Here is a 228,841-nt window from a genome sequence, read left to right on the forward strand (position 1 = left end):
CCGTAGAACCGGATCGGCGCCATATCCACGCCCAACCCTGCGCCAGAAATCGCACCGTTGCCTGGGAGCGTTTGGCACGCCGCAGTGGCACCGGTGAGTAAATCGATGGTCGCCTTGTAGGCGCCGTATTGCCCATTGAACAAGAACACGCCATTGTTGCCAGAGGACAGCGCTGGAACGGCCGTCACTCCTTGGGAATGTATCGAAGTGAAACTCGTGTTCGTCGCCGGCTTGGTCAAAGTCCCGGAAGTGTCGAGGAATATCAGCACCGACAGGTTGCTAGTGCCATAGGGGATGGCCACCGCCATCCGGCTGCCGTTCACGTAGTAGGCTAGACCAGCCAGTGCTGACAATCCGCCCCCGCCGCTCAGAATATCCGTCACCGCGCTGAGGCTTGGTGCCGCAGCCGCGCATGTCACCAAGACGGCGTTTAGTGTCGTGCCGGCGGCTTCGAAGATGATGAGCCATCGCGCGCCCCACGGAATGAACCGCACGATGCTGCCGGCGAAAGTCGCGTTTGTGACAGAAGTACCGTCCGTCAACGTCGTGCCCGCGCTGAGTGTGAATCCCTTAACCGTCAGCGCATTGCCAGCAGGGCTCGCGCCCACAGCAAAGAATGTGGCCGCCGAGGTTGCTGCCAAGCGAATAACGCCGGCTCCGTAGCCGGGCACGACGGATTCATCACCCACAACCGGCGTGGTACCCGACACAGTGATCGCCCGGACTCCGGAGTAGCTGCTCGAAACCCCGGCATAGGCAACGATGTACGACGCCCCGACTGCAGTAATGACAGGTGCCACGGTCTGACTGCCCGAGATTGAATTCGTAGACGTCGCCGTGGCTGGCGTGTTCACGTTGATGCCCGTGCCCGAAGTGCTCAGCACCACCGCAGCAAAGGTCGTGCCGGTGACGGCAGCGATGAGCACGCTGCCGCCGCTGAGCAGCTGCCCAACAGCGCCGTCGATGGTGGCCCGGACGAGTGCCGGCGTGCCCCACAACAAAGTGCTGCTGTCGTAGATCACGGCGTACAAACTGGCGTTCACGCCGATAGTGCGGTTCAGGAACATGGTCCGGTTGGCGTCCATCGGGATGACCTGCGTGCGGTCGCGCGTTGCGAACCCCGCCACGGCGCTGCTGTTCCCGACGTACTGCGCCGTGATGCCAAGCTGCGCCGCCCCCTCCAGCGTCCAGACCCCGGCCGCCACGGCGTTGTCGGCCAGGCCGATGGTGACAGTCGTCATCGCCGGAATGAACCCGATCAGCGTGCCGGCCGAGTTCAGGATCTTCCGGCCGAATGTCGAGCGCTCAGCCACGGTGAACAGCAGCGCGCACTTCAGGCACGTCGTCGCATCCGGCAGCGTCACGCTCTGACCGAACGTCGTCGCGGTCAGCGATTGCGCGCCCGCGCTGCTGGAAGTCAGCGTGACGTTGCCGCTGGCGGCCGAGCCCCCGAGGCCGATAGGGCTGAGCTGAATATTCCAGTTCACGCCGTCCAGCGCGGGGTCTGTGGTACCGGCGCCGGCACCGTTGCGGCGATATGGCATGCGACTGATCGGCGACCAGACCACGACACCATCGGCATACGCCGTGCCGGATACCCACTTAGTGGAGTTGGACGCGGCCTGGGAGGCGAAGGCAGCCGAGGCGGAGTCCTGAGCGGAAGCGGCCGCCGCGAGCGCATCCGCTTCAACCTCACCTGCCAAGACGTTCGCCTGACCCGCCCAGGTATTCAGCTGCGCCGGCAGCGCCCGCTGAGCAAGCACCGAGGCTGCAGCCTTTTCGCTAAAAACAGTTGGCCCATCGACCGCAGGATCGGGCGCGGCCGGAAGCTCATCAATGATTTGCGTGATTGTCATGTAAGCCCTTTAAATTCAATAGATGCCAGCTTTCCCGAGTCAGAAACCGGGATGGACCACTGGCCCAGGAAGCCGTAGTCGAAGGTCAATTCATATGCCGATGAGCCGATGATCCCGATCTCAACGTCGGTGCATTGGCGCAGGAGGCGATATGCCTGACTCTCAAATCCCTCTGGGATCTGCACCTGGTAGTTCGCCTTCTTTGCATTGGCCCGCTTCACCATCTTGATCACGCCCAGCTTTTCGGTGGTTGTCGAGTAGCTGAGCACGCCGGCATCCAGCCCCCACTGCGTCCGACCGACGATGCGCGCCTTTGACGCGAGCATCAGCCCAAGCGCTGCTTGGCCACCAATCGGCTGAATGGCCACCGTTATCGGACTGGTCGGGTATGGCGGCAGATCGTCGAAGACCACATCAGAGACTTGCGAGGGAAGCTCGTAATACCAGTCGTACCAGTTCAAAACGTCATGCCGCGTAAGGCTCTGTGTCTTGCTGTAGCCACTGTCGGCCTGGCTCACCGTGATGGAAACTCCCTCTGCATTCAGAAACATCAATGTGTTCACCACTTGCCCCGGCGTGAAGGTGTAGCTGAGCGGACCCGGCGCCACAGCCTGCGTCTGCACCGTCTTGTCGAAAGCCGCCCACCTGTTAGTATTCCCAACGGGCAACCAATAAGAGGTATCGGTCAGCGCATGGCCGACGTTTCCAGCAATCTGAGACTCGTATAGCAAATGATCGTCGCCACTGATGCTGGTGACGATATCGCCCAAGGCGTAGGTCGTGCCGCCGGCATAGGCGCCGTAGACCGTGCCGAGCAACTTCCACCACAGGGGCGAAGATGCGGGCACGTGGTTCAGGTTGCCGGCCTGGAGCGACTCGTAGACCAACTGGCCGTTGTGTGTGCCAGCGACGCCGGCCACGACGGCGGCTGCGTAGGTCGTCCCGCTGGACCAAACAGCAGCGGTCGTCTCCGGCACGCTGCTGCTCGCGAGCATGGCGCTGGTCATGTAGACCGGCTGCAGAATAAGGAAATCAGCCGCCGCCATCAGGCCTCCTCTTTCGTGCGCATAGCATCGCCGCCTTCCGTCACGACCTCGAGCAAGTCGGCCTGCCGCGTGGTACTGCGCGCCGTGCGCTCGGTAGGCTCCTCCAGACGCTCGACTGCCCGGCGCAGCTCGCGAAGCTCGGCCAGCAGTTCAGCCTGAGATGTGCCCCCTACGTCATCGGGAGCCGTGAACGGGTTGTTGTAGGCTGCCGGTGTGATCTTCTCGCCCTCGTGGATCAGCGCCAGGCCGGTTCGGGGAACATAATTAGTGCCCACGTCGTAGCTCGGCACGGAGAGCCCGTATTTGCCGGACAGGCCCAGCCCGGTTTCCTGCAAGCTGGCCAGGGTGCGCGCCTGGATGCGCTGCAGGTCCAGAAGGCTCGGCGCCACCTGTTCGGCGATATCGAGCAGCGCTTTCGATAGCGCCGGCAGCGACTTGGCCGCATCCTGATCGTTAGCGCGTGCCTGCGCCGTAGCGATAGCAAACGCCGACTCGGCGCCAGCAAGGGACTGTTGGCCGCCGGTGGATACCAGGTTGCGAATGCGCGCCACTTCATCAAAGATCGAATCGGTAGCCGACTGCCAGGCGTCCTTCAGCGCTTTCGCCGCCTGCGCCGAAGCCTGCGCGGCCTGAGCTTGGGCCGAAGCCCATGCTTGCGCAGCAGCCGACGCAGCTTGGTCGGCTGCCATCTTGTCCTGCAGGTCGAAGTACGCCTGCTTCGCGGCACGGTTCGCGGGGTCCAGCGCCGCCAGTTCCAGTGCACGCAGGCCGGCCGTGTCGCCCTTGAGCTGCAGCACATCACGCTGAATGCCGGCACCCTCGGACGCAATGGCCGCTGCCTTCTGCGCCGCAGCTTGGATCTCGTTCGCCGCTTTCGCTGCGGCGCTGGCCAGATCCTGCTGCGCGTCGATCTGCTGCTGCAGCGGGACCAGCGTGGAATCCATCGCCGCAATTTCGAGCCGGCGCGCGCGCTCCAGTTGCTCGGCCTCGGTGTGCGTCAGGTTGTAGAGCTTGGTCTCGAGCGCGGCACGCTGGTCAGCAAGGGCCTGCTGCTCGGCCACCTGCTTCTGCGCGGCCTGGGCGTTGGCCGCCGCCGCGTCTTCGTTCAGCTTTGCCAGCGCCGCGCCTTGGGCCGCGCGCGCGGTGGTGGCGTCGGCCACGGCCTTGTCCTCGGCCTTGAGCGCGTTCAGGTAGTCGTAGCGCGCCACCGTGGTGGCGTCCATGTCCTGGATCTCCAGCGCGCGCAGCGCGGCCTCACCTTGGCGCGCGGCCAAGAGCTTAGCGATCTGTGCGTCGAAACTGGCGTTCGTGGCGGCAAGCGCATCCGCGCTAGCCTTGGCCTTGTTGGCCGCGGCTTCCGCGTCGGCAGCGGCCTGCGCCGTCGCCTTGTCCTGGGTTTGGAGCGCGTGCAGGTAGTCGTAGAGCGAGACGGTCGTGGCGTCGAGGCCCTTGATCTCCAGCGCGCGCACCGCCGCCTCGCCTTGGCGCGCTGCGATAATTTGGTCGATCTGGTCCTGGTAGCCCTTATTTGTCGCGGCCAGCGCGTCGGCGGCGGCTTTGGCAGCGGCCTCCTGAGCGGCGGCTTGCGCGTCACTGGCGGCTTTCGCTTCGGCGGCCGCATCGGCCACGGCTTTGAACGCCGGCGCCAGCGCCAGCAGGCCGGCGTAAGTCGCGGCGCCCTGTTCGGTGGCCAGCTGGCCGCCGGTCTGCAAGCCCAGAACGGCCTTTTTGAAATCCTCGGTGGTCCGCAGGCCGGCATAGCCCAGCTCGGCCAAGCGCTTCGTCACCTGATCCTGGATCGGCGCCAGCTGCTCGGCGGCTGTCAGGAAATTTTGGTTGAAGTACGCCGCCTGATTGGTGAATATCTCGATGCTGCCGGTCAGGTTGATCAGTCGCTCGCGCGCTGTCAACGAGGCCACACCCACCAGGCCGAAGGCCTTTTCGCTGTTCGTACCCATCGCCGCGAAAATACCGTCTAGGCTGAAATACTGCTGCGCCAGGCGCTCGAAAGTCTGCGTGGTGGTCTCGCCCGCCTTGCTGAAATAATCCAGGCCCGGCACCACCTCCTGGACGATCTGCGTCGTCAGATCGGTGAAGTATTGCGCCATGGCCTTCTGATTCGCTGCATCGTCCTTGCCCAGCGCTACGGTGATGGCGTCAGTGCGCGCGCGGATCGCGTCACCGTTTTCGCCAAGCATTTCGGCGTACCCCGCCGTGGCGCTGATGACGTCCGCATAGGCGGCCGACAGCGCCTTGCTGGTGGCGTCGTCGACCGGGCGTGGCGTAGTGCCGGATTTGTCGGAGCGCAACCAGCCGCCCTTCTGCGTCCAGGTATCGATGTTCTGGCCGGAGAAGCCTTCCGTGCCCAGCGTACCCTGCAAGCTGGTACCGGTCACTGTTTTCGCACCCATGCCAAAGGCGCGATTGACCAGGCCACCGATGGCACCACCCAGCGCGGATCCCAATGGGCCCCAGATCGCCCCTAGTGCGGTACCAACCATCACCGCCCCGTTACCGGAATTTCCAGCGACCGAATAGCCGTTGGAAATGAGCTTACCTGCGCCCAGACCGGCACCAATCCCGCCCGCCCAAATGCCCGCATTGCCGATGGCCAGCGCATTGGAACTTAGAGCATTGCCGATGCTGCCGCCCATCCACTCGCCCAGCGCGGCTACATTGCTCGTGATCGTGGCGCCAAGCTGGTTGAGCCCGCCGGTCAGCGTCTCAGCAATGCCGTTCGTGATGGCCGTGTAGCCAGATTTTGCCGTGGACAGCAAGTTCGCAATACTGCCGACACCGCTCGCCACATCGCCGGCGCCGCCGACGACCTGAGCCGCGGTCGCGGCACCGCTACCGGTGACACCCAGCAGGCTTGCCACCATCTTGACGACGAACGGCTGCGCGAACATCTTGTAAATCTGATCCGCGACGCTGGTTTTGAATGTGGTGGTTAGCGACTTGGTGAACGAGCTCCAGCCAGCCTTGCCGTTGTTCAGCATGTCGGCGAAGCCCTTGCTGAAGATATCGTTGTATTTGTCAACTGACTTCTGCTGCTCCGCCAGCATCTCGTCCGACATCTTTTTATCGGCGTCTCGCCGCGTCTCCAAATCATCGAGCGTCGATACCGCAGCGCTGTTGCGCTTCTTCACCTCGATCAGCCGCTCCAGCTCGGCGATCTCGCTGGCCATTAGGCCGAGCGTCGCTTTCTGTGCGAGCTGATTCTCCAGGCGCGCCAGCTCTTCGGCCTCGATGGCCTTCTTGCTCATGCCAAACGTCGCCACCAGCGCCTCATTGGCGTCAGCCTCCTTGACCGCCGCCCGGTATGCCTCGTCCTGCGCATCAGTGCGCGCCTTCATCTGCGTCGTGTACGCCTTGCTGTAGGCGATATACCGCTCCTGGGCCGACGCGGAATCAAGCATTTGCCGAATTTCGAGAACATGCGCCTCGGACAGCACCACCTTGCCTTCGGCCAGCTCCTGATCAAATTTGATCCGCGCCTTTTGCATCTCGGTAAGCTGCTTGCCGCCGTCGATTTCCACCTGGTAGCCGGCAATTTTCTCCTTGAGCGCGACTGCCACGCCCAAGTATGCAGCAGCCTCTTTGTTGGCCGCCGCCTCACGAGCAGCAGCCTCCTTCTGAGCGGCTTTGTCGTTTTCCGGATTGGCATCGAAATTCAGCGCCGCCTTCGTCTCCTTTGCCGCTGCGCCAACGCCCTGCAATGCCTTCAGGCTCTCGCGCATCTTGGAGCCGAAGGTCTGCTCGCCGAAGATGTCGCCGACATCGGACATGAAGTTTTTGCCGATGTTGGCAGTGGCGGATACGGTCGATTTGACCTCATTCCAAGCATCCGACCAGTCCCCCTTCGCGAACTTCATCATTGCCGACGACATGCCGCTGACCATGTTTATCGAGGCGGAAAGCTGCGCGCCGATGCCCTTCCCCACCGCCTCGGCGACACGGCCAGCGATCTGGAGCGCATCCATCAGGTAGGTCAGGCCAGTTACAGCCATGCGCGCCCACCTGGTGATGGAGCCATCGGCCGCCAGCTTGCTGATCATTTCCTTGAAGCCGCCGGCGCCGCCAGTCACTTCGATAAACGCCTGGCTGGCCTCGTACAGGGCCGGCAGCATACCCATGGAAATATCCTTCTTCCACGCCTCGCCGGCCTTCTTGATCTTGGTCAGGTTGTCGCTGAAGTCGTCCGCCATGGCGGCCTGCGCAGCTTTCGAGGCCATCTGCTGCTCGCTCAACTTTGCCGTGACAGCATCGGACTCATCCGCCAGGTCCTTCAGGAAGGGCAGCATCTTCGCGCCCTCCTTGCCGTACAGGCTCATCGCGACGGCGGACTTGCCTGCACCATCCTGGAATTTGTCCAACGCCTTCGCCACCTCCAGCATCTGGCGGTCCGGCGCAAGGCCCTTCAGGGTGTTGAAGTCCAGCCCGAGCGCCTTGATGGCCTGACCGGTGCCCTTACTCTCCTCGTTCGCGACGGCCATGTTCTTGGCCATCTTGTTCATGGAGCCGGTAATGTCTTGGATCGTCGTGTCCGAGGTCGCCGCAACGGATCGCAACGCCATCAATCCGGCCACGGACGCCCCCGTCTGGATCGACATATCGTGCAGACCAGCAGTCGCCTCGATAGACCCCTTGATCATCCCAGCAAAGGCAGAAACCGAGGCGATTCCAATGAATGAGACAAAAGCCGCCTTCGCATAGCCGACATACTTGTCGATGTTGGCCATAGTGCTGCTGACCACCTGGCGCGCTTGATCCATGTCGCGCTGCAGCCGCGCAATGTCGGCCCGTAGCCGGATTTCCATGTCGCCAATGATCATCGCAAGCCCTCAAAAAAAAGCCGCCCGGAGGCGGCGGTGCTACAGATTTGCGAGCGCACGCAAGGCATCGCGTGCATCGCCAGTGGCCAGGACTCGGCCCAGGTCACTCTCTTCCCAAGGCGGCGGACAGTCCCGCTTTTTTGCCCGGTGGGACTCGCTCAGATACTCAATGGAAAGGCGCCGCAGCGTCGTCACACTCCACTCGGTGAGGCAGATCCCGGTGTTACGCTGGAAGGCCGCCAGCTCGGTGTGGCTCAGGGGGTATTTGCCTTCTGTTGGCCCCACTTCCCACAGCCACTCGATAAGATGCTCGCCGCATTCGAGCGGCGGCATTGGCGGGTCGAAATCCTTACCGTGGCGATCCTGGAGTACCTCAAGCCTGGATTTGGCCGGCGCGCCATCGTCTTTCTGCGCGCCAGGCGCAGACTTCGGCGGGTCCGGCACCGCGCCCAGCCAGGCCCTATACCGGACGTACAGGATTAAGCTGTCGCGGAGCTCGCGGTAAAATTTGCGGTATCACCGATCAGACGGTCCAACTGCTCTGGAATGAAGCACAGCCCCAGGTCTTCATAAACGTTCATGAACAGGGCCTTACCCGTCAGGGTGCCCACTTCAACGTTCTCGAGTTCAACCGTGCAGCGGGCCAGGAACTCGGCGCGTTCCTTGATTTGCTCTTCGGCCGTTTGGCCGGATTTTTTCTTCTTGAAGCGTTCCATATTGAGGTTGCTCTGCTCCGCCCGAGCAGCTGCGTAAAAAGTCGTGCCGGGGCCATACATATGGGCCCGCATAGGCTTTGATTTATCGGGCTTGCCATCTGGGCCATCCGCATACATCAGCTGGTCCGCGCCGTCCTTCAGGTGGTGGATGGTAGTTGGTTGCAGTGCAAATTTTTTCAGGTTCGACATAGCTTTTTTCCTTTTCGCGGATAGAAATTGCCCGTGCCGGCCGCTGCGCCCGCGAAAGGCGACAGCGACCGGTCGGTGCTGGGAGTGGCTTGCGCCAGAGGTGATACCCGACAATCAGCCGGGCGAAGTGTTACGGCGCGGCGACAACGACGGGCGCCTTGCAGATGCCCATGTTGGCGGTGCGCCGCATGGTGTCGCCTTCCTTCGAGCTATTCATCTGCCAGCCGGCGACGATCACGTCCATGTAATGGACTTCGCCGTCGGTATAGGTGATTTTCAGGCTGTAGTGATTTGCCGATGCCTCGGCAGCCTTCAGCAGGATCTGGCCCGCGTCCGTGGGCAGATCGGCCACGACCATGTCGCCGTCGCCGTAATCCGGAGCACCCTTCGTCTTCTCGACGGCACCTTTGATCGGGCTGAATTTGTTGATGTTGCGCTTCGAGCCGTAGGGCATGAAGCTCTCCACCTTGTCGATGACGGTGTACGTCATCGCCGTGGCGCCGTAGCCGGCAGCGTCATAAGTGGCAGGGAGCGATGCCGAAATCGCATATACGGCGTCGGTAAAAGTAGCGCTGGAGCTGTGTCCGGCCATGATCTTTCCTTTCTATTGGGTGGAACGAAAATAGCCACCCAAAAGGTGGCGGTTAAAAACTCGAGGAACGGTCCGCTACTCTGTGAACGCGACCATGAAATCTTGAATCTGCATATAGATCCCGGCGGTGTCATCGCTCAGGTCCGGGCCGTCGGCCAGACGCAGAATGCTGTCGACGTTCACGCCAGCGACCACACCGGGCCGACGCGGCACTGCCGCACGGACTTGCTGGATGATTTCCGCCTGCTCAGAATAGTCGCTGGCGACCACCTCAACCTGCACGCGAGCACGGCAGAACGTGCTCTGCTTGGAGACCTCCGGCGCCCAAACTGCGGAAATATGACGGATCGAAACGGCTGGCCGCATACCTTCGGGGATGGTGCCGGCCATGATATTTGTGGCAGGCACCAGCGCAAGAAGGCCCGCATGGGCGGCCAGCAGGTGCCTTACGACGATCACGTCATTCACACGGACACCCTGCGCTTGTCACTTTGAGGCGTGTCCGATACTTCCTCGGCAGGGGCTGGCGCGCGGTACCGTTCAACCACAACCCCGCGACCCCTCATTTCCTCAACGAGGTTAGCCAGGCCCTGGACGGTGCCTGGTGCATTCAAATGTTTTTCGTAGTACTCGCTGTCGATACCCAGCAGCAGGATCTTGGCGGCGCCGGCCTGGGCCGCCACGCGAATCGCGGCCAGCAGATTGGCGCGGATGTGCAACGTGGTCTCCGGTGCAATCTGCACTTCTTCATGAGGGAAAGGAACGAAGCACGCATCGACGGTATCCGATTCGAAGCCCACAATGCGCAGGCCCGGGAAACCATCCGCAGCTTCCGACCAGTTCGCGTCGATGGAAACCATCATGTCGGCCCAGGGCGCCTTTGCTGCAGCCTGGTTTACCGCGATGGCGTGCACAGGCCGCGCCAGCGTGGATAGCTCGGCATCCAGGCACGGTGCATTGCCAAGTACCGCGACGGTTTCGCCGAGCCACACTGGCTCGATATTGAGGCGAGTTGTCATTTTTAGTCCATTTCAGGTGCGGGAGTATTGATGCCCTCGGCAGTCAGCCGTTTGCGGATCTGCTCTGCCACCGCTTCCAGCGCAGCAGCAGACTTCGAATCCAGCGCGGGGCGCATGAATGGTTTCGGAGTGGCGCCCGGGTGCACGATGGCATTGCCAACGAAATGCGTACCGATGATCAGGGAACCGCGCCCCGCCATCTTGTTCAAGGTCTTGATGCTGTAGGCCTTGGCGCCCTTTCTCGTATTGCGCCATGGCCGCTCGCCTTCCGTTACCTTGATCCAGTGCCGGGCCGTACCGAATTCAACGAAACGCCAATACCACGCCTCCTTGCTGCCGGCCTTGACGCTTACGACAACAGAACCGCTCTTTACGCGGGTGGTCACGCGAACGCTTTTTTGGAGCGCGCCCATATGCACCGGCACGTTAGCCTTGGCCTCTGCCTTAATGACGTTCGCCCCTGCGCGCAAGGCCGACCGCATAATGTTTGTCTCGACCTTTGTTGAAAGGCTTTGAAGAAACGCATCGAGTTCGCGGCCGCCGGCAATATTCAGGTCGTCGCTCATGAGTATCCTTCCAGCATGTATTCAACATGGACGCGATCATCGAGCAGCGCAGGGCCTGCAATGATCTGCATCACCTGGCCGCTGCGACTATGCAGAACCACACGCATCGCGGACGAGATTGCGCTGTTCTTGTGGATTCGCAGCCGTGCCTGTTTCGCGGCCACGCGCGCCACGCCCGACGTAGACTCAGCCCGGCTAGGTAAGACGTCCTGCACGTTGGCCCAGATCCGGGAAGCGACTGGCTCCCAGGCGTCCAGTGGCCGCCCTGTCACCGGGTCAGCACCAACCCGGCGCTCGACGGTGACCTTTTCGTCCTTTTTAAACGGCGCCACCATCACGCTATATCCTGTACCGATCGAGCATGCGCACCAGATGCGGCGACTCGCTCGCCCCGGATGAGGCATACAGTTCCTGCAAGCGAGCAAGGATGTAGCCTTTGATGCCGGCCGGAGTAGTGGATTCGTCCGGACCATATCCGCACACCACATCGATACTCACGGCATTGACCTCCTTTAGAGTGGCCGGCCAGGCTGTTCCGCGCGCTGGCAGCAGGTAGCCAGGTTCGTTGATAGCATCCAGTTGGTAACCACTTGGGTCCAGTGTGCGCAGCTGTCCCTCCAAGTCCAGATATTTAACAGCAACGACCCGAACCACTGGGGGCTTCGGTAGACGCACGGAGACCGGAAAACTGTCCAGTGTCACGCGCCATGTCTGCTTGATAATTGCGCGGCCAGTAAGGTGCTCCACCTCGTCGGTGATAGTGCGCACACGAATTGCAATTTCGCAATCAAGATCTGCGCCATCAATACGCGCAGCCGTGCGGGCATCGTTCATGGACACTGGCAATTCTTCTGGCGGCTTTATAAGACGATCAACCATGCTATTTGTCCCTTCGCTTAAACCAAATCGTCTTGTCGAAGCGCTCGCCGTTAGCGCAGGTAACGCGGAAGGTGCAGAAGTTCTGCGGGTCGTCGTCGGAGATGTCCAGGCCGCCTAGTTTCACAATGGCGACCCCCTCTTGCATGTATGCCGGGACAAGCACCTCGACGCCGGCGACGATGGTTTCCACCGACACCGCTACGGTTCCAGCGTCGGCCAGCGTGGCCGAGACGTCGCCGTTGTAGAAGAATTTGTCGTCCGGATCCTTCTCGATGGTCCAGCGGCCGTTCTTCAGGGTTGGGGTGGTGGTCATGGCTGCCTTTCTATACTTCGAACACCACGGTGCGCGACGGAGCCAGGTGCTGCCCGCCGATTCGCACAGCGCAGGACACGGTTTCCGCGTCCTCGATGATCGTCACCTCGACCGTCTCCGACTCGCTGGCGACTTCGATAGACATGCTGATCGTCTCGGCCGATTCAGTGATGCCGATGGATACCGGGGCTCCCTCGACAGCGGTAACGCCAGTGCCGTACTCGAGCGGCAGCGCCAGGCCGGAATTGTCTTTCAGCACACCCGTGATCGAGGGTGCGATGCCGTAGAGGTAGCCGATTTTCGGCAGTGCCACCGGCGCCGACGCCAATTGCAGGTCGACCGCACTGGCGTTCACGCGCACCGCTGAATTCACGGCAATGACAGCATCGCTCGCGCCCGGGTCGGTGACGCGCCAGCCTCCGATACCGGTGCTCGGCGTGAAGTCGCTCCCGTTGTGGTGCATCAGCGCCACGCGGAATGTCGTCGCAGTCAGTTTCAGCGCCGACTGCAAGGATGGACCGCGGTACTGGCTACCAGTCCCAGACCCGCTTTGCATAGCACGCGCGCAGCGATCACCAGCAGCCGCATACCCAGCCGCCGTGTGATGAATGTTGTCGCCGGCCAGCGGCAAGTCGATGCGGTCCACGCGGTAGATGTTAGGGTCCGCAGCCTTCTGTACTTGCGCCAGCCGGATAGCCTGCGCCTGCGCATCGGTTGCATAGCCCGGGATCAGCACGCGCCCCATGGTCATCATGACAATAGGCAGACTCGGCTTGCCTAGGTCGGCGCGAATCGCCGAGAACAGCAGGCCCAGGTCAGCGTAGAACGTGGCTTGCGACACGCCGCCGTTTGCGTCGTTCTCCCCTGCCGCGCTGACCACCCCTTCAACAGTTCCATCCAGCCCAGCGATGGTGTCGCGGAAGTAGGCGTAGTTCGCACTGCTGGCCGTTGGCAACCAAGGGTCGAACACGCTCGGGTCCAGGCCGGAGCCCGATTTAGCCGTATCGAGCCAGCCGCAGGCCCAGCCCAGCGCGGCCACCATGCTGTTCAGGAAGATGATGGCGCCATCCATCGTGGCTGGGTTTGGCGCCTGCCAAGTGCCGACACGGCCGTACACAGCAGTGCTGTTGTGCGGCGTGAGCGTGCTGCTGCCCACGTAGCAGAAATTTGCCACGTTGGATTGGTTCACCGAAGCGAACAGCGAGCCAACGACTACCTTGCCCGACGTGAATACTGTGCCGGGGTTGGCGCTGTCTCGAACTTGCACGTTGCGCCAGGCCAGCGAGGTACTGTCGCCGGGGAAAGTGAAGGAGGCGACCCCACCGGCAGGAGTCGCGACCTTGGTTGACCAGTCGAAACCGGCGATAGGAGTATTTGTCCCATCGGCTACCAGACGCGCCTCGATGGTTTCCGGCGCCCCGGTATAGGCTAAGGAGACCTTGATCGTGCCGACACCGCCAGTGTGCTGGTGAATGGTCTTATTCAGCGGTGCGGTGAACGTGAAGGTGGGTGCGGCCGCAGCCGCGTCGATCGCGCTCACGTCGTTGAAGTGGAGGCCGGCGCCGCCGCCCGTCGCGCCGCCCAGGTAGACACCGAATTTGCCGGGGGTGTTCAGGCGCGTGGCATCCGTGTCCGCAAAGGACAGCGCCGGCGTGCCAGAGCCATCGATGAAGACTTCCAGCAGCACGCTGGCCCCGGTGCCGGTGGCCTTGACCTTCACGCTGTGCGTGCCGTTCGAAATCGGCGAGGAAGTGCTGGCAATCGGCGATGCCGAGAGGACCGAGGAAATAACACGATACAGCGCCAGCGTGCCGTCATTGGCCCAGAAGACGATATAGCAGGAGTTCGTTGTCACGCTGCCGCGAATTGCTGGCCCTATGGCGCACGGCGAATTGTCGAATCGCTGGATGCTGGCCGTGATGCTCTCGCCGTCGGTGGTGGCGGCCCCCGAAGAAAGATAGATGCAGTTGCCGGCATCGAGGGCCAATAGACGGTTGTCATAAATCGCGGGCTTGCTCGTGCCTGCCAAGCCTGCCAACGCCGTCCAGGACGCCCCCAACTCACCAAGGTGGACATCCACACGAACCAGGTTCGCATCGGTGAAAGAGTCGGTTACGCGAGTAGCCATTTTAGCTCGGCTCGGTGCAAGTCCAGCTGATGACGGCCACGGCCGCGCCATTAACGGCCGTGGTGGTCGAAACAATCACTTCGGCGCCGCTGGTGCCCGCAGTGTACCGCTCGATCAGTGTGGTGCCGTCCGATTTGTACAAACTGGCGCGGGCCACGGTGCCGTCGGCAGAAAACGTATTAGCGGCAGGCAAAGTTGGCGAGCGCACGCCGTTGGCAGCTGCAGGAGCATTCGGGGTGGCGCAGGTGAAGGCGGCCAGCGCGGCACCACCCGAACTTTCCAGCACAAGCTTGGCGGCGCCACCAATGAAGGTCGTGCGCGCATCCGCGATGGCAGTGCGATAAGCGCTGCTCTTGTTTGTTGGCATTTGGTCTTCTCCTATGGGGCGTCGCCCCAGTGCGCGCGGCCGGCGAACACCGGCGGCGGGCAGGCCTTGAAGGCCGTGTTGTTCGGTTTGTAGCTGATGATGCGGATCCGGCCGCGCCGCACCTCCGCGTACAGGAAGTGCGGCGTCCAGCCCAGCCGCGAGCGGCGCGCCAGCAGGTAGCACTGCTCTGCCCGCCCGCGCCGGCGCCAGTACAGCGCCAGGGCGAAGAACAGGCAGTTGGTCATAACCAGCAATTACGCTGGCGGGTTTGCCGTCGGCACCGAGGCGGGATGGCCCAGTACCGCCACGGCGGCCAGCAGGCCGGCCGATGCGTTGCTGGCCGGGGTGATGGTCAGGCGCACATAGCGTTTGGCACCCACGTAGCCGATCTTGCGCACCTTGTCGTCGTCGCTGAAGATGAAGCTGGCCAGCGCCTCGGTGCCCAGCAGCTCGGCGTCAGCTACCGCTACGGCATCGGACAGGTTGGCGGCGTCGCCATCCTCGACCAGGACCGTGAAGGTGGCGTCGGCGTCGGCCAGCGAGCCGGTCAGGATGACGAACTCCAGGGCGTCGAAGCCCTGGCGGTCGATGATTTGGGACACTTGGGCAGTATTATCGGCAACCGACACCGGGCTGATCGCGCGGCGCAGGTCGATGTTGTTGTGCAGATCACGCATCGGATTTCCTTTCGAATGGATTTCCGCGCGCCGAGGCTTGGCGCGCGGCTGTTGCCTGGCGCTTAGGCCGCGATTTTCAGCAGCTTCACGGCCTCGAAGTTCTGGATGCCACCGCCCACACGCTTGGTGGTGTAGAACAGCACGTTGGGCTTGCTGGTGAACGGATCGCGCAGCACGCGGATGCCGATGCGATCGACGATCAGGTAGGCGCGCTTGTAGTCGCCGAAGGCCATGGCGAACGCATTGGCAGCCACGTCCGGCATGTTGTCATCGGTTTCGGCGCGGTAGCCCAGCAGGGTCGGAGGCACATCAGCGGTCAAGGATGGCTGCCAGATATAGTTGCCTTCCAGATCCTTGAATTTTCGGACCTTGCTCACGGTCAGGTCGTTCAGCAGGAAGGCGGCGTTCTGGCGGTAGCCGCGCTTCAGCGAATAGATCAGGTCGATGATCTGGTCCGTCGGATTGGTCGCGGCAAAGTCGGCTGCCGCGCCGGACTTGATGAACCCGACCTTGCCCCACGCGTATTGTGCGTTCGCGACGGTGTCGTAGCCCAGCAGGCCGCGTGGCTTGGCCACACCGTTACCCAGAATGAAGGCCTCGCCTTCCTGCTCAGCAAACTCGATGGAGACTTCGTCGGCCAGCCAGGTTTCGATATTCATCGAACCGTCGTCCAGCATGGTCTGGGTAGCCGCAGGCTGGGCGTACAGCTCCATGACCGGGAAGTCCAGGCCAACCAGGCGCGGCGTGCCAGTTTCACCGCGCGCGCCCGCTTCGCCCACCCAGCCGCTGCTGGCGCCGCCCTGGTTGATCATCTTTTTGTAGCTCGCCGCGCCGATCTGGCGCACGGTGGCCAGCGAGCGCATGGCCGACATGGTACCCAGGACACGGTCAATGCCGGCTTCCATTTCCGCCGGCACGACGAAGCCGCCGTCCGGGTCGGATTGGGTGGTCAGGCGCGCCTGCACTTCCAGATCGCGCAGGCCGGCCTCGACGCCGCGGCGGAAGAAGGCGTCGAACGCAGTGGAGTGCGCCGCAATGGCCGGGTCTACAGCGTTGCCGCCGCCCATCTGGAACGCAGCGGCCTGCACCGCCAGCTCGGCCATCTGGTTTTGCAGCGTCGACACAGCAGCATTGATGGTCTCGACCTTCGAGGCCTGCAGGGGATCATTGACCCCCTTGCGGATTTCCGCCAGCTGGCGGTCGTTCTCCGCCTTGAAGTCGTGCCACGCCTGCTGCAGTTGGCCCAGCACTGCCTTGGCGTCGGACGAATCGGCACGCACGCTTTGAATGCCGCGAACGATTTGGTTTTTTTTCATGGGAGTCCCTTTCGGTATTCGTAAAAAAACCCGCACGCGGCGGGTTGTGTGTTTGTGGTTCTCTTAAATCACCGACGAAGCGTTGCAATCGCCGAAAGCAGGCCGGGAACAAGGTCGGCACCAGCGTCATGCGTGGCGCCCGGAGCAGCGTCGTGCGTGCCCCTCATTTGCTCCAACAGGGCCCGCCGCTCGGAACGCGGCATACCCTGCTTAGCCAACATGCTATCGATGCGGCGTTTCGCCACGAGTGCCGCATTTGCCTGGTCTTGCTCAGCAACCACCTCATCAGCGGCCAGCAGGCTTGTGGCAAAGCCGGCGTCCAGCGCAGCTTGACCGGTCATCCAAGTCTCGGCATCCATCAGGGCAGCGGCCTCCTCTACCGTAATGCCAGCTGCCTGGGCATACAGCTCGGCCATACTGGAATCGAACTGGTCCATGACATCGGCCGCGCCGCGCAGATCGTGACGGTTCCCGACCACCACCGACCATGCGTTGTGGATCATCAGGAAGCCGGACCGGGCTACCTGAATTTCGTCACCCGCCATGGCAATCACGGACGCGGCCGAGGCGGCCAAGCCGACCACCTTCACGGTCACCTTGTGAGGATGCTCGCGCAGCAGGTTATAGATAGCCAGGCCCTCGAAGAAGTCGCCCCCGGGGGAATTGATAGAAACAGTGACGTCGCGCGAGCCGATCGAACGCAGCGCAGCGCCGATGCGCTTGGCTGTCACCCCTTCACTCCAACCGTCGGAACCGATCATGTCGTAAATGGTGATGGTTTCGTCGCCGGCAGCGCCGCGCACTGCGGCATCCCATTTTCCAACCGCGTCGGATGGCGCGTCCCACTTCACTCCATCAATCGACAGGGCGTTAAGCTTCGGCAGTTTTCGCAGGGTCATCTTGATGTTCCTCGTTTTGCGGTTTCCCTGCCGTGTTCGGCGGGTCGTAGTAGATGCCGCCGCGTCCGTCCTCGCGCGGATTCTGGTCTTCCATGCTGCGGATCTCGTCGGGGCTGTACACGCCCCATTGCAGCGCGCTGGTATAGCCAGCCCAGCGCGTCTTCGAATCACCGCGCAGCAGCGCATTCACGTTATAGCGGGCATCGATACTTTCCCACTCGCTCTCGCTGATCAAATCACGCTTGATGGATTCTTCCCAGATCTTGATCCAATCGTTCAGCGTGTAGGTCACAAAACCAGTACCCTGTGCCTCAATGCCGGAGCCCCAACTGGTGGACTTCTCGGTGGCGCCGATCATGTGCGGCGGCACGCCGAAGAACATGGCAATGTCATAGCGCTGGAAATCCCGCGTTCCAAGCCACTGCGCGTCTTCTGCAGAGAGAGCCACTGGGTCGAACTTCATGCCCTCTTCCGCCAATATCCACTTGCCAGCGTTTTCGGCCCCACTGTTTTTTTCATCCAGGGACTCACGCAAATTCTTGGCCGCTGCGTCGGTCAACTTGCCAGGATGCGAAATAACGCCACCCGACAGCATGCCGTTTCTGAATATGCGTGCACCGGCCTGCTCCGTTTGCAGGGCTAAGCCCAGCGACTCCCGCATGTTGGACAGAACCGACATACCGGTCACCCCATCCAGGGACATGCCGCGCAGGTGCATGATGTCCTTCTGGCCTAACGTGATACGGCTACCGTTGCGGCCCGTGACTTCATAATTCATCGCCAAAGTGTCTAACTGCGTTGCTGTTACGCGGTCAGGATGCAACGGTATTAGAGCCTGCAGCGAGCCGCCCAACATCACCTTCCGCGCATAAGCATTCCCCCGCAGCAGCAGATGGCCTTGCATCATGCGGCGGAACTCCGATGGCGTCTGCCAGGGGTTAGGCTTCACGGTCAGAATCTTGCGCAGCGGGTGCCCAACGGCAGGCGCGCGCGCGCGCTCGTCGACCCGCCGAATCAGATCTAGCGGCAATGTGGCGATCGAACCCGAAATGATGTTCACGCAGCGCCAAGCCGCAGCCACCTTCATGGCGCTGGCTTCGGTAACAGCGGCGCCGGAAGCCGTGCCTCCGCCGCGCAGCATGTCACGCACCGACTCGCCTGATTCCGAACCCTGTGCACGTGGGCTACCGCCAAACGCTATGCTCAGTCGGTCAAAAAATCCCATTTGCACCCCATCAGAAAAATATTACGCCGCGATCCTCGTAGACGCTTGTTGTGTCCACCGCAGCGCCGATCAGGCCCACTGCCATAACCGCAGCAACCGCCCCATCAACCCTGCCAGTGGCGCGCTCCTTCGCGATCTTACGGTTGCCTGCGGGGTCGCTCATCAGCACAGCGTTCGCCATACACCACGTCATAATCGGATTGCCATCGTGCTGCAGCTGCTGCTCAATCATCAGCCGCTCGTATTCGTCCACCGCCGGCGCCATGTCCTTGAAGCCCTGGCCGAACGGCGAGAGTGGCGGCAACGCATAGCCCTCATCGTCAATCATTGCCTTCAGGTCTTCGATCCGCCAGCGGTCGTAAGCGATCTCGCGGATATCAAACACCGAACACAGCTCAGCCAATCTTGCCAGCACCGCCTTCTTGTTAATCGCCCGGCCCGGCAGCGCCGACAAATGGCCTGCGTCGCGCCAGGCGAGGTAGGGCACACGATCTTTCGCGGCCTTCGCCAACAACCCGTCGCCGGGCAACCAGAAGAAGGGGATTAAGCGGTGCACAGGGTCGTCCAGCGTCGGGTCCAACAGGAACACCAAGGCGGTCAAGTCCTGCGTGCTGGACAAGTCCAGCCCCGCGACACCAGTCCGACCGTAGAATCGTTCCAACGGCATCGGCTCTTTGCTCTGGCAGCCGAACCAGATATCCGCCGATATCCACGGCGAATTCGATTCGGTCCACTGGCAGAAATTCAAGCGCCGCACCAGCGCTTCTTTGGATGGCATGCCGCGCGCCTGGGTGACCTGCTCGCGCAGATACTTCAGGCCCGGCACGCCGTGCGCCAGACTGGGGTTCACCTTCTCCCAGCATCCCTCGTCCACAAACGGGTCGTCCAGCAGGTCCAGGCTGCAGATGAAGGCGAAGAAGCTGTCGTCCACCAGCTGGCCGGCGCAGACCTGCGCGCCATAGTCGTGGTATTCCCAGCAGACTGTGCGCTTGTCCGTGCCGCTGTTGGTGATCATGAAGATCAGCGCCTGGCGCCGGCTCTTCGTGCCCGCCCTCATCATCTCGACGACGGTGGCATTCTTGTGCTCGTGAATCTCATCCAGCAGCGCCATGTGCGGACGCGGGCCGGACTGGCCGTCGTCCGCGCTGATCGGGCGGAAGAACGACGAGGTCTTGTTGTAGGCGAGGTTCCATTCCTTGCCCTTCGCGCCGGACACAGCCAGCCGGCCCGCCAGCTGAGGCGAGTGGTCCACCATTGCGATAGCGTCGCGGAACAGAATCGCGGCCTGATCCTTCTTGGTGGCCGCCGCGTAGATCTCAGCGCGGGGCTCGCCGTCGGCGGTTAGGCCGTACAGGCCGATGCCGGCCGATAGCGGCGACTTGCCGCTCCCCTTCGCCGTCTCGACGTAGGCGACACGGAAGCGCCGGTAGCCGTCCGCTCCCTTCCAGCCAAACAGGCTGCCGATGATGAAGGCCTGCCAGGGCAGCACCACGAAGGCCTTGCCTTCGAACTGGCCACCGTTCAGGCAGAGCACGTCCTCAAAATAACCGATGGCGCGCCGCGCCGCGTCCAGATCCCACACCAGCCCGCGCGCCGGGCCTTCCTCCAGATCCCGCAGGTGCCGTTTGCACGCGTCCCGAACTTGCGGACCCGCTACGATCTCGCCCGCGACGACCGCCAGCGCATAGGCGGTGGCGCGGTCTTCAGCTGGTTCAGAAGTAGGTGGCTGCTTTGGTTTTTTCGTCATTCGGGAACAACTCGCCCTGGCCCACGGGCACTCGCACTTGCAGGCGGGCGCGCGCCGACGGGTTCAAACCAAAAGAGTTGCCGGCGGTGCGCATGCGATCCTCGGCACGGTTGGCCACCTGCATCCAGGCGCTGATTTGTTTGTAGCCGCTGGGCGTGCTCTCCACGAACCCGGCGTCCTGCATTTCAGCGATGCGCTTGCGCGCGTGCTTCCAGTCCGCCCATGCCTGGCAGTACACCGCCAGTTCGCCTCGGTCGATCTTGGTGACGACGCCCAGCGTGACCAGGTCGGCGATAATGCGGCGCCACTCGGTCTTCGCGTCCGTGGTCAGGAAGTCGGGGCAGGCCGGCGCGGCAGCAGCAGCGTCCACCGGCTTGTGATTGGCACCGGCGGCCAGTTCGGCAGCGGACTTCTTCGACGGATTGCCGCGTATGGCGTGCACCGTCGCCGGTATCGGACGCCGACCCGAATTCTGATTGCCTGACATGTGATCTCCCGGCAGCTATACCCCCCTGCCATATTTCCCGATTTTGCGAACGGAGGGAGGAGAGCGGTCTTAGGTTTGAACCGCCCAGAGATTGAAGCCCCCCTCCCCGGCAAACCCGTCAGGCTGGCCGGTTCCAATGGTGGTTCGCATCGAGCGGCACGCCATCTAGGCTGCAACCGCGCAGCGTTCCGCTTTTCTCCATCTGCTGCTTCGCGCCGTCGTGGCACGGTTTGCACAGCGACTGCAGATTCTTCTCGTCGAAGAACAGTTCTTCGTCGCCCCGATGCGCCTTGATGTGGTCGGCGACGGTGGCCGACGTTACCTTGCCCAACTTGGCGCACATCTCGCACAGCGGCTGTAACTGCAGCTGGTGCCAGCGCAAGCGATACCAGCGCTTCGTGTTGTAGAGGTGTTTGTATGCCGCGGCGGCCATGTGCTGCTACTTGATCTTGGTGCTACCAACGCCACGCAGCAAAGAGCAGGCGCAGTCGCGCTGCAACTTGGCCAGCTCGATAGCGATCATCAGCCACCTCCGCTCAGCTTCGATCGTCATGGTGATCCTCGTCTCTGCGATAGCGCGCGTTGTTTTGCAGCAGGCGCCAGCCAAGCTGACGCCGGATTTCGTCGGTGTCGGGCGGCGGTTCAAGCGGATCAGCGCGCAGTTCCATCTGCTCGCGGGTCGGACGTTCTGCCCACCGCGTCTCGCCTTCCATGCCCGCCTCACAAAGTGATCGCCCAATGCAAAAAGCCCCGCGTTTAGCGAGGCTTTCAAAAGCTTGGGACGTGCACCGTCCCTCTGGTGTTGGATTCTAGAGAAAAAAACTGCGGGTAGCAATATTATTCTTCAATTTTTTTTCGAGCAACGCGCGCGCCTCCATAAGCTCCGTCTCATAACTCAGGTGAGGAAACTTCCACATCGTGGCAATACCACACTGCTTACGCAATGCCCAGTCCAGGTGACGCGGCATGCCGCTCATCATCGCCTCTACGGCCTCGGCGGCCGCGTTGTCCATGCTGTCGTATAGCTGCTCAGAGTCGGCGCTGGCCTCGCTGGCCAGCATGGCCGAGCGGCGATGCCAGCCTATGCCAACGTCGCTGCGACGCTGCCACTGCACCCATATCCCCAGGCATACGTCCAACGGATCATGCCGCGCCGCCACTATCTCCACCCTACGAATCGCAACCATCTCCTGCTCCTTTAAAATTTCACCTCATTGCCGGGTTGCTCAGGCCTTACTTCAAACCCTGCAACGCTGTAGCCCGCATATACACTCATCCTTGGCAGGGTATGTAGGGTATGCAGCGTTTCCGATTCCTCATGCGAGAGAAACACTCCAAAAACCTGACTCCATGAAAATACGCGCATACGCGGTAAAAGCCTGCAAACCCCATCTACCCTGCTACACACCAGTATTCATGCGGCCTACGACGTTGCAGGGTTGGTTGTCTACCCTGCTAGCGCCTGCAATTAACCCTGCTCGTCGGCTATGCCGTCACCACGAATGTCACCCAGTTTCCGGAACCGATCGATCTGCTTCTCGACGGACTCTGTCTCGCCCTCCGCCTTAACCTCGAAGATCATCCTGGTGGTCTTACCCTTCGCGCCCACCGCCACCGACCGCTTCACCTTGTGCTCGCGGCTGGCCAGCAGCCCGGCGAACTTGCACAGCGTGAGCGGCTTCTCGCCCGTCTTGTCGCACCAGCGCCGGTATATCTTGAACAGGTCTTCGGAAAGGCAGGAACAGTAAGGCGCCGCCAGGTAGCCGTCCTTCCAGGAGCGGTGGAACGACATCCAGCCGTTCAGGCCGAACTCGATCACGCGCTCCTTGGCCAGGGTCATCATCGGCTTGGTGTGTTCGTTGAAGCCGTCCAGCGGAAAGCTCAAGAGAAAGTGGTAGAAGGCCTCGACCCCGCCGGCTGAAATAGCAGCGCTGACCTCGTCGTAGAACTCCTTGGACTGCTTGGCCCGGGCCTCGATCACCATAAAGCGCCGATCCTCCAACTCAATCGGGATGGGTTGCGGCTCATTGGACAGGAAGGTTCCATTCAGGTGGTTCCGCTCCGTCCGCTCCGGCAAGTTTTTTTGGTTGATGCTCATCGACTTGCCGGTGATCATGTACTTCAGCGTGCCGTTGTGGCTGTACTTGTCGTCGCGCGACAATACCTCTTCAAACAGCACGAACAGCTTGCGCGAGCGCCAGGCGGTGAAGGTGGAGTCCAGCTGGTGCTGGCTGGCCACGGTGCCGTAGTCGCCGTAGATCGGCGCCACCACGTCCTGGAAGAACAGACTCTTGCCGGTACCTTGCTTCTCGCCGAACATCAGGAGCGCAGTCTGCATCTTGGCGCCCGGGTTCTGCAGCGGGAACGCAAGCCAGCGCAGGATCCAGGCCACACACTCGTCAACGTTGTCCTCGGCGCTGCACAAGGATTCAAGGAGCGCGAGGATCGGCTCCACCAGGGCCGCATTCGGCTTCGGCTTCAAGGGCCAGCCGAGGAAGATGTTGACGGTGGTTTCTGGGTCCGCCGTCTGCGTCGGATCGAACACAAGGTTCCGCGCCTCGATGGTCTTGCGCAACGCATGCTCCTGCCACTTGCCGGTCAGGTCCGCAGTGTAGTCGGCCCGCACAGCGCCCAGAGTCATAACCTGCTGGCCGATGGCATCCCACACGGTCTCGGTGCCGCGCAGCAGCGTGAGGTTGTCCAGCATTTCGCCCAACTTGCCGCCCCCGGCACCCCCGGGCACTGCGCGGCCGCCGACGAGCGCGGGCAGACTGTCCCGCATGATCGTCCGGCGCCGGGTGTCCTTCTCCCATGCGTGAGCGGCATCCTTGCCTACCCAGGCGTTGAAGGCCGAGCGCTTCATGCGCTGCTTGCGCAGCTCGTCCCAGATATCCGTGGTGGGCCACACCAGAGCGAAGTGCGCGATCAACTGCTCTGCCGTCGGCGCCCTGATGCCTACTGGGTCATCCTCCAATGGGGGTACGGGGGAAACGGGTAGGCAGGAAGGATCACCAGAAGGCGCAGCGGGCAAGCCAACTGGCGCTTCGCCAGCGCCGATACGCTCCAGCACGACCGCCAGCTGCGCGCGCACCTCGTCCAGCGATTCCTCGACGTGCAGGTCATTGAAGTCCGTCCACTTGTTCTCGCCGCGCGCGGCGAAGGTTGGCCAGGCCACGTGGGCGTTGCCGACTTCGCGCGCGGCGGCGCGGGCGCGCGACATCCCTGCGTTCTCGAACTTGGGTGTGCGCATCCGGCGTCCGGACCGCACGTCCACGTCGATGTACCGGGTGCCGGTGGCATCCTCGCGCCAGGTGGCGCACATCGTCGCGCCGGTGCCGTCTTCGGTGACGACCTGGTGGTCGGCGCCGTCGATCGGTGCCGCCGCGGCGATCCCGAAGTCAGCCGCCATGTCGCGCATGTAGCGCTGCTCGAGCAGCCAGTCGTCGTCGGCCAGCAACAACAACGCCGCATCCGGGAAGTCCTGCCGCAGGCGCCGCGCCACCGCCATCAAGTTCCCAGCGTTGAACGCCACCATGATCGGGAAGGCGCGGTCCGTGGCCATGCGCACGGACTGACCGGTGGCGTAGCCCTCGGCGATGCCGATCAGCCGCGACTCCGGTGTCAGCGCGCCGAGCAGGCAGGCCGCGCCCACCATGTCGGCGCCATCGTTGAAGCGCTTCTCACCGTCCGGCTGGACCTTCTGCACGCTGACCAGATCGGGCCGCTCGCCGGCCACGTAGCGGCGGGCAGGAACCAGCAGCACGCCGTTCTCGTCCACGCGCGCGCCGTCGCCGTCGATGCGCTTGCGCGCCAGGTACGGCACGAGTTGCGGTTCCTCGACCTGCGCCGCGCGGGCCCATTGGCGACGGGCGCGCCCGGCGGCCAGCTCGGCAGCACGGTTGCGGCGCTCCACCTCTTCCTGGGCGTACGCAGCCTGACGGCGCTCGGCCTCAGCCCGCTCCTCGTCGCTCACGCCGGTCCAGTCCACCACCACCGACACGGTGCCCGGGTCCTGCCCCTGCCATAAGCCAAAGGCTCCGGTCACAACCTCCTGGCCGGACTTCAGTTTGAACGAGCGCAACTGGTACCACGCCTTCCTGCCCTTGCCGAAGCGCTGGATCTTCCCGATCAGCTTAGGATGGCCGTCCGGCAGATCCGGCAGGCCATGCAACCGCATTTCGATCAGCAGTTCGCCGATATTCATTTCTCGGCCATGCCTTCCATGCGGGCGACCAGCTCGTGCAGCACGCGCGTGGCGCGCATGACCTGCTCCTTGACGCGGACGACCTCGTGCTGCTGGATGCGGCCGTCGGCCAGCGCCTCTTGCACCGATGCGCCCACCGCGCCATTGGCCATCCAGGCTTGCATGGCGATCTCCAGCAGCGCCAGGTCGCTGGCAATGATCTGGTCGCCGACCTGGACGCAGACGTAGCCATGGTTTGCCGCCAGGGCGTGCAGCACAGCGTGGTTGCCGGTCAGCCCCATGGCACGGTCCGCGTCCATCAGGCCGACGATGTTGCCGGCAGCGTTCGGGTTGGCCTTGTTGCGCAACACCGCCGCCGACATACCCATCCGGACGGCCAGCGCCTCGCAGCCACCATCAGCGCTGTGCACGGTCTCGTGAAATGCGTCGAGTATGTTCATACGGAAACCCTTAAAAAGAATGATGTAAACATCAACAAACCTCGGCAAGATGACTCTATGAAAAATTGCCAGCCCAACTTAATTTCCCATTTACAAGAAAATGGGCAAAAAATAGCCGACCAACATTGGCCGGCAATTCATCATCAAATCCACCACTATCATCCACTGCGGCGATCCCGGCCGCGACTCAAAACATTCTGGGTTGACACCACGGCCGCATGGTCCGGCACGGTGTCGAGGATGTTGTTGGTGGTGGGCGGCTGGCGGCCGGAGTGGCCATCGGCTAGCGCATCCAACTCGGCGAATTTCTCCGGCCGGGCGAGACGCAGATATTTGAGCTGAGCCTTCGGAATCCCCGCGCGCCGCCACTCGGATACGGACGGAGGTTTAATGTCGCAGAGCGCGGCAACTTCGGACGTCCCGCCCAAGGCGTCAATGATCTGATCAGGCGTGAGAATTTTAGACATACCTAAAGTTTAGGCTTGCCGAATAATATTTGCAAGCAAAACTTTAGCCATGCCTTAAGTGAATCTTGTTAGGATTACCTAATGACATGGAATAGAAGACTTACCGAGGCCCGAGAGGCCCGTGAAATAAAAAAATCCGCCTTTGCGAGGCTGGTTGGCGTATCTGCACCTACCGTCACCGATTGGGAAAGCGGTCAGACCAAGATGATCGAGGGCGCCAACCTAATCCGAGTGTGCACCGCGCTGGGCATCAGCCCGGCATGGCTACTTGAGGGTGTTGGTGCCATGCATGTAACATCTCACACTTCAATGCTGAGCGGCGCAGCGCGCGTGGTGATCGCGGAGGATGGCGATCCTGACTTCTATCAAATTCCGAAGGTGAAATTGGAACTTCAAGCAGGCATTACCGGCTTCCAGACCATCCCAGACATCTACGACGGCAGCAGGCTCAGTGTCGCGAAGAACTGGGTAGACCGCAACGGGTACTCACCCGATAAGCTGATCGCACTGTCGGTCAAGGGGGAAAGTATGGAGCCCAATCTCTACCAGGGCGATCAGGTGATCGTGAACACGGCCGACAACCGCATGGAAGATGGTGCAGTCTTCGCAGTTAATTATGAAGGCGAGGCAGTCATCAAGCGCCTCATCCGCGACCGTGGCGAATGGTGGCTAGCGTCTGACAATCCGGATCAACGCAAGTATCACCGCAAGAGTTGCCGGAATGGCGAATGTATTATTGTTGGGCGTGTCGTGCGTCGAGAGACCGACAGAATTTAGACGGAAAAAATTAAGCTGATCAGTTAGATTTGGATAGATTTCGTGATTACAAAAATTACTATAATTAAAATTCTAACCACGGGTGTGCGAAATGACCTACACAACATACGATCAACTTAAGGATTTGACGGCCCTCGAAATGTCAGTCGCTCGAATTCTTGAATTCCAGCCGAACACATCCACTACAGCTGGCGCGTTTGAATCGTGGGCGTATTATGTCGGTGCCGATAATAATGCGCTGTTACACGATCTTTTTTCCTTCCAAGCATTCAAAGGCGCCACGTACGATGTGCTAAGCACTAGCTTTTTTGATCCATTCGTTCTAATTGTTTACGACAATCTCGGTAACGCTATTGCCGTGGATGATGGCTTGGGAGGGTATGGTGCAGATCATACCAACTTTGTAGCCCCCTATACGGGAACGTACTACGTCAGCGCGTCTTGGTATCAAGGATCTGCCTCATCGAACAAGGGCGTAGGGCTAGGCGTGTGGCAGGACAAGGACACGATACCGGCGAGAAAATCGAACATAATCTCAGGCACACAGTTGGCCGATAGGTTAATAGCAACTACCGACAACGATGTAATAGACGGTGGAGCGGGGCGCGATACTGTCGTGTTCTCTGGATCAAGTTCAGAATTTACCGTTTTACGTACGGCCATTGGCGTTACTGTCATCGATAAGACTGATCCAACCGCACTCGATACGCTCGGAAATATTGAGAGAGTAGAGTTCAAAGACCGAACTATATCCTTTGAAACTGCAGGAAGTTCAGCCGAAGCCTACAGGCTTTATAAAGCCGCCTTCAACCGAGCGCCTGACGAGGCGGGGCTGGGTTACTGGATAAAAAGCATGGAGTCGGGACTGTCGCTGACGAGTGCTGCTAGCTCCTTTATGCAATCTCAAGAATTTTCCAACCTTTATGGTGCTAAGCCCTCTAATTCCACAATCGTCAACGCCTTATATAAAAACGTTTTACATCGTGCCCCAGACCAGGGCGGTTACGACTATTGGATGAACGCGCTAGATCATGGCTTAGGCGGCGCAGACTTGCTCGTTTCGTTCAGTGAAAGCTCCGAAAATCAAGCCCAAGTCATCGGGACTCTGAACAACGGTTACGCATTCGTATTATAGTCCCAGCCCCCCCCTTCCACCCTCCCCCTCACAACGTCATTTCTTGCGCACCTTAGTGGTGCCCGGGTAAATATTTAGGCATACCGAAAATATTGCTTGACTAAATTTTTAGGCATGCCTAAGATTACTTCATCGACGCACCAACCACCGATGGAGGCCACATGGCACCGCAAGCACTCGCAGCACCTTCTGCCCTTTCTGAACACACCGACCCAGCAGCACTGCTGCCAATCGGCACGGCTATCGTCGGCGGCTTCTACGCCGGCCTGATCCGCGATGCCGACCAGGTATTCGCCCTGATTCTGTCGCCCAAAGCGGGCGGCGAGCTGCACGGCGCCTGGAACTCCCGCTACGACACCGTCCCAGGCGCCGAATCCTTGGTGAACGGCCATGCCAACACCATCGCAATGGCCGAAGCTGGCAGCATGCTGGCGGCCACCGCCTTGGCGCTGATCATCAACGGCTACGCCGACTGGTACATCCCGGCGCGCGACGAGCTGGAGCTGCTGTACCGCCACTTCAAGCCGACCGACTACGAGAATTTCGCCTGCAACGACGGCGCGAACGCCAGCAGCATCCCGGCCGGCGAGGAATACAGCGAGGACACGCCAGGCCAGACGCAGCTGACAGCCTTCCAAGAAGGCGCAGCAGACGCCCTGGCCGCACGCTGGTACTGGTCCAGCACGCAGTACGCCCCGGACCCTGACGACGCGTGGGGCCAGACCTTCGACGATGGCAACCAGGACCTCATCCGCAAGTCGGCCGAGGGCCGGGCGCGCGCTGTCCGCAGATTGCCCATTCAGTCCTTCATCAATTCCATTGCCGAAGCCGCGCAGCTGGAAGCAGCAGCACCCGCCGCCGAACTCGTCGATGCCGCTGCCTAAGCACGATCACCATGAAAGCCCCAGCCCATTTGAACATGGTCTTCGTGTCCGGCCATGCCGACGCGATGCCCATCGGTGAACAGGATCGCCGTTTCATGGTGATCAACCCGCTTGCCACCACCAACGCCCAGCAGTTCGCTGAGCGCATGCGCGCCCACCAGGAGCATCTGGAGGCGCACCAGCGCGACAGCGGCGTCCGCGCCCGTCTGTGCTCGCAGGGCTGCTACACGCTCTACAACCAGCAAGGCCAGTTCATCGGCCGCACGGTGTCGGCGGGCGCGGCGGGCTATTCGGCCGCCACACTGCGCCTCATGGCGGCGCGCATGGCGCACAGCGAGGAGCTGGCGAACATGTGCCGCCTGGTGGATCTGGACTACGAGCGCACCGGCGTGGTGTCGCACAACGCGATTGCGCTGCTGCGCAAGCTCCTGGCCATCATCGGCGCGCCATGAGCCAGCCAAAGAGCTCCCGCGCCTGGGTGGAGTCGCTGATGGCGGCAGCGTTCGCCGGACCGCGCGACCCGCGCAGCGAGGAATACAAGCGCGGCGTGCGCGCGGTGCTGGAGCTGCGCTTCCTGCGCATTCCAATCCCGCGCCTGTACCAGCCCGGTACGGCCAGCGACGACGCCTACTACGCCGGCCAGCAAGAGGGCCATCACCTTTGGCGGGCACACCTTGAAGCACACAAACCCGCAGCCGCCTGACGATTCGCAGCAGGACCTTTGAAGGAGAACTCCATGTTTACCTTGATCGTGTACTACAGCCACTTCCGCAAATGCGGCGCCTCCATCGGGGTAGCGCTGGCGCGCGCGTGGCACGTCAAACGCCACGGTTTCAAGCATGGCGCGCCCTGACCCTGACCGCATGGCGCTGGAGATTGCCCACCGCGCCACCGCCTCCCTGGTGCCGCTGGACGAGATGCTCAAGCATCCCGCACAGGCGGCGCTCCTGAAATGTTTGGCTCGTCGGCATATGCAGCGCCGCGCGCGGCCTGATGTGAAAAAGCTGCAAGCCAACGACAACGACTGAAAGAGAGCCATGAACTTTGAACTGAACACGCCCGCGCTCCATGTAGCGGGGCAAATCCTGAACCAACAATGCCACGGCGCCGCGCTGGCGGCCGGCTGGTGGTCGAACCCGCAAACCGGCAAAGCGATCGAGCGCAACACGGGCGAGATGCTAATGCTGATCGTCTCCGAAATCGCCGAGGGTATGGAGGGCGACCGCAAGAGCCTCATGGACGACAAGCTGCCGGCCCGCACCATGCTGGAAGTTGAGTTGGCCGACGCAGTGATCCGCATCTTTGACCTGGCCGGCAGCAAAGGCTTCGACCTGGGCGCCGCAATCGCCGAAAAGATGGCCTACAACGCCCAGCGGCCCGACCATAAGCCAGCCGCGCGCCTGGCCGTCGGCGGCAAGAAGTACTGACCTCAAACAACAAGAAAGGCCACCCACACCATGAGCACCAAAGCATTCGCTGTCTTTCTGCAGGAGCTGCGCGACGGCCGCACGCACGCCGAGTTGAGCAGCCATCTCAACGAGCTGCTCAAGCACGTGAAGGACACCGGCAAGGGCGGCAGCATCACGCTGCAGATCGCCGTCGGCCCGGCCAGCAAGGGCCAGGATGTCGACAAGGTGATGATCAAGGACAAGATCATCGCCAAACTGCCGACGCCGGAACGCGGCTCCGACCTCTACTGGTTGACCGACGACAACGAGCTGTCCCGCAACCACCCGCGCCAGTCCGTGCTGGACCTGCGCGACGCCAGCACCCAACCACCATCCACTCTGAAGGAAGCCGCAAAATGACGCCCACCACCCCAGCGAACGACGACCTGATCTCTGCTATCCGCGACCTCACCAACGCGGGCGCCGAAGTGAAAGAAATCGAAGGAACTTTCCACTTGGTCGCTCCGAGCGGCTACCAGCACATCGATCTGACCAAGGCGATCCACGCGGTCGCAGAAACGCCGCAGCGCAAGGCCGGTACGAGCCATCTGGACTCCATGGAGAGCCTGAGTAAGTACCTGCTGGACCAGGCCAGCAACACCCGCTGCTATATCTACGCCGACACCGCAAACCGCACGCTCACGGCGGTGCTGAACGACCACTACGCGGACGACGAGACGCCAGGCTGGCGCGATCACCGCGCCGTCTACAAGGCTGAGCTGACCCGCGAGTTCGCCAACTGGCTGTCGCACAGCGGCAAGCAGATGGAGCAGGAGGAATTTGCCATCTTCCTGGAAGACAACATCGCCGATATCGCCGAACCGTCAGGCGAAACGCTGATGGCCGTGGCGCTGACGCTGCAGGCAAAGTCCGAGGTGAGCTTCAAGAGCCACCGCCGCTTGGACAACGGCCAGGTGCAGCTGGGCTACAGCGAGAACGTCAGCACCACCGCCGGCGCCGACGGCACGCTGGAAATCCCGCGTGAATTCGCTATCGGCCTGCGCCTGTTCAAGAACGGCGTTGGCTACAAAATCCGCGCACGCCTGAAGTACCGCCTAACCGCCAGCAAGGTGAAGTTCTGGTACGAACTGGACCGCGCGGAAAACGCCATCGAGGAAGCGTTCGCCGGCTACGTGGTATCGGCCCAGGCGACTGGCTTTACCGTCCTGATGGGCAAGCCGTAACCATGGCCGCGATGAACCAGAACAAGGACATCGCCGTCGGCATGGCGGTCCACTTCGACACCGATCACGGCCCGCAGGAGGGCGAAGTGATCGGCTTCAAGATGGACCTCAGCAATGGTCGTCGCGTGGCCCTGGTCAACGTGCCCGACACGCTGGAGGGCGAACCATGGCCGATGCCCGTTGAGCAGCTGCAGCGCGCCACCGTCGGCGCATAACAATCACGAAAGAGTCACATGGAAACCAACACCCAAGAAGCGGCCCCAACCCTGAAACCGCAATACCTGCGCATAGGCGAGGAGTCGGAAGCCAATGGCGGCATGTACGCCGGCATCGTTCGCGGCGAGGAAGGCCAGCCCGATTATCACCTGTTTCTGATCGCCAGCCGCGACAACAAGAAATTCACCTGGGACAAGGCCATGGCGGCGGCAGCCGAACTCGGCGGCGCCCTGCCTACCCGCCGCGAGCAGGCCATCCTGTTCGGCAATCTGAAGGACCAGTTCCAGCCGGACTGGTACTGGTCTTCGGAGCAGTACGCCCCGAACCCTGTCAACGCGTGGTTCCAGTACTTCTACGGTGGCCTCCAGAACATCAGCCACAAGTCGGCCGAGGGCCGGGCGCGCGCTGTCCGCAGATTAGAAATTTAGTCCTTCATCAATTCGAACCGGGCAAGCAGCCCGGCGCTCAACCACACCGCTGGAGTAAAAAATGGAAGTAGTGCACAAAATGATCACCGTGGACATTGGCGACGGCCATCTCACCGTGCCGACCGACTCGCTGGTCGGGGCCTGGCTGGACCGCGTCATGGGCAAGAAGCCCGCACCAGCCCCGTTCATCGCCGTGCCACGCATCGGCGCCGAGTGGCCGGGCCAAGGCGGCATCTACGCCGGCATCATGCGCGGCGAGGACGGCCAGTCCGACTATCACCTGATCGTGCCGACGGACGCAGGCGCCTACAACCCCGCAATCGCTTGGGGATCGCCAGGCGTCGACATGCAGGACGCGTGCAGCGAATACGACGGCCTGGCTAACACCGTGGCGCTGATCCGTTCGGAGCATGCCCACCCAGCCGCCGAATGGGCTGCAGACCTCGAAATCGGCGAGCTGTGCGACTTCTACTTGCCATCCCGCCGTGAGCTCCGCCTGATGTGGACGAACGTCCCTGAGCTCTTCCTGGACGGCTGGTACTGGTCCAGCACGCAGTACGCCCCGTACCCTACCTACGCGTGGGTCCAGAACTTCGACGATGGCGTCCAGGGCAACACCCTCAAGTCGGCCGAGGGCCGGGCGCGCGCTGTCCGCAGATTAATTATTCAGTGATTTAGTAATTCGATGGCCATCCATACCGAACTGCCGATCTACAAGCTGACCTACGAGCTGATGCTGCTGACCATGGAACTGACAAAGCACATGCCCCGCGAGCTGAAGGCCACCCTGGGCCGCAAGCTGCACGAGGAGTGCTTCAACCTGACCATCCTGGTCTACCGCGCCAACTGCGCCACGGTGAAGACACCGCACCTCGACATGCTGCTGGAACGGGTCCAGGTGGCGGAACTGCTGTTCCGCCTGGCGCACGACCTGCGCGCGATCTCCACCGGCCAGTACAGCCGGGGGTTCGCGCTCACGGACAAGATCGGAAAGCAAGGCAATGGCTGGCGCAAGCACTCCGCATCGTCGCCTGCAGCGCCACCGTCAAGGCGGTGACGACCGTGCGATTTTTAATCTGGTCCTGCCGCTGGCCCACAAGGCCACCGCCATGCGCACCACAGGAACCAGCCGGCGGCGTCCGGCCAGGCCTGGCGCAGTTACCCCGCTGATCGGCCAAGGCCTTCGGCGGGGCGACGTAGATAGCAGGAATGGACGCAGTACGCCCCGAACCCTAACAACGCGTGGAACCAGAACTTCAACGATGGCAACCAGAACAACAACCACAAGTCGGCCGAGGGCCGGGCGCGCGCTGTCCGCAGATCAATACGAAGCGGACTTCACCCTCGAAGAGCTGGCGGTCGCGTATTTCGACTGCCGGCGCAACAAACGGAACTCGGCCAGCGCGCTGGGTTTCGAACTGCACCTTGAGCGCAATCTGATGGAGCTGCACGACGAGCTGGCCGACGGCAGTTATCGCCCCGGCCGCTCGATCTGCTTCGTCGTCACCCGCCCGAAAGCCCGCGAAGTGTGGGCCGCGGACTTCCGGGACCGTGTCGTGCACCACCTGCTGTACAACCGCATCTCGCCGCGCTTCTACGCCTCGTTCATCCAGGACAGCTGCGCGTGCATCCCCGGGCGCGGCACGCTGTACGCCGCCCAGCGGCTGGAGGCGAAGATCCGCAGCACCACGCAGAACTGGACGCGGCCAGCTTGGTACCTGAAATGCGACCTCGCCAACTTCTTCGTCAGCATCGACAAGCGGGTGCTGTGGGAGCAGATCGCGGCGCGCGTCACCGCGCCGTGGTGGCGCCAGCTGGCGCACACCATCCTGTTCCACGACCCGCGCCTGGACTACGAGCTGCGCGGCGCACCGCACCTGCTCCACCGCGTCCCCGCGCACAAGCGGCTCGGCAACCAGCCAGCGCACCTCGGCCTGCCCATCGGCAACCTGTCGTCGCAGTTTTTCGCCAACATCTACCTGGACAAGCTGGACCAGCACGCCAAGCACCACCTGCGCGCGCGGCACTACATCCGCTACGTGGATGACTTCGTGCTGCTGCACGAATCACCGCAGTGGCTAAACGCGGCGCTGGCCGACGTGGCGCAATTCCTGCCGGAGGTGCTGCACGCCCAGCTGAATCCGTCCAAGACCATCCTGCAGCCGGTGGCGCGCGGCGTGGACTTCGTCGGCCACGTGATCAAGCCGTGGCGCAGCCACACCCGGCGCCGCACCGTCAACGAGGCCATCCATCGGGTGAGCCGCATCGACGCAGACGAGGTCTACACGTCGGCGAACAGCTACTTCGGCCTGCTGCGGCAGGCGACCGCCAGCCACCAGGACCGGGCCGCGCTGGCGCACGCCGTGCTGCGGCGCGGGCACAGCGTAAACAAGGCATTCACCAAAGCCTACCGAAAGGGATCCCATGAAGCGTGACATCTTCACCCTCCAGCTGGACTTGGGTCATGAACTGATCGTTGACAACTTCGCCGGCGGCGGAGGCACCAGCACCGGCCTGGAGGCCGCCTTTGGGCGGCCAGTCGATATCGCCATCAACCACGATCCAGAAGCGCTGGCCATGCACGCGCTGAACCACCCGTACACGCGGCACCTATGCGAGAGCGTGTGGGACATCGACCCAATCAAGGTGACAAACAACCGCCCGGTGGCGCTGGTCTGGCTGTCGCCGGACTGCAAGCACTTTTCCAAGGCAAAGGGCGGCACGCCGGTCGAGAAGAAAATTCGCGGCCTGGCCTGGGTGACGCTGCGCTGGGCGGCGAAGTGCAAGCCGCGCGTCATCATGCTGGAGAACGTAGAGGAGTTCAAAACCTGGGGCCCGCTTATCGTAGACGCCGATGGCAAGTGGCGCCCAGACCCTGCGAAGAAGGGCAAAACCTTCGCCAGCTTCATCCGCCAGCTCAAGGCGCACGGCTACTCCGTGGAATACAAGGAGCTGCGCGCCAGCGACCTGAACACTCCCACCATCCGCAAGCGCTTTTTCCTGGTCGCGCGCCGCGACGGACTGCCGATCTGCTGGCCGGAGAACAGCCACGGCGCGCCGTCGTCGGCCGAGGTGGCTGCCGGCCAGCTGCGGCCGCACCGCACCGCCGCCGAGTGCATCGACTTCTCGCTGCCGTGCCCGAGCATCTTCGAGCGCGACAAGCCGCTGGCCGAGGCTACGCTGCGCCGCATCGCCAAGGGTGTGATGCGTTACGTGATCGACGCCGCCGAGCCGTTCATTGTCGGCCAGGGCGGCCCGATCTATTCCGGCAAACCTGTCTCGGCTAATCAGCCGATCGGCACGCTGACCACCGAGAATCACCGCGCTGTCGTCGTGCCCACTCTGGTGCAGACCGGCTACGGCGAGCGCGAGGGCCAGGCGCCGCGCGCACTCGACATCGAGAAGCCGCTGGGCACCGTCGTGGGCTGCGCCGCTAAGCACGCCCTGGTAACTGCCTTCCTGATCGAGCACGCCAACGCAAGCAATCAGCGCATCATGCCGGCCGACGAGCCGCTGCGCACGATCTGCGCGCAGGTGAAGGGTGGGCACTTCGGCATGGTCTCCGCCGTGCTGGTGGACGCAGCCCATGGCGACATTTCGCCGACCGGAGTGAAGCGCTGGGGATCCGGCGTCAAGCAGGTCGATGAGCCCATCGGCACCGTGACCGCCAGCGGCAATAAGGCCCTGGCCACAGCCTTCCTCGCGAAGCACTACACCGGCGTGGTGGGCTCCGACCTGGGCGACCCGATCGGCACAGTCACCAGCACCGACCACCACAGCTTGGTAACCAGCAGCCTGATCAAACTGCGCGGCACCAGCACCACCGCCAGCACGGACGAGCCACTGCACACTATCAGCGCCGGTGGCCAACACCACGCTGAGGTGCGCGCCTTCCTGGTCAAGTACTACGGCGCCGACCAGGATCCTCGCCTCGAGGAGCCGCTGCACACGGTCACCACCAAGGATCGCTTCGGCCTGGTCACCATCCATGGCGTGGACTACCAGATCGTCGATATCGGCCTGCGCATGCTGCAGCCGAAAGAGCTCTATCTTGCACAAGGCTTCCCGCCCGGCTACATCTTCCACGAGATCCCGCTGCCAGAGCTGCTCTTCGAGAACGGACACCAGGCCGTCACGGATCCGCGCACACTGCCGCGCCGCAAGCTAACGAAGTCAGCACAGGTGCGCATGTGCGGCAACAGCGTCTGCCCGCCAGTGGCGGAGGCTCTGATACGAGCCAACTTTGCACATGAAGCAGCGTGGGCAGTGGCCGCCTGACCGAACACCAAAATCTAGAACATACCGAGGGAGCACCATGCAAAAAACTATCTGGAACATCATCGCTAAATTCGCCGCCCGGCCCGCTGTGGCCGACTGGCTCATTCGGCGCGCGCTGCGCACTCCGTACAGCCCGATCATCAAGGACGGCAAGCTGTACATGGACCGCGCATGGCTGTTCAATCCCTACCCCGACAGCGGAGAATCTGGCGCCGACCGCGCGCCATGGAGCTTCCCGATCTCTATCCGCATCCACCACATCGTGCTGCCGGACCAGGACCGCGATCTGCATGACCACCCATGGAACGCCCGCACCATCGTGATCAAGGGCGGCTACACGGAGGATCGTCGCGGCGCCGGCCAGCACGACAGCTACACGCGGCTCGCTGGCGACACCGCGACGCTCAAGTATGGCGAGTACCACCGCATCACATCACTCATGCCCGGTGGCGCGTGGACGATCTTCATCACCGGCCGCCATCGAGGAACCTGGGGGTTCATGGTGAACGGTTCCAAGGTCCCTTGGCGGGAATACCTGGGTCTGCCGCCGAAGCCCGCCGCGCCGCTCGCCGCCGCTGGCAAAGCCCCGCGCCGCCGAATACTCAGCGAGATGACGGCTATTTACGGCACGTTCCTGGTGCTGGCTCTCTGGAATTGGTGGTAAGCCATGGCTGACATGTCCCAGGATGAGGCCGACAAGCACGACTTGCGGCTCCACCGCGCGAAGCAGCTGGCGCGCCAGGTGGAGTATCGCGGCCTACTGCACTTCATCGCAGGCCTGCACTGGCATAAAGGCGACAGCGAAATGACGATCTACCTGGAGGGCAGCTCCGAACCCGTGCGGCCCTGCGAGCTGACCCTGGTCGAGCCGCCCCAATAACCAACCGACAAGCAGAAAGGGGAATTCCGCTATGACGACCATGGACGAGCTAATCCTCTCGAACGAGGAAATCTACCAGCTCACGCACTACCGGCGCCCGGCGCTGCAGCTGCGCGCGCTCAAGCAGCTGGGCATCCCGGCGCTCCGCCTACACGACAACACCGTGCGCGTGCTGCGCATGCACCTGATCCACCCCTCGGCGGCCAGCATCGCGCCGGCCCCACAACGGAAATCCGCAAGACGATGAACCGACGCAGAAAAGCAAACAAGGCCCTGCCCCAGCGCGTGTACCTGAAACACGGCGCCTACTACTTCCTGCCAGCGCTTCCGATGCGGAACCCGGCCACCGGCCGCGAACAGAAGTGGATCCGCCTGTGCAGCGCCGCCGACGGCGAGAGCGCCATGCTGATGGCCCTAGCCGCGCTGAAGGGCGACAAGAGTGTGATGGAGGGATCTATACCCTACGCATGCGCCGAGTTCAAGGCGCACATGCTGGGGGACTACAGCGACGAGGTCAAGAAGACCTACGGTCGCTACCTGGACGTGATCGCCGACGAGTTCGAGGAATTCCACGCGGCCGCCGTCACGACTAAGGACTGTTCCGGCTTCCTGCGTGACAACTACCGCGAAACGCCGAACACCGCGAAAAAGCTGGCCGCCCTGATGAGCAAGCTGTTCAAGTTCATCATCGGCGAGCTGGGCCTGCGCCAGGACAATCCGATCGACCAACTGGACATGTCGAGCTACAAAACCGGCCGGCGCGAGGTGCTGGCCACGCACGACCAGGTGCGCGCGATCCGGGCCGCAGGCATGACCAGCAAGGAGCGCACCGACACCGGCAAGACGCAGCCCAATCCGAGCGGGCCGATGTTCGCTTGCATCATCGACATCTCCTACCTTCTGTGGGCCCGCGCCATCGACATCCGCCTACTGAAGGAAGACCAGATCGAGGACGGCCGTATCCGCATCAAGCCGAGCAAGACCCAGAAGTCCAGTGGGAAGATGGTGGATATCACGGTCACGCCGACCATCCAAGAGGTGCTGGACCGCGCGCGCAGGATCAAGCAGACCTACGGAGGGAAGGCCGCAAAGAGCCGCTACCTGTTCCCGACGCGCCAGGGCGGGGCGTACACGAAGACTGGGCTGTCGTCGATGTGGGACAGGGCTAAGGAGCGCATTGGTATGACGGAGGACGTGGTATTCAAGGATATCCGCGCGCTGGCCGCTACCGATGCGGCACGCCGCGGCGAACACCGCGACGACATCCAGCGCCGCTTGGTGCACACGTCGGGCAAGACCACCGATATCTACATCAAGGAGGTCATCGCGGACGTCTCAGGCATCAGCATGGATCTGCCGTGGCTGAAGGAAAAGTAATCAGAAACAACAAAGCCCGGCGATGATATTAGACAAACGTCTAATATACAGCACTGGGCTTTTATACAGCTTTGTTGCTAAGTCTTTGATTTATCTGGTCGGGACGGTGTGATTCGAACACACGACCCCTTGCACCCCATGCAAGTACGCTACCAGGCTGCGCTACGCCCCGACTGTGGGTGGCATTATAGCAGCAGCTTTGGGATTTTGGTAAGAGTGCTTTATGCTTAACATATGATTAATGCGATTAATTCCATAAACCTTGCCGCCGAGCTGGTTTCCCAGGCGGACGCCCTCATCGTCGCGGCCGGCGCCGGCATGGGCGTGGACTCCGGACTGCCGGACTTTCGCGGCAACCAGGGCTTCTGGCAGGCATATCCCGCGCTCGGCCGCGCGCGGATGGACTTCAGCAGCATCGCTTCGCCGCAGGCGTTCCGGGACGATCCCGCGCTGGCCTGGGGTTTCTACGGCCATCGGCTGGCGCTGTACCGGGCCACGGTGCCGCACCCGGGCTTTGCGCTGCTGCGCGCCTGGGGCGAGCGCATGGAACATGGCGCCAGCGTGTTCACCAGCAATGTGGACGGGCAGTTCCAGCTGGCGGGCTTCGATCCGCAGCGCATAGTCGAGTGCCACGGCTCCATCCACCACCTGCAATGCATGCAGCCTCACCGCCGCCATGCTTGCGGCGCCATCTGGAGCGCGCAGGACTTTGCGCCGGAAGTGGATGCGGACGCCTGCCGCTTGCGCAATGCGCCGCCCGCCTGTCCTCACTGCGGCGGATTGGCGCGGCCGAATATCCTGATGTTTGGCGACGGGGATTGGCTGGAGCGGCGCGCCGAGGAACAGCAGGCGCGCATGCAAACCTGGCTGGCGCGCACGCGCCGCCCGGTGGTGATAGAACTGGGCGCTGGGACGGCGATACCGTCGGTGCGCCATTTCAGCCATGGCGTGGTGCAGCACCACGGCGGGCGCCTGGTGCGCATCAATCCGCGCGAGCCGCAGGTGGCGGGCCCGCTGGACGCGGGCATCGCCATGGGCGCGCTCGACGGCCTGCGGGCCATCGCCGCCGCCCTCGAACAGCTTTAAACCACTTTCAGCGCGATCGGCGCCAGGCCTTCGATGCTGGCCACCATGGTCTGGCCGCGCACCACCGCTCCCACGCCTTCGGGCGTGCCGCTGAAAATCAGGTCGCCCGGCTGCAGCGTGAACAGCGTGGACAGGTTGGCGATGGTTTCGCTGATCGACCAGATCAGGTGCGTGATATGGCTGGACTGCTTGACCGCGCCGTCCACTTCCAGCGTGATGGCGGCCTGCTCGATGGCGCCCGCCTCGGCTGCGCGCGTGATCACGCCGACCGGCGCCGAGTAGTCGAAGGCCTTGCCGATTTCCCATGGACGGCCGGCGTCCTTCATCTGGCCCTGCAGGTCGCGCCGGGTCATGTCCAGGCCGACGGCGTAGCCGAACACGTGCTGCAGCGCGTCCGCCACGGCGATGTCGCTGCCGCCTTTGCCGATGGCCACCACCAGCTCGCACTCGTAATGGTAGTTGCTGGTGCGGGGCGGATACGGCAGCTCGGCCACGCCTTGCGGCGCCACCGGCAGCACGGCCATGCCGTCGCCCGGTTTGCAGAAGAAGAACGGCGGCTCGCGCGTTGGGTCGGAACCCATTTCACGCGCGTGCCCGGCGTAATTGCGGCCGACGCAGTAGATGCGGCGCACCGGGAACAGCGCGTCCGCGCCGGCAACCGGCAGACCCACGATATCGTGGGCGGGGAAAATGTAGGGAGAGTTCATTGCAGCCTTTATGAAAACAGCATCGCCTTCATGGCTATGCCCATATAGCGCGCCAGCGCCTGCTCGTTCAAATTCGGGTTGTGCACCACGCGCACGTCCAGGCCCTGGAACAGGCTGATCATGGCGTCCAGCAGACCGTCCAGGGTGTCGCTGTCCACCGCCAGGCCGTGCCGTTCGCGTGAGGACTTGAGGATGGCGCGGAACTGCACGCGCGCGCGCATGTCGGCATCATGCACCACTTCGGCGATCTTGGGATTGCGCGCGGCCTCGGCGGAAATCTCCAGCGCCAGCGGCCAGGTATTCGGGTCCAGGTGCTCGCGCACGTGGCGCGGCGCGTCGTCCACCATCGACTGCAGCGGGTCGGCCTGCTGCTCCAGGTCGCGCATCAGCTGCGACACGCGCTCCACGTTCTGCTCGACGAAGGCGGCAATGATGGCGTCCTTGCCGTCGAAGTAGTTGTAGATATGGCCGGCGCTCATGCCGGCCGCTTTCGAAATCTCGGCCATGCTGGCGCCATGAAAGCCGCTGCGCCCGAAACAGGCCGCCGCCGCATCCAGCACCTGCTTGCGGCGCACCAGGGCGCGGTCCGGGTCGATATGGCGTTTTTCGGTGGTGCTCATGCAGAATTCCTCGTGTTCGATGCGGTACTGTGGCCAAGCCCGCGCATTTTGTCAATTTGGCGTGTAACATCGGACTGGATTGGTGATACCATAAAGACAACATCAACCAGCCCAGGGTGTTGCCCATGACGACCTACAAGACCGCGCCCTCGATCGAACTGCGCCCGGCCACGGCGGCCGATCAGCACTTCCTGCTGCGCCTGTACGCCAGCACGCGCGGTATGGAATTCCGTCTGCACGGCTGCGACGCGGCCACCGAAGCCATGCTGCAAGCGGTCCAGTGCAAGGCCCAGCAGACCGACTTCCAGCTGCAGTACCCGGACGCCGAGGCCACCATCATCGTCGAACGCGAGCGCCCCATCGGCCGCCTGTACGTGCAGTACAACGAGACCGAAGTGCGGCTGATCGATATCACGCTGCTGCCAGAATATCGTGGACGCGGCATCGGGCGCGGCCTGCTGCGCGGCCTGCAATCCCACGGCCAGCGCCTGCACCTGCCGGTGCGGCTCAACGTCCTGCTTGGCAATCCAGTGCAGCGCCTGTGCCAGCGCTGCGACTTCGTGATGCAGGGCCTGGACGGCTTGTACGCCACCATGGAGTGGACGCCGGCTTAGGCCCTGCCCGGCCGCCTTACTGGTAGCCGCCGCCCAGCACCTTGTACAGCGTGACCTGGTTGCCGGCGCGCGCCAGGCGCGCCGAGATTAGGCTTTGCTGGGCCGCGTACAGCGCGCGCTGCGACACCAGCGCGTTCAGGTACGACTCCGAACCCTTCTGATAGCGCGCCTCGTGGATGCGGTAGCTCTTTTGCGACGCGTCGGCCAGCGCGGCCTGCGAGGCCAGGCGCTCGTCCAGCGTGCCGCGCTGGGCCAGCGCGTCCGCCACTTCGCGGAAGGCCGACTGGATGGCCTGTTCGTAGCGCGCCACGGCGATGTCGCGCTCCACCTTGGCCACCTTCAGGTTGGCGGTGTTGGCGCCGCCGTTGAAGATGGGCAGATTAATCTGCGGCAGGAAGCTCCACGTGCCGGAACCGGCTTTGAACAGGCCGGACAGATTGCTGCTGGCGCTGCCGGCGCTGCCGGTCAGCGAAATGCTTGGGAAGAAGGCCGCGCGCGCCGCGCCGATATTGGCGTTGGCCGCTTGCAGCGTGCGTTCCGCGCCCAGCACGTCCGGACGGCGCTGCAGCACTTCGGACGGCAGGCCGGCGGGCAGCTCGGCCATCGCGGCCACGCTGGCGAGCGGCGCCTGCTGCTGTTGCAGTTCGGCCGGCACCACCGTGCCCACCACCAGCGCCAGCGCGTTCTCGCCCTGCGCCACTTGCGCGGTGTAGACCGCCATGTCGTTGCGGGCCGCTTCCACGCTGGTCTGCGCTTCGTACATATCCAGGCCGGAGGTGGCGCCCGCTGCGAAGCGGCGCTTGCTCAGCTCATAGCTGATCTGCTGGCTCTTCAGCGTATCCGCCGCCAGGCCCAGGCGCTCGCGGTCGGCCTGCAAGGCCAGCCAGGTGTTGGCCACTTCGGCCACCAGGCTGATTTGCTGCGCGCGGCGTGCTTCCTCGGTGCCCAGGTATTGCTGCAGGGCCGCCTCGGACAGGCTGCGCACCTTGCCAAAGAAATCCAGCTCGTAGGACACGCCCAGGCTGGCCGTGTACTGGCGGTTGATAGCGCCCTGCCCGCCGGCGCTCAGATTGTCCGCCGTGCGGGTGGCGTTCTGGCCGCCGGACGCGTTCACGCTGGGCACGAGCGCGGCGCGCTGGATGCCGTACTGCGCGCGCGCCTTCTCGATATTGAGCGCCGAGACGCGCAGGTCGCGGTTGTTGGCCAGCGCCAGCGCGATCACTTCGCGCAGACGCTGGTCGGCGAAGTAGTCGCGCCAGGCGATGTCCGCGGCGGGCTTGGCGTCCGCCGCCACCTGGGCCGGCTTGTAGGCGTCGCCTTGCGGCCAGCCTGCCGTCACCGGCGCGGCCGGACGTTCGTACACCGGGGCCAGGCTGCATGCGCTGAGCAAGGTGGCAGCGGCCAGGGAAAGTAAAGTCTTTTGCATATCAATGCACTCCTGCTGCGGTGCTGGCGGCGGCCTGGCGTTGCTTGAACAGGCCGCGCACCAGCACGAAAAATACCGGCACAAAGAAGATGCCGAGGAAGGTGGCCGTCAGCATGCCGCCCAGCACGCCCACGCCGATGGCGTTCTGGCTGCCCGAACCGGCGCCGCTCGCAATGGCCAGCGGCAGCACGCCGAGGCCAAAGGCGATGGAAGTCATCAGGATGGGGCGCAGGCGCAGGCGCACCGCTTTCAGCGTGGCGGCCTTCAGCTCCATGCCCTGCTCCTGCAGCTCCTTGGCGAATTCCACGATCAGGATGGCGTTCTTCGCCGCCAGGCCGACCACGGTGAGCAGGCCCACCTGGAAGTACACGTCGTTGGCCAGGTGGAAGCTCCAGGTGGCCAGCACCGTGCCGATCACGCCCAGCGGCACCACCAGCAGCACCGAGAACGGCACCGACCAGCTTTCATACAGCGCGGCCAGGCACAGGAACACCATCAGCAGCGACAGCGTGTACAGCACCGTGGTCTGCGAGCCGGAATCGCGCTCTTCCACCGACAGGCCGTTCCATTCGAAGCCTATGCCAGGCGGCAGCTGGGCCGCCAGTTTTTCCACTTCGGCCATGGCCGCGCCCGAGCTGACACCCGGCGCCGGCGCGCCCTGCACGTTCATCGACGACAGGCCGTTGAAGCGCTCCAGGCGCGGCGAGGCGTAGATCCACTGGCCGCTGGCGAAGGCGGAGAACGGCACCATCTCGCCGCCGCTATTGCGGACGAACCATTTGCCCAGGTCTTCCGGCGCCATGCGCGAATCAGGCTGGCCTTGCAGGTAGACCTTTTTCACGCGGCCGCGGTCGACGAAGTCGTTCACATAGGACGAGCCCCAGCCGGTGCTCAGCACGCGGTTCACTTCGGCGATGGACAAGCCCAGCGCGGTGGCCTTTTGCTGGTCCACGGTGATCTTGTACTGCGGCGTGTCGTCCTGGCCGTTGGGGCGCACACCCACCAGCAGCGGGCTCTTGGAGGCCATGCCCAGCAGCTGGTTGCGCGCGCCCATCAGGGCGTCGTGTCCCAGGCCGGCCTGGTCCTGCAGCTGCAGGTCGAAGCCGCTGGCGTTGCCCAGCTCCAGCACCGCAGGCGGCGCAAAGGCGAACACAAAGGCGTCGCGGATCTGCGAGAAGCTGCCCATGGCGCGGCCGACCACGGCCTTCACATTGCCTGCCGGGCCGGGACGTTCGGACCAGTCCTTCAGGCGCACGAAGGCGATGCCGGTGTTCTGGCCGTTGCCGCCGAAGCTGAAACCGGCCACCGTGAAGATGGAGGCGACGTTCTGCTTTTCCTCGGTCAGGAAATGCCGCTCGACCTGCTCGATCACTTTCAGCGTGCGCTGCTGCGTGGCGCCGGCAGGCAGCTGGATCTGCGCGAACAGCACGCCCTGGTCTTCTTCCGGCAGGAAGGAAGTGGGCAGGCGCATGAAGGCGGCAGCCAGGATGGCCAGCAGCACGGCGTACAGTAGCATGGAGCGCTTGCCGCGATTGAGCATGCCGCCCACGATGCCTTCGTATTTGCCGCTGCCGCGCTCAAAAGTGCGGTTGAACCAGCCGAAGAAGCCGGTGCTGGCGGGCTGGTGGCCCTTGGCCACCGGCTTGAGCAGGGTGGCGCACAGCGCCGGGGTGAACACCATGGCCACCAGCACCGACAGCACCATGGCCGACACAATGGTGACGGCGAACTGGCGGTAGATCACGCCGGTCGAACCGCCGAAGAAAGCCATGGGCACGAACACGGCCGACAGCACCAGGGCAATGCCCACCAGCGCGCCGGTGATCTGGCTCATGGATTTGGTGGTCGCCTCTTTCGGCGGCAAGCCCTCCTCCGTCATCACGCGTTCGACGTTCTCCACCACCACGATGGCGTCGTCCACCAGCAGGCCGATGGCCAGCACCATGGCGAACATGGTCAGGGTGTTGATGGAATAGCCCAGCGCGGACAGCACGCCGAAGGTGCCCAGCAGGACTACCGGCACCGCCATGGTCGGGATCAGCGTGGCGCGGAAATTCTGCAGGAACAAATACATCACCAGGAACACCAGCACCACCGCTTCCACCAGCGTCTTCACCACTTCTTCAATCGACAGCTTGACGAAAGGCGTGGTGTCGAAAGCCACTTCGGCTTTCATCCCGGCCGGGAACTGCCTGGACAGCTGGTCGATCTTGGCGCGGATGGCCTTGGCCGTATCGAGCGCGTTGGCGCCGGTGGCCAGCTTGATCGCCACGCCGGTGGCGGCGTTGCCGTTGAAGCGCGCAACGGTGTTGTAGTTTTCGCTGCCCAGCTCCATGCGGGCCACGTCGCGCAGATGCACGGTGGCGCCGCTGGCGGAGGTCTTCAGCAGGATGGCGCCGAACTGCTCGGCGGTCTGCAGGCGGCTTTGCGCGGACACGGTGGCGTTCAGCTGCTGGCCCGGCATGGCGGGTGCGCCGCCCAGTTCACCGGCCGACACTTCGGTGTTCTGCGCGGTGATGGCCGCGCTCACGTCGGCCGGGGTGAGCTGGAAGCTTTGCAGCTTGGTCGGGTCGAGCCAGATGCGCATGGCGTACTGGGAGCCGAACAGCGTCACGTCGCCCACGCCTTCCACGCGGCTCAGCGGGTCGATCACGTTGGCGGCCACATAGTCGCCCAGGTCGGCCTGCTTCATGCTGCCGTTTTCGGACACGAAGCCGAGCACCATCAGGAAGTTCTTGGTGGACTTGGACACCACCAGGCCTTGCTGCGTCACGGCGGCCGGCAGCAGCGGCGTGGCCAGCTGCAGCTTGTTCTGCACCTGCACCTGCGCGATGTCCGGATTGGTGCCGTTCTTGAAGGTCAGCGTGATGCTGATGCCGCCGGTCGAGTCGCTGCTCGAGCTCATATAGCGCAAGCCGTCGATGCCCTTCATCTTCTGTTCGATGACCTGGGTGACGGCGTCTTCCACCGTCTTGGCCGACGCGCCGGGATAGGCGCCGCTGATGGTGATGGCGGGCGGCGCAATGCTCGGGTATTGCGACACCGGCAGGCCGAGGATGGCGATCACGCCCGCCAGCATGATGACGATGGCCACCACCCAGGCGAAGATCGGCCTATTGATAAAGAAACGTGCCATGGAATACCTCGCTTATTGCGCCGCGCGCTGGTTTGCCGCTGCGGCCGGGCCGGCGGCGGCGGCGGTGGTTGCGGGTTTGGCGGCCACTTGCGCCGGCGCGCCGGGGCGCACTTTCTGCAGGCCGTCGATGATGACGCGGTCGCCCGCGGCCAGGCCGGACTTCACCAGCCACTGGTCACCCACGGTGGCGCCGGTGGCCAGCACGCGCTGCTCCACTTTGCCTTCCTTGTTCAGCACCATGGCGGTGGCCTCCCCTTTCGGATTGCGCGTCACGCCCTGCTGCGGCACCAGGATGGCCTGCTCGTCCACGCCGCTGTCGACCACGGCGCGCACGAACATGCCGGGCAGCAGATCATGCTTGGGGTTGGGGAACAGCGCGCGCAGCACCACGTTGCCGGTGCCGGGGTCCACGCTGGCGTCGGAGAATTGCAGCTTGCCTTCCTGCGCGTACTTGCTGCCGTCGGCCAGCAGCAGGGTCACCCTGGCCTGGCCGCCGTTTTTCTTCAGGCTGCCACTCTCCAGCTCGCGCTTCAGGCGCAGCATGTCGGTGCTGGACTGGGTCACGTCCACATAGATGGGGTCCAGCTGCTGCACCGTGGTCAGGGCGTTGGCCTGGCCTGCGGTCACCAGCGCGCCGGGCGTGACGTTGGAGCGGCTGATGCGGCCCGAAATCGGCGCCGCCACGCGGGTGTAGTCCACATTGATGCGGGCGCTGTCCAGCGCGGCCGCTGCGGCCTCCACGTCGGCCTTGGCCTGCTCGGCGGCGGCCACGGCGTCGTCATAGTCCTGGCGGCTCACGCCTTCGATGGCCACCAGCTCCTTGTAGCGCGCCACTTTCGGCGTGGCGGCGGCCAAGTTGGCCTTGGCCTTGGCCAGCGCGGCCTTGGCCGAGTTGTAGGCGGCCTGGTAGGTGGCCGGATCAATCTGGTACAGCTGGGCGCCGGCTTTCACGTCCGCCCCTTCGGCGAACAGGCGCTTCTGGATCAAACCGCCCACTTGCGGGCGCACTTCGGCCACCTGGTAGGCGGTGGTGCGGCCCGGCAATTCGGTGGTGATGGACAGGCTCTGCGGCGTGACCGTGTGCACGCCCACGGCCGCCACCTGCGCCGGTTTCCCGGCGCCAGGTGCTCCGGCAGTGGTGGGTTGGCAGCCTGCGCTCAGCGCGGCTACGGAAATCAGGACCAGGGAAATAGGTTTCATTGTTGACCTCACATTTATCTTTTCATAGAATGAACGATCATTCTAAGACTGTCAAGCAATTGTTTATTGATGAAACAAAAAAAAGCCCGCCCTCAAAAGGAGAGGGCGGGCCCGAAAGGCTGCAGCAGGGGAGACTGCAGCGGGAGTGAAACTGTTTGTAGCGCGTGCTTACTTCACCGGCTCGGCGTCCACCACCACAGTCTGGATGTTGATGCGGGAAGCAGCCTCGAAGCCGGAGTCGATGCCGGCCAGCAGCCACATCTTGCCGTCGGCGTCGGTCTTGACGATCAGCGGTTCGGCGCTCTTGACGGTCTTGAACTCGGCCATCACCACGCCGCATTCCTGCGTGTTGCCGATATTGCCCAGCACCTGCCCTTCCGTGCCGCCGGTACCCTGGTTGCCGCGGTCCAGGTTCAGGGTGTTGCGGCCGTCCTTGAGCACCGATTTCGGTTCCGTGGCCGAGGCCGCGCCGATGACAAACACCGCTTCGCCCGGCGCGCCGCCCGCGCCGGAGCAGCCAGAGGACACATCGGTGGCGAATTTGACACTGAAAGTAACTTTATAGCTGGTGGACGGCACGAAGCCGCCGAACTGCTTCTTGGCGTACAGGAACATGTCGTCGCTGCGGTTGTGGCCGGCCATGTAAAAGCCTTTGCCGGTGAGCGGCGGGTCCATGGTGCGCTGTTCGAAGACCACGAAATCGGGCGCGTCGCCGTCGCCGTAGTCGGTCGATTCACCCTTCCAGCCGTCGATGGACTGGCCGAAGTCGGCCGTGATTTTCACTGCGACAGGCACGGTGGGCGGCGGAGGACCGGCTTGCGGCACGGCCGGTCCAGGATAGTCGCCCGCGCCGCAGCCGGACAGCCCGGCGGCGATGGCGGCCATGGCGGCAACAGCGGCCGCCGGCTTGCTCAATTGTTTCATCGGATTTATCCCCTGTTGTTATAGGAGCGCACATTGTATGAAAACGGCATTGCAGAAACCGTCACAATTGTAACCATTTGTAGGTTTCCAAACTGAACTAATTGCAAAATGTGCTCTAACGTACATAGTGTTTTTGTTGCCTGCGCTATGATTTCCACAACTTTCTCAGTATCTGCGAGCCACTATGGAACAGCAAAATGAAGACCAGAACCGCACCCTGTCCTCCGGCGTCCCCGGCCTGGACGACATCCTGGCCGGCGGCCTGACGCGCGACCGCTTGTACCTGATCGAGGGCGAGCCGGGCACCGGAAAAACCACGCTGGCGCTGCAGTTCCTGAACGAAGGCGTGCGCCTGGGCGAATCCGTGCTCTACATCACCCTGGCGGAAACCATGGTGGAACTCAGTTCCGTGGCGCACTCGCACGGCTGGACGCTGGACGGCATCCACGTCGAGGAAATCATCCCCGACCAGTCCGCCCTCGCCCCGGAACAGCAGTACTCGATCTTCCATCCCTCGGAAATCGAGCTCGGCACGACCACGCAGCGCATCCTGGCGGCGGTGGAGCAGTACAAGCCCACGCGCGCGGTGCTCGACTCCCTGTCCGAGCTGCAGCTGCTGGCCGAAAGCCCGCTGCGCTACCGGCGCCAGGTGCTGGCCCTGAAGCAATACCTGGCCAGCCGCAACTGCACCACCATCTTCCTGGACGACCGCACCGCCCTCAGCACCGACCTGCAGGTGCGCAGCGTGGCGCACGGCGTGATCACGCTGGACCTGGCCAGCCAGTCCTACGGCAGCGAGCGGCGCCGCCTGCGGGTGGTGAAGTACCGCGCCGTCGCCTTCCGGGGCGGCTCGCACGACTACCGCATCCTGCACGGCGGGCTGCATGTGTACCCACGCCTGGTGGCAGCCGAATCGCGCGTCACCAGCATCCGCCGCCAGCTCTCGAGCGGCCTGCCGGAGCTGGACCACCTGCTGGGCGGGGGGCTGGAGGAAGGCATGAGCACGCTGGTGGCCGGGCCGCCGGGCAGCGGCAAGTCCACCGTGGCGGCGCAGTTCGTGTCGGCCGCCTGCATGCGCGGCGAACGGGCCGCCATGTTCCTGTTCGAGGAAGCGCGCAACAATATGCTGAACCGCGCCGAAAGCCTGGGGCTGAAGCTGAACCAGGCGGTGCAGGACGGCCTGCTCACGGTGCAGCAGGTGGACCCGGCCGAACTGACGCCGGGCCAGTTCACGCAGGCGGTGGTGGAAGCGGCCAGCGCCGGCGCGCGCGTGATCGTCATCGACAGCCTGAACGGCTACCTGAACGCCGTGCCCGACGAGCGCTTCCTGTCGACCTATCTGCACGAGCTGCTCACCTACCTGGGCCAGCGCGGCGTGGTCACCATCGTGGTCGGCGTGCAAGCCGGGCTGATGGGGAGCACCATGACCACGGCGGTGGACGCCAGCTATATCGCCGATAACATCATCACCCTGCGCTACTTCGAGATGGATGGCGAAGTGCGGCAGGCCGTGGCCGTGTTCAAGAAGCGCGGCAGCAGCCACGAGCGCACGCTGCGCGCCTTCTCCATCTGCCCCGATGGCATCCGCGTGGGCGAGGTGCTGGCCGGCCTGCACGGCGTGCTGACCGGCGTGCCGACCAACACCGATCAGGCGCCGCTGCGCGGCCAGGCTTGAGCATCATGGAAAAGCGCATCCTCATCTATGCGCCCACCGGGCAGAACGCCGCCCTGTGCCACAAGGTGCTGGAGATGGCCAGCATCGCCAGCCACGTGTGCGACACGCTGGGCGAGCTGCGCCAGGAGCTGCTGCTGGGCGCAGGCGCGGTGCTGACGGTGGAGGAAGCGCTGACGGCCAGCAGCTTCCGCCTGCTGAGCGAATACGTGGCGCAGCAGCCCAACTGGTCCGACCTGCCGATTTTGCTGCTGCCGCGCGGCGGCGACTCGCTGCTGGTGCGGCGCGCCGTCATCAGCCTGGGCAACCTGACCTTGCTGGAACGGCCTGTGCGCACGGTGACGCTGATCGCCGCGCTGCACGCCCAGCTGCGCGCGCGGGAAAGGCAGTACCAGATGCGCGAGGCCACGCGGCGCAAGGACGAGTTCCTGGCCAGCCTGGGCCACGAGCTGCGCAACCCGCTGGCGCCCATCCGCACCTCGGCCGCGCTGCTGCCGCAGCTGTTCCCGCAGTCGCCGCCGGCCGAGCGCATCAAGGATGTGATCGAGCGGCAGGTGGTGCACCTGACGCGGCTGGTGGACGACCTGCTCGACGTGGCGCGCATCACCAGCGGCAAGATCGCGCTGCAGCGCCAGCCCATCGTGCTGGCCGAAGTGCTGCGGCACGTGATGGAACTGAGCCAGCAGGCCGCGCTGTCCAAGCGCATCCGCGTGGAGCAGCAGTTGCCGGACGAACGCATCGTGCTCGACGCGGACTACGCGCGCGTGGTGCAGATTTATTCCAATGTGCTGTCGAACGCCATCAAGTTCACGCCGCAGGGCGGCCGCGTGGCGCTGCGCGCCTGGCCCGAGGACGGCATGCTGTGCGTGAGCGTGCGCGACAGCGGCATCGGCCTGGAGCAAGAAGCGCTGCCCAAGATCTTCAATATGTTCGAGCAGAGCCGCACCGTGAGCGGGCAGATGTCCAGCGGCCTGGGCATAGGCCTGAGCCTGGCGCGCCAGTTCGCGCAGATGCACGGCGGCACCATCGAAGCACGCAGCGAGGGCATAGGCCTGGGCAGCGAATTCATCATCAAGCTGCCGCTGCCGGAACAGCCTACGCAGGCGCCCGAAGCGGCGCAGCAGGCACCGGCCGGGGTTGCCGAGGCGGCTTCCAGCCGGCGCACCAAAGTGCTGGTGGTGGACGACAACCGCGACGCCGCCGACTCGCTGGGCGCGCTGTTCGAGCTGCGCAACTTCGACGTGCACACCGCCTACGACGGCTACGCGGCGGTGGCCGCCGCCAACCAGCAGCAGCCCGACCTGATCGTGATGGACCTGGGCATGCCCGGCATGGACGGCTACGAAGCAGCGCGCCTGATCCGCCAGCAGCCGGGCGGCCAGGCGATCCAGCTGGTGGCGCTGACCGGCTGGGGCCAGAGCGACGCCCGCAGCCGCACCCAGGACGCGGGCTTCGACCAGCACCTGATCAAGCCGGTCGACTTCGACGACCTGCTGCGCCTGGCCACCGCGGCCACCTAGGCGCTTATTTCCAGTCGCCGCGCAATTCCGCCACCTGGGCGTGCAGCAGTTCGGGGGTGGCGTCCAGCGGCGCGACCGGCTGGCCGACCGCCAGCGCCAGCCGCGAGCGCCAGCCTTTGCGGAAGGCGCGTTCAAACACATTGTCCTTGCTGCGGCTGAGCAGATGGCCCCACAGGCCGCGCAGCGCCATCGGGATCACGGGCACCTTGCTGCGCTCGATAATCTTGGCGATGCCGCCCCTGAACTCGTTGAGCTCGCCCGTGGTGGTCAGCCGCCCTTCCGGGAAGATGCACACCAGGTCGCCCTCGTGCAGCGCCTGCGCGATGTCGATAAAGGCCTTCTCCATCAGCCACGGATCTTCCTTGGCCGGGGCGATCGGGATGGCCTTGGCGGTGCGGAAGATCCAGCCCAGCAGCGGCGTATTGAAGATGCGGTGGTCCATCACGAAGCGGATCGGACGCGGGCTGGCCGCGCCGATCACGATCGCGTCGACGTAGCTGACGTGGTTGCACACCAGTACCGCCGGGCCGCTCTCGGGGATGCGGTCGGCGTCTATGGTCTTCACGCGGTGCAGCGTATGGATCAGCATCCAGGCCAGGAAGCGCATCAGGAACTCCGGCACCAGCGAGAAGATGTACACCGCCACCACCGCGTTCATGATGGCCGTGGCCAGGAACAGCTGCGGGATGGTGAAGCCCTGCCCCAGCAGCACGATGGCCACGCCGGCCGCCGCCACCATGAACAGCGCGTTCAGGATGTTCATGCCGGCGATGGTGCGCGACAAATGGGCCGGCTCGCAGCGAATCTGGATCAGCGCGAACAGCGGCACGATGAAGAAGCCGCCGAACACGCCTATCATCACCACGTCGAACAGGATGCGCAGCGCGCTGTCCTGCGCCATAAAGCCCAGCCACTGCACGGCCGCCGCGTTGGTGTAGCCCATGCTGGCGAAATACAGGTCCACGCCGAACAGCGTGAGGCCGATGGAGCCGAACGGCACCAGGCCGATCTCCACCTTGTGCCCGGACAGGCGCTCGCACAGCAGCGAGCCGGTGCCCACGCCCAGCGAGAACACCGTCAGCAGCAGCACGAACACGCTGTGGTCGCCGTGCAGGTATTCCTTGGCGTAGACCGGGAACTGCGCCAGGATCAGCGCGCCGTAGAACCAGAACCAGGAGTTGCCCAGCATGGACAGGAACACGCTGCGGTTCTGCTTGGAGAAAGCGATGTTGCGGATGGTTTCGCTCACCGGGTTCCAGTTGATCTTCAGGTCCGGCGCCGACGCCGGCGTGAGCGGCACGCGGTAGCTGGCCAGCAGGCCGATCACCGCCACCGCCACCGTGGCCCCGGCCACCAGCTCGATGCCTATGCCTTTGTAGGCCACCAGCACCGCGCCCAGCACCTGGCCCAGCAGGATGCCGACAAAGGTGCCCATCTCGATCACGCCGTTGCCGCCCATCAGTTCCTCGGGCTTGAGCTGCTGCGGCAGATAAGCGTATTTGACCGGACCGAACAGCGTGGAATGCACGCCCATGCCGACCACGGCGGCGATGAGCAGCCACAGCGTATGCGTCATCCAGCCGGCGCCCGCCATCAGCATAATGCCGACCTCCAACCATTTCACCAGCCGCGACAGTCCCGCTTTCTCGAACTTGTCGGCGATCTGGCCGGCCGTGGCGGAAAACACCACGTAAGGCAGGATGAACAGGCCCGGGATCAGATTGGTCACCAGGGACGGCGACATGGTAGTCCAGCTGGCGGCCTCGAAGCCGAGGACCACCATCAGCGCGGTCTTGAACAGGTTGTCGTTGAAAGCGCCCAGGAACTGCACCCAGAAGAAGGGGGCGAAGCGGCGCTGCGTCAGCAGGGAAAACTGGCTGGGCTTGCTCATGGTGGCGGTCTTTGCAAAAGTTAAATGTTGAACATAGACAAAATATATCAGGAAGCCCGGCGCGGCAAGCCGCCAGCGTCCTGGCGAAGCTTGATTTAGCGCAGCAAAGACTGAAACGCCTTCGGCATCCACGGCCGCGCCGCCAGCATGAAGGTCAGCGAATGCCGCTGTTCATACGGCAGGCGGGCGTCGTCCTGGTGCTGGCGGGAGAACTCGTCGGCCACCTGCTTCAGGCGCTCCAGCAGCGCTTTGGCGGAGCGCTGCGACAGCATCACGCTCACCAGCTTCATGATCTCCTGTTCGCCGGCGAAACGCGCGTCGAGGAAATCGCCGTAGGCCTCGCCCCGGAACCAGGTCTGGATCGGGCCGTTCGGTATCCAGCTGAAGGTGCGCGCCACCAGCAGCTTGACGCGGTTGTTCGGCATCAGCCGGAGGAAGCCGGTCTTGTCCAGCCGCAGCAGGTATTTCACCGCCTCCGCCTCGCTGATCTTGTACACCGCCACGATTTCCTCCAGCGGTATCATGTTCAGCGACGCCACCGCCACGATCAGCAGCTTCGTGTCGCCGATGATTTCCTGCTCCTGCGCATAGCTCAACTGCGCAATCAGCTGGGGCGCGTCGGTGGCGGCCTGCACCAGCTCGGCGAAATCCATGCCGACCGCCTCCAGTACCTGCTCCAGCCGCTCCAGCGTGAAACTGCGCTGCGCAAACATGCGCTTGACGCTCGCTTCCGACAGGCCGATACGCCTGGCCAGTTCCGCATACGTTACCGCCTTGGCCTTCAATTGCCGTTTCAGTGCGTCGATCATGAGGCTGGAATGGGACACGGGCTAGCTCCACGCAAAAAGTATTAAAAAATAATACCATGCGTGCAGATTATGACAACTAGTATTGGAATGATTGCCTGCCAGGCTGACCGGGTCCAAGATGCGCCATCAACCCACCGGAGACCCATATGAAACGCCTGCTTTTGCTTTCCCTGCTCTGCCTCACCACCGCCGCCGCCAATGCGAACGGCGCCGGCGCCAACTCCGAGTTGTCGCGCGCCTCCGAAGCGCTGTCCGGCGCGGCAGGCATCGTCGTACTAGGATCGATGTCGGCGGTGGCCGCGTCGGGCTACGTCGTTATCGCCAGCGTGGAGGCGGTGGCCGACGGCAGCGTGATCGTGCTGCAGGGTGCGTCGGACGGCGCCACCGCCTCGGTCAAGCTGAGCGCCAAGGCGGCCGAAGGCCTGTCGCGCGCGGCCGGGCAGGCCGTCACGGTGACGGCCATCTCCACCGGCCACGTGCTGGTCATGTCCGGCAGGGCCATCGCCTTTATTCCGAACGAGGTCGGGAAGGCGCTGATCCACCACAGCCGCGTGGGGCAGTAACCATGCGCCGCCTGATCATGCCGGCCGCCGCGCTGGCCGCCCTGTTCCTGGTCCTGCTTCCGCACGCGGCGCGCGCGGGCAACAGCTGCGAAGACAAGCCGCTGGAAGTGCAATCCATCGTCAAGGGCATGGACCTGGCACTGCGCACCAGCCGCGCGCTGGACGACAGCGGCGCGCAGGTCGCCTTCATCGCGCGCGCCGGGCAGGACCTGAGCAAATACGGCCTGCGCTACTCGCACATGGCGCTGGCGTGGCGCGACGAAGAACGCCAGCGCTGGCTGGTGGTGCACGAACTGAACGACTGCGGCAGCGCCACGTCCGCACTGTTCAACGAAGGCCTGGGCAACTTCTTCCTTGACGATATGTTCCTGTACGAGGCGCAGCTGGTGATACCGGGCCGCGACATGCAGGCCAGGCTGGCGCGCGTGCTGTCCGCCAGCACGCCGCGCAGGCTGCATCAGAGCAGCTACAACATGCTGTCGTATGCCTACTCCACGCGCTACCAGAATTCCAACCAGTGGGTACTGGAAAGCTATGCGGCCGCCAGCGCGGAGCCGGGCCAGGTGGAGACGCGGGCCGAGGCGCAAGCGTGGCTCAAGCAGGCGGGCTTCCGGCCCATCACGGTGGAGATCCCCGCCATGACGCGCCTTGGCGCGCGCATGTTCCGCGCCAACGTGGCCTTCGACGACCATCCCTACGAGCGCCGCATGGCCGGCCAGATCGACACCGTGACGGTGGACTCGGTTGTGCGCTTCATCAAGCAGCAAGACGAGCAGGCACGCGACATTACGATACGCTGACCGGCGGCGGACGGGACAGCCAGCGCCGCTTCGCGTCCTCCGCTCCGGCGGTTGCCCGGAGTTCTTCGAGGGCGACTTCCGAACCGCGCACCGCGACGGCGCGCTGCAAAATCGCGTCGGCATCTTCCAGCAATCCCCGCCGCTGCAAGCCGCGCAAGTAAGCCGAAGTGCTCATCAGCAGCACATTGTCCGGCATACGCCTCAGGAAATTCGTTTTGCGGAGCGCGGAATCTTCGAACAGGAGGATGGCGGCATCCACTTTAGCGAGCAGTTCCCGCGCAAGAATCTCACCGGCCGCCTGCTCCCCCCGGCCACGGCTGCGCAAGTCCGGGCGCAGCGCAAGCAAGGCCAGAAACTCGTCGAACACTTCCGTTTCACCAATTTCAACCCGGTCGCGATGCTGCTCAAGCCAATCCATCACCTCATGCGCGCCGGGCTTGTCCGCATGGGTGACTACCTCATACTCCACCATATCCGGCACTATTACCGGCACGTTCAGCAGCAACAGAGTATCCAGCGCCCGAGCCATTGCCAGCGTAATGAGCGGGCCAGCATCGGTGACGATCAACGATATTTTCATGAGAAAATCTCGCCGTGCAAGGCACGTTGCGCTGAACTGAAATCAGCGTCGCTGTCCACGACGGGCAAGCGCAACCCGCGCGTGGCAAGCTCCGAAAGAATATCACCGCACCACAAACCGGTGCATTCCTGCAAGGCGAGCTGATCTAGCTTCCCCGCAGAATAGGCCTGCAGCAAAGCTTCCAGTTTGGCGGCATCCATGACGTGCTCCCACGGCGGTGAAAGTTTAACTATACGCCGGAGCGCCGCAAGCCGCTTTGATGGGGATCACTGCCCCAGCGGCAGACGGATGGTGATGGTGGTGCCCTGGTGGCCGGTGGCGATGGCCAGGCTGCCGCCGAACGCGTCGGCCCGCTCGCGCATGCCGATGATGCCGATGCCAGCCGAGGCCTGCGCCGGATCGTAGCCCTTGCCGTTGTCGGCGATCTCGATCAGCAGCGCGTTTTCCTGCGGCTGCGCCGCGCGCCGCAGCGTGACCGCCACGCGCGTCGCCCTGGCGTGCTTCACCGCGTTCGACAGCGCCTCCTGCACCGTGCGGTAGGCCGAGATGGCGACCGCGCTATCGAGCCTGGAGAAATCGCCTTCGGCGTGGAACTCGAAACGGCAGCCGGCGCCGGCGCGGTCGTAGTGGCGCACCATTTCCTCGATCGCGCCCTGCAGGCCCAGCATGTCCAGCACTTCGGGCCGCAGGCGGCGCACCAGCGCGCGGCCGCTGTTGTACAGGCCCAGCGCCAGCTGGATCACGCCTTGCGCGCGCGTGGCGATTTCCTGCGCCTCCGCACCCTGCTCCAGCTTGCGCGACAGGTCCACAATGCGCTGCGACTCCAGCCGCACCGCGATCAAGGTCGCGTTCAGCTCATCGTGGATTTCCAGCGCGATGCTCTTGCGCTCCTCCTCCACCGCGCTGTTCACCTTGCGTATCAGGCGGCGCTTCTCCGCGTCGGCCTCGCGCAAGGCGCGGATGGACGCGTTCAGCGAATGGCTGAACTGCCTGGCCAGGTGCCAGGCCAGCAGCGCGCACACCAGCAGCCCAAGGCTGGCCACCAGCAGCGCGAAGTAGAAGCGGCCGGTCTGCTTGCGCAGCATGGCGGTGGACGACATGGTCACGCGCACGTGGCCGACCGTCTCCACCGTCATGCCTTCCGGTCCCGGCGCCAGGGTCTGCACATTCATCCAGACCAGCCGCCGCAGGATGGGCGCCTCGTAGTAGTTCGGCTCCGGCTGGCCGCCGCTGCGGCTGGCCACTTGCAGCAAGGGCTTGCGCGCCTTGTCGAACAGCTCCACCTTGTGGATGCTGCTGTCCGACTGCACCATGCGGCTGACGCTGGACCTGAGCTCGTCGAGCTTGCCCAGGCTGATGCTGTATTCGCTGCTGTCGGCCAGCACCTTGGCGACGAGCGGCCCGCGCTCGGCCAGCTCCTCCCGCACCTCGGTCTGGCGCGACTGCCAGGCGTAAGCCACAAAGGTGACGAACATATACGCCACCGGCACGATGATGATGGACAGCAGCCGCGCGCGCACGCTCCAGCCGCGCCAGAAGGCCAGCGCCATCAGGGCTCAATCAGGCCGTGCTTGACGGCCAGCCGCGTGATCAGCGCGGGCCGGTGCACACCCAGCTTCTCCTTCACCGCCTGGCTGATATTGCTGATGGTCTTGGTGGACACGTCCAATTTCTCGGCGATTTCCGCGTTGGTCAGGCCTTCGGCCATCAGCGTGAAGATCTCCAGCGCGCGCTCGTCGAGCTGCGCCTGCGGCGACTGCTCGCCCTGCACCGACAGCTGCGCCAGGCGTTCGGCAATCTGCGGCGCGAAATACAGACCGCCCTCCTGCGCGCGCCGCACCGCCGCCGCCAGGTCCGCCGGGTCGCAATCCTTGGTCATGAAGGCGCGCCCGCCAAGGCGGTAGGTTTCCTTGATCAGGCTGTCCTGGTCGAACTGGCTCAGGAACACGATCTTCGCCGACGGCGTCTGCGCCAGCACCTGCTTGGCCACGTCCAGCCCGGTCAGCTCCTCGCCGAAGCGGATGTCGAGCACCAGCACGTCGGGCTGCAAGGCCGCGAACTGCGCGATGGCCTCGGCGGGCGTGCGCGCCTGCCCCACCACCTCCATGCCATGGCTCTCCAGCGACATGGCAAAGCCCGTCATGACGATCGGATGGTCATCCGCCAGCAAAACCCGTGTTTTCCGTTCCATCTTCTATCCAGTCGCAAAAATTAATTCCATTGGAGAGAAGCATATCACACCATTCATTTCCACCAAAACTGCTTTTCAAGTTCTATTTGATGGAATAGTATACTTCCACAACCTAGCAATTTTGGGTTCCACATGAACACGGAGCGCACATGAAGAACGAAAAAAACCTGACCGGCATCACGGTGGTCGCAGCCCTGCACCTGGCATTGGCCGTGCTGGTGATGAGCAGTTCCCGCATCACGGTGTTCCATTTGCCGGAGACCACCGTGGATCTGGTGAAGGAGGTGGTGGAGCCGCCGCGCAAAGTGGAATACACCGACCTGCCGATGGACGCGCCGCGCCAGCCCGACATCTACGTGCCGCCCGTGCCGGACCATATTCCGCAGCAGCAGTCCAACGTCACCGCCCGGCCGCTGACGGACAGCGCGCAGCCGTCGACTCCCGGCCCGGTGGTGGCCAGCGCAGACACCGGCGCCGCCCGCGTGGCGCCGGCCAGGGCGGCTGTGCATGTGGCGGCGGTGGTGGACGCGGCCAACTGCGCCAAACCGGACTACCCGAAAAGCGCGCTGCGCAACGGCGACTCCGGCGTGGTCACGCTGGCCCTGCTGATCGGCACCGACGGCCGGGTGGCGGATTCAAAGATAGAAAAGTCGAGCGGCTTCCGCGACCTGGACCGCGCCGCTCAGGTGGGACTGGGGCTGTGCAGGTTCAAGCCCGGCACCATAGACGGCGTGCCGCAGCAATCCTGGACCCGCATGCAGTACGTGTGGAACCTGGATGATTGAACGGCGCTAGGAGCGCATGCGGCGGAACAGCGGCCCTATCGCCAGCACCAGTATCACCATGCGCGCCACATGGAAGGCGGTGACGATGGGTACGCCGAGATGCAGGGTCTGCGCGGTGAGCGACATTTCGGCGATGCCGCCGGGGGACGTGGCGAGAATGGCGGTGCCGGGGTTCAGGCCCGCCATCTTCGCCAGCAGCAGGCCGAAGGCGGCTGCCAGCGCCAGCGCCAGCGCGCTGCAGGCAGCCACGCTGGCGAGGTAGCGCGGCGCGGTGTGCAGAAAACCCGGCGTGAAGCGCGTGCCGAGCGAAATGCCGATGAACAGCTGGCCCGTTTTCACCATCCACTCGGGCAGGCGGCTCAGGTGGATGCCGCAGGCGGTTAGCGCCATCGCCATCAGCAGCGGGCCGATCACCCAGGCATTCGGCAAGCGTCCCTTCTTCAACGCCAGCGCGGCGGCGCTGGTGAGCAGTATCAGCACCAGCAGGCCGGCCGGCTCCACGCTGCGCGCGCCGGGCACGAACAAGTCCGTCCCCATGCCCAGGCCATGCTGGCCCCAGTAGCGTATGGCGAACGGGATAATCCCGACCACCATCATGATGCGCAGGCTGTGCGCGGCCGCCACGCGCTCCACATTGGCGCCGTGGTGTTCGCCCTGCACCGCCATCTCGGAAGCGCCGCCTATGGCCATGGCGAAGAAAGCCGTGGTGCGGTCCGTGCGCGAGAGTTTGTGCAGCAGCCAGGCGCAAAAGCAGCCGAGCAGCAGCGCGAAGGCGACTGCGGCGGCGATCCAGCCCGCGCGCGCGGCCAGCACGGCCAGCACCGGCGCGGTGAAGTACAGGCCGAGCGCGGTGCCGATGGCCCACTGCCCCGCTTCGCGCACGCGCACCGGCGCGCTGAGATCAATACCGCACAGGCGCAGCGCTGCGGTGGCAAACAGCGGGCCTATCATCCACGGCAGCGGCGTGTTCAGGTACACGCACAGCAGCGCGGCGGCGACGCCGGCCGCCAGCGCGGAGAGGAAGGCCCGCCCGGGTTTCACGCTGCCTCAGAACACCCAGAGTTTTTCGACCGGCAGCTGCAGCCAGTAGCTGCCCGCGTCCAGCTTGTACTTCGAGTAGGCGCGCAGGCTGATGTCGCCATTGGCGCTCTGGAACAGGCACTCCCAGCGGTCGCCCAGGTACATGCAGGTGAACAGCGGCACCTGGATGGCGTTGTCGGCCCGCTCCGAGCTGACGCGCACTTCCTCCACGCGTATCAGCGTGGCCGGATCGGCCATGCCGGCGCCGCGCGCCGTGCCGCGCAGCTGCTGGCCATTCACGTCCAGCACCACGCTGGCGCCGTCGCGCGACAGCACCTTGCCCGGCAGGCGGTTGTTACTGCCCATGAACTCCGCCGTGAACAGCGTCTCCGGCGTTTCGTACATGCTTTGCGGCGTGCCCTGCTGCTCGATCTTGCCGTTGTTGAGCAGCAGGATGCGGTCGGAAATCGCCATGGCCTCGGCCTGGTCGTGCGTCACCATCAACGCGGACAGTCCCAGGCGCACGATCAGCTCGCGCAGGAAGGCGCGCGCTTCCTCGCGCAGCTTGGCGTCCAGGTTGGACAGCGGTTCGTCCAGCAGGATCACGGGCGGGTTGTACACCAGTGCGCGGGCAATGGCCACGCGCTGCTGCTGGCCGCCGGACATCTGGTGCGGGAAGCGCTCGCCCAGGTGGCCCAGGCCCAGCTGCTTGAGCACGTCATTCACGCGCTCCTTGATTTCGGACGATCCCATCTTGCGCAGCTTCAGGCCGTAGGCGACGTTGTCGAACACGGTCTTGTGCGGCCACAGCGCGTAGGACTGGAACACCAGGCCCAGGTTGCGCTGCTCGGCCGGCATCTCGAACGATTTCGATCCGTCGAACACATTGCGGTCGCCGATATTGATGGTGCCCAGCTTGGGGCTTTCCAGGCCGGCCACGGCGCGCAGCAAGGTGGTCTTGCCGCTGCCGGAAGGGCCCAGCAAGGCCACCACTTCGCCCTTCTGCAGGTGCATCGATACGCCCTTGAGGATAGGGTTGGCGGTGGCGCCCTGGCCGTATTCCAGGTGCAGGTCGTTGACGGTCAATTCATTCATGGCGAGGTCTCGTTTCATGATTATTCTCTCAGCTCGTTTTAGTTGTGCAGCTTCACGCCAAAGCGCAGCGCGATGCCCAGGCCCACGGCCACCAGCGATATATTGATGAAGGACAGCGCCGCCACCAGGTCGGTCGAACCGCCCGCCCACAGCGACACCAGCATGGCGCCGATCACCTCGGTGCCCGGCGAAAGCAGGTACACGCCGGTCGAGTATTCGCGCTCGAAGATCAGGAACACCATCAGCCATGCGCCCAGCAGGCCGTATTTGATCAGCGGCAGCGTCACGTCGCGCGTCACCTGGCCGCGCTTGGCGCCCACGGCGCGCGCCGCTTCTTCCAGCTCGGGGCCGACCTGCAGCAGCGCGGTGGAGATCAGGCGCATGCCGTAAGCCAGCCACACCACCGAGTACGCCAGCCACACCGCAAAGATGGTGGAGCGCAGCGAACGCAGCGCGGGAATGAAATTCTCGCTCAGCCACAGGGCCAGGCCGTTGTCCATGCCCTTGAGCATGCCGTCCAGCCACGACGGCACGAACAGGAACACCCACAGGAAAGCCAGGCCGGCCAGCAGGCCAGGCACGGCGCGCGGCACCAGCACGCTGTAGTCCAGCAGGCGGGTGATGCCGTCCGGCTTGCGGTGCATGGCCAGCGCGATGGCGCAGTAGCAGGCCACGGCCAGGCCGCCGCCGATCACGCCGATCAGCACCGTGTTCAGGATGCCGCGCATCAGCGAGTGCTGCTCGAAAATGTCGCGGAAGTGCTGCAGCGTCAGCACGTCGGCCAGCTTCACGCCCTCGCCCCAGTACTGCACGAAGGAGCGCAGCACGATGCCGCTCAGCGGCAGGATGATGGTGAACAGCAGCCAGGCGAAGATCAGGCCGAACGCCAGCCATTTCCATTTACCGAGCGGCATGGCCTTGGTGCGCGCGCCCTTGCCCTTGATGGACACGTATTTGTTGGCCGACTTGAGCAGCCAGCGCTGCATCATCACCAGCGGCATGGTCACCATCACCAGGCAGACGGCGACGGCGGCCATCAGGTGGTAGGACGGCGTGCCCAGCTTGTTGGTCAGCTTGTACAGATAGGTGGCCAGCACCAGGTGGCCTTCCGGATCGCCCAGCACGAGCACCAGGCCGAACACCTCGAAGCCGAGGAAGAACACCAGCACGCCGGCGTAGGACAGCGCGGGCATGATCATCGGCAGCGACACATTCATCATCACCTGCCACGGCGAGGCGCCGGCCACGCGGGCGGCTTCCTCGACGTCCGAGCCCAAGCTTTTCAGCGCGGACGAGGCGTACAGATAAACGTGCGGCACGTGCGTGAGGCCGGCGATGATGACGATGCTGGTGAAGGAGTAGATATTCCAGGGAATGAAGCCGAGCAGCTCCTTGGCCCAGATCGAGTAGAAGCCCACCGGCCCCATGGACACCACGTAGCCGAAGCCCATCACCATGGGCGAGACGAAGATCGGCACCAGCAGCAGCGGCGCGATCCAGCCCCGGCCCGGCAGGTCGGTGCGTATCATCAGGAAGGCCAGCGCGCCGCCCAGCGGCACGGCGATGGCCGCCAGGCCGGAGGCCAGTATCAGGCCATTCCAGAATGCTTGCGAGAAGTCCGGATCTTCGAAGATGAAGCTGTAGGCTTCAAGGCTCAGCACCTTGTTCGGCATGAAGAACGGCGCCGACAGGAAGCTCTGATAGAAGATCAGGTACAGCGGCAGGAAGATGGCGATCGCGGTCAGCGTCACCACCACCCCGCGCGGCCAGTTCAAGCTTCGGCGGCCGCTGCCAGTTAGGGTCAGTGTTTGCATGATATTGCCTCTACTCGTGGTTTGCTTCTGTGCTTACTTCTTACCGGCGGTTTCTTTCCACTGCTTCAGGAAAGCCATGCGCTTGGCTGGCCCCAGGAACTGCAGAATGATGGGGTGCACCGGCACCGGCTTGACGTTATCCTTGCCGATCTGCTTGATCAGGTCGGCCGAGGTGGTTTCGCCGGTCACGTCGGCGCGGATGGCGTACAGCTTGGAGTCGTTCGCGATCACGGTCTGGCCGCGGTGGGACAGCATGAAGTCCAGCCACAGCTTGGCGGCGTTGACGTTCTTGGCGGCCTTGTTGATGAACATCACGCGCGACAGGATCAGCGTGTAGTCCTTGGGCAGCATCACGCCGATGGACGGATCGGTCTTGGCGCGCACCAGCGCGTAGGAGCCCAGCACGTTGTAGCCGATCAGGTTCTCGCCCGACGAAATGCGCTCCATCATGGTGCCGGTGGAGGACTGCACGCGCACCTTGGCCACGCCGAATGCGTTCTCCAGCTCGAGGAACTTCGGATTCTCGCGCGCATCCTGCGTCATGAACATGAAGCCCACGCCGGACTTCTCGATGTCGTAGGTGGTGACCTTGTCCTTGAACTTGGGCTGCTGGATCAGCTTGGCGAAATCGGCGTGCGTCTGCGGCACTTCCTTGGCGTCCACCAGGCGCTTGTTGTAGACGATGGCGGCCGGCTCGAACGTGGTGCCGTAGGCCTGGTCGTCCCACACTGCCCAGCCGGGAATCTTGGGCGCTTCCACCGATTTGTATTTCAGTGCGTGGCCGTCCGAGGCCAGGCGCATCTGCAGGTCCATCGCCGAGGACCACATCACGTCGGCGGTGTTGCCGCCGGCGGCCGCTTCGGAGATGAAGCGGTTGTACACCTCGGTCGAATTCATGTCGTTGTATTCGACGGTGATGCCGGGGTAGATGGCGTTGAATTCCTTGATCAGCGGCTGGGTCGCCTTGCTGTCGGTGGCGCCGTAGACAACCAGCTTGCCTTCTTTTTTCGCGCCGTCGATCAGCTTCTGGTAGTCGGCGGGATAGCCGGCCGGTACTTGGGCGAATGCCGCGGACGCAAACAGGGAAGCCGCGACGGCCAGGGTCGATTTCTTGAACATATTAAGTCTCCGGTTAGAGTGTTTTGCTTGCTTAGCGCACCAGGCCGAATTCGCTGGCGCGCTTGCCGTAGTTGTCCACGGCCTTGCGTACATAGTCGGCGAGCGCGTCGCCGGTCAGTGCAAAGGGATACAGTCCGTAAGCCATGCGGGCTTCGGCAAATTGCGGCGTGGCCATCATGCGCTCGAACACCTGCACCCACTGGCGGTAATCCGCCTCGGGCACATGGGGACCCATCCACACGCCGCGGATGATGGGCCAGACCACGTCCACGCCCTGCTCGCGCGCGGTGGGCACGGAAGCGAGCACGCCGGGCAGGCGCTGTTCGGACAGCACCGCCAGCACGCGCGTCTTGCCCTTGGCCGCGTACAGCGTGGCTTCCGACGCATCGCCGGACACCACGTGCACAAAGCCCGCGTCCATGGCAGTGAAGGCCTCGCCGCCGCCCTCGAGCGCCACGAAGCGCAGCACTTTCGGGTCCACGCCCGCGGCGCGCATCACCAGCGCGATCTTCAGCCAATCCTGGCTGCCTATGGTGCCGGACACGCCGATCAGCACCTTTTCGGGATGCTTCTTCAGCGCCGACACCAGGTCCGCCAGCGATTTGTAGGCCGAGTCGGAACGCACGGCGATCATGCCGTAGTCCGCGCCCAGCGCCGCCACCCAGCGCACATCGTCCGCCTTGGCCTTGCCGAACTTGCCCTGCGCCAGGTTGAGCAGCGAGCCGCCCGAGAACACCACCAGCGTGTTCGGATCGGCGCGCCGCTGCGACATGAGCGAATGCCAGGCCACCGCGCCTATGCCGCCGGGCGCGTAGCTGATGTGCACATCGCGCTGCGCCTCGCCGGCCAGCGCCTGCAAACCCTTCTGCGCCAGCTTGCAGGTCAGGTCCATCGCGCCGCCCGGCTTGGACGGCACGATGCACTCCACGCGGCCGGCCGGCGCGCCTTGCGGCTGCTTGGCCGCGTGCGCGCCCGCCGCCATCAAGGCAAGCGGCAACAGCAGGATAGGCAGGGCTTTCATGGCGCGGTGCTCGCTCGGCTGCTTAGAAGCGGTGCTGGATGCCGGTGACCACGCCGCGCTGGTTCGTGTCGAAGCCGGCGTCGTCGCGCGACAGGCCGGTCAGCTGGCCGTTCTTGGCCTTGGCGTAGGCGGCGGCCACGTACAGGTCGGTGCGCTTGGACAGCGCGTAGCGGTAGCGCGCCACGTACATCACAGGATCGGCGTCCTTGCCGCTGGCCACATTCTTCACGTTCACGCGGTACACGGCGCCGGTGATGGTGGTGTTAGGAATGGCCTTGTACGCCACGCCGGCCCACCAGGTGGTCGCCTTCACGTCCGCCGTGGCGGCTTTGCCGGCCACCAGCTTGTAGTCGCGCATCACGCCGTAGAACTTGAACGGGCCGGTCTCGTAAGTGGCGCCCACGTGGTAGACGGTGTTCTCGTCGCGGCGGCCGGTGACAGCCACGATGTTGCCGTTGATCCGCTCCCAGGTCGCCATCAGGCCCAGGCCATTGGCGCCGTAGGCCACGTTGCCGGCCATTTTGCGGCTGTCGGACTGGCCGGTGGTCTGCTCGCCCATGCCGTAGGTGGCGCCGTATTTGAAGTCGCCGGTGCTGCCCGTGTACTTGATCAGGTTGTCGAAGGCGGTGGTGAAGCCGTATTTGCTCGGGCCGGTGGCCGGGCCGCTGGTGGCCCACGAGTAGTAAGGCGCAAAGCCCATCGGATCGTAGGAAATGACGGTGTCGTACACGGTGGTGAAGGAACGGCCGAGCACCAGACGGCCGAAGCTGCCTTCCAGGCCGACGTTGGCCTGGCGCTTGAACAGCGGGCCGTCCTGCGCGCCGCTGTCGAGCAGGATGCCGCCTTCCAGGTTGAACACGGCTTTCAGGCCGCCGCCCAGGTCCTCGGTGCCGCGCAGGCCCCAGCGCGAGGTGTTCATGCCGCCGGAGATGACGCTGGTCTTGGAGCCCCCCGAAGGCGTAGCGTTCGAAGCGTTTTCAACGCCGGCGTCGATCAAGCCATAGACTTGCACATTCGACTGCGCCTGCGCCGCGCCGCCCAGCGCGCTGACGGCGGCAGCGGCAACGGCCAGCGCCAAAGTGGACTTCTTCATGGGTGTCTCCTATAGATATAATTGTTGGTGATATGCCTGATCACTGAAATCAGGGCTCCACTATAGGTTTCACTTCCTTTCAATTCTCTTTCACTGCCAATATTGTCGCCGCGTCACCACAAAGAATTTACTTTTGACGGCGCGGCGAGGAAGATGCAGGCCTGAGCATACACCCGGCAACACGAAAATCATGCGCATCCTCCTCGTAGAAGACCATACCGAACTGCAGCACTGGCTGGCCAAAGCCCTGCGCGACGCCCACCTGACGGTGGAGTGCGCCGACAACGGCGCCGACGCCGACGCCCTGCTGCACACGCAGGAATATGCACTGGTGATACTCGATCTTACCCTGCCCCGCATGGACGGGCTGGAGGTGCTCAAGCGCCTGCGCGCGCGCGGCGGCCCGCGCGGCAAGACGCCGGTGCTGATCCTGACGGCGCGCGGCGGCCTGGAGGAACGCGTGCAGGGCCTGAACCTGGGCGCGGACGACTACCTGGCCAAGCCTTTCGAGCTGGCCGAGCTGGAAGCGCGCGTAAAGGCGCTGCTGCGCCGCAGCGTGGGCAACGAGGCGCTGGTGCACAGCTGCGGCGCGCTCAGTTTCGACACCATCACCCGCATGTTCAGCTACCACGGCGCGGCGCTGGCGCTCACGCCGCGCGAGCATGCGGTGCTGGAAGCGCTGATCAGCCGCAGCGGCCGCGCCGTGTCGAAAGAAAAACTGTTCGACGAAGTGTTCGCGCTGGCGGACGACGCCAACCTGGACGCGATCGACCTGTACATCCACCGCGTGCGCAAGAAGCTCGAGAGCAGCCAGCCCGGCGCGGCCGCCATCACCACCCTGCGCGGCATCGGCTACCTGCTGCAGCCGCGCGAGCCGGCCGAGTAATGGAGCGGCCGACGCCACCGCAGCAGCCGGCAGCGCTGGGCAGCCTGCGCGGCCAGCTGCTGCGCTGGCTGCTGGTGCCGCTGATCTTCCTGATGGCGCTGGACGCGGTCTCGGTCTACCGCAACGCGCTGGACGCGGCCGACATGGCCTACGACCGCTCGCTGCTGGCCTCCACCCGCGCGCTGGCCGAACGCGTCTCGGTACAGGACGGCAAGGTGGTGGCCGACGTGCCCTACGTGGCGCTGGACAGCTTCGAGACCGACACGCTGGGCCGCATCTTCTACAAGGTCAGCGGCATCAACGGCGAGACCGTGTCCGGCTTCGGCGACCTGCCGCCGGTGCCGGCCAATGTGCCGCGCTCGGAAGCCTATCCGGCGCTGGTGCGCTTCTACCACGCCAAGTACAACGGCCAGCCGGTGCGCATCGCCGCGCTGCTGCAGCCGGTGTACGACGACAGCATGCGCGGCATCGCGCTGATCCAGGTGGCCGAAACGCTGGACGCGCGGCGCGGGCTGTCGAACCAGATCCTGCTCGACACGCTGCTGTGGCAGGCCGGCCTGATCCTGGCCACCGGGCTGCTGGTGTGGTTCGCGGTGCGGCTGGTGCTCAAGCCGCTGATGCGCTTGAAAGTGGAAGTGGAAACACGCAGCGTCTCCGACCTGTCCGACGTCGACCCCGCGCTGGTGCACAAGGAAGTGCGGCCGCTGGTGGAAGCGATGAACGGCTCCATGTCGCGCATCCAGGACCTGATCGCCAGCCAGCGCCGCTTTATCGCCGACGCCTCGCACCAGCTGCGCACCCCGCTCACGGTGCTCAAGACGCAGTCCGAGCTGGCGCTGCGCGAAGCGGACCGCGCGCCCTGCGACACGGCCGCGCTGCGCGCCATGGTGCAAGGCATCGCCGCCACCACCGACTCGGCGGTCCACCTGGCCAACCGCCTGCTGATGCTGGCGCGCATCGAGCACAGCGGCGGCGTGGAGCCGGTGCCGGTGGAGTTGCGCGCGCTGGTGCGGCAGGTGGCGCTGGAGCTGGCGGTGCCGGCCGTGAGCCGCAATATCGACCTGGCGCTGGAAGCGGAACAGGAACTGGTGGTGCCCGGCCAAGCGCTGCTGCTGCACGAAATGGTGGCCAACCTGGTCGACAACGCGCTGCGCTACACGCCGGACGGCGGCGGCGTCACGCTGCGGATCGGCCCGGGGCGCCTGCTGGAAGTGGAAGACAGCGGTTCCGGCATCCCGGAAAGCGAGCGCGAGCGCGTCTTCTCGCCCTTCTACCGCGCCGCCGCCTCCATGCAGCGCAACCCCGGCGGCGCCGGCCTGGGCCTGGCCATCGTGCGCGACATTGCCGCCCTGCACGGCGCCACCATCGCCCTCGCCGACGGCGCCCACGGCCAAGGCCTGAAAGTCAGCATCACCTTCCCCGCCTAGTCCCCCTCCTACAAGCAGCCTGAGCCGCATTCGGGGCCTGACCCCGAATGCGGCTCAGGCTGCCTGGCCAATCGGACGCGGAGTTTCGGGGTTTTCCCCTATGATGCGTTGGATATGCTGCTGAGCCGTCCGGCCTCCGTTTCCTATGTTTCCCAAGCTGTCTTTCCGCCATCTGCTGCTGGGCGTGTTTCTGCTGGTCGCCGTGCTGCTGAGCGCGACCTCGGTGCATGCCTTGCTGATACTGGACCGCCTCGCCGCCCATAGCCGCGAAGCCGGCCAGCATGCCGTCGCCTTGACCGAGAACGCGCAGCGCCTGGCCGAACGCAGCGTGGCCATGGAGCGCAGCGCGCGCCAGTATCTGGTGCTGGACGATCCGGCCTTCCGCCAGCGCTATGCCGAAGCGCGGCGCGATGCGCAAACGGCGCTGGCGGCGGTGGCGGCCGGTTTGCCCGGCGCGCCGCCGCACACCTTCGCCGACTGGGCGCAGCGCAGCGACGCCGCGTGGACCGTGCTGCAATCGCCGCGCGCGCGCCGCGCCGGCCGCGTGCAGGCCCTGGACCAGGCGCTCAGCGGCCTGCCCGCCATCAGCCAGCGCCTGGAGGATGAGGTGAAGCGCGAGGTGGAGCGCCGCAACCAGCTGCTGCTCGACGAACTGGACCAGCGGCGCGGCGTGCTGACCGGCCAGGTGGCCGCCGCCATCGCCCTGGCGGCGCTGCTGGCGGTGGGTTTCGGGGCCTGGCTGTCGCGCCCGCTGAAGCAGATCGAGCAGGCCATCCACAGGCTGGGCGAGAACCGCTACGGCGACGCCATCGCCGTCGAGGGGCCGAACGATCTGCGGCGGCTGGGCCAGCAACTGAACTGGCTGCGCCAGCGCCTGTCCGACCTGGAGGCCGACAAGTCGCGCTTCCTACGCCATATCTCGCACGAGCTGAAAACGCCGCTGGCGGCGCTGGTGGAGGGCGTGGCGCTGCTGGAGGACCAGGTGCTGGGCGCGCTCACGCCGCAGCAGCGCGAGATCGCCGCCATCCTGCGCCACAACACGGCCTCGCTGCAGACTCAGATTGAAGACCTCCTGCGCTATAACGCCGCCAATTTCGAGGCCCAGCATCTGCTGCTCGCGCCCACCGATCCGGCGGCGCTGGTGCAGGAGGTGATCGCCAACCAGCAGTTGCAGATGCAGGCGCGCGGCCTGCAGGCGCTGGTGGAGGGCGCGCCGCGCGCGCTGCCGCTGGACCGCGAGAAGATGGCTGCCGCGCTGGGCAACCTGCTGTCGAACGCGCTGCGTTTCAGCCCGCAAGGCGGCGTGGTGCGCTTTGCGCTGGACGAGCACCGGGACCTGCTGCGCATCGACTGCATCGACCAGGGGCCGGGCGTGGCGCCGGAGGATGCGGAGCGCGTCTTCGAGCCGTTCTACCAGGGCGAACGCCAGCCGCCCGGGGCGCGGCGCGGCAACGGCATCGGCCTATCCATAGTGCGCGAATACGTGCAGGCGCACGGCGGCGCGCTTCAATTGCTTCCCTCCCAGGCGGGAGCCCATTTTCGGATTGAACTTCCTTATGACCACTAAATTGCCTGTTCCGCCGCCGCTCGCTACCGTGCTGAATACGGTGCTGATTGCCGTGCTGCCGCTGCTGCTGGCCGCATGCGTCGCCCCGGCGCCGCCGCCGCAGGTTGCGCTGCCGCCGCCGGCCGTTGCGCCGCTGGCGCAGACGCCGATCACGCATGTGTCGCCGCAGGACGAGGTGGCGCCGCTGCTGGCCTACCATCAAAGCCTGCGCCGCATGGCGCAAGGCGAGCTGCTGAAGGAGCTGAGCGGCTTGAGCTTGCAGCAGACCACGCCCAAGCTGTCGCTGCAGATCGGCATGATATTGATGCTCACGCGCGGTAGCGGCGACCTGGCGCGCGCGCAGGCGCAGTTCGACAGCGTGGCCACCTCCGGCGAGCCGGCGGCGCAGTCGCTCAAGCCGCTGGCGCAGCTGCTGTCCAGCCACTGCGCGGAGGCGCGCAGGCTGTCCGAGCACAACGAGAAACTGAGCGCGCAGCTCAGGGAAAACCAGCGCAAGACCGAGCAGTTGAACGACATGCTGGAAGGCCTGAAGGCCATCGAGCGCAATCTGCCGGTGCGGCCGCCGCCGCAATCGTCCTCCCAGGGAGGCCGCTGATGGCCGGCGCACACATCCTCCTGGTGGACGACGATCCGGACTTGCTGCGGCTGCTGTCCCTGCGCCTGACCGCCAATGGCTACCGCGTCACGTCGGCCGGCAGCGCGGAGGCGGCGCTGGCGAGGCTGTCGATCGAGCTGCCGCAGCTGGTGGTGAGCGACGTCCGCCTGCCCGGCCGAGACGGCATGGCGCTGTTCCAGGAAATCCGCTCGCAGTATCCCGCGCTGCCGGTAATACTGCTGACCGCGCACGGCACCATACCGGACGCGGTGGAGGCCACCACGCTGGGCGCCTACGCTTATCTGACCAAGCCTTTCGACGCCAAGATACTGCTGGACCGCATCGAGCATGCGCTGAGCCTCACCGCGCCGGCGCCGGCGCATGGCGGCGGCGACGAGCGCTGGCGCGAGGAGATCATCAGCCGCAGCCAGTCCATGGCGGAGCTGCTGGCCGAAGCCAAGCTGGTGGCGGCGTCCGACGCGAGCGTGCTGATACGCGGCGAGAGCGGCACCGGCAAGGAGCTGCTGGCGCGCGCCATCCACCGCGCCAGCCGGCGCGCGAAAGCGCCCTTCATCGCCGTCAATTGCGGCGCCATCCCGGAGCAGCTGCTGGAGTCCGAACTGTTCGGCCATGTGAAAGGCGCGTACACGGGCGCGGTGAACAGCCGCGAAGGCCTGGTGCAGGCGGCCGACGGCGGCACGCTGTTCCTCGACGAGATCGGCGACATGCCGCTGCTGCTGCAGGTGAAGCTGCTGCGCGTGCTGCAGGAGCGCGTGGTGCGCCAGCTGGGCTCGGACCTGGGCCGGCCGGTGGATGTACGCATCCTGTCCGCCACCCACCGCGACCTGGACGCGGCCATGCTGGAGGGCCAGTTCCGGGAGGATTTGTACTACCGGCTCAATGTCATCACGCTGACCTTGCCGCCGCTGTCGGAGCGGCGCGAGGACGTGGCGCTGCTGGCCACGCGCTTTCTGCATGCGCTGGCGGCCAAGTACCAGAAGACGGTGAGCGGCTTTGCGCCGGGCGCGCTGGAGGCGCTCACGCGCGCGTCCTGGCCGGGCAATGTGCGGCAGCTGTACAACGTAGTGGAGCATGTGTGCGCGCTGGCGACCGCACCGCTGGTGCCGCTCACGCTGGTGCAGCGCGCGCTGCGCGTGCCATCGCTGGAGGTGCTCAGCTACACGGAGGCCAAGCAGCGCTTCGAGCGCAACTACCTGGTGCAGCTGCTCAAGCTCACCGACGGCAGCGTGGCGGACGCGGCCCGTCTCGCGGAGCGCAACCGCACCGAGTTTTACCGCCTGCTGCAAAAACATGACCTGAACGCGGCCCAGTTCCGCGCCGACGGCGCGCCCGACCCATAGGCCGGGCTGCCGCTTATCTGAGCGCGAGCGCGCGGCCGGGGGCGTGCTGGCGCGCGGCGCCGGCTTCGATCTTGAACACGCTGACCGCTTGCGCCAGGCTGGCCGCCTGGTCCTGCATGGCCTTGGCGGCGGCCGCCGCCTGCTCCACCAGCGCGGCGTTCTGCTGCGTCACGTGGTCCATTTCGATAATCGCCTGGTTCACCTGCTCCACGCCGGTGGTCTGCTCGCTGCTGGCAAGCGCGATCTCGCCGATGATGGCGCTCACGCGCTGCACGCTGGCCACGACCTCCGTCATGGTGGCGCCGGCCTGGTCCACCAGCCGGGCGCCCTGGTCCACGCGCTCGACCGAGTCGCTGATCAGCGCCTTGATCTCCTTGGCCGCCGCCGCCGAGCGCTGCGCCAGGTTGCGCACCTCGGAGGCCACGACCGCAAAACCCCTGCCCTGCTCACCGGCGCGCGCCGCCTCCACCGCCGCGTTCAGGGCCAGGATATTGGTTTGGAAGGCGATGCCGTCGATGACGCCGGTAATGTCCTCGATCTTGCGCGAGGCGTCGTTAATGCCCTGCATGGTGGAGACCACTTGCGCCACCACTTCGCCGCCGCGCACGGCCACCGTGGCCGCGTTGGACGCGAGCTGGTTGGCGTGCCGCGCGCTGTCGGCGTTCTGCTTCACCGCCGAGCTGATTTCCTCCATCGACGCCGCCGTTTCCTCCAGCACGCTGGCCTGGCTTTCGGTGCGCGCGCTCAAGTCCATATTGCCCTGGGCGATCTCGCTGCTGGCGGTGGCCACGCCGTCCGCGTCCTCGCGCACGGTGGCGACGATGCCTTGCAGGCTGGCGCGCATGTTTTCCAGCGCCTGCAGCAGCTGCGCCGTTTCGTCCTTGCCCTCCACCTGCATGGCGACCGTCATGTCGCCTTCGCTCATGCGGTGCGCGCTGCCGACCGCCACCGCCAGCGGATTGGTCACGTGGCGGCTGACCGCGAAGCCGAGGAAGACGCCCACCGCCAGTCCGGCCAGCACCAGCACTATGGTCACGTTGCGGCTGCTGGCGTACAGGTCCGTATTGGCTTCGGCAACGGCCTTGGCTTCGCTCTCCTTGAGCTGGGACAGCTTGGTCATGGCCACGCCCAGCTGCACGCTGGGCTGGACCACATTGGCGCGCATGTATTGCTGCAGTTCGCTGTCGGCATGCATGTCGCTGGCTTTGATGCGGGCCATCAGGCCGTCGGCGGCGACCTGATCGGCCTTGATCACGTCCTGCAGCTGGGCCACCTGGCGCCGGCCTTCTTCCGTCGTGAACAAGCTGCTGGCCTGCGCGATGAAGGCCTGGCTCTTGGCACGGCCGTCGGCGATGCGGGCGTTGGCGTTGTCGCGCTCGGCCTGCGAAGTGGCGAGGATGGCGTCGCGCAGGCCTACCACGGCCTTCAGGCGCTCCACATTGGCTTCCTTGAAGTAGGACAGGCCCATCAGTTCCTGCTGGTAAAGGCGGGTGTCGGCGTCGTTGATGCGCTTCATGTTGTAGATGGCGTAGGCGCCCAGCAGCGCGCCTATCGTCGCCACCGCGATGAAGGCCAGCACCAGCTTGGTTGATGTTTTGTAGTTGGACAATTGCATGCGCGGTCTCCTATGGCTGGTGTTCAGACTCTACCCAATCACCGTGCGGCGGGCCATAGCGTTTTTCGTGTCGCCGCATGGCGACAGAAAAAAAACCCTTTGTTTTCAATGGCTTGAGAAAATCGCCTCAAAATGTGTCGCCGTCACACGACAAATCATGTGACAAATTTGCTGCCTGTCGGCAAGTCAATCTTGGCAAAAAAGCCAAGGCTTTGATTTCATTGGTTTTTTTGGGGCTGGCACGCCGCTTGCAATGGAGAGGACAACGTCACAAGGCGTTCCCTTAAAACTTTATGGAGTAGCAAACATGACGAACACCAAAATGATCACCCGCCTGCTGGCCGCCGCCGCCCTGAGCGCCGCTTCGATCACCGCCGCCTACGCCGCGCCTCAGCAGGAAGGCACCATGGCAGGCGTGGGCACCGCCGCCAATTCCACCGACGGCGCGCTGAGCAAGAAAGTCCAGGCCGCGCTGGCCGACTACAAAGGCGTGGGCGTCACCGCAGCCCAGGGCGTGGTCACGCTGACCGGCCAGGTTGCCAACACCGACATCGGCACCAAAGCCATCCAGGCCGCCTCCGCCGTGGAAGGCGTGAAGGAAGTGAAAAGCGAACTGACCGTCGCGAGCAAGTAATCCAGTTTCGTAGCACCCGCAGTTGAAGTTGTAGTACCTACCCAGAGTAAGACCTTTTCGCCGGGCCGCGTTTGCGCAGCCCGGCTATTTTTTTTCCTGCCCTGCGGCCTCAAAGGCGCCCAGGCCGATCAGGGCGCTGCCGGCGCGCGGACGGTAGTTGGGCAGCACGGGCAGGCTGCCGTCGGGCTGGCGGGGGGCGTCCCAGCCTTCGGCGGAGACGCTGTCGAAGTCGGCGTCGCTGACGGTGATCGGCAAGGTCCAGCTGTTGTGGGCCTGGTCGCCGCCGGCGGCGTTGCGGATGGTGCGGCCGATGTTGTTGCGCAAGAGGCCGAAGCTGGCCGGCGCGTTGTCGGGGGCGATGCCGCGCATGTCGTAGTCGGCGCCGTTGCCGAAGGCGGTGTTGTTGAAGAAGTCGATCGCCAGCGGGTGGTGGTTGGCGTAGAAGCCGGCGGCCTTGTTGTTGAAGGCGACCGAGAAGCGCACCGTGTGCTTGACCGCGTTGGCCGCGTACACGCCGCCGTAGCCGCCCGCCTTGATGCCGTTGCCGTTGCCCGCCGCCAGCGGCGTGCTGGTGCCCGGCAGGTAGCCGTGCTGCCAGGCCCACGAGTTTTCTATGGTGACCGGCGAGTAGGCTTTGATCAGGTCGAAACCGTCGTCGGTATTGGCCCAGGCGCGGCAGCCGCGGAACACGTTGCCGGGCTGGTTGGCCTTGATGTGGGCGCCGAAGCCGTCCGCGCTCTGCCCTGCGCCGTTGGAGGTGTAGGGGTCGTAGTTGTGGTGCGAGTCGCTGTTGAGCACCAGATTGTGGCTGCCGTCCGCGATGAACACGCCCGGCCCCATGTTGTGGTGGGTGTTGAGCTGTTCGAAGATGTTGTGGCTGCCCTTGATCCACAGGCCCCAGGATTCGTGGTTGAGGCGGTTTTCGGGCTGCTGCGGCGCGCCGGTGATTTCCAGGCCTTTCAGGTGCAGCCAGCTGGCGGAGGCATTGATGCCTTTCACGCGGCAGTCGTCCTTGATGGCGGAGAAGTCGAACACCGGGGTTTCGCCCGGATAGGCCCAGTAGCGGATGGGCGCGCCTTCCTGGCCGCTTTTGTTCAGCGTGACGGCGTCCACCACGGCGGTGCGGCTGGCGCAGGCGGTGGCGGCGGCGGTGTAGGCGTAGCGGCCGCCACGGAAGTAGATGGTGTCGCCGGGCGCGGCGCCATTCTGCGCGCGGGCGAAGGTCAGCCAGGGGGCGTCCCGGGCGCCGCTGGCGGCGTCGTTGCCGGTGGGGGAAACGTACCAGGTGGCGGCGCTGGCGTGGCCGGCGGCAAGCAGGGCGAGAATGATGGGCTTCAAGGCGGGCTCCGGTGAGAGCGCCAAGAGTAGCACCGGCCATCGGCGGCGGATGATCGAGTTGCTGATTATTGCGGCGCTTGGCGGGTTAGCGCGGCAGCGCGTAACCCGCCATGCCGGCTTAGCTCAGGTTTTCCAGGCGGATGCGCGTCACGCTGCCCACCACCGTGTTCAGCGCTTCCATCTTGGCGATGGCGGCGTTGACGTTCTTCTCCTGGGTCTGGTGCGTCAGGATGATGATGTCGGTATGGGTCTCGTTGTCCGCCGGTTCCTTCTGCATCATGGCGTCGATCGAGATGGTGGCGTCGGCCAGGATGCGGGTCAGGTCGGCCAGCACGCCCGGCTGGTCCACCACGTGCAGGCGCAGGTAGTAGCTGGTGGTGATCTCGGACATCGGCAGAATCTGGATGTCGGTCATGGCATTCGGCTGGAAGGCCAGGTGCGGCACGCGGTGCTCGGGATCGGCCGTGGCCAGGCGGGTGATGTCGACCAGGTCGGCGATCACGGCCGAGGCGGTCGGCTCGGCGCCCGCGCCCTTGCCGTAGTACAGCGTGGCGCCGACGGCGTCGCCCTGCACCAGCACGGCGTTCATGGCGCCTTCCACGTTGGCGATCAGGCGCTTCGATGGGATCAGCGTCGGGTGCACGCGCAGCTCGATGCCTTCGGTGCCGTTGACCTTGGCGCGCTTGGCGATGCCCAGCAGCTTGATGCGGTAGCCCAGCTGCTCGGCGTACTTGATGTCCACCGCGTCCAGCTTGGAGATGCCTTCCACGTGCGCCTTGTCGAACTGCACCGGGATGCCGAAGGCGATGGCCGACATGATGGTGGCCTTGTGCGCCGCGTCCACGCCTTCGATGTCGAAGGTGGGGTCGGCTTCGGCGTAGCCCAGCTCCTGCGCCTGCTTCAGCACGGTGCCGAAGTCCAGGCCCTTGTCGCGCATCTCGGACAGGATGAAGTTGGTGGTGCCGTTGATGATGCCGGCCAGCCATTCAATGCGGTTGGCGGTCAGGCCTTCGCGCAGCGATTTGATGATGGGGATGCCGCCGGCCACGGCCGCCTCGAACGCCACCATCACGCCCTTCGCTTGCGCGGCGGCGAAAATTTCGTTGCCGTGCACGGCCAGCAGCGCCTTGTTGGCGGTGACCACGTGCTTGCCGTTGGCGATGGCTTGCAGCACCAGCGCCTTGGCCTCGTCGTAGCCGCCGATCAGCTCAACGACGATGTCGATTTCCGGATCGTTGACGATGTCGAACGGGTTGGCGACCACTTTCACTTTGCCGCCAGTACGCTGCTTGGCGCGTTCCAGGTTGCGGGCCGAGACGGCCACCACTTCAATGCCGCGCCCGGCGCGGCGGCGAATTTCTTCCTGGTTGCGTTCCAGTACGTTGAACGTGCCGGAGCCGACATTGCCGACGCCTAACAGGCCTACTTTGATGGGTTTCATAATTGGTGAGTTCCTTGCAGCGCGGCCGGCGGCGCCGGCGCGGCGCTGTGTTGATCAGATGGGGCTGCCGTGGCGCTTGCGATAGCCTTCCATGAAGCGCGCGATGCGGCCGAACGCCTCCGTCATGTCGTCGGTGTTCGGCAGGAACACGACTCGGAAGTGGTCGGGCGCAATCCAGTTGAATCCGGTGCCCTGGACTATCAGTACTTTGGTTTCTGCCAGCAAGTCGTAGGCGAATTGCTGGTCGTCCGCGATCGGATAGATCTTCGGATCAAGACGCGGGAACATGTACAGCGCGGCTTTCGGCTTGACGCAAGTGACGCCCGGAATATCGGTCAGCAGCTTGTAGGCCAGATCGCGTTGCTTTAACAGGCGCCCGCCGGGGCCCACCAGGTCTTGTATGCTCTGGTAGCCGCCGAGCGCAGTCTGGATGGCAAACTGGCCCGGCGCGTTTGCGCACAAACGCATCGAGGCCAGCATGTTGAGCCCCTCGATGTAATCTTTTGCATGGCGTTTCTCGCCCGAGACCACCATCCAGCCGGCGCGGTAGCCGCAGGCGCGGTAGTTCTTCGACAGGCCGTTGAAGGTGACCATCAGCACGTCGTCCGCCAGCGAGGCGATCGAGGTGTGCTGGGCTTCGTCGTACAGCACCTTGTCGTAGATCTCGTCGGCGTAGATGATGAGCTGGTGCTGGCGCGCCAGTTCGATGATCTGCAGCAGCACCTCGTTCGGATAGAGCGCGCCGGTGGGATTGTTCGGGTTGATGACGACGATGGCCTTGGTGTTGCTGGTGATCTTGCGGCGCATGTCTTCGATGTCCGGATACCAGTCCTGCTGCTCGTCGCACACATAGTGCACCGGCGTGCCGCCGGACAGGCTCACGGCGGCGGTCCACAGCGGGTAGTCCGGCGCCGGCACCAGCACTTCGTCGCCGGTGTTGAGCAGCGCGTTCATGGCCATCACGATCAGCTCGGAGGCGCCGTTGCCCAGGTAGATATCGTCGATCGCCACGCCGGCGATGTTCTTGCCTTGCGTGTAATGCATCACCGCCTTGCGCGGCGCGAACATGCCCTTGGAGTCGGTGTAGCCGGCCGCGTTGTGCAGGTTGACCATCATGTCATGCACGATTTCGTCCGGCGGGTCGAAGCCGAACACGGCCAGGTTGCCAATGTTCAGCTTGGTGATCTTGTGGCCCTCTTCTTCCATCTGCCGCGCCTTCTCCGGCACGGGGCCGCGGATTTCATAGCAAACTTCGGCCAGCTTGTTCGACTTGGTAATCGGTCGCAAAATCTAATCCTATCGAGAAAACGGGCCCCGTCGCGGGCCATAAGGGCCGCTGCTTGGGGCGATGCGCGCAAATGGTGCATTGCGAAAATACCCATTCTGCCGAAAGCGCTTCATTAAATCAACCTTCGCGGGCCGCAGATCAAGGGAAAACGTTACAATAACGGTCTGTATCGCGTCCCTTTACGCCACTTTACGTACAGTTACTTACGCATAGACTTAATTATGAAGCTCCACGCCAACAGCACCCAGGCCTACCAGACCGTCACCGGCTATTTCGCCGGCGGCGTAGAAATCAACGCCCTGCCCTACGACTACAGCCTGGTCGTGCTGCCGGAAACGCCGCCGCGCCCCTGGCCGGTGGCCAGTTTCGAGCAGCTAACGACCGAGCATTTCGAGCAGCTGCTGGCCGACGCGCCGGACGTGGTGATACTGGGCACCGGCGAGCGCCAGCGCTTTGTGCACCCGAAACTGAGCGCCCCGCTGGTGAACCGGCATATCGGCGTGGAGTGCATGGACACCAACGCCGCCTGCCGCACCTACAACATCCTGATGGCGGAGGGCCGCAAGGTGACGCTGGCCCTGATCATCGAAAAATAGCTTGAATAACAAACTTTCGTCCCCACCTACGCGCCGCTGGGTACGCTGCCAGCAACCAGCATGTCCACGCGCCAGCGCCACCGTCCAGGAGAGCACCTGTGGCTGATAGCCCATCCGTAGCAACCGTCGCCGATTTTTCCGCCGCCATGACCAGCGGCAAGACCTTCCAGCTGTCCGGCCGCCCGGCCAAGCATACCGTGCTGTTTTTCTATCCCAAGGACAATACTCCGGGTTGCACCACGGAAAACATGGCCTTCCGCGACCTGCACGAGCAGTTCCTGGCCGCCGGCGCCGAGGTGGTGGGCATCAGCCGCGATTCCCTGAAGTCGCACGAGAACTTCAAGGCCAAGCTGGGCCTGCCTTTCGAGCTGATTTCCGACCCGGACGAGGCCGTCTGCCAGCTGTTCGGCGTCATGAAGATGAAGCAGATGTATGGCAAGACCGTGCGCGGCGTCGAGCGCAGCACGTTTGTCATTGACGGTAGCGGCCGATTGGTGAAAGAATGGAGAGGCGTGAAGGTAGCCGGTCACGTGGATGAAGTACTGGAATTTGTGAAATCATAGAGCGCACCAATCAATCGACGCACCTAAATATAGATTTTGAGTCTGCAAAGTTCTCCCACCAACTGTACCAGGTGGCTGCGGCCACCGACCGGTACATTCAACGGGCGCTACCCGCCCGCGGCAGTTCTTATATTCCTTTTCGTCAGCATCCACCCCATGCGCCGCTATCTGCGCGGCGCGTCCTATGGGCGGACCCTTCCAGCATTTTTTAGATCGAGATTCTGATGCCACTGCCAAAACTGCCTACCAAGCCAGCGACCCTGTTGCTTGCAAAAGATTACCCGAAGGCCAGCGGCGTTCGTCCCCAGCCTTTGCCTGTTGTTGAACTGGCGCCTGTCGCCGCGCCGAAGAAAGCCCCGGTCAAGGCCGCGCCTGCAGCCAAGACCGCCAAAGCCGTCCCAGTACCTGTACCAGCAGCGCCGGTCGCTGTCGCAGCACCGGCCGCCAAGGCCAAGACCGCCGCCGCCAAGCCGGTGGCGAAGAAAGCCGCCCTGTTGAAAGCCGCTCCGGCGCCCGTGGCTGCGCCAGCGCCCGCCGCTGCACCAGCGCCGGCGCCCAAGGCCAAATCGCCGCGCGGCAAGAACGCGCCGGTACTGGCCGAAGCGCCGCATCCGGCCAAGCACAAGCCGGTGGAAGTGGTGCTCAAGTCGTCCACCAGCCGCCATGCCGACCAGGAAGGCAGCACCAAGCTGTTCGTGCTCGACACCAACGTGCTGATGCACGATCCGTCCTCGCTGTTCCGCTTCGAGGAACACGACGTCTACCTGCCGATGATGACGCTGGAGGAGCTGGACAACCACAAGAAAGGCATGACCGAGGTGGCGCGCAATGCACGCCAGGTCTCGCGCACGCTGGACGCGCTGGTCGGCAGCACCGACGACGACGCCATCGAGAACGGCATTCCGCTGTCCAAGCTGGGCAACAAGGACGCCAAGGGCCGTTTGTTCTTCCAGACCAAGCTGCAGATCGCCGAACTGCCGTCCAGCCTGCCGCAAGGCAAGGCCGACAACCAGATCCTGGGCGTGGTGCGTTCGCTGGAAGATGAACAGCCGGGCCGCGCCGTGGTGCTGGTGTCGAAAGACATCAATATGCGCATCAAGGCGCGCGCGCTGGGCCTGCCGGCCGAGGACTACTTCAACGACCACGTGCTGGAAGACACCGACCTGCTGTACTCGGGCATCGTGCAGCTGCCGGACGACTTCTGGAACAAGCACGGCAAGGACATGGAGTCCTGGCAGGAAAACAAGAACGGCCAGAGCGCCACCTTCTACCGCGTGACCGGCCCGGTCATCCCGACGCTGCTGGTGAACCAGTTCGTGTTCCTGGAGCCGGCCAGCGGCGAGGCGCCGTTCTACGGCCAGGTCAAGCAGATCAACGGCAAGACCGCCGTGCTGCAAACCCTGCGCGACTACAGCCACAACAAGAACAGCGTGTGGGGCGTGACCGCGCGCAACCGCGAGCAGAACTTCGCGCTGAACCTGCTGATGAACCCGGAGTGCGACTTCGTCACCCTGCTGGGCCAGGCCGGTACCGGCAAGACCCTGCTGGCCCTGGCCGCCGGCCTGGCGCAAGTGCTGGAGACCAAGCTGTACAACGAGATCATCGTCACCCGCGTCACGGTGCCGGTGGGCGAAGACATCGGCTTCCTGCCGGGCACCGAGGAAGAGAAGATGTCGCCGTGGATGGGCGCTTTCGACGACAACCTGGAAGTGCTGAACAAGTCCGACAGCGACGGCGGCGAATGGGGCCGCGCGGCGACGCAGGACCTGATACGTTCGCGCATCAAGATCAAGTCGCTCAACTTCATGCGCGGCCGCACCTTCGTCAACAAGTTCCTGATCATCGACGAGGCGCAGAACTTGACGCCTAAGCAGGTCAAGACCCTGGTGACGCGCGCCGGCCCCGGCACCAAGATCCTGTGCCTGGGCAACATCGCGCAGATCGATACGCCTTACCTGACCGAAGGTTCGAGCGGCCTGACCTATGTGGTGGACCGCTTCAAGGGCTGGGCGCACAGCGGCCACGTGACCCTGGCGCGCGGCGAACGCTCGCGCCTGGCGGACCATGCCAGCGACGTGCTGTAAGCCGCATCCAGGCACAAAAAAACCCCGCACGCTGCGAAGCGTGCGGGGTTTTTTCATGGGCGCCTGGAAAGCGTATCAGGCGCGCTGGTACACGTCCTCGAAGCGCACGATGTCGTCCTCGCCCAGGTAGCTGCCGGACTGCACTTCGATCAGGTGCAGCGGCAGTTTGCCCGGGTTTTCCAGGCGGTGGTTCATGCCGATAGGGATGTACGTCGATTCGTTTTCCGTCAGCAGCGTGACCTTGTCGCCGCAGGTGACGCGGGCGGTGCCGCTGACCACGATCCAGTGTTCGGCGCGGTGGTGGTGCATCTGCAGCGACAGCTTGCCGCCCGGATTGACCGTGATGCGCTTGACCTGGAAGCGCTCGCCGATGTCGATGCCTTCATAGCAGCCCCACGGACGGTAGACCTTGGTGTGGTGCAGGTGTTCGGTGCGGTCCTTGGTCTTCAGGTGGTCGACGATCTGCTTGACGCGCTGCACCTGGTCCTTGTGGGCCACCAGCACGGCGTCGTTGGTCTCCACCACGACCAGGTCCTTCACGCCCACCACGGCCACGATGCGGCTCTCGGCGCGCACCAGCGTGCCCTGCACGCCGTCCAGGTAGACGTCGCCGCGGGTGACGTTGCCGTCCGCGTCTTTCGGCAGCACGTCGTGCAGAGCGGACCAGGAACCGACGTCGTTCCAGCCTATGTCGGCCGGCACCACCACGGCGTGCTGGGTCTTTTCCATCACGGCGTAGTCGATGGAGTCGGACGGGCAGGCGGTGAAGGCGGCTTCGTCCAGGCGGCAGAAGTCCAGGTCGCGGTAGTCCTTCAGCACGGCCGCTTCGGCGGCGGCGGCGATTTCGGGCTGGAATTTCGCCAGTTCGGCGATGTAGGCGTCGGCGCGGAACAGGAACATGCCGCTGTTCCAGTAATAATTGCCAGCGGCAACAAAGCCTTCGGCGGTTTCGCGGTTCGGCTTTTCAACAAAGCGGTCCACCTTGTAGCAATGCTCGGCGCCAGCGCCGGCGCCGCTTTGGATGTAGCCGTAGCCGGTCTCCGGCGCGGTCGGCACGATGCCGAAGGTGGCCAGGGAACCGTCCTTGACCATCACCAGCGCGCGCTCCACGGCCTGGTGGAAGGCATCCACGTCCTTGATGACGTGGTCGGCCGGCAGCACCAGCATAATGGCGTCGGCGTCAATGGCCTTCAGGTAGTGGGAGGCGGCGGCCACGGCCGGCGCGGTGTTGCGGCCGACCGGCTCGAGCAGGATGCCGAGCGGCTTGACACCGATTTCGCGCATCTGTTCGGCCACCAGGAAGCGGTGCTCGTTACCGCACACGACCAGCGGCGCCATCAGCTCGGCGCTGGTGGCGGCACGGCCGGCCACGCGCAGCGCGGTTTCCTGCAGCATGGTTTTGTCGGCCACCAGCGGCAGCAGCTGCTTCGGCAGCACGGCGCGCGACAGCGGCCACAAACGGGTACCGGCGCCGCCGGACAGAATGACGGGATAGATTTTCATGCGGTGATGATCCAATTATTTGTAGAGTAATTCTTCTTGCCTGCGGCGGCGACGGCGGTCGCGGGCGTTTGCCCATTCACCCGTTTCATATTCCGAAACGTGTTTCATTTCACCAGCTCGGTCGACACTATAGTCCTTAAAGACAATTAATTCTTCTAAGGTAACATCCGGTAACACGCGAGTATATTCGAACAACACGCTTCGCACCACCTCCGCACCGCTGCAAACGTGGCTGCCGTGGCCTATCCACGTCGGTCCGACGATGTGGGCGCCCGCTTCCACCCTGGCGCCGGAGCCGATATAGACCGGTCCTTCTATCCTGGTGCCGCCGCTCCAGTCTATGCTGGTGTTGAGGCCCACCCACAGGCCTTCGTCGACCTGGATGCCGGGCACTTTCATGTTTTCCACTTCACCCAGCAGCACGCTTTGCAGCACTTCCCAGTAATCCTTGACGCTGCCGATGTCGATCCAGTTGAATTTGCGCTGCTGGGCGTAGAACGGCAGGCCCTTCTCGGCCAGCAGGGGGAACAGCTCGGAGCCGATGTCAAAGGGGCGGTCGGCGGGGATCAGGTCGATCACTTCCGGCTCGAAGATGTAGATGCCGGTGCTGGCGAAATTGGACAGCGCCTCTTCCTGCCTGGGTTTTTCCTGGAAGGCGCGGATGCGGCCGTCCGCGTCCGTCACCACCACGCCGTAGCTGGGCACCTTGTCCCATGGCACTTCGCGCGTGATGACGGAGGCCAGCGCGCCCTTGCGGCGGTGCTCGAACAGCGCCGACTTGATGTCCAGGTCGATAATGGCGTCGCCGCACAGCACGATGGTGGTGTCGTCGAAGAAGCCGCCGAATTCCTGGATCTTCTTGATGCCGCCCGCCGAACCCAGCGGTTCTGGCACGACCTCACCCTCGTTGTTGGTGTAGCCCTCGAAGGAATAGCCGATCTGCACGCCGAACTGGTGGCCCTCGCCGAAATATTCCTCGATCTTCTCGTGCAGATAACTGACGTTGACCATGATTTCCGTAATGCCGTAGCGGGCCAGGTGCTCGACCAGGTAGGCCATGACGGGCTTGCCCAGGATGGGGATCATGGGTTTGGGGAGGTCATACGTCAGGGGCCGGACCCGCGTCCCTTTGCCGGCTGCCAATATCATCGCTTTCATGCGTTCGCTCCTTAATCTAAAAAGGGGCCGAAAGCGGCCCCTTGTGTACTTACAGGCGCCAGACGCACAGTCCGGCGTCTTTCAGCGCGGCGCTGTCGAACGCCGCTTTGACGTCGATGAAGCAGCCGCCCTTGATCAGTTTTTTCTGGATGTCCTCGACCGGGCGCGCCAGCAGCTCGGCGTGCGACACGGCCGCCACCACCGCGTCGGCGCGCGGCAGGTCGTCCCAGCCGTACAGGCGCACGCCGTATTCGTGCATGGCCTCGTCGGCGTCGGCATAGGGGTCGTGCACGAAGACTTCGATGCCGAAATCGCGCAGCTCGTTGATGACGTCTCCCACCTTGGAGTTGCGCAGGTCGGCGCAGTTTTCCTTGAAGGTCAGGCCCAGCACGTTGACGCGCGCGCCCTTGATGTAGCTGCCGGCCGCGATCATGTTCTTGACGGTCTGCTCGGCGATGTATTTGCCCATGCCGTCGTTGATGCGGCGTCCGGCCAGTATCACCTGCGGGTTGTAGCCCAGCTGCTCGGCCTTGTGGGTCAGGTAGTAGGGATCGACGCCGATGCAGTGGCCGCCCACCAGGCCGGGGCTGAACTTGAGGAAGTTCCACTTGGTGCCGGCCGCCTGCAGCACTTCGGAGGTGTCGATGCCGATCTTGTCGAAGATGATGGCCAGCTCGTTCATCAGCGCAATGTTCAGATCGCGCTGGGTGTTCTCGATGACCTTGCAGGCCTCGGCGGCCTTGATGCTGGTGCAGCGGTGCACGCCGGGCACCACGATGCGCTCGTACAGCTGGGCCACCTGCTCCAGCGTCTCCGGCGTGTCGCCCGCCACCACTTTGAGGATGGTGGTCAAGGTGTGGTGCTTGTCGCCCGGGTTGATGCGCTCGGGCGAGTAGCCGACGTTGAAGCCCTCTTTCCATTTCTTGCCCGAGGCCTGCTCCAGCACCGGGATGCACACTTCCTCGGTCGCGCCCGGATACACGGTGGACTCGTAGACCACGATGGCGCCGTCCTTCATGTGCTTGCCCACGCTCTTGCTGGCGCCCACCAGCGGCGTGAAGTCGGGGTTGTGGGCGTTGTCGACCGGGGTCGGCACGGCCACCACGATGATGTCGGCCTCGGCCAGCATGGCCGGGTCGGCGGTGTATTCGGCGTGCGCGGAGGCGGCCATCTGCTCGTCGCTCAGTTCGCGCGAGGGGTCGGTGCCGTGGCGGCAGGCATCCACCTTGGCTTGCGAAATATCGAAACCGATGGTGCGGCCATGCTTGCCGAACTCGATCACCAGGGGCAGGCCAACATAGCCCAGGCCAATAACTGCAACTGTCGTCATTTTATTCTTCCTCTTGTTGGGATCAGCGGCGCGCCGCTTCCTTCAGGAACAGCCAGACAAAGGCCATGTCCTCGATAAAATAGCGCCGGAACATGCGGCGCGGCTCCTGCAGAAAACGGTAAAACCATTCCAGCCCGGACTTTTGCATCCACAGCGGGGCGCGCTTGACGCGGCCGACCGCCACGTCGAAGGTGCCGCCCACGCCCATGGCGAACGGGATTTTCATATGGGCCTGGTACTGGCCCAGGAAATGCTCTTTTTTCGGCGAACTGATGGCCACGAACAGCAGGTCGGCCCTGGCCTCGCGGATCTGCTCGACCACGCCGGCTTCCTCTTCCGGCTTCCAGTAGCCGTTGCGGTAGCCGCACACTGTCAGGCCCGGATATTTGAGCTCGTACTGCCGCTTCACCTCGGACACCACTTCCTCGCGCGCGCCCAGCAGGAACACGCGCCAGCCGGTCCTGGACGAGCGCTGCATCAGCGCTTCGAACAGGTCCACGCCGGCCACGCGCTCCTTGAGCGGCTTGCCCAGCAGGCGCGAGGCCCACACCACCGGCATGCCGTCCACATTGACCAGCGCGCATTCGTTGATGATGCGGCGCAGCTCGGCGTCGTGCGCGGCCTTGACCAGCTTGTCCACGTTGACCACCACGTGCTGGTGCGGCCGGCCGGTCTGGATGAAGCCGTCGATTTTTTGCAGGGTCTCTTCCATGGTCAGATTATCGACCTGGCAGCCCATCATGGTTATGCGTTCGCTCATACCGCACGCTCCTTGTTCAGTTCCCGGGACAGCACGGCCACGATGCGTTCGGCCGCCTTGCCGTCCCACAGGTGGGGACGGCGGCCCTGCTTGCCTTCGCCGCGCAGGATTTGCTCCGCCGCAGCGGTGATGGCCTGCGGCACGGTCCCGGCCAGCACATTGGTGCCCTCCTCCACCGTCACCGGGCGCTCGGTGTTCTCGCGCAGGGTGATGCAGGGCACGCCCAGCGCCGTGGTTTCCTCCTGCAGGCCGCCGCTGTCGGTGAGCACCAGGGCGGCGTCCTTCCACAGGTCGAGGAAGGCCATATAGCCTTGCGGGCCGACCAGGGTGATGTCCGGGCCCAGGTTGATGTCGAATTTTTCCAGGTTGGCGCGGGTGCGCGGATGGACCGGGAACACCAGCGGCAGCCCGCGCGCGATGTCGCGCAGCGCGCCGGCCAGCTGGGCCAGCATGGCCGGATCGTCGACGTTGCTGGGGCGGTGCAAGGTCACCACGCCGTAGCGCTGGCCAGGCGCCAGGCCCAGGCCGGCCTTGATGGCGGCGCTCTCCAGTCCAAGGTGGGCAACCGCGCCACTGGCCGCCAGCTTGTCGGCCTGGAACAGCACGTTGTCCACCATCACGTGGCCCACATAGTGCACCGCCGCTTCCGGCTTGCCCTCGCGGCGCAGGTGGTCCACCGCGCTGGGCTCGGTGACGAAGAACCAGTCGCTGATGCTGTCCGTGACCAGGCGGTTGATCTCCTCCGGCATGCTCATGTCGCCGCTGCGCAGGCCCGCTTCCACGTGGGCCACCGGGATGGTCAGTTTCTTGGCGACGATGGAGCAGGCCAGCGTGGAATTGACGTCGCCCACCACCAGCACCGCGTCCGGGCGCTGTGCAATGCACAATTCCTCGAAGGCCAGCATGATCTTGGCGGTTTGCTGGGCGTGGCTGCCGCCGCCGGCGGCCATGAACAGGTCGGGCTGGGGAATGCCGAGCTCTTCGAAGAAGACGTCGTTCATCTCGCGGTCATAGTGCTGGCCGGTGTGGATGATCTTGAACGACAGCCCGCCGTGCGCCTGCAGCGCGCGCACGATGGGAGCGATTTTCATGAAGTTCGGCCGCGCGCCGGCGACCAGGTAAATCATAGCCATATCATTCCTAAAAAACAGATCAAAGAGACAACATACTAATCGCAGTGCAGCATTTTCAGGCGCACGGCTGGGTCAGGCAGTGCGCGCGGCGGCCGGCGGCACGGTGGCCGGACTGAGCGGCACGCCCAGCTCGGCGTAGATGGCGCGCAGCTGGCCCAGCACGGCGTCGAAGGCGTACTCGCGGGCCACGCGCGCAAAGGCCCGCTCGCGCAAGCGGGCGCGCAGCGCACTGTCCTGCAATGCCGCGACGATGGCGGCGGCGAGCGCCGTGCCCGGTCCGGGCGGCACCAGCAGCGCCTCCACGCCGTCGTCGATAAAATCGGGAATGCCGCCCACCGGCGTGGCGATCACGGGCACGCCGCAGGCCATGGCCTCCAGCAGCGCCACGCCGAGCGCCTCGAAGTAGGTGGGCAGCACGAACAGGTCCGCCTGCTCCAGCTGCTGCTGCTTGGCGGCGCCGTCGACCCAGCCGGGCAGGCGCAGCGCATGCGCCACGCCCAGTTCGCTCGCCAGCGCGCCTATGGCCTCGGCCTCGCCGTCGCCCGCAAACACGAAGGTGGTGGCGGGCAGCACGGCCAGCACGGCGGGCATGGCGCGCACCAGGTCGAAGATGCCTTTCTTTTCATGCAGGCGGCCGAGGAAGAGCACGTTGGCCGCGCCGTCCGCGCGCGCGGGACGCAGCGGCGCCAGCAGCGGCGGCACGCGCACCGGGTTGCCGACCACGGCCACGCGCGCGGCCGGCTCGATGCCCAGCACGTCGGCGCGCCAGCGCGGCGCCACCACCACCACGCGCGCCGCGCGCCGCAGCACCAGGCGCACCCAGGCGCGCGCCAGCGGGCCGCAGTCGCGCGCATAAAAATCGGGGAACTCTCCGCTGTGCAGGTGGAACACATAGGGCACGCGGAACGCGCAAGCCAGCGCCGCCACCAGCGACTTGCGCCAGAAGCTGCCGCGCGAGGCGCTGTGCACATGGACCACGTCCACCCGCCGCGCCGCCAGCAGCCCTGTAATGCGGCACAGCGCGGACGCCATGGTGCGCAGCTGGGTCAGCTTGCCCTTGCCTTCGTAAGTGGACACATAGCGCACGCCCCACTGCTCGAACAGGCCCACTTCCAGGTAGGAGCGGATCACGGCCGTGATGCCGCCGTGGGCCTGCAGGCCGGTGCCGACCATGAGGATGCGGCGCGGGCGGGTGGCCGCGGTGCTTGCTGAACTCATGAGAAATTAATGACTAAAATGAAAGTTTATGGCGCAATCATAGCAGTAATGCATGGCGGCGCTACTGTGCTCGGTGCGCACGATAGAAGATATGTTTAGAGCAAGTTTGACAAATCACCATGCTAGAATCAGAGCATGAAAATCAGCATCGTGATCCCCGCCTACAACGCCGCCGACTGCCTGGAAACGGCGCTGCGCTCCGTGCAAAACCAGACCTACCGCGACTGGGAGGTGCTGGTGGTGGACGACTGTTCGCGCGACGAAACGCGCGCGCTGGCGCGGCGCTGGGCACAGGCCGACGAGCGCATCCGCCTGATCGAGCAGCCGCAAAACGGCGGCCCGGCGGTGGCGCGCAACGCCGGCTTCGACGCCGCGACCGGTGTATGGATCGCGCTGCTGGACGCGGACGACGCCTGGGCCGAGGACAGGCTGGCCAGCTTCATGCCCTACCTGGCATCGGGGCAGCACGACCTGCTGTGCGACCGCCTGGCGCTGTACAACGCGGCGCAGGACAAGGTGGTGGCGGCCAGTTGGCCGTGGGTGCGCCAGCCGCACCGCATCGCCATGCGCGACTTGCTGCTGTGGGACCTGCCGGGCCAGCGCGCGCCGCTGGGCTGGGCCAAGCCGCTGTTCCGGCGCGCCTGGCTGAACCAGCACGGCCTGCGCTACCAGCCCGCCTTGCGCTTCGGCGAAGACTGGCGGCTGCTGGTGGACGCGCTGATGGCCGGCGGGCGCGCCGAGCTGCTGCCCTTCGCCGGCTACCGCTACACCATGCGGCTGGCGGAGAAGAATTTCAGCCAGACCAAGACCGACACGGTCTCGCCGCTCCGGCTGCAGCGCGAGATGGCGCAGCAGTACGGCGCGCGCTGGACGCCGGGCACCCGGCTGGCGGCGCGCCTGCGCGGCTGGCTGATCGGCGGCCTGGACGCCAAGGCGCGGCTCAAGCCCGCCGTCCACGGCAAGCGCTGGTTCGCGCTCGCCAAACTGCTGCTGAGCAGTCCGCGCTGCTGGGGCATCCTGCTGGTGCACCAGTACGAAAAACTGGTCTGGTACCGCTAAGCGGCGTTGCCGCTCTCCTTGCGCCAGGGCTGACGCCCGGCGCCCTGTCCCTCCCTAACCTGCCCTCCCTACCCTGCCCTCCCGCGCCGCTCAGGCGGCCCACGGCGCGGACGGCGCGCGTGCCGGACGCAGCGCCGGCTCCCTGCCTTGCGCCGCGTCGCCCTTGGCAGTGCGCTCGGCCGCTTCGGCGCGGCGCAGCTGCAGCGAGTAGGCGAAGGCCATGCCGAAGAACATGAAGGGGATGGCCACGGTATTCGGGTCGCCGTAGATCGGCGCGGTCAGCGAGCCGGTGAAGGCCAGGAAGTGGCCAACGAAGGCCAGGCGCCACAGCAGGCGCTCGCGCGCGTGCTGCACCGTCCACGCCCGCTGCAGGGAGAACAAGGTCATCACGCCGCCAAACAGGAAGACCGCGCCGCCGCCCAGCCAGCCGGTCTCGCCGAACAGATTGGGCCAGTAGGTGTCGAGCAGGTACAGGTCCTGCCGGTACCACCAGTAGCGCGTGCTGTAGCCCAGCATTTCGTACACGGAGCGGTCGTACAGGCGGGCGGCGTCGCCACCGAATTTGCCGAAGCCGGTGCCCAAGGGGAAGTAGGTGTTGGCCAGGTGGAAGCCGTCCATGTACAGCACGGTGCGCGGATTGCCCAGCGCCTGGTAGGACGGCAGCAAGCCCCACTGCAGGCCCAGCTCGGCGCGGTGCACCGGTCCCAGCACCAGCATCATGGCGCCCAGCAAGAGCAGCACGGCCGCCACCGCCAGCAGCACCGCGCTGATGCGCGGCTTCATTTTCGCCGTGAACAGCAGGATGGCGCAGGCCGCCAGCGCGTCGAAGATTTCCTGGCGCTCGCCGGCCAGCATCAGCACCAGCATGAAGCCGCACAGCAGCGCGTAGTTGCCTACGGAGCTGCCCTGCCCGCACAGGCGGCGCACGAACACGCAGCATAAAAACAGCGAACCGACCGAGGCCAGCACGCTGGGGTGGACAAAGGGACCGGTGGCCAGGTGCAGGCCGGGCAGCAGCGGATTGCCGTTCTGGCCGCCGCCCGCGTTGCGCGCGATCAGGTGGTGCAGCGAGGGCGCGGCGAACTCGACGGCCAGCGCGGCCAGGCACAGCACCAGCACCAGCTTGACCACCAGCCAGAAGCGCTGCTCGCCGCGTTCGCCCAGCGTGACGCTAAAGCCCAGCAGCAGCATGATGGGCAGCTTCAGGTCGTAGCCGATCTGGTAGAAAAACGGATGCCAGTGGATGCGGCCGGCGCTGATGGAGCTTGCCGCGCCGAGCGCGAAGAACAGGCCGAACACCAGCACCATCAGCTTGCCGAGCCAGGAATTGCCGGCAAAAATGAACAGGCCGCGCAAGGCGTAGATGGCGAGCGGGATCAGCACGATGGACATGACGCCGCGCGTGCGCAGCGGCGACACCGTGTCGGCCAGGGCGGTCAGCAAGGTCAGGCCCAGCATCAGCCAGAACACGCCTTCGCCGCCGAAGCGGAAACTGGAAAAGGAATTGGTGAACAGCAGCAGCCCGAACAGCAGGACCGGGGCCGCCAGCACCAGGGCGAACACGCCGGCGCCGAGGCCGACCAGGCCGCCGAACAGCAGCACACTGAGCAGGCCCACCAGGACCAGGGGCAGCACCGACAGGCTGGAGCGCAGCTTGCCGGGCAGGCGTGGCGCGGAGGGGAACTTCATGATGATTACCGTGGAAATCTATAGTCCAGGTAACTTATCATATCGTCAAAAAACCGCCCACGCGATTGCGCAAGCGGCCTTCCGTTTTACCCTGCTAGCGCGGCCCGCAAGGAGTCTGCGCGTACATCATGTCGTAGGTGCTGGCGGCGCCGCCGAGGTGGATGAAATCGGCGTACAGATTACGCTGCGGCACCATCATCGTGCCCGGCAGGTACAGGCCCACCTTGGCGTAGTTGCCCAGCCAGGTTTCGTAGCTGTTGTAGGTGTTCTTGGCGCTGAACACTTCGGCGCCGTTCATCCACACCTGGATCTGCCCCACGCCGGGTTTGTACGACCAGTCCGCGCGCACCACGAAGCAATACCATTTGTTCAGCTCCACCGTGCCCAGGCGGATGGACTCGGCCACCGAGTTGGCGCGGGTGGCCGGATCGGTGCCGCCGCTGGTGCTGCGGTGGTTGTAGTTGAAGTCCAGCGACAGCGTGCGGTCCTGCACCGTCAGCGAGGCCGGCGGCGACACCACCGCCGTGTTCTGGCTGGTGTGCAGCTGCGCCACCAGGGTGGGCGAGTTGTGGAACACCCAGTCGCCGGGGAAATACATGCTGAAGGTGTACCAGCGCAGGCCTTCCTTCACGTATTCGTTGCGCGGCGAGATTTCGGTGCGCGCCCCGCCCAGCACCAGCGGATCGGTCTTCGCCACTTTCATGTGGAACACCTTGCGGCCGCTGCCGGCCGGGTCGTCCACCAGCGTGACGTTGCTGGGCGAACCGCTGTTCAGGGTGTAGAAGTCCGGGAAGTAGCGCGTGGTGGCGGTGGCGTTGGCCGCCAGCAGCCAGGAGATGTACTGGTAGGTCTTGGGATTGGTGGCCATGGTGGTGACCGGGCCGCCGCGCGCCGGGTCGATCTGCGCGTGCGCGCCGGCCGCTGCGCCGCACAGGGCCGCCAGCGCGATGAGTTTGTTCGTCAATTGCATGCTCAACCTCTCTTGGTCCTTATTTCACCAGCGCCGTGGTCGCGCTGGTGGTCTTGCAGGGCGTTTCCGCCAGGAGTTTTTCCAGGGTGGTGTCGGGACCGCCCAGGCGGATAAAGTCGGTGTACAGCACGCGCTCGGCCACGCCCAGCAGGCCCGGGAAGGACAGCCCGACGCGCGGCACATTGCCCGCGCCGCCAGGGTAGGAATTGATGTCGCGCTGCGCGTCGAACACCTTGTCGCGGTTCTGGTAGACCGTCAGCGCGCCGTTGCCCAGCGTGGGCGACCATTCCGAGCGCACCGCGAAGCAGTACCACTTGCCGGTTTGCAGCGTGCCCAGCTTGACCGCCTTGACCGCCGAGTTGGCGGCCGTGGCGATGTCGGCCGTGCCGCTCAGCGGACGGTGGTTAAAGCCCAGGTTCAGCTCGATCGCGGTGCCGCGCACCACGATGGCCAGCGGCGCCGGCAAGCCGGACGGCTGCGCCACCGGCCCCACTTGCGCCACCACGGCCGGATTCGGGTGCGCCACCCAGGTGGTGGGGAAATACACGCTCAGGCCATACCAGCGCGGGCCGCTCTTGCCCTCTTCGCCCAGCGGCAGCACATCGGTGCGCAGCAGGCCGCTCACCGTGGCGTCGGTGCTGCGCACGCGGCTGCGCAGCACCGTGCGGCCGCTGCCGGACGGGTCGGTGGCATAGGTCAGATTGCCGCTCCAGGCGGAATACAGCGCATAGCGCTTATTAAAATCGGCCTGCGACACCGCGCCGCCCACCGTAGGGTCGATCTGGCTCCAGGCCGAAGCGCACGCCAGCGCGCTTAAAATAATAAAACCAAGTTTCGGTAATTGCATAACGGCTTCCTCCGTGTTTCGTTATTTAATTACGATAGCATGAAACCGCCAACATGGCGTTGCCCCAAGCCAACACATCATATTAAATCCGAATATTATCCCGGCATGTTAATTTTGAATGAAAAGCCGCCAATTGATAAACAAATCACGATTATTTATTTTAGTTAATATTAAAAATGGAATAGCCGCTTCATTTATATTAACTTGAAACAGGCGAACCCTGGCGCAGCAGACGCAGGGCGCGCGCCGGCAGCAGGGCCAGCTCCGCCGCGGACAGCGGGCGCAGCAGCAACAGCACGCCCCAGCTGACGCCGGTGGCCGCGCCCAGCGCCATGGCCAGATGGAAGGCGTCCGCCCCGCCCGGCAGGCTGGCCAGCACCATGGCCGCCAGCAGGCCGGCCAGCAGGTATTTCGCCAGGCCGCTCCAGTGCAGGCGGTAATGCCAGTCCGGCGTGCGCAGCTGGCGCAGCACCAGCGCCGAATACACGGTCTCGGCCAGCGCCAGCACGGCGAACAGCCAGCTCCAGCGCTGCTGCGGCGCCACCAGCAGCAGCGCCAGCGGCGTGAGCAGCAGCACGAAATTGGCGCGCGTGGTGGCCGACGAGCGCCCCAGCGTGTGCGCCATCAGGTCGGTCAGGCGGCGGTGGGCCAGCACCACCAGCACCACCAGCCAGCCGGTGAGCAGCCAGTGCGCGTCCGGGTAGCGGCCTTTGCTGAGGAAGGCGGCCAGCTCGGCGCCGCGCACCGCGCACAGCACCAGCAGGGGCAGCAGGCACAACAGGTTGACTTTGTAGATCAGCCCGGCGCGCAAGCCCAGCTTGTCCTTGTCCTTCTCCGCCGCGTAGCGCACCACCAGCAGGGTGCGGACTATGCCCAGCAGGAATTCGCTGGGCAGGTATTTGCGCACCTGCTCGGCCAGGTTGCGGGCAAAGCCCAGCGGCGCGGCCGCCTCCGGCCCCAGCGTGCGGGTCGCCAGCAGGATCACGGCCTGCCAGCTCCAGGTCAGATTGGCAATATTGCTCAGCCAGGCGTTGCGGCCCACGCGCAGCATGTCGCGCCAGGCCGGCATGGTCCAGACCGGCTCGGCGCCGGGCATGCCGGCAGTCGCGGCCGGCTGGGCAGCCGCCGGCCGCCCCGCTTGCGCGCGCAGCGGCCACAAATGCCGCTGCAAGCACCAAGCCGCCACCAGCAGGCTGCCGCTGCTGGCGATCAGCTCGCCAACCGCCAGCGCGTGCGCATTGCGCCATTCCTCGTGCGAAAACGCCAGCACCGCGTAGCCGGCCAGCGCCACGTTGCGCAGCAGCTGGCTGGCCTGGCCGGCTTTCTGCAAAAGCAAGCTCGACAGCAACTGGTCGCGGAACACCCGGCTCACGCCTTCGATCAGCATCACGCCCGCGTAGAGCCGCAGCACGCCCTGCGCGTCGCGCAGGCCGAGCCAGGCCGTGAGCAGCGGCGCTGTAAAAAACAGTATCAAGGCGCCGCCCGCCAGCAGCAGGGCCTGCAGCGCCGCGCTTTGCCAGACAAAGCGGTACAAATCCCGCCCGCTGGCATGCATGCGGATTTGCGGAATATAGATGCCGGTCACCCATTCCATGCCAAATCCGGATAAAACGATGCCCATTTCGATAATCGAATATGCGGCAACGTAATTAATATACTGATTCTCCGGAAGCTGGCGCGCAATCCAGATAAGAATAAAAAAAGCGGCCAGTGCATTTAAAAATCGGCCGCCTACGTAATAAGCTATGCTGTGATTAAAAGCACGGCCCGAGTAATTTTCTGACATGTATTATGGCCTTGCCGGATTACCAACCAATTTGGCCGCGTCGGCGGGCGGCATGCTGCGCACCAGGTCGGCGATGAAGCTGTCTTGCAGCGCGTAGCCGGCGTCGCGGTCGGCGCCGATATTGGACACCCGGAACAGCAGCCCGTCCGGGATCTGCCCGTTCAGGCTGAAGCGCAGCTGGGTGATGCGCTGGGCCAGGGTGCCGGACACGGTCTCGTCGCCCACCCGTATCCAGTAGCTGATCGGCTCCTGGCGCGCGCCCAGCACCGCATACAAGCGGTTGACGATGACGCTGGCGCCGCCCACCTGGCGCTGCTGCTGGGCCACATTGTCGACCCGGAAGCCCTGCGCGGAATAGCATTTCTCGGGGCGATGCACGCGCAGCCGCCCGCTCTGGTCGCCGCCGTAGGCGATCGACAGCATCACGCGCTGGCCGCGCGCGTTGACATAGGTGCGCGCCAGCGTTTCGTCGTACAGCTGGCCGATGACCTCCTCCACCTCGGGCGGCGGCTGCACCGGCACCACGCTGCGGTCGATGCGCCAGCCGGCGAACTCGGCCGGGACCAGGGTTTCCAGGCCCAGTTTTTCCATCTCGGGCGCGGCGTGTTTTTTCGGTTTCAGCAAGGCGGCGGCGGCGCTGGTGCCGCCCATCAAGGTGGCCAGAATGGCGCCGGCGGCGGTTCTGCGGTTCATATTGCACTCCTGGGGGCGGCGCGGCTGCGGCGGCGCACCGCGCCGCGCAGCAGCGTATCGACGCCGATGATCAGCAATAGCGCGCTGATAAACAGCACCATGCCGGCAAAGCCATGCAAAAATCCTTGGCCGGCGGCATCGCCGAAATGGTAGGTAATCAAGGTCAGCGTAATGACGCGGATAATATTGGCGGTAAATGAAATCGGCACGATCAATAGCGCCAGGCCCACATTGCGCAAAAACGAGCCGTGCCGCACGATATTCAGATACAGCAAACCGAGCGCCTCCAGCGTGAACAGGGTGTGCAGGCCGGCGCAGGCGTCAGCGACCAAAAGTTGATACTGGCCCACCTGCAGCACCACGCCGCTGCGCGCGATGGGGTAGCCGGCCGCGAACAGGATGTGCTCGGCGCACCAGGACACGGCCATCTTCATCGGCATGGTCAGCGTGTCAACAAAGGGGCCGGGCAGCGGCAGCATGAACAGCATGAAAAACAGCGGAAACCACTGCACCCGCAGCGCGGCCGGTCCTTGCAGCAGCAACAGCACCGCCAGCACCGTGCACGGAAACGAGAACATTTCGATGAACTGGATGTTGAGCACGCGGCCCAGGAAATAGCTGAGCAAGCCCAGCGCCAGCAAGGGCCAGCCCCAGGACGCGCCGCGCGCAAGCCGGCCTGCGCCGGCGCCGGCCGCGGTCCCGGCGGCCATCATGGCCGGCCAGTTGCGGTACAGCAGCCACAGCGACACGCCCAGGATGATAGGGCCGTGCGCCTGCTCCTCCCTGCCCCACACTTCCTGCAGGGCGTCGTAAAAAGTGGGCAGGTACAGGGCCAGCAGGCCCGCCAGGGCCAGCAGCCAGCAGGCCGGCAGGCTGTCCCGGCGCTGTCCGTGGCCCGGTCCTGCGGCCGAGCCGCCGCCCGGCCGCAGCGGAGTGCTGGCGGACAGCATTTAGTGCTCCACCATCACCGAGCCGACCACGGCGATGCCGGCGTGCTGCAGCTGGTCCACGCTGGCGCTGATGGCGGCCAGCGAGGTGCGGTTCTTGCGCGCCACCAGCAGCACCCCGCCCACGCGGGAGGCCAGCGCCAGCGTATCGGAGCCCAGCACGCAGGCCGGCGCGTCGTACAGCACCACGTCGTGGCGCGCTTCCAGGTGCAGATTGAGGCTGGCGAAGCCGGGGCGCGCCAGCAGCTCCTGCGGATTGGGCGGCAAGGTGCCCGCCACCAGCACCGACAGGTCCACCAGCTGGCCGATCTTTTCCGCCACGCCCGGGTCGGCGCGGCCGGCCAGCACGTCGGACAGGCCGGCGCGCTGCTTGAGGGCAAAGATGTCCTGCTGGCGCGGCGTGCGCAAATTGGCGTCCACCAGCAAGGTCTGTTCGCCCAGCTGCGAGAACACCACCGCCAGATTGGCGGCGAACAGGCTGGCGCCGTCGCCCGGCTCCACGCCGGCCACGGCCAGCGACTTGCGGCCGCGCCCGAACCAGCGCAGCATCAGCTGGCTGCGCACCGCGCGCAGCACTTCCACCTGCGCCGAGAACGGGTGGTAGGCCGCCACCAGCTGCGGCGACAGGCCCCCCTCGCCCGGCGCCAGATAGGGATAGTCGAACTGGCGCGCCAGCACCTGCTGGATATCGGCCTCGTTGATCAGGCCCAGGCGCTGGGCCGCCTCGCCGAAGCGGATGCCCAGCTCCTGCTGCATGCGCAGCACGCGCTCGGCGTTTTCAGGGCTCAGCTTGCCGGAGGCGAGCAGCAGCCCGCCTATGCTGGAGTCGACGGCGGGCGGCAGCGCCGCGGGTTTCATGGCTGGGTGGTTCATTATCTTGTCCATATCAGGTCAGGCGCACGCGGCGCGGCATCAGGGCCATGCCCAGCTTGGAGCGGGCACGGGCCGGGCCCCAGTGGATTTCGCCCAGCACAGGGATCTGCACCAGGTCGGCCAGGTCGGCGCGCGAGCGCACGCGGCGGTCCAGCATCTCGGCCAGCATGCCGAAGCCCACGCCCAGCAGGCTGCCCATGAACAGGGCCAGCACGGTGTTGAGCAGCAGGCGCGGCGAGGACGGTTCGACCGGCGCCACGGCCGGGTTCAGCAGCGCGATGTCGGACTGGTCGGACTGCCCTTCCATGCGCGTCTGCGACAGGCGCAGCGAGGCCGCGTCCATGGCGCGCTGGGCGGCCTCGACGTCGCGCTGCAGCACATTGAGCTCGTCGCGGCTGCGGTTGATCTGCAGGATGCGGGTCTTCTGCTCGGCCAGCGCCTCGCGCAGCGCGGCCTCGCGCGCGCCCAGGATCTGGGCGTTGTTGCCGACGCTGTTGGAGGTCGACGCCACCGCCGAATTGAGGCTGGCGCGCAGCTGGTCCGCTTCCGCCTTGGCGCTCTGGTATTGCGGATGGTTGCGGCCCAGGCGCTGGCCCACTTCGGCCAGCTTGGTGTCGGCCATGCTCAGCTGCGCGCGCAGGTTCTGCACCAGCGGGCTGGCGGCCACGTCGGGCGAGTCGAGCGCGCGGCCGCTGGCCACGCTGCGCCGCGAACTCGCTTCCATCTGCTGCGACTGCGCCATCACCAGCTGGGCCGACAGGTCGTTCAGGCGGTTCGATTCCACGTCCAGGCGGTTGTCCAGGCTGACGATGCCGTTCTCCTGCTGGTACTTCGACAGGCGGCTCTGCGCCGCCTCCAGCTGGTCGCGCAGGCCCTTGATCTGCTCGGTGAAGTAGCCGGTGGCCTTCTTCATCGGGTCGGCCTTCAGCTGCACGCTGAGCTTCTGGTATTCGTCGGCGAAGGCGTTGGCCACCGCCGCCACGAAGGCCGGGTCGGCGCCCTTGAAATTAATCTCGATCACGCTGCTCTCGCGCGAGGGCACCACGTCCAGCTTTTTCAGCAGCAGCGTGGCCAGCCAGTCGCGCACCGTGCCCTTGCCGCCGGTGTCTTCGCGGAACTGCTCCTGCACCGCCGGGTTGGCCGCCAGCTTGAGCTGGTCGACCACGCGCAGCGCCACGTTCTTGCTCGAGATCAGGTCGATCTGCGTGGCCACGTAGCTGGGCATGAGCTGGCCCGGCATGGTCATGCCGGTGACCGGGTCCACGCCCTTGGTGTTGAGCAGCACCGAGGACGAGCCCTTGTAGGTGGCCGGCAGCAGCAGGCTGACCAGCACGGTGACCGCCACGGTGGCGATCAGCGTACCGAGCACAATCTTCTTGCGCGCCTGCAGTATCAGTAAAAATTGGGCGAAATTCATGGCGTTTCCTTAGAACAGGCTTTCCTTGACGTACACGATGTCGTCCACCTGTACCGGGTCGTCGTGCTTGACGTTGATGATCTGCAGCTGGCCGCTGGCGTCCTTGCGCTTGATGCGCATGCCGCGCTCGGTGCCGCGCGGGGTCAGGCCGCCGCCGGCCGACAGCGCCTGCAGCACCGTCATGCCGCGCTCCAGGCGCACCGGCCCCGGATGCTGCACTTCGCCGTAGATGTAGAAGCGCGGCGCGCGCTCGACGTAGATGATGTCGTTCGGCTGCAGCTGGTAGTCGCGGCCGAAATCGGCGGCCTGCACCATCTGCACCACGTCGATCACTTCGCGCGTGGTCTTGCCGTCGCGGGTGCGTATCAGCGACACGCTGTCGCCGCCTTCGGGGCCGATGCCGCCGGCCTGGGCCAGCATGTCCATCAGGCTGCGCTTGCCGTCCACCGGGTAGCGCCCGGGACGGTTCACCTGGCCCAGCACGGACACCTGCTGGCTCTGGATCTGCGTGACCAGGATGTTGACCTGGGCCCGCTTCACATAGCCGCCGCTTTCCAGCAAGGCGCCGATTTTCTTTTCCGCCGCCGGCACCGTCAGGCCGCCCAGGGCCACCTGGCCGATCAGCGGGAAGGTGATGCCGCCGCTGTCGCTGACGCGGGTTTCCAGCGCCAGGTCCGGACTGCCGTAGACGGAGATTTTCAGCACGTCGCCGGAACCGAGCACAATATCGGCCGCCAGGGCCGGACGCAGTACCAGCGCCGTGACCAGGCTGGCGGCCAGGGCCAGCCACAGGATGAGTTTTTTCATGATGAGCTCACTTGATGAGGGGTGGTTGCGGGTCGTTTATTTCAGGCCGGCCACGCCGCGCGCAGCGGCCTCGTCGGCGGTGGACTGCGAGGCGGCGGCCTGCTGGGCCGGCGGCGCCGCGGTGGCGGCCGGGCTCGCTGCCGCTGCCGCAGGCGCGGCGGCCGGCGCGGCGGCGGTGGTGTCGGTCTTGTTGAAGTACTCGATCTTGGCGGTCGAGCGCAGGCGCTTGATCTCGGCCTCGGCCGCTTCCTTGTTCTTCTTGTTGAACAGGAACTGCTCGATCTGCGCGGTGGCCGCGTCCAGGCTGAGCGGGCTGTCCTTGACGTCGGTGATCTGGATCAGCATGCTGCGCTCGCCCTCGCGGATGATGAACAGCTGGCCCTTGGGCATGGCCGCCAGGCGCGCGCCCAGTTCCGGCGGCAGGTCGGTGCTGGTGCGGGTCAGGCCGGCGCGCACGTATTTGATCTGGTGCCCGTCCAGCCAGGCGGCGGCCTCCTCCAGCGACTTCACGCTGTCGAGCTGGGTTTTCAGCTGCTCGCTGACGTCCTTGGTGGCCAGCACCAGCTGGCGCATGTCGAACTGCTTGCGGTTGGCGAAGAACTCGGGATGCTGCTGGTAGTACTGCTCCACCTCGCCCTTGGCCGGACGGGCCTGGCTGCCGATGCGCTTCTGCATATACGCCTGCGCCACGATCATGGCCTTGGCGCGCTCGATGGCCTGCATCACCTGCGGGTCGCGCTCCAGCTTGTCCTTGGCCGCTTCGTTCTGCAGCAGCTGGCGGTCGATCAGCCCTTCCAGCAGCTGCTTGCGGGCGGTGTCCTGCTGCGCCGCCTGCACGCCGGCGCGCTGCATTTCCTCGTTCAGCTGCAGCACCGTGATCTCCTCGCCGTTGACGCTGGCCAGGGCCTGGCCGGTCTTCTTGGCTTTCTCGCCGCACGCGGACAGGGCCAGCGCCGCCGCCAGCATCAAAACGGCCGCCGAGCGGCTGGATGGGGAAGCATTTTTCATGATCGTTCCTTTGTGAAAGCTTTGCAACATTGTCATTAGACAAACATCTTAGCGAAACAACGCCAACCGTGACGCACGACTGGCAGAGCTGCCGCCGGCGTCCGGCCTAGTGCGCGTTTTCGCGCGCCGCCACCACCTTGACCGTGCGCATGACGATCAGCAAATCCATCCACAGCGACCAGTTGCGCAGGTAGTCCAGGTCGTAGCGGATGCGCGCCTCCATCTTGTCCAGCGTCTCGGTCTCGCCGCGCAGGCCGTTCACCTGGGCCCAGCCGGTGATGCCGGGCTTGACCTTGTGGCGCAGCATGTAGCCCTTGATCAGCTTGCGGTACTGCTCGTTGTGCGCCACCGCGTGCGGGCGCGGGCCGACGATGCTCATGCGCCCTTGCAGCACATTGATGAACTGCGGCAGCTCGTCCAGCGAGGAGCGGCGCAGGAAGGCGCCCACGCGCGTCACGCGCTGGTCGTTCTTGGTGGCCTGCACCACTTTCGCGCCGTCCTCGGCCACCGTCATCGAGCGGAATTTGTAGACGATGATTTCCTCGCCGTACAAGCCGTAGCGGCGCTGGCGGAAGATCACCGGGCCGGGCGAGCTGATGCGCACGGCGGCGGCGATCACCGCCATCACCGGCACCAGCGCCAGCGTAATCAGCGCGGCCAGCACGATGTCGCTGCTGCGCTTGACCAGGCTGTTGAAGCCGGTGAACGGGCTTTCGCAGATGGCGATCACCGGCATGCCGCCCACGTTGTCGAAGCGCGCCTGCATCAGGTCGAACACGTAGATATCCGGCAGGAAATAGACCGAGGCCGTGGTGTCCTGCAGCTCGTCGAGCAGGCGGCGGATGCGCGGCTGCGCCGAGATCGGCTGGCTGATGAAGATCATCTTGATCTGGTGCTCGCGCACATAGGCAGCGATGTCGTCCATCGTGCCCAGCACCGGGTGGCGCATGGCGCGCGGCTGGCGCACGTCGGTGCGGTCATCGAAGAAGCCGCACACCTTCATGTACAGGTTGGGGAAGCGGTCTATGGTGTTGGCGAATTTCACGCCCACGTCGTTGGCGCCGATGATGAGCACCGAGCGCAGTTCGCTGTCCTTGGCCGGATCGGAACCGAGCTTGCGCGCCGCCATGTGGCTCAGCAGCAGCACGAAGGGCGTGGCGAAAAACCACACCAGCACCACGTTCTCGTCGTAGTGGTAGGACAGGCCGCTGACCGAGCCCAGGAACACCAGGATCAGCGCCGTGACCACCCAGCCCACCACGATGTCGCGCGCATAGGCCATCATGCGGCCGCTGCGCCAAGTGCGGTAAGGGTCCACGTACTGGTACACCGAGGAGGAAATGAAGAAGGCCAATATCATCAGCACCAGCGAATAGCCGGTGAAGGGTTCGGCGAACAGCATGGAAAACAGGTACAGCGTGCCCATGATGATGAGCGGGTCCAGCACGCGCTGGAAGAAGGAAATCAGGGGGATGTCGTTAACCGTCATGGTGATTCTCAAAACTGTATGCTGGCACTGACGGCGGCGCCGTGGGTGCGGTAGTTGGTGGAGGCGTTTCCGCTACGGACTTCATGAAACACATTGGCGGACAGCCGTACCGACTGCAGCGGCGCATAGTTCACGCCCAGGGACGCGTTGCGGCTCTTGTCGTGCAGATTGGGCGGCGCGATCCTGCCCTCAAGCGTACTAAAATCGCGCTTTTCCCGCCGCACCGCAGCGACCATGTTGACCTTGGCGCTCACGTCCCAGGTGGTGCTGAAGCTGGCGCCCTTGTTCAAGCTGTTGTTGACGACATTGCTTTCCACCGGCGCGAATTCGCGCCAGGCCGAGGCCTGCATGCGCAGCTTGCGCAGCATGGACCAGTTCATCGAGGCGCGGCCGTTCAGGCCGCTGCTGTCGCGCTCGGGAAAGACGCTGTGCTTGCGCTCGGCCCAGCCGGCCAGCATGGTGAATTGCGAGGTGGCCGAAAACAGCCAGTAGACATTGGCCTTCAGCTCGTTCTGCGTGTAGCCGTCGTCGATGGAGGTGCCGCCCAGGATGCGGTGGTTGGGGTATTTGCCCTTGAGCTGGCTGGCCTGCAGGCCGAAGCGGCTGCCGCTGGGCGGCAGGTAGTCGAAGCCCAGGTCGACCTGGTCCTCGGTGCGGTTGTTGAACTGCTGCTGCGGCAGGTCGTAGGTGAATTTCTGGCTGCTGGCGGCGGCGCGCACGCGGTAGCTGGGATGGAAGCGCCAGGCGCCGTCCACGTATTCGCGCTTCTGCACGCGCAGGTTGCGCTGGTTGCTGTGGAAATCGCTGAAGGAGGTCAGCGTTTGCGCATACAGGCCGCCCAGGTGGCCTTCCAGGTGGTTGCCGATGTGCCACTCGAGGTCGGCCAGGTAGTCCTTGCCGCTGTAGTCCAGTTCGCTGTAATGGTTGAACTTCACGCGCGACTGCTTGAACTGGCCGGTGAGCTTCTGCCGGCTGATGGGCATGTCGATCAGCACGCCGTACTGGGTCTGCGTCAGCGTGTCGCCGCGCGGCCCCAGCAGGCCGGTGGTGTTGTCGTCCAGCCGGAACAGATTGGCGTCGTAGGAGCGCGTCACGGCCAAATAGGGGTGGATGGTGTCGCTGACGCCGGCCGCGGCCGGCAGGCAGGCCGCCGTGCCGATCGCACTGATGAGCAGCGCCAGATGTGGTTTTTTGTAAGGGAGTCGCATAGGATTTACCAGAAGTGCCAGTTGCCGGTGGCCACGATCCACGCGCCCAGCACCCCATTGGTGACGCCGTGCGCCACGATGGCGGCCCAGAGATTGCCGCTGCGCATATACAGCAGGCTGTAGGCCAGGCCGGCAACCATGCCGGCCAGCCACAAATTGTGCTCAAAGCCAAACAGCAGCACGGTGATGGCGAGCGCCTTCAGCGACACGGCGGCCGCGCGGACAGAGAGGAAATCGGGGGAGTCGAGCCAGCGCAGCAGGAAGGAGCGCCAGAACAGCTCCTCCATCACCGGCACCACCAGGGCCGCGCCCGCGATGCGCAGCGCCACCAGGCCCCAGTTGACGGCGCCGCCTGCGCCGCGCGGGTCGAAGCCGGCGGCGGAGCCGATCTGCATCCAGCCCGCATCGAGGCTGATCCACAGCACGAACACCAGCAGGCCAAGCGCCACGCTGGCCGCCAGCAGCGACGCGCGCATGCCCTGCCACGCCAGTTCGGCGTAGTGGCGCCAGTAGAACATCAGCGCGGCGCTGACGGCGAGAATTTTTGCGCCGTACAGCCAGCGCGTGTCCTGCGCGCTATAGCCCAGGCGGGCCAGCACGTCGGCAACGAAAATGAAGAACAGATAGACGGCGAACGGAACAATCCGTGCCAGGGCGGGGGCCGAACCTGCGGGCTCGGCGGTAGAGAGGTAGGGTTTCACAGTCGTGCGCCTCGGCCAAATTGAAAGATCTGCATTGCTGCCGCAGCCCAATCGGGCCGCTAAGCAACAATGCAGATCTTACAATTTTCCGCTCTGCAGCAGCGCACGCCTGCGCGGCGACTGCTAGCCCTTAGCGCGAGCCTCGATCGCTTCCCATTTTTCCAGAGCTTCCAGCAGCTCGCCCTCGATTTGCTCAATACGCGCGTTCACACGCTTGGCTTCGGCCGCGTTTTTCTTGTAGAAATCGGGGTCGGACAGCTGCAGATTGAGCGCGGTCTGTTCGTCTTCCAGCGCGGCGATCTGTTTCGGCAGCTCGTCCAGCTCGCGCTGTTCCTTATAGGACAGTTTCTTCTTGGCAGCAGCAGGCGCGGCGGCAGTGGCGGCCGGGGCGGCCTCTACTTTCGGCGCGGCCTTGGCGGCGGCGGCTTTGGCGGTGGCCGTGGTGTCGCGCACGCGCTCCCAGTCGGTGTAGCCGCCGACGAATTCGCGCCAGTGGCCCTCGCCTTCGGCCACGATCACCTGGGTCACCACGTTGTCCAGGAACATGCGGTCGTGGCTGACCAGGAACACGGTGCCAGGGTAGTCTTCCAGCAGTTCTTCCAGCAGCTCCAGGGTGTCGATATCCAGGTCATTGGTCGGTTCATCGAGCACCAGCACGTTGGCAGGCTTGGCGAACAGGCGCGCCAGCAGCAGGCGGTTGCGCTCGCCGCCCGACAGGGTCTTGACCGGCGAACGCGCGCGTTCCGGCGCGAACAGGAAGTCGCTCAGATAGCTCATGGCGTGCTTGCGCTGGCCGTTCACTTCCACCCAGTCGCTGCCGGGGGCGATGGTTTCCAGCAGGCTGGCTTCCTCGTTGAGCTGGGTGCGCATCTGGTCGAAGTACGCCACCTGCAGCTTGGTGCCCTGCTTGACGGTGCCGCTGTCCGGCTTCTCTTCGCCCAGGATCAGCTTGAGCAAGGTGGTCTTGCCGGCGCCGTTGGCGCCGATCAGGCCGACCTTGTCTCCGCGCAAAATGGTGGCGCTGAAGTTGCTCACGATAGGACGGTTGTAGGACTTGGACACGTTCTCCAGTTCCGCCACGATCTTGCCCGAGCGGTCGCCCGAGGAGACCTGCAGGGTGACCTGGCCCTGCTGATCGCGGCGCACGGCGCGCTGCTCGCGCAGGCGCTCCAGGCGGCGCACGCGGCCTTCGTCGCGGGTGCGGCGCGCCTTCACGCCCTTGCGTATCCACACTTCTTCCTGGGCCAGGAATTTGTCGAACTTGGCGTTCTCGATTTCCTCGATCTCCAGCTGTTCGGCCTTGCGCACCTGGTAGGTGGTGAAGTTGCCCGGGTAGGACAGCAGGCGTCCACGGTCCAGCTCGATGATGCGGGTGGCCACGTTGTCCAGGAAGGAGCGGTCGTGGGTGATGAACAGCACGGAGCCCTTGTAGTCCTTGAGCAGGCCTTCCAGCCACATGATGGAGGTGAAGTCCAGGTGGTTGGTCGGTTCATCGAGCAGCAGCACGTCCGGCGCCGACACCAGCGCGCGCGCCAGCGCCACGCGCTTCTGCATACCGCCGGACAGGGTTTTCATCAGCGACTCGGCGGCCAGGTTCAGGCGGTCCAGCGTGGCTTCCACTTTGTTTTTCAGGTTCCATGCATCGGCCGCGTCCAGCTTGACCTGGATGTCGTGCATGCGCTCCATCAGCGCGTCGTCGTCGCCCTGGCCGAACTGGCCGGTCAGCGCGTCGTATTCCTTCAGCAGGTCCTGCAGGTCGCCCATGCCGGACGCCACCGCCTCGTACACCGTCATCTCCGGCTCGAACACCGGTTCCTGCTCCACGTAGGCGATCTTCAGGCCCTGCTGCATCACCAGCAAGCCGTCGTCGAGCTTGAAGCGGCCGGAAATGATTTTCAGCAGGGACGACTTGCCCGTGCCGTTGCGGCCGATCAGGCCGACGCGTTCGCCCGTTTCCAGCGAAAATTCCGCATGGTCAAGGAGCGCAAAGTGGCCAAACGCCAGTTGCGCGGAAGAAAGAGAGATGACTGCCATAGTGAGTAAGCCTGCGCGCGGCGTGGTGGAGAAGCCGCTGAAAAGATGAATGAAGCCAGCATTGTACCGACATCGGGGAGGCGGGACTATTTTTTGCCTCCCCATCGGCTATAATTGCGCTCGCTTAGCGTCCTCCCCGTAGCACAATGGATAGTGCACATGCCTCCTAAGCGTGGGATACTGGTTCGATTCCAGTCGGGGGGACCACCAGCATCTTCCACTGCGCAGATTCACCATGCTGGGTTGGCGCGCCCACCAAGCAAGCTCCCTCGGAATCTTTGAGCCGGCTCGCTGCCGATGCAACTGTCGACCAAAAATCGTCTCTGGTAGCGTCAGCGTAGCGCTTTGCGCGCTCGACCTCCTTACTGACATCGATTTCCGCCATAGCTGATTTTCGCTGCTCGACTGCACGATCTTTAAAGCATGCAGCGGCCATTTTTTTCCCTGCAATCCGAACTTTCATATTCAGTCCTCAGTTGCCGTTTGCGCCGTAGTCACCACCTCGCATTTAATGACAGACAATCTCCGCCGCAAATAGTTCATTGCCCGGCGAGCCGATTAGAGGGTTTATGTAAAAAACAGCAACGCTGCCGTGCTAGGCTGGGCGGATTACTTTCACCATTCCTGCCCCATGAGCGAAGCTGATCCTATCGATATCCAGGCCACGTTTGATGCGCAGCTGGCCACTGCGCTGGCGTGGCGCACGTCCACGGCGCAGGAAAGGCTGCGGCGCATCCGCCGCCTGCGCGATGCGATGATGGCGCAGCGCGAGGCCTTCTACGCGGCGTTCGCGCAGGATTACCGCAAGCCGCCGGCGGAGGTGGAGGCGTCCGAGTTCCTGCCGGTGATGGAGGAGATCCGCCATGCGCTGGGCCGCCTGAAACGCTGGATGAAGCCGCGCCCGGTCTGGCCCACCACCACCATGCTGGGCACGCGCGCGTCGGTGCAGCACCAGCCGCGCGGGCGCGTGCTGATCGTGGCGCCGTGGAACTATCCGTTGAGCTTGTGCTTCGGGCCGCTGGTGTCGGCGCTGGCGGCGGGCAACACGGCCATCATCAAGCCGTCCGAGATGACGCCCGCCGTGTCCGCGCTGATGGGCCGCATTGTCGCCAGCGTGTTCCCGGCCAACGAGGTGGCGCTGTTCGAGGGCGGCCAGCCGACCTCGCGGGTGCTGCTGGAGCTGCCTTTCGACCACATCTTTTTCACCGGTTCGCCCGCCGTGGGCAAGCTGGTGATGGCGGCCGCAGCCAGGCACCTGGCCAGCGTGACGCTGGAGCTGGGCGGCAAGTCGCCCACCATCGTGGACGCCAGCGCCAACCTCAAGCTGGCGGCGGAAACGCTGATGTGGGGAAAATTCCTGAACAACGGCCAGACCTGCGTGGCGCCCGACCATGTCTACGTGCACGCGTCCGTGCAGGACGCTTTCGTGGATGCCTGCCGCGCCGTGTTGCAGCAGCGCTACGGCGCCGGCCCGGCGGCCCAGAAGGCCGGCGCCGACCTGGCACGCGTGGTGAACCGGCGCCACACGCAGCGCCTGGCAAGCTTGCTGGCGGACGCGCGGCAGCGCGGTGCGCGCCTGCTGGCAGGCGGCGAGGTGGATGAGGAGCAGTGCTATATCGCGCCCACGCTGCTGGACCGGATTCCAGCCGGCGCGGCGATATTGTCGGAGGAGATTTTCGGTCCGCTGCTGCCGATTATCGGCTACACGGATCTGGACCAGGTGATCGCCGCCATCAACGCGGCGCCCAAGCCGCTGGCCTTGTACCTGTGGAGCACGGACCGGCGCGCGGTGGACAAGGTGCTGGCGCAGACCAGTTCGGGCGGCGCCTGCGTGAACCATTGCGTGGCGCATTTCGCGCACGGCAATCTGCCGTTCGGCGGGGTGAACAATTCAGGCGTGGGCAGCGCGCACGGCGAGTATGGCTTCAAGGCCTTCTCGCACGAGCGCGCGGTGCTGCGCGCCTCGCCGCTCATGCTCATCAAGCTGTTCTTCCCGCCCTACACCGGGCGGCGCACCCGCCTGATGCGCACCATCGTCGATGCGCTGCGCTTGCCGATGCTGTAGCGCCAGGCTGCTTACAGTGCGTGTTCCAGCGCTTGCGACAGCATGGCGCTCAGCTGCGGCTCGGCGCCACTGGACAAGAGCAGCTTGGCGCTGAAATAGCGCATGCCGCCGCTGGGACGCTCGGCCACCAGCGTCGCTTCGCCTTCGTTGGGAATGCGCAGGCTGACCGTCAGCAGGCTGTCCGCCGCGCCGCGCAAACGCACTTCCAGCGTGATGCCGGCGTGCGTGTCGTACAGCTTGCGGCTCGCCACGCTCACCAGGCAGCCGCCCTGCGCGCGTGCGATCACCGCCGTGCATGTGCGCACAGCCGCGTCGGCGCGCTGCGCCAGCTCCGTGCGCACCGCGCCCGCTTCGGCCAGGCCCGCCATGCGCTCCACTTCTGCGAGCATCAGCTCGTCCTCCATCCTCGCAAGCATCAGCAGGATTTCATCTTTATTTATATTGCCCATATGAAATATATATTTCCAAATGACAAGAACAAGTGCAGTATATCACCAAGAAACACGCGTGATGCGGGAATATTTTTGCCGGTTATTACGGCTCAGTTCGCTTTGCGGCAGGCGTAGGCCATCACGCCCAGTCCGGCCACGAGCAGGGCCAGCGTGCCCGGCTCCGGCACCGCGCGCACCGCGTACACTTCCATTGCCGTGTAGGTGAACTGCCCGGTTCCCGCCAGGCTGCCGCCGAAAGGCTCGGCGCCGGGTTCGAAGCTGTAGTAGGAGGTCAGATAGGAGCTGCCGCCGTTGGTCAGGTCTTCATTCACCAGCAGGTCGGCGCCGCTGCCGAAGGCCGGACCGCACTGGGCGCAGTTGTAGGTCTGGTGCGAGCCGTAGTCCGGCACGCCCTGATCGGGCGGGGCAGGCACCTGGCGGTACATATGGCCGGCGGTGGCGTTGAAGATGAAGGCGGTGCGCTCGGCCTCGGGAACGGTGATGTTCTCCCCTTCCACCGAGGACCAGCTTTGCGGATTGTAGCCGCCGATGATCCAGATGCCGCCGGCGCTGTCGCGCGCCCTCAGCAGTGAAAACGTGGCGCCCTTGCCGTCCACGGCGGCATGGAACTGGGCGGCGCTGTCGCCGTCCTTGCGGACGAACAACGGGTCCAGCTCCGTATTGGGGCGGCCCAGCCAGCCCAGCAGCTGGGTCTTCAATTCGGAGGTCATGATGGGGGTGGCATACGCCGGCGCCGCCCCCAGGCTCCAGAGCAGGCCCGCCACAGTGGCGACCTTCACAGCGTTCAACATACAGCCTCCATCAACCATTGCAAAAGATTCAACGCTATCACAATGGTGCGCGCCTGTCGCCACGATTGGCATAGAATGCGCGCCGCACTGCGGGCTGCATTTATTCCGGCGCGTTCAGGTGCCGTTTCATCTGCGACAGCAGGTCGATCAGCTGGCCTTTGTCGGCCGACGGCATGGGCTGCAGCAGTTCGGCCACCCAGCTTTCATGCACCGCCGCCATCTTGGCGAAGGCGCTGCGGCCCTCCTGCGTGAGCTTCACGCTGTAGGCGCGGCCGTCCTTGGGATCGGGCACGCGCATGACCAGGTTTTCCTGCTCCAGCTGGTCGGTGATGCCGGTGATATTGCCGCCGGTGACCATCATGCGCTTGGACAGCTCGCCCATGCGCAGGCCGTCGGGATGGCGTTCCAGCTGCGCCATCAGGTCGAAGCGCGGCAGCGTGATGCCGAAGGTGGTGCGCAGGCGGCTGCGGATTTCGTTCTCTATCTTCACCGTGCAGGACAGCATGCGCAGCCACAGCTTGAGCGACTGGTGGTGCTCCTGCGTGAGGCGGCTGGCCAGGTCCAGGTCCTGGTTTTCGGGTAATGGCATAAGTCTTCCTTGCTTATTTATTTGCACTGGTCCGCAGTTTGAAGCGCTGCAGCTTGCCGGTTTCGGTGCGCGGCAACGCGGCCAGGAAACGGATGGTGCGCGGGTATTTGTAAGGCGCGATCTGGCCCTTCACAAACTCCTGCAATTCGGCCGCCAGCTGCGGCGACGCATCATAGCCGGGTTTCAGCACGACGTGGGCTTCGACGACCTGGCCGCGCTCCTCGTCCGGCGTGCCGACCACGCCGCATTCGGCCACCGCAGGGTGGCGCAGCAGCGCGTCCTCCACCTCGGGGCCGGCGATGTTGTAGCCGGCCGAGATGATCATGTCGTCGGTACGCGAGCGGTAGAAGAAATAGCCGTCGGCGTCCATTTCATAGGCGTCGCCGGTGAGGTTCCAACCCTGGTGGACATAGTCGCGCTGGCGTTCATCGGCCAGGTAGCGGCAGCCGGTCGGGCCTTTCACGGCCAGCCGCCCGACCACGCCCGGGCCGACCGGATTGCCGTCGCGGTCCAGGATGCAGGCCTGGTAGCCGGGCACCGGTTTGCCGGTGGCGCCGGGACGGATGTCGCCGTCCGCCGCCGAGATAAAGATGTGCAGCATTTCGGTGGCGCCTATGCCGTCTATCATGCGCAGGCCGGTGGCCTGCTGCCAGGCTACACGCGTGGCCAGCGGCAGCGCCTCGCCCGCCGACACGGATTTTCCCAGGCTGGCGATGTCGTACTTCGCGGCCAGCGGCGCCATCTGGCGGTAAAAGGTGGGCGCGGTGAAGCACACCGTGGCGCGGTATTGCTGGATGGCCTGCAGCAGCGTTTCGGGCGTGAGTTTTTCCAGCAGCACGGTGGCCGCGCCCACGCGCAGGGGAAACAGCAGCAGGCCGCCCAGGCCGAAGGTAAAGGCCAGCGGCGGCGTGCCGATGAAGATGTCGTCCGGCTCCGAACGCAGCACCGAGCGCGGGAAGCAGTCGCAAATGGCCAGCACGTCGCGGTGGAAATGCATGGTGCCCTTGGGGACGCCGGTGGTGCCGGAGGTGAAGCTGATCAGGCAGACGTCGTCCGCAGCGGTATCGCAGGCGGCAAAGGCGGCGGGCTGGCGCGCCATCTGCGCTTCGAGCGATGTATCGCCCAACGCAAGGTCCTCCGCCTCCGCGCCGAACCACAGCAGTTTGGCGGGCAGGCCTTCGGCCGCCTCCAGTTCCGCGCGCAGGCTTGCGGCGCACAGCACCGCGTCCACCTGGGCCTTGGCCATGATGGCGCCCAGCTCGCGCGCACGCAGCAGCGGCATGGTGGGCACGGCCACCAGCCCGGCCTTCAGCACCGCCAGCACGGCGGCCGCCATCATGGGATTGTTGGCGCCGCGCAGCAGCACGCGGTTGCCGGTCTTCAGCCCCATGGGGCCGCGCAGCACGTGGGCGATGCGGTCCACCTGCTCCAGCAGATGCGCATAGGTCCAATTGCGGTGCGCGCCGCCGTGCGCGTAGTGGATGGCGGTGCGGCCGCCCTGCCCCGCCGCCACGGCGCGGTCCAGCAGTTGCGCCACGCAGTTCAGGCGCTCGGGATATTGGAGTTCGGGAAGGTCGAAGCGCAGCTCGGGCCACAGGTCCGCTGCTGGTAGATTCATGCGCGTGAAGGGGTCTTCGTGTGCGCTGTCGCTCAACCCCGGTAAGGGTGCGGCATTGGGTCTGTTCATGGTCGCCCTGGATAGATGGTCGGTTCAAGTCAGCCTGACGGCTTAATTTAAACCTAAACCATTTCGGCCACAAGCAGATTTCAGTTGCTGCCGCCTATGGATTTGCGCACCAGCGCGGACTGGTGGATCACCGCGCGGATGACGTCCGACAGCACGGCCTGCACCGCGTCGCTGGACAGGAAGCCGGGGGCGAAACTTTTCAGCGCCGCCGCCGCGCCGTGCAGGCCCAGCGTGACGCAGCCGGCGTGCAAACGGTCGATGCGGGCTTGCGCCTCCTGCTGCTCGCCGCGCGCGAACAGCGCGTCCAGTTCGCCGCTGGCCACGGTGAGCTGGTTCTGGAAACCGGTCAGGTAGACCAGCAGGCGGTCGGCGTTGATGCCAAGGCGCAGCTGCGTGGCGGACGGCGTTTCGGCCTCGTGCTCGTAGCCGCTGGCGGCCTGGTCGAGGAAGGCGGTGAGGTGGATGCGCACCTGGTCGGCCTGGAAGGGCTTGACGATGTAGCCGGCCGCGCCGGCCTTGGTGGCCTGCTGCACGGTCTCCTTGTCGGTGGCCGAGGACACCAGCACGAAGGGCACGGCGTTCAGCACGTGGCTGCCCTTGACGCGCTGCAGCAGCTCCATGCCGGACAGGCGCGGCATGCGCAAGTCGCAAAAGACGATGGCAGGCCGCAAGCCGTCTTCCAGCTGCTGCCAGGCGTCCGCGCCGTCTTCCGCTTCCACGATGTCGAATTTCCCGCAGCTGTCGATCAGGTGCATCAGCACCATGCGCGACACCACATCGTCATCCACTACCAAAACTTTCATGTAGGTCTCCAGTGCCCTGCCGTACCCCTTGCAGATACGTGCTGTCAGTCAGTTGTCGCCGTTCTGTGGCACTAACGTCAATATAACCGATAAGCGGTTCGCTGTCAGTCCGCTTGCGCCATGCCGCCCATGCCGGCCGTCGCCGCCAGCAGGACACGCAGGCGCGGCATGCGCAAGGCGATTTCTTCCCACGCGGCGCGGTCGGCGTGCTCTTCCAGTTCGCCGCACAGATCGCGCAGTTCCGGTTCGTCCAGGTAGGCCGCGCTGCCCTTCATGCCATGGAACAGGCGCGCCGCGCCGTCGCTGTCGCCGTGGGCGATGGACTCGTCCAGGTCGGCCAGGCGCGCCGGCAGGTCGGCCAGGAAGGCGGCGCGCAGACGCGCTTTCAAAGGATCGTCGTCATGCCCGCGCGGGCCATGCGCGGCGGCGGCGGACGGCGCCACCGGCGCGGAGGGCACGCCGAACATGGCGTCCAGTTCATCGATGCTGGGCGCGCGCGGCCCCATGCGCTGCAGCACGATGCCGCGCTGCAGCTGGCGCTCGATGGCGCGGCTCAGCTGGTAGTGCAGCGCCGCCTCGTCGATAGGCTTGGTCAGGAAGTCGTCCATGCCGGCCGCCAGGTAGCGGCTGCGGTCCTCCTCGCTGGCGTTGGCGGTCAGCGCGATGATCATCAGCTCCTGGTCGCGCACCGGCGCGCCGTCCGGGCCGCCCTCGCGTATCAGGCGGGTGGCGGTGGGGCCGTCCATCTCCGGCATGCGGCCGTCCATCAGTATCAGGTCGTAGCGGGTGCGCGCGCAGGCGGCCACCGCCAGCAGGCCGTTGGCCGCCACGTCCACCTTGTGGCCCAGCTCCTCCAGCATCATGCGGATGATGATCTGGTTGGTGGGATAGTCCTCGGCGCACAGCACCTTGAGCTGGTGGCTGTGCGGCTCGCGCGGCATGTGCACCACCGTGGGCGGCGCCACGCCGTCGGCCAGCGGCAGCTCGAAGGTGAACACGCTGCCAACGCCGGGCGTGCTGGCCACGCTGATTTCGCCGCCCATCAGCTCCACCAGCTGGCGGCAGATGGCCAGCCCCAGGCCGGTGCCGCCGTAGCGGCGCGTGGTGGTGGTGTCGGCCTGTTCGAACTTCTGGAACAGGCGCGGCATGGCGTCGGCCGGGATGCCGATGCCGGTGTCCTCCACCGTGAAGCGGATCAGGTTGTCGCCCGGGCGCGCCAGCGCAGGCAGGGGCGCGGGCAGGCGCTCCACGCGCAGCCGCACCTCCCCGCGCTGGGTGAACTTGAAGGCGTTGCCCACCAGGTTGACCAGCACCTGGCGCAAGCGGGTCGGGTCGCCCAGCACGTACACCGGCAGGTTCTCGTCCAGCTCCACCGAGAAGCCCACGCTGTAGGCGGCGGCCTGCTCGTCGAACAGCGCGGCCACGTTCTGCACCATGCCGGCCAGCGCGAAGTCGATATTCTCGATACTCAGCTTGCCCGCTTCTATCTTGGAAAAGTCCAGCAGGTCGTTGATGATGCCCAGCAGCGCCTGCGCGTTGACCTGCGCCCGTTCGATCTGCTCGCGCGTCACATCCTGCAGCGTGGCGTCGCGCAGCGCGAAGCCCTGCATGCCGATCACGCCGGCCAGCGGGGTGCGCATCTCGTGGCTCATATTGGCCAGGAATTCGGACTTCTGGCGGGTGGCGTCTTCCGCCTTCTGCTTGGCGTAGCGCAGGCGCTCCTCGTTGTCCTGCAAGGCGCGGTTGGCCAGCGCCAGCTCCTCGGTGTGCAGCCTTACCTTGGCCTGCTGCTGCATCAGCTCCACCTGCGTCTCGCGCAGTTCCTGCAGCGTCTCCTCCAGGCGCTGGTAGGCCAGCGCGTTGTCCAGGCTCACGGCGGCGTGCGCGGCCAGCGTTTGCAGCATGTCCAGGTGCACCTGGCGGTAGGCGTGGGTTTCCCTGCTCTGCACCGACAGCACGCCCACCACGCGGTCGTTGACGATCAGCGGCGTGTACAGCATGGACTGGGCGTAATCGGGCTCGCTGCCGTCGGCCAGCAGCACCGGCTTGAGCTTCTCCAGCCCGGCCGGCCCCATGTAGCGGCCGTATTCGGCGAAGAAGTCGTTGATGAAGATGTCGTGCCGGTGCCGCAGGCACCACACCGCCAGCTGGTCCGGGTCGTCCACCTTGCGGCTGTACGGCAGGCTGCGCACGCCGCGCTCCATCGAGAACGGGAACTCCAGCACGCCCTCCTCCTCGCGGTAGAAGCCGATGCCGAACATGTGCGCGTCCATCAGGTGGCGCACGTGGCGGTACAGCGTGCGCATGGCCTTCTCGATGTCCAGCGTGGCGCTCATTTCGCGCCCGATCTCGCTCAGCACCGAAATATTGCGGTGCGCCTGCTCCACCGCCTCCTTCTGCAGCTCCACTTCCTGGCGCTGGCGCTCCGCGTCCATATGGCGCTGCTCGGCCTCGGCGCGCTGCGCCTCCGCCTCCAGGCGGCGCTTCTCCAGCTCCATCTTCTGCTGCTGCAGCAGCTGGTTCTTCAGCTCCACCTCGGCCGTGCGCAAGCCCACCTGCTGCTCCAGGCGGGTCTTCTGGCCGCGTAGCTGGCGCATGCGCACGCGGTACACGCCGTAGGCGCTGCCCAGCAGCAGCAGCGCCACGCCGCCGCGGAACCACCAGGTTTTCCACAGCGGCGGCAGGATGGTGATCTCCAGCGTGGCCGCGTTGTCGTTCCAGATGCCGTCCTTGTTGGCCGCCTTCACGCGGAACACATAGCGGCCCGGATCGAGGTTGGTGTAGGTGGCGAAGCGCTTGCCGGCGTCCGTCACCACCCAGTCGTGGTCGAAGCCCTGCAGCTGGTAGGCGTAGCGGTTGCGCTGCGGCGCGGCGTAGTGCAGCGCGGCGAACTCCAGCGAGAACACCGAATCCTCCTCGCGCAGCGTGAGCGCGGCGGTGTGCTCGATGGCGCTTCTGAGCACGCTGCGCTCGCCGTCCTGGCCGGCCTTGACCGACTTGTTGAAGATCTGGAAATCGGTAATGGCCACCGTGGGCGCCACGCTGTTCTCGCGGATCTCGCCCGGCGCAAAGGCGGTCACGCCGTTGAAGCCGCCGAAATACATGGTGCCGTCGGCCGTGCGCAGCGCCGCGCCGTCGAAGTAGGCGCCTTCGATGGTGCCGTCGGCGCCGGCGTAGTTGCGCACCTCGCCGCCCGGGATGGACAGCCGCGTGATGCCGGTATTGGTGCTCAGCCACAGGTGGCCCTGCTCGTCGTCCAAGATGCCGGCCACGGCGTCGTCGGCCATGCCGTCCTTGCGCTGGTAGCGCTTGAAACGCACCGTGCCGTCGGCGCCCACGTCCATGCGGTTCAGGCCCGCCGCCGTGCCGACCCAGATCACGCCCTGCTTGTCTTCGAACAGGTAGTGCACCTCGTCGTGGCTGAGCGAGGCGGGATCCTTGGGGTCGTGGTGGAAGTGGCGGAAGCGGCCGCTCTGGCGGTCCAGCAGGTCCAGGCCGTTGAAGGTGCCCACCCACAGCGCGCCGCGCCTGTCCTCCAGTATCGGGCGCACCACGTTGTCGGCCAGGCTGTTGCTGTCGGCCGGGTCGTGGCGGTAGGTATGGCTGGCGCCGGTCTTCGGATCGTAGCGGTGCAGGCCGCCGCGCGTGGCCACCCACAGCATGCCGCTGCGGTCGCCCACGATGTTGCGCACATTGTCGCCATCGGGATCGCTGTGCCAGGCGCGCACGCGCTGGTAGCGGTGCGTGGCCGTGTCGAAGCGGCGCAGGCCGTTGCGTCCGCCCACCCACAGCGTGGCGCCGTTCTTCTCCTTCCACAGCGAGATCACCTGCGGGTCGCGCACGTCGGCAAAGTCGGGCGCCGGGTCGCGGAACACCTGGCCCTCGCCGCTGATCGGGTCGTACAAGGTCAGGCCGTCGTTGTTGCCCAGCCAGAGCTTGCCGCCGCCGGCATCGACAATGGCGCGCACCTTGTTGTCGCTCAGCGAGCGCGGACGCTCGGCGTCGTGCACCAGGCGCGCGAAGCCGCCGCTGCCCAGGTCCACCCGGCTCACGCCGCTGTACCAGGTGCCCACCCACATGGTGCCCAGGCGGTCGCGGAACAGCGCCGACACGTAGTTGTCCGCCAGGCTGTGCGGATCGGAGACCTGGTGCCGGTACTGCACGAAGCGGTCCTCGGCCGGGCGCCAGCGGAACAGGCCCTCGGTCTGGCTGCCGGCCCACAGCGTGCCCTCGACATCCTGGTAGATCACCGTCACCACGCCCGGCTTCAGGCCCTGCTTCTCTCCCAGGCGCCGGCGCTGCGGCGCCTCGCCGCCCTTGGCCAGCTTCCATTGCTCGATGCCGGCCATGGTGCCTATCCACAGCACATGGTTCTTGTCCGCGAACAGCGACAGCACGGCCTCGAAGCGCGTGTCCGGCGCCGCCTCCACCTTGAAGTGGCGGAAGGCCTGCGCGCCCGGCTCCAGCAGGTCCAGCCCCGCCGCCGTGCCCACCCACAGCCGGCCGGCGGCGTCGCGCGCCAGCGCGTTCACCTGGTCGCTGCCCAGGCTGCCCGGCAGCTCGGCGTCGTGGTGCCAGTAGGTGTAGCGGCCGCTGGCCGGGTCGAAATGCTGCAGGCCGTCCGAGGTGCCTATCCACAGCCCGCCGCTGCCGTCGTCGACGATGGCGCGCACGTGGCGGTTGCCGTTGCCGCGCTTGGCCGGCTCGCTGGGCGGAAAGTGGGTGAAGCTTTGCGTGAGCGGCTCGTAGCGGTCCAGCCCTCCATCGGTGCCTATCCACATGCGGCCGGCGCGGTCCACGTGCAGCACGCGCACCCAGTTGTCGGCCAGGCTGCGCGGGTCGGACACCGCGTTGCGATAGGTCAGGATGCGCGCGCCGTCGTAGCGGCTCAAGCCGGCCTGGCTGCCGAACCACATGAAGCCCTGCTGGTCCTGGGCCACCGCCAGCACCGACTCCTGCGCCAGGCCGTCCTGCACGTCCAGCTGCTCGAAGCGCAGCGTGCGCGGCGGCGCGGCAGCCTGCGCCTGCGGCAGCAGGCCGCCGGCCAGCATGGCGGCCTGCATCGCTAACAGGCAGAGAAGACGGCGCAAAGGCTGCACTAGCGGGTCCTAGCTATTGAAGAAGGCCAGCACGTCGGCCTTGCGCGCATGCGTGTCGCGCTGCCCCAGGCGGATCAGCTCGCAGGTGTAGGTCGATTCAAACAGCAGGTAGGATGCGAGCGAGGAGCCGCGCGTTTCGGTCGCGCCTATGCCGGACAGCATGGTGCGTATCGGCGCCGGCAGGCTGCCGATATGGCGGCTGGCGATATCGTCCAGCCGCTCGGACGGCGCGATCACCAGCAGCTCGACCGGCTTGAGCGGCGTTTGCGACAGGTACTCCGGCGGCAGCAGCGACAGGGTCTTGTTGATGCGCTCCAGGCGCTCGATGTCCACCGCCAGGCTGTCGAGGAAAATCGAGGACAGAGCATGGCCGGCGATCTGCGCCAGGCTGGGGTAGCGCGCGGTCTCGCTGCGCTGCTGCACCGGCTCGGACAAGCGCCCCGCGCCGATCACCAGCACCTTGTCGGCGCCCAGGTGGATGGCCGGCGAGATGGGCGCGAGCTGGCGCATGGAGCCGTCGCCGCAGTATTCGTGCTGGCCGCCCAGGTAGAGCGGCGTGGCCGGGAAGATGAAGGGGATGGCCGACGAGGCCAGCAAGTGCTCCACGCCGATCTGGTCCTGCATGGCGATGCGCTGGGTGCGTATCCACGGCGCGATCTCGGCGGCGGTCTGGAAGAAGGTGACGTGCTGGCCGCCGGTGTAGGACGAGGCGGTGACGGCCAGCGCGTGCAGCAGGCCCTCCTGCAGCACCGTGTCCAGGCGCGGCAGGTCCAGCATGCGGTGCAGCAGGCTGACCAGCGGGGTGTTGTCGAGCAGGGAGCGCGGCGGCGCGGCGCGCCATTTGCGCAGCAGCCAGCCGAAGGACAGCAGCGACAGCCAGCGCGCGCCGGAACGGATCACGCCCAGCGAGTCGGCGCGGTAGACCTGCTCCACCGAGAAGTTCTGCCACACGTCGAGCAGCTTCTGCACGCCCTCGCTGAAATTGTCGGCGCGGCAGGCCAGCGCCGTGGCGTTGATGGCGCCGGCCGAGGTGCCGCAGATGATGTGGAACGGATTGCGCGAAGGCGGCCAGCCTTCTTCCCACAGGATCTCGTTGATCGCTTGCAGCACGCCCACCTGGTAGGCGGCGCGCGCGCCGCCGCCGGAAAGGACCAGACCTGTTTTCTTTTTCATTCCCATCTGACAAGAGTAGCAGGGTCAGTCGCCGCGCACAACGCCCTCGCGGCGCGGATCGGCGCCGCCAAACCACACTTCCTTGCCGTTGCGCGTGATGCGCATGATGCCCTGCAGGCCGGAGTTCTGCTCATACTGGCGCACTTCGTGGCCGCGCGCCTTGAGCGCCTCCACCACGGCCGGTGCCACGCGCGCCGCTTCCAGCTCGGTGGGGCCGTTGCGGCTGCCGAAATTGGGCAGGCTGATGGCCTGCTGCACGTCCAGCTTCCAGTCCAGCGTGCCGACCAGCACCTTGGCCACGTAGTTGATGATGGCCGAGCCGCCCGGCGAGCCGGTCGACAGCACCAGCTTGCCGGTGGCCTTGTCGAACACCAGCGTGGGCGACATGGCGCTGCGCGGGCGCTTGCCCGGCTGGACGCGGTTGGCGATGGGGCCGTTCTCGTCCACCGAATCGAAGGAGAAGTCGGTCAGCTGGTTGTTCAGGATGAAGCCGTCCACCATCTGGCGCGAGCCGAAGGCGTCTTCCACCGAGGTGGTCATGGAGATCACGTTGCCATAGGCGTCCGCCACCGAGAGGTGGGAGGTGGCCGGGCTTTCGATGGCGTTGTCCGCGCCCCAGGCCACGTTCACGGTCTCCGGCACGCCGAAGCGCGCGCTGCCCATGGAGCGCTCGCCGATCAAGGAGGCGCGCTGCTGCAGGTAGTGCTTGTCCAGCAGCGCCGCCGCGCCTTTGCCGGGCAGCGGCACGAAGTCGGTGTCGGCCACGTAGCGCGCGCGGTCGGCGTAGGCCAGGCGGCCCGCTTCCGAGAACAGGTGGATGGCCTCCACGCCCAGCTGGCCGTTCACCGGCGCGTAGCGCTCGATGCCCTTGGTCTCGAGCACGCCCAGCATCTGCGCGATGGCGATGCCGCCGGAGGACGGCGGCGGCATGCCGCACACGGTCCAGGTTTTGTAGTCGGAACAGACCGGGTCGCGCCGCTTGGCCTGGTAGGCGCCGATGTCGGCCGCCGTCAGCAGGCCGGGGTTGCTCGGGTGCGAGGCCACCTTGGCGGCGATGTCGCCGGCGATGCGGCCCTTGTAGAACGCGTCCGCGCCGCCCTTGGCCACTTCGCGCAGGGTGCGCGCCAGCTCGGGGTTCTTCAGCACGTGGCCGACCGGCCAGGGCTTCTTGTCAGGACCGTAGAAATAAGCGGCGGCCACCGGGTCGCGGGCGATGTATTTGTCCCAGGTCAGCAGGCCGTTCAGGCGCGGGCTGACGGCAAAGCCGTTTTCCGCCAGCTTGATGGCGGGGCCGAACAGCGTGGCCCAGGGCAGCTTGCCGTGCTCCTTGTGCGCCAGTTCCAGCATGCGCAGCACGCCGGGCGCGCCGGTGGAGCGGCCGCCGACCACGCCCGCTTCACGCGAGAGCGGCTTGCCGTTCGCGTCCTGGAACAGTTTTTCGGTGGCGGCCGAAGGCGCGGTTTCGCGGCCGTCGTAAGCCTGCACGCGCTTGCCGTCGAAGTGCATCACGAACGCCCCGCCGCCTATGCCCGAGGACTGCGGCTCGACCAGCGTGAGCACCAGCTGGGTGGCGATGGCTGCGTCGATCGCGCTGCCGCCCTGCTTGAGCATGTCGTAGCCCGCAGCGGAGGCGTGCGGGTTGGCCGAGGCCACCATGTATTTTTCAGCGACGACGCCGGTCTTTTCGGTGTAGCCGGTGGCGATTTCAGGCGCGCGCTGGGCGCTGTCCTGGGCGTAAGCGGTGGATGCCGATTGTGCGGCCAACAGTGCGGCCAATGCCAGCGCATGCAACTTGATCATGTAAGCTCCAAAAATAAATCGGGCGCGCAACCAAGGCTGCGCGCCCGATGACTTTCGCATCCTACAGCAAGTTTATTTCGGTTGCATCCTGATAGCACCGTCCAGGCGGATGGTTTCGCCGTTCAGCATCACGTTTTCGATGATGGACTTGGCAAGCATGGCGTATTCGGACGGCTTGCCCAGGCGCGGCGGGAACGGCACCATCTTGCCCAGCGCGTCCTGCACTTCGGCCGGCATGCCCAGCAGCATGGGGGTTTCGAAGATGCCGGGGGCGATGGTCATCACGCGGATGCCGCTGCGCGACAGGTCGCGCGCCATCGGCAGCGTCAGGCCCACCACGGCGGCCTTGGAGGCGCCGTAGGCCGCCTGGCCGATCTGGCCGTCATACGCCGCCACGGAGGCGGTGTTGATGATGATGCCGCGCTCGCCGTGCTCGGCCGCTTCGGTCTTGCCCATGGCGTCCGCCGCCAGGCGGCACATATTGAAAGTGCCCACCAGGTTGATGTTCACGGTGCGCTGGAACACGTCCAGCGGATGCGGGCCGTCCTTGCCCACGGTCTTCACGGCCGGCGCCACGCCGGCGCAGTTGACCAGGCCGCGCAGCGTGCCCAGCGCGGTGGCCGCTTCCACCACGGCCTTGCCGTCCGCTTCCGACGTCACGTCGCACTTGACGAATACGCCCTTCAGTTCGGCAGCCAGCGCCTGGCCGGCTTCGGCCTGCACATCGGCCAGCACCACCTTGCCGCCCGCGTCCACGATCATGCGCGCAGTCGAGGCGCCCAGGCCCGATGCGCCGCCGGTGATGATGAATACGTTGTCCTTGATTTGCATGTCTTCCCCTATCCGCTGGTTGTTTTACGAACAATTGATACTTGACGTTTTAAGTTTACGTTTACGTAAGCGTAAATGCCAATTGTAGCTCAACACTGCACCCACTGGCCATCCGTGCGGCAGGGACGGCCGGACGGGTCCAGCACCACCGGGCCGGTGCCCTGGTAGCGGGTGCCGGAGGCGTCGCGGCAGCCGGCGGCGTCGCATGGGCCCAGGGGGCGGGTGGAGGATGGCGCCACTGTGGCCGGGGGCGGGAGCGGGACCGGCAGATTAGCGGTGGCTGGCGGACGCGCAAGCTGCGGCAGCGGGGCTTGCTCCGCATGGCGGCGCTGGGCGAAGTTGCGGGAAGGCGCGGGGCGGCACGGTTCGACCAGCAGTTTCTTGCCGCCAGGGGCGAGCGAGCAGATGGGCAGCTTGCGGAACGCTTCGGCGGCCGATTCGCCGCCGGAGGCGTCGGGGACGACGCGCGGCGGCGTTGTAGCTTGCTGCGCACAGGCGGGCTGCGATATGAGCAGCCCGGCAAACAGCAGAGTTTTCATGGCGTTCTCCCGCAGCGCAGCGATGGCACATGATAACGCTGCCCTGCCCGCCATGGCGCACGGGCGCGCGCCCATGGCCGGGCCGAGATGCTGCTACGTGCCGGGCGCCTGCAGAGCCGGGGGCGGTGCGACAACGGCGGCGGGCGCTTGCAGCGGGGCGGCGGCGTGCATGGGCGCTTGCGGCGTGACCGACAGCCAGCCCGACGCGGGCAGCAGCGGCACCAGCAGCAGCGCAACGATGTTGATGATCTTGATCAGCGGGTTGACCGCCGGTCCCGCCGTGTCCTTGTACGGGTCGCCCACGGTGTCGCCGGTGACGGCCGCCTTGTGCGCGTCCGAACCCTTGCCGCCGAAATTGCCGTCCTCGATGTATTTCTTGGCATTGTCCCAGGCGCCGCCGCCGGTGGTCATGGAAATGGCCACGAACAGGCCGGTGATGATGGTGCCCATCAGCAGCCCGCCCAGCGCCGCCGAACCGAGCAGCATGCCCACCAGCACCGGCACCAGCACCGGCAGCAGCGAAGGCACGATCATTTCCTTGATGGCCGACGCGGTCAGCATGTCCACCGCCTTGTGGTATTCCGGCTTGCCGGTGCCGTCCATGATGCCCTTGATGTCGCGGAACTGGCGCCGCACCTCCACCACCACGGCGCCCGCCGCGCGGCCCACCGCCTCCATCGCCATGGCGCCGAACAGGTACGGTATCAGGCCGCCGATAATCAGGCCGACTATCACCATGGGGTTGGACAGGTCGAAGGTGATGCTCTTGCCCACCGATTCCAGCGCATGCGTGTAGTCGGCGAACAGCACCAGCGCGGCCAGGCCGGCCGAGCCGATGGCGTAGCCCTTGGTGACAGCCTTGGTGGTGTTGCCCACCGCGTCCAGCGGGTCGGTAATGGCGCGCACCGAGTCCGGCATGCCGGACATTTCGGCGATGCCGCCGGCGTTGTCGGTGATCGGGCCATAGGCGTCCAGCGCCACGATAATGCCGGCCATCGACAGCATGGCGGTGGCGGCGATGGCGATGCCGTACAGGCCGGACAGCTGGTAGGACACCAGGATGGCCGCGCACACGGCCAGCACCGGATAGGCGGTGGACTTCATGGACACGCCCAGCCCGGCGATGATGTTGGTGCCGTGCCCGGTGGTGGACGCCTCGGCGATATGGCGCACCGGATGGAAGTCGGTGCCGGTGTAGTACTCGGTGATGTAGACCATCAACCCGGTCAGCACGATGCCGACCACGGTCGAGCCCATCATCCTGTAGCGCATGGCGTCGTCCGGCCACACCTGCCAGGTGACGGCGGCAAAGCCCACCAGCGACAGGCCGGCCGCCCACCACAGCCCGGTGTACAGCGCCGACATGATCTTCTTGCCCGGCTTGGCCTTGACCATGGAGCAGCCGACGATGGAGGCCAGGATGGACACCGCGCCCAGCAGCAGCGGATAGACGATGGCCTGGGTCGGCGCATTGACGATCATCAGCGCGCCCAGCAGCATGGTGGCGATCAGGGTCACCACATAGGTTTCGAACAGGTCGGCCGCCATGCCGGCGCAGTCGCCGACGTTGTCGCCCACGTTGTCGGCGATCACGGCCGGGTTGCGCGGGTCATCCTCGGGGATGCCGGCTTCGACCTTGCCCACCAGGTCGGCGCCCACGTCCGCGCCCTTGGTGAAGATGCCCCCGCCCAGGCGGGCGAAGATGGAAATCAGCGAAGCGCCGAAGGCCAGGCCGATCAGCGGCTTGATCACGTCGTGCGGGGTCAGCGTGGGATTGGGGTAGCCGTTGGAGGCCAGGCCGGTCAGCAGCGCGTAGAACAGCACCACGCCCAGCAGGCCCAGGCCCACCACCAGCATGCCGGTGATGGCGCCGCCCCGGAAGGCGACGTCGAGCGCTTCGTTCATGCCCTTGGTGGCGGCCTGCGCGGTGCGCACATTGGCGCGCACGGACACGTTCATGCCGATAAAGCCGCAAGCGCCGGACAGCACCGCGCCGATCAGGAAGCCGAGCGCGGTTTTCACGTCCAGCAAGACGCCGATGGCGATCAGCAGTACGATGCCGACCATGGCGATGGTCTTGTATTGCCTGCCCAGGTAGGCGGCGGCGCCCTCCTGGATCGCAGTTGCGATTTCCTGCATGCGCGCGTTGCCGGCATCCTGCCGCAAAATCCAGCTGCGCGCCCATAAACCATACACCACGGCGATCACGCCGCAGGCTACCGCGAACCAAAGGCTTGCTGTCATATTGTCCCCTTCGTTTGTTATCAAGCTCGATCACTACAGCCTTACGAACTGCGTACTGCGCTGACGCGCCCGCCGGTTGTTGGCGGGCTAAAACAGAAGTTGATATCGAGTCTACAGCAAACGTGGAAAATTAAGCAATTCACACGTGAATTGATTTTTCTCCAATGTGGGGATTTTGTGAACAGCCGGTCAGAATTCCTCCCAATCGTCGCCGGCAGCGGCTGCGGCTGCGGGTTTGCGCGCGGCGCCGGCCGCAGGAGCAGGACGGGCCAGCTGCGCGGCGGGCCTGGGGGCGGGCTTGGCGGCGGCCTTGGCCACCGCCGGCCGGGGCGCCGGCTTGCGCGCGGCGGCCGGAGCGGGCGCCGCGCGGTGCGCCGCCATGCCGTCCAGTTTGAACACGCTGACCGCCTGCGCCAGCTCGCTGGCCTGGTCCTGCATGGACTGCGCGGCGGCGGCGGCCTGCTCCACCAGCGCCGCATTCTGCTGGGTGGCGTTGTCCATCTCCGTGATGGCGCCGTTCACCTGGTCGATGCCCGCGCTCTGCTCCTGGCTGGCACTGGTAATGTCGCCCATGATGACCGTAACGCGCTCGATGCTGGCCACAACCTCCTGCATCGTGGCGCCAGCCTGCGCCACCTGGCGGGTTCCGGCGCCGACCTTGTCGACCGAATCGCCGATCAGGGTCTTGATGTCGCGCGCCGCCGCGGCGGAGCGCTGCGCCAAGTTGCGCACCTCGGACGCCACCACCGCGAAGCCCCTGCCCTGCTCGCCCGCGCGCGCCGCCTCCACCGCCGCATTCAGCGCCAGGATATTGGTCTGGAAGGCGATGCCGTCGATCACGCCGATAATATCGACGATCTTGCGCGAAGACTCGTCGATCGACTGCATGGTGCCCACCACGTCCGAGACCGCCTCGCCGCCTTTGCGGGCCACGTCCGACGCGGCCATGGCCATCGCATTGGCCTCGCGCGCATTGTCCGCGTTCTGGCGCACGGTCGAGGTCAGCTCCTCCATCGAGGATGCGGTCTCCTCCAGCGAACTGGCCTGCTGCTCGGTGCGCGAAGACAGGTCCAGGTTGCCGCTGGCGATCTCGCCGGACGCCGCCGTGATGGCGTCGGTGCCGCTGCGCACCTGGCTCACGATGCGCACCAGGCCGTGGTGCATGTCCTCCAGCGCCAGCAGCAGCTGGCCGGTTTCATCCTTGGCATGGCCGCTGCCCTGCGCGTTGCCGCCGCCCGGCTCGCCGGTCAGGTCGCCATCGGCCACGCGGCGGGCCAGGTCCACCGCCTCCCGCATCGGCCGCGTGATGCCGGTCGACAGCCACCAGGCGAAGGCCACGCTGAAGGCCACCGTCAAGGCCGTCAGCACCAGCTGGAGATTGCGGCTTTGCGCGGTAACCGCGTCGATCTGGCGCGCAGCGTCGTCGATCTGCTTGTTCTGGTGCTCGAGCAGCTTCTGCAGCATGGCCTCGTAGCCCTTGGCGGCGGGCTGGTACACATCTGCCAGCAGCTTGGCCGCCTCCTCCATATTGCCGGCCGCCTTGGCCTTGTTGATGCCGTCGCGCGAGTCCACATAACCCTTGCGGAACACGACCAGGTCGGCCATCAGTTTTTTATCTTCGTCGGTGGTCAGGAGCTCGATCTGCTTGATCAGCTCCTGCGCGCGCTTGGTGGAGGCCGCGATGTCCTCGGCGAAGAAGCCCGCCAGCGAGGTGTCGCTGCTCTTGGCGATGGCGGTGGTGCGGCGTATGCCGGCGTAGACGATGCGATACCACTCGGAGATCAGGCGCTCCTTGGCCAGCGGCACTTCCATCATGGCGCGGGTGGCGTCGGCGCTGCCCTGCAGGCGGTAGATGCCAAAGCCCGTATTGAAGATCAGCCCGGCCAGCAGCACTGTGAAACCCAAGGCCAGCCGGCGGCCTATGCTCCAGTCTCTCATATTCATTTTTTGCCCCCTGTGATGTACGGAATCCCCACGTCTAGTGTAGTAGCGCGGCGGCGTACCGTCTGTTGTACTTTGGAACAACTTGTTGATGAGCTTGCGGAGGGGCGGAAACGACGAGGCGGACCGATGGGTCCGCCTGCGGAGGGGTACTGCGGGGTGTGGGAAGCTTAGTTCGACAGGGCGGCGAACGCGCGGTCGCGGATTTCTTCCACGGCGCCCACGCCTTCAATCTTGCGGTACTTCGGCGCTACGCTGTCACCGGACTGTGCCCAGCTGTTGTAGTAGCCCAGCAGAACCTCGGTCTGGTTGTGGTACACGTCCAGGCGCTTCTTCACGGTCTCGGCCTTGTCGTCGTCGCGCTGCACCAGGTCTTCGCCGGTGACATCGTCCTTGCCTTCGACTTTAGGCGGATTGAATTTCACGTGGTAGACGCGGCCCGAGCCGGGGTGGCAGCGGCGGCCGTCCATGCGCTCGATGATGGAAGCGTCCGGCACCGAGATTTCCAGCACGTAGTCCACTTTCACGCCGGCGTCCTTCATGGCGTCCGCCTGCGCGATGGTGCGCGGGAAGCCGTCGAACAGGTAGCCATTGGCGCAATCGGCTTCTTTCAGGCGCTCTTTCACCAGGCCGATGATGATGTCATCCGATACCAGCTGGCCAGCGTCCATCACCTTTTTTGCAGCCAGGCCCATTTCCGTGCCGGCCTTGATGGCCGCGCGCAGCATGTCGCCGGTGGAGATCTGAGGAATGTTGTATTTTTCCTTGATGAAATTCGCTTGGGTGCCCTTGCCGGCTCCGGGTGCTCCTAACAGAATGAGACGCATGAAAAGTCCTAAAACGATTATAAGAATCTGGTGGTATGGTTGGAAATGCTGACGCTTCGTCTACCTTCGTCACGAAACTTACCACAAAACGCCCGGCTGACGCCAGTTTGTGGACGATTTGGCATGCCAAAAACACGAAAGAGTCAAGGAAAAGAAAAAAGCGTGGACAATCCGCCTCGCGGCCCGGCTCAGGCCGCGTAATGACGGCGCACGCGCTCCAGGTCTTCCGGCGTATCGACCCCGGCGGCGGGGGCCGCGTCGGTCACATGCACCGCGATCGGATAGCCGTGCCACAGCACGCGCAGCTGCTCCAGCGCCTCGATGGACTCCAGCGGCGACACCGCCAGCTGCGGATAGGCCTGCAGGAAATCGTTGCGGTAGGCGTACAGGCCGATATGGCGCAGCGGCACATAGGGCGCGCCCGAGGCGGCATCGGCGCCCGGCAGCACGCTCTTGTCCTTGGCGAAGGCGTCGCGGTGCCACGGGATGGTGGCGCGCGAGAAGTACAGGGCGCGGCCGGCCTTGTCCAGCACCACCTTCACCACGTTGGGATTGAAAGCGTCCGCCGCCTCGTGCAGCGGGTGGGCGCAGGTCGACATCGGCACGTCGGCGCCGATGCAGGCGGCGGCGGCGGCCAGCAGCGCGGGATCGATCAGCGGCTCGTCGCCCTGCAGGTTGACCACCACCGCGTCCGGCGCCAGGTTCAGCGCGCGCGTCACCTCGGCGATGCGGTCGGTGCCGGAAGGATGGTCGGCGCGCGTCATGCACACCTCCACGCCGTGCTGCGCGCAGGCGGCGCGGATGTCCTCATGGTCGGTGGCGACGATGATGCGTGGTGTGTCCGCCCCCGCGCCGGCCTGCGCGGCCCGCTCGGCCACGCGCACCACCATGGGCTTGCCGCCCAGGTCGGCCAGCGGCTTGTTCGGCAGGCGGGTCGACGCCAGGCGCGCCGGGATAATAACGACGAAGCTCACGGGACCGGTCCTTATTCCACCGCATCCTGCAGGGTACGGGCCTCATCGGCCCACATGATGGGGATGCCATCGCGGATCGGGTAGGCCAGGCGGTCGCCGCGGCAAATCATTTCCTGGGCTTTTTTATCGTACTCCAGCGGGCCCTTGCAAACGGGGCAGACCAGGATATCAAGCAGACGAGCATCCACGACATTTCTCCACAATGTATTCGGCCAGCGCGGCATCGATGCGCGCTGTCACCGGAACCACCCACAAGCGCGGGTCGTCCCTCAGTTCTTCAATTTGGGCACATTTTACTGCATCCTTCTCGGTCATCAGGATGAGATCCGCATCCAGGCCGTCGAAGGGGCGGTCGAGGAAATCATGATGGTCCGGCAAAGGCAGCTCGATGACCTCCAGCCCGGCGCCGCGCAGCATGCCGAAAAAGCGCGCCGGATTGCCGATGCCGGCCGCCGCCGCGATGCGCAGCGGGCGCCGCGCCAGCTCGGCCAGCGGCACGCGCTCGCTGCGGTCGGCCAGGCGCTCGGCGGTATCGCCGGCCAAGACCATCTGCACCGGCACCGACGCCTGGCCGGTGGCCGCCGCGCGGCCCAGCGCGCGCTGGGCCATGCTGGACAGCGGCGCCACGCTGTCGGCCAGCTCGGCGCTCAGCACGGGCGTGTTGACGACGGTGAAATCGCGCCGGCGCGACGGCGGCTCGCGCAGCGGCCCGGCCGGCAGCAGCCAGCCATTGCCCACGCCGCGCCCGTCGAAGAGCACAATCTCCACGTCCCGCTGCAGCTTGTAATGCTGCAGGCCGTCATCGGCCACCAGCACATCGACGGCCGGATTCAGGGCCAGCAGCGCCCTGCCCGCTGCGGCGCGGTCGCGGCCCACCATGACCGGGCAGCCGGTGCGCATGGCGATCAGCAGCGGCTCATCGCCCACCTCCTGCGGCGTCGAGCGCGGCCCGACTTGGCGCGGCGCGCCGTCCTTGCTGCCGAAGCCGCGCGAAATCACGCCCGGCGTAAAGCCCGCCTGCTGCAAAGCCTGCACCAGCCAGATGGTCAGCGGCGTCTTGCCCGTGCCCCCGATAAAGATATTCCCCACCACCACCACCGGCACCGGCAACCGTTCCGACTTCAGCAGGCCCAGGCGGAACAGCGCCCCGCGCAAGCCGGACAGCGCCCCAAACAGCAGCGACAGCGGCCACAGCGCGCACGCAAGCGGCCCCTTGCGCAGCCAATTGCGCGTCAGCGTCGATTCAAGCAAGGAAGTTCTAGGCATAAAAAGTCAATTAGCAGCCCCAGCCCCAGGCGGCCTGAGCCGCATTCGGGGTCTGACCCCGAATGCGGCTCAGGCCGCCTGGGACACAGATTCTTATTTGGCGGTGCCGGTCTGGGCGGCGAAGGTGAGCTTGTCGTAGCCGGCCAGGCGCGCGGCTTCCATGACGTTGATGACCATCTGGTGCATGGCGAACTGGTCGGCATTGATGATGACCACCGGCGATTTGGCGTCCTTGGCCGCGCTCTTCAGCGACTCGGCCAACCCGGCCACGTTCTGGAACGACACCGGCACGTTGTTCACCGTATAGTTGCCCTTGGCGTCCACCGTCACGTTGATTTCGTTGGGCCGCTCGTGCGCCTTCTCGGCCTCGGCCGTCGGCAGCGTGATCTGCAGCTCGGTGAACTTGCTGTAGGTGGTCGTCACCATCAGGAAGATCAGTATCACCAGCAGCACGTCGATGAAGGGGATCAGGTTGATCTCCGGGTCTTCCCGGTGCTGGCCGCGGCGGAAGTTCATGGCCATGGTCAGGTTTTCCGCGAGCAGTGGACCACGTCGACAAATTTGACCGCCTGCTGCTCCATCTCGATGATGAAGCTGTCCACCAGCGCGCGGAAGTGGCGGTAGAACACCAGCGTGGGCATGGCGATGGCCAGGCCGAAGCCGGTGTTGTACAGCGCCACCGAGATGCCGTGCGCCAGCTGCGCCGGATTGGTGCCGGTGGCGTTCTGCGCGCCGAAAATCTCGATCATGCCGACCACCGTGCCGAACAAGCCCATCAGCGGGGCCAGCGTGGCGATCGTGCCCAGCGTGGTCAGGAAGCGGTCCAGCATGTGGGCCACGCCGCTGCCGGCTTCTTCTATGGTTTCCTTCATCACTTCGCGCGGCGACTCGATGTTGCGCAGCGCGGCCGACAGCACCACGCCCAGCGGCGAGCTCTGTTCCAGTTTCTGGATCACGTCCGGCGTGACGTTGCCGCTGCGGTAGACGCCCACCACTTCGTCCAGCAGCTGGCGCGGAATGATCTTGGCGCGGCGCAGGAACAGCAGGCGTTCAATGATGAGGGCGGTGGCGACGATGGAGGCGATCAACAAAGGCCAGATGGGCCAGCCTGCTGCTTGGATAATGGCGAGCAAAACGAACTCCTGTGTTGGGGGCTGCAGGCAGGAATGCCTAGACGCGCAATGTATCTTGTTGGGGCCTGATCGGCAAGTGCCACGCCTTGCCCTGACTTATCCGCCATTCTGCACATTTTCTGTGGACAAGATTGTTAGCAAGGCATCCCAGTTCGCATTAAGTCCTTGATCCGTAAGAAAAAACTTGCCATGCGTAAAAATATCGCAGCGCCCAGCCCGGCCGCGCGGAAACAACTGTCCACACTTCTCCCCATATTCTGTTGATAAGATTGTTAGCAAGGACATTGATGAACAGCAAAGTCTTTGATTCGTAAGCACTTTTTTGCCGTGCGCAAAAATTTCGCATATGGCGAGAATAGCCTGTTTTTGTATGGTTCTTGATATGAAAACCCAGCTTTCCTCAGCCGTTTTTGAACAACTTCTTCATTCTGCACAAAAACTGTGGACAAAATTGTGCGCAAGCTCAAAGTTTGCATGTTAAGTCCATGATTTATAAGACTAAAACACCAAAGATTAAAAAACAGGCAGCCAGCGGCACTCAGCCACCGCCGGTTACTTTCTACTAAGCACGTGTACAACTGTGCACTTCTGCACATATTATGTGGATAAGATTGTGCGCAAGGCCAAAAATCACATGCTATCCCCTTGATTTAAAACACTTTAGTTTCATTGATTAAATTTTAGACAGCGACTTCGGCGCGCCGGCCGCCGGCTGGCCTGCAACTTTGGCCACTGGTATCCAAGTGGAGTTCTGCACATCTTCTGTGGATAAAATTGTGAGCAAGCCCGCGCGGCAAGCATTAAGTACCTGATTTATAAAGTAAATATTTCTATGCGTAAATTTTTAGCACATCCGTTCTTGTCCACAGCAATGCGCTTTTGATACCAAAAAGTTCCTCACATTTTTTGTGGATAACTTTGTGCGTAACCACCCGCCCCTGCTGCAAAGTGCTTGATCCATAAGGACTTTCTGCCATTGCCCGCTAATGCGGCATGGTTGTTTACCTTTTAAAATCAATCATTTACGAAAAATACTTGCCTTAAAAAGTGATATGTGACATAAGCATGACCTCCGCGCTATTTTGTGGACAGTTTCCCTTTCCTGAACGATGAACACCTTCCTTCCAGACGACAGCAACAAGCCGCAAGCGGCCGTAATCAGCGTCAGTGCGCTCAACCAGGCCGTCAGCCGGCTGCTGGAGCGCAGTTTTCCACTGACGTGGATATCCGGCGAAATTTCCAATTTCACCCGTGCCAGTTCGGGACATTGGTATTTCACCTTGAAGGACGATGCGGCCCAGGTGCGGGCCGTGATGTTCCGCGGCCGGGCGCAGTACGCGGGCTTCGTGCCGCGCGAGGGCGACAAGGTCGAGGTGCGGGCGCTGGTCACGCTGTACGGCCCGCGCGGCGATTACCAGATCAATGTGGAGGCGATACGCCGCGCCGGCGTGGGCGCGCTGTTCGAGGCCTTCCTGCGCATGAAGGAGCGCCTGGGCGCCGCCGGCCTGTTCGACCAGGACCGCAAGCGCGCCGTGCCGCTGTTCGCGCGCACCGTCGGCGTGGTCACCAGCCCCACCGGCGCCGCCCTGCGCGACGTGCTGACGGCCCTGAAGCGGCGCGCGCCCCATGTGCGCGTGGTGCTCTATCCCACGCTGGTGCAGGGGCAGCAGGCGCCGGAACAGATCGCGGCGGCCATCAACACCGCGTCCGCGCGCGCCGAGTGCGAGGTGCTGATCGTGTGCCGGGGCGGGGGCAGCATCGAGGATTTGTGGGCTTTCAACGACGAGGCGGTGGCGTATGCGGTGGCCAACTGCAATGTGCCCGTCATCTGCGGCGTCGGCCACGAGACCGATTTCACCATCGCCGATTTTGCCGCCGACCTGCGCGCGGCCACGCCCACCGCCGCCGCCGAACTGGCCGCCACGCCGCGCGCGGACTGGATGGCCTCCCTGCGCGCCGACGCCAACGATTTGCGCCGCGCCATGCAGCGCGCGCTGGGCGACGCGGCGCAGACGCTGGACGGCTATACGCGCCGCCTGCTCAGTCCCACGGCGCAGATCGCGCAGCAGCGCAGCAAGCTGCAGGCGCACGCCACGGCGCTGACGCACGCCAACCGCGCCCCGCTGGCATATGCGCGGGTGGGCTTTGATAAATTGCAGTCGCGCTGGTCGGCGCTGCGGCCGGATGTGCGCGCGCTGAGGATGCAGGTGGAGGGCTTGCAGCGGCGCGCTGCGCTCAGCATCGCCAACGGGCAAGCGCAGAAGCGCGACGCGCTCAATGCGCTGGCGGCGCAGCTGGAGATGCTCAATCCGCAGCGCACGCTGGAACGGGGCTACGCCATCGTGACGGGACAGGACGGGGCCATCGTGCGCGCGCCGTCGCAGCTGCACGCGCGCGACAGCGTGACCGTGCGGCTGGCCGAGGGCAGCGCCGAGATTGAGATTGCGGACGTCAAGCCGGCCGCCGGCGGCTCCGGCGGGTTACGCTAGCTCGGCGAGTATCACCGACATGCCTATCAGCGCCGGATACTCGGCCGTGATGACATAGGTCGGTATCTGCGAGATATATCCGCTCAAGCGCCCCTTGTGTTCAAAGCGCGCGCGGAAGCCCGAGCGGGCCAGGAATCCCCCCAGGCGCGGCACGATGCCGCCGCCTATATAGATGCCGCCGCGCGCGCCCAGCGTGATGGCGACGTTGCCCGCGATGGTGCCCAGCATCTCGCAGAAGGTTTCCAGCGTTTCCACGCACACCAGGCACTCGCCACGCAGGCCGCGCTCGATGATGGCGGGCGTATCCATGGCCTGTATCGCCTGCGGCGCCGCGCCTGCGCGCTCGGCCAGCACTTCGTAGGTCAGCCGTATGCCCGGCCCGGACACCAGCCGCTCGGCCGACACGTGCCCATAGCGCTCGCTGGCCCGCTGCAGAATATGTATCTCGCGCTCGCTGACGGCGGCAAAGGTGCTGTGCCCTCCTTCGCTATCCAGCGCTATCCACTCCTTGCCCGCCGGGACCAGCCCGGACACGCCCAGTCCCGTGCCTGCGCCCACCAGGCCTATCACGCCGCGCTCGCGCGCCTCGCCGCCGCCGACCTGCACGCGGTGCTGCGCCGATAAAAACGGCACGGCGCGCGCCAGCGCGGCAAAGTCGTTCACGACGTGCAGCGAGGTCAGGCTGAATTGGGAACAGATCGCTTCGATGGAGAACGACCAGTGGTGGTTGGTCATGCGCACCGCGTCGCCGTCTATGGGGTTGGCGATGGCGATGCCGGCCTGGCGCGCCTGGTAGCCGCCCGCCGCCACCGTGGCGGGCTGGGACAGGTATTGCACAATGGCCGCGCCCAGCGTGGGATAGGCCGCGCATTCGGCCACCCAGATGGCGTCGATGCGGCCGGCCGCCGTCTGCAGGCCGAAGCGGGCGTTGGTGCCGCCGATGTCGGCCAGCAGCCAGGGACGCTCGTAGCGTGCGCCGCCGCCGCCGTCTTCTCCTTCGTCGAAGAACGCCAGGGAATGCTGGGGAATATTTTCGATTTTCATGGTTGCCACCTTTGTACCTACGGCACAACCAGGGGCCGGTCCCATGTTCCATTTTGGGTCCGGCCCCGGTCCTGCTGCTTCGTTAGAACTTCATCGACACGCGCGCACCGACAGTACGCGGAGCATTATAGAACGCGCCGTAGATCTGCTGGGTAGGCTGGCATGGCATGCCGGTGTCGGTGCACAGCTCAACCACGTCCAGCTTCACTTCGCGGTCGGTTGCGTTCTGCACGAAGATCTCGGCCGTGTAGGCCTTGTTCATCGGCTGGAAGCGCAGGCTCAGGTCCAGCGTGGAGTAGGCTTTCTGCTTCTTCACGCCCGGGTGGCCGGGCACGTCGTTGCTGAAGGCGCCTGCGCCGACGAAGGTCTGGCCTTCGTAGTGGGCCGAGATGCGCGGCGTGAACAGGCCTTTGCTGGTCGCGAAGTCGTGCTCGTACTGCAGCGTGGTGGCGAACTTCGGCGCGTGTTTCATCACGCTGCCGCCCACGTCCACGTTGGGCGCGGTGGAGCCGCAGGACTGGCCCTTGGCGCGTGCCGCGTCCACATCGCAGGACATGAAGCTGTCGTAGGTGGCGTCGAGCCAGGTGGCGTTGCCGGTAAAGCGGTCCACCTTGCTCGGACGCCAGGTCCATTCGGCTTCCACGCCGTTCACGGTGGCGCCGGCGGCGTTGAAGTTGGCCAGCACGCTGTTCACCACTTGCGATTCCAGCTTGTCCTTGTACTTCATGTGGAAGGCGGCCAGGTTCAGCGTCAGCAGGCGGTCCAGCAGGTCGGACTTCATGCCCAGCTCATAGCTGGTCAGTTTTTCCGGCTTGGTGGTGGCGCCGCCGTCGCCGATGGCTGGCGAGTGGAAGCCGGTGGTGACCGAACCGTACAGCAGGATCTCGGGACGCAGCTTGTACTCCACGCGGCCCAGCCAGGTGGCCTGGCCGTATTTCAGGTCGGCGGTGTTGTCGCCGAAGGTGTTGCCGCAGGTGGCTGCGCTCACCACGCCGCCAGGGCCGATGTTGTGGGTGTTGATGGTGCCCGTGCCCGGCGTGACCAGCTGCTTGATCTGGTCCGGCGTCAGCACGGTGGTGCCCAGCGGGACGTTGGCGGGCCAGTTCGGGCAGGCCCAGTTCTGGCCGCCGATGTCGAACTTGTGGTCCTTGGTGTAGCGCGCGCCGACGGTGGCTTTCAGTTCGTCGTTCACTTGCAGGCTGCCCTGCGCGAACACGGCCTTGGATTTCAGCTGGCGGTCGCCCTGGATGAAGGACATGGCCGAGGCGTACTGGCCCACGGTCGGACGCACGAAGATGACGTTGCCGGCGGCGATGTCCTGCTGCACGGTGGCTTGCGAAATCTGGCTGCGGTCGATGTCGAAACGGACCTTGTTCTTCTCGCCGAACAGGAACAGGCCGCCCACCCACTGGAACGGCGCGTCGTTGTCCGAGCGCGCCTGCAGTTCGTGCGAGTAGCTGTCGAACTTGGCCCACTCGGTGCGGTTTTCGGATTTGAAGCCAGGGAACAGGCCCGCGTCGGCGTCGTTCACGTTGGCGCGCTTGTAGCGGCTCCAGCTGCCCAGGTAGGTCAGGTCCAGCGCGTCGCTCGGATGGTAATTGAGCTTGCCCTTGAAGGTGGTGATGGACTGGTCCAGGTTGCCCGGGCTGTCGATCAGCGCGGAGCGCAGTTCGGTGCCGGCTGCCGGTTCGGCGGCCAGGTAGACGTTGCCGGCGCCCTGGTCTTTATAGTAGTCGGCAATGACGGTGGCTTTCAGCTCGGGGGTGAAGCGCCACATCAGCGAGGCGCGCGCGCCCATCTTGTCTTCGGCGCCGTATTTCTTCGCACCGGGCAGCACGTTGGAGCCCTTGCGGAAGTCCACGGTACCGTCATGGCTGTCCTTGATGGCGGCGATGCGCAGGGCGATGTCGTCGGCCAGCGGAATGTTGATCATCGCTTGCGTTTGCAGGCGGTGGTAGTCGCCTATGGTCATGCCGGCCGAGCCGAACATCTTCTCGGTGCTGGGCGCGCCGGACACCAGGTTCACCGCGCCGGCGGTGGAGTTGCGGCCGTTCAGCGTGCCCTGCGGGCCGCGCGCCACCTCGACGTGGGACAGGTCGTACATCAGCGCGGTGGCGCCCTGCGGACGCGGCGAGTAGATGCCGTCGATGTAGAAGGCCACGGCCGGGTCGCCCAGCTCGGTGTGGTTGGCGGAACCCACGCCGCGCATGTAGACGTGCACGCCGCCCGAGTCGCCGTGCTGCTCGACCACCAGGCTAGGCACCATGGTGGTCAGCGAGGCCAGGTCTTTCACCTGGTTGTTGGCCAGCGTGTCCTGGCTGTAGGCGGTGATCGCCAGCGGGGTTTCCTGCACAAAGGTGTTGCGGCGGGTGGCGGTGACGATGATCTTTTCCATCTCGCCGTTGCGCGCTGGCGCGGCGGCTTCGATCGGGGCGGCGGCGGCGGCCGGCATGGCGCTGGCGGCTGCGGCAGCGCCCTCTTGTGCGAAGGCGTTGGCGGTCAGCAGGGCGAGTGGCGCGAGTTTCCACATCGCTTTGGTGTGCGAGTTTTTCATTGTCATTCCTCTATTATTCCGTTGATTGATGGTGTTGCATAGCTCTTTGGCTACTGCGGCACTCCAGCTGGAAATCAGCTCGAATCCATATCGGGCTCCTGCATGGTCATTGCTCCTTGATGAAATTGCGGTACCAGTGCGCGCTGTCTTTCAGCGTGCGCTGCTGGGTGTCGTAGTCCACGTAAATGAGGCCGAAGCGGCGCAGGTAACCCGAGTTCCACTCGAAGTTGTCCAGCAGGCTCCAGTAGAAGTAGCCCTGCACGTCCACGCCCGCCTGCATGGCGTCGTGCAGCGCGGCCAGGTGCATCTTCAGGTAGTCGATGCGCGGCTGGTCCTTGACCTGGCGGCCATTCGCGCCGTCCTGCAGCTGGTCCGCCACCGCCATGCCGTTCTCGGTGATGTAGACCGGCGGCAGCGCGTATTCGGCGTGCAGCTTGACCAGCAGCTCGGTCAGGCCTTGCGGGTAGATCTCCCAGCCCATGTCGGTCTTGCCCAGCGCGCACGGCGGCTGGCGCGGCGGCGTCTCGGTGCTGACGTAGGCGCGGAAGTAGTAGTTCACGCCGAGGAAGTCGATTTCCTGGCGAATATCGTTGAAATCGTTTTCATGAATGGACAGCAAAGAGCAGTCGACATTGTCCAGCGCCAGCGCCGGGTAGCTGCCCTTGAAAATGGGGTCCATGAACCAGGCCACGGAGCGCGCCCACTCCACTTCGGCGGCCTTGATATCGGCGGCCGAATTGGTGGCCGGGGTGGCGGTCCACTGGTTCAGCACGATGCCCAGCTTGGCCGACACGTTCAGCTTGCGCATCGCCTGCATGGCCAGGCCGTGCGACAGCAGCAAGTGGTGCGAGGCGCTCACGGCGGCGGCCGGATCGGCCATGCCGGGGGCGAACTGGCCGGTGCCGTAGCCCAGGTTGGCGGTGCACCAGGGTTCGTTGTGGGTGGCGATGGTGGCGACCCGGTTGCCGAAGCGGCGCGCCACTTCGGCGGCGTACACGGCGAAGTGCGCGGCGGTGTCGCGGTTCAGCCAACCGCCTTTATCTTCAAGGGCTTGCGGCAAATCCCAGTGGTACAGGGTGACGTGGGCGGCGATGTTTTTCGCGGCCAGCTTGTCCAGCAGGCGGCTGTAGAAATCGAAGCCGGCTTCGTTCCAGGCGCCGCTGCCGTCGGGCTGCACGCGCGGCCAGGCGATGGAGAAACGGTAGGAGTCCACATTGAGCGAGGCGATGATGTCCACGTCCTCGGCATAGCGGTAGTAGTGGTCGCAAGCCACGTCGCCGCTGCTGGCGTCGGTGATCTTGCCGGGGGTGTGCGTGAACGTGTCCCAGATGGACGGACCACGGCCGTCGGCAGTGGCGCCGCCTTCGATCTGGTAGGCGCTGGTTGCCACGCCCCAGGTGAAAGTCGATGGGAATGCTGGCATGGTGGTCGGAGCGGAATCAGGTGTGGTCATGTCGTTGGCGGTGTTGTCTGTCTTTTGAAAACGTTTTCAAGAGTGTGTGCATTTAACACCCAGTTAAAATTGAAGTCAATCATAATATTTTGAACAACTGTGCGATTTTTTACTCTCCGCACCGGCCCTGCAAGAGGGAAAATCCGCTGGAAACTATGCTATGCTGGCCCTGAAAAGGATTTCAAAAAACAACGACAGGACCGACCTTGAGCGACGACGATCACACCTCCCCTTCGACTTTGCTGGACGTAGCGCGCGAAGCCGGAGTGTCGCCCAGCACCGTCTCCCGCATCCTGAACGGCACCGCCAAGGTGTCCGACGACAAGCGCCAGGCCGTCATGGCCGCCATCGCCCGCACCAAGTTCGCCCCCAACCTGATGGCGCAGGGCCTGAAAAAGGGCCGCTCGCAGACCATAGGCATCGTGGTGCAGGATATTTCCTCGCCCTACTTCGACGAAACCCTGCGCGGCGTGGACGACGGCCTGAAAGGCACCGGCTACGCCTCGGTGATCGTCAGCGGCCACTGGAACGCGGAAGAGGAAGCGGACCGCATCCGCCTGCTGCTGGCGCGCAAGGTGGACGGCATCATCCTGCTGTCGGGCCGCATGTCGGACGAAACCGTGCTGCAGTTTTCCGGCCAGCGCCCCATCGTCTCCACCGGGCGCTCGCTGAACACGCGCAGCGCGCTGGGCTTCAAGCTGGACAATGAATACGGCGCCTGGATGGCGGTGCGCCACCTGATCGAGCTGGGCCACCGCCGCATCGCCTTCGTGTCCGGCCCGGCCAACAATATCGACGCCGAGGAACGCGCGGCCGGCTACCGGCGCGCCCTGTTCGAGGCCGGCATCGAGCTCGATCCCAAGCTCATGGTCGAGGGCAATTTCCACGAAAACAGCGGCCTGCTGGCCGTCAGCCACCTGTTCGACACCGGCCAGCAGTTCACCGCCGTGTTCGCCGCCAACGACCAGAGCGCCTACGGCGTGCGCCTGTGCCTGTACCGCAAGGGCATCCGGGTGCCGGACGACGTGTCGCTGGTGGGCTTCGATGACCTGCCCGGCTCCTCCTATACCACGCCGCCGCTGACGACCATACGCCAGCCGCTATATGACATGGGTCTGGTGGCCACCCATGCGCTGCTGCGCCTGATCCACGGCGAGCCGGTGCAGGCCCAGGTGCCCCCGCTGGAGCTGGTGGTGCGCGAGACCACGCGGCGGCGCTGAAAGGTTTACAATAATGGCTGTTTCAGCAAACAATAACTTTCAGCCCACACCAAAAGGATAGACACATGGAACATACTCTGCCACCTCTGCCGTATGCAATCGACGCCCTGGCGCCGCACATCTCGCAAGAAACGCTGGAATACCACTATGGTAAGCACCACCAAGCGTATGTCACCAATCTGAACAACCTGATCAAGGGCACCGAATTCGAAGCCCTGTCGCTGGAAGAAATCATCAAGAAGTCCTCCGGTGGCATCTTCAACAACTCGGCCCAGGTTTGGAACCACACCTTCTACTGGAATGGCCTGAAGCCAGCCGGCGGCGGCGAGCCTACCGGCGCGCTGGCCGACGCGATCAACGCCAAATGGGGTTCGTTCGCCAAGTTCAAGGAAGAATTCACCAAGTCCTGCGTTGGCAACTTCGGTTCCAGCTGGACCTGGCTGGTGAAAAAGCCGGACGGCACCGTGGACATCGTCAACACCTCCAACGCCGCCACCCCGCTGACCACCGAAAACAAAGCGCTGCTGACCTGCGACCTGTGGGAGCACGCCTACTACATCGACACCCGCAACCTGCGTCCGAAGTATGTTGAGAACTTCTTCAACCTGGTGAACTGGGACTTCGCGGCCGCCAACTTCGCTTAAGCACTGCCCAAGCGAGCGGTCCGCCCTCAAGAAAACCTGCGCCACGGCGCAGGTTTTTTTTCGCCCACCGCTTTGACATCCCTCAGCGCCCTCCCGCGCACTGCCATGCTATCCTCAAAAGACAGCGATGCACGTGCAGGAGAAAATGAAAGCCCTTCCAATTTTGGCCTTGTCTGCGCTGTTTGCGAGCCATGCCGCAGAAGCGGTGGAAAGCGCGTGCCATGGCCGCACCGCCAGCGGACGGATTGAACGCAGCGTGGCCTTGCCGGTCCAGGGGGCGAATTTTTCAGCCTACAGCGCACTGGCCGCACCAGCCGGCAGGACCTATGTGCATTCCACCGTCGCGCGGATCGTGGCCCAGGCCTATGCATCACTGGCGGCTTCCCGGCCGGCAACGCGCTATGTGTATGGTGAAACCGGGCTGAAGAACGGCGGCCCCTTCAAGCCGCACAAGACACACCAGAACGGCACGTCCGTGGATTTTTTCGTGCCGGTGCTGGATGCGGAAGGCAAATCCGCCCTGCTGCCGTCCACCCCGCTAAACCGCTACGGCTACGACATCGAGTTCGACGCGCAGGCACGCTACGGCGATTACCGCATCGATTTCCCGGCCATGGCGGAGCATCTCTATCAACTGCGGCAAGCGGCGCTGGCGGAGAAAACGGATCTGGCGCTGGTGATCTTCGATCCCCGCTACATGCCGCAACTGCTGGCCACGCCGCGCGGCCCCTACCTGCAACAGCACCTGCGCTTCATGAAAAGCACGCCCTGGGTGCGGCATGACGAGCACTATCACGTCGACTTTGCCATCACCTGCACCTTGTAAGCCCCGCGTAAGCAATCTGTAAGCATGCAGGCACATTCTTGCAATTCAGTTATCAGTGACTGAATAGACAGGAGGTAGCACCGCCACACCCAGCAGCAGCACGTCAGGATTTATCGTTCCGGTTACAAAACTACAACAGGAGACATACGATGAAGAAGATCGACACCGCAGCCAAGCAAAACCTCAACGCCCGCCGCAAGTTCCTGGGCAACGCCGCCGCCGGCACCGCCGGCGCCGCGCTCGCCCTGCCCATGATCGCCACCGCACAGACGCCCACCCAGCTGCGCTTCCAGAGCACCTGGCCGAGCAAGGACATCTTCCACGAATACGCGGGCGACTTTGCCAAAAAGGTCAACGACATGACCGGCGGCGAACTGAAAATCGAAGTGCTGCCGGCCGGTTCGGTGGTGCCCGCCTTCGGCCTGCTCGACGCGGTGTCGAAAGGCACGCTGGACGGCGGCCACGGCGTGATGGGCTACAATTACGGCAAGCAGAGCGCCATCGCGCTGTGGACGTCCGGCCCGGTGTTCGGCATGGACGCGAACATGGTGCTGGCCTGGCATAAATACGGCGGCGGCAAGGAGCTGCTGGTCAAGCTGTACGCGTCCATCGGCGCCAATGTGGTGTCCTTCCTCACCGGCCCCATGCCCACCCAGCCGCTGGGCTGGTTCAAGAAGCCCATCACCAAGAAGGACGACCTGAAAGGCCTGAAGTTCCGCACCAACGGCCTGGCCATCGACCTGTTCACCGCCATGGGCGCGGCGGTCAACGCCCTGCCCGGCGGCGAGATCGTGCCCGCCATGGACCGCGGCCTGCTGGACGGCGCGGAGTTCAACAACGCCACCTCCGACCGCCTGCTGGGCTTCCCGGACGTGTCCAAGGTGTGCATGCTGCAAAGCTTCCACCAAAGCTCGGAGCAGTTCGAGATCACCTTCAACAAGAGCAAGTACGACGCCCTGCCCGCCAAGATGAAGGCCATCATCGACAACGCCGTCGAGGCGGCGTCGGCCGACATGTCGTGGAAGGCCATCGACCGCTATTCCAAGGACTACGGCGAACTGCAATCGAAGGACGGCGTGAAGTTCTACAAGACGCCGGACACCCTGCTGCAGGAGCAGCTCAAGGTGTGGGACGAGGTGGTGGCCAAGAAGGGCGCCGACAATCCCCTGTTCCGCGAAGTGGAAAAGTCGCAGCGCGCCTTCGCGGCGCGCGCCATGAAGTGGGACATGGACACCAACAACCCGCGCCGCATGGCCTACAACCACTACTTCGGCAAGAAAGCCTGACACCGGAACGCGCAGCATCCGGCGCGCGCGGCAGCACCGCGCGCGCCGGCCCGCCCACACCTTGTTCCGGAGTTGCCGCATGCAGAATCTCTTGTTTTTCATCGACCGGGTGAGCAGCTGGATCGGCCAGGCGTTTTCCTGGCTGATCGTGGCGCTGACCTTCCTCATTTCCTGGGAAGTGTTCGCGCGCTACGCGCTGAACCGCCCCAATCCCTGGGCCTTCGATCTGATGATCATGATGTACGGCGCCGCCTTCATGATGGCGGGCGCCTACACGCTGGCCAAGAACGGCCACGTGCGCGGCGATGTGCTGTACAGCTTTTTCCCGCCCCGCCTGCAGGCCGGCCTGGACCTGCTGCTGTACGTGGTGTTTTTCGTCCCCGGCGTGGTGGCGCTGGTATGGGCCGGCTACACCTACGCGGCCGAGTCGCTGGCCATCAATGAGCACTCCACGCTGACGGCGAACGGTCCGCCGCTGTATCCCTTCAAGATGGTGATACCGGTCTCCGGCGCGCTGCTGCTGCTGCAAGGCCTGGTGGAGATAGTGCGCTGCGTGCTGTGCCTGCGAGACGGCGCCTGGCCTTCGCGCGAGCCGGACGTGGAGGAAGTGGACGTGGGCAAGCTGAAAGAAATGGTGCATGCCGACGGCGCTGTCCCTGCTGCGGGAGAACAAAAATGAGGAAAGAAATCTGGTTTGGCCTGTCCATGCTGCTGGCCATCGTCATTGCGCTGTTTGCGCTCATGCCCGCCCCGGCCGACATGACCAACGGCCACGTCGGCTTGCTGATGCTGGCCCTGGTGGTGGTGGCCATCATGCTGGGCTTCCCCACCGCATTCACGCTGATGGGCATGGGGGTGCTGTTCGCCTGGTACGCCTTCCATAGCCGCGATCCCAACCAGGCCATCCAGCTCACGCTGGACCTGATGGTGCAGCGCGCCTATTCCGTGATGGCGAACGACGTGCTCATTTCGATCCCGCTGTTTGTCTTCATGGGCTATCTGGTGGAGCGCGCCAACCTGATCGAGAAGCTGTTCAAGAGCCTGCACATTGCGATGGCGCGGGTGCCGGGTTCGCTGGCGGTGGCCACCATCGTCACCTGCGCCATTTTCGCCACGGCCACCGGCATCGTCGGCGCGGTGGTCACGCTCATGGGATTGCTGGCCTTGCCCGCCATGCTGAAGGCGGGCTACAGCACGCGCCTGTCGGCGGGCGCCATCACGGCCGGCGGCTGCCTGGGCATACTGATACCGCCGTCGGTGCTGCTGATCGTCTATGGCGCCACGGCGGGCGTATCGGTGGTGAAGCTGTACGCAGGCGCGCTGTTCCCCGGCATTATGCTGGCCGTGCTGTACGTAGGCTACGTGATGCTGGTGGCTAAGCTGAAGCCGGAAGCTGCGCCGCCGCTGTCGGCCGAGGAGCGCCGCGTGACCCTGCCGCCGTTCGCGCAGGCCATTACCGCCAGCGGACGCGCAATGGCCCTGCCGGGACTGGCCGGCGCGCTGGCGCAATCGGGGCCCGCGCCGGGCGGCGCGGGCAAGCGCGCGCTGACGCAGCAGCTGCTCATCGCCCTGCTGCCGGCGCTGGCCTTTGCCGCCCTGATGGGGGTGGGCTACCGCGTCGTCACGGCGCCCGCCGCAGCGCCCACCGAGCTGGTGGAACTGGGCAGCACGCAGGACTTGAGCGCGTCCGCCAGCGACGCGGGAACCCTGGCGGAACCGCCGCCCGCAGGCGGGCTGGAAGAACCGCCTGCCAGCGACGGCCTGGCCGAGCCGCCGGGCACGGAGACGCCGGCCGGCAAGGCAAGCAGCGCTCAAGGGGCGGGCGGCGCGGCAACAGTTGCGGCAGGCGCGCCAGCCGCGCCGGTGGCGGCCGATGCGGCGACAGGTGCGCAGCCGTCCAGGCCCGTGCCGGCCAGCTACTGGATAGTGCTGGGCGCGGGCACGGCGGCGCTGCTGCTGTTCTATGTCTTCTTCTCTTTCGCCCGCCTGGAGATACTGAAAATGCTGATGGGATCATTATTCCCGCTGGCGTTCATGATCCTGGCGGTATTGGGCAGCATCGTGTTCGGCTTCGCCACGCCCACCGAGGCGGCGGCCATGGGGGCGTTCGGCGGCATGCTGCTGGCCATCGCCTACCGGCGCTTCAACTTCGGCATGCTGCGCGAGTCGGCTCACCTGACGGCGAAGACCAGCGCCATGGTCTGCTGGCTGTTTGTCGGCTCCAGCATTTTCTCGGCCGCCTTCGCGCTGCTGGGCGGACAGGAGCTGATCAACACCTGGGTGCTGGGCATGGAACTCACGCCGGTGCAGTTCATGCTGCTGGCCCAGGTCATCATCTTCCTGCTCGGCTGGCCGCTGGAGTGGACCGAGATCATCGTGATCTTCATGCCCATCTTCATACCCTTGCTGGGCCACTTCAATATCGACCCGCTGTTCTTCGGCCTGCTGGTGGCAATGAATCTGCAGACGGCCTTCCTGTCGCCGCCGGTGGCCATGTCGGCCTTTTACCTGAAAGGCGTGGCGCCGCCCCATGTGACCTTGAACCAGATCTTCCTCGGCATGATGCCCTTCATGGCGATCCAGGTGCTGGGCGTGGTGCTGCTGTATTTGTTCCCCGCCATCGGCCTGTGGCTGCCCGGCGTGCTGTACAAGTAGACGCCAAGCCTGGACAGGCGCCTCAGGGCGCCTCAGGGTGCCTGTTCGGCGCAGACCGCGTCTATCATGCTGCAGAGCTGCGGGTACTGGTGCTGCTCCAGCATGGCCTCAACGGCCTGCACCGTGTCGCCATGCTCGGCGCGGAAGGCTTCCAGCAATTGCAGGGCGCGCGCGGGATACAGCAAGTGCAGCGCCTCGCGCACCGACGCCAGCACTTCGTAGGGCAGCAGCGCCAGGCGCTCCGCCGTCAGGGGCGCGCGCGGCGCGGACGGCAGGCGCTGGCGGCGCCGGAAGCGCACGCCCAGCTGCTGCTCCAGCACCTGGAACAGCCGGTCCTGCTCGATGGGCTTGCACAGGAATTCGTCGGCGCCGGCCGCCAGCGATTCGCGCCGCTCTTCCTCGAAAGCGTGCGCGGTCATCATCACCACGCGCGGCTGCACCAGCGCCGGCTCGGCGCGCAGCTGCCGTATCACGGCCAGGCCGTCCAGGCCCGGCATGCGCCAGTCCATGAACACCAGCGCCGGCTGGAAGCGGCGCAGCGCCGCCAGCCCGGCCGCGCCGTCGGCCGCCAGCTCCACCTCAAAACCCAGCGGCGAGAGCAGGCTGTGGATCAAATGGCGGCTGTCGGCGTTGTCGTCCACCACCAGGATGCGGCGGCCGCGCTGCGACGGCTCCAGCGCCTCCACCACGTTGAGCGCCTCGCCCGGCACGTAGTTGGCGCCGCTCACCTCCAGCGTGAAGCGGAATTCCGCGCCGCGTCCCAGTTCCGACTCCACTTCCAGCGTGCCGCCCATCATGCGCACGAACTCGCGCGAGATGGTCAGGCCCAGGCCGGTGCCTTCCTGCGTGCCGGTGTTGTCGGTCTGGACGAAGGGCTCGAAGATGCGCTGCTGGTCTTCCTTGGCGATGCCTTTACCGGTGTCGCGCACCGAGAACGAGAGCCGGTGGCGCCCGTCCTCCAGCGGCGCGGCGCGTGCGATCAGCATCACGCTGCCCTGCTGCGCGAACTTCACCGCGTTGGAGACGAGGTTGAGCAGCACCTGGCGCAGGCGCGCGCCGTCCATCTGCACGGCGGGCGGCAGGCCGTGGCAGTCCAGCGTCATGTGCAGGCCGGCCTGGCGGGCGCGCGCGCCCAGCATGTCCATCACCTCGCGCAGCACGCCCTCCACCGCCACCACCGTCGACTGCAGGGTGATGCGGCCGGCTTCGATCTTGGACAGCTCCAGCAAGTCGTTGATCAATGTGAGCAAATGCTGGCCGGAGCGGTTGATCACGCCCAGGTTGCGCTTCTCCTCGTCCGTCATGGACTGCGAATCGGCCAGCAGGCGCGAAAAGCCGATCACCGAATGCAGCGGCGTGCGCAGCTCGTGGCTCATGGTGGCCAGGAACACGCTCTTGGCGCGGTTGGCCGCCTTGGCCTCCGTCACCGCCACCGACAGCGCCTCGGTGCGCTCGGCCACCAGCTCCTCCAGGTGGTTGCGGTGGCGCCGCAGCTCCTCCTCGGCCAGCTTGATGTCGGTAATGTCGTAGTTCACGCCCACCAGGCGCCGCAGCGCACCGCTGGCGTCTCGGAAGGGCTTGCCCGCCGCCTTGATGTGGCGCAGCTGGCCGTCCGGCCAGCGGATGCGGAATTCGGTCAGGTAGTGCCGCTCGCCGCTGCGCACCTTTTCCAGCAGCTCGTTCACGTGCACCAGGTCCTCCGGCAGCAGGCGCGCCTCCCAGGCATCGAGCGTGCTGTCGAAGGCGCCCGGCGGCACGCCGTACTGGCGGTGCATCTCGCGGTCCCACAGCAACTGGTTGGTGTCCACGTCCCAGTCCCAGATGCCGATATGGGCGGCGTCGGTGGCGATCGCCAGGCGCTCCTCGCTGGCCTGCATGGCGCTGTAGCGCTGGTCCAGCAGGTCCACCATTTCCAGGATGGATTCGTTCAGCGTCTTCAGCTCGCCCAGGAAGAGCGACTGGTCCGGCCGCGCGCCGGCGCCGCCGCCGGCCTTCACGCTGGCAGCGTACTGACCCACCGACTTGAGCGGCTTGAGCATCAGATACCACAGCAACAGGTACACGCCCAGCACCAGCGTGACGTCCAGCGCCACAATGGCAAAGCCGAGCGCAATGCGGCGCTCGCGCAGCGTTTGCAGCACGTACTGCGGCGTGACGTACATCTTCACTACGCCGATTTCGCGCCCCGCCATGCGGATGGGGCGCATGGCCGTGCGCAGCGCCGGAATGGCCGGCTCGTGGTCCACCTGTTCCAGCACGCCCTCGGCGTTGCGCAGGAAGACGAATTGCACCTTGTTGCTGAGGGTGACGGAGCAGCCGTACAGGTCGCGGTTGTTCAGGCTGGCCTGCACCATGGCGATAATCTGGCGGTCGTCGAAATTCCAGGCCGGCAGCGCGATGGCGGCGGTCAGCTGGTCGGCGCTGGCGTCGAGCTGGCGGTGCAGCGCCTTCCAGCGCTCGTCGCGCTCCTGGCTGTAGGACAGCACGGCAAAACCCAGCAGCACCAGCGTGACCAGCGCCGCCAGCGCCAGGCTGACGATGAGCGCGATCGACACCCGGCGCGACGCCATGCGCTGCAGCAGTGCGCGCGGCAGGCAGGCGTCCGCCAGCTGCGCAGCTACACGCCGCGCCGCCTGGATGCAGCGATCCGCCATCTTCAAACCCATGCCCATTTTTCCGCCCGGACTGTCCCTTATGCAACCAATGCTAGCGCTCCGGGGGCGGATTGTATCCTGTACCTTGGTACAGTATGTATCAATTCAACATCATGGCGCTTACACCATGCCGCCGTTGGCGCGCAGCGTCTGGCCGTTGATCCAGGCGCCGTCCGGGCCGGCCAGGAAGGCGACGGCGGCGGCAATGTCGTCCGGCGTGCCCAGGCGCTCGAGCGGCGCCATGGCCGACAGGCGGGCGATGGTTTCCGGCGTTTTCCCGTCCAGGAACAGGGCGGTGGCGGTCGGCCCCGGCGCCACGGCGTTGACCGTGATGCCTTTGCCGCGCATTTCCTTGGCCAGTATCGTGGTCATGGCTTCCACCGCGGCCTTGGTGGCGGCGTACACCGCATAGCCGGGCAGCAGCGTGCCAACCAGGCTGGATGAAAAGTTGATGACGCGGCCGCCGTGCTGCAGCCTGGCGCCCGCTTCGCGCATGGTGTTGAAGCTGCCCTTGAGGTTGACGGCCAGCAGGCGGTCGAAGGTCTCGTCGCTGGTGTCGGCCAGCGGCGGCAGTTGCGGCGGCATGATGCCGGCGTTGTTGACCAGCACATCGACCCGCCCCAGCCGGGCGATGGCCTGGTCGAACAGCGCGCGCACGGCGGCCGGATCGGCCACGTCGGCCTGGATGGCGATGGCGCTGCCGCCGCCGTCCGCAATCGCCTGGACAACCCTGGCCGCTTCGGCCGCGTTGCCGGCGTAGTTGACGACCACCGCGTAGCCCTCGCGCCCCAGGCGCTGGGCGATGGCGGCGCCGATGCCGCGCGATGCGCCGGTGACGATGGCGACTTGCTGCTGTTTGCTGTTCATGGTGTGGCTCCCTTCAGTTAGGTTCGTTGATGGATGCAGTATCACTCATTCACCATAGCCAATAAATGCACTAGAATTGCTAACACAATTCAATAATCCACAATAATCAATGGACAGACTGGACGCCATGCGGCTGTTCACGCGCATCGTGGAGCTGGGCAGCTTCAGCCGCGCGGCGGACAACCTGAAGCTGCCCGCCGCCACGGCCACGCACACCATCAAGCAGCTGGAGGCGCGGCTGGGCGTGCGCCTGCTCCAGCGCACCACGCGCCACGTGAGCGCCACGCCGGACGGGCAGGCCTACTACGAGCGCTGCGTGCGCATCCTGGCGGACGTGGACGAGACCGAGACGGGCTTTGGCCACAGCGGCGTGGCGCCGCGCGGCAAGCTGCGGGTGGATCTGCAAGGCACGCTGGCGCGCCATTTCGTGCTGCCGCGCCTGGGCGAGTTCTTCGCCCGCTATCCGGACCTCGAACTTGAAATCGGCATGGGCGACCGGCTGGTGGACATGGTGCGCGAGGGCGTGGACTGCGTGCTGCGCGGCGGCGTGCTGCGCGATTCAAGCATGGTGGCGCGGCGCGTGGCCAGCCTGCGGCAAGTCACCTGCGCCAGCGCGGCCTATCTGGACCGGCATGGCACGCCGCGCACGCTGGACGAGCTGGCGGGGCACCGCGCGGTGAACTTCTATTCCATCGCCAGCGGCAAGGTGTTCCCATTTGATTTCGTGGTGGACGGCGAGCCGCGCAGCGTGCAGCTGCCCGGCTCCGTCTCGGTCAGCAATGCGGAGGCCTATGTGCAGTGCTGCGCCAGCCACCTGGGGCTGATACAGCTGCCGCGCTACCACGTGGCCGCGCAGCTGGCCGACGGCAGCTTCCGCGCGGTGCTGGACGCGTGGCGCCCGCCGGAGATGGCGGTATCGGCCATGTACCCGCAGCAGCGCCAGCTCTCGCCGCGCGTGCGGGTGTTCGTGGACTGGCTGGCGGAGGTGATGGCCGCCGCCAGCTGATTCATTCGCCCTGCTCCGCGTCCGCCAGCGGGATGTTTTCAACGTGGTCCACGTCGATATCGGCGCCATCCTTCCGCGCCGTGTCGCGTCCCGGCGCGGCGCGTTCGCCGGTGCCGCCCGAATCGGTATCGCTGTCCAGGTCCGCGTCGCCCAGTTCCTCGCCGGCGGTGCCGCCGCTCACATCGCTGCCGGAATCGGAGCTGTCGCTGGGTCCAAGGGCGCCGGTGCCGTGGCCTTTGCCCAGGCTGCGGTCGGGCGCTGTGGGGAAGTTATCGGGATCCAATGTGCTGTTGCCTGACATGATGGCCTCCTTAAGCTGTTTGCGTTGAAGACCACTGTAGCAAAGCCCCAGCCGGGGCGGCGCACCCCATGGCGCACAGCACCGCCGCCATGTGCTCAACCGACAGCAATGTGAGCATCTGCCCTTCCGCATCGGCCGATTTGACGATGGATGCGAGCACCGGCGTAATCCCCACGAACACATGGTTGACCGGCGCGATGTCGGCCACCGGCACCACCGGGATATCGCCCAGGCGCTCGACCAGCACGCCGAAGCGCTTGCCGTTCGCGTCGGCCAGCACCACGGTGAGCATGTCCGCGCGCGGCACGCTGGAGACCACGCCGAGCGCGCGCTGCAAATCGTAGATCAGCATGGTGGCGCCCTGGTAAATGGCGGCGCCGCAGACCGTGGGCGCGGCGTTGGGCAGTTGCACGCAGCCGCCGAACGGTATCGCCTCCACCACCGACGACGCGGCCACGCCCAGCAGGTAGCTGCCGACGTGGAAGCTGGCGATTTCCAGGCGCTCCGCACCGTCGGCAGGCTGCGGCTGCGAGGCGGACATCGCCGGCGCGGATGCGGCGGCCTGCTGTTCCGTCACCGCCGCGCCGCCCTTCCAGGCGCCGAGCGGCACGCAGACCAGCGCCAGCGCCGCCTGCCCTTCCGCGCCGGCACTGCCCCGGTACTCGCGGTAGCCGGACGATGCGCGCGCGCCCACCGCCATCACCTGCCCGTCCAGCAGCACCAGCCGCGCCGCGCCGGACGCGGTGGCCACGGCTTCGGCCAGCAGGTCCGGCGGCACGCCGATGCGGCTGCCGGGCTGCCAGCGCGGGTCGCTGGAGGCGATCACGCCGCCGCCCGCGTCCACAAACAGCGTGCAAGCTTGCCCCACTTTGGGCGGCCGCGCCGCCTCCAGTATCGCGGCCAGCTGCGGCGCGGAGTCGAACACCACGGCGATGCCGCCCGCCACGCGGCCGCCGCCGTCCTGCAGCGGCGTCGCGTAGATCCAGGTCGGACGGCCGCCGTACAAATCGTCCGCCACGAATTCGGACACGGCGTAGCGCTCGGCATCGCGCAGCGCCACGGCCTGCTGCCGCCACGGCGCATCCAGCCGCCGCCCCAGCCACTGCTCCGCGTGCGGGCGCGACACCGCCACCACCATACCCTCGGCGTCGAACAGCAGCAGGCTGTCGTAGACCGTGTACAGGTCATTGATGGCGCGCAGCCGCGCCGACATCGCCTCCCGCTGGCTATCCGGCTGCGGCTGCGCCAGCAGGCCGCACAGCAGCGGGTCCAGCGCCCACCAGCGGCAATCGTTGCTGCGCTCGTAGAGATTGCGGTCCAGGATATCGATCGCCAGCGCCGCATGGAAACGGCAATCGTCCAGGTGCGCGGCCACCGCCATCGCCTGCAGCTTGCCGATCGAACGCGTGAAGACCTCCTTCATGCGCGTGCCCGTGCGCACGATCTCGCCCAGCAGCACGCGCGAGAATGCGGGATTGTGCGCCGGCCCAGCCGCCAATCCGGCCGTCCCCTGGCGCGCCTGTCCCTGCCGGATATTCGCGTTCCACACCGAGCGGCTCAACTCGCGCTGGATCGCCTCGGCCTGCGGCGGAATGCGCTGCAGCTCGGGCGGGAAGGCAGAGCCGTCGGCCAGCACCGCCGCCAGCAAGGCGCCGATGCCAGCCGGGTCTTGGGACGCAGCCGCATCTGCATCCTCTCCGCCTTCCTCATCCTCCTCAAAGGCGGCATCGAGCGGCACCAGCACCAGCGCGCTCCACCCCGGCCCCATATAGCCCTGGAAGCCCTGCGCCATGCGCCGCGAGGCCAGGTATTTGCGGCCGGCGTAGCGCATCACATGGCCGTCGCCCGGCGCCACATCGACCACCGAACCCGGCGCCACCTGGCTGCTGTCGCTGCTGGCGATCACCATGCCCGCGTCGTCCAGCAAGGTGATTACGCTCCAGTCGCCGCGCCGCTGCAAGCTGGCGAAGATGCGCTTGACCTCATATTCAAAATCAAAGCACAGGAACAGCGCGCCCAGCACGGCGCCCGCCTCGTTCTGCACCCGCACCGCGTAGAACAGATTGCGCGACTCGTCCGGGAACAGGTCGCTGCGCACGGCCGCCTCGGTGTAGGGCGCGGTGCTGTCCAGCACCTCGCGCAGCAGCGGGTCGCGGCACAGCGCCACCTCCGGCCGCCCCGGCAGCCGCGCCAGCACCTCGCCGGACGGCGACAGCAAAATCACGTCGCGGTACACCGAATAGCGCGCCACATACGCTTGCAGGCGGGCCGCCATGTCCGCCCGCGCTGCGGGGCTGCGCTCCGTGGCCGCAGCAAAGCCGCGCAGCGCGTGGTCGGTGGCCAGGAAGCCGATGTCGGCGGTGCGCTCGAACAGATTGCGCACCAATATGTCTATCGCCACCTGGGCGGGGGCGCACAGCTCCTGCACGCGCTTGTCCAGCGTCGTGCGGGCCAGGCTGTCGAGCAGGCCGGCGCTCAGGTCGGCGAAGGCGGCCTTGGTGCCGCTCATTTCCGTGGTGGTGCCGGACAGCTGTCCCAGCAAATTCAAAACATCCCAGACGGATTCCAGGGATTTCAGGGTCTCGCGATTTTCCGTCACGTGCAGCATGTGTGGCTGCAGGCTACGGAGTTGATGGCTGACCGCACTTGTGGTTGGGCGCATGTCGTTGGGTTTTCCGATAAGAAGACCCGCCTTGCATGCAATTTCCATTCCATACGCCAACATTAGTTTTATGTCATTTTTGCACCAGGCCGGTGCGGCTGGCTTGCCGAATATGCGCCTTGTGGTTACTACTTATTTCATTACTGAATAATTCAGTGATATACTGTTTTCACTCAACCAGGAGAACCATCATGAAAAACCTCATCGCCGCCCTCGCCCTGATCGCCACCGCCGCTGCAGCTTCCGCCCAGACCGCCGCGCCCGCGGCCGACACCAAACAGCCGCAAGCCAGCACCGGCCGCACCCGCGCCGAAGTGATTGCCGAAGTCATCGAAGCGCGCAAGAACGGCACCCTGATCGAAACCGAAGCGGACATGGACGTCGCCCAGACCCGCAAGCACATCGCCAAGTAATCCAGGCCGGACGACACCGCCATGACCTTGCTGCGCCCCCTCGCCCTGCTCGCCGCCGCGCTGGCGCTCACCGCCTGCGCGGACATGAGCAAGGTCGCGCCGCCGCAAGCGCGCAAGCTGGACCCGTTGCAGCTGAACGCGGGCGCCGCCATCCAAGCCGCAGCCGCAGGAGCCCAAGACGGCGCGGCAGCGCAAGCCGCATGGCCCAGGGAAGCCTGGTGGCGCAATCTGAACGACCCACAGCTGGACCGCCTGCTGGAGCGCGCGCTGGAGGGAAATCCCAGCCTGAAGGCCAGCCAGGCGCGCGTGCGCCAGGCGCAGGCGCTTGCCGGCGTGGCCGAAGCAGCCACCCTGCCGCGCGTGGACGGCAGCGCCGTGGTCGACCGCGAACTGTATTCCGCGCACAGCACCGTGCCCGCGCCGCTGGCCGGCAACTACGCCACCAAGACCACGGCCAGCATCACCGCCAACTACGACCTGGACCTGTGGGGCCGCAACCGCGACGCGCTGGCCGCCGCGCTGCACGACGCGCAGATGGCCGCCGCCGAGGCGCAGATGGTCAAGCTGGCGCTGGAGTCGGCGATTGTGCACAGCTACATCCAGCTGGCCAACGCCTGGGCCATGCAGGACACGGTGGCCGCCAGCCTGCAGCAGCGCCAGCAGATCCTTGAGCTGACCAAACGCCGCCGCAACGCCGGCCTGGCCAGCGACATCGACGTGGCGACCATAGAGACAACGCTGCCAGCCGGCCGGCGCGAGCGGGAACAGGCGGCCGAATCCGTCGCCCTGCTGCGCAACCAGCTGGCGGCCCTGATCGGCCAGGGACCGGGCGATGGCGATGCCATTGCCCGGCCAGTGCTGACATTGAACCAGCCCACCGTGCTGCCCAGCGCCCTGCCCGCCGAACTGGTGGCGCGTCGCCCGGACCTGGCGGCCCAGCGCTGGCGGGTGGAAGCGGCGGCCAAGCGCATCGGCGTGGCGCGCGCGGACTTCTACCCCAACATCAACCTGATGGCCTTCGCCGGCATCCAGGCGCTGGGCTTCAGCCACCTGCTGGACATCCATTCGGCCACGCGCGGCATCGCGCCCGCCATCAGCCTGCCTATTTTCGAAGGCGGCCGCTTGCGCAGCCAGCTGGGCAGCCAGAACGCGCTGTACGACATCGCGGTGGAGCAGTACAACGCCACGCTGGTGCAGGCGCTGGCCGAAGTGGCCAACGCCGTCACCCAGGCGCGCTCGGTGGAACAGCAGCAGCAACTGGCCGAACGCGCGCTGGCTTCGGCCACCCGCGCGCACGCGCTGGCGGACCGCGCCTTCCGCGCCGGCATGACGGACTCGCTCAGTGTGTTGCAGGCGCGCCTCACCCTGCTGGCCGAGCAGCAGCAGATGGTGCAGGTGCAAAGCAGGCGTCTCGACAGCTATGCCGCGCTGATGGCGGCGCTCGGTGGAGGAATTAAACAAGATTTCCCATGATGCAACGATAGTACAATCAATACTTTCGTACAGGGAGAGGAGAGCGCAATGAGCAGTTTTGACGCGACCAACAAGCGCCTTAAAAACATCCACGCGCGCATACCGGCATTTCCGGAGGAGACCATGCGCTTGATGCGGCTGACGTATCACGTGCAAAAGCGCCTGAAGGACCTGACCAACGCGGCGCTGCGCAAGTACGACCTGGTGGACGCCAGCTATATGGTGCTGGCCGTGCTGTACGGCTCGGACGACGAAACCTCGACCGCGTCCACGCTGGGCGAGGCCTGCATGGAAAAGCCGGCCAACCTGACACGCGTCTGCAACGACCTGGAAACCCAGGGCCTGATCTCGCGCGGCAACCGCCCCGGCGACCGCCGCTGCGTGATGATTTCGCTGACCGACAGCGGACGCGCGCTGATCGAGCAGGTCATGCCCGAAGTCTGGACCCGCACCACCCGCGCCTATGACGGCTATAGCGCGGAAGACCGCAAGCTACTGGAGCAGCTGTTCAAGCGACAGCTGGACAATTTAGAAAACCTCAGTTGAACCTGACCTGAAAAAATGACCCCGGACCCAGCCCCCTACACACATCAACACAGCAAGGCGTGGCTGGCCGGAGCGGCCGGTGTCGTCAGGGGCTGGACCGGAACCGAAGGCGAACGCTGGATCTTCGTCGCCAAGACGCTGCTGGCGGCCTTCACCGCGCTGTGGCTGGCCTTCCGCCTGGGCCTCGATTCGCCCAACACGGCCATGACCACCACCTTCATCCTCGCCCTGCCCAGCAGCGGCATGGTGCTGGAAAAGGCCTTTTACCGCCTGCTGGGCACCCTGGTGGGCTGCAGCAGCGCCCTGCTGCTGACGGCGCTGTTCCCGCAGCAGGCGCCGCTGATGTTCCTGGGCCTGGCGCTGTGGATCGCGGCCTGCACCTGCGGCGCGGCCATGTACCGCAACCAGCAATCCTACAGCTTCGTGCTGGCCGGCTACACCGCCGCCATGATCGCCATCCCCGCGCTGGACCACCCGGCCGGCGCCTTCGCGCTGGCCGTCACGCGCGTGGTGGAAGTGAGCCTGGGCGTGATCTGCGCCACCGTGGTGCACGACGCGCTGTTCCCGCGCCACCAGAGCGCGCAGGTCATGCGCACCGTGCAGGCGCGCTACCTGCGCTTCCTGGCCTTCTGCCGCGAGGTGCTGGAACACAAGGCGCCGCCGGCAGAAACCGAACTGGCGCACCTGCGCTTTGCGGCCGACATCGCCGCGCTGGAATCGGGCCGCGCCGCCGCCTTTTTCGAAGCGGCCCACGCCCGCGCCCACACCCGCCAGTTGCACGCCTTCAACAGCGCCTTCATGGCCGCGCTGACCACCTTCTACACACTGCACCGCCTGGCGCACCGCCTGCGCCAGGACGCAGCCTCGCCGGTGCCGGCCCTGATCGAGCCGCCGCTGGCGCGGCTGGCCGCGGCGCTGGCGCAAGGCGAGGCGCTGCAAGGCGCGGCGCTGGCCGGCCTGCAAACCGAGCTGGCCGCCGCCATCGCCGCCGCGCGCGCGCAGGCGCAGCTGCAGGTGTATGTAGATGCGGACGACGGCAAGCCCGCCTCGCCGCACCGCATCGACTTCGAAACCGCCATCGAGCTGCTGGAGCGCTTCGCGCGCCAGTTCGGCGACTTCGCCGCCACCTACCACGGCCTGGCGCAGCGCAAGCGCACGCAGGCCAGCGAGCCGCAGGCTTACACGCCGAAGACGCCGCCCGCCATCGTGCTGGCCAGCGGCTTCCGCGCCGCCACCGCCCTGCTCACCGTGGCCGGCGTGTGGTACTGGATGGCCTGGCCCTACGCCGTCAACGCGGTGCTGATGACGTCCATCTTCTGCGCGCTGGCCTCGTCCTCGCCGCGCCCCACCGCCATGATCAAGCAGGTCATGACGGGCTTCCTGATCGCCTGGCCGCTGTCCTTCCTCACCGAGTACTTCCTGGTCATGCCGGCCAGCGGCTACCCCATGCTGGTGCTGGCCGCCGCGCCGCTGTTCGCGGCCGGCGCCTACCTGACCACCGATCCCAAACGCGCCGGCATCGGCATCGGCATGACCTTGTTCAGCGCGCAGGTGATCGCGCCGCTCAACCTGGCCCACTACGACGTCGCCGCCTTCCTCAACACCACGCTGGCCATGCCGCTGGGCGTGGCGCTGGCCTGGGCCATCTTCGCCGTGGTGCTGCCCGAGCACACCATGGGCCAGAAAGACCACGTGGCCGCCGCGCTGTGGCGCGAGGCGCTGGCCGCCAGCACCGCGCCGCAGCATGCCTGGCGGCCCTGGTCCGCGCTGCGCCACCGCTTCGACAACCGCGTGCGCGACCTGCTCAGCCAGCTCAACGCCGCCTCCGGCCCCGCCCCCGGCGAGGACGCGCGCGCCGTAGTGCGCCAAGGCCTGACCTTGCTGGAACTGGGCCACTCGGTGCTGGAGCTGCGCGCGCTGATCGCCGAATCCGGCCGCAGCGAAGCGCGGCGCGCGCTGCAGGACTGCGTGTCCGCCCTGGCGGCCTACTTCCGTTCGCCCACGCAGGAGCGCTGCGGCACGGCCGTCGGCGCGGTACTGCGCGCAGGCGCCGCCGTGCGCCTGGCGCTGCCCGAAGCCGCCGCGCCGGAGCGCGCCGCGCGCCTGCGCACCGCCCTCACCGACCTGCATTCCATTTACACCTGCCTGCTGGACCAATTGCTGACAAGCAGCAGCGCCAGCCCCGGAGCCCGCCATGCCTCGTGAACTCGCCGTGTTCGGCATCCTGATCCCCACCCTGCTGCCGATTTTCCTGGCCAGCCTGCTGCTGCAAGGCGCGCTGGACTGGGTGCTGGGCCACGCCGGCCTGTACCGCCGCGCATGGCACCCGGCGCTGGTGCGCCTGTGCCTGCTGGTCTGCATCTTCAGCGCCCTCACGCTGGTCCTCTATTCCTAAAATGCCATCAACTATGACTGCCAAAATACTCCGCTTCGTTATCACCGCCCTGCTGCTGTGCGGCGCCCTGTGGCTGGGCAAATCCGCCTGGGACCGCTACATGGAATCGGCCTGGACGCGCGACGGCCGCATCAAGGCCGACGTCGTCAACATCAGCGCCGACGTGGCCGGCACCGTCACCGAGGTGCTGGTGAAGGACAACCAGCTGGTGCAGAAAGGCGACGTGCTGTTCGTCATCGACAAGGCGCGCTACGGCGCCGCGCTGGCGCAGGCGAACGCGCTGCTGGCGGGCCAGCAGGTGGAGCGCGGCCGCCGCAGCAAGGAAGCGCAGCGCCGCGCGGCGCTGGACGACGCCGTCATCTCGGCCGAGAACCGCGAGAGCGCGGGCTACGCGGCGGACAGCGCCGGCGCCCAGCTGCGCGCCGTGCAGGCCGCGCGCGAACTGGCGCAGCTGAACCTGGAACGCACGGTGGTGCGCGCGCCGGTGTCCGGCTATGTGACCAACCTGAATGTGCACGCGGGCGACTTCGCGGCGGTGGGCGCGGCCAAGCTGGCCATTATCGACAGCGGGTCCTATTACGCGGTGGGCTATTTCGAGGAGACCAAGCTGCCGCTGCTGAAGGCCGGCGCGCCGGTGGACCTGAGCCTGATGGGCGGCGAGGCGCTGCTGCACGGCCACATCGACAGCATCGCGCGCGGCATCACCGACCGCGACGCGGGCACCGGCCGCGAGCTGCTGGCCGACGTCAACCCCACCTTCAACTGGGTGCGCCTGGCGCAGCGCGTACCGGTGCGCATACGGCTCGACGATATACCCAAGGATGTGACGCTGGTGGCAGGCACCACCTGCACGGTCAGCCTGCGTGGCGGCTTACGGGCCAAACCGGCCGCGTAATAAAAAAACCCGCCGCAGCGGGTTTTCGTATCAAGGCTTGGTGTGCATGAGCGCGTAGCCCACGTGCTCCCACCAGTGCTCCCTGGTGTGCACCGTCTTCATGCACGCCATATCGGTTTCACCCTTGAACATGCGGTCCTCGCACTTCTTGCCTGCGTAGGCGTTGCGCTGGTTCTCGGCATTGGCCAGCGCTATCATCAGCCACACCGAAAACGCAATCACGATCAGCAGCAAGCTCCATGCAACATGGTTCACATAGGTGCGCCAGAACAGCTTGCTCTCGTCCGGCGCGGACTCGCGGTAGATCGCCATCACTTCTTTTTCAGTATCGCTCATGATTGTTCTGCTTTATTTCTTGGCGGCCTTGGCCACCAGATAGTCCATCACCTGCAGAGTGGCCTGCTGCGAAGCCTGCTCCGCCATGCCCGGACGGCCGGCCTGCGACGGCGAGGTCACGAAACGGCCGTCAACCACGATGGTAGGCGCACTGTCCACCTTGTAGGCGGTGACCACCTGGGCCGCACGCTTCATTTTAGTCTGTACGGCGAAGGAATTAAAGAACTCCAGGTATTTCGCCTTGTCGATGCCGTTCTTGACCAGGAAATCGGTCATGGCGTCGTCCTTGTTGAGGCGGTTGCGCTCAACGTGGATGGCGCGGAAGATCTTGTTGTGGAACTCTTCCAGCTTGCCCATCGCTTCCAGCGTCAGATAGGCATGGGCCTGGGCGTCGTTCGGGCCGCCGGCCGGGAAGTGCACGCGGCGGAAGGCGATCTTGTCGCCCTGCTGCTTCACCCACTCGTGCAGCGCCGGTTCGAAGGCGTTGCAGTGCGGGCAGGAATACATGAAGAACTCGATAACTTCCACTTTCTTGCCGGTGTCGGTGCGCACCGGGGAAGCCAGCGTGGTGAAGTCCACGCCTTCCTTCGGCTCAGCGGCGGAGGCGCCGGCTGCGGTGAAAGACAGGGCGGCGGCGGCAATAATCAGGCGCAGGAAACGCATAATGATCCTTCTGGGAATATGAGTGGAGAACGGTGAGACGCCGCGAGATTACCATTTTTTCGCGTCCGCCATCAGGCCGGACAGCAAAAATCCCCGGCCAGCGGGGATTTTAAGCCTGATTTAAGCGCGCATCAGAACTCGTAGCGCGCCGACAGCTTGATCTGGCGCCCGTCCGAACTGTAGATGCCGCCTCGGCACTGGAAGGCCATGCCGTAGTACTGCTTGTCGGCCAGGTTCAGGCCGGCGACAGCCACTTCCCAGGCGCCGAACTTGCGCGCATAGCGGGCGTCCAGCGTGGTGTAGGACGGAATGCGCGCGCTGCAGCTGTTGGTGAAGTCGGAGCCGAAGCGCTGGCTGTCCACCCACTGCGCGCCGATGTCGGCGGTCTGGCCGTCGGCCGGGGTCCAGGTCAGGCGCGCGCTCAGCACGTTCTTCGGCACCAGCACCATTTCGCGGCCGGCGACGGCGCCTTCGGTGAAGGTGGCCTTCACGCGCTGGTAGTGGCCGCTCAGCGTCCAGTCGCGCGCCAGCTCGGCGCTCGCGTCCACCTCGAAGCCCTGGCGCTTGGTCGGCGCCAGGTTGGTGTTGGCGCCAAAGCCGAACGCGCCGGCGGTCGGATCGTAATAGATCTCGTTGCGCAGCTCGTGGCGGAACACGCGCGCGGCCAGCTTGGCGCCGCCGTCGGTGTAGCTGGTGCCCAGCTCCAGGTCGTGCGAGGTCTGCGGCTGCAGCACGGTGTTGGGCACCAGCGTGTAGCCGTTTTCATCGGCGTTGGCCACGCGGTAGCTGTGGCCGGCCTTCGCGTGCAGCGTGGCTTTCGACGACAGCGCATAGCTGCCCTGCACGTCCCACGCGTTCACGCCCTGGGTCACGCCGTAGTTGGCGGTGGACCACGGCGACGGATCGGCGTTGGTCTTCTCGAACAGCTCGCGGCGCACGCCTGCGGCCAGGCGGAAGGCCTCCCACTTGACTTCGTCGCGCAGGTACAGCGCCTTGGATTTCTGCGTGGCCTTGCTTGGGCTGGAGCCCTTCTGCTCGCGGGTCCAGTCGATGAAGTCCACGCCCGCCACCGCTTCGTTCAGCACGCCGCCGAACTGGTCCAGCTTGCGCACGCGCGGCGAGAACTGGGTCTGCTTGCTTTCGTAGTCCAGCACGGAGGACGTGGTGCCGTAGAAGTAAGTCGCTTCCAGTTCCTTGCGGCGGTGCGACAGCTCGGCGGCCAGGTCGTAGCCCGCCAGCTTGGCTTCGACGAAGGCGGTGAAGCGGTCGCTGTCGAGCGCACCGAAGTCCTTGGGCGTGGCGGCCTGGCGCGGGTTGGCGTCGAACTGGGCCTGGCTCAGCGAGCCGGCGAAGCGCGAGTCCTGGCGGGTGCTCGACAGGCGCACGCCGGCGCGGCCGCCGATAAAGCCCAGTTGCGCGCCGGCGTTCACGCTGCGCGATTTGAAGGCGTTGTTGTCGCGGTAGTTGTCGGTGTCGAGCGCGCCGCCGGACAGGTCGAAAGCCCAGTCGCCGGCGCTGTGGTTCAGCGCCGCGCGGCCTTCGCGCAGGCCGAGCTGGCCCGCTTCGGCGTACACGCTGCCGTGCGTGCCGGCGTTGCGCGCGCCGGGGCGCTTGGTGATGATCTGGATCACGCCGCCGGTGGCGCCGTCGCCGAACAGCACGCTGCTGCCGCCGCGCGTGATCTCGATGCGCTCAACCGAATCGACCGGGATGGTGGACAGGATGGCCGAGCTCAGTTCGTTCTCGGACAGGCGCACGCCGTCCAGCAGCACCACCATATTCTGGCTGCTGTTGGTGCCGAAGCCGCGCAGGTCCAGCGCGAAGTCCGGGCTGCCGTCCAGGCTCTGGTGGCCCAGCACGCCGCCGATCTTGCGGATGGCCTGGTTCACGTCGCTCACGCCGGCGCGGCGGATTTCGGCCGCGCTGATGACGGTGGCGCCGATGGGCAGCAGCGACGGATCGCTGTCGAAGCGCGCGCCGGTCACCACAACCGAAGCAAGCACATCGCCGGCGATCCGGGTTTGCGCAGAAACTGTAAACGAAGCGGCGGAGAAGCACAGCGCCACGGCAAGCGCCAGCGGCGACGAGGCCGGCGCGCGGCAGGAATTCGAGAAGGTCATGTTGTACTTTTATGCGTAGTGAGCATCCGCCTGCGTCCCCGCAGGCCGGATTCAACGAAAGGCTTTCAGCGCTTTCACCTGTTTGGCCGGTATCCGGGCTGGCAAGACGGGACGGGATCACCTTCCGGCGCGGGACTGGCCTGCGCAGTGGTTGTCGATCCAGCCTGCCGCGCATGTACTGCAGGAGCGCGGCGCTTGCGTACCGTTGCGGGGGCAGCACACCTTGGCCGCCGCGCTGCAAAAAAGCGCCGGCTGCCTTGTGTTTCCCGTTTAACTGCGTCCAAGGGCATGGACGCGGGCACCAAAACGCCGCCATTATACTCCCGGCCCCCAGGCGGATGATTTCGTTGGCAAATAATTACGTGCTTCGTTATAGTGGCGCCATGAACCCACACTCCTACCGCAAGCTCGCCGCCGTCCTCGCCGCCACGGCCGCCGCCGCCACGCTGGCCGCGCTGGCGCTGGCGCAAGTCCAGGTCATCGCCATCCCCGAACCCTACACGGACACCGGCATCCCCTTCGCGCCCGCGCAGGCCGCCGCCGTGGCCGCGCCCAGCGCGCCGGACGCCTGGGGCGGCCCGCGCACCGGCAGCGAAGCCACGCTGTCCGACCGCGTGGTGGACTACAAGATCGACGCCACGCTGGACCCGGACAAGCACACGGTGGACGGCAAGCAGCAGCTCACCTGGCGCAACCGCAGCGCGCATCCGGTGCGCACGGTCTACCTGCACCTCTACCTGAACGCCTTCGAACATGCGGGCACCACCTTCTTCACCGAGCACCGCGCCCGAGGCGGCGGCGTCTTCAGCCGCGATCCCAAGGACGGCGAATGGGGCCATATCGACCTGCGCAGCGTGACCCAAGGCGGCGCCAAAGTGGAACAGTCCTTCGTGCAGCCGGACGGCGGCCCGGCCGGCGACCGCACCGTGGTGCGGCTGGACCTGCCGCAGGCTGTGCAGGCCGGCGCCACCACCACGCTGGACATCGGCTTCCACAGCCAGCTGCCACGGCTGCTGGCGCGCAGCGGCTACTTCGGCAGCTTCCACCTGGTGGCGCAATGGTTCCCCAAGATAGGCGTGCTGGAACTGGCGGGCGAGCGCGGCGCCACCAGGCCGCGCTGGAACGTGCACGAATACCACGCCGAAGCCGAGTTCTACGCGGACTTCGGCAGCTACGACGTGAAGCTCACCGCGCCCAAGGACTACACGGTAGGCGCCACCGGCGAACTGCAAGGCGCACCGGTGGAAAAGAACGGCATGCTCACGCACCACTACGTGCAAGGCGACGTGCACGATTTCGCCTGGACCGCCGACAAGCGCTATGCGCCGCCGCTGACGGGCAGCTGGAGCGGTGAGGGCAGCCCGCCGGTCAGCATCAAGGTGCTCTACATGCCGGAGTTCGCGGCCAGCGCCGCGCCCTCGCTCAAGGCCGCGCAGGATGCGCTCACCTACTACTCCAAGACGCTGGGCCCCTACCCCTACAAGACGCTGACCGTGGTGCTGCCGCCGCATAACGCAGGCGAGGCGGCGGGCATGGAGTACCCGACCTTCTACACCGCCGACAGCTACGCCACGGTGGACCCGAAATCGCGCCAGGAATTCGAACTGGACCTGGTCAACATCCACGAATTCGGGCACGGCTACTTCTACGGCATCCTGGCCTCCAACGAGTTCGAGGAGCCGATGCTGGACGAAGGCCTGAACGAATACTGGAATATGCGCATGGCGCGCGAACGCGGGCAGCTGCTGCACCCGGCGCCGCGCTGGCTGCGCGCCATCGGCGTGTCGCCGGGTTTTGACGGCTTCCACTTTGAACTGGGCGGCGCGGTGCGCGAGAACCCGGCCGACCCCGCCGGACAGAACGCCTACACGCGCCTGCAAGGCATAGGCCCGGCCTACAACCGCAGCGCCACCATCTTCCACGACCTGGAAGCGCAGCTGGGCAAGCAGGCCACCGAGCAGGCCTTCAAGGAATACTACCAGCGCTGGCGCTTCCGCCACCCCAGCACCGCCGACCTGCGCGAAGCGCTGGCCCAGGCCAGCGGCCAGCGCGCGCTGGTGGAGCGCGTGTTCGCGCAGCAGGTCTACCGCACCGGCAAGGTGGACGACCGCGTGCAGTCCATCAGCAGCGAAGAAGTGCTGCCGCAGCCGGGCAGCCGCATCGTCAACGGCAAGCGCGTGGAGCTGACCCAGGACCAGGTGGACAAGCAGATCGACGATGCGCGCGAAAAATGGGACAAAGCCCACCCCGACGCCAAGCACGGCGCAGGCCCCTACCCCTACCGCACCGAAGTGGTGGTGCGCCGGCGCGGCGAAGCCGTGCCGCAGACGCTGCTGGTGCGCTTTGCCGACGGCAGCAGCGAAACCGTCAAATGGGACCCGCAGAACGGCGAACGCTGGGAGCGTTTCGTGTGGCAGAAGCCGGTGAAAGCCGTATCGGCCGAACTCGACCCCGAACGCAAGCACCTGCTCGACACCAACAAGCTCGACGACAGCCGCACCGTCAAGGCCGACGGCAGCGCCGCGCGCCGCTGGACCTTCGACCTGGCCGCGCTCGCGCAAGCCATCCTGACCCTGATTGCAAGCATATGAAACTGACCGACACCTGTTTGCGCGCCGCCCGCGCCGCGCTGCAATGGCGCCTGCTGGCGCTGTGGACCATCGCCCTGCTGGTGCCCACGCTGGCGCTGGCGCTGCCGTTCTGGCTGCAGTTCGGCGCCGCCTTCAACCACTCCGTGCACGCGGCCGAACTGGCGCAGCGGCTGGACCTGTCCAACATCGCCGACCTGATGGGCGAGATGACGCGCAACCCGGCCGCGATCCAGCTGGGCGCGGGCACGGCGCTGGTGCTCACGCTGCTGCTGTCGCCGCTGCTGACGGGCGCGGTCGCCACCGCCGCCCGCCACGACGGCAAGCCGGCCCTGCGCCACCTGTTCGCCGGCGCCGTGGCCGAATACCCGCGCATGTTCCGCATGCTGCTGTGGGCCGTGGTGCCGCTGGGCGCCGCCATCGGCATCGCCAGCGGACTGCAAAGCCTGGCCGACAGCGGCGCCGACAAGGCCATCACCCCAAGCGAAGGCCAATACCTGCGCGGCGCCGCCGGCATACTCACCGCCCTGCTGATCGCGCTGGCCCTGGCTACGCTGGACGCAGGCCGCGCCGTGCTGGCCTCGGACCGGCGCCGCCGCTCCGCCGTCGTCGCCTGGTGGCACGGCCTGCGCCTGCTCGCGCGCAGCCCGGGGGCCATGCTGGGCAGCTACGCCGCCATCAGCCTGCTGGGCCTGGCCGTGGCCGCCGTGCTGGGCCTGGGCCGCATCCACCTGCCCACAGCCGGAACGATGGGCTGGCTGGCCGCCCTGCTGCTGACGCAGCTTATCGCCGTCATCCTGGCCTGGACGCGCGGCGCGCGGCTGTTCGCGCTCATCGGGATTGTTCACAAATCCTGAACGATCCAATCACAAAGACACGATTGATGAACCAGGAGTGCGGGACTATAGTAAGTGCATCGAAAACCAGGAGCACTCCATGTCCAGCACTGCACTCCCCACCTACTTCCTGTCCCACGGCGGCGGCCCCTGGCCGTGGATGCTCGCCCACTACGGCAACCGCTACGACGCGCTGAAAGCGTCGCTGGAAGACATTCCGCGCCAGCTTGGCGGCGTCAAGCCCAAAGCCGTGCTGGTGGTGACGGCGCACTGGGAGGCGAGCGAGCTGCGCATCTCGGCCAGCCCGAAACCGCCTATGATTTACGACTACGGCGGCTTCCCCGACTACACCTACGACATCCAGTACAGCGCCCCCGGCTCGCCGGAAGTGGCCGAACGCGTGCAGCAGCTGCTGAACGGCGCCGGCATCGCCGCCCACCTCGACCCGCTGCGCGGCTTCGACCACGGCACCTTCTCGGCCATGCAGCCCATCTATCCGGCGGCGGACGTGCCCATCGTGCAGCTGTCGCTGAAACAGGGGCTGGACCCGGCGCAGCACATCGCCATCGGCCGCGCTTTGGCGCCGCTGCGGGAGGAAGGCGTGCTGATCATCGGCAGCGGCCTGAGCTACCATAATCTGCGCCAGTTCGGCGCGGCGGGCGCGGAAGCGTCGCACCAGTTCGACGCCTGGCTGCGCGACTCGATGGCGCTGGCGCCGGCCGAGCGCGAAGCGCGGCTGCTGGCCTGGGAAAGCGCCCCGGCCGCGCGGGCGGCGCACCCGCGCGAAGAGCACCTGCTGCCGCTGATGGTCGCCCACGGCGCCGCAACGGCCGACGCCGCCGCCAGCGTCTACCACGAAGACAGCTTCATGGGCGCCCTCGCCGTCTCCAGCTTCCGCTTCGGCTAAGAAAATTGACCAACCCCAAAAAGGGGGCTGTCTATTTGTAGACGATTTCCTGCATCAGCTTTTCGCCGACGATGTCGCGCACTTCGGTGCGCTTGATCATGGTTTTGACCTGGGCGTCCTGCGAGCCCACCACTTTGCTCATGATGGCGTCGTATTTGTCCGACAAGCCGTCCAGGGCGGCAAAATTCTTGAATTCGGTCATCAGGACAATGTTGAAGTCGCTATTACCGAAGGCGTCGCCGCTCAGCATTTTTTCGGACAGCACCAGCCCTTGCTTGCGCGCTTCTTCGTATATCTTTTTGCGCATCGGCAGCAGTTCCCCCATATACGTGTCGAACATGCCCGGCTTGACTTTGATGAAGCTGATTTGCCACACGGTGCCGTCCTTGTACGGCTTGTCTTGGGCCTGGGCCGGCGGCGCGCTGAAGATGAACAGGCTCAGCAACAGGGGAAGCAGGAATTTGACACGATTCATCATGGCGTTCTCCAGTAGGGTTGGGGGCATTGCCGCGCCACTTTGCCATGCGCCGGCCGCATCCGCATCGCACTGCGCGCCGCGCGGGGCCGCATTGCGCGCCAGCCGCGCCGGCTTGCCCTCAGGCCTGCGGGCCGCTGCGGTATTCGGTGGCGGTCATGCCCGCCTCGGCCTTGAAGGCGCGGTAGAAGGTGGCCAGCGAGTCGAAGCCGCAGGCGAAGGCGATGCTGGTGATGGTGTGCTGCGGGCAGCTGCGTATCAGGTGCTGGGCGCGCAGCACGCGCAGCCGCCGGATCTCGGCGCTGACGCTGGCGCCGCCCTGCTCGAACAGGCGATGCAGCTGGCGCGGCGAGACGCCGACGCTGCTGGCGATGGCGCCCGGCGACAGGGCCGGCGATTCCAGGTGGGCTTCGATGTGGCGCAGCGCGTCGCGCCGCCGTTGGGCCGACAGCGCCGCCGCCAGCCGCTCCGGCTCGGCGCCGGCGCCGCCCACGCATGCGGCCAGCAGCTGATCCAGCGCGCGCAGCGCGGCGGCGGCAGAGTCGACGTCCAGCGTAGGCAGCTCGGTGCATAGCATGGCCACGTAGGACGACAGCACCTGGCCCAGCGAGGCGTGCGGCGCCACCATCTGGAAGCCGCCGCGCCGGATGCCGTCGCCGGCGAAGGCGAACAGGTGGCTGGGCACGCTCAGCACCGAGAAGCGCCAGTCCTGGCCGCGCGCGGCGGCGGCCTGGTAGGCGGCGTTCTGGCTGCCCACCACCACCGCGCCGGCCGTGGTGATGAATTCCTCGCCCCGGCCGTTGCGGAACCAGCTGCCGCCTTGCTTGATCAGGTAGACCAGGAAATGGTCGCCGCCGGCCGCATCGGCCCGCGCCCGCGTGCGCTCGACCCGGCTGAAGGTGGTGTGCACGTCCACCACGCCCGCCTGCGCGTGGCGGGCGATGCGGATGTCGGCCGCCACCGAGTTGGCCTCGGCGCCGCCGAAATCGACTTCCAGGTTGAACAGGGAATAGGCCGTGTCGCGCACCAGCGCCAGCCGCTTGCCGGGCCGCAGGGCGTCAGTCGAGATGCGCGCTTCGGTGACCATGGTTAGGGGACACGCTGGCCTGGATGAGTGATATCAAGATGATAACACGCAGCATCCGGGGAAGATGTTGTATTTTTGGCGCAGCCCTATCAGGTGCCGCGCTTGCCCTTCATGCGCTCGGCTTCCTTGGCGGCGGCTTTGGCGGCGGCCAGTTCGGCTTTCACGCGCTGCTCTTCGGCGAACGCGGCCAGGGCGGCGGCGCGGGTGGCTGGCGTCTCGAGCGAGATGCGGCCCAGCACGCCGCTGCGGTAGTCCTGCAGGAAGATGTGGGCCGCTTTTTCGTAGTCGTAGTCGCCGCCCTTGAGGCGGTAGCCGCGCTTGGCGGCGATGCCTTCCACCACGGCGATGGCGTCCATGGTGTCGATGTCCTTGTAGCCGTAGCGCGTGGCCAGCAGCTCGGGGTAGCGGCGCAGCATTTCGCCGGCCAGGTATTCGGCCACTTCTTCTTCGATCAGCGCGTTGGAGCCGATGGCGTGGCTGGCGGCCAGCATCAGGCCGTCGCTCGGCATGGCGATCTTGGGCCACAGCATGCCGGGGGTGTCCACCAGCACGGTGTTTTTATCCAGGTAAAGCTTCTGCTGCACCTTGGTCACGGCCGGCTCGTCGCCCACCTTGGCCACGCGCTTTTTCAGCAGCGCGTTCATCAAGGTCGATTTGCCGACGTTGGGGATGCCCATGATCATGATGCGCAGCGGCTTGGTCGGCACGCCGCGGTGCGGCGCCAGCGACTTGGCCAGGTCCGGAATGCGCGCCACGTCGCCCGGCTTCTTGGTCGTCATGGCGAACGCCGTCACGCCTTCCTGCTTGTTGTAATACTCCACCCACGCAGCCGTGGCGGCCGGGTCGGCCAGGTCGATCTTGTTGAGGATCTTCAGGCAGGGCCGCTGGCGGAACAGGCGCAGCTCTTCCACCATGGGGTTGCAGCTGGCTTCGGGCAGGCGCGCGTCGACCACCTCGATCACCAGATCGGTGTTCTCCATCTGTTCGGCCGCCTTCTTCTTGGCGGCGTTCATATGCCCCGGATACCATTGAATTGCCATGTCTTGCCTTCTGCTGCGTGCGTGTAATCCGCTATTTTACCTGCTCCGGCCTCCGCTGCCTCCCTTGCTGCATCCTGGCTGTATCCGTTTGCGCGAAGGTCGGCTATTATGGGGCACAAATTTTTTTCCTTTTTACAAACATTCCAGGGAGTCGTGCAAGATGACTAAAGCTTCCCCATCCATGCCAGGCGAAATTACTGTCCGTGGCGTGATCCTGGGTATCCTGATCACGCTGGTGTTCACGGCGGCGCAGGTCTATCTGGGCCTGAAAGTGGGCCTGACCTTCGCCACGTCGATCCCGGCGGCGGTGATTTCGATGGCGCTGCTGAGCGCGTTCAAGACCGCGACGATTCAAGAAAACAACATCGTGCAGACCATCGCCTCGGCCGCCGGCACGCTGGCCTCGGTGATCTTCGTGCTGCCGGGCCTGCTGATGATAGGCTGGTGGGCCAACGTGCCCTTCTGGCCAACCTTCGGCGCCTGCGCCATCGGCGGCGTGCTGGGCGTGATGTACACGGTGCCGCTGCGCCGCGCGCTGGTGTCGACCTCGGACCTGCCCTATCCGGAAGGGGTGGCCGCCGCCGAAGTGCTGAAAGTGGGCACCTCCTCGCGCGCCGGCGCCGCTGAAGGCAAGGCCGGCCTGATGGCCGTGATCCTGGGCAGCGTGGCCTCCGCGCTGTACGCGGCCGGCGCGGCCGTGAAGGTGATGGCCGGCGAAATGGCGGTCTATTTCCGCACCGGCAACGGCGCCACCGGCCTGGGCGCGTCCAGCTCGCTGGCCCTGATCGGCGCCGGCCACCTGATGGGCATCACCGTCGGCATCGCCATGCTGGCCGGCTTGGCCATCGCCTGGGGCATACTGGTGCCCATCCTGACCGCGGCCCAGCCCATGGCGGACCTGTCGGCGGCCGACTGGGCGCTGAAAGTATGGAAAACCGACGTGCGCATGATAGGCGCGGGCGCCATCGGCGCCGCCGCCATCGTGACCCTGGCCGGCCTGGCCAAACCCGTCATCGGCGGCCTGAAATCGGCCATGGCCGCCTCGCGCCACGCCAAGCAGAACGGCGGCGTGCTGCCGCGCACCGAGCAGGACCTGCCTATCTTTATCGTCGGCCTGGTGACCTTGATCGCCATGGTGCCGGCCGGCTGGCTGCTGGCCTCCTTCCTGCAGGGCGGCGTGCTGCAAAGCATAGCCCCGGCGCTGATCGCGGTCGGCGTGGCCTACATCCTGGTGGCCGGCATTTTCGCCGCCGCCGTGTGCGGCTACATGGCGGGCCTGATCGGCTCCTCGAACTCGCCGGTGTCCGGCATCGCCATCCTGACCGTGCTGGGCGCCGCCCTGTCGGTGGGCGCGGTGGGCAAGCACATCATGGGTCCTGAAGTGGCGCACGCGCTGATCGCCTTCGCGCTGTTCGTCACCACCGTGGTGCTGGCCGTGGCCGTGATCGGCAACGACAATCTGCAGGATCTGAAAACCGGCCAGCTGGTCGACGCCACGCCGTGGAAGCAGCAGGTTGCGCTGCTGATCGGCGTGTTCGCCGGTTCCTGCGTGGTGCCGCCGGTGCTGGAACTGCTGAACCGCGCCAACGGCTTTGCCGGCGCGCCCAATCTGCAAGCCATCTCCTCGCAGCCGCTGGCCGCGCCGCAGGCCACGCTGATCTCCACGCTGGCCAAGGGCGTCATCGGCGGCAACCTGCCGTGGCATTTGATCGGCTGGGGCGCCGCGCTGGGCCTGGGCCTGGTGGTGTTCAACTTCGTGCTGAAAAAAGCCTCGGGCAACAAGTACAGCCTGCCGCCGCTGGGCGTGGGCCTGGCGATCTACCTGCCGAGCGCCGTGACCGCGCCGGTGGTGGTGGGCGCCGTGGCCGGCTATCTGTTCGAACGCGCCGTGCACCACCAGACCTGGGGCGAAGTGGCCAAGCGCCTGGGCGTGCTGATCATGTCCGGCTTTATCGTCGGCGAAAGCCTGTTCAACGTGGCGCTGGCCGGCCTGATCGTGCTGTCCGGCGAAGGCGAGCCGCTGGCCATCGCCAACTCGCTGAGCGAGCACGCCACCATGGTGGTGTCGCTGGTGGTGGGCGCCGCCGTGGTGTCCGCCCTGTACCGCTGGTCCAGCACCAGCGCCAAGCGCGTCGGCGTCTAACGCCTCCAGTGTCTCGTATAAGCCGTAGGGCGGGTTGGCAGCGTAGCTGCGTAACCCGCCTTGTGTTACTGTAACAACATGAGATTCGAGACACTGCGACGGTTGCGCAAGCTGTTTACTGTGCTGGTAGCGGCGGTGGCGGCGTCATTCCTGATCGTCACCGGCTTCGTGCTGCACACCCTGCACGAAAGCCGCCAGCGCTACTTTGCCAACGCGGAGGAAACCTCCCGCAACCTCGCCATCACACTGGAACACTTCCTGCGCGGCCACTTCTACGAGGTGGACCTGGCCATGCGCCGCGCCGGGCAGGAGTTCCGCACCCTGCATGCCGAGAACCGTTTCAGCGACGCCGCCTTCAGCGCCTACCTGCGCTCGCTCAAGGAACGCATACCCCACGCGCGCTCGGTGCGCGGCTCGGACAGCGAAGGCCGCGTGATCTACGGCGAGGACATCGACCTGTCCAAGATCCAGAACCTGGGCATCCGCGAGTTCTACCCGCGCGTCCAGAAGGAGCGCGAGCTGGTGTTCGGCGTGCCGGTCAAGTCGCGCATCACGGGCGACTGGGTGCTGCCGCTAGTCTATGCGCTGACCTACGAGGACGGCCGCTTCGGCGGCACCGCCTATGTGAACATGACCACCAGCACCATCACCGACGTGCTGAAGTCCCTCAACGTGGGCGCGAACGGCGTCATCACGCTGGTGGACAAGGACCGCCGCATGCTGCACCGCTACCCGGAAGCGCCCGAAGTGCCCCTGGGCTCGCAGGTCCAGCTGTCGGCGCCCACCATGGCGGTGCTTGCCAGCCAGCGCCAGCACGGCACCTACACCACCAACAGCGTGCGCGACGGCCTGCAGCGCGTGGTCAGCATCGAGCGCATCGGCCAGTATCCGGTGTTCGTGCTGGTGGGACTGTCCAGCGACGACTTCCTGGCGCCCTGGCGCAAGGAGGCCCGCAACGACGCCATATTCCTGGCGCTGCTGTTCATCATGGCGGCCGGCTCCCTGCTGGGCGGGCGCTACGCCTTGCGCCAGCAGGCCCGCACCGTGGACAAGCTGACCGAGGCCAAGGACCAGGCGCTGGCGGCAGGCCGCGCCAAGTCGGACTTCGTGGCGAATATGAGCCACGAGATCCGCACGCCGATGAACGCGGTGCTGGGCATGCTGCAGCTGCTGCAGCAAACCCAGCTCGACGGCCGCCAGCGCGACTACGCGGCCAAGGCGGAATCGGCGGCGCGCGCCCTGCTTGGCCTGCTCAACGACATCCTCGATTTTTCAAAGGTTGAAGCCGGCAAGCTGGCGCTGGACCTGCATCCCTTCAGCCTGGACCGGCTGCTGCGCGACCTGTCCGTGATCCTGTCCGCCTACGTGGGCAGCAAGCCGGTGGAGGTGCTGTTCGAGGTCGATCCGGCGCTGCCGCCCTGGCTGCTGGGCGACTCGCTGCGCCTGCAGCAGATCCTGCTCAACCTGACCGGCAACGCCATCAAGTTCACCGAGCAGGGCGAGGTGGTGCTGTCGGTGCGGCCGGTGCAGGGGCCGGACGGCGCCCGCATCGCCTTCGCCATCCGCGACACCGGCATCGGCATCTCGCCCGAACAGCGCGCGCATATCTTCGACGGCTTCTCGCAGGGCGAGGCCTCCACCGCGCGCCGCTTCGGCGGCTCCGGCCTGGGGCTCGCGATTTCGCAGCGCCTGGCACGCATGATGGGCGGAACGCTGGAGGTAACCAGCACGCCGGGCCAGGGCAGCACCTTCAGCTTCGAACTGGCGCTGCCGCAGGCGGAGCCGCCGCTGCCGGCAGCCCATCCCGCGCAGCTGCGCGCGCTGGACTGCCTGGTGGTGGACGACAACCCGAGCGCGCGCCAGGTGCTGGCAGCCATGGCGGCGTCCTTCGGCTGGCGCGTGGACACGGCCGACAATGGCCTGGACGCGATCCGGCTGGCGATGGAGCGCAGCGCCGCCCGCCCTTACGACGTGCTGCTGGTGGACTGGCGCATGCCGCTGCTGGACGGCTGGGAAACCAGCGTGCGCCTGCGCGAACTGCTGCCCGCCGCAGCCACGCCCTTGATCATCATGGTCACCGCGCATGACCGCGAGCAGCTGGCGCAGAAGCAGGCGCAGGAGCCCGCCCGGGCCGCGCCGGTGCTGGACGGCGTGCTGGTCAAGCCGGTTACGGCGTCGATGCTGTTCAACGCGGTGGCCGATGCGCGTTCCGGCCAGCGCCCCGCCCTGCTGGACCAGCCGCCGCAATCGCGGCGCCTGCTGAACGGGGTGAGCATCCTGCTGGTGGAGGACAATCCGACCAACCAGCAAGTGGCGCGCGAGCTGCTGAGCCACGAGGGCGCGCTGGTGGAGGTGGCCGCTTGCGGGCAGGACGCCATCTCCGCCGTGCGGCGCGAAGGGCCATTGCCGGACGTGGTGCTGATGGATATCCAGATGCCGGACATGGACGGCTACGCGGCCACGCGCGCCATCCGCGCCGAACTGGGCGAGCGCGCACCGCCCATCATCGCCATGACGGCCAACGCCATGCAGTCGGACCGGGAACTGGCGCTGGCGGCGGGCATGGCGGACCACGTGGGCAAACCGTTCGACTTGCAGCAGCTGATCGGCGTCATCCTGTCGCACGCGGGACCCCGGCGCGAGCAGCCTGCGGCGGCGGGCGTGGCGGCGAAGGGCGTTGCGGCGACAGGCGGCACGGCGGCCATCGCCATGGCGGCGCGCACCGAAACGCCGGCGCGGCTGGACACGGCCGGCGCCATCAAGCGCATGGGCGGCCTGCTGCCGGTGTACCAGATCGCCCTGCGCAGCTTCAATGCGGAAGCCGCGCTCATTGCGGCGGAGCTGCGCGCCGCGCTCGACGCGGAAGGCTGCGCAGGCGCCGCGTCCGCGCTGCACACGCTCAAAGGCCTGGCCGGCACCATAGGCGCGAATGAACTCAGCCAGCTGGCGGCGCAGGCGGAACAGGCGCTGCGCAAGGACGCCGGGCCGGCGGCGTGCAGGGCCACCATCCAGGCGGTGCTCGCGGCCATTCCCGATATAGTCGAGCAGGTGGACCTGAAGCTGGCGCCGCGCTAAGGCCAGGGCCGGGGCCAGGCGGCGCGGCTTACAGCTCCGCCAGCGCCTTCACGTGCGCCACCACGCTGCGGCCCAGCGCCGACAGGTTGTAGCCGCCCTCCAGGCAGCTGACGATGCGGCCCTGCGCGTACTCCCTGGCCACCGCCATCACCTCCTGCGTCATCCAGGCGTAGTCCGCCTCCACCAAGCCCATGCCGCCGATGTCGTCCTCGCGGTGCGCGTCAAAGCCGGCCGAGATGAAGATCATCTCCGGCTTGAAGGCGTGCAGCGCGGGCAGCCATTTGTCCAGCACCAACTGGCGCACCACGTCGCCCTTGGAATGCGCCGGCACCGGCACGTTCACCCGGTTCGGCGTTTCCGCCGCCACCGCGCTGTAGGGATAGAAGGGATGCTGGAAGAAGCTCACCATCAGCGCGCGCGGCTCGTCCATCAGCGCCTCCTCGGTGCCGTTGCCGTGGTGGACGTCGAAATCCACGATGGCCACGCGCTGCAGGCCGCGCACGTCCAGCGCGTGCTTGGCCGCGATGGCGATGTTGTTGAACATGCAGAAGCCCATGGGCTCGGTCGGCCGCGCGTGGTGGCCGGGCGGGCGGATGGCGCAGAAGGCGTTGCCGATTTCGCCGTCGATCACCGCGTCCGTGGCCGCCACGGCGGCGCCGGCGGCGCGCAGGGCCGCCTGCCAGCTGTAGGCGTTGAGCGAGGTGTCGCCGTCGATGGGGTAGTAGTCGCCCGCCTGCGGCACGTTGTCGCGCACGATGCCGATGGCGTTGCGGCTATGGTTGCGTTCTATGTCGGACAGCGCCGCCAGCGGCGCCTCGCGGTGCTCCAGCAGGTCGTCAATGTGCGAATTGATGAGCTGGTCGGCAATCGCTTGCAGCCGGGCGGGCGATTCTGGGTGCCACTCGCCCATCTCGTGGCGCAGGCAGTCGGGGTGGCTGTAAATTGCTGTACTCATGTCTCGTGTCTTTACCGCAGCGATCGGGGTGGTTCCCATGCGGGTTCTCGCATAGAATCAGGTTGTAATCTACCACGGGATAATAACAGGAACCATGTATACCAAACTGCATGCGGTAGCGCGCCAGGTGGGCCAGGTCATCGTCGGCAAGGACCAGCAGGTGCGCCTGGCGCTCACTTGCATGCTGGCCGGCGGCCATTTGCTGGTGGAGGACGTGCCGGGCGTGGGCAAAACCACGCTGGCGCACGCGCTGGCCATTTCGCTGGGGCTCAATTTCAACCGCATCCAGTTCACCAGCGACCTGCTGCCGGCCGACGTGTCCGGCATTTCCATCTACGAGCGAGAAAAGAACGGTTTCGCCTTCCATCCCGGCCCCATCTTCACGCAGGTGCTGCTGGCCGACGAGATCAACCGCGCCACGCCCAAGACCCAGTCCGGCCTGCTGGAGGCGATGGAGGAGCGCCAGGTCTCGGCCGACGGCGTCACGCGACCGCTGCCCGAACCCTTCTTCGTGATCGCCACCCAGAACCCGCTGCACCAGGTGGGCACCTTCCCGCTGCCGGAATCGCAGCTGGACCGCTTCCTGATGTGCCTCTCGCTGGGCTATCCGGACCCGGCCGCCGAACGCGCCCTGCTGCTGGGCGACGACCGGCGCGCCATGCTCAAGTCGCTGCCGCCGGCCATGAGTTCGGCCGAGCTGCTGGAAGCGCAGCGCAGCCTGCGCCGCATCCACGTCTCGCCCGCGCTGGCCACCTATGTGCAGGCGCTGGCCCAGGCCTCGCGCCAGAACGGCGCCTTCGCTGAAGGCCTGAGCCCGCGCGCGGCGCTGGCGCTGCTGCAGGCGGCGCGCGCCTGGGCCGCGCTGGAGGGGCGCGACCACGTGCTGCCGGAGGACGTGCAGGCGGTGCTGGTGCCGGTCTGCGCGCACCGCCTGCGGCCGCTGAAGGCGGCGCACGGCGTGGCGCTGGCCAGCCGCGACCTGGTGCTGCAGCTGCAGGCGTCGGTGCCGGTGTAAGCCCGCGCCATGCCAACCATGCAGGAGGCGAACGCGCCCCGGCCACCATCGCCCCCACCCGGCCGGCTGCGGGCCTGGCTGAACAGCTGGCTGTTCCAGCTGCGCGGCCCGGAACCGGGCGAGGTGCTGCTGGTGATGCGGCGCGTCTTCATCGTCCCCACGCGGCCCGGCATGGCGTTCACCGGCCTGCTGCTGATCATGCTGATCGGCTCCATCAACTACACGCTGGGCCTGGGCTTTGCGCTGACCTTCTTCACCGGCGCCTGCGCCGTGGCCGACATGGTCATGACGGCCCGCAACCTGGCCCTGCTGCGCCTGGCGCCGGGCCGCGCGCAGCCGGTGTTCTCCGGCCAGGAGGCGCAGTTCGAGCTGCAAGTCCACAATGGCACGGCGCGCAGCCGCTACGGCGTGTGGCTGGGCTTCCAGCACGACGGCGAGCCGCGCCACGCGCTCGACGTGCCGGCCGGCGGCAGCGCGGCGCTGGTGCTGGCGGCGCCCACCGAGGGACGCGGCTGGCTGGCCGCGCCGCGCGTGCGCCTGGTGACGCGTTTTCCGCTCGGCCTGTTCCGCGCCTGGGCCTACTGGGAGCCGGACCTGCGCGTGCTGCTCTATCCCGCGCCGGAAAACAACGCGCCGCCGCTGCCGGTGAGCGGCGCGGCCAGCGAGGACGGCCACGGCCAGGTGGGGCTGGATAATTTCGCCGGCATCCGCAGCTACCAGCCGGGCGACCCCATGCGCCACCTGGCCTGGCGCCAGATCGCGCGGCACGACCCGGCGCTGGGCGGACAGCTCAGCACCAAGCATTTCGAAGGCGGCGCGGTGGCCGAGATGGTGCTCGACTTCGCGCTGCTGCCCTACACCATGGACCTGGAGCTGCGCCTGTCGCGCATGGCGCGCTGGGTGCTGGAGGCCGAGCAGCGCGCCCTGCCCTACGGCTTCCGCCTCGGCCACCACGACCTGCCGCCCGCCCTGGGCGACGCGCACCGCACCGCCTGCCTGCGCGCGCTGGCCCTGTACGGCCAGGAGGCCTACGCGTGAGCGCGCGCGGCATGGCGCCGGCCGGGCCGCTGGCGCGCTGGGCGCAGCGGCTCACGCGCGACAAGGCGGACACGCTCCTGCTGCTGGCCGCCGCCCTGCTGGTGCTGGCGCCGCATTTCAGCCATCTGCCGCCGTGGACCAGCGCCGTGATCTGCGGCGTGCTGCTGTGGCGCGGCGCCATCACGCTGCGGGGGCGCCGCATGCCGCCGCTGTGGCTGCTGCTGCCGGTGTCGCTGCTGGCCATGGGCGGGGTCTATCTGTCCTTCCGCACCCTGCTGGGCCGCGACGCGGGCGTGGCCATGCTGGCCCTGCTGCTGGCCTTCAAGCTGCTGGAAATGCACGCCCGGCGCGACCTGTTCGTGGTGATCTTCCTCAGCTTCTTCCTGCTGCTGACCAATTTCTTCTACTCCCAGTCCATGCTCACCGGCCTGTGCATGGTGGCCACCATCATCGTGCTGCTGGCCACGCTGATGACCTTCCAGTACACCGGCGCCGTGCCGCCGCTGCGCCAGCGCCTGCTGGCGGCGGGCAAGATCTTCCTGGCCGCCGCGCCGCTGGCCGTGGTGCTGTTCTTCGCCTTCCCGCGCATCCAGGGGCCGCTGTGGGGCCTGCCCGGCGACGCCCGCAGCGCCCGCAGCGGCATTTCGGACACCATGTCCCCCGGCAGCATGACCAGCCTGGCGCTGTCGGACGAGGTGGCCTACCGGGTGCGCTTCTTCGGCCCGCTGCCGCCGCAGAACCAGCTCTACTGGCGTGGCATCGTGCTGAGCAACTATGACGGCAGCACCTGGACCCGCACCGAGCGCCCCCGCTACCGCGCCGGCGAAAGCAACTCGCGCGCGTCCGTGCTGGGCGAAGCGCTGCGCCATGAAGTGACCATGGAGCCCACCGGCAAGCGCTGGCTGTTCGCGCTGGAGCTGACCAACCCCAACCTGCCCATGCCCGGCCTGGGCGCCGGCCTGAGCGACGAGTTCGAATTCATCAGCCGCGAGCCGGTGCACCAGCGCCTGCGCTACCAGGCCAGCGCCTACCTGTCCTACCGCCTGCAGCCCAGCCTGGACGCCGCGCAGCTGGCGCGCGCGCTGCGCCTGCCGGACGGCTACAACCCGCGCACCCTGGCGCTGGCGGCCACGCTGCGCCAGGCCGGCGGCCCGGCGGACTCGGCCCAGGCCGTGCTGCGCATGTTCCGCACCCAGCAATTCAGCTACACGCTGGAGCCGCCGCTGCTGGGCCGCAACGCTGTGGATGATTTCCTGTTCGGCAGCAAGGCCGGCTTCTGCGAGCACTACGCCGGCGCCTTCGTGGTGCTGATGCGCGCCATGGGCGTGCCGGCGCGCGTGGTCACCGGCTACCAGGGCGGCGAGCTGAACCCGGTGGACGGCTACCTCACCGTGCGCCAGTCCGACGCCCACGCCTGGGCCGAAATCTGGACCGAAGGCCAAGGCTGGCTGCGGGTCGATCCCACCTCGGCCGTGGCGCCCGAGCGCGTCAACCAGGGCCTGGGCCGCGCGCTGCCGCAGCAGGCGCCGTTCGGCCTGGCGGGCCTGGATGGCCTGATGAATTTCGCCAATGACAGCAATTCGTGGCTGGCGAAACTCAGATTCCGCGCGCAGGCGGTGAATAATGCGTGGAATCAATGGGTCCTGGATTACAATCCAGATAGGCAGAGCAGTTTCCTTGCGGAACTATCGAGCGCCTTCGGCAACTGGCGCAGCGGCGCGGCGCTGGCGGCGTCCGCCCTGCTGGCGCTGGCGATGGTGCAGCTGCGCAAGCGGCGCGCCCTGGTGCCGCCGGACCCGGTGGACGCGGTGTACGCGGCGTTCTGCCGCATAATGGCCCGGCGCGGCATGGCGCGCGCGCCGCACGAAGGACCGCACAGCTACGCCCGCCGCCTGCAGGCGATGGCGGGGCAGGAAGACAAGAAAGAGGCCATGCTGGCCTTTCTGGAATTGTATGGCGCGCTCAAGTATGCAGCGCCTGCTGATGAGATAACGGCGCCCGCCAAAAGGCTGGCCATTTTGCTGAAACGAATTCAATGAAACTGTCTTTGCACACCAACACGCTCTCCTCCGCCCTGCTGGCACTGGCACTGGCCGGCACCGCCCTGGCGCCCGCCGCCGCAGCCGCCACGCCCGCCGCCCACAGCAAGGCCAAGGCGAAAAAAGCCAAGCCCGCCAAAGCCGCGCCGGCCAGGAAAACCGACTACGAAGGCGAATTCGTCAATTTCGGCCAGTGGAAGGAAGTGGGCCAGTTCCTCGATGAGATGGCCGCCAAGCACGGCTTTGACCGCAAGGAGCTGGAAGCGACCATGATGCAGGTGCGCTACGTGGACTCGGCCGTGCAGCTGATGAAGCCGGCGCCGCCGGGCAAGCCCAAGAACTGGCAGGCCTACAGCAAGCTGTTCATCGAGCCGGTGCGCATCAACGGCGGCGTGAAATTCTGGAACGAGAACCGCGAAGCGCTGGCGCGCGCCGAGGCGCTGTACGGCGTGCCGGCGGAAATCATCGTCGGCATCATCGGCGTGGAAACCGTGTACGGCAGCAACACCGGCCGCTTCCGCGTCATGGACGCGCTCACCACGCTGGCCTTCGCCTACCCGCTGGCGCCCGCGCGCGAGGCCCGCATGGCCTTCTTCAGGGGCGAGCTGGAAAGCACGCTGCTGTACGCGCGCCAGGCCGGCATCGATCCCTTCTCGCTGCTGGGCTCCTATGCCGGCGCCGTGGGCCTGCCGCAGTTTATGCCGAGCAACATCATGAAATACGCGGTGGACTTCGACGGCAACGGCCGGGTGGACCTGCGCAACTCGCCCACCGACGCCATCGGCAGCGTGGCCGCCTTCCTGGTGGCGCACGGCTGGCGCCGCGACGACCCGGGTCCGCTGGTGTATGCCGCCACCGTGTCGCCCAGCCGCCAGTGGGAACGCTTTATCAACCAGGGCCTGGAAGCAAAATTCCGCCCGCAGGACTTGATGTCCGCCGGGGTCGTCACCACTTCTACCTTGCCGGATGGAATGAATTTCGGCCTGGTGGATTTGCAGAACGGCTCCGAGCCGACTGAGTTCTGGCTGGGCAGCAATAATTTCTTTTCGATTACGCAATACAACCGCAGCTACTTCTACGCCATGTCGGTGCTGGAGCTGGGACGCGCCATCAAATTATCGCGCCGCGACTTGTAAGGAAGCGTAAAGCCACTTGAAATCTTGCCTCGTGGCAGCTATTGTATAATTGATAGTTGGAAACACGACAGGAATCATATCGTGCGGCAATGCCGGTGGATTTTGCCCTATACTCAACTTTGTGCAAAAGACAAAGGATAGTGCGGGATCTGCAGAGGCATGGTAGCACACGCAGCTGGCGCCAATTCTCACACATTGTTGCGGACGGACAACGATATCTACGTGCAACAGTTATTTTTTATTGCTCGTAAGTATTACATTGCGTGATGTTGTACAATTGTGTATATATTATGAAACTTGTTATTTCGGAATTCCGTCCGTGTGGTGAATTCGTTCCCGAGTAAGGATGAACATGGCTAGGCTCCGAGTGTTTCACTTTGCAGGACAAACTTTACAGAAGGAACAGACGAATCATGACTAACCAAGTGGGTATCGATATGAACAGCGATTCGGAAGGCGATGATCTGCTGCAATACAATCCGAACCGGCTGCTCGACACGCTGATCGAAAACCTGCGCCTGAAAAACGATGCCGCCCTGTCGCGCGCATTGGAAGTGGCGCCACCGGTGATCAGCAAAATCCGCCACCACCGCCTGCCGGTGGGTGCTTCGCTGCTGATCCGCATGCATGAAGTAAGCGACCTGAGCATTCGTGACCTGCGCTACCTGATGGGCGACCGCCGCAACAAGTTCCGCATCAGCGACAAGCAGTTCAAGCCTAAAGAAGGCGAAACCCCGAACCAGGGCTAAGCCGCCCCGGTTTGCGATCCCTCCCCCCGCGCGGGCGGAGGGATAAAGTTCTTGCCCTTACGCCGGAAACACGCCGGTCGACAGGTAGCGGTCGCCCCGGTCGCAGACGATGAACACGATGGTTGCGTTCTCCACCGTCTGCGAAATGCGCAATGCGATCTCGCACGCGCCCGCCGCCGAAATTCCGCAGAAGATGCCTTCCTCCGCAGCCAGCCTGCGCGCCATGCGCTCGGCCGCCGCCTGCGTCACGTATTCCACCTGGTCCACGCGCGCCTTGTCGTAAATCTTCGGCAGGTAGGCTTCCGGCCATTTGCGGATGCCGGCGATCTGCGAGCCCTCCTCCGGCTGCGCGCCGATGATGCGCACCGCCTCGCTCTGCTCCTTCAGGTACTGCGACACGCCCATGATGGTGCCGGTGGTGCCCATGGCGCTGACGAAGTGGGTGACGCGGCCGCCGGTGTCGCGCCAGATTTCCGGGCCGGTGCCCTCGTAGTGGGCGCGCGGATTGTCGCCGTTGCCGAACTGGTCCAGGATAATGCCCTTGCCGTCCTTCTGCATCTGCTCGGCCATGTCGCGCGCATACTCCATGCCCCCGGTCTTGGGCGTGAGCAGGATCTGGGCGCCGTAGGCGGCCATGGCCTGCTTGCGCTCCTCGCTCTGGTTTTCCGGCATCAGCAGCAGCATCTTGTAACCGCGGATGGCGGCCGCCATCGCCAGCGCGATGCCGGTGTTGCCGGAGGTCGCTTCGATCAGCGTGTCGCCCGGCTTGATGTCGCCGCGCTCCTCGGCGCGGCGCAGCATGGACATGGCGGCGCGGTCCTTGACGGAACCGGCCGGATTATTGCCCTCCAGCTTGCCCAGGATAATGTTGCCGCGCGCGTCGGCGTCGGCGCCGGGGATGCGTTTCAGCTGCACCAGGGGCGTGTTGCCGATCGTATCGGCAATAGTCATGTAAGCCATTGAGTTCTGTTTTCGTTCAGCAAAAAAGATCATTTTAATCCGGGACGCGAAAGCGCGCCCGGCACGGGGTTGGCCGGACCTTACAGCTTCGCGCTCATCAGCGTGTAAGCGAGCTGCTCGCCGTCGATGCGGAACATGTCGGCAATTTCGCCGGTCTGCCGGAAGCCGCAGTCGCGGTAGAGGGCGCGCGCCGGCTCGTTAATGCTCAGCACTTCCAGGTCCAGCCATTCCAGGCCGGCCTGGCGCGCCCAGTCCATGGCCGACCGCACCAGCACCCGGCCCAGGCCCTGGCGCCGCGCCAGGCGGTGCACGCCCATGCCCAGCAAGGCGCGGTGGGCGCTGCCGCCCTCGGGCCGCGCGCGCAGGTCGACGTGGCCGAGGATGCCGTCCTGGCCGGTGGCGGCCCAGGCGCGGCGCCAGCCCGGCTGGCCGACGGCAATGCCCATGCCCTTGATAAAGGCGGCGGCTTTTTCCTCGGGGAAGACGGACTGGCTGCGCGGCATGGGCTGGAACAGCGGATGGCCGTGTGTGCCGTTGTCCCTCAGGTGATCGTTCAGGTAGACGAAAAACTGCTCGGCTTCGCGCGGATCGAGCGCGCGGATGGCGGGGACGACGGGCATAAATAGCTTATCAGGGTAGTTGCAACGATGGTTACGCAAATCATTGCAAAGATTGTACCAGTCCGGCTCCCCAATAAGATGTTGGCATGAAAGCCGGGGCATGCGATAGACTGTCCGTAACAAATTCCAGCCCCTTATTTCACTTACCGCCATGCCCAACGACGATACCCCATTCCAAGCAGAAGCGAACGCCAGCGACCCCGTGGGCACCCTGCCCAGTTCGCTGGAATCGCGCCGCCACCAGATGTTCCCCACGCTGAGCGAAGCGGAAATCAAGCGCATGCAGCGCTTCGGCACGGTGCGCCATTTCCGCAACGGCGAGCGCCTGTTCGAGGCCGGCCGCACCACCTTCGGCATGCTGGTGATACTGACAGGGCGCGTGGCCATCAGCCGCTACGACGGCCTGGGCAACACCTCGCTGATCATCGAACATGGCGCCGGCCAGTTCTGCGCCGAGGTGGGCCAGCTGTCGGACCGTCCCTCGCTGGTCAACGGCGACGCGGTGGGCGACGTGGAAGTGCTGGTGATCCCATCCGAATCGCTGCGCGCGCTGGTGGTGGCGGAAGCCGAGCTGGGCGAGCGCCTGGTGCGCGCGCTGATCCTGCGCCGCGTGGGCCTGATCGAAGCGCCGTCAGGCGGCCCCGTGCTGGTGGGCGCGCCCGGCCATCCGCGCCTGCACAATCTGCAGACCTGGCTGCAAAGCAACGGCCATCCCTATTCCGTGCTGGACCCGAAATCCGACGCCCAGGCGCGCGCGCTGTGCGAGCACTACCAGCCGCAGCCGGAGGACATGCCGCTGGTGGTGTGCCCGGACGGCAGCGTGAAAAAGAACCCCACCAATGTGGAGCTGGGCCGCTGCCTGGGCATGCTGCCTGAGCTGAGCAGCGACAAGGTGTGGGACGTGATCGTGGTGGGCGCCGGCCCGGCCGGGCTGGCGACGGCGGTGTATGCCGCGTCCGAAGGCCTGTCGGTGCTGGCGCTGGAAACGCGCGCCTTCGGCGGCCAGGCGGCGGCCAGCGCGCGCATCGAAAACTACCTCGGCTTCCCGACCGGCATTTCCGGCGGCGCGCTGGCCGGACGGGCTTACGTGCAGTCGCAGAAGTTCGGCGTGGAGATCGCCATTCCGGCCCCGGCCGGGCGTTTGATCTGCGACACCTACCCGCTGCAGGTGGAAATGTGCGGCAGCCTGACGCGGCTGCAGGCCAAGACCGTGGTGCTGTCCTGCGGCGCGCGCTACCGCCGTCCCTCGCTGGCCAACCTGAAGCAGTTCGAAGGGCGCGGCGTGTACTACTGGGCCTCGCCCATCGAGGCCAAGCTGTGCAAGACCGAGGAGATTATCCTGGTGGGCGGCGGCAATTCGGCCGGGCAGGCGGCGGTGTTCCTGTCCGGGCACGCGTCCAAGGTGCACATGCTGGTGCGCGGGCCTAGCCTGGCCGCCACCATGTCCAGCTACCTGATCGAGCGCATCCAGGCCACGCCGAACATCGTGCTGCACACGCATAGCGAAATCGTGGCGCTGGAGGGGGACGACGAGCAGGGGCTGCAGCAGGTGCGCGTGCGCTGCGGGCTGGACGAGTCGGAGACCGACTACCCGGTATGCCGCGTGTTCCTGTTCATCGGCGCCGACCCGAACACCGGCTGGCTCAGCGACTGCGGCGTGGACGTCGATCCCAAAGGGTTTATCCGCACCGGCTTCGACGTGACCAAGGCGCAATGCCGTGCCAACTTCGCCAAGGGCGTGTACCCGGCCGACCTGCCCTCGCGGGCGGCGCTGGAGACCAGCGTGCCGGGCGTATTCGCCATCGGCGACGTGCGCGCCAACTCCACCAAGCGGGTGGCGGCGGCGGTGGGCGAAGGCGCGGCCGTGGTGTCGCAAATCCACGCGTTTTTGGCGAATTTGCCAGCGGAACTCTAACGAGCTGAGCCGCATTTGGGGTCAGACGGGGACGCCGAGTCCCCGAATGCGGCTCAGTTCGTTATGATTATCGCAGCGGCACTGGATACGAGGCCGGGCTGGCGTTGCCGTCCTTATCGATGGCCTGCACGCCGAAGTAGTAGTTGTCCTTCGACAGCGGCACCCGCGCTTCGGTGACGTTGCCGACGAACTTGCTGCCCTGCCAGCCCGCAGCATCCGTTGCGCGCCACACGATGCGGTAGCCCGCCAGATCCGGCTCGCCGTTCGGCCTCCACACCAGCGCCGTGTCGTTCTCCAGTTGCGCCGTGCGCACCTGCACCTGCTGCGGCGACGCTGGCGCCAGCGCCAGCGTGGCCAGCGCGGCGGCGTTCACGCGCGCCACCTTGGCGATGTATTTGTAGTCGTTGTACTCGGGCATATCGCCTATCACCACACCGTTTTCCGTGCGCACGTTCTGGTGCTGGTGGTTGAAGTCCTCCGCCGGCTCGGTGAAGCGCAGCGCCGCGTAGCCGCGCTCCAGGAAAGGCATATGGTCGCCGCCGCGCAGATAGCGGTCGCGCCGCTGTATCACGCTGACCTTGAAGTCCTTCACGTAGCGCTCGCCCTGCTCCTTCACGTGGCGCGCCAGTTGGCGCGACAGCGAGTCGTTCTCGCCGCCGGTCTGTATCAGCGTGCGGTTGGTGTCGCTGGCTTCCTTCTCCACCGGCAGGCCTTCCGCAAACAGGCGCACCTGCTTGTCGTCCACCTTGCCGTGCTCGTCGCGCGAGCTGCCGATGATGTCGTTGGTGAACATGCCGGCGATGTTCAGTTTCTTCTGTTTGGCCTGTTCGGCCCAGTGCGCCGCGCCCAGCAGGCCCTGTTCTTCCGCCGCCACCGTCATGAAGACCAGCGTGGCGTCGAATTTGTACTTGGCCATCACGCAGGCCATTTCCATCACGGCCGCCGTGCCGGAGGCGTCGTCGTTGGCGCCGGGGGCGAAGCCGGTGGCGTCCATCACGTCGGTATTGCGCGAGTCATAGTGGCCGCTGACCACGTAGATGCGTTCCTTGGCCGCGTCCTGCGTGCCGGGCAGCGTGGCCACCACGTTCACGATCTCGGTCGGACGGCTGATGCGGCGCGACACCGGCGCGATATGGCTGTCGAATTCCACCTGCAGGCGGCCGCCGGCCTGCGCGTTGCAGCGCTCGAATTCGCTCTTGATCCAGCGCCGCGCGGCGCCTATGCCCACCGTGTCGGACTCGGTCTCGGACATGGTGTGGCGGGTCTGGAAGCTCACCAGCTTGCGTATCGTGGCTTCAATGCGCTGCGGCGAAATCTCGCCGACGATCTTGTCGATCTGCGGCTGGTGGCGGGCGGTGTCCGGTGCGGCCGGCTCGGCGGCGGCGGCGCCGTTGCAGGCCGCAGCTGCGGCGAATGCTGCTGCAACGGCGGCGGCGGTGAGGGTAGTCTTGTTCTGGGCCATATCGTTATCCTGGTTGATACAGCCTGCAATATTCTCACGAACCCCGCAGCCCGCGTAACGGGATTTTTGTATCGGCAAGTAGCAGCGCGTAGAAGCCGGCAAGGCGGCGGTAGCGCTCCAGGAAGTAGCGCAGCTGCAGCTCGATGCCGCGCGCGTCGTACACGATGGCGTAGAGCCAGGTCAGCGGCACGTCCTTGAACACGATGTCGCCGTCCTTCAGCTTCTTGGTGTGCGATCCCGGCACCAGCAGCAGCGACGGCGGGTAGCGGAAGTCCGGCGCGCCGTCCGGCTTTTCTATCATGACGGCCCAGCGCAGCGCGGTGTCGCCGGGGGCGGCGAACACCAACCGCTTCGCCGTGCTGAGCGCGGCGTTGTAGGGGAAATCCGGGGCCAGCGCCGCCATCAGCCTGAGGGTCCAGTCGGGATTGAGCACCACTTGCGGGTCCGCCACCACCACCTCGCTGTCCCAGTAGAGGGCGCGCCAGTAGGCCGTGTCCTCCGCAGGCGGCACGCTGGCGTCGCGTACTGCGGGGCCGAGCTCCATCTGCGACAGCATGGAGGGCGGCGTCAGTGTGGCGCGCTCGCTTGCCTCCTTCAGCCACCTGGCGGCGTTGGCCTGGACCTCCTTTGCCATGTGCCGCTGCAGCCCGGCCGCCAGGCTGTTGACGGTGTCGTTCGCCACAGCGTCCAGCGCGCCGCCGCTTCCCATCGGGTTCTCGATATCGAGCACGCCGGTTTCCAGATAGTTGCGGTAGCCGGCGCGCAGCGCGGGGTCGGCCTCGAAGCGTTCGAGAAAGGAAAAGTCATGCGCCGCGTAGTCCGGCTCCACGGCCAGCAGGATGCGCTGGCGGTAGGCCTCCACCATATAGCGCCGGCCCGCCTCGTTGATCAGCGGCTCCGGCAGCGCCTCGCGCAGCCAGAGCTGGCGCGCGTAGAAGCAGCGCCAGCCCTCCGCGATTTCACTATCCATCAGCTCCTCCTGGAAGGCCGCCAGCTTGTCCGCCGACGCGGCCACCAGTCCGCTCACCTCGTCCCGCAACTGCTTCGTGTCCAAACCGCTTCCTTTCAATCAGAACCAACCTTTGAACCAGTCGATGGCGCCGTCCAGCATGCCCTTCTGTTTTTCCTCGCCCTTCTTGGTGGCCTCGGCCGCCACGGCAGGGCTGAAGGCGAACAGCGCCGCCAGCGCCGCCATCAGCGCCACCGTGCCTGCCGCCGCAGCCGACAGCGCGGCGGCGATGGAGGCCAGCACGGCGGCGATCGCGGGCGCCAGCAGGATGGCCGCCGCCACCAGCAAGGCAATGGCCAGGCCGATCAGCACCACCATGCCTATGGTCTCCAGCGTGGACCAGCCTTCCTTGGCGCCCTGCGCCTTAATCTGCTGCATCTGCTTATCCAATTCATTGCGCTGGCTAGGCGACAGTGCGGGCGCGGGCACCTGCTGCGGCGCCGGTTTTTCCTGCGCCTGCTGCTTACTATAAAACAGCAGGCCGGATTGGTCATTCACTGCATCGGCCTGGAAGGTCACGTTCCACACTTTGCCGCCCATGAGGACGGCCGCGGGCGTGAGCTGGCTGACGATGGCCTTGCTCGATCCGGCGGTCCAGCAGCCCTTCTGCGCGCCGGCGATGTAAGCCGCCACTTCGCCCTTGCCCGCCGCGTAGTTGGCCGGGTTGACGGCGGAACTCCAGCTGATGGGCTTGAGCTCCCACAGTGTGCCGTGGAAGCTGGGCTTGAGCAGGTCCGTGGGCTTGACGTAGTAGGCGTCCGGCCGCAGGCCCACCCAAGTGCCGTTGCGGCCATCGTTGGCGCCCCAGCCCAGGCCGTTGCCGCGTATCTGCGCCGCCATCTGGCTGTGCACCGCCGTGCCGAACAGCCACGGCGCCACGCCGCCGCCCCAGCCGCTGTCCGGTTCTATCGACAGGCCCAATGGGTCGGTCTTGCGCAGCGGGTCGCCTTCGGCGTAGGCGTAGAGGTTCAGGCCTGCTTCTATGCCCAGCGGGTCCGGCTGCAGATAGCGGCCGGTGGCGGCGTCATAGTAGCGGTGCACGTTGTAGTACAAGCCGGTTTCCGGGTCGGCGTACTGGCCGGACAGGCGCAGCGGCATATGGCCGCGCGGGCCGCCTTCCTGGCGCAGGTCGCCGAACGGCCCCAGCTCGGCCTGCCAGCGCAGCGCGCCGTTTGCATCGGTAACCGACTCCACTGCGTCGCGCTGGTCAGCGTGCAGGTATTCGACTGCGGGACTGGCTGCGAAGACTTGCGGCAGCCAGCGCGCAAGCCCCGACACTATCCCCGATGCAGTCCCGGACTCGCCCAGCAGGCGCGCCACGGGCTTGCGGCCCAGGTACACGTATTCGGCCCGCACGCGGCCTTCGCCGTCGGCTTCCGCCAGCAACTGGCCGTCTTCGTAGAGGAAGTAGCTGGTGCGTCCGCCGACGTGCTTGACCACGCGGATGCCTTCGGCGTCGTAGCCGTACCGGGCCACCAGCTTGCCGTCAGCGCCGCGCACCTCGGCCAGTTCGCCGGCGGCGTTATAGGCCAGCGTGTGCGCGCCGTGCTTCAGCACATTGCCCACCGCGTCCGTGCCAGGTGCGGGCAGGCCAAGGCGGTCGCCCAGCGCGTTGTAGCGCAGGTCCAGCAGTTGGCGCTCGCCGCTGGACTCGGCCACCAGGCGGTCGAATTCGTCGTAGCGGTATTGGTGCGGCACGCTGGACGTGGCCGCCGATTCGGCCAGGCCGGCCGCCGTGGCGGTGGAGAACAGCTGCGGCAGCCGCAGCGACAGGCGCTCCGGCTGCGGCGCGCGGGTGACGGCCAGCCGCTGCTCGACCAGGGTGGTGTTCTTGTCCGCGTCCGCCCGCAGGATGCGCTGCCGCGTACCGCTTTCGTGCAGCGTGAGCCTGCCCAGGCCATCGTAGCTGCTGCGCGCGGCCAGGCCGTTGCCGTAGACGTAGCCGGCAAGGCGCGCGCCGTCCTGCGCAGCCGTGTAGCGCACGCCGGATACAATGGGCTGGCCCGCGACGGAAATGGCCGTGACGCGTCCCGCCGCATCGTAGGCATAGTCCAGCACCGCGCCGCCCGGCATGGTCTTGCGCACCACCCGCCCCTGCGCGTCGCGCGCATAGCGCACTTCCAGCAGCGCAGTTGATTCCGCGTCCGCTCCATACACGGCCAGCCGCTTGCGCGACGGGCGTCCCCATGCGTCGGGCTGCCAGTCAACCTGGCTGGCCAGGCGCTGCTGCGCATAGCGCGCCTCCCCGGCCAGCGCCACGCCCTGGTATTGGTATGCAACGCTGTCCTGGGGGCGTCCTGCGGCGTCGAAGTACACTACGCGCAGCGCCCGCCCTTGCGCATCGCGCGCCACGGACACGGTCCTACCGTCGGCAAAGGCCAGCTTGCGCAGCGAGCCGTCCTCCGCGTAGGCCGCCGTCTGGAGTCCGCTTTCGGGTGTCTGGACGGCGGCCACGCGGCCGAAGTCGTCCAGCCAGCGCCGCACTTCGCTGCCGCCGGGACGCGACACGCTTTCCACCAGCGCTTCGGCCACGCTGCCGGGGGCGCCGCGCCGGTAGCCGCCCGCCAGCGGCACGCGCTGCGCATCGTCCTGCCCGGCCAGCGCAATGCGCGCACCGGCGCTGTACTGCGCAGCCGCCACCAGGCGGCCTTCCGTGTCGAAGGTGCGCACGCGCTGGCCCTGGTCTGGCGCCACCACGTGGGTGAGATTGTCGCCGCCGTCAAACACGTAGCGCGCAATGCCGCCGTCCGGAACCGCTGCGGTGCCAACCCGGCCCTGGCCGTCATAACGGTAAGCGGCGCCGTCGGCCTGCACGCTGCCGGAGTCGGGCTGGCCCGTCTTGTCCAGCAGCCAGGCGCGTTCGGTGAGCGCCGCCAACTGGCCTCCGTGCAGCAACTGCGCTTCGCTGCGCACCAGCCGGTAGCCGTCGCTGGACTTGACCGCGACCGGGCGCAGCGCCTCGTCGCGCTGCACGACCTCGGTCACCACGCCGCCCGGCGCCGTCACGCGGTCTATCATGCGGCCCTGGCTGTCGTAGTCCAGCAGCGTGATATCGGAATCGGCCGGCGTGCCCGCCTTCCCGTTCGGCAGCGGCCCGTCCACCAGCGCCAGCACGCTGCGGCCGTTGACCATGCGATAGCCGTACTTCGTAACGCGGACGATGGGCTGCGGCTCGCCCTTGCCATCCGGCGCGGGCGTCCAGCCTTGCTCGGTCACGCTCAGCAACTGGCCCTTGCCGTTGTAGGCCATGCGCGCGAGCGCTTCCCTGCCCGCCACCACGCTGGGCCGCGCCACGACACTGGGCTGCGGCGCTTCCGTCGCATACTCGTAGCGCTGCAGCCACTGCGGCGCCAGCGCGCGGCCGTTCTTGTATTCGACGCGGCTCACGCGCAGCGGACGGCCGTAGAAATCCAGCTCGGTCTTGTCGGTGCGGCGCACGGCGCCCTGCGCATCGAGTTCGCTGGTTTCCACCAGCCTGCCCTGCTTGTCGTAGCCGTAGCGCTGGTTGGACGGGCCGCACAGCGCGCAGCCCGCACCGCGCACTTCCAGCAAGCGGAACTCGCCGGCGACGATGGCGTGCCGGTACACCGTTTTTTCGCCGGCGCTGTTGGTGACAACGGTCTGCCCGCCCTGGCTGAAATCGAGCGCCACCTTGTCCGCATTGCCTGCGTGCGTGGACAGGACGGCTTTGCCATTGATGTCATAGCCGAAGGTGGCGTAGCGCTGGCTGGCGCTTTTGCCGGCCGCATCCTGCGCTTCGATGCTGACGCCGGTCAGGTAGGTGGGACGCAGCGCATCCTCGTAGTGGTAGCGGCGCGCGGCGGGGCCGCCCGCCGCCCGCTGCGCTGCGCCCTCCGGCACCGGATACTGCACGCGCACCAGATTGGCCGCCAGCGCCACCTTGCCCACCGTGACGCCCTGCGGCGCGGGGCTGCCGTATTCATACACGAAGCGCCCTACCGGGCTGGCGATGCTCTGCACGCCGCGATAGCGCTCGCCGCGCGCCACGCCGTCGCGGTCCAGATAAGCGAGGCGCAGGCTGCGGCCTTGCGGATCGGTCACCTTCACCAGCAAGCCCTGGTTGTACAGCAGGCTGAGTACCTCGCCCGTGGGCGCCTGGATCTGCGTCAGCCTGCCGTCGCGGTCGAAGCGCAAGGTGCGCCCGTCGTTCCACGTCCACAGGTATTCCTCCTTGCCGCGCGCGCCCTTGATCTCCACCTTGCCGTGCGCCGGATCGGCGCTGGCGCACAGGCTGGGATTAAGCAGGTCGCGGCTGAAAATCAGGCGGCTGCCGTCGGCCTGCATGATCTGCAGCGTGCCGTCGAAGGCGTAGAGCTGCGTTTCATAGGACAGCTTCCAGCCCCGCCCCGTAATGCCGGGCGCGCTATTGCCGCCGCTCAGGAAGCTGTTGTAGTGCCGCACGATCTCCAGCCCCAGCACGCCCGGCAGCGCGGGCATGTCCGTCTCCTGCTGGTACTTGTTACCGCTGATGACGTTGATCGGATTGCCGACCGCGAGGCCGACCGCACCCGATGCGGGCAGGCTGGCCGGCGCTGGATCTGGCGCTGGGCACATCTGTCCGGAGCCGCCGGGCCCACACGCCATGCTGGCGCCAGCGGCGAGCTGCAAAGCCACCGCGAGCAAGGCGCGTTGCAAGATAACCGCAATGTTCAATGAACGCATCGCCTATCCCATCCATATCTGAGTGCACCACGCCCCTATTGCGGGACCACATTTTTCCCATTCAGTTTGACGGCGCGGGCCTGGAAAGGCTGCGCGGATACTGACCGGTCCAACACATAAATTTCCGCCTGCCTCGTTATGCGTGGCTCGCTCCAGCTCACGCCGCCGTCTGTCGAGAAGCTTTGAAACACCCCAACGACATAAAGCGCTTCGCCTTTGACAGTGGTCAGCGCCAATTCATAAACCAGCCGGCCGTTACGCGGCAACAGCACCGGGGAACGCCTCGGCATCGCATCCATGGCGGCCAGGCGCTGGCGCATGGCTGGTGTCTGTGCCTTTTCCGCCTGAGGGAGATGCAGGAAGGCGGGCAGGTCCGCGTTGCGAAACCAGGTCCCATCCGGCTTTAGAAAGGTGGTGCCGACAAACAGCGTACCGTCGATCAAACCCAATTCCAGGCAGGCTTCGCCGCGATGCGAATACGTGATCGAGCGTGGCGGGCTGGTCGCGCTACGGCTAGCAGTGGCTTCGAAAACAATTTTCCATGAATCCTGATTCAGCCGTTCGGCCACGTCGGCTGGAATGATGCGCGCGATCGGACTCCAGTCATAGCGCGAAGTCAAGGTGGCGCGCCCGCCATCGGGTAACACACATTCCAGCACATCCTTCCGCGGTATGGCGTGCACGGGCGCCGCCAGCAAAGCTAGCACGCTCAGCGTCAGCAGGGTGGAAGACGCTTTCATCGCCGCTGGGTTCCCTGTTCTTGCACACTGGTTCGGCCCACTTGCCGTACAACGTCGGCTATGCTTTCGAGGACATTGTTCTCGATCCGTACATTTTCCGAATCCAGCAAGTTGACCGCCATGCCCGCGTTGCCCCAGCCTTTGTACATGATGCGGTTGTTGCGTATCACGGCGCCGCGCGCGTCGCGCAGCTTGATGACTGCCTCGTAGGGGCCGCTGCCGCGCGCATGCACGATGATGGTATTGTTTTCAATGACGGTGCCTGTGCCATACGCAAAAATGGCGACCGGACCATCCACTTCGATGGTGCTGTCGCGGACCACGTTGTTGTCCCCGCCCAGCACCACGCCACGGCCGCCGGTTCGTATCGTCAGCCGTTCCACTACATTGCTGGTATTGCCCCAGCTCCCCGACAGCGGCGCCGGGGCATCTTCGAATTGCGGTAGCGATGGATACAGTCCGGACGGCATGCCCTGCGTGCCCGCGTACAGCATGGAGACGCCTACGCTGGCGCCGCCTTCCAGCTCGATGCTGCCGTTGCGCACGCGCGCATTGCGGACCACGCCGGACGAGCTCACGCCCAGCATGTCCGGAGCCGTGCTGCTGATGCGCTTGCCGCGCAGGTCTAGCTCAACCCGGTCACCATCCGTCTCGCCAACGCGTCCTCCATATTCAATTCTCAGCAACGCCTCGCCCGCCGCTGTTTTGAAGCTGGCCGCATGAATGTCGAAGGTGCGGGTGCGGCTGAGAGCCGACTGCAGGCAGTAGCTTCCCGGCTTGCGCATTGTCTTTGCCTTGGCCTCGGCATACAGCTCCACAGGCTCGCATGCGAGCACTGGGATTGCCAGGAATACCATAAGGCTCGCAGCCAGCAGTTCCGCGAAAATCTTCATCGCCGCTGGGTTCCCTGTTCGCGCACACTGGTCTTGCCCGTTTGCCGTACAAGGTTGTCTATCCCTTCCACGATGTTGTCCTTGATCGTGACATTGCGCGAGTCTAGCAAGTTGATTGCTGTAGCGGTGCGGCTGTCACCTTTGTAAATAATCCGGTTGTTCCGAATCATCGCGCCATCCGCGTCGCGCAGCTTGATCACAGCATCATTGGGTCCAGCCGCGCGCGCGTGGACAATAATGGTATTGTTTTCGATGATACTGTTCCGTCCATGCAGGAAAATCGCAGTTGCCCCGTCTACCTCGATCGTGCTGTCACGTATGGTGTTGCCAGCGCCGCTCATGATCACTCCCCGTCCACCGGCGCGGATGTTAAGCCGGCTCAGCAAGAAATTCGCCTGCCCCACATCGGCAGTCTCCGGCATGGACGCATCTTCGTATTCAGGGTCAAGCGGCGACGGCACGCCAGCGGTCTGCGCCCGTGTCCGCAGCAGCAAGCGTGCGCCGACGCTTCCCGGCCCAGTCACTGTCACCGTTCCATTTCGCACGGTGACATTGCGACCGGGGCCGATGCCGCGCACACCATCCATGTCGGCCACATCGGCCTGAACATGATGACCTTGCATATCGAGCTCAAATGGGCCATCCGGGGAATATTTCCCACCCAAGCGAGGTATCACCGCGATCAAGGAGCGCGTTGACGGCCCTTTGAAGCGCGCCGAATGAATATCGAACTCCCGTCCCACCCGGAAATCATCCTGCAGGCAATGCGTGCCCGAAAATACAATGCTGACGCCGCGGGCGCTTTCCGCGTCGTCCCTGGAAATGGGCCGGCAAGCTTGCGCGCCAACCGTGCTTGCCACTACCGCTGCGCAAGCGAACACCGCCGCAGCTTTGCTGATTTTCATGCAGACTCCGTTAATCGTATTGTTAGCACTTGATGGAACTTCTTTCACCTATTGGCACTTGGTAGGCAAGATGGTTCCCGCGTACTTGACTTGGTCCAGCGGCTTGCCATCCTGATCGCACAGGAAGCGATTTCTGTTGTCTTTACCCTTGCCGCTGTCGTATATCGTTTCCGAATTATCGCTTAACCAATCCACACCCTCGATACCCCACGCTGTCAGTTGCCCTTGCAGAAGCTTGATCTTTTCACTGGTCTTCGGATGTTCGGGATCATATCCATCCCCCTCGTTTTCCGCTATTGCATTAAATTTCTTGAGCAGGGCTTCAATGTCGCTGAAAGAATGCGCAGTCCCCTCCTGTGCTCTAAAGGCCGCCAGCTTGGCAAGCACCTCTTTTTCCATCTGTAGGGTACGCTCCTCGTTGTGATTCCAGTTCATCGCGCCAGGCAAGGGAATAGCCGACCAGTGGTTGTACGTGTAGTCCGGATTACTTCCATACCCGCCGTGTCCCAAGCCGACATTCAGCGGGAACGGGTTGTTGTTTGAGTCGCGGTGAGCAAACGTATCCTCGAATGAGTGCAGATACTCACCCATAAACTGCAATTGCGAACACCGCGTATTTTCAAGATTGCTGGCCTGCCCCACGGCCGTCACGGCGGCATACAAATGCTTGAGTTGCTCGTTCTCTGGAATGTTGGCATACGCTGCGCTGCCCGGCGGCGAACCGTAGTCGCTCACGCCGCCTTTCACCAGGCCGGTGGCGACGTCGATTTTGGACGGCACCATGGTGAAGTGGTAGCTCAGCAGGCGCGCGCGGTGCGCGTCCGAGACGCCGGTGTCGAGGTTCAGCGGCTTGGTGTCCGGATTGTCGTCCACGTATTGCGCCGCCAGCGCCAGCACCTGCGCCTCCTCCACGCTGACGCCTGCGGCGATGGCAAGGAAGAAGTTCATGTAGTAGTGGATATCGCTCTGGTACAGCCCCAGCGGATCGACGTTGGACAGCGGGTTGGCGCCCACGTACAGGTAGGGATTCATGCCGCCCTCGATGCCCATCGGATCGGGCGTGGTGTAGCGGCCCAGTTGCGGATCGTAGTCGCGGTAGTAATTGTGGTTCAATCCGGTTTCGGCGTCGTACACCTGGCCGGGCAAGCGCAGATTCATTTCGAAGGGGCGGCCCTTCGCGCCGCCGGCCGCATGCAGCACGCGCGCCTGCCCGAAGGGCGTGGTGCTGGCCTGCCACACGACGCGCTGGGCGCTGTCGGTCACCGCCTGTGGCGTGCCCAGGTGATCGCCGTGAATGGCGTAGATGCTGGCCTCGCTGTCGCTCGGGTCCGGCCCGGCCGGGCCGATCAGCCCATTGAGCGTGGCCATCACGCGCCAGGCGCGGTGCAGCACGCCGTCGTTGGGCGCCAATTCTATCTTCGCCACCGGCTTGCCGTTCAGGTACACATAGTGCGCGGTGATGCGGCCTTGCGCATCGGCCTCGGCGGCCAGGCGCTGGCCGCGATACAGGCTGTATGTGGTCTGCGGCGTGCGGACGCCGCCCGCCCCCGCGGTGAATACCGTCTTGGCGATGCGCTCGCCCTGGCTGTTGTAGTAGTAGCGCACCAGCGCTTGCTGCTGGGCGCCGTACACCGCCACGGGGCGGCGCGCGCTGTTGTATTCAATCCTCCGGCGCGGTTCGCGCAGCAAATCCGCCGCAGGACGAAGCGGCGATGAACCGCCCGCGAACTGCACCATGGGCACGCCGGTGGCGTGGTACAGCCAGGCGCTCACGCCCTGCTGCGTTGCCCCCGCCACCGCCGCGTCGGTCTGTCCCACCAGCCGGTTGCTGCCAGCCTGATAAATGTACTGGCGCGTACCGGTCTCCTGCGCGTCATGCGGCGCGGCCAGCGCGGTGCGGATCACGCGTGGCGCGTCCAGGCTGGTGGTCTGCGACGTGCGGTTGCCACCGGGGTCGTAAGCAAAGCGCGTGACGGCCCCGTCGCCCTGCTCGACGCGTGTCAGCCGGTCCAGCGCATCGTAGCCGTAGCGCTCCTTGCGCGCAGCGGAGGGCTGTCCTGCCAGCCCTGCCCGCTCCCGCTCAATGCCAACCAGGCGCTGTGCCTCGTCGTAGTGGTTGACCTGGCGGTACACGGTGCGCGGACCGGCTGCGGACGGGCTGCCGAACCAGCTTGCCGCTCGGGCGAGCCAGCCTTGCGGCGCTGCCGCACCCTGCGTCACCGCGCTCAGCCCGGCAACGCGGCCATGCGCGTCAACACTGAACTGCTGGCGCACCCCGTTGGCCATGGTGTAGGCGCGCAGGCCGCCCGCCAGCGTCTGTTCGATCTCGCCGACAACAGCCTTGCCGTCGAATAGTACCTCGCGCAACTGCCCGCCGGCCGCATAGCGGTAGCCCAGCTGGTGCCCGTCGGGCAGCGTCTGTGCCAGCAGGCGGCCCGCTTCGTCATACTTGCTGCCGGTGACAAAGTTCAGGCCTTGCCCCGCCTTGTCTTCCGGATTCGCCAGCCAGCGCTGCTCGCGCAATATCTGGCCGAACGCGTCGTAGACATAGCTGGTGCGCTCAAGCGTGCGCTGTTCCTTGCCGCCGCTGGCGGAAGTGGTTTCAGCCAGGCGCCAGCCTTCGTAGCGGTAGCGGACCAGGTCAGTCTGCTGGTCCCTGCCCAGCGCCACCAGGCGCCCCGCATGGTCGTAGCGGTAGCGCGTGGCGCTAAGGCTGTCGTCGATGCGCGCCAGCACATGGCCGGCCTGGTCGTACATGAAGAGCGTAACGCCACGGTCGGTATTCGCTTCCATGACCTTGCGGCCGAAATCGTCGTAGCGGCGCTCCGTCGCCACGCCGTTGGCGTCCGTGATCTTGACGGCGCTGCCATGGGCATCGTAGGCCAGCCGCACGCTGGCCGCTTCCGGCGTGTTGGCGGCATTGGTGCGCACGGTCAGCATGCCGTTTTCGTCGTATTCGAAGCGCGTGGCGGCGCCCAGCGCGTTGCTCAACTCGGCCACCTGGCCCTGGCTGGTGTATTCGCTGCGGCCGCGCCGGCCGGCGATATCGCTCAGCGATTCGAGCCTGCCCGCCTGATCGTAGGCGTAGCCCACCGCGCCCAGCGCCCTGGCCGGCGCCAGGTCGCCGTCGGCAAAGCGCGCCTCGGCGGACGTGCGGCCTTCGCTGTCCTGCACCGTCACCACGCGGCTGCCATCCGGCATGACACGCGACACCAGCCTCCCTGCCTGGTCGTATTCGAAGCGGGCCGGCAGGCCGCCCGGCTGCGTGGCGGCAAGCAGCCTGCCCTGTCCATCGTAGCGATAGTGCCAGACGCGTTCCAGGCGCGTGGCCGGGTCAGGCGCGCCGTTCTTCATCAGCACCGCTTCAATACGGACTTCCTCGGCCTGCCCGCGCCAGTTGTTGCGCAGCGCAATGGTATGCATGGCGTGGCCGTCGCTGCGGCGTATGCGCACGGGACGCAGTGCCTCGTCGCGCTCCAGCACTTCGCTGGTTTCGCCTCCGGGCAGCGTGACGCGCGACAGCAGCTGCGTCGCCGCCACATATTCGTAGCGCGTGATGTCGCTATTGGCCGGTCCCGGAGCCTGCACCGCGTTCGGCAGCGGGCCGTCGGCTTCGGTACGCTTGCCGTGCGCGTCGTACTGATAGTGCATGGTTCGGCTGATGGCCTGCGCCGCCGCTTTACCGTCGTAGGTGGGCATAAAGCCGTCCTGCCGGATCTCCAGCGGCTGGCCGGCCGCGCGGTAACTGACCCGGGTAATGTACTCACGCCCCGGCACCACGCTGGGCCGCGCGATCAGCGCAGGCGCGGTGAACGTGCCGACGCTGTACTCGTAGCGCACCTGCCGCTGCGGCGCACCGGGCCTGCCGTTGCGATAGACCACCTTGTTCAGCGCCAGCGGGCGGCCATAATGGTCCAGTTCGGCGCGCAGGCTCAGCAACGGCTGGCCGCTCTGATCCAGCTGCGTGGTTTCGTTGAGCCGACCCAGCTTGTCATAGCCGTAGCGCACATTGCTCTCGCCGCACAGCGCGCAGCCGGGGCCGCGCACTTCCAGCAGGCGGAAGGCGTCGCCGATGATCTTGTGCTTGTAGACGGTGCGCTGGCCCTGGCTGTTGGTGATGGTGGTCTGGCCGCCCTGGCTGTAGTCCAGCGTGACCTTGTCGACGCCGTTGGCGTGCGTAGACAGCACCGCCTTGCCGTTTTCGTCGTAGCCGAAGGTGGCGTAGCGCTGCGCTTCCGTCTTGCCCGCTTCGATGAAGCTGATGCCGGTCAAATAAGTCGGGCGCAGCACGTCTTCGTACTGGTATGCGCGGCCCGCCCCTGCCGCAGTAGCCGACGCCGAGGGGTAGCGCACCCGCACCAGATTGGCCAGCACACTGTTCTTGGGCGCGCTGGCGCCCTTGGGCATGGCGCTGCCGTATTCATAAACGAAGCGCCCCACCGGCGTGCTGATGGACTGCACGCCGCGGAAGCGGTCGCCGCGCGCCACGCTTTCGCGGTCCAGGTAGCTCAGGCGCAGGCTGCGGCCTTGCGGGTCGGTGACCTTCACCAGCAGTCCGTGCGGATCGTACAGCAGGGTCAGTACTTCGCCGCCGGGAGCCTGGATGCGGTTCAGCTTTCCGCGCTGGTCGAAGGTGAGCTGGCGGCCGTCGGTCCAGGTCCAGACGTACTGTTCGCGTCCGCGCGCACCGGAAATCGCCAGCGTGCCGTTGGCCGGATCGGCGCTGGCGCACAGGCTGGGGTTGAGCAGGTCGCGGCTGAAGATCAGGCGGCTGCCGTCGGCCTGCATGATCTGCACGGTGCTGTCGAAGGCGTACAGCTCGGTCTCGTAGGACAGCTTCCAGCCGCGTCCCACGCTGCCCGGCGCCATATTGGCTGCGCTCAAGCTGCTGTTGTAGTGGCGCACTATCTCCAGGCCCAGCACGCCGGGCAGCGCGGGCATGTCGGTCTCGCGTTGGTACTTGTTGCCGCTGATGACGTTGATCGGATTGCCCGCGCCAACGTTGACCGAGGCCGCGCTCTGGCTGGCAGGTGCGGCCGTGCCCAGGTCGCAGGTCTGGCCTGAGCCGCCGGGGCCGCAGGCATAGGCCGGGCCGCCGGCCAGGACCAGCAGCGCGGAGGCCAGCACGCTTTGGGAGATGGATTTCATCATGTTGTTCATGTTTTCGGTTTTACTTTCACCACCACGCGCCGGTTCGGCGCGAGGCAGGCTTGCAGCGCGGCGCCGGTGGCGGGCTGGCAGGCCGACAGTTCCTTGACGAAGTCGGTCGCGCCCGCGCCCACCACGTTCACCTTGTCCGCCTTGATGCCTTTCGCGGCCAGGTAGTCGTACACGGCTTGCGCGCGGGCCTTGGACAGAGCCAGGTTGTGCGCGTCGTTGCCCAGCGGGTCGGCGTAGCCGGTCACGGTCAGCGTGTCGATCTGCGTGTTGCCAATGTTGGCGACCAGCTGGTCGAGGATGTCCTTGCCGTCCTGCGTGAGCGTGGACTGGTCGAAGCCGAACAGGGTGTCCGAGCCCAGCGTGGCGGTGGAGGCGGCAGGACAGGTGCCGCCGTCGCCCGGGGTTGGGGTGGGCGTGGTGCAGCCGCCCAGCGGGCAGTCCGGCGGATCGTTCGGGTTCGTTGGACCCGGCGGATCGCCCGGATCGGTCGGATTGCCGTTGTTGCCGGCGCCGGGGATGGAAATCGGGTTTTCAGGCTCGATGGCGTCGCTTTGCATCTGCATCGTCACATGGCTGACCACGGGAATGCGGCCGTCCTGTATCAGCTTGCTGCGGAAGGCGTCAGTGCCGTTGTCCTGCCATTTCAGGTAGGCGGTGTAGATGCTGCCGACGATAGGCACCTTGGGCTTCACGCCCTGCATCACGCGCAGCTTGATCAGGTTGGCGTCCTGTATGGTCTCGCCCGAGCTGGCCCCCAGGGCCTGGCCCTTGAACGCCTGGCTGCTGTTCGGGATCACGCGCTTGCCCTGGGTATTGAGCTTGGCCTGCAAGGCGGGATCGTTGAAGTCCGCGAAGGCTTCCTTGGTCGGATTGATCATGGTGATCTGCACATTGCCCGCCATGTCGGCCTTGGCGCGCGCCAGCGCCTCGGCCAGCTCGGTGGCGTTCTGGCCGCCGCCGTACAGCGGGATCAGCGCCTGCGCATAAGCGTCTTCGATCTTGCCCAGCTTGGCGTTGGCCACGCTGCCCGCGCGCGCGGCCATGAAGCTGGCCTGGTTAAGCTGGCTCTTGGTGAAGAACAGCAGGCTGTATTGCGTCACGCCCAGGCCCAGCACGGTGAGCACCGGCGCGGCAATGGCGAATTCCAGCACCGCGATGCCGCGCTGGCCGGCCCGGCGCGGCGCAGGAACGGCTGCGGACCGCGCCGCCGCGCTGCCATCCAGCAGCGGGTGTTGCAGGCGGTCGCCGGGCGCGATGTTCCAGCGCGCCACGCTGCCCGCCGCCAGCTCCAAAGTGTGCGCCGCGCGCGGATGGCGCTGGCCGGCCGCGTCGCGCCCGGCGTGGCCCATGCTGGCGCTCCAGGGATGCAGCGCGGGCACGCAGCGCGTCACCACGCCTTGCGCGTCCAGGTACACCACGTCGATGGCAAAACGCATGAAGGCGGTATGCACGCTGGGGCAGCCCGTCAGCAGCAGGCCCTGGTTGCGCGGCAGCGCCTTGCGCAGCATCAGGCCCATGAAACGGCTCCAGAAGCGCTGCGCCACCTGCACGCCCAGGCGATGGACGCCGCTGCGGGTATGCAGGCTGGCGCCGGGGGAAAGAGAATCACTCATGGTTCAGGTTCCAGGATGGAGCAGCTTCATCGCGATCGGGAAAAACAGGACGACGAAGGTGCAGGGAAAAATGAAGACGAGCAGCGGGAACAGCATCTTCACCGGCGCTTCCATGGCCAGCTTCTCGGCGCGCTGGAAGCGCTCGGCGCGGCGCTGGTCGGCCTGCGCGCGCAGCACCGGCCCCAGGTTCATGCCCATGCGTTCGGCCTGGATCACGGCGGTGATGAAGTGCGACACATTGGGCTCGTTCAGGCGGTCGGCCATGGTGCGCAGCGCCTCGGCGCGCGCCTTGCCGGCCCGCATGTCGCGCAGCACGCGCTGGATCTCGTCGCGCAGCACGCCGCGCGGCCCCTTGGCCACGGCCTGCTGCAGCGCGCCTTGCAGGTTCAGGCCCGCTTCCACGCACAGCGTGATGATGTCGAGGTAGAACGGCAGCGACTTGAGCAGCTCGCTGGTGCGGCGCTTGAGCAGGTCGTTCAGCCAGATGCCGGGGAACAGCATGCCGATCAAAAAACCAATGGCGCAGGTCCACAGCTGTCCGGTGGCGCCCACGTGCAGCCTGCCCTCCAGCGCGTGCTCCAGGCTGGCCAGGCCCCAGCGCAGCAGCATTGCGCCCACCACGCCGGACACCAGGCGCGCGGCCATGAACTGGCCCGCGCTGAGCGCGTATTCCAGCCCCGCCTTGCGCAGCCGCGCCTGCAGCAGCATATGGCGCCGGGCCGGCACCAGCGGGCCGATGAAGTACGCGATCCAGTGGATGGGCCACCACAGCAGGCGGAAGCCCAGCGGCGGCGGGTCCTTGTACTCGCGGTCCTCGGGCGGCACCTCGGCCAGCGCGCCGCTCAGCAGCCAGGCGCACAGCGCCACGGACAGGCCGGCGGCAACCGCCACGAAGGCGATGACGGCGGTGCTATGTTGGATCAGCAGCGATTCCATGCCGGTCTCCTCACACGTCGATACTGATGATTTTTCGGATGATGAACATGCCCATGGCCTCGAACACCACCACCACCGCCAGCGCCGCCCAGCCCGCCGGCGTGTGCCACAGCATGTCCATCGCGGCCGGCTCCATCTTCGACAGCACCAGGCCAAGACCGATCGGCAGCAGGCCGACCACCCAGGCTTGCAGCTTGCCCTGCGCAGTCAGCGCGCGGATTTTGCCTTCCATTTGCAAGCGGCTGCGGATAGTGCCTGCGGTGCGCTCCAGCGTTTCTGCCAGGCCGCCGCCGGTCTCCGAGGCGATGCGCATGGCCGACACCACCAGCACCGTGGTCTGGGTCGGCATGCGGTGCGCCAGGTTGCTCAGGCTCTGCTCCAGCGTGACGCCGATGCGCTGCTCGCGCAGCATCAGCGCGAACTCCTGGCCCAGCGGCGCGGGCGCCTCGGCCACCAGCTGCGACAGCGCCGAACCGAAGCCCGCGCCGGCGCGCATGCCGCCGGCCAGCATCATCAGCGCGTCCGGCAGCTGGTGCTCGAACTGCAGCATGCGGCGCTGGCGCATGGCCGAATACAGCAGGCGCGGCGCCCACACCAGCATGGCGCAGGCCACCGCCGTGAGGATCACGCTGCCGGTCGCCATCCAGGCCCCCAGCGTGCCGAGCGCCATCAGCGCCATATTGGCGGCGAACAGCTTGCGCGCGTCGATGAACAGGAAGAACTCGCGCACCTGGAACTGCGCGCGCTCGGTGAAGCTGGCGCGGTAGCGCTTCATGGTGGCCGTGCCGACGTCGATGGCGAACCATGCCAGCAAGGCGCCCGACAGCGCGACGACCAGCGTCAGCACCGTGAGGAAAGTGGCGCTGGTGTTCATGCCGAGCGCCTTTCAGCGCGCCGGTCATGGCCGCTGCGGGCCATCCATTCGCGCTCCTGCTGCATACCGGCCAGTTGCGCGGCCGGACGGAAGATGTCCATGCGCAGCTCGTTGCCCATGGCGCGCAGCTCCTCGTAGAAGGTGGGCGCCATGTCGCAGCCGGTGAAGCAGCCCTGCACGCGGCTCACGCCGTGCGCGTCGGCCTTGCCGTAGCCCTGGCCGGCAAAGCGGAACAGCTCCTGCAGCTGGATGCGGCCGCTCTCCATGCCGGTCAGCTCGGTGATGCTGGTGACCTTGCGCGAGCCGCAGGCAAAGCGGGTCTGCTGCACGATAATGTCCACCGCCGACGAGATCTGCTCGCGGATGGCCACCAGCGGCAAGTCCATGCCCGCCATCAGCACCATGGTCTCCAGCCGCGCCAGCGCATCGCGCGGCATATTGGCGTGCAGCGTGGTGAGCGAGCCTTCGTGGCCGGTGTTCATGGCCTGCAGCATGTCGAGCGCCTCGGCGCCCCGGCACTCGCCCACCACGATGCGGTCCGGGCGCATGCGCAGCGTGTTCTTCACCAGGTCGCGTATCAGCACCGCGCCCTTGCCTTCCACGTTGGACGGGCGCGACTCAAGGCTGATCAGGTGTTCATGGTGCAGCTTCAGTTCTGCCGCGTCCTCCACCGTGATGATGCGTTCGCCGGGCGGAATGAAGTTGGACAGGATGTTGAGCAGCGTGGTCTTGCCCGAGCCGGTGCCGCCGGAGACGATGATGTTCTTGCGCGAGCGCACGCACACTTCCAGGAACTCCGCCATGTCCGGACTGATGGCGCCGAAGCGCACCAGGTCCTCCGCGTCCAGCTTGCGCTTGGCGAATTTACGGATGGTGAGCGTGGGGCCTTTCAGCGCCAGCGGCGGGATGATGGCGTTCACGCGCGAGCCGTCGGCCAGGCGCGCATCGACCATGGGCGAGGATTCGTCGATGCGCCGTCCCAGCGGCGCCACGATGCGCTCGATCACGCCCAGCACGGCGCGGTCGCCGGTGAAGGTGAGCGGATGGCGCTGCAAGCGGCCCGCGCGCTCGACGTAGATCTCGTCGTGGCGGTTGACCATGATCTCGCTCACGCTGTCGTCCTCCAGCAGTTCCTCCAGCGGCCCCAGGCCCACGGCCTCGTTGAGCACCTGGCGGCACAGTACGTCGCGGTCCAGCTCGGGCGGAATGTCGGCTTCCAGCTCCTGGCGGATTTCGCGGATCACGCGGCTGGTCTCGGCGCGCAGCTGCGCGTCCGTCATGCTCGACACGTCCTTGCGGCGCAGGTCCATCGTATCAAGCAGGCGCGCGTGCATGCGCTTGCGCCATTCGAATTCCAGTTCCTTGCGGCGCGGGTCTATACCCAGCACCACGGCAAAGCCGGGTTCCTTCTCGGGTTCCGGCTGATGCGCGCGCGCCTGCTCGACAGCGGCATGCGCCCGCTCCGCCTGCAAGCGCGAGGCGTGGATTTCCTCGGTCGCCATGCGGTTGCGGTGCTGCGCCGCGCTGGAGCGCGACTGCGGCGCGGCGGCCTGCACCAGCTCCGGTTCCGGCTCACTGTTCAGTACCCGCAGCCGGTAGGGGCCGATGCCCAGCACGTCGTTCAGGCCGAGAGGTCCATACTGGGACGTGACCCGTTCGCCGTTTACATACAGGCCGCCGTAGGAACCCAGGTCCTGCACCAGCACGCCGCCGGGCGTGCGCAGCAGGCGCGCGTGCTCTTTGCTCACGCGCCAGCCGCCCAGCTTGACGTCGTTCTGCGCCGCCTTGCCGATCAGGCATTCGTCCGGCGCATGCTCCAGGCGCGGCGCGCCGCTACCCTCGGTGATCTCGATTTCCAGCATGGCTATTCCTTCCCTTCAGGCTGCGGCTGCGGCAGCGGCTGGGCTTGTGGCAAATACGCCTTGCCCGCATCGGTGCCCGGCTGCAGCGGGTCGCTCAGATAAGGAGACTTGCCGAGCCGCTCGCCCAGGCGCTGGCCGGTGCGTTCCACGCGGTCCACCAGCCCTTGCGAGCGCGGGTCGACTATGGTCGGCGTAACGAACACCACCAGTTCGGTCTCCTTGTTCTGGAAACGCTTGGAGCGGAACAGCGCGCCGAGGATGGGGATGTCGCCCAGGAAGGGCACCTTGTCCACGTCGTTGCTGCTGTTGCGCTGCAGGAGGCCGGACAGCACAATGGTTTCGCCGGCGCGCACATTGAACTCGGTCTTGGTCTTGCGGCTCAGCAGCGCGGGGCCGCCCAGCGTGGTGATGGAGGAGTCGAGCGAGCTGACTTCGGAATCGATGATGGCGCGGATCACGCCGTTGCGGCCCACCTTGGGTTCGATATCCAGCTTGATGCCGTAGGGCTTGAACACCACCGTCACGCCGTTCACCGACGACACCGAGTAGGGAAACTCGCCGCCGGCCAGGAAGCTGGCCTTGAAGCCGCTGCGGGTGGACAGCTGCGGCTCGGCCAGGATGCTGGCGGTGCCGCTCTGCTCCAGCAGGTTGAGCTGCGCGTTCAGGCCCATATTGATGGCGCTCAGGATGGTGAGCTGCGACGGCAGCGTAATCGGACCGCCGTCGGACGCGCCTATGGGCGCCGGGGCGCTGGACGGCGAGATGATGTTGATCTTGCGTCCGCCCACGTCGCCGCGCCCGCCCGGATACCAGATGCCGCCGATGGCGCCGCCGCCGGTGGGGCTCCACTTCAGCCCCAGTTCGCGCAGTTCGGACTTGGGAAACTCCACCACCTTCACGTCCATCAGCACCATCTGCTCCCAGCCTATGGGGCTGGTGAAGTTGACGATTTGCGGATAGCGCTTGGCCATCTCGGCCACTTTCTCGCGGTCCGAGTCATCCAGCTCATCGCCTTCGACGATGACCTTGTCGCCCACCACCGAGGCGGTGGCGCGGGGGATGCGCTGCAGGAAGCCGGCGATCTCGCGCGCCACGCGGGCCGTCTCGCCCGGCACCACGTTGACGCGGATGCGCTGGTAGCGGCCGTCCTCGTTCCACACGAACAGCGTGGACGTGCCCACGCTGTTACCGAAGATGATGACCTCCTTGTCGTCCAGCGCGTGCGCCGTCATCACCTGGCCGTTGCCGACGGCGATGCGCGCCACGCCCGGGGTGGGGAACACGCGCGACTCGCCGGCGAACAGTTCGATCTCCGGCGCGGCGCCCGCTTCGTGCGCGGGGTCGATGGGCGCGTAAACGGCAGGCTTGGCCTGCTGGCGTTTCGTGGTGGGCTTCAGGTTTTCGATATTGCCCATGCGGGCGGCGCCGGGCGCCTGGGCCTGCACAGGCGCCGCCGCAGGGGCTGCCGCCGCTGGCGCCTGCGGCGCATTGGTTTCCGGGGCTGCGGCCCATGCGGGTGCGGCCAGCACGCCCAACAGTATGAATGCGAGTACCAATGCCAGAGCAAGCAGTGGGAGTAAGTGTTTTATTGTTTTCATTGTTGTTCTAGGTATGTGTTTAATGCACGCCGCCGCCGACCACGGCCACCGGCACCGCTGGAGTAGCATCGCTTTCCTGGGCCGCCTGCGCCGCAGCAGCCGCCGCTCCGCCACGTGGACGCAACCGCATCGCCTCCGGCGTCATGCTGCCCGCGCCGTTGCCGTACAGGACGGGCACAGCGCGGCGTCCGCCCTTGCCCTGCGCGCGCAGCTGGTTCATGCCCAGCAGCGAAGCCAGGTCGTTGGTCTGCGCGCCGATGGGCGTCTGGTCCTGCGGATTGCGCAGCAATGCGGTGAGCTTGCCCACTTCGCGCGCCACGATCAGGTTCTGCGCCTGGGCCGGCGTGGTGTCCAGCGTGACGGTGGAATAGCTGCGCCGCTCGCCGCTTTTCGGATCGTCGATGGAGCGCTGGCCGGTGGCCATCACCTGCATGCGCTGCAGCAGCGGGAAAGTGGACTTCTTGCCGTTCTGCTCGACGGTGATGATCAGGTCGATCAGGTCGCCCGGCTCCAGCATGCCGGAGATCGAATTGATTTCATCGACCGGCACCGTCATGGCGCGGTGGCCGCTCTCCACGCGCGACGAGAACGACGGCGCGCGCTGCGTCTCCATCAGCCCCCACAAAATCATCTCCCCGGCCTTGACCGGGTAGGCCACGGCCTGGCCGTCGATGCGGGCGAAGTCGTCCGGCGTGATGGCCACCGAGTGCGCGTATTCGGACGGCACCTGGCGGATGGCGAGGTTTTCATTGCTCACCTTTTCGCCCTTGGCGATATCCACCTTGGCCACCACCACGGCCGTCATCTGGCCTTTGCCGCGCGCCTCGATGGCGGCCATCTGGCCGCTCAGGAAGCTGCGCGCGGCGAAGGCCGCCAGGCCGCCGATCAGCAGCGCGATACCGAGAACTATCCAGGTCTTGCCGGGCCGGATGCGGCGCAGCGATTCAACGTTGGGCAGCTTCATGATCAGAACGGAAGCGAGATGGCGTAGCTGATGTTCTTGTAGGCCAGCTGGAAACCGTCGCTGACGATCTCGAAGGTCGTGCGCGCCTTGCCCGGGCTGGCCGGGTTGTCCTGTATCGGTACGAACAGGGCGAAGCCCAGCACGGCGCAAACGATGGCGTATTCCATAGAGGTGTAGCCTGCCTGGTTCTTTTTCATTTCAGTTGCTCCATATGCGAAGTAGTGTTCAACACCACGGTGACGCGCCCTTCGCGGTCGCGGCAAATCACGGCCATGGCGTCCTTGCCCCGTCCTTTGAAGAACAGGGTGCTGCCGTTGACGGCGCCGGCAGGCAGGGGCCGGCCGCCGTATTCCTCGGGTTTTGCTTCCCGCTCGAATTCCAATCCTTCATCGCGCATCAGCTGGCGCACGCGGTCGCGGTTCACGTCCTCGCTGTAGCTGTTGTTCACCGCCAGCAGCAGCGACGCCACGCCGCGCTCGCTGGACGACAAAAAGCTGATCACGCGCGAGCCTTGCGGCAGCTGCGCCAGGTAGCGCTGGCGCAGCGCCTGGCTGGCGCCGCGCTGGCGCGCCGCTCCCTGCATGTCCGTCACCGCGATCAGGCCGCGCGTACCCTGCGGCAGGCCTTCAAGCTGGATCGTCACGTAGTAGCCGCCCTGCCGCCGGCCCAGCACCAGCTTGTTGCCCAACTTGTTTTCCATCAGCGGCTTGTCCAGATGCCTGTGGAACCACGCCGCCAGCACCGCCGGCGAGTCGCTGGCGGCAAAGCCGGTCAGGCGCATCGGCATACCCTGCGCCGTTACCTGCTGTCCCATATCGACAATGGCCGCGCTGGACGGCAACGCCACTTCGGGCCAGGCCGCCGCGTGTGCCTGCGCGTGCGCCATCAGCGCGGCGGCGATGCTCAATAACGCGCGCAGCATCATTTCAGCCGGTCCGCTGGCACGTCGTCGCGCCAGAATTCAAGCTCGCCCAGCTTGGGCCCCTTGTCACGGCAAGGATCCGGGAAGCAGGCAGGCATTTCCGTCAAGGCCACGGCAAAATCCACTGGCCCTTTAAACGGCGCCAACGCCTTGCCCGGCGTGAGCAGCACTTTGTCGATGCGGGACTCGACCTGCTCCGGCTTGGCGGCGGTCCATGTGTCCGCCACCACGCTGGTGGAGCGCCGTATCGTGATGCCGATATTCTTGAACGGCTCGTAGCTCTGCGCAGGGTTGCCTGCCGGCGCGGGCAAGTTGGCCAGCGCCACGCTCACATTGGCCGTGTACACGCCGTTCGCTTTCAGGCCCAGCTGCTCGCGCACATTGATCGGCACAGGCATGGAGAAAGGCGTATCGTCCGACGCGGAGGCGAAACCGGCGCTCTGCGTGGCGCCTGCGCCGCCGGCGCCAAAGGTCACCTTGACGTCGCTGAAGCTGTTGATCAGCGCGCCGCCGCTCTGGTCGCTCCAGAACAGGTTGCGGTTGGCCTTGAAGTCGCCCGCCACGTCGCCGGTCTTGATGGGCGCATCCGAATTGCTGAAGTAGCGGCGCCGCACTTCGTCCTCCAGCTGCGACACCGGCTTCCAGCTGCTCATGCCGTCGTTGCGCGTGATGGCGTCGAAAGCCACGTAGCGGCTGGCCATCTGCGTGGCGTAGCTGATGTCCTGGTACTTCGCCACCACCGGCATCAACAAGAACAGCGGCACCAGCACCAGGCACATGACCAGCAGCTCGGTCAGCGCCTGGCCGCGCTGGGCGGCGATGGATGCGGCGCGCTTCATTGCCCTGCCCCTCCCGTAAAGGTGTAGCCTCCGCCCGCATAAGGCGTGAAGACGGCGGCGCTGACGGTGGTGTCCATGGCCGCGTCGACCGCATCCAGCTTCATGCCCTCGGGCTGGTCCATGTTCACCAGCAGGCCGCCGTACTGGCGGCTGGCCGCGCCCACGCTGGGCCGGAACGAGCCGCCCGTCGCGTAGCACGCCGTGCCGCCACCCGCCACCGCCGGCAGCGACCAGACGTCGCAAGTCACGCCCTTCACCTCTTTTCGCTGGGCCGTCTTGCTGCTGGCGTAAGCGGCCAGTTGCCGGAACTGCGCAGCCGCAGCAGCCCTGGCAGGATCGTTCGCCATGCGCTGCAAGGCTTCCGCCCCGCCGCCTGCCCCGGCGCGCGCAGGCATGGGCCTGGCGCCTACGTGGCCGTCCGGGCCGCAGCGGCCCTTGGCTATCTTGTTCACCAGGTCGATCTGGCAAATGCCCTCGCTCGATTCCAGCCTGGCGGTGTGCACCGGCTTGGCCAGCAGGCTGCAGTCGCCGATGCGCACCAGGTAGGTCACGCCGGATGAATAATGGATGCTGCGCTGCGCCGCCAGGTAGTAGTCGTCGCGATGGGCCACCATGTAGTCGGGCCACGCGGTGGGCGGATTGACCGGCTGGCCGGTGCGCTGATGGTCCGCCACGCAGGCCTGCACGTTTTCCTTCAGCCGCGCCAGTTGCGCCGCGTTGCCTTCCTTGCCGTTGAAGTAGCCGTGCAGGCGCGCACGGTGCACCGGCACTTGCGCGCCCTGCCGCCCATAGGCCTCGTGCGGCATGGGCGCCTTGAACAGCTCGTCCTCCTGCGGCGTGGCGGCGTGGACGGTGCAGGCTGCGCAAACGCTGGCGATGGCGCAGAAAAGTCTGAATGTAAAGTCGGTCATGGATTAATGCCTTGCAAAGCCGCAGCCGCTGCCAGCGTCGCTGCGGAGTTATCGCCCAAATGCGCCTGCCAGTACGGATTGAACAAGCTGGCCAGCTCCTTCTTGCCGTCGGTGCGCGCCACCGGGCGGTCGAAATACACTTCAGAGGTGGCGACCGCCGCCACCACGTCCTGCGCCTGCGCCCCCTTCATCACGTCCAGACGGCCGGTCGGCTTGATCTGCGAGCGGCCGTCCGATGTCATGGTCTGCGCCTTGGCGCGCGTGAGCCGGATGGCAAAGCGCAGCACCGGGTCGACCCGCTTGGCGGCGGTGCCGCTGTCCGGCGAGTACGACAGCACTTCGCTGGACACGTCGAAGAAATTAGGCACGCCGCTGTAGTACCAGTCGCTGCCGCCGCCGTTCTTGCGCGCCGACTGCCTGCCGTCGCCCAGCGTGTAGCTGGCCGTGGTGCGGCAGCGCGGAATGCCGAAGCGGTAGCGCCATTGCTCCACCTGCAGCGTGGCCCTGTCCTGCGCGCGCCATTCGTCGAAACCGATCAGCTGCGTGCTGCCGGTGCGGTTGGCTTTGCCGCGCGGAACCGGGCCGCAGGGCCACAGCGAACTATCGCCCCAGGAGCGCTTCTCCACGAAGTCGTCCTTGTAGGCGGAGGCCAGCTCCAGGTTCTTGAAACGGGTGCGGTCGTTGCCGACGTTGGGGGTGATGAAAGGCTTGCCGTCGAACAGAGTGTAGTTGTCCAGCAGCGGTATCAGGTCCACCTTGACCACGCCGTCGCCCGCGTAGTTGGCGTCCGCCACTTCCTGCATCAGCCGGGTGCGCGCCGGCAGGAAACTGGCGTACATGGTGGTCTGCGCCAGCTGCAGCGCCACCTTGGCCGCCTCGGCGGCGATCACTACGCCTTCCAGCACCGGGCCGGCGCCGGCGTTAACCGCTTCAATCGTCTCGATGCCCCAGACCAGGCCCATGCACAGCGGCTCGTATTTAGCCAGCGCCAAGGGGGCCGGGACGTTGTAGATGGTTTCGCAAAGCATCGCCGTGGCGGCGCTGCTCGCGTGTTCATTGGTGTATTCCAGCCAGGAATCGACACTCACCATCTGCGCGATCAGGATCTCGTTCGCCATCAGCGCGCGGTTGGTGTAGGCATCGAAGTTCAATGCGCGGGCGTGCATGACGGCGGCGCTGTAGGCCACGGCGTCGGCCGTGTTGACCAGCTTGGCCTTCTCGGCCGTCAGCTGCCCGGTATTGAACATGAAAAACAACGCGACCAGCCCGCTCAGCAGGACGAACAATCCATAGATGAGCGCCTGCCCCCGCTGCCGCGCGCGGCGTGGCAGGGAAGTCAACGGGTTGGCTGCGGAAAACATCATGGCTTAGTTGCCGCCTGCGGCGCCCTGCTTGCCGGTGGTGGCCTGGTCGCCGTAAGTGCCCAGCGAGTTCTTGTTAGCGTCCTTGGCGGCGGCTGCGGCCTTGGTTGCTGCTGCCTGCGAAGCGGTGATGGCGGCGGTGCCGTCGTTGCCGGACACCTCGTTCGAGATGGCGGCCATCTGGTTGCGCACGGTGGCGCCGAACAGTTGCGTGACGGCGATGGCGGCCACGGCGATCATGGCGACGATGATGATGTACTCGGTCATGCCCTGACCGGTTTGCCTGCGTTTGAATGCGCGGAAGTTCATGAGATACCCCTTATCAAGTTGTGGAAACACCAAACAGAATGGGCTTCCACCGCGGGGTTGTGGCCCGCGCGAGGAAGCGGAGCCAACTGTAAGCCTTGTCTACCGCGCACATTTTCACCAAATGTAACGATGTTAAAAAAATAATTATTATTCGTATTTGGTGGGAAATTTAACAACATTTCAATCGTGCGCGCCGAGCTCATCGGTTACGATGGCCGCCTGGCGGCGGAATGAAAAAACCCCGCATCGCGGGGTTTTCGGGGTACTGCGGCAGTCCGGGGGTTATTTCGCCGGCGCGGCGGCGGCGGCGGCCGTCTTGTCCGCCGCTTTGCCGCCCTTCGCCGGCTTGGCGGGCTTGGCTTCGGCCGCGCCGTCGCGCGCTTTGCCGTTCACTTGCAGGCCGGCTTCGGACAGTTTGACCGCGTTCTTTTCGCCCACGCCCTTGACGCGCATTTCAAAATCGGCCCAGTCCTTGAAGGGGCCGCCCTTGGTACGCTCGTCCAGGATGGCTTTCGACTTGGCCGGGCCGATGCCCTTCACGCTGTCCAGCGCGGCCGCGTCGGCCTTGTTGACGTCGACCTGTGCAAATGCGAAGCCCATCGTCGCTACCAGCGCGGCAACTGCCATCAACAGTTTCTTCATCATGGTTGTCTCCGTTATCTAGGATCGCGAAACGGGGTTCCGCCTCGCCCGTGGTAAACGGCGGCCGCCGGCGCCAGTTGACCTGCTGCGTTTGACCTAAATCAACTAAACCGCGTGGCTGTGCAGTACGCCCGCCGCGTCCTGCGCCAGCCAGGCGCAGCCTGTTTGCGCCAGGAAATCCAGTGCCTGCGGGCCTTTCAGCATGGCAATGGTGGCGCTGGCGCCCGCCGCCACGGTGAGCGGCGCCAGCACGCTGACCGAGCGCCAGGCCGTGACCGGGTAGCCGGTGGCCGGATCGAGGATGTGGCAGTAGCGCTGTCCGTCCAGTTCGAAGTAGCGCTCGTAGTCGCCGGAGGTGGCCAGCGCGCCGCTGCCGACGTCGATGGCGGCGATGGCGCCGTCCTCCTGGCGCGGGTGCTGGATGGCGATGCGCCAGGGGCTGCCGTCCGGCTGCGGACCGAGCACGCGCAGGTCGCCGCCCAGGTTGACGTAGCCGCACTGCACGCCTTGCGCCAGCAGCAGCGCGGCGGCGCGGTCGGCGGCGTATTCCTTGCCGAAGCCGCCGAAGTCCAGCTCCATGCCGGCCAGCGGCAGGCGCAGCATGCGCACTTCCCGCTCGGCCTTGCGCCAGCCGGTCAGGGCCAGCAGCGGCGCCAGTTCCTCCGGGAGCGGCACGCGCGGCTGCTTGAAGTTCCAGGCCCGGCGCAGCACGCCGGTGGTGATGTCGAACAGGCCGCCGCTGAGGGTGTACAGCTGGTCCGCGTAGGCCAGCAGGGCCAGGGTTTCGTCGTCCAGCGGCAGCGGCGCGCCGCCGGCCGCGCCGTTGATGGCGGACACCACGCTGTCGCTGCGGTAGCGCGAATACTTCGCCTCGATGCGCCGCACTTCGGCCATGGCGGGCGCGGCCAGCACTTGCGCCGCCGCTTCGTTCGCGGCGGGCAGCAGCAGCTGGCAGGGGCTGGCCATGGCCTGGAAGGCCACCGTGTACAGCCCGCTCAAGCCCTCACCATTGCTTGCTGACGCCCAGCTGCCAGATTTGCGCGTCCATGCGCGCCAGGCCGGGGCTGCCCGAACCGAACTGGCGCCAGCCGGTGCTCTGGCGGTAATGCTCGGCCTTCACATGCGCGCGCCAGCCGTCGCCGAAGCTGTAGGCGGCCTGCAAGCCGGCCGTGACGGCACCGAAGCCGGACAGGCGCTGGTCCGCCGAGGTGAAGGCGGTGGAACCGAAAGTGTAGCCGGGCGGAAACGGCGGCCCGAAGCGCGGGTCGTACACCGGATCGAAATAGAAGTCCGCCGCCGACTGCGTGCTCAAACGCAGCGAGGGCGTCAGGGCCCAGCCGCCGCCGAGCGCGCGCTCGTATTCCGCCCCCAGCGTGTGGGCGCGGATGCCGAAGCTGTCCATGTAGTAGCGGTAGCTGGTGCGCGCGGCGCTGCCGTCCGCCAGCGCGTGGTTCCAGCGCAGCAGCAGACTGTTGACGTCGCGCTTGCGCGGGCGCTTGTCGACGTATTTATAGGGGTCGGAGTAGTAGCCCTTGCCTTTCGCATGCGTGAGGTCGAGCTTGACGATGTCGCGCTGGGTCAGCACCTGCTCCAGGCTGGCCAGCAGCTCCGCGGTGTGGCGGCGCTCGCCTGTCACCAGCAGGTTGACCGGGGAGATGGTGTCGTTGCTGACGCCAAGCGACAGGCCGCCGGTGGTGTTGTGGTCCGCGCTGCTGATGGTGCCGCCCAGCGACAGCGCGCGCGAGCGGTAGTCGTTCTCGTTGGACCAGGCCGCGCCCGCGCTGACGCTGGCGTTGGCGAGGTAGCGCGTCACGCGCAGGTCGGCGGCATGGCGCTGGTCGTCCATGCGCGAGGCGCCCGAGATGGCGGTGTGGTAGCGCGGCGTGGCGCCGGACACATGGTCGCTGACGGCGCCCGCATCCAGCAGCCAGGCGCCGGCCACCGGCAGCGACAGGCGCACTGCCGGCGAACGCACGCTGACGCGGTCCAGGCCGGGCTGTTCGTCCTTGTAGTGCAGATAGTCGACGCTCAGGGTGGCGCTGTCGGGCACTGTCTGCGCGGCGGCATCGGGCACGCCGAGGCCCAGCCCCAGGCCCGGCAGCGCGAGCGCGGCCAGCATCAGGGCCTGGCCCGGCGGCAGGTCGGACTTGAACGCCATCAGTTGCACCCGCAGCCGCCGCCGCCCACGCTGCCGGCGCCGCTGGCGGCTTCCTTGCTGTCGTAGATGTGGGCGCTGTAGCGCGACGCGGCAGGGTCGCGGTCGAAGCGCATATTGGGCTGGGCCAGCGCGCCTTTTTCCCACGCCGCGACAGGCTGGAGCGGGGCGCAGCCCGCGGCCAGTCCGGCTGCGGCGCACAGCGCGGCCCGTGCAGCCCACCCCGCCAGCCTGCGCCCTCTTCGCCACTGTGCCTGCATGCCTGCCTCCTTATGGTTGTTGCAGCGCGGACTGGATGCGTGCTTCCAGCGCGGCGGTATCGTTGTCGTTGAAGCCGCTGTGCAGCCACAGCAGCTTGCCGTCGCGGCCAATCAGCGCGCTGCTCGGCATGCCCTTGATGCCGTAGGCGCGCGCGGTGGCGCCGGCCGGATCGTAGGCGATGGTGAAGGCGGCCGGCACGCGTGACAGGAAGGCGGCGGCATCCTCGCCCTTGGCGTCCAGGTTGATGGCCAGCACCTGCAGGCCGGCGCCGCCATGGCGCTGCTGCAAGCCGTTCATCCAGGGGAAGGAGCGCTTGCACGGGCCGCACCAGGAGGCCCAGAAATCCAGGTAGACCAGCTTGCCGCGATAGGCGCTCAGCTGCACCCTGCCCTGCGCGCCCGGCAAGTCGAAGCCCGGCGCCATGGCCTCGCCCGCAGCGGCGCCGGCGCTGGCGCACGCCAACAGAGAGGCCAGGACAGCGGCGGCAGCGCCGGCGGCGGCGTTCATGGCGGCATGCCTGCTGCGAACCAGGCGGCCAGCAGGTCGCGTTCGGCTTGCGTCATGCCGGTCATATTCGCCCACGGCATGAATTGCGATTGCACGGTGGAGCTGAAGATTTGCGTCGAGCGCGCGCGGATTTCGGCTTCGGTGTCGAAGCGGATGCCCAGCGGCGCCGGGCTGAAGCCGGGTATGGTGGGTCGCACGGAATGGCACGGCACGCAGCGCTGCATGATGATGGCCTGCACCTGCGGGAATTTCTGCACCGGCTGCACCGGCTTGGTCCAGCTGAACACGCCGGCCTGGCCGGTGCTGGTGTTGACCCAGCTGCCCGCCAGCACCCCGGCCGCCAGGTTCAGGCTGCCGGTCAGCGTCACGCTCTGTCCTGCGGTGGTGGGCAGCGCCGCGCTGAAGCGGCCGCCCGGCTGCAAGGTGGCGCTGCCGCTCGCGTCCTGGTTCACCAGGTGGCCGAACAGCGCCATCGTTCCGTCGGGCTGGATGGTGATGCCGATGGCGCCCTGGTCGGCGCCGCGCACGGCCACCTCATACTGCCCTGCATACTCGGCGATGGCGTTGGCGGGCAGGCTGCTGCCAAAGGGCAGGTACTCAATGCCGCTGCGCACGGCGTTGGCCAGCAGCGCGATGTTTTCCGGCGAATCGGAGAACTGGGCCAACACTTCGGCCTGGCTCAGCCTGACGCCCAGCGGGCCGGTGCCGTCCAGATTGCCGACATGGTAGGCCAGCCCGGCGGCATCCGGCGCCCGCCCCAGCACGTTGGCGTACAGCAGCGTGACGAAGGCGGCACTGTCCGGCGCGCCGTACAAATTCATGAACTCCTGGCTGGTGACAAAGCTCGCGGCCACCGTGTTCAGCGGCGCGCCGTTGTCCATCGTGCCTATGTGGTAGCCCAGACCGGCGAGGTCCGGCTTGCGCTTGAACGCAGCCTGGTACAGGCGGTAGGCCTGGCCGGCGTTGCCGGACAAATCCAGGGCCAGCGCGGTGTCGGCAAAGCGCAGGCGGCTGTCCGCCGGCACCAGTTGCGCGGCGCCGCTGAGGTTGTCGGTGACGAGGTAGCCGCCCGTGGCGGCCGCCACGGTGTATTGGCTCAGATAGCCGCTGAAGCTGATGGCCGGCCCCGGGGCCGCCGCGTGCTGCGGCGCAGGACCGCCCGAAGCGGACAGGCGCGCGCCGGTGCTGGTATTGCCCGGCTGGGAGTGTTCGCCCGCGCCGCAGCCGGCCAGCAGCAGCGGCAGGACCAGACGGCAGAGGCGGAGTGCGTCCATGGCGGGTTACCAAGAAGGGAATGATTACATCTTAGCCATCCCTGTACTATTTGGCAACCAGCCCGAAGCTGCAAACAACGTCAGGCGAACAGCTCCTCGCGCGTGACGGTGGCCGTGCCCAGCTTGCCGACCACGATGCCGCCGGCGCGGTTCGCGGTCTGCACCGCCTCGTTCCAGCCCGCGCCCGCGCCCAGCATGGCGGCCATGGTGGCGATCACCGTGTCGCCCGCGCCGGACACGTCGAACACTTCGCGCGCGTCGGCCGGCATGTGGAAGCGCTCCTGCGCGGTGTACAGCGTCATGCCCTCTTCCGAACGGGTCAGCAGCAGCGCGTCCAGTTTCAGTTCGCTGCGCAGCTTCTGCGCCTTTTCGGTCAGCTGCTCCTCGCTGCTCCAGCCGCCGGCGATGTGGCGGAACTCGGACTTGTTCGGTGTCAGCACGGTGGCGCCGGCGTAGCGCGTGAAGTCGTCGCCTTTCGGGTCGACCATCACCACCTTGCCGGCCGCGCGGCCCGCCGCCACCATGTCGGCCACGTTGACCAGGCTGCCCTTGGCGTAGTCGGACAGGATGATGACGTCGTAGTCGGCCAGCAGTGCCTTGTACTGCATCAGCTTGTTGCGCAGCACGGTGTCGCTGGGCGGCTCCTCGAAGTCGATGCGCAGCATTTGCTGCTGGCGGCCGATCACGCGCAGCTTGATGATGGTGGAGATGGCTTCGTCGCGCTTGAGGTAGCTGTGGATGCCGCCGCTGTGCAGCAGCTGCTCCACCTGGTCGCCCGCCTCGTCGGCGCCGACCACGCCCAGCAGGCCGGCGTGCGCGCCCAGCGCGGCCGCATTGCGCGCCACGTTGGCCGCGCCGCCCAGGCGCGCTTCGCGCTTGTCCACGCGCACGATGGGCACCGGCGCTTCCGGCGAAATGCGGCTCACGTCGCCGAACCAGTAGCGGTCCAGCATCACGTCGCCAACCACGAGGATGCGCACCTTGTCGAGCGCGGGAGCTTGGTAAGTCGTTACAGAAGTGCTCATGGCGCCCTCGTCAATTCATTACGTTGAGTTCTTCCGTGCGGCGCGGCGGGTAGGATTCCCACTTGCTGCAGCCCGGGCAGTGCCAATAATACTGGCGCGCCTTGAAGCCGCAGTGGCCGCACTGGTAGCGCGCCAGCTTCTGGGTGTAGCCGTGCACCAGGCCCTTGACCATGGACAGCTCCGACAGCAGCTCGGGCGGCGCATCCATCATGCGCGCTTCCAGCAGCTTGTCCAGGCCCAGCAGGGTCGGCGTGCGGCGCAGTTCGTCGCTCACCAGCTGCTTGGCCGCGCTCACGCCGTCCAGTTCGATCACGGCCTTGAACACCACTTCCAGCAAGTCGATGGACGAGGCCTGCTCCAGGTAGGACTTGAGCAGCGACACGCCTTCCTGCGGCCGGCCCACTTTCTTGTAGCCGTCCATCAGGCGCTGCGCCACCAGCGCCACGTGCGGCACGCTTTGCTGCTCCACGCGGCGCCAGGTGTTGAGCGCCGCTTCCACGTCGCCCTGCATCAGCTGCGCGTCGCCCACCAGGATGGTGGCGCGCACGCTGGTGCGGTCGGCCTGCAGGGCCTGCTCCAGCAGCTGCATCGCTTCTTCCGGGTGGATGTGGACCAGCGCGTCCTGCGCCATTTCGCAGTAGAACTGCGCGATTTCCTTCTGGCGCACGCCGGCGCCCGCGTCCTGCAGGCCGGTGGCCACTTCAATCGCGCGCGGCCATTCCTTCTCGCGCTGGAAAATCTCCAGCAGCGAGCGGCGCGCCTGCACGCCGTAGGAACTGTCCACCAGGCGCTTGAAGGTTTCCTCGGCGCGGTCCAGCAGGCCGGCCTTCAGGTAGTCCATGCCCAGCTCGTATTCGGCGTGCGCCTTCTGCTCGGCCGGCAAGTCAGGGCGCGACAGCAGGTTCTGGTGCACGCGGATGGCGCGCTCGGTCTCGCCGCGGCGGCGGAACAGATTGCCCAGCGCGAAGTGCATATCGGCCGTTTCCGGGTCCAGGCGCACGATCTCGATAAAGGCGTCGATGGCCTTGTCGGGCTGGTCGTTGAGCAGGAAGTTCAGGCCCTTGAAATAGCCGCGCGGCAGCGTGCGCGACTCGGACACCAGCTGGCGGATGTCCACCCGCGCGGCGACCCAGCCCAGGCCGAAGAAAATGGGCATGCCCAATAACCACCAGAGTTCGAATTCCATACTTTTCTTAGGCTTATTGCTGCGTGTTGATACTGTCCGGCTGCGGCTGGGCGTTGACCTGCAGCGCCGAGGTTTGCAGCGTTTGGATGGTGGATTTTTGTTTGGTCGCTTCGCGCCGGTGGCGGAAAACGGTAGGGGTGAGCGCAAGCACGCCGAGGAAGGCGCCGGCGGCAAAGAAGCCGAGCAGCATCAGCACCAGGGGGCCGCGTAATTCGTAGTTCAGGAACAGGACCAGATTCACTTCCTGGGTGTTCTTCAGCGCGAAGCCGAAAAAGAGCACAAACAGGATAAAACCAAAAACAGTGGAAACAATTTTCATTCGTCAGCTTCCCGTTTCAAAAAAAAACGGCATCCAGGGACGCCGCTCTTTTACATCAGCCGGAACAGGCTTGCACCCGCCCCGGCTACCGTCATGTAGACGCTTCAGTCCTCGATGATGGGCTGGCCCACCATCGCGTCGACACGCTCGCGCAACTGCTTGCCCGGCTTGAAGTGGGGCACCCGTTTTTCGGGCACCATCACCTTGTCGCCGGACTTCGGATTGCGGCCGATGCGGGGCGGCCTGCTATTCAAAGCAAAGCTGCCGAAGCCGCGGATCTCGATGCGCTGGCCGCTCGCCAAAGCGCCGGTCATGGCATCGAGTATCGTCTTGACGGCGTACTCCGCATCCTTGGCCACCAGCTGAGAATAGCGCTCAGCCAGGCGGTTGATCAACTCGGACTTGGTCATCTACGTGGCTGACGTTCTTAGTTCTTGTTATCGAACTTGGCTTTCAGCAGTGCGCCCAGGCTGGTGGTGCCCGAAGCGGCGCTGCTGTCGACCGATGCCATCTTCTGCATGGCTTCTGCAGTTTCAGCATTGTCTTTAGCTTTGATCGACAGCTGGATCGAACGTGCTTTACGGTCGATGTTGATGACCAGCGCTTCAACAGCGTCGCCAACCTTCAGGTGGGTACCGGCATCTTCCACGCGGTCGCGGGAGATTTCGGAGGCACGCAGGTAGCCTTCAACTTCTTCGGACAGCTGGATCACGGCGCCTTTAGGCTCAACCGATTTAACGGTACCGTTAACCATCGAACCTTTGTCGTTCATGGCTGCGAAGTTGTTGAACGGGTCGCCTTCCAGTTGCTTGACGCCCAGGGAAACGCGCTCGCGCTCAACGTCGATGGCCAGAACAACGGCTTCCAGTTCGTCACCCTTCTTGAACTTGCGCACGGCTTCTTCGCCGGACTCGGTCCACGACAGGTCGGACAGGTGCACCAGGCCGTCGATGTTGCCGGCCAGGCCGATGAACACGCCGAAGTCGGTGATCGACTTGATGGCGCCACGGACTTTATCGCCCTTCTTGTGGGTTACGCCGAAGTCATCCCATGGATTTGCTTTGCACTGCTTCATGCCCAGCGAAATACGGCGACGCTCTTCGTCGATCTCCAGTACCATCACTTCTACTTCGTCGCCCAGCTGGACAACTTTGTTAGGAGCAACGTTCTTGTTGGTCCAGTCCATTTCGGAAACGTGAACCAGGCCTTCGATGCCCTGTTCCACTTCAACGAACGCGCCGTAGTCGGTCAGGTTCGTTACTTTACCGAACAGACGGGTGCCTTGCGGGTAACGACGGGACAGACCGGTCCAAGGATCGTCGCCCAGCTGTTTCACGCCCAGGGACACGCGGTTCTTTTCCTGATCGTACTTCAGGACTTTTGCGGTGATCTCTTGGCCAACGGTCAGCACTTCCGATGGGTGACGCACACGACGCCATGCCAGGTCGGTGATGTGCAGCAGGCCGTCGATGCCGCCCAGGTCCACGAACGCGCCGTAGTCGGTGATGTTTTTCACAACGCCGGTCACTACCGTGCCTTCTTTCAGCGTTTCCATCAGTTTCTGACGCTCTTCGCCCATCGAAGCTTCGATGACGGCGCGGCGGGACAGAACGACGTTGTTACGCTTGCGGTCCAGTTTGATAACCTTGAATTCGAGGGTCTTGCCTTCGAATGGGGTGGTGTCTTTGACAGGACGGGTGTCCACCAGCGAACCTGGCAGGAACGCGCGGATGCCGTTGGTCAGAACGGTCAGGCCGCCCTTGACTTTGCCATTGACGGTACCGACGACGATTTCGCCGGATTCCATTGCTTTTTCCAGTGCCAGCCACGAAGCCAGACGCTTGGCTTTGTCGCGCGACAGGATGGTATCGCCGAAACCGTTTTCCAGCGATTCGATGGCCACGGAAACGAAGTCGCCTACTTTGACTTCCAGTTCGCCTTGGTCATTCTTGAATTCTTCAACAGGGATGAAAGCTTCCGATTTCAGGCCGGCGTTTACGATCACAAAGTTGTGATCCAGACGAACGACTTCAGCGGAGATCACTTCGCCGGAACGCATGTCCTGACGGGACAGGGATTCCTCAAAGAGGGCTGCGAAACTTTCCATATTAGACATAGTACTTCCAGGTCAGCCAGTAAGGCCCGCGATATGCGGCTTCAACTGGGTTAGGGTTAATAAAACACAACAATTACTTTGCTGCGGCGGCATACCACTGCAACACCTGCGCCACCGCCTCATCGACGGCCATATGCGAGGTATCGAGCACATGCGCTCCCTCCGCGGGGACCAGCGGCGCGATGGCCCGGTTCGTATCCCGGTCATCCCTTGCCTTCAAATCCATCAGGAGGTCTTCCATATTAGCAGAAAATCCCTTAGCTATCAATTGCTTATATCGGCGTTCGGCGCGCGCCTCCACGCTGGCGGTCAAAAACACCTTCAGCGGGGCGCCGGGGAAGATCACCGTGCCCATATCGCGCCCGTCCGCCACCAGGCCCGGCGTCTTGCGGAAACCCAGCTGCAGCCCGTACAGCGCCTGGCGCACCGAGGGAAACGCGGCGATTTTCGAGGCCGTGTTGCCCACCTCTTCCTGCCGGATCGCGTCGGTGACGTTTTCATGCGACAAAAACACCGCCTCCCCGGTAAAACTGATGTTCAGGTGCTCGGCCAGCTTGGCCAGCGCGTGTTCATCCGTCAGGCTGGTGTCGCGGCGGATAGCCTGCAGCGCGGTCAAACGGTAGAGCGCGCCCGAGTCCAGCAGGTGGAAGCCGAGGTGGTCGGCAACCTTGTGTGCGACGGTGCCCTTGCCGGATGCGGTGGGGCCGTCAATGGTGATGACTGGAATATGGGAGGTGGACATGTTTTATTTGGCAATGGCGGCGAAGGCGTCGAAATAGTCGGGGAAAGTCTTGGCCACGCATTTAGGGTCGTTAATCCGTACATTATTGCCTCGACGCAATGCGCCGTCCAGCGAGACCAGCGAGAAGCACATCGCCATGCGGTGGTCGTCGTAGGTGTCGATGGCGGCCGAAGCGATGGCGGCGGGCGGCGTCACCTTCAGGTAGTCCGCGCCCTCCTCCACCACGGCGCCCAGCTTGCGCAGCTCGGTCGCCATGGCGGCGATGCGGTCGGTTTCCTTCACGCGCCAGCTGGCGATGTTGCGCAGCGTGGTGGTGCCGTCCGCGTACAGCGCGGCCACCGCGATGGTCATGGCGGCGTCCGGAATATGGTTGAAATCCATGTCCACGGCCTTAAGCGGGCCATTCGATCTGGCTTCGATCCAGTTGTCGCCCATGGTGATCTGCACGCCCATTTGCTCCAGCGCCTCGGCAAAGCGCACGTCGCCCTGGATGGAATCTCGCCCCACGCCTTCCACGCGCACCGGGCCGCCGGCTATGGCGCCCGCCGCCAGGAAGTAGGAGGCGGACGAGGCGTCGCCCTCCACGTGGATCAGGCCCGGGCTCTTGTAGCGCTGGCCGGCCCGCACGGTGAAGGACGCCCAGCCGTCCTGCTCCACCGTCACGCCGAAGCGGCGCATCAGGTTCAGCGTGATCTGGATGTAAGGCTTGGAAATCAGCTCGCCCACCACGGCTATCGTGACGGCGTGGCCCTGCGCCATCAGCGGCGCCACCATCAGCAGCGCGGTCAGGAACTGGCTGGAGACGTCGCCGCGCACCGACAGGCGCTGGGCCGCCAGCTTGCCCTTGCGGATGTGCAGCGGCGGGTAGCCGGGATTGCCCGTGTATTCAATTTGCGCGCCGATGGCGTTCAGCGCGTCCACCAGGTCGCCGATCGGGCGCTCGTGCATGCGCGGCACGCCGTGCAGCTTGTAGTCGCCGCCGATCACGGCCAGCGCGGCCGTCAGCGGACGGATGGCGGTGCCGGCGTTGCCCATGAACAGATCGGCCGAGGGCGCAAAGTGCACGCCGCCCACGCCGCCGCCGCCGGCCACGGTGTGCATGGGATAGCCGTCCATGGTGGGCTGGGCTTCCCAGCGCACGCCCAGCTCGCGCAGGGCGTTCAGCATGACGTGCGTGTCGTCCGACGCGAGCAGGCCGCCGATGCGGGTTTCGCCTTCGGCCAGCGCGGCCAGCAGCAGGATGCGGTTGGAGATCGATTTCGACCCCGGCAAGCGCACCACGCCTTCAACGTGGGCGACCGTTGCCAGATCGATGTGTTCGGGATAATTTTGCTGCGTCATACCAGTCCTTTTGCTTGTGGCTTGCCTATTCGGCTTTGTCTTGTGCGGGCGGCGCCTCGGCCGCCTCGATCGTCGCAATCCAGCGCTGGCGGGCTTGCTGGGCATTGCCGTACACCGCCTCGAGGGCGGCGCCGTCGCCGGCGGCAAGCTGCGCGCGCAGCGTGGTCAATTGTGCCAGATAGGCGTCCAGCTCAGTCAGCAGCGCGGCCTGGTTGGCCAGGCTGATGTCGCGCCACATTTCCGGCGACGAGCCCGCGATGCGGGTGAAGTCGCGGAAGCCGCTGGCGGCGTACTGGAACAGCAGATCGGCGTGCGGCTTGTGGGCGATGTCGTCCACCAGTGCGTAAGCCAGCAAATGGGGCAAATGGCTGACGGCGGCGAACACCTTGTCGTGTTCTTCCGGCGAGAGGCGATGGATCACAGCGCCGCAGGCACGCCAGGCGGCGGCCACCAGCTCCACGTCCGCTTCGGCGTTTTCGGCCAGCGGCGTGAGCACTACTTTCTTGCCTTGATACAGATGCGGAATGGCCGCTTCCGGGCCATTCGTTTCGCGCCCCGCGATGGGGTGGCCGGGCACGAAGCGTCCCAGCTTGTCGCCCAGCACGGCGCGCGCGGCGGCGGCCACGTCGCCCTTGGTGCTGCCCGCGTCCGTGACCACGGTGTGCGGCCCCAGGTGCGGCAGCAGCGCGGCCAGGATGCTGGCCGTCTGCGCCACCGGCGCGGCCAGCAGCACCAGGTCCGCGTCGCGCACGGCGCTGGCGATATCGGCGCCGATGGCGTCGATAATGCCCAGTTCCAGCGCGCGCTGCAGCGAGGCCGGCGAACGGTCCATGCCGACAACGCTGCGCACGGCGCCGGCCTGTTTCAGCGCCCGCGCGAACGAGCCGCCTATCAGGCCGACGCCAAAAATGACAACCTTGTTCACCACCTTACTCACGGTCCGACGCCAGCGCTTTCTGCAACGCCGAGATCAGGATGGCGTTTTCCTGCGGCAGGCCGATGGAAATGCGCAGCCATTCGGGCAGGCCGTAGTTGCCCACCGGGCGCACGATCACGCCCTGCTTGAGCAGCGCCAGGTTGACGCGCGCGCCGGCGGCCAGGTCCTTGCCCACTTTGACCAGCACGAAGTTGCCGTAGGAAGGCACGTACTCCAGGCCCATTTGCTGGAACGCTTCCACGAACTGCTGGTAGCCGGCGGCGTTGTTGCGCGCGCCCTGCTCCAGGAAGTCCTTGTCGTTCAGAGCGGCGATGGCGGCCGCTTGCGCCAGCGAGTTCACGTTGAACGGCTGGCGGATGCGGTTCATCAGGTCCGTCAGCGCGGGCTGGGCGATGGCGAAGCCCACGCGCAGCCCGGCCAGGCCGTAAGCCTTGGAGAAGGTGCGCGACACCAGCAGGTTGGGAAACTGCTTGACCCACGCAGCGGACTCGTACTGGTTTTCCGGCGCCAGGTATTCGTTGTAGGCCTCGTCCAGCACCACCACCACGTTGGCCGGAACCTTCTTCAGGAAGGCTTCGATTTCGGCGGCGCCGATGAAGGTGCCGGTGGGGTTGTTCGGGTTGGCGATGAAGACCAGACGGGTGTCCGCGTCGATGGCGGCGGCCATTGCGTCCAGGTCATGGCCGTAGTCCTTGGCCGGCACCACGATGGCGCGCGCGCCCAGGCCTTGCGTGGCCAGCGCGTACACCGCGAACGAGTACTGCGAGTAGACGATGGCCTGGCCCTTTTCCACGAAGGCGTGGGCGGCGATTTCCAGGATGTCGTTGCTGCCGTTGCCCAGCGTGATCCAGTCGGCCGGCACGTCGTAGCGCTCGGACAGCGCGGCTTTCAGCTCGAAGCCGTTGGCGTCCGGATAGCGGCCCAGGTCCGCGGCGGCGGCAGCCATGGCGGCCTTGGCCGATTCCGGCACACCGTAGGGGTTTTCATTGGAGGCCAGCTTGACGATGGACGCTTCGTCCAGGCCAAACTCGCGCGCCACTTCGGAGATGGGTTTGCCAGCCTGGTATGGGGCGATGGCGCGGACGTATTCAGGACCGAAATTCTTGGACATAGGATTCTCAATGAATTATTAAGCGAATTAAGTAAGGCTGACCGGGTAGGAGCCCAGTACCTTGAAGAATGCAGCCTGGTCTTTCAGCTCGGCCAGGGCCTTGCCGACGGCGGCGTCGTTCACATGGCCGTCCACGTCAACGTAGAAGTAGTACTCCCAGGTGCCGATGCGCGCCGGGCGCGATTCGAAACGGGTCATGGACACGCCGTGCTTGGCCAGCGGCGCGAGCAGCTGGTACACGGCGCCGGCCTTGTTCGGCACGGCCAGCACCAGCGAGGTGTGGTCTTTGCCGGACGGCAGCGTCTGCAAATGGCCGATCACGGCGAAGCGCGTGCGGTTGTGCGGGTCGTCCTGGATATGGCCCTTGACCACGCCCAGCTTGTACTGCGTGCCCGCCATTTCGCTGGCGATGGCCGCCACGCTGGCGTCGTCGCCCGCCATGCGCGCCGCTTCCGCGTTGGAGGCCACGGCGCGGCGTTCGATGTTGGGGTAGTTCTGGTTGAGCCACACCTGGCACTGCGCCAGCGCCTGCGAATGCGCGCAGATCACCGTCACGCCGTCCATATTGCCGGTCTTGGTCATCAGGCTGTGGTGCACGGCGATGGCCACTTCGCCGCTGATCAGCGTGGTGGTGCCCAGCATCAGGTCCAGCGTGCGGTTGATGGCGCCTTCGGACGAGTTCTCCACCGGCACCACGCCGAAATCGGCGGTGCCGGCCTCGGTGGCGCGGAACACTTCGTCGATGGAGGCGCAAGGCAGGCCTTCGACGGCGCTGCCGAACTGCTGGTACACGGCCTGTTCGCTGAAGGTGCCGACCGGGCCGAGATAGGCCACGGTGACGCGCTTTTCCAGCGCGCGGCAGGCGGACATGATTTCGCGGAAGATGGTCTGCACGTCGGTGGCGACCATGGGGCCGGGGTTGCGGTCGGCCACGCCGCGCAGCACCTGGGCTTCGCGTTCGGGACGGAACACCGGCGCGTTGGTTTCGGCCTTTACGTGGCCGACTTCCTGCGCCACTTTGGCGCGCTGGTTCAGTAAGGCGAGGATCTGCGCGTCAATCGCGTCGATCTGCTCGCGCAGGGGTTTCAGTTTATCTGTCATGTTCTGCAGCCAGAGGGTGGGTTTGGCCTTAGCGGCCCGCAAATTCGTTGAGGTAATCGACCAGGGCATGTACGCCCTCGATAGGCATCGCGTTGTAGATCGATGCACGCATACCGCCGACGGACTTGTGGCCCTTCAGTTGCAGCAGGCCGCGCGCTTTGGCGCCGGCCAGGAATGCTTCATTCTTGCTTTCGTCGCGCAGGTAGAACGGTACGTTCATGCGCGAGCGGTATTGCGGCAGGACGCGATTCTGGTAGAAGTCGTCCGCATCCAGCGCGGCGTACAACAGCGCTGCTTTTTCCATGTTGCGGCGTTCCATCTCGGCCACGCCGCCTTGTTTTTTCAGCCACTGGAACACCAGGCCGGCAATGTAGATGCCGTAGGTGGGCGGCGTGTTGTACATCGATTCGTTGTCGGCCACGTTCTTGAAGTCGAAGGCGGACGGGCAGAAAGGTAGGGCCTTGCCCAGCAGGTCTTCGTGCACGATCACCACGGTCACGCCGGCCGGGCCGATATTTTTCTGCGCGCCGCCGAAGATCAGGCCGTACTTGGCCACGTCCACGGGGCGGGACAGGATGTGCGAGGACATGTCGGCCACCAGGGTGGTGCCGCCCTGCGCGGTCGGCACGAAGTCGATCTCCACGCCGTCTATGGTCTCGTTGGTGCACAGGTGCAGATAGGCCGCGCCGGGCGTGAGCTTCCACTCGGACTGCGGCGGCACGAAGGTGTAGCCGTTGTCCCTGGCGCTGGCGGCCACGTTCACATTGGCGTAGCGCGCCGCTTCCTTGATGGATTTGCTGGACCAGGAACCGGTCTGCACGAAGTCCACGGTGGCATCCGCGCTGCCGATCAAATTCATAGGCACCACGGCGTTCTGCGACAGGCCGCCGCCCTGCATGAACAGGATCTTGTAGTTGTCCGGCACCGCCAGCAGCTCGCGCAGGTCGCGCTCGGCGGCACGGTAGATCGAGATGAACTCCGGGCCGCGATGGCTCATTTCCATGACGGACATTCCACTGCCGTTCCAGTCCAGCATTTCAGCAGCGGCCTGGGCCAGCACTTCTTTCGGCAGCACGGCGGGACCGGCTGAGAAATTGTAGATGTTCGTCACAACTTGTTCCTTTAAATGAAAAACGGGGCCAGTGTCATTGTCGCATTATTCCGCGCACACGACCCCGGCCCCGCCCAATACGAATTACGCCAGCTTATTCAGGCGCGGATTCCGATGCGTCCGGGGCCTCCGGCGCGTCCGCTGCGTCCGAAGCGTCGGATGCGGCGGCGCCGCCGGATGGCTCCAGCTCCACCTCGTCGATGTCGGTTTCCACGATGCGCTGCAGGCCGGACAGCTTGGTGCCGTCTTCCACCGCGATCAGGGTCACGCCTTGCGTGGCGCGGCCCATTTCGCGGATCTCCGCCACGCGGGTGCGGATCAGCACACCGCCCGTGGTGATCAGCATGATCTCGTCGGTCGGCTCAACCAGCGTGGCGGCAACCACTTTGCCGTTGCGCTCCGAGGTCTGGATGGCGATCATGCCCTTGGTGCCGCGGCCGTGGCGGGTGTACTCGGTGATCGGAGTACGCTTGCCGTAGCCGTTCTCGGTGGCCGTCAGCACGGACTGCTGCTCGTTCTCGGCCACCAGCAGGGCGATCACGTTCTGGCCTTCTTCCAGGTTCATGCCGCGCACGCCGCGCGCCGTGCGGCCCATAGGACGCACGTCGTTCTCGTCGAAGCGCACCGCCTTGCCGGCGTCGGAGAACAGCATCACGTCGTGCTGGCCGTCGGTCAGCGCGGCGCCGATCAGGAAGTCGCCCTCGTCCAGGTCGACCGCGATAATGCCGGCCTTGCGCGGGTTGCTGAAGTCCTTCAGCGGGGTCTTTTTCACGGTGCCCAGGCTGGTGGACATGAAGACGTAATGGTCTTCCGGGAAGGTGCGGTTTTCGCCCGACAGCGGCAGCACCACGGTGATCTTCTCGTCGTCCTGCAGCGGGAACATGTTCACAATCGGCTTGCCGCGCGAGGCGCGCGAGCCCTGCGGCACTTCCCATACCTTGAGCCAGTACATGCGGCCACGGTTGGAGAAGCACAGGATGTAGTCGTGCGTGTTGGCGATGAACAGCTGGTCGATCCAGTCCTCGTCCTTGGTCGCCATGGCCTGCTTGCCGCGTCCGCCGCGCTTCTGCGCGCGGTACTCGGAAATCGGCTGCGACTTCATATAACCCAGGTGCGACAGCGTGACGACCATGTCCTGCGGCGTGATCAGGTCTTCCGTGCCCAGGTCGGTGGCGTTGTGCTCGATGCTGGAGCGGCGCGCGTCCTTGCTGCCGTATTCCAGCTGGGCGGCGGTCATTTCGTCGGTGATGATGGTGGTCACGCGGGCCGGCTTGGACAGGATGTCCAGCAGGTCGGCGATCAGCGCCATCACGTCCTTGTATTCGTTGACGATCTTGTCCTGTTCCAGGCCGGTCAGGCGCTGCAGGCGCATTTGCAGGATTTCCTGCGCCTGGTCGTCGGACAGCTTGTACAGGCCGTCCGGCTGCAGGCCGTAGTGCTTGGGCAGGTGCTCGGGACGGAAGGCGTCCATGCCGGCCTGGCCTTCGTCGCCGGTGCGGGCCAGCATTTCGCGCACGATGGACGAATCCCAGCCGCGCTCCATCAGCGCGGTCTTCGCCACCGGCGGCGTCGGCGCGGCCTTGATGATGGCGATGAAGTCGTCGATATTGGCCAGCGCCACGGCCAGGCCTTCCAGCACGTGGCCGCGTTCGCGCGCCTTGCGCAGTTCGAACACGGTGCGGCGCGTCACCACTTCGCGGCGGTGCGACAGGAAGCACGCCAGCATTTCCTTCAGGTTCAGCAGCTTGGGCTGGCCGTCGACCAGGGCCACCATATTCATGCCGAAGGTGTCTTGCAGCTGGGTCTGCTTGTACAGATTGTTCAGCACCACTTCCGGCACTTCGCCGCGCTTCAGCTCGATGACCACGCGCATGCCCGACTTGTCGGACTCGTCGCGGATGTCGGAAATGCCTTCCAGCTTCTTGTCGCGCACGTTTTCGGCGATGCGTTCCAGCAGGGACTTCTTGTTGACCTGGTATGGCAGCTCGTCAACGATGATGGCGGTGCGGCCACCGTCCTTGCCGTATTCCTCGTAGTGGGTCTTGGCGCGCATGACCACGCGGCCGCGGCCGGTGCGGTAGCCGTCGCGCACGCCGGACACGCCGTAGATGATGCCGGCGGTCGGGAAGTCCGGCGCGGGGATCAGCTCGATCAGCTCGTCGATGGTGCAGTCCGGGTTGCGCAGCACGTGCAGCGCGCCGTTGATCACTTCGGTCAGGTTGTGCGGCGGGATGTTGGTCGCCATACCCACCGCGATACCGGACGAACCGTTGATCAGCAGGTTGGGAATGCGGGTCGGCAGGACGGTAGGCTCTTTTTCCTTGCCGTCGTAGTTGGGCGCGAAGTCGACCGTGTCCTTGTCGATGTCGGCCAGCATTTCGCCGGCGATCTT

General features: G+C 65.6%; 202 protein-coding genes, 2 tRNA genes and 1 riboswitch (1 of these 205 cut by a window edge). Of the genes, 63 read left to right on the forward strand and 141 right to left on the reverse strand.

Annotated features, from left to right (window positions below; all coding sequences use genetic code 11):
* From AC07S4_RS05160 to AC07S4_RS05290, 27 genes are all read right to left on the reverse strand, one after another.
* A partial coding sequence (locus AC07S4_RS05160) for an autotransporter outer membrane beta-barrel domain-containing protein (RefSeq protein WP_494985619.1) occupies positions 1–1,856 on the reverse strand: 1,856 nt, incomplete at its 3' end.
* Entirely contained in the window at positions 1,853–2,902 is a 1,050-nt protein-coding gene (locus AC07S4_RS05165) for a hypothetical protein (protein ID WP_494985620.1), read from the reverse strand. The genes AC07S4_RS05160 and AC07S4_RS05165, both read right to left, overlap by 4 nt.
* Positions 2,902–7,737, reverse strand: a complete 4,836-nt coding sequence (locus AC07S4_RS05170) for a hypothetical protein (RefSeq protein ID WP_494985621.1) — start codon at positions 7,735–7,737, stop codon at positions 2,902–2,904. Before AC07S4_RS05170 ends, AC07S4_RS05165 begins: the two co-directional genes overlap by 1 nt.
* A gap of 39 nt (positions 7,738–7,776) precedes the next feature.
* Positions 7,777–8,070: a hypothetical protein gene (locus AC07S4_RS05175; protein WP_494985622.1), complete on the reverse strand. Its 294-nt coding sequence runs from the start codon at positions 8,068–8,070 to the stop codon at positions 7,777–7,779.
* A 146-nt stretch (positions 8,071–8,216) separates the two neighbouring features.
* Positions 8,217–8,642, reverse strand: coding sequence for a hypothetical protein (locus AC07S4_RS05180; protein WP_494985623.1), 426 nt, complete (start codon positions 8,640–8,642; stop codon positions 8,217–8,219).
* 130 nt (positions 8,643–8,772) lie between these two features.
* Positions 8,773–9,234 carry a hypothetical protein gene (locus AC07S4_RS05185; protein WP_494985624.1) on the reverse strand — a complete coding sequence of 154 codons (462 nt, stop codon included), beginning with the start codon at positions 9,232–9,234 and terminating at the stop codon, positions 8,773–8,775.
* A gap of 75 nt (positions 9,235–9,309) precedes the next feature.
* The gene (gene gp17, locus AC07S4_RS05190) at positions 9,310–9,702 is read right to left on the reverse strand and encodes a tail completion protein gp17 (protein WP_494985625.1); all 393 of its coding nucleotides are present in this window, start codon (positions 9,700–9,702) and stop codon (positions 9,310–9,312) included.
* Positions 9,699–10,253, reverse strand: a complete 555-nt coding sequence (locus AC07S4_RS05195) for a hypothetical protein (protein WP_494985626.1) — start codon at positions 10,251–10,253, stop codon at positions 9,699–9,701. The genes gp17 and AC07S4_RS05195 overlap by 4 nt, the downstream gene beginning before the upstream one ends.
* Positions 10,254–10,255: 2 nt before the next feature.
* Complete coding sequence (locus AC07S4_RS05200) at positions 10,256–10,819, reverse strand: HK97-gp10 family putative phage morphogenesis protein (RefSeq protein WP_494985627.1); 564 nt, start codon at positions 10,817–10,819, stop codon at positions 10,256–10,258.
* A complete protein-coding gene (locus AC07S4_RS05205; protein WP_494986441.1) occupies positions 10,816–11,154 on the reverse strand; it encodes a phage head completion protein in 339 nt (112 codons plus the stop codon). The genes AC07S4_RS05200 and AC07S4_RS05205 overlap by 4 nt, the downstream gene beginning before the upstream one ends.
* A 4-nt stretch (positions 11,155–11,158) precedes the next feature.
* Entirely contained in the window at positions 11,159–11,698 is a 540-nt protein-coding gene (locus AC07S4_RS05210) for a head-tail connector protein (protein WP_494985628.1), read from the reverse strand.
* Position 11,699: 1 nt separating this feature from the next.
* On the reverse strand, positions 11,700–12,011 hold the full coding sequence (locus AC07S4_RS05215; RefSeq protein WP_494985629.1) for a hypothetical protein: 312 nt from the start codon (positions 12,009–12,011) through the stop codon (positions 11,700–11,702).
* A 10-nt stretch (positions 12,012–12,021) separates the two neighbouring features.
* Positions 12,022–14,139, reverse strand: a complete 2,118-nt coding sequence (locus AC07S4_RS05220; RefSeq protein ID WP_494985630.1) for a sialate O-acetylesterase — start codon at positions 14,137–14,139, stop codon at positions 12,022–12,024.
* Between the two features lies 1 nt (position 14,140).
* Positions 14,141–14,506, reverse strand: coding sequence for a hypothetical protein (locus AC07S4_RS05225; protein ID WP_494985631.1), 366 nt, complete (start codon positions 14,504–14,506; stop codon positions 14,141–14,143).
* Between the two features lie 11 nt (positions 14,507–14,517).
* Positions 14,518–14,751: a hypothetical protein gene (locus AC07S4_RS05230; protein ID WP_494985632.1), complete on the reverse strand. Its 234-nt coding sequence runs from the start codon at positions 14,749–14,751 to the stop codon at positions 14,518–14,520.
* A 9-nt stretch (positions 14,752–14,760) separates the two neighbouring features.
* Positions 14,761–15,183, reverse strand: coding sequence for a hypothetical protein (locus tag AC07S4_RS05235; protein WP_494985633.1), 423 nt, complete (start codon positions 15,181–15,183; stop codon positions 14,761–14,763).
* 62 nt (positions 15,184–15,245) lie between these two features.
* Positions 15,246–16,499 carry a phage major capsid protein gene (locus tag AC07S4_RS05240; protein ID WP_494985634.1) on the reverse strand — a complete coding sequence of 418 codons (1,254 nt, stop codon included), beginning with the start codon at positions 16,497–16,499 and terminating at the stop codon, positions 15,246–15,248.
* 68 nt (positions 16,500–16,567) lie between these two features.
* Positions 16,568–17,398: a head maturation protease, ClpP-related gene (locus AC07S4_RS05245; protein ID WP_494985635.1), complete on the reverse strand. Its 831-nt coding sequence runs from the start codon at positions 17,396–17,398 to the stop codon at positions 16,568–16,570.
* On the reverse strand, positions 17,370–18,623 hold the full coding sequence (locus tag AC07S4_RS05250; protein ID WP_494985636.1) for a phage portal protein: 1,254 nt from the start codon (positions 18,621–18,623) through the stop codon (positions 17,370–17,372). Before AC07S4_RS05250 ends, AC07S4_RS05245 begins: the two co-directional genes overlap by 29 nt.
* A gap of 10 nt (positions 18,624–18,633) precedes the next feature.
* Positions 18,634–20,370 carry a terminase large subunit gene (locus AC07S4_RS05255; RefSeq protein WP_494985637.1) on the reverse strand — a complete coding sequence of 579 codons (1,737 nt, stop codon included), beginning with the start codon at positions 20,368–20,370 and terminating at the stop codon, positions 18,634–18,636.
* Positions 20,336–20,857: a phage terminase small subunit P27 family gene (locus tag AC07S4_RS05260; RefSeq protein WP_494985638.1), complete on the reverse strand. Its 522-nt coding sequence runs from the start codon at positions 20,855–20,857 to the stop codon at positions 20,336–20,338. Before AC07S4_RS05260 ends, AC07S4_RS05255 begins: the two co-directional genes overlap by 35 nt.
* Before the next feature lie 118 nt (positions 20,858–20,975).
* Positions 20,976–21,290 (reverse strand): HNH endonuclease, encoded by a 315-nt coding sequence (locus AC07S4_RS05265; RefSeq protein ID WP_494985639.1) that lies wholly within the window; start codon positions 21,288–21,290, stop codon positions 20,976–20,978.
* Between the two features lie 103 nt (positions 21,291–21,393).
* A complete protein-coding gene (locus AC07S4_RS05270) occupies positions 21,394–21,570 on the reverse strand; it encodes a hypothetical protein (protein ID WP_494985640.1) in 177 nt (58 codons plus the stop codon).
* A 96-nt stretch (positions 21,571–21,666) separates the two neighbouring features.
* Positions 21,667–22,044: a hypothetical protein gene (locus AC07S4_RS05275; protein WP_494985641.1), complete on the reverse strand. Its 378-nt coding sequence runs from the start codon at positions 22,042–22,044 to the stop codon at positions 21,667–21,669.
* 281 nt (positions 22,045–22,325) lie between these two features.
* Entirely contained in the window at positions 22,326–25,061 is a 2,736-nt protein-coding gene (locus tag AC07S4_RS05280) for a DUF5906 domain-containing protein (protein WP_494985642.1), read from the reverse strand.
* Complete coding sequence (locus AC07S4_RS05285; protein WP_494985643.1) at positions 25,058–25,501, reverse strand: phage regulatory CII family protein; 444 nt, start codon at positions 25,499–25,501, stop codon at positions 25,058–25,060. Before AC07S4_RS05285 ends, AC07S4_RS05280 begins: the two co-directional genes overlap by 4 nt.
* 158 nt (positions 25,502–25,659) lie before the next feature.
* Positions 25,660–25,968 carry a helix-turn-helix domain-containing protein gene (locus AC07S4_RS05290; protein ID WP_494985644.1) on the reverse strand — a complete coding sequence of 103 codons (309 nt, stop codon included), beginning with the start codon at positions 25,966–25,968 and terminating at the stop codon, positions 25,660–25,662.
* Positions 25,969–26,049: 81 nt separating this feature from the next.
* Between AC07S4_RS05290 and AC07S4_RS05295 the strand changes: the two genes are divergently transcribed.
* The 19 genes from AC07S4_RS05295 (at position 26,050) to AC07S4_RS05385 (ending at position 38,575) form a co-directional block, all read left to right on the forward strand.
* Positions 26,050–26,745: an XRE family transcriptional regulator gene (locus tag AC07S4_RS05295; protein WP_494985645.1), complete on the forward strand. Its 696-nt coding sequence runs from the start codon at positions 26,050–26,052 to the stop codon at positions 26,743–26,745.
* A gap of 91 nt (positions 26,746–26,836) precedes the next feature.
* Positions 26,837–27,880 (forward strand): DUF4214 domain-containing protein, encoded by a 1,044-nt coding sequence (locus tag AC07S4_RS05300; protein WP_494985646.1) that lies wholly within the window; start codon positions 26,837–26,839, stop codon positions 27,878–27,880.
* 161 nt (positions 27,881–28,041) lie between these two features.
* Positions 28,042–28,764: an Lcl domain-containing protein gene (locus AC07S4_RS05305; RefSeq protein ID WP_494985647.1), complete on the forward strand. Its 723-nt coding sequence runs from the start codon at positions 28,042–28,044 to the stop codon at positions 28,762–28,764.
* An 11-nt stretch (positions 28,765–28,775) separates the two neighbouring features.
* Positions 28,776–29,216: a hypothetical protein gene (locus AC07S4_RS05310; protein ID WP_494985648.1), complete on the forward strand. Its 441-nt coding sequence runs from the start codon at positions 28,776–28,778 to the stop codon at positions 29,214–29,216.
* Complete coding sequence (locus AC07S4_RS05315) at positions 29,213–29,467, forward strand: hypothetical protein (protein WP_494985649.1); 255 nt, start codon at positions 29,213–29,215, stop codon at positions 29,465–29,467. The genes AC07S4_RS05310 and AC07S4_RS05315 overlap by 4 nt, the downstream gene beginning before the upstream one ends.
* A gap of 136 nt (positions 29,468–29,603) precedes the next feature.
* Positions 29,604–29,792, forward strand: coding sequence for a hypothetical protein (locus AC07S4_RS05320; RefSeq protein ID WP_056394681.1), 189 nt, complete (start codon positions 29,604–29,606; stop codon positions 29,790–29,792).
* A gap of 9 nt (positions 29,793–29,801) precedes the next feature.
* Positions 29,802–30,191: a nucleoside triphosphate pyrophosphohydrolase family protein gene (locus AC07S4_RS05325; protein WP_494985650.1), complete on the forward strand. Its 390-nt coding sequence runs from the start codon at positions 29,802–29,804 to the stop codon at positions 30,189–30,191.
* Positions 30,192–30,221: 30 nt separating this feature from the next.
* Positions 30,222–30,572, forward strand: a complete 351-nt coding sequence (locus AC07S4_RS05330; protein WP_494985651.1) for a YfdP family phage-associated protein — start codon at positions 30,222–30,224, stop codon at positions 30,570–30,572.
* A complete protein-coding gene (locus tag AC07S4_RS05335) occupies positions 30,569–31,396 on the forward strand; it encodes a DUF2303 family protein (protein ID WP_494985652.1) in 828 nt (275 codons plus the stop codon). The genes AC07S4_RS05330 and AC07S4_RS05335 overlap by 4 nt, the downstream gene beginning before the upstream one ends.
* 2 nt (positions 31,397–31,398) lie before the next feature.
* Complete coding sequence (locus AC07S4_RS05340; RefSeq protein WP_494985653.1) at positions 31,399–31,611, forward strand: hypothetical protein; 213 nt, start codon at positions 31,399–31,401, stop codon at positions 31,609–31,611.
* Positions 31,612–31,629: 18 nt separating this feature from the next.
* Positions 31,630–32,040 (forward strand): Lcl C-terminal domain-containing protein, encoded by a 411-nt coding sequence (locus AC07S4_RS05345; RefSeq protein ID WP_494985654.1) that lies wholly within the window; start codon positions 31,630–31,632, stop codon positions 32,038–32,040.
* Positions 32,041–32,101: 61 nt separating this feature from the next.
* Entirely contained in the window at positions 32,102–32,713 is a 612-nt protein-coding gene (locus AC07S4_RS05350; protein WP_494985655.1) for an Lcl C-terminal domain-containing protein, read from the forward strand.
* A gap of 12 nt (positions 32,714–32,725) precedes the next feature.
* Positions 32,726–33,097 carry a four helix bundle protein gene (locus AC07S4_RS05355; protein WP_494985656.1) on the forward strand — a complete coding sequence of 124 codons (372 nt, stop codon included), beginning with the start codon at positions 32,726–32,728 and terminating at the stop codon, positions 33,095–33,097.
* A 205-nt stretch (positions 33,098–33,302) separates the two neighbouring features.
* On the forward strand, positions 33,303–34,475 hold the full coding sequence (locus AC07S4_RS05360) for an RNA-directed DNA polymerase (protein WP_494985657.1): 1,173 nt from the start codon (positions 33,303–33,305) through the stop codon (positions 34,473–34,475).
* Positions 34,465–36,318 (forward strand): DNA cytosine methyltransferase, encoded by a 1,854-nt coding sequence (locus AC07S4_RS05365; protein WP_494985658.1) that lies wholly within the window; start codon positions 34,465–34,467, stop codon positions 36,316–36,318. The genes AC07S4_RS05360 and AC07S4_RS05365 overlap by 11 nt, the downstream gene beginning before the upstream one ends.
* A 37-nt stretch (positions 36,319–36,355) precedes the next feature.
* Positions 36,356–36,982, forward strand: coding sequence for a hypothetical protein (locus AC07S4_RS05370; protein WP_494985659.1), 627 nt, complete (start codon positions 36,356–36,358; stop codon positions 36,980–36,982).
* Between the two features lie 3 nt (positions 36,983–36,985).
* Positions 36,986–37,198, forward strand: a complete 213-nt coding sequence (locus tag AC07S4_RS05375; RefSeq protein WP_494985660.1) for a hypothetical protein — start codon at positions 36,986–36,988, stop codon at positions 37,196–37,198.
* 31 nt (positions 37,199–37,229) lie between these two features.
* The gene (locus tag AC07S4_RS05380) at positions 37,230–37,445 is read left to right on the forward strand and encodes a DUF4224 domain-containing protein (protein ID WP_494985661.1); all 216 of its coding nucleotides are present in this window, start codon (positions 37,230–37,232) and stop codon (positions 37,443–37,445) included.
* Entirely contained in the window at positions 37,442–38,575 is a 1,134-nt protein-coding gene (locus AC07S4_RS05385) for a tyrosine-type recombinase/integrase (RefSeq protein ID WP_494985662.1), read from the forward strand. Before AC07S4_RS05380 ends, AC07S4_RS05385 begins: the two co-directional genes overlap by 4 nt.
* 95 nt (positions 38,576–38,670) lie before the next feature.
* Here AC07S4_RS05385 and AC07S4_RS05390 read toward each other — a convergent pair.
* Positions 38,671–38,747, reverse strand: a tRNA-Pro gene (locus AC07S4_RS05390).
* Between the two features lie 62 nt (positions 38,748–38,809).
* On the opposite strand from AC07S4_RS05390, the gene AC07S4_RS05395 reads away from it, so the two are divergent.
* On the forward strand, positions 38,810–39,661 hold the full coding sequence (locus AC07S4_RS05395) for an SIR2 family NAD-dependent protein deacylase (RefSeq protein ID WP_494985663.1): 852 nt from the start codon (positions 38,810–38,812) through the stop codon (positions 39,659–39,661).
* Here AC07S4_RS05395 and AC07S4_RS05400 read toward each other — a convergent pair.
* Together AC07S4_RS05400 and AC07S4_RS05405 are read right to left on the reverse strand one after the other, a co-directional pair.
* Positions 39,658–40,368: a fumarylacetoacetate hydrolase family protein gene (locus tag AC07S4_RS05400; RefSeq protein WP_494985664.1), complete on the reverse strand. Its 711-nt coding sequence runs from the start codon at positions 40,366–40,368 to the stop codon at positions 39,658–39,660. The two genes, AC07S4_RS05395 and AC07S4_RS05400, sit on opposite strands and share 4 nt — an antisense overlap.
* Before the next feature lie 8 nt (positions 40,369–40,376).
* Positions 40,377–40,988: a TetR/AcrR family transcriptional regulator gene (locus AC07S4_RS05405; RefSeq protein WP_494985665.1), complete on the reverse strand. Its 612-nt coding sequence runs from the start codon at positions 40,986–40,988 to the stop codon at positions 40,377–40,379.
* 125 nt (positions 40,989–41,113) lie between these two features.
* Between AC07S4_RS05405 and AC07S4_RS05410 the strand changes: the two genes are divergently transcribed.
* Positions 41,114–41,602: a GNAT family N-acetyltransferase gene (locus AC07S4_RS05410; RefSeq protein ID WP_161071850.1), complete on the forward strand. Its 489-nt coding sequence runs from the start codon at positions 41,114–41,116 to the stop codon at positions 41,600–41,602.
* Positions 41,603–41,618: 16 nt separating this feature from the next.
* On the opposite strand, the gene AC07S4_RS05415 is transcribed toward AC07S4_RS05410, so the two are convergent.
* The 4 genes from AC07S4_RS05415 to AC07S4_RS05430 form a co-directional block, all read right to left on the reverse strand.
* The gene (locus tag AC07S4_RS05415) at positions 41,619–43,028 is read right to left on the reverse strand and encodes an efflux transporter outer membrane subunit (RefSeq protein ID WP_494985666.1); all 1,410 of its coding nucleotides are present in this window, start codon (positions 43,026–43,028) and stop codon (positions 41,619–41,621) included.
* Between the two features lies 1 nt (position 43,029).
* Positions 43,030–46,164, reverse strand: coding sequence for an efflux RND transporter permease subunit (locus tag AC07S4_RS05420; protein WP_494985667.1), 3,135 nt, complete (start codon positions 46,162–46,164; stop codon positions 43,030–43,032).
* A gap of 12 nt (positions 46,165–46,176) precedes the next feature.
* A complete protein-coding gene (locus tag AC07S4_RS05425; RefSeq protein ID WP_494985668.1) occupies positions 46,177–47,364 on the reverse strand; it encodes an efflux RND transporter periplasmic adaptor subunit in 1,188 nt (395 codons plus the stop codon).
* 168 nt (positions 47,365–47,532) lie between these two features.
* Positions 47,533–48,288 carry a hypothetical protein gene (locus AC07S4_RS05430; RefSeq protein ID WP_494985669.1) on the reverse strand — a complete coding sequence of 252 codons (756 nt, stop codon included), beginning with the start codon at positions 48,286–48,288 and terminating at the stop codon, positions 47,533–47,535.
* Between the two features lie 184 nt (positions 48,289–48,472).
* Here AC07S4_RS05430 and AC07S4_RS05435 point away from each other — a divergent pair, with 184 nt between their 5' ends.
* Entirely contained in the window at positions 48,473–49,963 is a 1,491-nt protein-coding gene (locus AC07S4_RS05435) for an ATPase domain-containing protein (protein ID WP_494985670.1), read from the forward strand.
* A 5-nt stretch (positions 49,964–49,968) separates the two neighbouring features.
* A complete protein-coding gene (locus AC07S4_RS05440; RefSeq protein ID WP_494985671.1) occupies positions 49,969–51,480 on the forward strand; it encodes a hybrid sensor histidine kinase/response regulator in 1,512 nt (503 codons plus the stop codon).
* 4 nt (positions 51,481–51,484) lie between these two features.
* Here AC07S4_RS05440 and AC07S4_RS05445 read toward each other — a convergent pair whose 3' ends face one another.
* On the reverse strand, positions 51,485–53,371 hold the full coding sequence (locus tag AC07S4_RS05445; protein WP_494985672.1) for an MFS transporter: 1,887 nt from the start codon (positions 53,369–53,371) through the stop codon (positions 51,485–51,487).
* A gap of 95 nt (positions 53,372–53,466) precedes the next feature.
* On the reverse strand, positions 53,467–54,198 hold the full coding sequence (locus AC07S4_RS05450; protein WP_494985673.1) for a helix-turn-helix domain-containing protein: 732 nt from the start codon (positions 54,196–54,198) through the stop codon (positions 53,467–53,469).
* 128 nt (positions 54,199–54,326) lie between these two features.
* Here AC07S4_RS05450 and AC07S4_RS05455 point away from each other — a divergent pair, with 128 nt between their 5' ends.
* Both AC07S4_RS05455 and AC07S4_RS05460 read left to right on the forward strand, forming a co-directional pair.
* Positions 54,327–54,743 (forward strand): hypothetical protein, encoded by a 417-nt coding sequence (locus AC07S4_RS05455; RefSeq protein WP_494985674.1) that lies wholly within the window; start codon positions 54,327–54,329, stop codon positions 54,741–54,743.
* Between the two features lie 2 nt (positions 54,744–54,745).
* Positions 54,746–55,543, forward strand: a complete 798-nt coding sequence (locus tag AC07S4_RS05460) for a DUF2145 domain-containing protein (RefSeq protein WP_494985675.1) — start codon at positions 54,746–54,748, stop codon at positions 55,541–55,543.
* Here AC07S4_RS05460 and AC07S4_RS05465 read toward each other — a convergent pair.
* From AC07S4_RS05465 to AC07S4_RS05480, 4 genes are all read right to left on the reverse strand, one after another.
* The gene (locus AC07S4_RS05465; RefSeq protein ID WP_494985676.1) at positions 55,530–56,123 is read right to left on the reverse strand and encodes a PIN domain-containing protein; all 594 of its coding nucleotides are present in this window, start codon (positions 56,121–56,123) and stop codon (positions 55,530–55,532) included. The two genes, AC07S4_RS05460 and AC07S4_RS05465, sit on opposite strands and share 14 nt — an antisense overlap.
* The gene (locus AC07S4_RS05470) at positions 56,120–56,323 is read right to left on the reverse strand and encodes a hypothetical protein (RefSeq protein WP_494985677.1); all 204 of its coding nucleotides are present in this window, start codon (positions 56,321–56,323) and stop codon (positions 56,120–56,122) included. The genes AC07S4_RS05465 and AC07S4_RS05470 overlap by 4 nt, the downstream gene beginning before the upstream one ends.
* Positions 56,324–56,389: 66 nt before the next feature.
* On the reverse strand, positions 56,390–57,673 hold the full coding sequence (locus AC07S4_RS05475) for a sensor histidine kinase (protein WP_494985678.1): 1,284 nt from the start codon (positions 57,671–57,673) through the stop codon (positions 56,390–56,392).
* On the reverse strand, positions 57,673–58,314 hold the full coding sequence (locus AC07S4_RS05480) for a response regulator transcription factor (RefSeq protein ID WP_494985679.1): 642 nt from the start codon (positions 58,312–58,314) through the stop codon (positions 57,673–57,675). The genes AC07S4_RS05475 and AC07S4_RS05480 overlap by 1 nt, the downstream gene beginning before the upstream one ends.
* A 149-nt stretch (positions 58,315–58,463) precedes the next feature.
* Between AC07S4_RS05480 and AC07S4_RS05485 the strand changes: the two genes are divergently transcribed.
* Positions 58,464–59,099 carry an energy transducer TonB gene (locus tag AC07S4_RS05485; protein WP_494985680.1) on the forward strand — a complete coding sequence of 212 codons (636 nt, stop codon included), beginning with the start codon at positions 58,464–58,466 and terminating at the stop codon, positions 59,097–59,099.
* Positions 59,100–59,105: 6 nt separating this feature from the next.
* Here the strand turns inward: AC07S4_RS05485 and AC07S4_RS05490 are convergent, their stop codons facing one another.
* The 6 genes from AC07S4_RS05490 to AC07S4_RS05515 are packed head-to-tail and all read right to left on the reverse strand — an operon-like array spanning position 59,106 to position 66,261.
* Complete coding sequence (locus AC07S4_RS05490; protein WP_494985681.1) at positions 59,106–60,140, reverse strand: AbrB family transcriptional regulator; 1,035 nt, start codon at positions 60,138–60,140, stop codon at positions 59,106–59,108.
* Between the two features lie 6 nt (positions 60,141–60,146).
* Positions 60,147–61,214, reverse strand: coding sequence for an ABC transporter ATP-binding protein (locus AC07S4_RS05495; protein WP_494986442.1), 1,068 nt, complete (start codon positions 61,212–61,214; stop codon positions 60,147–60,149).
* Between the two features lie 38 nt (positions 61,215–61,252).
* Positions 61,253–63,028, reverse strand: a complete 1,776-nt coding sequence (locus AC07S4_RS05500) for an ABC transporter permease (RefSeq protein ID WP_494985682.1) — start codon at positions 63,026–63,028, stop codon at positions 61,253–61,255.
* Between the two features lie 33 nt (positions 63,029–63,061).
* Positions 63,062–64,147, reverse strand: coding sequence for an ABC transporter substrate-binding protein (locus tag AC07S4_RS05505; protein WP_494985683.1), 1,086 nt, complete (start codon positions 64,145–64,147; stop codon positions 63,062–63,064).
* A 31-nt stretch (positions 64,148–64,178) separates the two neighbouring features.
* Complete coding sequence (locus tag AC07S4_RS05510; protein WP_494985684.1) at positions 64,179–65,168, reverse strand: tripartite tricarboxylate transporter substrate binding protein; 990 nt, start codon at positions 65,166–65,168, stop codon at positions 64,179–64,181.
* Between the two features lie 22 nt (positions 65,169–65,190).
* Entirely contained in the window at positions 65,191–66,261 is a 1,071-nt protein-coding gene (locus AC07S4_RS05515; RefSeq protein ID WP_494985685.1) for a porin, read from the reverse strand.
* 190 nt (positions 66,262–66,451) lie between these two features.
* Between AC07S4_RS05515 and AC07S4_RS05520 the strand changes: the two genes are divergently transcribed.
* The 5 genes from AC07S4_RS05520 (at position 66,452) to AC07S4_RS05540 (ending at position 72,097) form a co-directional block, all read left to right on the forward strand.
* Positions 66,452–67,147, forward strand: coding sequence for a response regulator (locus AC07S4_RS05520; RefSeq protein ID WP_494985686.1), 696 nt, complete (start codon positions 66,452–66,454; stop codon positions 67,145–67,147).
* Positions 67,147–68,574, forward strand: a complete 1,428-nt coding sequence (locus AC07S4_RS05525; protein ID WP_494985687.1) for a sensor histidine kinase — start codon at positions 67,147–67,149, stop codon at positions 68,572–68,574. The genes AC07S4_RS05520 and AC07S4_RS05525 overlap by 1 nt, the downstream gene beginning before the upstream one ends.
* Positions 68,575–68,719: 145 nt before the next feature.
* Positions 68,720–70,141 carry a sensor histidine kinase gene (locus AC07S4_RS05530; protein WP_494985688.1) on the forward strand — a complete coding sequence of 474 codons (1,422 nt, stop codon included), beginning with the start codon at positions 68,720–68,722 and terminating at the stop codon, positions 70,139–70,141.
* Positions 70,131–70,736, forward strand: coding sequence for a hypothetical protein (locus tag AC07S4_RS05535; protein ID WP_494985689.1), 606 nt, complete (start codon positions 70,131–70,133; stop codon positions 70,734–70,736). The genes AC07S4_RS05530 and AC07S4_RS05535 overlap by 11 nt, the downstream gene beginning before the upstream one ends.
* Positions 70,736–72,097 (forward strand): sigma 54-interacting transcriptional regulator, encoded by a 1,362-nt coding sequence (locus tag AC07S4_RS05540; RefSeq protein WP_494985690.1) that lies wholly within the window; start codon positions 70,736–70,738, stop codon positions 72,095–72,097. Before AC07S4_RS05535 ends, AC07S4_RS05540 begins: the two co-directional genes overlap by 1 nt.
* A 13-nt stretch (positions 72,098–72,110) precedes the next feature.
* Here the strand turns inward: AC07S4_RS05540 and AC07S4_RS05545 are convergent, their stop codons facing one another.
* On the reverse strand, positions 72,111–73,712 hold the full coding sequence (locus AC07S4_RS05545) for a methyl-accepting chemotaxis protein (protein ID WP_494985691.1): 1,602 nt from the start codon (positions 73,710–73,712) through the stop codon (positions 72,111–72,113).
* Between the two features lie 307 nt (positions 73,713–74,019).
* Here AC07S4_RS05545 and AC07S4_RS05550 point away from each other — a divergent pair, with 307 nt between their 5' ends.
* Positions 74,020–74,346, forward strand: a complete 327-nt coding sequence (locus AC07S4_RS05550) for a BON domain-containing protein (RefSeq protein ID WP_494985692.1) — start codon at positions 74,020–74,022, stop codon at positions 74,344–74,346.
* Positions 74,347–74,430: 84 nt separating this feature from the next.
* On the opposite strand, the gene AC07S4_RS05555 is transcribed toward AC07S4_RS05550, so the two are convergent.
* The 3 genes from AC07S4_RS05555 to AC07S4_RS05565 all read right to left on the reverse strand — a co-directional run bounded on the left by AC07S4_RS05555 (position 74,431) and on the right by AC07S4_RS05565 (position 78,412).
* Entirely contained in the window at positions 74,431–75,684 is a 1,254-nt protein-coding gene (locus AC07S4_RS05555; protein ID WP_494985693.1) for a right-handed parallel beta-helix repeat-containing protein, read from the reverse strand.
* 118 nt (positions 75,685–75,802) lie between these two features.
* Positions 75,803–77,125, reverse strand: a complete 1,323-nt coding sequence (locus AC07S4_RS05560; RefSeq protein WP_494985694.1) for a homoserine dehydrogenase — start codon at positions 77,123–77,125, stop codon at positions 75,803–75,805.
* 54 nt (positions 77,126–77,179) lie between these two features.
* Positions 77,180–78,412: a pyridoxal phosphate-dependent aminotransferase gene (locus AC07S4_RS05565; RefSeq protein WP_494985695.1), complete on the reverse strand. Its 1,233-nt coding sequence runs from the start codon at positions 78,410–78,412 to the stop codon at positions 77,180–77,182.
* Positions 78,413–78,634: 222 nt separating this feature from the next.
* Between AC07S4_RS05565 and AC07S4_RS05570 the strand changes: the two genes are divergently transcribed.
* The 3 genes from AC07S4_RS05570 (at position 78,635) to AC07S4_RS05580 (ending at position 81,656) form a co-directional block, all read left to right on the forward strand.
* Complete coding sequence (locus tag AC07S4_RS05570; protein ID WP_494985696.1) at positions 78,635–79,009, forward strand: Mth938-like domain-containing protein; 375 nt, start codon at positions 78,635–78,637, stop codon at positions 79,007–79,009.
* A gap of 98 nt (positions 79,010–79,107) precedes the next feature.
* Positions 79,108–79,572 (forward strand): peroxiredoxin, encoded by a 465-nt coding sequence (locus AC07S4_RS05575; RefSeq protein ID WP_494985697.1) that lies wholly within the window; start codon positions 79,108–79,110, stop codon positions 79,570–79,572.
* A 224-nt stretch (positions 79,573–79,796) separates the two neighbouring features.
* Complete coding sequence (locus tag AC07S4_RS05580; protein ID WP_494985698.1) at positions 79,797–81,656, forward strand: PhoH family protein; 1,860 nt, start codon at positions 79,797–79,799, stop codon at positions 81,654–81,656.
* A gap of 75 nt (positions 81,657–81,731) precedes the next feature.
* Here the strand turns inward: AC07S4_RS05580 and AC07S4_RS05585 are convergent, their stop codons facing one another.
* The 6 genes from AC07S4_RS05585 to AC07S4_RS05610 all read right to left on the reverse strand — a co-directional run bounded on the left by AC07S4_RS05585 (position 81,732) and on the right by AC07S4_RS05610 (position 88,758).
* Positions 81,732–83,159, reverse strand: coding sequence for a mannose-1-phosphate guanylyltransferase/mannose-6-phosphate isomerase (locus AC07S4_RS05585; protein WP_494985699.1), 1,428 nt, complete (start codon positions 83,157–83,159; stop codon positions 81,732–81,734).
* A gap of 15 nt (positions 83,160–83,174) precedes the next feature.
* Positions 83,175–84,317 (reverse strand): nucleotidyltransferase family protein, encoded by a 1,143-nt coding sequence (locus AC07S4_RS05590; RefSeq protein WP_494985700.1) that lies wholly within the window; start codon positions 84,315–84,317, stop codon positions 83,175–83,177.
* Between the two features lie 49 nt (positions 84,318–84,366).
* Positions 84,367–85,647 (reverse strand): nucleotide sugar dehydrogenase, encoded by a 1,281-nt coding sequence (locus tag AC07S4_RS05595; RefSeq protein WP_494985701.1) that lies wholly within the window; start codon positions 85,645–85,647, stop codon positions 84,367–84,369.
* Positions 85,648–85,669: 22 nt separating this feature from the next.
* Entirely contained in the window at positions 85,670–86,407 is a 738-nt protein-coding gene (locus tag AC07S4_RS05600; RefSeq protein ID WP_494985702.1) for a WecB/TagA/CpsF family glycosyltransferase, read from the reverse strand.
* Positions 86,404–87,540 carry a non-hydrolyzing UDP-N-acetylglucosamine 2-epimerase gene (wecB, locus tag AC07S4_RS05605; protein WP_494985703.1) on the reverse strand — a complete coding sequence of 379 codons (1,137 nt, stop codon included), beginning with the start codon at positions 87,538–87,540 and terminating at the stop codon, positions 86,404–86,406. The genes AC07S4_RS05600 and wecB overlap by 4 nt, the downstream gene beginning before the upstream one ends.
* A 72-nt stretch (positions 87,541–87,612) precedes the next feature.
* Positions 87,613–88,758: a glycosyltransferase family 4 protein gene (locus tag AC07S4_RS05610; protein WP_494985704.1), complete on the reverse strand. Its 1,146-nt coding sequence runs from the start codon at positions 88,756–88,758 to the stop codon at positions 87,613–87,615.
* Between the two features lie 135 nt (positions 88,759–88,893).
* Here AC07S4_RS05610 and AC07S4_RS05615 point away from each other — a divergent pair, with 135 nt between their 5' ends.
* Positions 88,894–89,817, forward strand: coding sequence for a glycosyltransferase family 2 protein (locus tag AC07S4_RS05615; RefSeq protein ID WP_494985705.1), 924 nt, complete (start codon positions 88,894–88,896; stop codon positions 89,815–89,817).
* Between the two features lie 90 nt (positions 89,818–89,907).
* On the opposite strand, the gene AC07S4_RS05620 is transcribed toward AC07S4_RS05615, so the two are convergent.
* From AC07S4_RS05620 to AC07S4_RS05685, 14 genes are all read right to left on the reverse strand, one after another.
* The gene (locus AC07S4_RS05620; RefSeq protein WP_494985706.1) at positions 89,908–91,506 is read right to left on the reverse strand and encodes a hypothetical protein; all 1,599 of its coding nucleotides are present in this window, start codon (positions 91,504–91,506) and stop codon (positions 89,908–89,910) included.
* 94 nt (positions 91,507–91,600) lie between these two features.
* Entirely contained in the window at positions 91,601–92,476 is an 876-nt protein-coding gene (locus AC07S4_RS05625) for a polysaccharide lyase family 20 protein (RefSeq protein WP_494985707.1), read from the reverse strand.
* A 19-nt stretch (positions 92,477–92,495) separates the two neighbouring features.
* Positions 92,496–93,323 (reverse strand): heparin lyase I family protein, encoded by an 828-nt coding sequence (locus AC07S4_RS05630; protein ID WP_494985708.1) that lies wholly within the window; start codon positions 93,321–93,323, stop codon positions 92,496–92,498.
* Positions 93,324–93,522: 199 nt separating this feature from the next.
* Complete coding sequence (locus AC07S4_RS05635; protein WP_494985709.1) at positions 93,523–95,109, reverse strand: oligosaccharide flippase family protein; 1,587 nt, start codon at positions 95,107–95,109, stop codon at positions 93,523–93,525.
* Between the two features lie 3 nt (positions 95,110–95,112).
* Positions 95,113–95,802 (reverse strand): exosortase-associated protein EpsI, B-type, encoded by a 690-nt coding sequence (gene epsI, locus AC07S4_RS05640; protein WP_494985710.1) that lies wholly within the window; start codon positions 95,800–95,802, stop codon positions 95,113–95,115.
* Positions 95,799–96,752 (reverse strand): exosortase B, encoded by a 954-nt coding sequence (xrtB, locus tag AC07S4_RS05645; RefSeq protein WP_494985711.1) that lies wholly within the window; start codon positions 96,750–96,752, stop codon positions 95,799–95,801. The genes epsI and xrtB overlap by 4 nt, the downstream gene beginning before the upstream one ends.
* Positions 96,753–97,622, reverse strand: a complete 870-nt coding sequence (epsG, locus tag AC07S4_RS05650; RefSeq protein ID WP_494985712.1) for a chain length determinant protein tyrosine kinase EpsG — start codon at positions 97,620–97,622, stop codon at positions 96,753–96,755.
* A gap of 13 nt (positions 97,623–97,635) precedes the next feature.
* Positions 97,636–99,039 (reverse strand): chain length determinant protein EpsF, encoded by a 1,404-nt coding sequence (epsF, locus tag AC07S4_RS05655; RefSeq protein ID WP_494985713.1) that lies wholly within the window; start codon positions 99,037–99,039, stop codon positions 97,636–97,638.
* A 9-nt stretch (positions 99,040–99,048) separates the two neighbouring features.
* Complete coding sequence (gene epsE / locus AC07S4_RS05660; RefSeq protein ID WP_494985714.1) at positions 99,049–99,846, reverse strand: polysaccharide export protein EpsE; 798 nt, start codon at positions 99,844–99,846, stop codon at positions 99,049–99,051.
* Positions 99,847–99,882: 36 nt separating this feature from the next.
* Positions 99,883–100,854 carry an EpsD family peptidyl-prolyl cis-trans isomerase gene (locus tag AC07S4_RS05665; RefSeq protein ID WP_494985715.1) on the reverse strand — a complete coding sequence of 324 codons (972 nt, stop codon included), beginning with the start codon at positions 100,852–100,854 and terminating at the stop codon, positions 99,883–99,885.
* A 106-nt stretch (positions 100,855–100,960) separates the two neighbouring features.
* Positions 100,961–102,343: an undecaprenyl-phosphate glucose phosphotransferase gene (locus AC07S4_RS05670; RefSeq protein WP_494985716.1), complete on the reverse strand. Its 1,383-nt coding sequence runs from the start codon at positions 102,341–102,343 to the stop codon at positions 100,961–100,963.
* 8 nt (positions 102,344–102,351) lie between these two features.
* Positions 102,352–103,551, reverse strand: coding sequence for an XrtB/PEP-CTERM-associated polysaccharide biosynthesis outer membrane protein EpsL (gene epsL, locus AC07S4_RS05675; RefSeq protein WP_494985717.1), 1,200 nt, complete (start codon positions 103,549–103,551; stop codon positions 102,352–102,354).
* A gap of 5 nt (positions 103,552–103,556) precedes the next feature.
* Complete coding sequence (locus AC07S4_RS05680; RefSeq protein WP_494985718.1) at positions 103,557–104,252, reverse strand: CAAX prenyl protease-related protein; 696 nt, start codon at positions 104,250–104,252, stop codon at positions 103,557–103,559.
* Positions 104,253–104,375: 123 nt separating this feature from the next.
* The gene (locus AC07S4_RS05685) at positions 104,376–106,286 is read right to left on the reverse strand and encodes an ATP-binding cassette domain-containing protein (protein WP_494985719.1); all 1,911 of its coding nucleotides are present in this window, start codon (positions 106,284–106,286) and stop codon (positions 104,376–104,378) included.
* Positions 106,287–106,418: 132 nt separating this feature from the next.
* Between AC07S4_RS05685 and AC07S4_RS05690 the strand changes: the two genes are divergently transcribed.
* Both AC07S4_RS05690 and AC07S4_RS05695 read left to right on the forward strand, forming a co-directional pair.
* Positions 106,419–106,493: transfer RNA gene (locus tag AC07S4_RS05690), tRNA-Arg, on the forward strand.
* A gap of 424 nt (positions 106,494–106,917) precedes the next feature.
* Positions 106,918–108,351 (forward strand): aldehyde dehydrogenase family protein, encoded by a 1,434-nt coding sequence (locus tag AC07S4_RS05695; protein WP_494985720.1) that lies wholly within the window; start codon positions 106,918–106,920, stop codon positions 108,349–108,351.
* An 11-nt stretch (positions 108,352–108,362) separates the two neighbouring features.
* On the opposite strand, the gene AC07S4_RS05700 is transcribed toward AC07S4_RS05695, so the two are convergent.
* From AC07S4_RS05700 to AC07S4_RS05785, 18 genes are all read right to left on the reverse strand, one after another.
* Positions 108,363–108,740, reverse strand: coding sequence for a hypothetical protein (locus tag AC07S4_RS05700; protein WP_494985721.1), 378 nt, complete (start codon positions 108,738–108,740; stop codon positions 108,363–108,365).
* 152 nt (positions 108,741–108,892) lie between these two features.
* Entirely contained in the window at positions 108,893–109,594 is a 702-nt protein-coding gene (locus tag AC07S4_RS05705) for a PEP_CTERM-anchored TLD domain-containing protein (RefSeq protein ID WP_494985722.1), read from the reverse strand.
* A gap of 100 nt (positions 109,595–109,694) precedes the next feature.
* Positions 109,695–110,183, reverse strand: coding sequence for a MarR family winged helix-turn-helix transcriptional regulator (locus AC07S4_RS05710; protein WP_494985723.1), 489 nt, complete (start codon positions 110,181–110,183; stop codon positions 109,695–109,697).
* A gap of 13 nt (positions 110,184–110,196) precedes the next feature.
* Positions 110,197–111,801: an AMP-binding protein gene (locus AC07S4_RS05715; RefSeq protein WP_494985724.1), complete on the reverse strand. Its 1,605-nt coding sequence runs from the start codon at positions 111,799–111,801 to the stop codon at positions 110,197–110,199.
* Between the two features lie 149 nt (positions 111,802–111,950).
* Positions 111,951–112,673 carry a response regulator gene (locus AC07S4_RS05720; RefSeq protein WP_494985725.1) on the reverse strand — a complete coding sequence of 241 codons (723 nt, stop codon included), beginning with the start codon at positions 112,671–112,673 and terminating at the stop codon, positions 111,951–111,953.
* 104 nt (positions 112,674–112,777) lie between these two features.
* Entirely contained in the window at positions 112,778–117,763 is a 4,986-nt protein-coding gene (locus AC07S4_RS05725; protein ID WP_494985726.1) for a two-component regulator propeller domain-containing protein, read from the reverse strand.
* Positions 117,764–117,781: 18 nt separating this feature from the next.
* Positions 117,782–118,951, reverse strand: coding sequence for a patatin-like phospholipase family protein (locus AC07S4_RS05730; RefSeq protein WP_494985727.1), 1,170 nt, complete (start codon positions 118,949–118,951; stop codon positions 117,782–117,784).
* An 18-nt stretch (positions 118,952–118,969) separates the two neighbouring features.
* On the reverse strand, positions 118,970–120,745 hold the full coding sequence (gene ggt / locus AC07S4_RS05735; RefSeq protein ID WP_494985728.1) for a gamma-glutamyltransferase: 1,776 nt from the start codon (positions 120,743–120,745) through the stop codon (positions 118,970–118,972).
* 72 nt (positions 120,746–120,817) lie between these two features.
* Positions 120,818–121,576, reverse strand: a complete 759-nt coding sequence (locus AC07S4_RS05740) for a 3-hydroxyacyl-CoA dehydrogenase (protein ID WP_494985729.1) — start codon at positions 121,574–121,576, stop codon at positions 120,818–120,820.
* Positions 121,577–121,665: 89 nt separating this feature from the next.
* On the reverse strand, positions 121,666–122,115 hold the full coding sequence (locus tag AC07S4_RS05745) for a hypothetical protein (RefSeq protein WP_494985730.1): 450 nt from the start codon (positions 122,113–122,115) through the stop codon (positions 121,666–121,668).
* A gap of 93 nt (positions 122,116–122,208) precedes the next feature.
* Positions 122,209–124,359, reverse strand: a complete 2,151-nt coding sequence (locus AC07S4_RS05750) for a sodium-translocating pyrophosphatase (RefSeq protein ID WP_494985731.1) — start codon at positions 124,357–124,359, stop codon at positions 122,209–122,211.
* A gap of 189 nt (positions 124,360–124,548) precedes the next feature.
* A complete protein-coding gene (locus tag AC07S4_RS05755; protein WP_494985732.1) occupies positions 124,549–126,303 on the reverse strand; it encodes a methyl-accepting chemotaxis protein in 1,755 nt (584 codons plus the stop codon).
* Between the two features lie 167 nt (positions 126,304–126,470).
* Entirely contained in the window at positions 126,471–127,127 is a 657-nt protein-coding gene (gene adk / locus AC07S4_RS05760; protein ID WP_494985733.1) for an adenylate kinase, read from the reverse strand.
* A 188-nt stretch (positions 127,128–127,315) separates the two neighbouring features.
* Positions 127,316–128,101 (reverse strand): 3-deoxy-manno-octulosonate cytidylyltransferase, encoded by a 786-nt coding sequence (gene kdsB, locus AC07S4_RS05765; RefSeq protein ID WP_494985734.1) that lies wholly within the window; start codon positions 128,099–128,101, stop codon positions 127,316–127,318.
* Between the two features lie 11 nt (positions 128,102–128,112).
* A complete protein-coding gene (locus AC07S4_RS05770) occupies positions 128,113–128,289 on the reverse strand; it encodes a Trm112 family protein (protein ID WP_082219489.1) in 177 nt (58 codons plus the stop codon).
* A complete protein-coding gene (lpxK, locus tag AC07S4_RS05775; protein WP_494985735.1) occupies positions 128,270–129,367 on the reverse strand; it encodes a tetraacyldisaccharide 4'-kinase in 1,098 nt (365 codons plus the stop codon). The genes AC07S4_RS05770 and lpxK overlap by 20 nt, the downstream gene beginning before the upstream one ends.
* 93 nt (positions 129,368–129,460) lie before the next feature.
* A complete protein-coding gene (locus tag AC07S4_RS05780) occupies positions 129,461–129,883 on the reverse strand; it encodes an ExbD/TolR family protein (protein ID WP_161071783.1) in 423 nt (140 codons plus the stop codon).
* A gap of 8 nt (positions 129,884–129,891) precedes the next feature.
* Entirely contained in the window at positions 129,892–130,500 is a 609-nt protein-coding gene (locus AC07S4_RS05785; protein ID WP_494985736.1) for a MotA/TolQ/ExbB proton channel family protein, read from the reverse strand.
* 1,109 nt (positions 130,501–131,609) lie between these two features.
* On the opposite strand from AC07S4_RS05785, the gene xseA reads away from it, so the two are divergent.
* Positions 131,610–132,989, forward strand: a complete 1,380-nt coding sequence (gene xseA / locus AC07S4_RS05790; protein WP_494985737.1) for an exodeoxyribonuclease VII large subunit — start codon at positions 131,610–131,612, stop codon at positions 132,987–132,989.
* Here xseA and AC07S4_RS05795 read toward each other — a convergent pair.
* From AC07S4_RS05795 to AC07S4_RS05805, 3 genes are all read right to left on the reverse strand, one after another.
* Positions 132,981–134,033, reverse strand: a complete 1,053-nt coding sequence (locus tag AC07S4_RS05795; protein ID WP_494985738.1) for a glucokinase — start codon at positions 134,031–134,033, stop codon at positions 132,981–132,983. The two genes, xseA and AC07S4_RS05795, sit on opposite strands and share 9 nt — an antisense overlap.
* Before the next feature lie 82 nt (positions 134,034–134,115).
* A complete protein-coding gene (locus AC07S4_RS05800; protein ID WP_494985739.1) occupies positions 134,116–136,587 on the reverse strand; it encodes a TonB-dependent receptor in 2,472 nt (823 codons plus the stop codon).
* 106 nt (positions 136,588–136,693) lie between these two features.
* Positions 136,694–138,040 (reverse strand): GH1 family beta-glucosidase, encoded by a 1,347-nt coding sequence (locus AC07S4_RS05805; RefSeq protein WP_494985740.1) that lies wholly within the window; start codon positions 138,038–138,040, stop codon positions 136,694–136,696.
* A gap of 206 nt (positions 138,041–138,246) precedes the next feature.
* Between AC07S4_RS05805 and AC07S4_RS05810 the strand changes: the two genes are divergently transcribed.
* From AC07S4_RS05810 to AC07S4_RS05835, 6 genes are all read left to right on the forward strand, one after another.
* On the forward strand, positions 138,247–139,260 hold the full coding sequence (locus AC07S4_RS05810) for a LacI family DNA-binding transcriptional regulator (protein WP_228895484.1): 1,014 nt from the start codon (positions 138,247–138,249) through the stop codon (positions 139,258–139,260).
* A 65-nt stretch (positions 139,261–139,325) separates the two neighbouring features.
* Complete coding sequence (sodB, locus tag AC07S4_RS05815; protein WP_161071777.1) at positions 139,326–139,904, forward strand: superoxide dismutase [Fe]; 579 nt, start codon at positions 139,326–139,328, stop codon at positions 139,902–139,904.
* 145 nt (positions 139,905–140,049) lie between these two features.
* Positions 140,050–140,730, forward strand: a complete 681-nt coding sequence (locus tag AC07S4_RS05820; RefSeq protein WP_494985741.1) for a penicillin-insensitive murein endopeptidase — start codon at positions 140,050–140,052, stop codon at positions 140,728–140,730.
* A gap of 149 nt (positions 140,731–140,879) precedes the next feature.
* Positions 140,880–142,016 carry a TRAP transporter substrate-binding protein gene (locus AC07S4_RS05825; protein ID WP_494985742.1) on the forward strand — a complete coding sequence of 379 codons (1,137 nt, stop codon included), beginning with the start codon at positions 140,880–140,882 and terminating at the stop codon, positions 142,014–142,016.
* A gap of 79 nt (positions 142,017–142,095) precedes the next feature.
* Positions 142,096–142,695 carry a TRAP transporter small permease subunit gene (locus tag AC07S4_RS05830; RefSeq protein ID WP_494985743.1) on the forward strand — a complete coding sequence of 200 codons (600 nt, stop codon included), beginning with the start codon at positions 142,096–142,098 and terminating at the stop codon, positions 142,693–142,695.
* A complete protein-coding gene (locus AC07S4_RS05835; protein ID WP_494985744.1) occupies positions 142,692–144,671 on the forward strand; it encodes a TRAP transporter large permease in 1,980 nt (659 codons plus the stop codon). The genes AC07S4_RS05830 and AC07S4_RS05835 overlap by 4 nt, the downstream gene beginning before the upstream one ends.
* A 32-nt stretch (positions 144,672–144,703) precedes the next feature.
* Here AC07S4_RS05835 and AC07S4_RS05840 read toward each other — a convergent pair whose 3' ends face one another.
* Positions 144,704–147,337 (reverse strand): ATP-binding protein, encoded by a 2,634-nt coding sequence (locus AC07S4_RS05840; RefSeq protein ID WP_494985745.1) that lies wholly within the window; start codon positions 147,335–147,337, stop codon positions 144,704–144,706.
* A gap of 108 nt (positions 147,338–147,445) precedes the next feature.
* Entirely contained in the window at positions 147,446–148,192 is a 747-nt protein-coding gene (locus AC07S4_RS05845) for an SDR family oxidoreductase (protein ID WP_494985746.1), read from the reverse strand.
* Positions 148,193–148,301: 109 nt separating this feature from the next.
* On the opposite strand from AC07S4_RS05845, the gene AC07S4_RS05850 reads away from it, so the two are divergent.
* Complete coding sequence (locus AC07S4_RS05850; RefSeq protein ID WP_494985747.1) at positions 148,302–149,198, forward strand: LysR family transcriptional regulator; 897 nt, start codon at positions 148,302–148,304, stop codon at positions 149,196–149,198.
* A gap of 1 nt (position 149,199) precedes the next feature.
* On the opposite strand, the gene AC07S4_RS05855 is transcribed toward AC07S4_RS05850, so the two are convergent.
* Both AC07S4_RS05855 and AC07S4_RS05860 read right to left on the reverse strand, forming a co-directional pair.
* The gene (locus tag AC07S4_RS05855) at positions 149,200–149,499 is read right to left on the reverse strand and encodes a hypothetical protein (protein ID WP_494985748.1); all 300 of its coding nucleotides are present in this window, start codon (positions 149,497–149,499) and stop codon (positions 149,200–149,202) included.
* Positions 149,500–149,509: 10 nt separating this feature from the next.
* Complete coding sequence (locus AC07S4_RS05860) at positions 149,510–152,107, reverse strand: chemotaxis protein CheW (RefSeq protein ID WP_494985749.1); 2,598 nt, start codon at positions 152,105–152,107, stop codon at positions 149,510–149,512.
* Positions 152,108–152,352: 245 nt separating this feature from the next.
* On the opposite strand from AC07S4_RS05860, the gene AC07S4_RS05865 reads away from it, so the two are divergent.
* Genes AC07S4_RS05865 through AC07S4_RS05890 form a run of 6 tightly spaced genes read left to right on the forward strand, consistent with a single transcriptional unit; the run spans position 152,353 to position 157,883 of the window.
* Positions 152,353–152,574, forward strand: a complete 222-nt coding sequence (locus AC07S4_RS05865; RefSeq protein ID WP_494985750.1) for a DUF4148 domain-containing protein — start codon at positions 152,353–152,355, stop codon at positions 152,572–152,574.
* A 21-nt stretch (positions 152,575–152,595) separates the two neighbouring features.
* Positions 152,596–154,047 (forward strand): efflux transporter outer membrane subunit, encoded by a 1,452-nt coding sequence (locus tag AC07S4_RS05870; protein WP_494985751.1) that lies wholly within the window; start codon positions 152,596–152,598, stop codon positions 154,045–154,047.
* Positions 154,048–154,095: 48 nt separating this feature from the next.
* The gene (locus AC07S4_RS05875; protein ID WP_494985752.1) at positions 154,096–154,593 is read left to right on the forward strand and encodes a MarR family winged helix-turn-helix transcriptional regulator; all 498 of its coding nucleotides are present in this window, start codon (positions 154,096–154,098) and stop codon (positions 154,591–154,593) included.
* 15 nt (positions 154,594–154,608) lie between these two features.
* Positions 154,609–156,798: an FUSC family protein gene (locus tag AC07S4_RS05880; RefSeq protein ID WP_494985753.1), complete on the forward strand. Its 2,190-nt coding sequence runs from the start codon at positions 154,609–154,611 to the stop codon at positions 156,796–156,798.
* Positions 156,788–156,988 (forward strand): DUF1656 domain-containing protein, encoded by a 201-nt coding sequence (locus AC07S4_RS05885; protein WP_161071764.1) that lies wholly within the window; start codon positions 156,788–156,790, stop codon positions 156,986–156,988. The genes AC07S4_RS05880 and AC07S4_RS05885 overlap by 11 nt, the downstream gene beginning before the upstream one ends.
* 13 nt (positions 156,989–157,001) lie before the next feature.
* Positions 157,002–157,883 (forward strand): efflux RND transporter periplasmic adaptor subunit, encoded by an 882-nt coding sequence (locus AC07S4_RS05890; RefSeq protein WP_494985754.1) that lies wholly within the window; start codon positions 157,002–157,004, stop codon positions 157,881–157,883.
* A gap of 30 nt (positions 157,884–157,913) precedes the next feature.
* On the opposite strand, the gene AC07S4_RS05895 is transcribed toward AC07S4_RS05890, so the two are convergent.
* The 3 genes from AC07S4_RS05895 to AC07S4_RS05905 form a co-directional block, all read right to left on the reverse strand.
* Positions 157,914–158,219 (reverse strand): hypothetical protein, encoded by a 306-nt coding sequence (locus AC07S4_RS05895; protein ID WP_494985755.1) that lies wholly within the window; start codon positions 158,217–158,219, stop codon positions 157,914–157,916.
* A gap of 12 nt (positions 158,220–158,231) precedes the next feature.
* A complete protein-coding gene (locus tag AC07S4_RS05900) occupies positions 158,232–158,882 on the reverse strand; it encodes a thiol:disulfide interchange protein DsbA/DsbL (RefSeq protein ID WP_494985756.1) in 651 nt (216 codons plus the stop codon).
* 131 nt (positions 158,883–159,013) lie between these two features.
* Positions 159,014–161,002: a TonB-dependent receptor gene (locus AC07S4_RS05905; protein ID WP_494985757.1), complete on the reverse strand. Its 1,989-nt coding sequence runs from the start codon at positions 161,000–161,002 to the stop codon at positions 159,014–159,016.
* A gap of 67 nt (positions 161,003–161,069) precedes the next feature.
* Positions 161,070–161,323, reverse strand: a riboswitch (cobalamin riboswitch).
* A gap of 62 nt (positions 161,324–161,385) precedes the next feature.
* Between AC07S4_RS05905 and AC07S4_RS05910 the strand changes: the two genes are divergently transcribed.
* The 3 genes from AC07S4_RS05910 (at position 161,386) to AC07S4_RS05920 (ending at position 165,333) form a co-directional block, all read left to right on the forward strand.
* Positions 161,386–163,593, forward strand: coding sequence for a M1 family metallopeptidase (locus AC07S4_RS05910; protein ID WP_494985758.1), 2,208 nt, complete (start codon positions 161,386–161,388; stop codon positions 163,591–163,593).
* Complete coding sequence (locus AC07S4_RS05915; RefSeq protein WP_494985759.1) at positions 163,590–164,447, forward strand: hypothetical protein; 858 nt, start codon at positions 163,590–163,592, stop codon at positions 164,445–164,447. Before AC07S4_RS05910 ends, AC07S4_RS05915 begins: the two co-directional genes overlap by 4 nt.
* Positions 164,448–164,526: 79 nt before the next feature.
* Positions 164,527–165,333 carry a DODA-type extradiol aromatic ring-opening family dioxygenase gene (locus AC07S4_RS05920; protein ID WP_494985760.1) on the forward strand — a complete coding sequence of 269 codons (807 nt, stop codon included), beginning with the start codon at positions 164,527–164,529 and terminating at the stop codon, positions 165,331–165,333.
* A 31-nt stretch (positions 165,334–165,364) separates the two neighbouring features.
* Here AC07S4_RS05920 and AC07S4_RS05925 read toward each other — a convergent pair whose 3' ends face one another.
* The 3 genes from AC07S4_RS05925 to ylqF form a co-directional block, all read right to left on the reverse strand.
* Positions 165,365–165,811, reverse strand: coding sequence for a hypothetical protein (locus AC07S4_RS05925; protein WP_494985761.1), 447 nt, complete (start codon positions 165,809–165,811; stop codon positions 165,365–165,367).
* 118 nt (positions 165,812–165,929) lie between these two features.
* Positions 165,930–166,895 carry an AraC family transcriptional regulator gene (locus tag AC07S4_RS05930; protein ID WP_494985762.1) on the reverse strand — a complete coding sequence of 322 codons (966 nt, stop codon included), beginning with the start codon at positions 166,893–166,895 and terminating at the stop codon, positions 165,930–165,932.
* A gap of 89 nt (positions 166,896–166,984) precedes the next feature.
* Positions 166,985–167,935 (reverse strand): ribosome biogenesis GTPase YlqF, encoded by a 951-nt coding sequence (gene ylqF, locus AC07S4_RS05935; protein WP_494985763.1) that lies wholly within the window; start codon positions 167,933–167,935, stop codon positions 166,985–166,987.
* Between the two features lie 160 nt (positions 167,936–168,095).
* On the opposite strand from ylqF, the gene AC07S4_RS05940 reads away from it, so the two are divergent.
* Positions 168,096–170,078 (forward strand): OPT family oligopeptide transporter, encoded by a 1,983-nt coding sequence (locus AC07S4_RS05940; protein ID WP_494985764.1) that lies wholly within the window; start codon positions 168,096–168,098, stop codon positions 170,076–170,078.
* A 78-nt stretch (positions 170,079–170,156) separates the two neighbouring features.
* Positions 170,157–173,153 (forward strand): hybrid sensor histidine kinase/response regulator, encoded by a 2,997-nt coding sequence (locus tag AC07S4_RS05945; RefSeq protein WP_494985765.1) that lies wholly within the window; start codon positions 170,157–170,159, stop codon positions 173,151–173,153.
* A gap of 28 nt (positions 173,154–173,181) precedes the next feature.
* Here AC07S4_RS05945 and AC07S4_RS05950 read toward each other — a convergent pair whose 3' ends face one another.
* Positions 173,182–174,108 (reverse strand): histone deacetylase family protein, encoded by a 927-nt coding sequence (locus AC07S4_RS05950; protein WP_494985766.1) that lies wholly within the window; start codon positions 174,106–174,108, stop codon positions 173,182–173,184.
* Between the two features lie 94 nt (positions 174,109–174,202).
* Here AC07S4_RS05950 and AC07S4_RS05955 point away from each other — a divergent pair, with 94 nt between their 5' ends.
* The 5 genes from AC07S4_RS05955 (at position 174,203) to AC07S4_RS05975 (ending at position 180,085) form a co-directional block, all read left to right on the forward strand.
* Complete coding sequence (locus AC07S4_RS05955; protein WP_161071752.1) at positions 174,203–175,123, forward strand: AAA family ATPase; 921 nt, start codon at positions 174,203–174,205, stop codon at positions 175,121–175,123.
* An 18-nt stretch (positions 175,124–175,141) separates the two neighbouring features.
* The gene (locus AC07S4_RS05960) at positions 175,142–176,161 is read left to right on the forward strand and encodes a DUF58 domain-containing protein (protein WP_494986443.1); all 1,020 of its coding nucleotides are present in this window, start codon (positions 175,142–175,144) and stop codon (positions 176,159–176,161) included.
* A complete protein-coding gene (locus tag AC07S4_RS05965; protein WP_494985767.1) occupies positions 176,158–178,200 on the forward strand; it encodes a transglutaminase TgpA family protein in 2,043 nt (680 codons plus the stop codon). The genes AC07S4_RS05960 and AC07S4_RS05965 overlap by 4 nt, the downstream gene beginning before the upstream one ends.
* Entirely contained in the window at positions 178,197–179,336 is a 1,140-nt protein-coding gene (mltB, locus tag AC07S4_RS05970; RefSeq protein ID WP_494985768.1) for a lytic murein transglycosylase B, read from the forward strand. Before AC07S4_RS05965 ends, mltB begins: the two co-directional genes overlap by 4 nt.
* 413 nt (positions 179,337–179,749) lie before the next feature.
* Positions 179,750–180,085: a hypothetical protein gene (locus tag AC07S4_RS05975; RefSeq protein WP_082552264.1), complete on the forward strand. Its 336-nt coding sequence runs from the start codon at positions 179,750–179,752 to the stop codon at positions 180,083–180,085.
* 57 nt (positions 180,086–180,142) lie between these two features.
* Here the strand turns inward: AC07S4_RS05975 and cysM are convergent, their stop codons facing one another.
* Both cysM and AC07S4_RS05985 read right to left on the reverse strand, forming a co-directional pair.
* Positions 180,143–181,045 carry a cysteine synthase CysM gene (cysM, locus tag AC07S4_RS05980; RefSeq protein ID WP_161071749.1) on the reverse strand — a complete coding sequence of 301 codons (903 nt, stop codon included), beginning with the start codon at positions 181,043–181,045 and terminating at the stop codon, positions 180,143–180,145.
* Positions 181,046–181,125: 80 nt separating this feature from the next.
* On the reverse strand, positions 181,126–181,665 hold the full coding sequence (locus AC07S4_RS05985) for a GNAT family N-acetyltransferase (RefSeq protein WP_494985769.1): 540 nt from the start codon (positions 181,663–181,665) through the stop codon (positions 181,126–181,128).
* 151 nt (positions 181,666–181,816) lie between these two features.
* On the opposite strand from AC07S4_RS05985, the gene AC07S4_RS05990 reads away from it, so the two are divergent.
* Positions 181,817–183,580 (forward strand): FAD-dependent oxidoreductase, encoded by a 1,764-nt coding sequence (locus tag AC07S4_RS05990; RefSeq protein ID WP_494985770.1) that lies wholly within the window; start codon positions 181,817–181,819, stop codon positions 183,578–183,580.
* A 67-nt stretch (positions 183,581–183,647) separates the two neighbouring features.
* Here the strand turns inward: AC07S4_RS05990 and AC07S4_RS05995 are convergent, their stop codons facing one another.
* The 37 genes from AC07S4_RS05995 to gyrA all read right to left on the reverse strand — a co-directional run.
* Positions 183,648–185,042, reverse strand: coding sequence for a M28 family peptidase (locus tag AC07S4_RS05995; protein WP_494985771.1), 1,395 nt, complete (start codon positions 185,040–185,042; stop codon positions 183,648–183,650).
* 34 nt (positions 185,043–185,076) lie between these two features.
* Positions 185,077–186,096 carry a hypothetical protein gene (locus AC07S4_RS06000; RefSeq protein ID WP_494985772.1) on the reverse strand — a complete coding sequence of 340 codons (1,020 nt, stop codon included), beginning with the start codon at positions 186,094–186,096 and terminating at the stop codon, positions 185,077–185,079.
* Between the two features lie 15 nt (positions 186,097–186,111).
* Positions 186,112–190,626, reverse strand: a complete 4,515-nt coding sequence (locus AC07S4_RS06005) for an RHS repeat domain-containing protein (protein WP_494985773.1) — start codon at positions 190,624–190,626, stop codon at positions 186,112–186,114.
* A 143-nt stretch (positions 190,627–190,769) separates the two neighbouring features.
* Positions 190,770–191,474, reverse strand: coding sequence for a hypothetical protein (locus AC07S4_RS06010; protein WP_494985774.1), 705 nt, complete (start codon positions 191,472–191,474; stop codon positions 190,770–190,772).
* On the reverse strand, positions 191,471–192,367 hold the full coding sequence (locus tag AC07S4_RS06015; RefSeq protein WP_494985775.1) for a right-handed parallel beta-helix repeat-containing protein: 897 nt from the start codon (positions 192,365–192,367) through the stop codon (positions 191,471–191,473). Before AC07S4_RS06015 ends, AC07S4_RS06010 begins: the two co-directional genes overlap by 4 nt.
* Entirely contained in the window at positions 192,364–193,272 is a 909-nt protein-coding gene (locus tag AC07S4_RS06020) for a right-handed parallel beta-helix repeat-containing protein (protein ID WP_494985776.1), read from the reverse strand. The genes AC07S4_RS06015 and AC07S4_RS06020 overlap by 4 nt, the downstream gene beginning before the upstream one ends.
* Positions 193,273–193,320: 48 nt before the next feature.
* Positions 193,321–198,423: a DUF6765 family protein gene (locus AC07S4_RS06025; protein ID WP_494985777.1), complete on the reverse strand. Its 5,103-nt coding sequence runs from the start codon at positions 198,421–198,423 to the stop codon at positions 193,321–193,323.
* Between the two features lie 5 nt (positions 198,424–198,428).
* Positions 198,429–200,045 (reverse strand): DUF192 domain-containing protein, encoded by a 1,617-nt coding sequence (locus tag AC07S4_RS06030; protein WP_494985778.1) that lies wholly within the window; start codon positions 200,043–200,045, stop codon positions 198,429–198,431.
* A gap of 3 nt (positions 200,046–200,048) precedes the next feature.
* Positions 200,049–200,981, reverse strand: coding sequence for a type II secretion system F family protein (locus AC07S4_RS06035; protein WP_494985779.1), 933 nt, complete (start codon positions 200,979–200,981; stop codon positions 200,049–200,051).
* A gap of 10 nt (positions 200,982–200,991) precedes the next feature.
* Complete coding sequence (locus AC07S4_RS06040) at positions 200,992–201,855, reverse strand: type II secretion system F family protein (protein WP_494985780.1); 864 nt, start codon at positions 201,853–201,855, stop codon at positions 200,992–200,994.
* The gene (locus AC07S4_RS06045; protein WP_494985781.1) at positions 201,852–203,717 is read right to left on the reverse strand and encodes a TadA family conjugal transfer-associated ATPase; all 1,866 of its coding nucleotides are present in this window, start codon (positions 203,715–203,717) and stop codon (positions 201,852–201,854) included. The genes AC07S4_RS06040 and AC07S4_RS06045 overlap by 4 nt, the downstream gene beginning before the upstream one ends.
* A 2-nt stretch (positions 203,718–203,719) precedes the next feature.
* Positions 203,720–205,273 (reverse strand): type II and III secretion system protein family protein, encoded by a 1,554-nt coding sequence (locus AC07S4_RS06050; protein WP_494985782.1) that lies wholly within the window; start codon positions 205,271–205,273, stop codon positions 203,720–203,722.
* A gap of 61 nt (positions 205,274–205,334) precedes the next feature.
* On the reverse strand, positions 205,335–206,279 hold the full coding sequence (cpaB, locus tag AC07S4_RS06055; protein WP_494985783.1) for a Flp pilus assembly protein CpaB: 945 nt from the start codon (positions 206,277–206,279) through the stop codon (positions 205,335–205,337).
* 2 nt (positions 206,280–206,281) lie between these two features.
* The gene (locus tag AC07S4_RS06060) at positions 206,282–206,476 is read right to left on the reverse strand and encodes a hypothetical protein (protein ID WP_161072363.1); all 195 of its coding nucleotides are present in this window, start codon (positions 206,474–206,476) and stop codon (positions 206,282–206,284) included.
* The gene (locus AC07S4_RS06065) at positions 206,473–207,204 is read right to left on the reverse strand and encodes a hypothetical protein (RefSeq protein ID WP_494985784.1); all 732 of its coding nucleotides are present in this window, start codon (positions 207,202–207,204) and stop codon (positions 206,473–206,475) included. Before AC07S4_RS06065 ends, AC07S4_RS06060 begins: the two co-directional genes overlap by 4 nt.
* Positions 207,201–208,040, reverse strand: a complete 840-nt coding sequence (locus AC07S4_RS06070; RefSeq protein WP_494985785.1) for a hypothetical protein — start codon at positions 208,038–208,040, stop codon at positions 207,201–207,203. The genes AC07S4_RS06065 and AC07S4_RS06070 overlap by 4 nt, the downstream gene beginning before the upstream one ends.
* Positions 208,037–208,951 (reverse strand): hypothetical protein, encoded by a 915-nt coding sequence (locus tag AC07S4_RS06075; protein ID WP_494985786.1) that lies wholly within the window; start codon positions 208,949–208,951, stop codon positions 208,037–208,039. Before AC07S4_RS06075 ends, AC07S4_RS06070 begins: the two co-directional genes overlap by 4 nt.
* Complete coding sequence (locus AC07S4_RS06080; protein ID WP_494985787.1) at positions 208,948–210,315, reverse strand: pilus assembly protein TadG-related protein; 1,368 nt, start codon at positions 210,313–210,315, stop codon at positions 208,948–208,950. Before AC07S4_RS06080 ends, AC07S4_RS06075 begins: the two co-directional genes overlap by 4 nt.
* Positions 210,316–210,318: 3 nt before the next feature.
* Positions 210,319–210,621, reverse strand: coding sequence for a hypothetical protein (locus tag AC07S4_RS06085; RefSeq protein ID WP_494985788.1), 303 nt, complete (start codon positions 210,619–210,621; stop codon positions 210,319–210,321).
* 282 nt (positions 210,622–210,903) lie between these two features.
* Positions 210,904–211,266, reverse strand: coding sequence for a ComEA family DNA-binding protein (locus tag AC07S4_RS06090; protein ID WP_494985789.1), 363 nt, complete (start codon positions 211,264–211,266; stop codon positions 210,904–210,906).
* Positions 211,267–211,368: 102 nt separating this feature from the next.
* Positions 211,369–212,262, reverse strand: a complete 894-nt coding sequence (locus tag AC07S4_RS06095) for an FAD:protein FMN transferase (protein WP_494985790.1) — start codon at positions 212,260–212,262, stop codon at positions 211,369–211,371.
* Between the two features lie 4 nt (positions 212,263–212,266).
* Entirely contained in the window at positions 212,267–213,421 is a 1,155-nt protein-coding gene (locus AC07S4_RS06100) for a DUF3570 domain-containing protein (protein WP_494985791.1), read from the reverse strand.
* Entirely contained in the window at positions 213,421–213,678 is a 258-nt protein-coding gene (locus AC07S4_RS06105; RefSeq protein WP_494985792.1) for a DUF4266 domain-containing protein, read from the reverse strand. Before AC07S4_RS06105 ends, AC07S4_RS06100 begins: the two co-directional genes overlap by 1 nt.
* Before the next feature lie 10 nt (positions 213,679–213,688).
* Positions 213,689–214,186, reverse strand: a complete 498-nt coding sequence (locus AC07S4_RS06110) for a TlpA disulfide reductase family protein (RefSeq protein ID WP_494985793.1) — start codon at positions 214,184–214,186, stop codon at positions 213,689–213,691.
* On the reverse strand, positions 214,183–215,460 hold the full coding sequence (locus AC07S4_RS06115) for a DUF4214 domain-containing protein (RefSeq protein WP_494985794.1): 1,278 nt from the start codon (positions 215,458–215,460) through the stop codon (positions 214,183–214,185). The genes AC07S4_RS06110 and AC07S4_RS06115 overlap by 4 nt, the downstream gene beginning before the upstream one ends.
* Positions 215,461–215,540: 80 nt before the next feature.
* Positions 215,541–216,485, reverse strand: coding sequence for a D-glycero-beta-D-manno-heptose-7-phosphate kinase (gene rfaE1, locus AC07S4_RS06120; protein ID WP_494985795.1), 945 nt, complete (start codon positions 216,483–216,485; stop codon positions 215,541–215,543).
* Positions 216,486–216,495: 10 nt separating this feature from the next.
* Positions 216,496–217,671 carry a lipopolysaccharide assembly protein LapB gene (gene lapB / locus AC07S4_RS06125; RefSeq protein WP_494985796.1) on the reverse strand — a complete coding sequence of 392 codons (1,176 nt, stop codon included), beginning with the start codon at positions 217,669–217,671 and terminating at the stop codon, positions 216,496–216,498.
* A 13-nt stretch (positions 217,672–217,684) separates the two neighbouring features.
* On the reverse strand, positions 217,685–217,990 hold the full coding sequence (locus AC07S4_RS06130) for a LapA family protein (RefSeq protein ID WP_107877036.1): 306 nt from the start codon (positions 217,988–217,990) through the stop codon (positions 217,685–217,687).
* A 104-nt stretch (positions 217,991–218,094) separates the two neighbouring features.
* Entirely contained in the window at positions 218,095–218,400 is a 306-nt protein-coding gene (locus AC07S4_RS06135) for an integration host factor subunit beta (protein WP_050408958.1), read from the reverse strand.
* A gap of 17 nt (positions 218,401–218,417) precedes the next feature.
* Positions 218,418–220,097: a 30S ribosomal protein S1 gene (gene rpsA, locus AC07S4_RS06140; protein WP_161072484.1), complete on the reverse strand. Its 1,680-nt coding sequence runs from the start codon at positions 220,095–220,097 to the stop codon at positions 218,418–218,420.
* A gap of 82 nt (positions 220,098–220,179) precedes the next feature.
* Positions 220,180–220,848: a (d)CMP kinase gene (cmk, locus tag AC07S4_RS06145; protein ID WP_494985797.1), complete on the reverse strand. Its 669-nt coding sequence runs from the start codon at positions 220,846–220,848 to the stop codon at positions 220,180–220,182.
* A 3-nt stretch (positions 220,849–220,851) separates the two neighbouring features.
* Positions 220,852–222,189 carry a 3-phosphoshikimate 1-carboxyvinyltransferase gene (aroA, locus tag AC07S4_RS06150; protein ID WP_494985798.1) on the reverse strand — a complete coding sequence of 446 codons (1,338 nt, stop codon included), beginning with the start codon at positions 222,187–222,189 and terminating at the stop codon, positions 220,852–220,854.
* 25 nt (positions 222,190–222,214) lie between these two features.
* Positions 222,215–223,117 (reverse strand): prephenate dehydrogenase, encoded by a 903-nt coding sequence (locus tag AC07S4_RS06155; RefSeq protein ID WP_494986444.1) that lies wholly within the window; start codon positions 223,115–223,117, stop codon positions 222,215–222,217.
* Position 223,118: 1 nt separating this feature from the next.
* Positions 223,119–224,237: a histidinol-phosphate transaminase gene (gene hisC, locus AC07S4_RS06160; RefSeq protein ID WP_494985799.1), complete on the reverse strand. Its 1,119-nt coding sequence runs from the start codon at positions 224,235–224,237 to the stop codon at positions 223,119–223,121.
* Positions 224,238–224,264: 27 nt separating this feature from the next.
* Positions 224,265–225,338: a prephenate dehydratase gene (gene pheA, locus AC07S4_RS06165; RefSeq protein ID WP_494985800.1), complete on the reverse strand. Its 1,074-nt coding sequence runs from the start codon at positions 225,336–225,338 to the stop codon at positions 224,265–224,267.
* Positions 225,339–225,366: 28 nt separating this feature from the next.
* Positions 225,367–226,449: a 3-phosphoserine/phosphohydroxythreonine transaminase gene (serC, locus tag AC07S4_RS06170; protein ID WP_494985801.1), complete on the reverse strand. Its 1,083-nt coding sequence runs from the start codon at positions 226,447–226,449 to the stop codon at positions 225,367–225,369.
* Positions 226,450–226,543: 94 nt separating this feature from the next.
* Positions 226,544–228,841, reverse strand: the 3' portion of a protein-coding gene (gene gyrA, locus AC07S4_RS06175; protein WP_494985802.1) for a DNA gyrase subunit A. Its footprint extends 384 nt past the window's final position; only the last 2,298 of its 2,682 coding nucleotides appear in the window; the start codon falls outside the window, past its right edge; it ends in the stop codon at positions 226,544–226,546.

The organism is Pseudoduganella sp. GW821-FHT05F09 (assembly GCF_059419605.1).

Excerpts from the sequence above, each read along its gene's own strand:
- AC07S4_RS05165 (WP_494985620.1), bottom strand. The coding sequence starts at position 2,902 with ATGGCGGCGGCTGATTTCCTTATTCTGCAGCCGGTCTACATGACCAGC.
- AC07S4_RS05170 (WP_494985621.1), bottom strand. The coding sequence starts at position 7,737 with ATGATCATTGGCGACATGGAAATCCGGCTACGGGCCGACATTGCGCGG.
- AC07S4_RS05175 (WP_494985622.1), bottom strand. The coding sequence starts at position 8,070 with ATGCCGCCGCTCGAATGCGGCGAGCATCTTATCGAGTGGCTGTGGGAA.
- AC07S4_RS05180 (WP_494985623.1), bottom strand. The coding sequence starts at position 8,642 with ATGTCGAACCTGAAAAAATTTGCACTGCAACCAACTACCATCCACCAC.
- AC07S4_RS05185 (WP_494985624.1), bottom strand. The coding sequence starts at position 9,234 with ATGGCCGGACACAGCTCCAGCGCTACTTTTACCGACGCCGTATATGCG.
- AC07S4_RS05195 (WP_494985626.1), bottom strand. The coding sequence starts at position 10,253 with ATGACAACTCGCCTCAATATCGAGCCAGTGTGGCTCGGCGAAACCGTC.
- AC07S4_RS05200 (WP_494985627.1), bottom strand. The coding sequence starts at position 10,819 with ATGAGCGACGACCTGAATATTGCCGGCGGCCGCGAACTCGATGCGTTT.
- AC07S4_RS05205 (WP_494986441.1), bottom strand. The coding sequence starts at position 11,154 with ATGGTGGCGCCGTTTAAAAAGGACGAAAAGGTCACCGTCGAGCGCCGG.
- AC07S4_RS05210 (WP_494985628.1), bottom strand. The coding sequence starts at position 11,698 with ATGGTTGATCGTCTTATAAAGCCGCCAGAAGAATTGCCAGTGTCCATG.
- AC07S4_RS05215 (WP_494985629.1), bottom strand. The coding sequence starts at position 12,011 with ATGACCACCACCCCAACCCTGAAGAACGGCCGCTGGACCATCGAGAAG.
- AC07S4_RS05220 (WP_494985630.1), bottom strand. The coding sequence starts at position 14,139 with ATGGCTACTCGCGTAACCGACTCTTTCACCGATGCGAACCTGGTTCGT.
- AC07S4_RS05225 (WP_494985631.1), bottom strand. The coding sequence starts at position 14,506 with ATGCCAACAAACAAGAGCAGCGCTTATCGCACTGCCATCGCGGATGCG.
- AC07S4_RS05230 (WP_494985632.1), bottom strand. The coding sequence starts at position 14,751 with ATGACCAACTGCCTGTTCTTCGCCCTGGCGCTGTACTGGCGCCGGCGC.
- AC07S4_RS05235 (WP_494985633.1), bottom strand. The coding sequence starts at position 15,183 with ATGCGTGATCTGCACAACAACATCGACCTGCGCCGCGCGATCAGCCCG.
- AC07S4_RS05240 (WP_494985634.1), bottom strand. The coding sequence starts at position 16,499 with ATGAAAAAAAACCAAATCGTTCGCGGCATTCAAAGCGTGCGTGCCGAT.
- AC07S4_RS05245 (WP_494985635.1), bottom strand. The coding sequence starts at position 17,398 with ATGACCCTGCGAAAACTGCCGAAGCTTAACGCCCTGTCGATTGATGGA.
- AC07S4_RS05250 (WP_494985636.1), bottom strand. The coding sequence starts at position 18,623 with ATGGGATTTTTTGACCGACTGAGCATAGCGTTTGGCGGTAGCCCACGT.
- AC07S4_RS05255 (WP_494985637.1), bottom strand. The coding sequence starts at position 20,370 with ATGACGAAAAAACCAAAGCAGCCACCTACTTCTGAACCAGCTGAAGAC.
- AC07S4_RS05260 (WP_494985638.1), bottom strand. The coding sequence starts at position 20,857 with ATGTCAGGCAATCAGAATTCGGGTCGGCGTCCGATACCGGCGACGGTG.
- AC07S4_RS05265 (WP_494985639.1), bottom strand. The coding sequence starts at position 21,290 with ATGGCCGCCGCGGCATACAAACACCTCTACAACACGAAGCGCTGGTAT.
- AC07S4_RS05270 (WP_494985640.1), bottom strand. The coding sequence starts at position 21,570 with ATGGAAGGCGAGACGCGGTGGGCAGAACGTCCGACCCGCGAGCAGATG.
- AC07S4_RS05275 (WP_494985641.1), bottom strand. The coding sequence starts at position 22,044 with ATGGTTGCGATTCGTAGGGTGGAGATAGTGGCGGCGCGGCATGATCCG.
- AC07S4_RS05280 (WP_494985642.1), bottom strand. The coding sequence starts at position 25,061 with ATGAATATCGGCGAACTGCTGATCGAAATGCGGTTGCATGGCCTGCCG.
- AC07S4_RS05285 (WP_494985643.1), bottom strand. The coding sequence starts at position 25,501 with ATGAACATACTCGACGCATTTCACGAGACCGTGCACAGCGCTGATGGT.
- AC07S4_RS05290 (WP_494985644.1), bottom strand. The coding sequence starts at position 25,968 with ATGTCTAAAATTCTCACGCCTGATCAGATCATTGACGCCTTGGGCGGG.
- AC07S4_RS05295 (WP_494985645.1), top strand. The coding sequence starts at position 26,050 with ATGACATGGAATAGAAGACTTACCGAGGCCCGAGAGGCCCGTGAAATA.
- AC07S4_RS05300 (WP_494985646.1), top strand. The coding sequence starts at position 26,837 with ATGACCTACACAACATACGATCAACTTAAGGATTTGACGGCCCTCGAA.
- AC07S4_RS05305 (WP_494985647.1), top strand. The coding sequence starts at position 28,042 with ATGGCACCGCAAGCACTCGCAGCACCTTCTGCCCTTTCTGAACACACC.
- AC07S4_RS05310 (WP_494985648.1), top strand. The coding sequence starts at position 28,776 with ATGAAAGCCCCAGCCCATTTGAACATGGTCTTCGTGTCCGGCCATGCC.
- AC07S4_RS05315 (WP_494985649.1), top strand. The coding sequence starts at position 29,213 with ATGAGCCAGCCAAAGAGCTCCCGCGCCTGGGTGGAGTCGCTGATGGCG.
- AC07S4_RS05320 (WP_056394681.1), top strand. The coding sequence starts at position 29,604 with ATGGCGCGCCCTGACCCTGACCGCATGGCGCTGGAGATTGCCCACCGC.
- AC07S4_RS05325 (WP_494985650.1), top strand. The coding sequence starts at position 29,802 with ATGAACTTTGAACTGAACACGCCCGCGCTCCATGTAGCGGGGCAAATC.
- AC07S4_RS05330 (WP_494985651.1), top strand. The coding sequence starts at position 30,222 with ATGAGCACCAAAGCATTCGCTGTCTTTCTGCAGGAGCTGCGCGACGGC.
- AC07S4_RS05335 (WP_494985652.1), top strand. The coding sequence starts at position 30,569 with ATGACGCCCACCACCCCAGCGAACGACGACCTGATCTCTGCTATCCGC.
- AC07S4_RS05340 (WP_494985653.1), top strand. The coding sequence starts at position 31,399 with ATGGCCGCGATGAACCAGAACAAGGACATCGCCGTCGGCATGGCGGTC.
- AC07S4_RS05345 (WP_494985654.1), top strand. The coding sequence starts at position 31,630 with ATGGAAACCAACACCCAAGAAGCGGCCCCAACCCTGAAACCGCAATAC.
- AC07S4_RS05350 (WP_494985655.1), top strand. The coding sequence starts at position 32,102 with ATGGAAGTAGTGCACAAAATGATCACCGTGGACATTGGCGACGGCCAT.
- AC07S4_RS05355 (WP_494985656.1), top strand. The coding sequence starts at position 32,726 with ATGGCCATCCATACCGAACTGCCGATCTACAAGCTGACCTACGAGCTG.
- AC07S4_RS05360 (WP_494985657.1), top strand. The coding sequence starts at position 33,303 with ATGGCAACCAGAACAACAACCACAAGTCGGCCGAGGGCCGGGCGCGCG.
- AC07S4_RS05365 (WP_494985658.1), top strand. The coding sequence starts at position 34,465 with ATGAAGCGTGACATCTTCACCCTCCAGCTGGACTTGGGTCATGAACTG.
- AC07S4_RS05370 (WP_494985659.1), top strand. The coding sequence starts at position 36,356 with ATGCAAAAAACTATCTGGAACATCATCGCTAAATTCGCCGCCCGGCCC.
- AC07S4_RS05375 (WP_494985660.1), top strand. The coding sequence starts at position 36,986 with ATGGCTGACATGTCCCAGGATGAGGCCGACAAGCACGACTTGCGGCTC.
- AC07S4_RS05380 (WP_494985661.1), top strand. The coding sequence starts at position 37,230 with ATGACGACCATGGACGAGCTAATCCTCTCGAACGAGGAAATCTACCAG.
- AC07S4_RS05385 (WP_494985662.1), top strand. The coding sequence starts at position 37,442 with ATGAACCGACGCAGAAAAGCAAACAAGGCCCTGCCCCAGCGCGTGTAC.
- AC07S4_RS05395 (WP_494985663.1), top strand. The coding sequence starts at position 38,810 with ATGATTAATGCGATTAATTCCATAAACCTTGCCGCCGAGCTGGTTTCC.
- AC07S4_RS05400 (WP_494985664.1), bottom strand. The coding sequence starts at position 40,368 with ATGAACTCTCCCTACATTTTCCCCGCCCACGATATCGTGGGTCTGCCG.
- AC07S4_RS05405 (WP_494985665.1), bottom strand. The coding sequence starts at position 40,988 with ATGAGCACCACCGAAAAACGCCATATCGACCCGGACCGCGCCCTGGTG.
- AC07S4_RS05410 (WP_161071850.1), top strand. The coding sequence starts at position 41,114 with ATGACGACCTACAAGACCGCGCCCTCGATCGAACTGCGCCCGGCCACG.
- AC07S4_RS05415 (WP_494985666.1), bottom strand. The coding sequence starts at position 43,028 with ATGCAAAAGACTTTACTTTCCCTGGCCGCTGCCACCTTGCTCAGCGCA.
- AC07S4_RS05420 (WP_494985667.1), bottom strand. The coding sequence starts at position 46,164 with ATGGCACGTTTCTTTATCAATAGGCCGATCTTCGCCTGGGTGGTGGCC.
- AC07S4_RS05425 (WP_494985668.1), bottom strand. The coding sequence starts at position 47,364 with ATGAAACCTATTTCCCTGGTCCTGATTTCCGTAGCCGCGCTGAGCGCA.
- AC07S4_RS05430 (WP_494985669.1), bottom strand. The coding sequence starts at position 48,288 with ATGAAACAATTGAGCAAGCCGGCGGCCGCTGTTGCCGCCATGGCCGCC.
- AC07S4_RS05435 (WP_494985670.1), top strand. The coding sequence starts at position 48,473 with ATGGAACAGCAAAATGAAGACCAGAACCGCACCCTGTCCTCCGGCGTC.
- AC07S4_RS05440 (WP_494985671.1), top strand. The coding sequence starts at position 49,969 with ATGGAAAAGCGCATCCTCATCTATGCGCCCACCGGGCAGAACGCCGCC.
- AC07S4_RS05445 (WP_494985672.1), bottom strand. The coding sequence starts at position 53,371 with ATGAGCAAGCCCAGCCAGTTTTCCCTGCTGACGCAGCGCCGCTTCGCC.
- AC07S4_RS05455 (WP_494985674.1), top strand. The coding sequence starts at position 54,327 with ATGAAACGCCTGCTTTTGCTTTCCCTGCTCTGCCTCACCACCGCCGCC.
- AC07S4_RS05460 (WP_494985675.1), top strand. The coding sequence starts at position 54,746 with ATGCGCCGCCTGATCATGCCGGCCGCCGCGCTGGCCGCCCTGTTCCTG.
- AC07S4_RS05465 (WP_494985676.1), bottom strand. The coding sequence starts at position 56,123 with ATGAAAATATCGTTGATCGTCACCGATGCTGGCCCGCTCATTACGCTG.
- AC07S4_RS05470 (WP_494985677.1), bottom strand. The coding sequence starts at position 56,323 with ATGGATGCCGCCAAACTGGAAGCTTTGCTGCAGGCCTATTCTGCGGGG.
- AC07S4_RS05475 (WP_494985678.1), bottom strand. The coding sequence starts at position 57,673 with ATGGCGCTGGCCTTCTGGCGCGGCTGGAGCGTGCGCGCGCGGCTGCTG.
- AC07S4_RS05480 (WP_494985679.1), bottom strand. The coding sequence starts at position 58,314 with ATGGAACGGAAAACACGGGTTTTGCTGGCGGATGACCATCCGATCGTC.
- AC07S4_RS05485 (WP_494985680.1), top strand. The coding sequence starts at position 58,464 with ATGAAGAACGAAAAAAACCTGACCGGCATCACGGTGGTCGCAGCCCTG.
- AC07S4_RS05495 (WP_494986442.1), bottom strand. The coding sequence starts at position 61,214 with ATGAATGAATTGACCGTCAACGACCTGCACCTGGAATACGGCCAGGGC.
- AC07S4_RS05500 (WP_494985682.1), bottom strand. The coding sequence starts at position 63,028 with ATGCAAACACTGACCCTAACTGGCAGCGGCCGCCGAAGCTTGAACTGG.
- AC07S4_RS05505 (WP_494985683.1), bottom strand. The coding sequence starts at position 64,147 with ATGTTCAAGAAATCGACCCTGGCCGTCGCGGCTTCCCTGTTTGCGTCC.
- AC07S4_RS05510 (WP_494985684.1), bottom strand. The coding sequence starts at position 65,168 with ATGAAAGCCCTGCCTATCCTGCTGTTGCCGCTTGCCTTGATGGCGGCG.
- AC07S4_RS05515 (WP_494985685.1), bottom strand. The coding sequence starts at position 66,261 with ATGAAGAAGTCCACTTTGGCGCTGGCCGTTGCCGCTGCCGCCGTCAGC.
- AC07S4_RS05520 (WP_494985686.1), top strand. The coding sequence starts at position 66,452 with ATGCGCATCCTCCTCGTAGAAGACCATACCGAACTGCAGCACTGGCTG.
- AC07S4_RS05525 (WP_494985687.1), top strand. The coding sequence starts at position 67,147 with ATGGAGCGGCCGACGCCACCGCAGCAGCCGGCAGCGCTGGGCAGCCTG.
- AC07S4_RS05530 (WP_494985688.1), top strand. The coding sequence starts at position 68,720 with ATGTTTCCCAAGCTGTCTTTCCGCCATCTGCTGCTGGGCGTGTTTCTG.
- AC07S4_RS05535 (WP_494985689.1), top strand. The coding sequence starts at position 70,131 with ATGACCACTAAATTGCCTGTTCCGCCGCCGCTCGCTACCGTGCTGAAT.
- AC07S4_RS05540 (WP_494985690.1), top strand. The coding sequence starts at position 70,736 with ATGGCCGGCGCACACATCCTCCTGGTGGACGACGATCCGGACTTGCTG.
- AC07S4_RS05545 (WP_494985691.1), bottom strand. The coding sequence starts at position 73,712 with ATGCAATTGTCCAACTACAAAACATCAACCAAGCTGGTGCTGGCCTTC.
- AC07S4_RS05550 (WP_494985692.1), top strand. The coding sequence starts at position 74,020 with ATGACGAACACCAAAATGATCACCCGCCTGCTGGCCGCCGCCGCCCTG.
- AC07S4_RS05560 (WP_494985694.1), bottom strand. The coding sequence starts at position 77,125 with ATGAAACCCATCAAAGTAGGCCTGTTAGGCGTCGGCAATGTCGGCTCC.
- AC07S4_RS05570 (WP_494985696.1), top strand. The coding sequence starts at position 78,635 with ATGAAGCTCCACGCCAACAGCACCCAGGCCTACCAGACCGTCACCGGC.
- AC07S4_RS05580 (WP_494985698.1), top strand. The coding sequence starts at position 79,797 with ATGCCACTGCCAAAACTGCCTACCAAGCCAGCGACCCTGTTGCTTGCA.
- AC07S4_RS05585 (WP_494985699.1), bottom strand. The coding sequence starts at position 83,159 with ATGAAAATCTATCCCGTCATTCTGTCCGGCGGCGCCGGTACCCGTTTG.
- AC07S4_RS05590 (WP_494985700.1), bottom strand. The coding sequence starts at position 84,317 with ATGAAAGCGATGATATTGGCAGCCGGCAAAGGGACGCGGGTCCGGCCC.
- AC07S4_RS05595 (WP_494985701.1), bottom strand. The coding sequence starts at position 85,647 with ATGACGACAGTTGCAGTTATTGGCCTGGGCTATGTTGGCCTGCCCCTG.
- AC07S4_RS05600 (WP_494985702.1), bottom strand. The coding sequence starts at position 86,407 with ATGAGCGAACGCATAACCATGATGGGCTGCCAGGTCGATAATCTGACC.
- wecB (WP_494985703.1), bottom strand. The coding sequence starts at position 87,540 with ATGGCTATGATTTACCTGGTCGCCGGCGCGCGGCCGAACTTCATGAAA.
- AC07S4_RS05610 (WP_494985704.1), bottom strand. The coding sequence starts at position 88,758 with ATGAGTTCAGCAAGCACCGCGGCCACCCGCCCGCGCCGCATCCTCATG.
- AC07S4_RS05615 (WP_494985705.1), top strand. The coding sequence starts at position 88,894 with ATGAAAATCAGCATCGTGATCCCCGCCTACAACGCCGCCGACTGCCTG.
- AC07S4_RS05620 (WP_494985706.1), bottom strand. The coding sequence starts at position 91,506 with ATGAAGTTCCCCTCCGCGCCACGCCTGCCCGGCAAGCTGCGCTCCAGC.
- AC07S4_RS05625 (WP_494985707.1), bottom strand. The coding sequence starts at position 92,476 with ATGCAATTGACGAACAAACTCATCGCGCTGGCGGCCCTGTGCGGCGCA.
- AC07S4_RS05630 (WP_494985708.1), bottom strand. The coding sequence starts at position 93,323 with ATGCAATTACCGAAACTTGGTTTTATTATTTTAAGCGCGCTGGCGTGC.
- AC07S4_RS05635 (WP_494985709.1), bottom strand. The coding sequence starts at position 95,109 with ATGTCAGAAAATTACTCGGGCCGTGCTTTTAATCACAGCATAGCTTAT.
- epsI (WP_494985710.1), bottom strand. The coding sequence starts at position 95,802 with ATGAACCGCAGAACCGCCGCCGGCGCCATTCTGGCCACCTTGATGGGC.
- xrtB (WP_494985711.1), bottom strand. The coding sequence starts at position 96,752 with ATGCTGTCCGCCAGCACTCCGCTGCGGCCGGGCGGCGGCTCGGCCGCA.
- epsG (WP_494985712.1), bottom strand. The coding sequence starts at position 97,622 with ATGAACCACCCAGCCATGAAACCCGCGGCGCTGCCGCCCGCCGTCGAC.
- epsF (WP_494985713.1), bottom strand. The coding sequence starts at position 99,039 with ATGAATTTCGCCCAATTTTTACTGATACTGCAGGCGCGCAAGAAGATT.
- epsE (WP_494985714.1), bottom strand. The coding sequence starts at position 99,846 with ATGAAAAAACTCATCCTGTGGCTGGCCCTGGCCGCCAGCCTGGTCACG.
- AC07S4_RS05665 (WP_494985715.1), bottom strand. The coding sequence starts at position 100,854 with ATGAAAAATGCTTCCCCATCCAGCCGCTCGGCGGCCGTTTTGATGCTG.
- AC07S4_RS05670 (WP_494985716.1), bottom strand. The coding sequence starts at position 102,343 with ATGACGGTTAACGACATCCCCCTGATTTCCTTCTTCCAGCGCGTGCTG.
- epsL (WP_494985717.1), bottom strand. The coding sequence starts at position 103,551 with ATGCGACTCCCTTACAAAAAACCACATCTGGCGCTGCTCATCAGTGCG.
- AC07S4_RS05685 (WP_494985719.1), bottom strand. The coding sequence starts at position 106,286 with ATGGCAGTCATCTCTCTTTCTTCCGCGCAACTGGCGTTTGGCCACTTT.
- AC07S4_RS05695 (WP_494985720.1), top strand. The coding sequence starts at position 106,918 with ATGAGCGAAGCTGATCCTATCGATATCCAGGCCACGTTTGATGCGCAG.
- AC07S4_RS05700 (WP_494985721.1), bottom strand. The coding sequence starts at position 108,740 with ATGCTCGCAGAAGTGGAGCGCATGGCGGGCCTGGCCGAAGCGGGCGCG.
- AC07S4_RS05705 (WP_494985722.1), bottom strand. The coding sequence starts at position 109,594 with ATGTTGAACGCTGTGAAGGTCGCCACTGTGGCGGGCCTGCTCTGGAGC.
- AC07S4_RS05710 (WP_494985723.1), bottom strand. The coding sequence starts at position 110,183 with ATGCCATTACCCGAAAACCAGGACCTGGACCTGGCCAGCCGCCTCACG.
- AC07S4_RS05715 (WP_494985724.1), bottom strand. The coding sequence starts at position 111,801 with ATGAATCTACCAGCAGCGGACCTGTGGCCCGAGCTGCGCTTCGACCTT.
- AC07S4_RS05720 (WP_494985725.1), bottom strand. The coding sequence starts at position 112,673 with ATGAAAGTTTTGGTAGTGGATGACGATGTGGTGTCGCGCATGGTGCTG.
- AC07S4_RS05730 (WP_494985727.1), bottom strand. The coding sequence starts at position 118,951 with ATGGGAATGAAAAAGAAAACAGGTCTGGTCCTTTCCGGCGGCGGCGCG.
- ggt (WP_494985728.1), bottom strand. The coding sequence starts at position 120,745 with ATGATCAAGTTGCATGCGCTGGCATTGGCCGCACTGTTGGCCGCACAA.
- AC07S4_RS05740 (WP_494985729.1), bottom strand. The coding sequence starts at position 121,576 with ATGCAAATCAAGGACAACGTATTCATCATCACCGGCGGCGCATCGGGC.
- AC07S4_RS05745 (WP_494985730.1), bottom strand. The coding sequence starts at position 122,115 with ATGAAAACTCTGCTGTTTGCCGGGCTGCTCATATCGCAGCCCGCCTGT.
- AC07S4_RS05750 (WP_494985731.1), bottom strand. The coding sequence starts at position 124,359 with ATGACAGCAAGCCTTTGGTTCGCGGTAGCCTGCGGCGTGATCGCCGTG.
- AC07S4_RS05755 (WP_494985732.1), bottom strand. The coding sequence starts at position 126,303 with ATGAATATGAGAGACTGGAGCATAGGCCGCCGGCTGGCCTTGGGTTTC.
- adk (WP_494985733.1), bottom strand. The coding sequence starts at position 127,127 with ATGCGTCTCATTCTGTTAGGAGCACCCGGAGCCGGCAAGGGCACCCAA.
- lpxK (WP_494985735.1), bottom strand. The coding sequence starts at position 129,367 with ATGCCTAGAACTTCCTTGCTTGAATCGACGCTGACGCGCAATTGGCTG.
- AC07S4_RS05780 (WP_161071783.1), bottom strand. The coding sequence starts at position 129,883 with ATGAACTTCCGCCGCGGCCAGCACCGGGAAGACCCGGAGATCAACCTG.
- xseA (WP_494985737.1), top strand. The coding sequence starts at position 131,610 with ATGAACACCTTCCTTCCAGACGACAGCAACAAGCCGCAAGCGGCCGTA.
- AC07S4_RS05795 (WP_494985738.1), bottom strand. The coding sequence starts at position 134,033 with ATGAAAATCGAAAATATTCCCCAGCATTCCCTGGCGTTCTTCGACGAA.
- AC07S4_RS05800 (WP_494985739.1), bottom strand. The coding sequence starts at position 136,587 with ATGAAAAACTCGCACACCAAAGCGATGTGGAAACTCGCGCCACTCGCC.
- AC07S4_RS05805 (WP_494985740.1), bottom strand. The coding sequence starts at position 138,040 with ATGACCACACCTGATTCCGCTCCGACCACCATGCCAGCATTCCCATCG.
- sodB (WP_161071777.1), top strand. The coding sequence starts at position 139,326 with ATGGAACATACTCTGCCACCTCTGCCGTATGCAATCGACGCCCTGGCG.
- AC07S4_RS05820 (WP_494985741.1), top strand. The coding sequence starts at position 140,050 with ATGAAAGCCCTTCCAATTTTGGCCTTGTCTGCGCTGTTTGCGAGCCAT.
- AC07S4_RS05825 (WP_494985742.1), top strand. The coding sequence starts at position 140,880 with ATGAAGAAGATCGACACCGCAGCCAAGCAAAACCTCAACGCCCGCCGC.
- AC07S4_RS05830 (WP_494985743.1), top strand. The coding sequence starts at position 142,096 with ATGCAGAATCTCTTGTTTTTCATCGACCGGGTGAGCAGCTGGATCGGC.
- AC07S4_RS05835 (WP_494985744.1), top strand. The coding sequence starts at position 142,692 with ATGAGGAAAGAAATCTGGTTTGGCCTGTCCATGCTGCTGGCCATCGTC.
- AC07S4_RS05840 (WP_494985745.1), bottom strand. The coding sequence starts at position 147,337 with ATGGGTTTGAAGATGGCGGATCGCTGCATCCAGGCGGCGCGGCGTGTA.
- AC07S4_RS05845 (WP_494985746.1), bottom strand. The coding sequence starts at position 148,192 with ATGAACAGCAAACAGCAGCAAGTCGCCATCGTCACCGGCGCATCGCGC.
- AC07S4_RS05850 (WP_494985747.1), top strand. The coding sequence starts at position 148,302 with ATGGACAGACTGGACGCCATGCGGCTGTTCACGCGCATCGTGGAGCTG.
- AC07S4_RS05855 (WP_494985748.1), bottom strand. The coding sequence starts at position 149,499 with ATGTCAGGCAACAGCACATTGGATCCCGATAACTTCCCCACAGCGCCC.
- AC07S4_RS05860 (WP_494985749.1), bottom strand. The coding sequence starts at position 152,107 with ATGCTGCACGTGACGGAAAATCGCGAGACCCTGAAATCCCTGGAATCC.
- AC07S4_RS05865 (WP_494985750.1), top strand. The coding sequence starts at position 152,353 with ATGAAAAACCTCATCGCCGCCCTCGCCCTGATCGCCACCGCCGCTGCA.
- AC07S4_RS05870 (WP_494985751.1), top strand. The coding sequence starts at position 152,596 with ATGACCTTGCTGCGCCCCCTCGCCCTGCTCGCCGCCGCGCTGGCGCTC.
- AC07S4_RS05875 (WP_494985752.1), top strand. The coding sequence starts at position 154,096 with ATGAGCAGTTTTGACGCGACCAACAAGCGCCTTAAAAACATCCACGCG.
- AC07S4_RS05880 (WP_494985753.1), top strand. The coding sequence starts at position 154,609 with ATGACCCCGGACCCAGCCCCCTACACACATCAACACAGCAAGGCGTGG.
- AC07S4_RS05885 (WP_161071764.1), top strand. The coding sequence starts at position 156,788 with ATGCCTCGTGAACTCGCCGTGTTCGGCATCCTGATCCCCACCCTGCTG.
- AC07S4_RS05890 (WP_494985754.1), top strand. The coding sequence starts at position 157,002 with ATGACTGCCAAAATACTCCGCTTCGTTATCACCGCCCTGCTGCTGTGC.
- AC07S4_RS05895 (WP_494985755.1), bottom strand. The coding sequence starts at position 158,219 with ATGAGCGATACTGAAAAAGAAGTGATGGCGATCTACCGCGAGTCCGCG.
- AC07S4_RS05900 (WP_494985756.1), bottom strand. The coding sequence starts at position 158,882 with ATGCGTTTCCTGCGCCTGATTATTGCCGCCGCCGCCCTGTCTTTCACC.
- AC07S4_RS05905 (WP_494985757.1), bottom strand. The coding sequence starts at position 161,002 with ATGACCTTCTCGAATTCCTGCCGCGCGCCGGCCTCGTCGCCGCTGGCG.
- AC07S4_RS05910 (WP_494985758.1), top strand. The coding sequence starts at position 161,386 with ATGAACCCACACTCCTACCGCAAGCTCGCCGCCGTCCTCGCCGCCACG.
- AC07S4_RS05915 (WP_494985759.1), top strand. The coding sequence starts at position 163,590 with ATGAAACTGACCGACACCTGTTTGCGCGCCGCCCGCGCCGCGCTGCAA.
- AC07S4_RS05920 (WP_494985760.1), top strand. The coding sequence starts at position 164,527 with ATGTCCAGCACTGCACTCCCCACCTACTTCCTGTCCCACGGCGGCGGC.
- AC07S4_RS05925 (WP_494985761.1), bottom strand. The coding sequence starts at position 165,811 with ATGATGAATCGTGTCAAATTCCTGCTTCCCCTGTTGCTGAGCCTGTTC.
- AC07S4_RS05930 (WP_494985762.1), bottom strand. The coding sequence starts at position 166,895 with ATGGTCACCGAAGCGCGCATCTCGACTGACGCCCTGCGGCCCGGCAAG.
- ylqF (WP_494985763.1), bottom strand. The coding sequence starts at position 167,935 with ATGGCAATTCAATGGTATCCGGGGCATATGAACGCCGCCAAGAAGAAG.
- AC07S4_RS05940 (WP_494985764.1), top strand. The coding sequence starts at position 168,096 with ATGACTAAAGCTTCCCCATCCATGCCAGGCGAAATTACTGTCCGTGGC.
- AC07S4_RS05945 (WP_494985765.1), top strand. The coding sequence starts at position 170,157 with ATGAGATTCGAGACACTGCGACGGTTGCGCAAGCTGTTTACTGTGCTG.
- AC07S4_RS05950 (WP_494985766.1), bottom strand. The coding sequence starts at position 174,108 with ATGAGTACAGCAATTTACAGCCACCCCGACTGCCTGCGCCACGAGATG.
- AC07S4_RS05955 (WP_161071752.1), top strand. The coding sequence starts at position 174,203 with ATGTATACCAAACTGCATGCGGTAGCGCGCCAGGTGGGCCAGGTCATC.
- AC07S4_RS05960 (WP_494986443.1), top strand. The coding sequence starts at position 175,142 with ATGCAGGAGGCGAACGCGCCCCGGCCACCATCGCCCCCACCCGGCCGG.
- mltB (WP_494985768.1), top strand. The coding sequence starts at position 178,197 with ATGAAACTGTCTTTGCACACCAACACGCTCTCCTCCGCCCTGCTGGCA.
- AC07S4_RS05975 (WP_082552264.1), top strand. The coding sequence starts at position 179,750 with ATGACTAACCAAGTGGGTATCGATATGAACAGCGATTCGGAAGGCGAT.
- cysM (WP_161071749.1), bottom strand. The coding sequence starts at position 181,045 with ATGGCTTACATGACTATTGCCGATACGATCGGCAACACGCCCCTGGTG.
- AC07S4_RS05985 (WP_494985769.1), bottom strand. The coding sequence starts at position 181,665 with ATGCCCGTCGTCCCCGCCATCCGCGCGCTCGATCCGCGCGAAGCCGAG.
- AC07S4_RS05990 (WP_494985770.1), top strand. The coding sequence starts at position 181,817 with ATGCCCAACGACGATACCCCATTCCAAGCAGAAGCGAACGCCAGCGAC.
- AC07S4_RS05995 (WP_494985771.1), bottom strand. The coding sequence starts at position 185,042 with ATGGCCCAGAACAAGACTACCCTCACCGCCGCCGCCGTTGCAGCAGCA.
- AC07S4_RS06005 (WP_494985773.1), bottom strand. The coding sequence starts at position 190,626 with ATGTGCCCAGCGCCAGATCCAGCGCCGGCCAGCCTGCCCGCATCGGGT.
- AC07S4_RS06010 (WP_494985774.1), bottom strand. The coding sequence starts at position 191,474 with ATGAAAGCGTCTTCCACCCTGCTGACGCTGAGCGTGCTAGCTTTGCTG.
- AC07S4_RS06015 (WP_494985775.1), bottom strand. The coding sequence starts at position 192,367 with ATGAAGATTTTCGCGGAACTGCTGGCTGCGAGCCTTATGGTATTCCTG.
- AC07S4_RS06020 (WP_494985776.1), bottom strand. The coding sequence starts at position 193,272 with ATGAAAATCAGCAAAGCTGCGGCGGTGTTCGCTTGCGCAGCGGTAGTG.
- AC07S4_RS06025 (WP_494985777.1), bottom strand. The coding sequence starts at position 198,423 with ATGATGAAATCCATCTCCCAAAGCGTGCTGGCCTCCGCGCTGCTGGTC.
- AC07S4_RS06030 (WP_494985778.1), bottom strand. The coding sequence starts at position 200,045 with ATGAGTGATTCTCTTTCCCCCGGCGCCAGCCTGCATACCCGCAGCGGC.
- AC07S4_RS06035 (WP_494985779.1), bottom strand. The coding sequence starts at position 200,981 with ATGGAATCGCTGCTGATCCAACATAGCACCGCCGTCATCGCCTTCGTG.
- AC07S4_RS06040 (WP_494985780.1), bottom strand. The coding sequence starts at position 201,855 with ATGAACACCAGCGCCACTTTCCTCACGGTGCTGACGCTGGTCGTCGCG.
- AC07S4_RS06045 (WP_494985781.1), bottom strand. The coding sequence starts at position 203,717 with ATGCTGGAAATCGAGATCACCGAGGGTAGCGGCGCGCCGCGCCTGGAG.
- cpaB (WP_494985783.1), bottom strand. The coding sequence starts at position 206,279 with ATGAAGCTGCCCAACGTTGAATCGCTGCGCCGCATCCGGCCCGGCAAG.
- AC07S4_RS06060 (WP_161072363.1), bottom strand. The coding sequence starts at position 206,476 with ATGAAAAAGAACCAGGCAGGCTACACCTCTATGGAATACGCCATCGTT.
- AC07S4_RS06065 (WP_494985784.1), bottom strand. The coding sequence starts at position 207,204 with ATGATGCTGCGCGCGTTATTGAGCATCGCCGCCGCGCTGATGGCGCAC.
- AC07S4_RS06070 (WP_494985785.1), bottom strand. The coding sequence starts at position 208,040 with ATGAAGCGCGCCGCATCCATCGCCGCCCAGCGCGGCCAGGCGCTGACC.
- AC07S4_RS06075 (WP_494985786.1), bottom strand. The coding sequence starts at position 208,951 with ATGACCGACTTTACATTCAGACTTTTCTGCGCCATCGCCAGCGTTTGC.
- AC07S4_RS06080 (WP_494985787.1), bottom strand. The coding sequence starts at position 210,315 with ATGATGTTTTCCGCAGCCAACCCGTTGACTTCCCTGCCACGCCGCGCG.
- AC07S4_RS06085 (WP_494985788.1), bottom strand. The coding sequence starts at position 210,621 with ATGAACTTCCGCGCATTCAAACGCAGGCAAACCGGTCAGGGCATGACC.
- AC07S4_RS06090 (WP_494985789.1), bottom strand. The coding sequence starts at position 211,266 with ATGATGAAGAAACTGTTGATGGCAGTTGCCGCGCTGGTAGCGACGATG.
- AC07S4_RS06100 (WP_494985791.1), bottom strand. The coding sequence starts at position 213,421 with ATGGCGTTCAAGTCCGACCTGCCGCCGGGCCAGGCCCTGATGCTGGCC.
- AC07S4_RS06105 (WP_494985792.1), bottom strand. The coding sequence starts at position 213,678 with ATGCAGGCACAGTGGCGAAGAGGGCGCAGGCTGGCGGGGTGGGCTGCA.
- AC07S4_RS06110 (WP_494985793.1), bottom strand. The coding sequence starts at position 214,186 with ATGAACGCCGCCGCCGGCGCTGCCGCCGCTGTCCTGGCCTCTCTGTTG.
- AC07S4_RS06115 (WP_494985794.1), bottom strand. The coding sequence starts at position 215,460 with ATGGACGCACTCCGCCTCTGCCGTCTGGTCCTGCCGCTGCTGCTGGCC.
- rfaE1 (WP_494985795.1), bottom strand. The coding sequence starts at position 216,485 with ATGAGCACTTCTGTAACGACTTACCAAGCTCCCGCGCTCGACAAGGTG.
- lapB (WP_494985796.1), bottom strand. The coding sequence starts at position 217,671 with ATGGAATTCGAACTCTGGTGGTTATTGGGCATGCCCATTTTCTTCGGC.
- AC07S4_RS06130 (WP_107877036.1), bottom strand. The coding sequence starts at position 217,990 with ATGAAAATTGTTTCCACTGTTTTTGGTTTTATCCTGTTTGTGCTCTTT.
- AC07S4_RS06135 (WP_050408958.1), bottom strand. The coding sequence starts at position 218,400 with ATGACCAAGTCCGAGTTGATCAACCGCCTGGCTGAGCGCTATTCTCAG.
- rpsA (WP_161072484.1), bottom strand. The coding sequence starts at position 220,097 with ATGGAAAGTTTCGCAGCCCTCTTTGAGGAATCCCTGTCCCGTCAGGAC.
- cmk (WP_494985797.1), bottom strand. The coding sequence starts at position 220,848 with ATGTCCACCTCCCATATTCCAGTCATCACCATTGACGGCCCCACCGCA.
- aroA (WP_494985798.1), bottom strand. The coding sequence starts at position 222,189 with ATGACGCAGCAAAATTATCCCGAACACATCGATCTGGCAACGGTCGCC.
- hisC (WP_494985799.1), bottom strand. The coding sequence starts at position 224,237 with ATGTCCAAGAATTTCGGTCCTGAATACGTCCGCGCCATCGCCCCATAC.
- pheA (WP_494985800.1), bottom strand. The coding sequence starts at position 225,338 with ATGACAGATAAACTGAAACCCCTGCGCGAGCAGATCGACGCGATTGAC.